The organism is Chryseobacterium sp. MYb264 (genome assembly GCF_035974275.1).
GTDB lineage: Bacteria > Bacteroidota > Bacteroidia > Flavobacteriales > Weeksellaceae > Chryseobacterium.
Map to the genome: position 1 here is coordinate 2133247 of NZ_CP142422.1, position 230686 is coordinate 2363932.

A 230686-nucleotide genomic window follows, 5' to 3' on the forward strand; every position below is an offset into this window, starting at 1 on the left:
GTTCTTCCCCTAGAGATGCTGTTTCTTACGATTATCAGACGCATTTGGCGGGTGTTATCGAGAAATATGTGCCAGGAGATTATGAGTTTGATGTTCCAAAAAAACTGATTGATCTTTACAACAAAAAAGATTACGGAAATTATAAGGATAAATCTGGAGATGTACCTGTAGGATTCACGGCTACCAACCATACAACAGGCGGAAACTCAGGAAGTCCGGCTCTGGATGCCAACGGAAATTTGGTAGGATTGAACTTCGACAGACAATGGGAAGGAACGATGAGCGACATTAATTATGATCCTCGTTTCAGCCGAAATATCATGGTAGACACCAAATATATTCTTTTCATCATCGATAAATTTGCCGATTCTAAATGGCTGATTGATGAAATGAAAGTTGTGAAGTAATTTTTTAACGATAAATTATAGAATCTATTTAAATTTTTTAATGAGTTTAAATAGATTCTTTTTTATTTTTGAAACACAGAAATGAAAGAAAAGATCATTAATTTTTTAGCATCATTTGAGAAGGAAGATATTGAAAATTCATTTCCTTTAGATTGCTGTTTGCCCGTTTATCATTGTGTTTCAGATGATAATTTAGCGCACATCAATAAAGTTATCCAATACAAAAATGTAAAACAATTTGAAGAAGATATTGATTATCTTTCAAAGCATTTTCAGTTTATCAACTGGAGTGAGTTTAAAGATTTCGTAAATGGAAATTTTAAACCAAAAAAGAAAATTGCCTTATTAACTTTCGATGATGGTTTCAGAGAGTTTTATGACATCGCAGTTCCTATTTTAGAAAGAAAAGGAATTTATGCGATCAATTTTATTAATCCTGCATTTATTGATAATCAAGACCTGATGTATCGATGTAAAGCAAGTTTAATTATTAATGAACTTGAGAAAAATAAAAATATTGATCCTAAAATCTATACGATTCTTTCTTCTAATGAAGATCTAAAACAGCAGGTTTTAAAAATTAAATATGCTCAAACGGATATTTTAAACCGATTGGGAGAAATCCTTGAAATTAATTTCGATTCTTATTTAAAAGAACAAAATCCTTACTTAACCACCAATCAGTTAAATAATTTAACTCAAAAAGGATTCGGAATATCTTCTCACAGTTGGGATCATCCCCTGTATAATCAATTGTCACTATCTGAACAACTTGAAACCACAAACAAAACCTTTAAATATCTAAAAGAAAATAATTTTCTGTATGAAATTTTTGCTTTTCCGTTTACTGATTTTGGTGTGAATAAAGATTTTTTTGATGGCTTGCAAAACAATAAAGAACTCTTTTGTACGTTCGGAAGTGCAGGAATTAAGTTTGACAGTACAGATAAACATTTTCACAGAATCCCCATGGAAATGGGCGAATCTGCAGAAAAATTACTAAAAAAAGAATTGGCTTACTTCAAATTGAAAAAACTCATTAATAAAAATAAAATTGTGAGAAAATGATACATCTTAAAACCTTACATAAAAAGCAGCTGGCAGAATTTATTTCCAGCGGCGATTTCAAGAAGTATGACTTTCTTCCGATTACTGAGCACAGAGCAAAATCTCATATAGAAAATCCGAAAGCAGATGAAGATCAAACCTTACTAATTTTAGCTTTTGAAGATGATGAATTAGCCGGATATTTAGGATGTTTTCCTGATAATTTCATGGTTGAAGGAAAAAAATTCAATTATGCATGGTTGAGTACTTTATTTATCAGCAATAAATTTCGTGGAAAAAGAATTGCGCAAAGCCTTTTAAACAGAGCTTTTGAAGAATACAACGGAGAAATTGCCATCACTGAATTTACGAAAGAAGCAGAAAGCTTGTATAATAAAATCGGACTGTTTCAATACATTCAACCTAAAAATGGAAAACGATATTATTTTCAAACAGATTTTGCGAATATTATTCCGACCAAAAAACCGAATACTCAATCTTTAAAACCAGTTTTCAATCTTGCAGATTCAGTCGCTAATTCATTGATATCAGTAAAAAACTGTTTCGTTAAAAAACCTGATTTCAAATTTGAAGTTTTGAATACGATTGATTCTGAAAGCACTACTTTTTTAAATCAATTTGAAAACAATCGAAATGCTTCTGAAATCAACTCGCTAATAGAAAATCCATGGGTTTTAGAAGGCAATATCAAAGATGAAAAATATTTGTTTTCGAGTTATTCAAAAGAATTCAAATATTTCTGGATAAAAATTTACGACAATAATCAATTGACAACCTGTTCGCTTTTACTTTTAAGAGACGGGCATTTAAAAATTCCTTATTTATTTTCGAAAACCGATTTGGAGAAATTTGTTAATTTTTTAAGCTATTTTATTGTAAAAAATAAAGTCATTACCTTAACCAATTATCAAAATGATTTAAACCAAACAATTGAATTGGTTAAAAATTTCCCAAAAATCCACGAACGAATTATCGAAAGACGATATATGTTTCATAAAGAGCTTATTCAAAAGCTTCCCGAAAATTTTAATCCTAACTTTCAGGATGGCGACGGCGATTGTGCAATGACCTAATTTACAATAACTCAGACAGCGCTTTGATGGTTTCTTCTAAACTTTCTTTGGGAAGTGAGCCATAGCTTAGGCGCAAACCGTTGATTTGATTATCAAAACTAAAACTGTTTGGATTGAGAATTTTAATACTTTTCTTTTGAAGTTCGCAATCTATATGATCCCAATCGGTTTTATTTTTGGGAACAATCCAAAATGCCATTCCGCCTTCTGGCATTGAATAATCTGCTTTATTTTTTAAAAATTCCTGAAGTTTTTGTGCGGTAAAATCCCGCTTAGATCTGTAATAATTCAGGGCTTTTTTCAGATGTCTTTTAATCGTCCCGTCCTGAATAAGCTGTAAAACCGCCTGCTCCATAATCGTATCGCCCTGCACATCGATAATCTTTCTTAGATCCCCTACTTTTTTAATAAAATCCTGATTATTGCTGATCAGATAACCAATTCTCAACGCCGGAGCCACCACTTTGCTCATCGTGCCGATATACACATAATTCTGTAGTTCTGTAAAACTCGCCAACGGCAATACAGGACGGTATCCAAAATGAAATTCATTATCATAATCGTCCTCAATAATCGTAAATCCATATTCGTTGGAAAGCTTTATCAGCTCCAGACGACGCTGTAAACTCAGTGTTACCGTGGTCGGATATTGATGATGCGGTGTGGTGTAAATCGCTTTGATATTTTTATGAATTTTCAAATAATGGATAACATCTTCAATCATCAATCCATCCTCATCAACACGCACCGGCAAAAGAGTTGCTCCAGCCTTTTCAAAAGCCTTCCAAGCCGGACGATAACCCGGATTTTCAACCAATACAATATCATTTTTTTCAATCAAAGACTGAGCGGTAAGATACATCGCCATCTGGCTTCCACGGGTAATGCACATCGAATTTTCATCGGTATGCAGCCCTCTGTGGTGATTCAGCATTTGAACGATGGCTTTTCGAAATTCCAAATCACCATATTCACTGGTATAGCCCATCAATTGCCACTTTGCCTTTCGGTTAAAAATTTGTCGGTAAGCCCTCGCCAATTCGGTAACCGGCGCAATCGCACTATCGGGATATCCATCGTCAAAATTAATTCTGAAAAGCTGTTTTTGCAGCTGTTCATTATTCTTTTTTTGATGAGAAACGGCTCCTTTTATCGTTGGTAAATTTTCCGCAACAAAAGTTCCTTTTCTTTCTAAAGATACCAACCAGCCTTCATTCAGTAAGACATTTAAAGCTTCAACGATAGTATTTCGGTTCACTTTCAAATCTTCAGCCAGTTTCCGGCTTCCGGGCAAGGCTGTTCCTTTTTTCAATCTTCCGGATTGAATATCATCAATCACCGCATCGGCAATTTGCAAATAAACTGCCTTTTCCGAATTATAATTGATCTGAATTTCTACTTTCCAAGGTCTTAACATCTGGACTACCTATTTTTATTAAAACTGCAATATATAAACAGTCCAAAGTTACTCTAATTTTGTCATGCAATAATGCAGTAACAAATAAATATTTACTAACATGTCAAACACAGAAAACGGTACACAAGGTACTGACAAAAAACAATTTAGTTCAAAAGATTTTCATCAGACTTTTGCAAGACCAGAATACAAAAAACCTTCGCATTTAATTCATAAAAATGTGGAAAATGCAGGCGAACACAACCAGTTTTCAACAGAAAGAAAACATCCTGTATTCTTTGTAGATCTTCCGAGTAAAAATGTAAGCATGACCATCGGAGGATTATTACCCGGACAGAGAACGAACCGCCACAGACACACTTATGAAACCGTTTTATACGTGATCGAAGGTAAAGGCTGGACAGAAGTTGAGGACGAACGTATAGAATGGGAAGCAGGAGATGCCGTTTACATTCCGTCTTGGGCGTGGCACAGACATCAAAATACAAGCGATACAGAATCTGCAAAATACATCGCCTGCGAAAATGCACCACAGTTACAAAATTTGGGTGTTGCTCTAAGAGAAGAAGAAGGCAGAGACTTATAATTTTAATTTAAACTGAGAAAAATATGAAAAATGTACCATTAAAAGGAGTGATCTCCTATCCTATCACGCCTTTTGACGAAGCGGAAAAAGTAGACATTCCTTTATTTAAAAAATTAACGGAACGTTTGATCAGTTCTGGTTCTCATGCCATTGCTCCACTAGGAAGCACCGGAGTTTTACCATACCTGACTGATGAAGAAAAAGAAGCCATCACAGAGGCTACCATTCAACAGGTTAACGGAAGAATTCCGACGTTGGTTGGGGTTTCTAATCTAACGACTGAGAAAACAGTTTATCATGCGAAATTTGCTGAAAAAGCAGGTGCTACAGCTGTTATGATCATCCCGATGAGTTACTGGAAACTGACCGATGACGAAATTATCAAACATTATGACACGGTCGCTTCTCAAATATCGATTCCGATCATGGCTTACAATAATCCGGCAACAGGAGGTGTAGATATGTCACCGTCTTTATTAAAAAAGCTGCTTCAGATTCCGAATGTGACGATGATTAAAGAAAGTACGGGAGACATTCAGAGAATGCATTACCTGAAGAAAGAACTGGGGGAAGATGTGGCTTTTTACAACGGTTCAAATCCTTTGGCACTGGCTGCTTTTTCAGCAGGAGCAACAGGTTGGTGCACAGCCGCTCCCAATCTTATCCCTGAATTGAATATTGCCTTATACGACGCTGTTCAAAGTAATGACTTGGAAAAAGCACAGAAAATTTTTTACAAGCAATTTGAACTGTTGAAATATATTGTTGAAAAAGGTTTGCCAAGAGCCGTTAAAGCAGGTTTAAATATTTTAGGTGAAAATGGCGGAAAATTAAGATCACCTCTACAACCCTTAACAGAAAAGGAAATTTCAGATCTGGAACTCATATTATCGAAGGTAAAAAGTTCAACTTTATCAGCCTAAAAAATTTTCATTAATTTGTTAAAAATTTAGATTAATTTATCATTTCAAATTCTCAAAATGAATATCCATTTTATACAACATGAAAGCTTCGAAGCTCCGGGCGCTTATCTGAACTGGGCGAATGAAAGAAATTACACTTCTACCTTTTCAAAAGTGTATGAAAATAATCCTTTGCCCGAAAGCGTAGATTTTATTGATGTTTTGATTATTCTGGGCGGACCTCAGGATCCTGCCACTACAAAAAATGAATGTCCGCATTTTGATGCTCAGGCAGAAATAGCATTGATACAAAAAGCTATAAATTCAGGAAAAGCTGTTGTAGGAGCCTGTCTCGGGGCACAACTGATAGGAGAATCTTTCGGGGCAACATTTGGAAACAGTCCGGAAAAAGAAATCGGTGTATTTCCTATTCAATTAACGGAAAACGGTATAAAAGATGATAAAATCAATGATTTTGGTGAAATAATTTCCGTCGGACATTGGCATAATGATATGCCGGGACTTACTGAAAATGCTCAAATTCTGGCAACAAGTAAAGGTTGCCCGAGACAGATTGTTAAATATTCTGATCTTGTCTACGGATTTCAATGTCATATGGAATTTACTCCTGAAGTTATTGATTTAATGATAGAAACGGATCGTGAATTTTTAATAAATAATACGGAACATCAATTCGTTCAAACGCCTGACAAAATCAAAAGTTTTGATTTTAAGGAAATGAATGAAAAGCTGTACACCTTTCTGGATAAGCTGGTTGAAGCTTACCAAACAACTCATTATTAAAATAAAATTGTCAAAAAAAAATAGGCTGTCTCCATTGAAACAGCCTGTTTTTTTAATGTCCGAAAATATCTTTTATACTGACTTCGGTGAAGGTCCCCATTTGGTTAACCGCCTCCATATTCAGGTTTTCTTTTTTACCTATAATGGCGGTGTTAAAATGTATTGGTTTTATCTCAGTCTGATAAAACTCCTTAACATCTTCAAATTTCAGCTGTTCAATCTGCTGATAAATATCTTTCCTGAAATCGTGAGAAATGTTTAATTTTTTCAACTTTAAAGTATTGAAGAAAATATTCGTTCTCGTAATTCTAGTTGAAGCAATTTGTTTTAATGCTGCATTTTTAGCATTTTCAAACTGACTGGTAACTTCCGGAAGCTCATTCATCAGATCATCCATCGTATCCACGGCAATTTGCAGTTTATCCGGCTGGGTTCCGATATAAGTTGTAATATAATCAGGATGTCCCAATTCTGAATTAGCAGCATAAGAAACGTAAGCAGAATACGCTAAACTCTTACTCTCACGGATTTCCTGGAAAACAATGGAGGACAAACCTCTTCCGAAATATTCATTAAAAACATTGATTTTTCCAAAATTCCCTGTATTTACAAAATGCCCTCTTCCCACTTTGCTCATCTCTATCTGCACCATGTCATAATCCGTAAAGTACACATTTCCTTTGGTTTCAGGTTCCGGATAGTGTTTAGGTTCAGGAATCTCAAGCTTTGCATTTTCAATCGAATTTCCGATATATGATTTAAAATTTTCAAAATTTCTACCATAGAAAAAGATCTGATAAGGAAGGCTGAACAGCTTTTTCATTCTGTCCGTGAAAACCTCAACATTAGAATTTTCAAGATCTTCTTTTGAAATAATATCTCTAAAACGCGATGATGAGCCCAGTTTGGTATAATTTACCAACGCTTTCATAATGCTGTTTTTATCTTTTCGCATCGCCGCACGATTTTCAAGAACCGTTTCTACAAACTGCTGATAAACTTCCTGATCCGGCTTTACATCATGCATCCAATGCTGAAGCAGCTCAATTCCTTTTTCAATATTTTCTTCCAAACCACTCAACGAAATGATGATTTGGTCATTACTTATTTTAAAGGCATTGTTTACTCCGATTTTAAAGAATTCTTTTTTAAGATCTTCAGGTGAAAACTGGCTCGTTCCCAAATATTCCAAAATCTGGGTAGAAATTCCTAAATCTCTGTCGTGATCTGTCCCGAAAGGAAAAATAAAATACACCTGAGCAATATCATTATATTTATTTTTAACGAAACTTACTTTTTTATCTTTAATTAAATCGGTCTGAATTTCTTTATCATAATCAATAAATTCAGGCTGAATATCTTCTGTTTTTTCGTCTAAAATTTCTTTTAAAAATTCAGATTGCGCCTCACGATTGATCTTGATCGGTGTAATCCCCGGATTATCAACTCTTAATAATTTATCGTTAATGCCTTTTTCTTTATAAACAATAGCATAATTATCCTTAAAAAAATCGTTGGCAAAATCTACCACTTCCTGTTTAGTGAACTGTGAATATTCATCCATTTCATTCAGTTCCTGCTGCCAAGTTCTGCCTTTGATATAGGTGTCGTAAAGGTTGGTCGCCAGCCCGTCGGCCGTTTCCAACGCTTTCATACGCTGCAGTTTAAAATCATTGATAATCGCAGGAAGCATCCAGTCTGGAAACGCTCCTTTTTTCACTAATTCGATTTGTTCCAACACCAAATCTTTCGCTTCATCCAAAGTCTGTGTTTCTTTTGGAACGGCAAAAAGTGAAAAATATCCATATTGCTTTAAACCTACCGAAAAAGCCTGTCCCCAGAGTAATTTCTGAGTCTGATTGATATTTAAATCCATCAACCCCGCTTCTCCCCTGTTACTTAAAATATTCACCACAATATCCGCCAGCATTGCCTCTTTCGTACCATAGCTATCTGTTCTCCACGCCAGCTGAATTCTGGCTGTTGTAGGACTCTGTACGGTTCTTTTTACAATTTCCGTCATGGGTTTCTCAACAACAGCTTTTTTTGCAGGTAATTCTCTGTAAGGAATAGTTCCAAAATACTGATCTACCAACTGAATAGTATCGTCAAACTCCAGGTCACCCACCAAAACCATCGCATAATTATTGGGAACATAATATTCATCAAAATACTTATGAATCGCTATCATAGAAGGATTTCTCAAATGTTCAGCATTTCCTAAAGTCGTCTGCTGGCCGTTGGGATGTGTCGGAAAAAGCGCGTCCATCAGCTCATAATTCACCAATCTCGTGTCATTATCCTGCGCTCTGTTGAACTCCTCATACACCGATTCCAACTCAGTGTGAAAAAGTCTTAATGCCAATTCGGAAAAACGTTCTTTTTCAACCTTCAGCCATTTTTCAAGCTCATTATTCGGAACATTATTTTTATAAACTGTCTCATCAAACCAGGTATGGGCGTTTGTTCCCGTAGCTCCCATCGAAGAAATTGCTTTATCATATTCATTGGCAATCGCAAACTGGCTCGCTTCCTGAGAGACCTCATCTATTTTTTTGTAGATTTCTTTCTTTTTTTCTATATCTGGTTCTGCTTTATGAGCTTCGTACAAATCAGAAATCTGGTTTAATAACTCACTTTCCTTTTCCCAGTTATGAGTTCCCATTTTAGACGTCCCTTTGAACATCATGTGCTCAAGATAATGCGCCAAACCGGTATTATCAAAAGGATCATTATTACTTCCCGTTCTCACCGGAATATAGGTCTGAATTCTCGGAGCATCGAAATTCTGCGCAAGAAAAACCTTTAAACCATTCTTTAAAGTATAGATTCTTACCTTATTTTCGTCGTTGGAAATGGTGATATATTCGTAATTATTTTTATCAATATGAAGTGCTTCGTCGTATGTTTTGTCCGTCATAAATAAACTCATTTTCATTCTTAACAAATCAGAATGTATACAAATGTAAGGATTCAGAAAAGAACAAATTGAAAATTCCTTATTATTGCATCTATAGTTTTAATTTACAGTAAACAAAATTGTCCGTCAACCCACGATTTAGTCCTATAAAAATGAATATCCAATACCGAAAATTAATTCCCGAAGAAAGTAAACGCTACCGAAATATAAGACTGGAAAGCCTACAAAAATTCCCCGAATCTTTTGGCGTGAGCTATGAAGAAGCTGTAAAAGATGAAAAATTAAGAATTGAATCTGATATTGAAAATCAGACAAAAGAAAGATTTGTGGTCGGAGCTTTTCACGAAGACCAACTGATTGGAATATGCACTTTTGTTAAAGATGAAAACTGTAATGGAAATATTTATGAAATGTACGTGCAATCAGAATTTCAAGGCAATAATATTGGAACTTTTTTAATTGAAAGAACCATTGAAGAATCAAACAAAAATTTTGGAGTTATTGATATCTTTCTTGAAGTAAAAGTCACCAACGAAAAAGCTTATTATCTTTATAAAAAAATTGGTTTTGTAGAAATAAATGAAAATTTAGAAAGCGAAAATAATGCAATAATCCTAATGAAATATTCTCCAACTCATTAACCCTAAAACCCTCAAACCCTCCTACGCTATCTTTCTTTATTTTTATCCAAAATAATTCTCTAAGTTTGCAGAAGCTTTCCAAAAAACCACACCATGCACGGAAACATTCTGATCATCGATGACGAGATCAAGCTCCTGAAATTATTAGGAATGATCCTTTCCCAAGAAAATTTTAACGTAAAAGAAGCCTCCACCGCGCGTTCGGCAATGACGATGCTGGAACAATATGATTTTGATGTCGTTCTAAGCGACGTTCGGCTTCCCGATGCATTCGGCGTTGATCTTATAAAATCCATCAAAGCAAAATATCCTCACCTGGAAATCATTCTGATGACCGCTTTCGGGAATATTACGGATGCAGTTCAGGCGATGAAAAACGGAGCTTACGATTATTTAGTAAAAGGTGACGATAACGAGAAAATTATTCCGTTGGTGTATAAAGCCTTGGAAAAAGTAAAAGATAACAAATCTAAAATTGTTCAGAAAAGTTCTTATCAAAAAGGCTTTGAAGCGATTATCGGAAATTCACCTTTAATTCTTCAGGCTAAAAAACTGTCAGAAAAAGTAGCTTTAACCGATGCAACCGTCCTTTTAACAGGCGAAACAGGAACCGGAAAAGAGGTTTTCGCGAACGCTATTCATGAAGGAAGTGATAGGAAGAAAAATAATTTTGTGGCAATAAACTGCTCTGCTTTTAGTAAAGAAATTCTGGAAAGCGAACTTTTCGGACATAAAGCCGGAGCCTTTACGGGAGCTATAAAAGAGAAAAAAGGGTTGATAGAAGAAGCTAATGGCGGAACTTTATTTTTAGATGAAATTGGTGAAATGCCGATCGAACTTCAGGCAAAATTATTGCGCGTTTTAGAAACTAAAGAGTTCATCAAAATGGGTGAAACCAAAGTTTCAAGATCTGATTTTCGATTGATTGCCGCGACAAATCGTGATCTGGAAGAGGAAATTAAGCAGGGACATTTTCGTGAAGATCTTTACTTTAGATTAAATATTTTTGAAATCAGGCTTCCTGCGCTTCGTGAAAGAAAAGAGGATTTGAAGGCTTTGGCGAAAAATTTTATAGATGTTTTTTCTCAAAAATTACATATTTCCAACGTTCAGGTCACTCCCGAATATTACAAAACCTTAGAAAAAAATGAGTGGAAAGGAAATATTCGTGAGCTTAGAAATACGATTGAGAGAAGTTTAATATTAATGAATGACAATGTTTTAGATATTGAAAGTCTTCCTCATTATTCTGAAAAAATTTCTACAGAAAAAGATTCTTTAAGTATAAGATCCTTAGAAAAAGAGCATATTTTAAAAGTTTTACAATACACAAAAGGCAACAAAGCCGAAGCTGCGAGATTGCTGGAAATCGGGATTGCAACGTTGTATCGAAAATTGGAAGAATACGAACTTCGTTGAGTGTGAGAGTTTGAGAATCTTAGGGTTTGAGAGTTTAAATTATCTCGCTAAAACCTGCTTATAGCTTATTGTCTTTAGCCTAAAGCATCTTATCATTTTAATAACGAGCCTATCATTTTGATAGGCTTTTTTATTTTTTGGCACTACTTCAAAAACACGCAATACACTATCAATAAACAACTTAAATCAATTTTCATCAAATTGGACTTTCTTTTGGCATTATGGCTTTAGAATAAAATATTTTAAAAATGACAATTTCAAGAAAAACGTTCAAAAGACGGAAGCACTCATTGCTGAGTTTGCTGATGGTATCGTATGTAGTTTTCACCATTCTAATTCTGGTCGTAACAAGATGATGATGCTTTGCTTACTGGTGCTATGCGTAGTACTATTTTGGATATTATATCAATCTGTTGAATTTTTTGACAAAATATAGAAAATTATGTGGAGTTTATTTTTCCTTTCAATATTAGCCTTTGTTTACATCTGCTATGTTTTAATGAAACCTGAAAAATTTTAATCAAAAATCATGAATACAGAAATTTTAGGCATTATAGTAATGTTCACCATTACATTAGTTATCGGCATTTTCCTTGGAAAATATATTGCTAATGTTTATGGTTATAAAAAGACTTTTTTAGATAAAATTTTTCAGCCTGTTGAAAATTTCATTTATAAAATTTCAGGCATCAATCCGAATAAGCAAATGACCTGGAAACAGAACATGTTTGCAATGTTAACCATCAATATTGTTTGGTTTGTGATCGGATTTTTTATTTTGTTAAACCAATCCTGGCTTCCTTTAAATCCCGACGGAAACCCGAATATGTCACCGGATTTAGCTTTCAATACAGCCATTTCTTTCTTGGTGAACTGTAATTTACAACATTATTCAGGTGAAACAGGAGTCAGTTATTTGAGCCAGCTTTATTTAATGTTTCTTCAATTCGTAACGGCAGCAACAGGAATGGCAGCTATGGCGGTACTTTTCAAAGCTTTTAAAGACAAAACAACGACGGAATTAGGAAATTTTTACGATTTTTTCACTAAATCGATGATCAGAATTTTAGTTCCGATCAGTATTGTTGTCGCATTGATTCTTTCAGCCAACGGAAGTCCGATGACTTTTGAAGGAAAAGACCATATCACCACCCTGGAAGGACAAAAAGTTGATGTTTCCAGAGGTCCTGCAGCAGCGTTTATTGCCATAAAACATTTAGGAACAAACGGTGGCGGATTTTTCGGAACCAACTCAGCACATCCGCTTGAAAACCCGAATTACCTTACGAATATGACCGAAATGGTCACTCAGATGATTATTCCGCTTGCCTTAGTTTTTGCACTTGGATTTTATTTAAAGAAAAGAAAACTGTCCTGGACGATTTTCACCATCATGACCATTGGTTTTCTGGCTTTGACCGTTCCAAATGTCATTAATGAAACCAACGGAAACCCATTAATTACCCAAATGGGCACCGATCCTCATCTCGGCGCAATGGAAGGCAAAGAAATCCGTTTCGGAAGTGCGGCTTCAGCGTATTGGAGCATTGCTACAACAGTGATTTCCACAGGTTCTGTGAATGCGATGCACGACAGCACAATGCCACTTTCAGGAATGAATCAGCTTCTGGCGATGATGATTAACTGTTTCTACGGAGGCTGCGGAGTCGGTATTCTGAATTATTTCATCTTCATCATTCTCGCGGTATTTATCAGTGGTCTGATGGTCGGAAGAACCCCTGAATTTATGGGTAAAAAAATTGAAGCCAAAGAAATGAAAATCGCAATGATTGTGGCTTTATTTCACCCTTTCTTAATTTTGGCAGGAACCGCTTTAACGGCTTATTTACCGGAATTCGGAGCTAAAACATTAAATAATCCTGGTTTCCACGGATTCAGTGAGATGTTGTATGAATTTACCTCTTCTTCCGCAAACAACGGTTCCGGATTTGAAGGACTGGGCGACAATACGCTTTGGTGGAATATATCAACAGGAATTGTTTTGCTGCTGTCAAGATTTATTCCAATTATTGGTCCCATCGCGATTGCAGGATTATTAGCCCAGAAAAAATACATCCCGGAAAGTGCCGGAACATTAAAAACAGATACGGCCACTTTCGGAATGATGACCTTAGCCGTAATTCTTCTGATTGCCGCATTATCTTTCTTCCCGGCACTGACTCTGGGTCCGATCGCGGAACAGCTTCAATATTTTTCTAAATAAAATTTAAATAACTGAACCATTAAGGTGATTTAAGAGGTTAAGAATATTAAGATAATCATACAATTAAGTTTAAAATATTCTTTGAATATTTCTTACTAAACGTAATTCCTTAGCTCAATCTTAATGATTTAAATAAAAAATAAAATCATTCAAAGCAATGAAAAATCAATCTCAGACATTATTTCAAAAAGATTTGGTGAACGAAGCGATCAAACAATCTTTCGTTAAACTGAATCCGAAAATTATGTTTAAAAATCCCGTGATGTTTCTGGTAGAAATCGGAACGGTCGTGATGCTGATTGTTAGCTTATTTAGCTTAACAGGTGACAAATCACAAGGCAGTTTTGCTTATAATTTTTTAGTATTTATCATCTTATTTTTCACCGTTTTATTTGCCAATTTTGCGGAAGCCATCGCCGAAGCGAGAGGAAAAGCTCAGGCCGATACATTGAGAAAAACCCGTGAAGAAACTCCCGCAAAAGTTGTTGTTGACAACAAACAGGGATTTCAGGTAGAAACGGTTTTAAAAAAATCTGCCGATATGAAATTGGGTGATATTTTCCTTTGTGAAACCGGCGACCAGATCCCAATGGACGGAGAAATTATTGAAGGTTTAGCAACCATCGACGAGTCAGCCATCACCGGAGAAAGCGCACCCGTCATTCGTGAAGCGGGAGGTGATAAAAGTTCGGTAACGGGCGGTACAAAAGTACTTTCCGACAGAATAAAAGTGAAAGTCACCACCAAACCCGGAGAATCTTTCCTCGATAAAATGATTGCCCTTGTAGAAGGAGCTTCAAGGCAAAAAACGCCCAACGAAATCGGATTAACCATACTTTTAGCAGGGTTTACCCTCACATTCATCATCGTTACAGTTACGCTAAAACCTTTTGCAGACTACGCGCAGACGCCGATCACTATTGCGGCATTTATATCACTTTTCGTTTGTCTGATACCCACAACGATTGGCGGTCTGCTTTCTGCAATCGGAATCGCGGGAATGGACAGAGCACTGAGAGCCAACGTGATCACAAAAAGTGGAAAAGCCGTTGAAACTGCGGGCGACATTGATGTTTTGCTTTTGGATAAAACAGGAACCATCACGATTGGAAACCGTAAAGCGACACAATTTCATCCATCGAACGGAATTCAGCTTGATGAATTTATAAAAGCTTCGGCATTGAGTTCTGTTGCCGATGAAACGCCGGAAGGAAAATCAATTATAGAATTAAGTCAGCTACAATCTGAAGATTTATTGGTGAATAATCCTGTTTACATTGACTTTACGGCTGAAACCAGAACTTCAGGTATTGATTTTGAAAACACAAGAATCCGAAAAGGAGCCTATGATACGATTAAAAAACTGACCGAAAAAGCCGGAAATATTTTCCCACCAGAAACTCAGGAAGCTACAACGAAAATCTCTGAAAACGGAGGAACGCCTTTAGTTGTTTCCGTGAATGAAAAGGTTTGGGGAGTCATTGAACTTCAAGACATTATCAAAACAGGAATTCAGGAGCGTTTTCAACGATTGAGAAAAATGGGTGTGAAAACGGTGATGGTAACAGGGGACAACCCTTTAACCGCAAAATTTATCGCTGAAAAAGCCGGTGTTGATGATTTTATTGCCGAAGCCAAACCCGAAGATAAGATGAATTACATCAAAAAAGAACAACAGGAAGGAAAACTCGTTGCGATGATGGGAGACGGAACCAATGACGCTCCCGCTCTTGCCCAAGCCGATGTTGGTGTTGCGATGAACAGCGGAACTCAGGCTGCTAAAGAAGCCGGAAATATGGTGGATTTAGATAATGATCCTACTAAATTAATTGAAATCGTAGAAATCGGAAAACAGCTTTTAATGACCCGCGGAACGTTGACGACTTTCAGTATTGCCAATGATGTTGCTAAATATTTTGCCATTATTCCGGCGTTGTTTATCACATTTATTCCGGCGCTGCAAAAACTGAATATTATGAATCTTCACAGTCCGGAATCAGCCATTTTATCGGCGATTATTTTCAATGCGATCATCATCCCGATTTTAATTCCATTGGCATTAAAAGGTGTTGCTTACAAACCGATCGGAGCCAGTGCATTATTAAGAAGAAACCTTCTGATTTATGGTTTAGGCGGAATTATCGCTCCATTTATCGGAATAAAAATCATCGATTTAGGAATCAGTCTTTTCTTTTAGGCTGGAGGTGGGAAGTTGATAACGTAATATTTTAATTCTATCATCCCTCTCCTATCTTCCATCCTATTCAACTCAAAAAATTTAATTCAAAATGAAAAATCATATCCTTTCCGCATTCAGATTAACGCTTGTTATGCTCGTTATTGTTGGAATTTATTTAGGCGTTGTTTACGCAGGTTCTAAAATATTGCCAACACAGGGAAATGCTGAAATTATCAATTATAAAGGGCAGAAATTCTATGCCAATATCGGTCAGAATTTTAGATCTCTGAAGTATTTCCACGGTCGTCCGTCTGCGGTAGATTACAATGCATCGGGAAGTGCGGGAAGCAATAAAGGACCAAGCAATGAAGAATATCTGCAAACCGTTCAGAAAAGAATAGACACGCTGAAAATGCAGAATCCGGAAATGCAAAATGAGAAAGTTCCCGTAGAGTTGGTAACCGCCAGCGGAAGTGGTCTTGATCCGGATATCTCTCCTGAAGGCGCATTATATCAAATTAAAAGAATTGCAAAAATCAGAAATCTTTCTGCTGAAAAACTGGAAGATTTAATTAAAAATCAAACGGAAAACACTCTTTTCGGTCCATCCAAAGTTAATGTTTTAAAATTGAATATTGCCTTAAACGATCTAAAGTAAACCTGATCATCACCATGAAAAAATATATTATCATCGCTTCAATTTTAGGAATATTTTTCCCAAAAGCACAATCATCAGATTCATTAAAAACAGAAAATAAAGTTGTATTTTCAGCGTACGCGGAATTATTTTACACATATGATTTTAATGAACCATCCAATCACCTGCGTCAGAATTTTTTATATTCCTACAACCGACACAATGAATTGAATTTAAATCTGGGGCTTGTAAAAGCGGCTTATCAAAATGAGAATTTCCGCGCCAATCTGGCATTCATGGCAGGAACTTACGCCCAAGATAATATGGCGGCAGAGCAGGAAGCATTGCGATATGTAAACGAAGCTAATATTGGAATTAAAATTTCAAAAACCAAAAACCTATGGATTGATGCCGGAATCATGCCTTCACACATTGGTTGGGAAAGCGCCATTGGAAAGGATAACATTAATCTTACAAGAAGTTTTGCGGCAGAAAATTCGCCTTATTTTGAAACAGGAGCAAAAATTTCCTATACTTCTGATAGTGGAAAATGGTTTCTGAGCGGATTGGTTTTAAACGGATGGCAAAGAATCGCCAAACCTGAAGGCAACCAGACCATTTCTTTTGGTCATCAAATTACTTATAAACCGAATGAAAAAATTACGTTAAACAGCAGTTCATTCATCGGAAATGACAAATCGAAAGATGAGAAAAAAATGCGTTATTTCCATGATTTGTATGGAAATTTTCAACTAACGGAAAAATTCTCAGCAACCTTGGGTTTTGATATCGGAGCAGAGCAAAAAGAAAAAGATAGTAAAAGTTACAATCTATGGTATTCGCCGAATATTTTAATGAAATATCAATTGGACAACAAATGGGCTTTGGCTGGAAGATTAGAATATTATAATGATAAAAATGGAGTCATTATCAATACAGGAACAGAAAACGGATTTCAAACTTTCGGATATTCTTTGAATGTAGATTATGCCATCCTAAAGAACGTAATTTTCCGTACAGAAGCAAGAGGATTTACTTCTAAAGATGCCATTTTCGCAAAAAATGATGACTTTAAAAAAGGGAATTTCTTTATCACAACAGGCCTTGCGGCCTGGTTTTAAAAAGTAGGAAGATGGAAGCTGGGAGATGGAAGTTAAAAAAGTACGTATTGACTTCCAGCCTCCAGCTTCAAACCTCCAGCAAAATATATGCTTCAAAAGTTTAAATTAAAAAGAATAAAATCTATGTCATCATCAGCAAAAGATTTTTTAGAACTGATTCAAAAATCCCGAAAAGGAAAGTTTAAAATTTACATCGGAATGAGTGCAGGTGTAGGAAAAACTTTTCGTATGCTTCAGGAAGCTCATTCCCTTTTGCGAAACGGCGTTGACGTAAAGATTGGCTACATCGAAACCCACGGAAGAGAAGAAACTGAGGCTTTAGTCGATGGGCTACCGGAAATTTCCCGAAAATCTATTTTTTATAAAGGAAAAAGCCTAGAAGAAATGGATCTTCAAGCGATCATTAATGAGCATCCCGAAGTAGTTCTTGTCGATGAATTAGCTCACACCAATGTAGAAGGTTCAAAGAATAAAAAAAGGTGGCAGGACGTTCTGGAGATTCTCGATAACGGAATTAATGTCATCAGTGCGATGAATATTCAGCATATTGAAAGCCTGAATGAGGAGGTTAAAAAAATCACAGGAATTGAAGTGGCAGAGCGCGTTCCTGATAAAATTTTAGCCTTAGCTGATGAAGTGGTTAATATTGATTTGACCGCTGATGAATTATTAACGCGACTGAAAGAAGGAAAAATTTATAAAAAAGAAAAAGTTCAAACAGCACTAAACAATTTTTTCCAAAGCGGACATATTCTACAGCTTCGTGAATTGGCCTTAAAGGAAGTCGCCACCCACGTTGAAAGAAAAGTAGAAACGGAAATTAAAACGGAAAATTTTAAACCTATAAAATTTCTCGCCTGTATAAGCAGTAATGAAAAAATAGCGAAAAATATCATCCGAAAAACGGCAAGACTAGCCAGTTATTACAATAGTCCGTGGACGGTTTTATACATTCAAAAGCCGGCAGAAAATCCTGAAAAAATTGCGTTAAACAAACAGCGTTTCTTAATTAATAATTTTAATTTAGCACAAGAATTGGGAGCAAAAGTGATCCGATTAAAAGAAAACAGTGTTCATAAAGGAATTCTGGACTATGTGATCGAGCACAATATCACGACAGTATGTATCGGAAAGCCTCATGCTCATTTGTTGCAGAGAATTTTTGGCTACAGCTGGATTTACACGCTCATGAACAGATTGAATGAGAGACAGATTGACATTATTATTTTATCTTAAAGCACAATGAAATTAAAAACAAAACTCACCTTAGGAGTTGGTCTTCTGTTTATCCTGATTGTCTTGCTATCAGTGATTGGCTCTGTGTATATCAACAAATTGAAATCGGATACCGAAAAAATTCTGACCGCCAATTACAACAGTTTAGAATTCTCCAAAAACATGTTGTTGGCTTTAGATAAAATTAAAAATGACAGCACGATTGCCATTAAAGATTTTCAGAAAAACAGCGTTTTACAGGAAAAAAATTTAACCGAATTCGGAGAAAGAGAAGCCACCCAGAATCTTAATTTACATTTTAAAAGCTACCTCAGCCAACCGACTGATGATAAAGAAAAACTTATTCGTGAGGATTTGGTTACGATCATGTCATTAAACATGAAAGGCATTGAGCGAAAAAGTGACATTGCGATCATCACGGCAGAAAATGCGACTTTCTGGATAGCGTGTTTGGGAACGATTTGCTTTTTAATCGCCGTAACTTTATTATTTAACTTACCTCAAACCATTGCTGAACCTATCAATCAACTGACTTTCAGCATACGGCAGATTGCGAATAAAAATTATAGCGAAAGAGTTCATTTTAAAGGAAGTGAAGAATTCAACGATTTGGCAAATTCTTTCAATGTGATGGCGGAAAAATTACAGGAGTACGAAAGCAGTACATTGTCGAAACAGCTGATGGATAAAAAGCGCATCGAAACTTTGGTGAATAATATGCACGATGCCGTGATTGGTTTAGATGAAAATCATTTTATCTATATGATTAATGATGAAGCTTTAAAAATCACCAATTTAAATAAATATGAAATCATCGGAAAAACTGTACATGAAGTTGCTGTAAATAATGATCTTGTAAGAGAATTATTAAAAAATATCGATCATCCTCAAAAAGACCCGATTAAAATTATTTCTGATAATAAAGAAAATTATTTCGAGCAAGATATCATTCCGATTAATATTGTAAAGACAGGCGAAAAAGAAAAAAAATACATCGGAAAAGTAATTTTGCTTAGAAACATCACCCCTTTTAAAGAGCTTGATTTTGCAAAAACCAATTTTATTGCTACGATTTCTCATGAGTTAAAAACCCCAATTTCATCTATGAAAATGGGAGTTCAATTATTAGGAAATCAAAAATTCGGAGTATTAAATGAGCAGCAGCAGGAATTACTAAAAAGTATTAATGAAGACGGGCAACGTTTATTGGATATTACAGGGGAACTTTTAAATTTATCTCAGGTTGAAACCGGAAATATCCGCTTGAATATTGAAAAATGTTCACCAAAAGATATTGTGCAAGTAGCCATAAAAAATGTTGAAAAATTAACCGAACAGAAAAATATTTCCATTCATTCTCAAATTTTACTGAATGATGATGATTTTGTTTCTGCAGATTTTGACAAAACCGTTTGGGTGATGAATAATTTCCTGAGCAACGCCATTAAACATTCTTTTCAGGATGAAAATATTCAGATATTGGTTGAAAAAATCAATTCAAATATAAAATTCAGCATTACAGATACCGGAAAAGGGATTGATGAAAAATACCATCGTCAAATCTTTGACCGCTATTTTCAGGTTCCCGGCGAACATCAAAACGGAACAGGACTCGGATTGGCAATTTCTAAAAACTTTATTGAAAAACAGCATGGCGAAATTGGGGTAAAAAGCTCTTTGAATCTGGGAAGTACTTTTTATTTTGTATTACCTTTCGCTTAGAAATATTTATATTTAATCTTTAATTCTTATTATCCATGAATGAAGTTCATTTTTATTCTAATAAAACCAAAAATTTGCTTTCATTTATAACCTCCGCTATATTCTGTACGGCTTTCATATACTCTTATGAAGATTTACAAAATAAAAAATTAACCACAGTAATTATTTCACATTTAGCGTTTCTGCTTTTTACGTTTGGCAGTGGTTCAACATTCCTTTTATTGATAAGAAAAAAACCTTTACTTACAATTACCAATACCGAAATTATCATTTATAATTTATTATCAAAAACTATTTCTGTAAAATTTGAAAATATTTCTAATTTTTACATCCATAAAAGTACGTATCGTGGAATTAAGACAACTGAAAGCATAAACATTGTATATAATCGCAAAAATAAACAGAAGTTCTTCGGTTCACATAATATCCAAACTAATACTTTGAATGTTAAAACTGAAGATTTATTAAAAATTTTAAATAGCTATTTGCAACTATCCAGATCATAGACGTTATTTTATTTTTATAATTTTTAATAAAAATTTCTAAATTTGAATTAAATTCACAACGATGAACACATCAGATTTAAAAATTGATTTGATCAATCGAATTAACCAACTAAAAGAAGTGCGAATTATTGAAGAAATTCAAAAATTACTAGATTTTTAATTGGATAAAGGTGAATATATTCTTACAGATCCTAAAAAAGACAGAATTTCTGAAGCACAGGAAGAATATAAAAACTCGTCTTTTCTTACCGACGAGCAAGCCGATCAAGATATCGAAGAATGGCTAAAAGAAAAATAATATGGACACAAACAGCCAATATCGAAAGAATTGAGGAATAAAAAATGTCAGATCTCATTTATCAGTCACAAAAACCAGACCCTTCCCTTTCCGGCTTTGTGGAAAGTTCTTGGATGCTGGATAATCCGTCAGAAAACAAAGAAGTCATTCTATTGCCTGATGGAAGGATTGATTTGCTCTTTTCACAATCTTTAAAAGAACCGTTTCACATCGTCTTATTAGGAATCGGAACGCATCCTGAACAAGTTGTTATCGCTGAAAAAACTAAGATTTTTGCGGTAAGTTTTAATTTAATTGCGGCAGAATATATTTTACATCAAAGTATTTCTGATCTGTTAAATAATGCGAAAATTTTACCTTCTGACTTTTGGAATTTTACGATTGATGATTTAAATGATTTCGAAAAATTCTGTGAAAAAATTTCAGTTAAGATTAAAGAAGAACTTTCCACTCAAAAAATTGATGAAAGGAAACTTAAATTATTTGATTTAATTTATTCATTAAAAGGTTCGTTAACGGTGAAAGAACTTTCGGAAAAAGTAATTTGGAGCGAAAGGCAAATCAATCGTTATTTTAATCAGCAATTTGGAATTTCATTAAAATCATATTTGGGAATTTTACGTTTTCGGGCTTCATTTCAACATATTAAGGACGGAAAACTGTTTCCTGAAGAGAACTTTTCCGACCAGTCACATTTCATTAAAGAAATCAAAAAATTATCCGGATTTCTTCCAAAAGAATTAAGCCAAAATCAAAACGACCGATTTATACAATTTTCCGTGCTACCCAAAAAGTAATTTTGTACTATAAAATTTAAGTTATGGTAATTGATAATAAAAAAATCGCCATTATTGGCGGCGGTCCCGGAGGATTGACATTGGCAAGACTTTTACAATTAAAAAATGCTGATGTTAAAGTGTATGAAAGAGATGAGAATAAAGATGTTCGTGTGCAGGGTGCAACTTTAGATCTGCATGAAGAATCTGGATTGGAAGCACTTCGAAGAGCAGGTCTGATGAAGAAGTTCAAAGCAAATTATCGTCCGAATGCAGGAAAATTGAAAATTTTAGATAAAGATTTAACTATTCATCTTAATGAACATTCTGCCGATGAAACCTACTCCGAAGATCGTCCGGAAATCGACAGAGCTCCACTTCGAAAAATATTGTTGGATTCTTTGAAACCTGAAACTGTGGTTTGGGACAGCCAATTTATTTCCATGGAAAAAGAGGGTGAAGGTTGGAAATTGCATTTCAAAAATGGAAATTCTTATTACGCTGATATCGTCATTGCAGCAGACGGAGCGAATTCCAAAATAAGGTCTTATCTTACAGATATTACATCAATTTATTCAGGAATAACGATGATTGAAGGGAATATTTACAATGCTAAAATCAACGCTCCAAAACTTTGGGAATTGGTAAATGGTGGGAAAGTTTTTGCTTTAGACAATAATCAATCTCTTCTTTTCAGTACCAAAGGTGATGGAACTTTGACATTTTATACCGGATGTAAATCCGATGAAAACTGGGTGAAAAATTCCGGAATTGATTTTAAGAATAAAAATCAGGTTTTCGAATGGTTTAAAGAAGAATTTTCTTCATGGAAAAAAGATTTTCATGAATTATTTGAAAGTGGTGAAATTTCCATTATTCCAAGACCCCAATACCACTACCCTCCTGATCAATCATGGGAAACTTTATCTACTCTGACTTTATTAGGCGACGCAGCCCACAGAATGCCTCCTTACGCTGGAGAAGGTGTCAATATGGCGATGCAGGACGCTTTCGAATTAGCGGAAAATTTGACAAACAATACTTTTGAAACCATACAATCAGCTATTTCAGATTATGAAAAAAATATGCTAAAACGAGCTTCTGAGATTACAAGAATCACTTTAAACAGTACAGAAATGTTACATTCTCCGAAGGCGATCGAAAATCTTTTGAAGATGTTTAAAGGAGAATAATTTTGAGGTTTTCATTCGTTTTTCTAAGAAAATAAGTAAATTAGATCATCTTTACTCACTCTATGAAAACAGACAGAAATAAGTATTTAATCCTTAATTATATTTTTATCATTTGTCTGATCAGCTTATGCGTAAACGATCATTTTTTGAAATATCAGTTTTCAAATATAGTAACCGGTAAGCTATCAGATATGGCGGGAATTATTCTTTTGCCTCTTTTGTTAACTTATATTTTTCCGAAACTTAAAACAAAGTCGATATGGATCAGTGCATTATTATTCACATTTTGGAAATCACCTTACTCCCAGGAACTGATTAATTTTTATAATCATTTGGCTTTTATTCAGATCATAAGAGTAGTTGATTATTCTGATCTTCTTGTGCTTTTTTTACTGCCCGTCCCCTATGTTTTAATGCAAAAAATAGAGGAATGGAATACAATTAAAATTAGTAACATCCAACCTTTTTTTGTATTATTTCCGACAATTTTTATAATGATGTCGACTTCTCCTCCGGTCAGTTTGTTTTATACGTATAGTAATGGTACCTTTAAATGTCACAAGTGTACTGTTACAGTAAAATATACCCAAGAGGAAATCGTTGAAAAACTGAAACAATCGAATATTATATTCGATAGCATCTATCCTATGGGAAAATTTCCTTACCAAAGAGCCCCGAGCCTGGCTAATGAAAATATTCATTTCTATAAAATTAATAAAATGATTATTGATCAAGATACTTTACGAAATCTCGATTTTTCGATGAGACGTATAAATGAAAACAAAACAATAATTCATTTTAACGGAATGGATGTCAACAGTAAAATCTCTTACTATCAAATGGACAGAAAAATAAAAAAATATTATAAATCACTTGTTCTTGGGGAAATTTCAGGTTCTTTAAAGAAATAAAATACGCATTATATGAACACTCAGGACACTTATCAAAACACCATACAATTTGCAGCCCAACAGCACACGGATAAAAACCAAACCATTCCGGGATCTCATCTTCCTTACGTTGTGCATCTCAGCAATGTTGCGATGGAAATTTTGGTTGCCTCAGAGAAATCGGAAAATTTTAATACTGAATTTGCTATTCAACTCGCTTTACTTCATGATACTTTGGAAGATACGGATGTTACTTTCGAAGAATTAGAATATCAATTCGGAAAAGCTGTGGCTGATGGAGTTTTAGCGTTAACGAAAAATTCTGATCTCGAAAAATCCGAAAAAATGATGGATAGTTTGCGAAGAATTCAACAACAGCCGAAAGAAGTTTGGGCCGTAAAATTGGCGGACAGAATTACCAATTTACAAACTCCACCTCACTTTTGGAAAGAAGAAAAAATCATAAAATATAAAGAAGAGGCGAAAATTATTCTTGAAGAACTTCGGGGTGGAAATGCATATCTGGAAAGAAGATTGGGAGATAAGATTAAAAAATATAATTGCCTTTAATTATGAACTGCAATGGAATATTATACTTATTGGTCACTTTTAGAAACTCCAAGTAATTCAATTAAACCATATTCTATTTTTTTAATATTACTTATTATTTCAATAATTACTTTTATATGGCTTCTAAAATTTCAAAAGAATGACAATGATGATAAAAAGCTTTATTTAATTTTGACAGGTCTATTTACTGGATTATCACTTTTTGGATCTATATATTTAAAGTTTTTCACTGTTGATAATACCAATGAAAGAATCAAAAAATTTAAATAAAACAGAAGGTAGAATTTCAAAAGAACTTCACAAGGAAAAACTATTATTGATCGCTTCGAAGTCAATTCTGTAGTCTTTGAATATTACGAGAACGCTTTGTATGAATTTAGTCATTTCGGGGGTAACAGAATTGACAATCTCTATGATAGTTTAAAAGTTAGAATTACTTATGCAAAAGGAGATACGTTTAACTAAATTTTGAAAATTGAAATCGCAAAGTAAAATGGCAGCAACATTTTTCCCAACGCAAGAAGAATTCCGAGAATGGTTGCAGAAAAATCACAAAACGGAAAAGGAATTGGTGGTAGGATTTTATAAAATCGGAACGAAAAAACTGTCCATAACCTGGTCGGAATCGGTGGATCAGGCATTGTGTTTTGGCTGGATTGACGGCATTCGGAAATCGATCGATGCTGAAAGTTACAGCATCCGTTTTACGCCCCGAAAACCGACCAGTATCTGGAGCGCCATTAATATTAAAAAAATGGATGATCTTACAAAAGCCGGATTGATGACTGAGGAAGGTCTGAAAGCTTTTCAACTAAGAAAAGAAGAAAGATCTGCCATTTATTCACATGAAAAAGATCTTGCTACGCTTTATCCTGCTTACGAAGAACAATTTAAAGCCAATAAAAAAGCATGGGAATTTTTCAATAACCAGGCGCCTTCTTATAAAAAAGTAATGCTTCACTGGATTACGAGTGCCAAACAGGAGAAAACGAGAATTTCGAGATTGGAAAAGGTAATTATTGCAAGTGAAAACGGAAAACGTGTAACATAGTTTTCTAAAAACCTACTCATACAAAAATAAATATTTACTAATAACAATGAAAAAGATCTGCATTGGATTACTATTAATTTTATCATTCTCACTATTTTCCCAGAAAAATATTAAAGTGGAATTAACGGAAAGCTATGAATTGGGTAATATTATTTTAGCTTTAACGGAATATGGAAAAACGGATCCTTGGGATGTACAGAAAATTCCACCTTATTATGATGAAATCCTTCAGTATTTTGACCCGGTAAAAGATCACCCACTTTTAAAAAAAGTAAATTATTCGCGGGAGAAGTGGAAAAACTTTCTCGGATTCAGAACAGATATGTACGCTTTTTCTTTTGATAAAAACGGAAAACTGAAAAGAGACTATCCTTTTAATTCATTTGGTCCTCAGGAGGTTGATGATCATTTGGAATTAATAAATGATTTCGTTAAAAAGTCAGATTACCGACAGTTTTATCGTCAGCATCAAAGTGTCTACAAACAAATCATTAAAAACTACAAAGATTATTATTTCATCAATAAAAGCTTTTTATTTTTGGATGATCTTGCTCCCAAATCTAAGGAAAACGTGGGGAGTAATTATATTATTGCCATTTCTCCGCTGGTGGGAGGGCAAAACTGCCATCGGGAAATTGACAGTCTGACGACTGTGGATTTTCCCAATATTGATAAAGATCTTATCCTGGGAAATATGAAGTCCCATATCGAAAGTCGGATTTCCGCCAACCATTCAATTTTTACGGAGATGGATCATGGATATGTAAACCCTCTCTCGAGCCGACATTCAAAATTGATTTCAGCAAATTTTAACCCTGAAAAATGGGCTAAGAATTCAGGATATAAAGGAATAAATATTTTTAATGAATATATGACCTGGGCTGTTTATGATTTATTTATTCACGAATATTTTCCAAAACAAAAAGTTGACAGCATTTCCAATGTATTTTCAAAGCAAAATAGCACGAGAGGTTTTATCGCTCAGAATATATTTTCTAAAAAGCTACTGAGTCTTTATCAAAAAAGTAGCGCAAAAAAACTTGATGACCTTTACGAACCGATGCTGAAATGGTGCAAAAGTGTGGAGAATAAGATTACACAGCCCCTCCTGTTAAATGCCGACAGCAAAAATTTTATCAGTTTACTAAATGAAACTGTTACTCTTAATTTCTCTGAACCTATGAAAAAGTCTGATGAAATAGAAGTCACTGTTTATGAGTTTCAAGATGGAAAGCAAACCAAGAACAGCATGTTGATATCCGTAAAAAATCCTGTCTGGTCAAAAGACGGACGATCGGTAAGTTTTAAACTGAGTACCACCTATAATGAATATGCTCTCGGCTTTTATCATTGGAAAAATTTAAAAGGACTTTATTCACAAAATGATATTTTACTTTATGCCAACAGCTACATTCTTATTAAAAAGTAACAGCAGTTTACAGATATGAGCTCACAACAATAAACACCATCATTTCAACGGGTTATGAACAGAAAGTAGGACTCCGGTATTTTAATCAGTTATGGTCTTTTTAAGGTCAAAAAATATTCTTAATCCATCTGACATTTTGCTACGAAAGCCCTTTTTACGGAAGAATAAAACTAATTATTGATCGAAAAATTATTTCCCGATGAGCGATAGAATGTTTTAACAATCGCTGAGAGTTTGTTTACCATTTTATCGAAATAGGTATTATAAGATTTTACTCTATCTTTGGTTTATTCTTAAGCTCGTCTACGTATATTTTTCAGTTCCTATTCTTGATTTGACCTGCTCAACCTTCAGATAGGAAGTTAAAAATCCACTCAAAATAGCATTACAATAATATCAATAAAATGTAAACAGGCTCTAAATATTCTACCAATATTTTTTAAATACCTACATTTGCCCTTTCAAGTTCTCTGTATAAATAGAGAAAAAAGACAATTACCCCAATATGAGAAGAGATACATTAGATTTTTGGATAGGAAATTTCAATAGTGAAGAAGATTTTTATGAGTTTGTAGAAGAAGATGAAAAATTTTATCTGGAAGAAGATTCTGATGATGTTTTCGTTTCCAAATTTGCAGAATCGCAAAACACGATCTGGTTTGATCAGGATTTAATAGAATATGGTTTTGAGGATGGAAATGTCGGCATTTATGAAAAATTTGCCAACTATTCTTTTGCGGAACAATGGCTTCCTATCCTTATCAACAGACTGAATGAGATCAACCCGGATTTCGATATCAATTCTTTAATTTTTGTAAGCGGAGGGCAGGTTCCCAAGCCGGTTTCCGTAGAAAATGATTTCTTCTCGCTGACTTATATTGGCGGGATTGAATATGAGTTTTAATGAATATATACTCCACAATACAAATTGGTGATTACCATACCAATCAATGCGAGGATGCTTTGATTATAAAAAACATCGGAAGCGACAGATTATTGATCGCGGTCATGGATGGTTGTACAACAGCCATGGAAAGCCACTTTGCCTCAACTTTGGTAAGTAAAATTCTCAGAAAAATTGCAACTGAATTGGGTTATAGAGAATTATACGAAAAATCTCTCGATCATTTGAATGCAGATTTTGAACTTCAGGAAATTCTAAAAAGTCTTTTTAAAGAACTTCTTTCTATAAAAAACCAACTTTTGCTTGATGAAAAAGAATTACTGACAACGCTGATTATTGTTCTTTATCATAAAAAAGAAAAACAGGGTATTGCACTTGCCGTTGGTGACGGACTTGTATGTATCAACGGAGAGTTATTTAATTTTAATCAAGACAACAAACCAGATTATTTAGGGTTTCATCTAAAAGAAGATTTTGACAGCTGGTACCAAAATCAGACTCAGAAAATATTTTTTAATACCATTAAAGATATTTCTATTGCAACAGATGGGATATTTACTTTTTCAAAAATGAAAAGTACAGATCATAAAGCCCAGATTGATCCTGTTGACTATTTATTGATGGATAAAATGGAGGACACTTCGGATGAAATGCTCAATCTGAGAATGAAAAAACTTGAAAATCAATATGGTTTAAAGCCTACCGATGATATTGCCATTATCAGGATAACAAACGAATAATGAATCAAAAACTTCCGCCATGAGCGGAAGTTTTCTTGTCAAAACCAATATGTTCCTTCAACTATAAAGGAATATGCTCTACAGTCAGTTTTTGCCCATTCACATTGATAGAATAGATAAAAAGCGACGGAGTTAATTTTATAATATCTACGACGTCTGTAGATCTGACTTTATCAGAATGATCTTCCTTTTTTTCAATCCAGATCCCCTTTTTGCCATCTTCGGTAATAGACCAATCCCCAATTGCTCTTACAGAACCGTCCAAGCTTCTGATGACATAGGTTCCATTAGATTTGTATTCAGTGGTACCCGATAATTTTTGGGGTTCGGATATGATATTATGCCCTTCCGGATCTAAGATCTTGGTTGTTTTCCATTTTTGGGATACTAATAGCCTGGAAGGGGTCAATTCTGATCTGTAAATTCTCTCAATTCCCAAACATGAAGCGATAATCAGCCCGATGGCTGAAAGCGAAAACACTAAAAAAAGTGTAAGTTTAATTATTCTCATCTTTGTTATTTTTGTGTTTTGTTTTACAAACTTAAGATTATTTTCTTAACCTCCAAATAACACCAACAAAATGAAAACCAAACTCTTGCTCTCGATTTAAATCTACAACCTTTAAATCAAAAATAATTTTTATTAAAACTAAACATTCCTTTTATAAAAGCATATTTTTTTTATTTTTCAATGAAAAATTTATCTGGAATAATTATTTTTATTTTTTTGAATTGAATTAATTTTACATAAAAAATGCAAAAACTTGCTTTATTCTTACTCTTATTTTCCAATTTACTGATCGCACAAAATGACGGTTGGAATAAAATTAAAGAAGATATCTATCAAAAAACAGTTAAAGAGAATTCTACAGAGACGATAAAAGATCCTGATATTGTTACATTTACCACCTTTGGTTTTGCAAAAGGCGAAACTATTCAGTTGGATCCGGCAAAGCAAATAACCTCTGTACAGACCAGTTTTGAGGATTTAAAAAGTTTCATTAAAAGCGATTTAGATCTTAAAAAAAATTCAAAATATCTCGTTAAAATTCAAATGAAAGAGCCTGAAAGTTATAAATACAATATCTTTCTTTTAGATAAAATAACGAAACAAGATAAAGAGAAACTGGAACATTATCTGAAGAAAAATTATGCTTTGACAAGCATCCAATATATTTCTAAAGAAGAAGCAAAAAATAATGCAAAAAAAGAATTAGGAGTTGAGGAAGGCGATCTATTTGAAGAAGATATTTTTCCTGCAAGTTTTCAGCTTTACTCTAAAAAACCTCTTCATTTAGAACCTGTAACAAAGCTTTTTCCAAAAATAGTTGAAGATACCATTGATAATAATCAATTACCGAATTTCATTGTTTTTGATGTAAAAACATAAAAAAACTCCCACTTTTCGTGGAAGTTTTTTCGTTATTGTGAATAAATTATTTCTACTGATTTGATAGGATTGACATCCTATCCTGATATAAGTCGCCACTTCGTGGCTCACTCAATTCATGTTATTTTAATGCGCCTCTAACCAGTTATCTCCTACTCCAACCTCAACTAAAAGAGGAACCTGTGTTTCCACTGCATTTTCCATTTCGGTTTTAATGATATTTTTTGCTACTTCCACCTCGTCAATCGGGGCTTCGAAAATTAATTCGTCATGCACCTGAAGTAACATTTTGGTCTGTAGCTTTTCTTTTTCCAGTTCGTTCTGAATTTTGATCATCGCCATTTTCACCACATCAGCAGCACTTCCCTGAACAGGAGCATTCACCGCATTTCTTTCCGCATGACCTCTCACTACGAAGTTTCCTGAATTAATATCTTTTAAATGACGTTTTCTGCCCAATAATGTCTCCACATACCCCTGCTGACGCGCTTTGTTTACCTGATCAGCCATGTATTCTTTCAGTTTAGGATAGGTTTCAAAATACGCTTCGATCATTTGCTTGGCTTCGGACCTTGATAATCCGGTTTGCTCTGCCAAGGCAAAAGCTCCCTGACCGTAAATAATTCCGAAGTTTACCGTTTTAGCCTGACTTCTCTGCGTTTTGGATACTTCCTCCAAAGGAATTTTAAACAGCTTGGCTGCGGTAGAAGCGTGAATATCTTCGCCTTGCTGGAAAGCTTTGATCATATTATCTTCACCGGAAATTTCAGCAATTAAACGAAGTTCGATCTGGGAATAATCGGCAGAAATAATTTTCTTTCCTTCCCCCGAAACAAAAGCCCCACGGATCTGCTGGCCTCTTAACGTACGGATCGGAATATTCTGTAAATTCGGGTTTACACTGGCCAGACGACCTGTTGCTGCCGTAGTTTGTGAGAAATTGGTGTGAACACGGTTGTCCGTTTTTTCAATCTGAGAAGGCAGTGCATCAACATAAGTAGATTTCAGCTTCTGATATGTTCTGTACTCCAGAATATGCTGGATAATCTCATGTTTCGAAGCTAATTTCTGAAGCACATCTTCTGAAGTCGCATACTGACCGGTTTTGGTTTTCTTCGCTTTCGGATCAAGCTGCATTTTATCAAATAAAATATCTCCCAGCTGCCTTGGCGAATTCATATTAAACTCTTCTCCTGAAAGTTCGAATATCTTTGATTCTAATTGTTTCAGATCATTTTCTAAATCTACACTTTCCTTCGCGAGCCATTTTTCGTCCAGAGAAATTCCGGCCAATTCCATTTTAGCTAAAACTTCCATCAACGGCATTTCTATATTGAAGAACAGGTCTTCTAACTTTTCCTTTTTTAACTGAGGCGCAAACAGCTCGTACAACTGAAAGGTTACGTCAGCATCTTCCGCCGCATAATCCGTCTGTGTTCTCAGGTCGGCATCTCTGAAGCTGCCCTGTTTTTTTCCTTTTTTACCGATAATAGTTTCGATAGAAACGGGTTTGTAGTTCAAATATACCTCTGAAAGATAATCCATCCCGTGTCTGCCATCCGGATTTAGAAGGTAATGGGCAATCATGGTATCGAACACGGCTCCTTTCACCGTGATCTGATATTTTTGAAGGACTTTATAATCGAATTTTAAATTGTGAGCGATCTTTAACAGGTCTTCCTTTTCAAAAAATGGTCTGAAGATTTCCAAAGTCTGTAAAACTTCTCCCTGATCTTCTGATAAAGGAATATAATAGGCCAATCCTTTTTTGTAGGAGAAGCTCATTCCCACTAATTCGGCTTCCAGTTCGTTTAAAGAAGTGGTTTCCGTATCGAAGCAAACTGCTTTTTGCTTTAATAAATTCTGAACCAAAATCTTCTGCGCTTTTGGATTATCCACAAACTGATACAAGTGATCGTTCTGCTCAATCGTTGATTTTGTGGAAGTTGCCTGCTCAAGCTCTTCATAGGTCGCAAAAAGATCCAGCTGACCGACGGCCTGCGCTACTTTCTGCTGTGGAGTTGTTTCTGTAACTACCACTTCAGTTTCCGCCGCTGCTGCTTTAGTTACAGCCGGAGCAAAGGCCCTGTAAAGATTTTCATATAATCTTGTAAATTCTATTTCATCAAACACTTTTTTAGCCTGCTCAAAATCGGGAGTTTCCAGATCGTACTGTTCCTGGTGGAATTCGATGGGCGCATCACAGATGATTGTGGCTAATTTTTTAGATAAAATTCCGCGTTCTGCAGAAGCTTCCACTTTTTCTTTAAGCTTTCCTTTTAATTTATCAGTATTCGCCAAAAGATTTTCAATGCTTCCGAATTCTTTCAGGAATTTCATGGCTGTTTTTTCACCAACCCCATCCAATCCCGGAATATTATCCACGGCATCACCCATCATCGCTAAATAATCGATAACCTGCTTCGGGTCTTCAATTTCATATTTAGCTTTCACTTCTTCTACTCCTAAAATCTCAATATCTCCACCTTTTAATCCCGGTTTGTACATTTTGATTTTATCGGTCACCAACTGGGCAAAATCCTTATCCGGAGTTACCATAAATGTGGTATAACCTTCTTTTTCAGCTTTGCAGGCAATGGTTCCGATCACGTCATCCGCTTCATATCCTTCCACTCCCAAATATGGAATATGCATTGCCTCCAGAATTCTGTGAATATATGGAACGGCAATTTTGATCGCCTCAGGGGTTTCACTTCGGTTTGCTTTATATTCAGCAAAATCTTCAGTCCTTACGCTCGCCTGCCCGACATCGAAAACAACAGCCAGATGCGTTGGTCTTTCTCTTCTGATCAATTCAATCAAAGAGTTGGTAAAACCAAATATCGCAGAAGTATCTATTCCTGTGCTCGTTATCCTCGGACTTCTGATCAATGCGTAATATCCTCTGAAAATCATCGCATAAGCATCGATGAGAAAAAGTCTTTTATCTTGTGTTGCCTCTATATTTTCCATAAGGAACAAATATAAGAATTCTTATCTCTTTCTTTCGTCTTGAAACAAAAGAAACAAAAATTCAAGACTTGGAAATAAATGCTAAAAATGAGATTTGATTCTCTAAAAATTCTAAACTTGTGCGAATTCATAATTTGTGCTTCGATTTAATATTTGTCACGCACTTCAAACACTAGAATTTTCTTAGCGTTCATAAAATTCATTTTTTTAACGCATTTATTTCCTAAGTCGATTTTGGGGTGCGGGAATTCCCCTCCTTTGGAGGAGGTGGTGTTATTTTCAACGTTTTACAATATCATTTTTTTGTCATTTCGTAGGAATTTAAGCGTATATTTTCCTCATATTATAAGCCTGAAATCCAACGAAATGACAAACTGTATATTTATTTCAAGTTTTGAAAGGAGGACCACAGCCCTAGCCCAGATAGAAACGGATACCCCGCAACGGAGTCGGAGAGTTTTTGGAGAGGAAGGGATTTTGGAGTTGGCAGGCGTGGAAAAGCGCTGGCGTGAGGAGTATGAGTGGATAGCTGGAAATAGCTTCTAAAAAAAAATTAGAATTAGCTACTGAAATTATACCATTTTATCTTTGAAATTTCCTTTAAATTATTCACCCCCTGCGGGGTTATAACGTCATTAAATACTTGCTCATCGGGCTTCACCCGACGCTACTGATAGGTAACCCCTTCAAGGTTTATTAAGGATCAGTTTCAAAACTTGGGGCGAAATTGTTTAGATGTTTTTTTTGCCACGAATGCACTAATATTTTTATTTCCCACAGATCGTACAGATTTTCACAGATGATATTGTTGATTTCCTTTGTTTAACCTTTGTGGTCTTTTATAAGTGGACCGGTTTGGTGAGACTTATATCATTTTATCTTTGAAATTTCCTTCACACTATTCACCCCCTGCGGGGTTATAACATCATTAAATACTTGCTCATCGGGTTTCACCCGACGCTACTGATAGGTAACCCCTTCAGGGTTTATCAAGGTAAATTTAAAAAAATTGTATTGATCTGATGTTAATCGAAATGACAAAAAAAAGACCTCAAATTGAGATCTTTTTGTATTTAAAAATATAATTTTTAATCTAATTCGGCTCTGGAAACCAGATCCTGAACAGCCAGTTCATCTTCGCAGGTATTTTTAAATTCCAACACAAATTCTTTCAGCTTTTCGGGGTTTGTGGAATAAGCGCAGAACATATCTGCTTCGGGATCGAATTTTATTTCATCAGCCATTTCGGGTTTCTTTTCCTGGACAAAAACTTTCGCAAGAGAGGCCCAATCATAGCCATTTCCTTCGAAGCCATCATCTTTTCTCCAATCGAAGATATCCGGTTTATAGCTTCCCGCATTGAGACAAACTGAAAAAGTTTTTTCTGAGGCCACCCAAAAGAAGGGTTTAATAGTTGTTTCAAAATTGTACGCTTCCATAAGATGTTTGTTTACATTTTGTTTTCACTACTAAAGATACTGAATTTCTCCTTTGGGCGATTTTTTATAACATTTATTAACTTTTCCAAGGATTAAGTCTAACTTCCCTGCTGTAAAAAATATAACGGAATATTGTGATAATTCGGATGATCGCCCATCCATAAATCTAAGCCTTCAAAAAAATGATGATCATCTTCCTTCAGCTTTTCCTGTACTGTATTATGAATTTTAAACAACAACTCGGCAACTGTAAAAAATTCGCCATTATCAGCTGTTAAAAGAAAATCGGGTTCAATGCTGTCTTCAATTTCGTTGTCCCAATATTCATACTGCACGACTACTTTATCCGTATTTAGAACAGCCTGATCAAAATCCACATCGAAAGTTTTGCCTTTGATTTTTTCGTTATATTCTTTTAATGCTAATCTGAAATCTTCAGTAACGGGAAATTTCTCTTCGCTGAAATTCCAGAGTACATCTTGTAAAATCTGTTTTGGGTATTGTTCCATCATCATTTAATATTTCTTTATTCCTGAATCCAGAGAAGTAATTGTATCAGCCAGATCAGAATCAGCCAAAATGGTAACATAGCTATCACTATTGATATCAATATCAAAAATGGAATACCCCTTACCTTCCAATATAGCATTAACTTTCACAAAAAAAAATTCCGGCTCCAAATCATAGAGATCTTCATCGTTTTCTATAACCACTGACGCACCGAGCTTAGCTGCTATCTCTTGAATTTCCTCTTTTGCTGTAGCATAATTTTCTTTCCAGTCGATTTCTAATGCATAACCTTTTTCAATAAGCAAATCGATCATCAGCAACCTTGTGATATCCTGATGCTCATCGGGCGTTCTGAAAAAGAAATCTTCGTATAGCGCAGGATCTGCATTAACTTCTGACAATTTCTTCACCATAGTTTCTTTATCATCTAAATCTCTTACCAGAATATTGATGATCTCTTTATAATTTTCCATAGTTTACTTTTATTTCCAGTGAACCCAATCGTAAGGATAATACTTCTGATTTTTCAGAGATGAATCTTCAGCATCTGCTATTTTTACAAAAGCTGCACTTTCGAAACTCCAATATCCGAAGAAGACCTCATTTTTGTTTTTATCATTATCAAACCAGTAGGTAGGTTTCATTTTTTTGTACCAGACATTATCCAGATAGTTTTTGAGATCTTCTGTGTTTTTTGTTTCGTAAAAAGTTTTCAAAAAACCAAACTCATCAGGATAAGTGAGTTCTGAAACCTTATTCCGATCCGAAAACTTAGACCAAATAATGAGATCATAAATACCGTCTTTATGTCGGCTTTCATCTAAAACTGTAATTATTTTTCTAAAATCTGAATCATCGATATCTAAAAGAACTGCCAGTGACAGCATCCACAGCATTAAAATATAATCATCAAACTGAATATTTTTCCCTTCGCTTTGCCAGCCTTCTTTTAAAGCATTAATGACTTCCTTAAAATTATTCTGAATTTCCTGAACAGAATGTCCGGCGGAATATTTAGCAATTACCGTATGAAGCCCTGTTGTAAAAATCTGTCTTTTCACAGCAGGAATTCTATCATTAGCTGTGGCTCCAGACTTTAATCCGTCTTCATAAAATTCGATATCTTCTTTGTTTAGTAAAATATAATTTTCAAAATACTCCTGATCTTTGAAACTTGTTCTCATACTTTTTACTACTCCGTCTATTTCTTGATGAGTGGAAGCGTCAATATCTGTTAATCTTTGATACAGTGGCTCATCACCTTTATCCATTAGATCTCTAATCTTTGGGATTAATGATTCTTAAACATCCAGTTATCTTTTTAACATTAAAAAGATGATACTAAACTAAGCATTTTAATCATGATTATTTTGGATATTAAACCTAAATTTAAGATAAGCGAATAAAAAAACAGAATAGTGATCTAAAAAGAGCACTATTCTGTTTACCAATTTTATTTTTACTAAGATGATTGTAGGTTTTAGTTACCCGGCCAGATACCTTCGTAAGCAGAATTACCATAATTGATTTTTTCTGCACTGATAACGAAGCTGATCAACATACTGTTTTCATCTACTGCGTCGAAGTCCACTTCGTGCTGGATCACATATCCGTTTTCCCAGTTCAGAGTAATCAAAGTTCCTTCTTCGTGAGATTTGTTGAATGTAATTTCACCTTGTGTAGGCTTGTATTTTCCGTTTAATAAACTTTCAAGGATATCTGATTTCTCAGTAGCTTCCACGGTAAGTTTGATGATTGCATTGGAAGGATCTGATGCTACACGCCCTGATACGTCTGTAGATCTTGAAACACTGTAGTTTAGCTTCAATAATTTTTGACCTTCTCCCCCGTTGAATTTTAAGATTCCTCTTGAATTTGCTGCCATTTTTTGTAAATTTTAAGCGTTAATATTTTGTGATTTGGTAATATTTATCCTTTGATTGTGAAACAAAGATAGGATGGATCATGTGATTTGAAAAACTTTTAAAAGCGAATTTTATTTTTTGTAGTAGTTCTACGATTTCGTGTAGTAATTCTACGACAACAGATCCGAAAAGAAAACAAAAACCTAACGATCAACACCTTAAACACAAATCGCCAAAGCATTTAACACCACTTCGGGAAATATCCGACCCCCCTAGCCTCAGCTTAAAATAAACAAAGCACATGGGAGATATGCACATTTTTTTCCTGTGTTATGCAATTGTATATTCTCAGTTAAAAAAAAACTGAACCCGAAATTAATCCCGAAACTTAGCTCCTATATCTCTATTAAATATTTAATAAAAGGATAAGGATTATCCAGCTGATAGAATATCATATTTAAGATCAGGAGGCCAACAAATGCCAGGTAAAAAAAGATCAATGCCACGACCACAAAAGATCTGAATCCGGTATCCTTTATTTTCCTCAGTGAGATATTAAGTAACACATAGGTTAACAGGGTAACCGTTCCGCTAAGAAGTCCGACCTGGGTCAAAATTTTCATTAGATTATCGAACTGAAATTCCTGAGAAAGGTGCAATATAAAATAACAGCCTGTTGCCAAAATGGTTGCCAGTACAAAAACGATAAAACCGGCTAAAATAATTTTACTATAATTTTTCATATTTTATTTTCAAAACGAAGAGCCTATCATACAATTTGCTGGAAACAAATGTGAGTTTATCCCTTTATGATGGGATACTGTTACAGCTCTCAATAGTTTATTTTTACTTCCGATAGACGGTTGGATCTCTCCGGATCTTCAGCTGCGTATTAGAGAAACCCTTCCCAACCTCATCATTTGGGATCATTGCAGCCGTACTGATAGACATCGAATTACAAGAGGTCATAGAGAAAAGCCCACTGACCATACAGAAAACGGTTTCTACCGATATTTATTATCTGATCTGTAGCGATAGGAATTCTTCTTCAGCCTTATTGAGTTGATTATTTGGATTTAACGAAACAAATAATATATTAATTTCCAAAAACATACGCTATCTCCGCCGTCACCCCCTGCCGGCATTTTCTTTTAGCCGGCAAAGGCATATTCTCTCAAATTCAGATTATTTAATTCCTTCTTTGACCGATCTCGAAAGAATCTTATTTTTCCTTAATAAAAAGTCGGGCATCAGGTCTGTTGGCAGATGCAATGTACTTTCTCCTTTGCTCTGGAGTTCTTCATTGATTCCTGGATTCCAGGAAAGTAATTTTTCAACTTCCACATCCAGTTCATCGGCGATAATACTCAGATTAAATCCTGCATTGATCTCCGTTTCTGAAAGACCTGCATTGCTTGTTTTCGCTCCCGGACCAGCTAAGAATAAAGTATTCATTCTCGATGAATTGTAATTACTGAGAACTGCTGGTAATTCTCCGGTTGCATAGCATGCATTGAGGTATTTCTTCACATGATTAATTGTTTCTGCCGGCAGATATTTAGAAAAAACATGATATTGAGAAGACCCTGCTGCAGCCATAGCTTTGGCGATATTTCCTTCTCCACAATTATAAGCTGCCACCACGGTCACCCAGTTGTTATATTTCCTGTAGAGATTCGTGAGGGAGACGACAGCCGTTTTAGTACTTTTATACAGGTCATTTCGGTTTTGCTCCGAAAGTCCGTACTGATTGGCATGAGAGGTCATAAACTGCCACACGCCCACCGCACCGGCTCCTGAAGTTATATTTCTGTTGAAATGAGATTCTATTAAAGCCAGATTTCTCAAATGCCTTGGTAAGCCTTTTTGAGCAAGAGAATATTCAATAAAATCTACAATTTCTTTATTGGCGTTAATGATCCTCTGATATTTTTTCACACTGTTTTCGGAAGTATCCGAAGCTGCAAGAAACTGCGCATTCATAAGAAATGAACACGAGAGTAGAACCAGCGTTAGTACAATATTTCTGAAATTTGGTATCATTGTTTTTATTTTTTAAGCGAATGAGCAAATCAAAATTTTCCCATTCGCTTTCTTTGCATTTACTCTACTTTCCAGCTCAGTTTTTCCTCTTCAGAATTCCAGTCTACATGAATTGTCTGTCCGGATTTTACTTCTTCTCTTACGATCATTTTTGAAATTGGTCTTGCCAATTGAGATCGTATTACTCCGGAAATCTGTCTCGCTCCATATTTGCTGCTGAATCCCCCTAATGCCAGGTTTTTTACCGCTTCATCGGAGATTTTTAAGCTCATTCCTAATCTCGTTAAAGAATTATGAAGTGATTTTAATTGAATATTAAAAATTCTCTCCGCAATAGATTCAGTGATTGGTGCAAAAGGAATAATTTCTGTGATTCTTGCCAAAAATTCCGGTCTGAAACGTCCTGAATTCGACATGATTTGCATTAAAGATTTCGATTCCGGAATTTTACCTTCTTCAAACTGCTTTACAATTTCCTCACTTCCGATATTTGAAGTAAATAAAATTAAAGCATTGCTAAAATCTCCTTCTTTTCCAAGCTTATCATGGACTTTTCCTTCGTCCATAATCTGTAAAAAGACATCAAAAACTGAGTGGTGAGCTTTTTCAATTTCATCAAATAAAACCACAGTGTAAGGCTGTTGACGGATTTTATTCACCAACATACCACCTTCCTCATAACCGACATATCCCGGAGGCGCACCATATAAAAGTGCCGCTGAATGTTCTTCTTTAAACTCAGACATATCAAAACGAACCATTGCTTTTTCATCGTTGAAAAGCAATTCTGCCATCGATTTTGCGAGCTCAGTTTTTCCTGTTCCTGTCGGACCAAGAAGGAAGAACGAACCAATTGGCTGACCTGGTTTGTTTAATCCGCTTCGGTTTTCAACAATAGCATCAGAAAGAATTTTTAAGGCATGATCCTGACCAACAACTCTGTTCATCAAAAGACCTTCCATGTTCAGTAACTTCTCTTTTTCCTGAGCCTGAATTTTCCCAATCGGAATGTTTGTTTTTGCCGCCATTACAGCCGCCAATTCCAAACGATCAACCTTTTCTCTCTTTACCGCTGCATGCTGTAAAAGTTCTGCGTAAGTATCTTCAATAATTTTCTGGATCGCATCAACAGGCATTGAATTGTCAATCTGCGGCTGCTCACTCAAAGAACCCCACAAAATCGGACTGATTTTATCTCTCAATAAATTATAATTCCAGATCAGCTCGTCTGCTTTATCTTTTTCATCTAAATATTCTTCAGTCTGCAACGCTTCGTAAGTTACTTTCCAGCTTTCCAGTTCTTTTTCTGAAAGCTCATCCAACATTTTGATGGCTGCCATCGTTCTGTCTAACAAATCAATAGCTGCATCCGGTAATTTTTTACCTTTCGCATATCTTTTGGCTAAACGGACACATTCCGGAAGTGCTGCTTTTTCAACCTCAATTCCGTGATGTTTTTTGTAACCGTCTAATAAAACGTCGATCATTTTCACACACGTTTTTTCATCCGGTTCGTTGACTGTTAAAACTTCAAAACGACGGTTGAAAGCTTGTTCCGGCTCGATAATTTTTCGGTATTCTTCCTGAGTGGTCGCTCCGATTACCGTGATTTCACCACGTGCCAATTCAGGTTTAAGCAAATTCGCAACATTTCCGATGCTTCCTTTTGGATCTAAAAGTGTGTGAATTTCATCAATGAAAAGAATTGCTTTTTCAATCTTTTTACATTCATTGATTACTTTTTTAAGACGGTCTTCAATTTCGCCTTTATAAGAAGTTCCGGCTAGTAAGGCTCCCGTGTCCAATTCCAACAATGTTCCATTTTTTAACATTTCAGGAACATTTCCTTTGGTAATTTCGATGGCAAAACCTTCCACCAAAGCCGTTTTTCCAACCCCAGGTTCTCCGATAATAATTACGTTCGGTTTACTTCTTCGGCAAAGAATTTCTACCAGCATTCTTAATTCTTTATCTCTTCCGATAATGTTTTCCAGATCACCTTTTCTTGCCTGAGCCGTTCTGTCTACACAATAATTTTTAATGGAAGGAAAAGAATTATCAGAATACTCTGAGCCGTTTGAAAAAATTGAAGAAAATTCTCCGTTATCCGAAATTTCGTACGGAGTATCTTTTCTATATAAATTGAAAATCTCATGCTCTCTAAGAGGTAAAGATTTAAGTTGTTGTAAAGAAAAAGCCACCTGCGGTTTTACAATGGCCGTTAAAACACAAATAGGAGTAATTTCGTCTAAACCTAATTTTAAACGAATATCATCCGCTTCTTCCATAAGTGTATCTACCACTTCATCTTCGCCTACTTCATCCGGAAGGTGCGTTGTTTTCGGGTAATCCTCAATTCGCACGTCTGCCCATTCATAAAAATATCCGGGATCTTTATCGATACTTTTTAAGAACTCATTAAGTCCGATATCTTTATGCATGAGCGCCCGTAAAATATGAGGCCCCCCATAAGTAGCATTGTAATTTTCCCTTGCAATCGACTGTGCGATATGAAATAATTGTTTTACCGTTTCGTTGGTTACCAGTACTCCCATTTATATTTTTCTTTTATTAATAAAGTGTTTTTGATGATTTGTTTTTTATTGTACAGCAAAAAACAGGCTAGTTTTTTTCAGCAATAAAATTTCTGCGTTTTTATACTTTTTTATAATTTAAAAATAATAATTCTTTGTTTATTTTTATATAATCATCTTTTATCTATCCCGCTTCCTCATTCATACTGTAAACATCTATTAAAGATGTCCTATTCGGTTTTCAGAGGTTTTATCAGATATTCAGTCTTGGAGGGTTACCCATTATCCATGTTTAGTGTTGTTATAATGAACCGTAAAGCATACGCTCCTAGTAGGAAAAATCCTTCGTCTCTATGGTCTTATTTCTACTGACAGTCTCTTTAATGGCTCTTCCCGATGAATCAAGTGTAAATAGTGTATGATTGATATCCGTTACTTCTTTACCTTGTTCTGTGGTGTCATTTTTACCCCGGTTGGCAAAACTATATTGAGTTTTGATTATGTCCACCTGTGCCGGTTGATATTTATACTTACTTTCAGAGGCGGATATTGGCCATCCAGACTGGTCATTAAATGTTTTCCACGCCAATTTTCTTTGTTCGTCAATGGTAAGGGGATTCCATTTTTTATTAATCAAAACGGAAGCATTCATTATATTATATTCATATTCTTTTTCTTCTGAAATAAGATTATTGCTATAGATATAAGTCTTTTTTGTAAAATGACTCATCAGCTTTTGTGCATCAGATTTGTCTGTTACTGCAGAATATCTGACTATTTCCCTGATATTTCCTTTGGTCTGATATCTGAATTCTTCAACCTCATTCTGATCTTCGGTATATTTCTTTTCTAACCAGCCGGCTGCGTTATAGGTGTAAGTAAAGATCTTTTGAATTCCATCGGTCTCTTCACGTTTTTTTATTATCTTTCCCGAAGAATCGTACTGGTAGTCGCTCTGTCTGTCTTTGGTCTTGCTTCGTACGACATTGCCCTGATCATCATATTTATTTTCCAACAGTATTTTCCCGTTATCTGTAATTTTCAGAAGCTGGGCAAATAGGTTGTACGTAAACAAGGTCGTATGCTTTCTCACCCCATCATCTTCAGGAAGTTCATATGTTATAGAGGTTATCAACCCTAGATTATTCGTTGTAAAAACTTTCGTAACATCTGCCTTTACTGTATGAGTGCTATTTTTAGAAAAAACATAATGTTCAGTCACTTTTTGCGGTAAAAAGTAGATGAAGTCATTCACTTTCACCAAATAATGAGCCATCTCTACCTCCGGAACATAGAACTCATATTGGGTTGATTTCAGGTCTACAGTAAATATTTCATTCCCTGAAGGGGTATAAAAAACCACTTGGTTGTTGATTTTTTCAAAAGCGGTTGTATTATTAGGAAATTTACGGATCGTGTCAAAATGAACAATGGGAATATTCGTTTCTGTGGTATACGCTTTTGACTGACATGAAATTACAATCACTCCAGGCATGAGAAGCAGATAAATGATATTTTTACATCTAATTACCATTAATAATTCTCTCTTTCTACTTTACAATTCTTTTACTTCACCCGTTTCTCCATTAATAACATAGGTTACCGGAACAAAGGCTGGCGGTTCTCCAATCCCGAATTCAGGATTTTTATTAGGTTTACCTTCTTGCATTGTTACAATATACTCATGCTTATTTTCATCAAAATTTACAGTAAAAGCATCAGTTCCATTTTCACTTAGCCTTCCTGCACCCGTAGAAATATTGATAAGCTTTTTTTTATCTAAAACCTTCAAAACATCTGATGGCTTAACTTTTCCAAATTTTTCATCTTCATTTTTCTTAGTCAGATTTCCTTTTTCATCGTAATATTCTGAAATCCCTACTTTAGTATACTGTCCAAAATGAGTTTCTTTCTTTTTAATAAAACCATCGGGATAAAATTCTTTATAAACCGTAAAAAATGACGGAGCAGGCTCTCTTTCATATTGTAAACCAACAGAATTTCCTTTTGGATTTTCCATCATATAAATTTCATTTCCATTGGATAATTTAAATAAAAAGTCTGAGTCTTTTTCAAATTTTACAGCAAGTTCTTTATCAATTTTTTCTCTCATATCTGATTTTTCATGATTGCTTTTTTTTCCCGGACTTTGGCCGTCACAGGAAAGAAATATTGAAAATAATATTACAAACAAATATCTCATAATGCTTAATTAATCTTAGTATTTAAAATTTTCCAGTGCCAATAATATGAACAAAACCGCTCGATACCTGCCAAATGGCTATAATCCATAATATTATTTGTTTTTTTTGCCTGATAGGTAAATTTTGCAGGCATTGTTCCCTGTGATATGCTTGCAAAAGTATGAGGGAGATTCATCGCGTGCATCGTCTCATGAGCAATGGTTGCCTTATTATGTGTTTTAAAATACACACCAAATTTAGAATTACCATAGGCAAAGCCGTTCCAATTGCCACTTTCTCCGATAAAATAAAGCCTGTAATGGTTGTCATATTTATTTCCGAATTGGCTTTTTACTTTATCTTCTAAATATTCACGCAGTCCATTACTTTTAGTTACAGTAAAAACGCCTCTCACATCCGTACAAAAATTACTTTTAAATTTATTAAAGAAAAAATTTCCTGTACAGTCTAAAATTTCTTCCGTCATAGAAACAGAAACCAAAGCCTGAGACATGCATTGAGAAAAAAAAGTTTTGCCTCCTGCTGCAGGTTTCCCAATAACAGGAGTAGCATTTGCATCTGTTTTTACTTTAACAATAACAACATCTATTTTTTTGACAACGCTGGAATCATTAGGGTGAATTCTTAATGCGCCACAGATCTCATCATCAGCTTTTACATAGAGAATCTGTTCTTTTGAAAAAGATTCTTTACATGTAATTTTCAGATAATTGTATTTATCATACTTTCCTTTTTTTACGTCTCCTATTTCCTTTACATTTAAACTAAGGTATTTTTCAGCATCTTTTTCTTTAAATTCAAATGTTAATTTCTTTGGTTTTTCCTGAATTTCAACCTTCAGCGTAAGTAATGCAGATTTACCTTTAAATAAAGTTAAAGTAGGAATTGGGTATAAGTACGGCTTTTTATTTACTTTTTTCCAAACCACTGAAAAGCTTTTATAACTTTTCAGTTTTTTATCATACATCCCTAATTCTTTTTTGAAGTATCCATCCGGATTATTGATATTATCTTTTGACCAACCATTGGTATTCTGAAAAGGTGTAACAAAAGTACTTTCCTCAAAATATCTTCCCATAATAGATCCAAACCATTCGTCACCCTTTTGCCCGGAATCTCCTTGACGAAGCCAATCAAAACCAAAATCTGGCGTGTTCATGTATTTGTCATGAGGTCTGAACTGAACTAAACATTTCGCTTTAATATCTCCTGCAGAAGGCTTAGATGGTGTACCATAACTCACACCTTTCGATGCTCCTTTTTCCGAAACCACTTCTGCAGAGCTATATACAATATCACTTTCAGAATAGATATTATAATCCTGCTGTACAGTTTCTAAAATTTTGCCTCTTACTATTCTTGTTCTGCTCATCCCTAAACAATTAATAGTTTTTACTTTTTTGTCCGCTATTATTCTGCACTTCATTTTGTGCATGCTTGGTAATTGAAGCATTGGAAACCGTCTCTATGCCTTGATCTGCATTTACCACAGTTTTTCCTTTCTTTACTTCACTTTCCACATCACCTTCAATAATTTCCGTCATTTTTCCTGTAATATAGGTACTGGCATTTCCTATAACCGAGGTAATTTTCATGGCTCCAACACTTTCAGTATTATTCATACCAATTGTATTAGATTTGTTGACACCTACTGTTGTCGCCATATTTTCACTGACATCAATATTAAAATTTTTACATTTTATATTAATCGTTTCCGGCGCCGTAATATTAATATTGCTTCCGGTAGTATCAAGATGGATTTCATTGCCGGATTTATCGGTAATAATAATACTTTCATCTTCCGTAAAAATAACACGGTGACCGCTTCTTGTCTGAATAGACTTCACACGATTGCCCGCGCCGCCGCCCAAACCAATTCCTCCGTGAAACATTCCGCCCATGACAAAAGGTCTGTCGGGATGGCTGTGCACAAAATTCACCATCACCTGATCTCCGACTTCCGGAATGGCAACGTATCCTCTGTTTTGAGTAATCTGATCCGTTCCTCCTGCATCAGGACTCATCATTCGGATAAAATGGGTTGTATCATTGGTTTGCCAGTCGAATCTCACCTGAACTCTTCCCTGTCCTTCCGGATCGGTATTTGAAATCACTGTGGCGATTTGAGGCTCAGCTTTGGGTAAGGAAAATTCAGGTTTAGGTAAAAATCCGGTGTCTGAGGCAATGCCTTCAAAACTTCCAGAATAATGTCCTATGGTATCTATTTCATGGGTGGTTTCCGTGATCATGATCTTGGTAAAATACGAAGACTCATTACTGTCTAGTTTTCTCATCTGAACATCTGCAACACAGCCTGGGTGCAAAAACGGAACCGTTGTATTCCCTGAGATTGAAAAAACATTCATTGCTTCGCTTCCTGAAGCACTTTTTTGGGAATATTCCACATCGAGATGGGTAGATGCCTTTATCGGAGCGATCTGAAGCGCAGGAGTTTTATAAATTTTATCATTATGTGAATATGCTGCTTTAGCCAAATCTCCAACATGCTGTACCGGAGTTTCGGAAGCGCTGAGTTTTTCGTTTTTGCTGCTGTTATATCCATAAAACTGAGGTTTTGTATGAACAGCTTTCAATTCCACATGGATGTCATGTGCATTGCTTCCGTAGATTAGTTTTATGGGCTTATTCTGAACAGGAAGTTTGCCGAAGTGAAGCACCTCACCATCATAATAAAACTGTTCGCCATAGGCTTCGGCCATTCTCCCCAGATAATTATAGTGGCTTTCGTTATATTGACTGCTGTAGATGATCTGAGAATAATCATTAGTATCAATCCTGACATCAAACCGGCTTGTGTCAAGACCTTGTTTAATGATATCGTCCGCAATAATTCCCATATTTACGGGTTGTCCACCACCAAAACTCTGGATATGGGGAGCTCCGTCGAGCAAAATAGTCGGACTGTAGCCGGAAAGAACAATATTTCCAAGGCTCATTTTTTCCTGACTGAACCCCACACCTGTGATTACTCCAACGAATGTCCTTTCGGGGCTGTTCTCGATATCTTTATAAGAAATAACGGCAGTGAGTCTTTTGCCTAGAAATTTATTGGCTTCATCCAGTGTATGGCTCTGCCGGTCGCCCAGAGCATCATGAGCCAGTATGAGGCTGAACTGATGATGACGTTTTGTACTTTGCGTAAGCTTAAAATGCTTGTAGTACCTGATGACCTGCCCCTCGATAACCAAAGACAGCTTGACGAGACGATTGATTCCGGTATGATGATGATCTGATACGCCATCTGCGTTCTGAGTAGGACGAAAGCTTGTTCCCTGTCTGTTTTCAGGTGTCGTTAACATAATATTGTGATTGTGGTGAGGTTAAAGATAAAAAAAAAATCCCAAACAATTAATTTAAGTTAAATCATTACTTATCAGATTAATATGCAATGAATACATTCTTTTTAATTTTGTGAGGCCCAACAGTCTCAGGCAAAAAAGACCGTCTTTTGGGACAGTCTTTCTCTTATAAATCTTGATATCAGTATAAATTTTAAGATGATGGCCATAACCCTTCATAAGCAGAATTACCATAATTGATTTTTTCTGCACTGATAACGAAGCTGATCAACATACTGTTTTCGTCAACAGCATCGAAATCAACTTCATGCTGAATCACATATCCATTTTCCCAGTTCAGAGTAATCAACGTTCCTTCTTCATGAGATTTGTTGAATGTGATTTCGCCTTGTGTTGGCTTATATTTTCCGTTTAGTAAACTTTCAAGGATGTCTGATTTTTCAGTAGCTTCCACTGTAAGTTTGATGATTGCATTGGAAGGGTCTGATGCCACACGTCCTGATACGTCTGTAGATCTGGAAACGCTGTAGTTCAGTTTCAATAATTTCTGACCCTCGCCCCCGTTGAATTTTAAAATTCCTCTCGAATTTGCTGCCATTTTTGTAAATTTTAATCGTTAATACTATTTTGTGATTCGGTGATTGTGATACAAATATAAAACGGTTAAAATCTTTCAGGAAATAAATCAAAACATTTTTAAAATTTTGTAGTAAAACTACGATTTGATGTCGTAATTCTACGATGCTAGATTTAAAAAATTAATATAAACTTAATATCAAAAGCAGTTTACGAAAGTTCATCAAAAGAGAAAAATGTATAATATTTAACACCGTAAAGAGATATATCATACTGTACATCTGCTTTTTTCACAATTCCTGTCTGAGTATACAATGAATATTTTCCCGAAAAAATAATTTCTGAATTTGGAAAACTATTCTGCAAAAGAACCATTTCTGACGTATAATTTATATCTTCTACTTTTTGCTGAATAGGTACGGTATGGTCTTCGATTTTCTGCTCAAAAAAAGATTTCCCGTTGATAAATGAATTCCTGAGAGAGGCAAAATAATTTTTAATAAATGGATCGTCTTTCATCCGCTCATTAAATAATTCCTGGTTGAGAACCGCCATTTCATACTCTTTAATATACAATTCTGCATATTGATCGGGGAAAAGATCGAGCAAACGTTCTTTTATTTTATTAAAATTATTAATGGTTTCGGGTTTCAGGCTCACTTTTATCATCTCTCCTTTTGTATTCGTTGTAATAATCAAAGGATTTAATGATCGAATGCTTTCCACTGCCAAGTCAGCCAATTTACTTGACTGCCCGTCTGTAAAATTATTTTTATAAAGATAAAATACGTGTTCGCTTTCATGAGTTTCAACCCATTTTAAAGAAGCGGTATAAGTAAGCGTATTATCTTTGGTTTCCCCATCTTTTTCCTTTCCTTCCGTTATTCTCACAAAGTAAATCCGGCTGAAATCTTTGGGTTCAAAATTGATGATCGGGTTTAGTTCCGGACTTTTAAAAGGGGCATCATTGAGCAAATTATATTTTCTGACCTCATCCATATTTGGCATAAAAAGCCGCTTCCCTGAAACAAGATTTTCATGAATATAATCATTCGCAGAACACCGTTGATTGTGATATTCTTTAAGATATTTCGGATTTTCGAGATGTATTTCTTCAGATAAACTTTCAAGAGTTTCCCCCGAAAGAATAAAATGAATAATCATAGGGTTTGTATTTTGGTATTAACCAAATTAGTTTAAAAATTTTATTTATCAAAATCCATGTTCTGCATAATATTTTACAAAACGGGAAAATTAAATTTTATTTAAACAAAAAAACAGCATGCAAAAAATACACACTGTTTAGAATTTGAAAGTTTATGTAAAATGTTATTTGATGAAATTTAAGTACTTATCGGCACATTGCCCAAAGTGATCAAACTCGTTCATAGAATTTCCGTAATTCTGAATCACCAATGTATCGCCTTTCAAAAGACCTCCCATCGCGCCCAACGAAATATCGAACTCGTTTTTCTTTTCAGACTTAGAAATTTCGGCTCTTCCGGAAGCAATTACTTTTTTACTGTCGTAGATTTTATAGCCCACTTTTTTACCATCTTTATCAGTTAATTCAATGGAAAATCTACCGTTTTCGCAGGTTTTTGCATTATACTTTCCTTCTAATGCCTGAATTTCTTTTGCATCAAGAGAATCAATAACAGCAGGGCTTGCCTGACTTATTGTGTCGACTTTTGGAGGAGCAACAGCTACCTGAGAACTGTCTTTTTTTGGAACTGCATTTTCAGAATTTGTAGCTGCAGCCACTGTTTCTGTTTGTTTACAAGAATACAGGCACAACATTCCTAAAACGCTTAAGCTAATAAAGTTTTTTCCAATCATAATAATTTAACATTTGTTAACATCTCATTAGCAATTTTAGTACCAAATCTTAAATATTTCAAAAAATCACGAACGCTTCATTGAACTTACAATTCATATTTAAAATAAAAAAAGCTGCACTTCTCGTACAGCTCGTAGTATTTAGTTTAAATTAATTTTATATTAATTTTTTTTATTAACCGAAAAAGAAGTTTAAACAAGTTTTTAAATAAAATCATGAACATTTATGCAAAATGACAGGTGATTTTCCACCATTTTCTTTGATCATGACAAATTCATTTTTAAAATCATGCTTTCCGGTTTTCAGATTGTATAAACCGTACCAATCGATCACAAGAGCGCCATTTTTTAAAGACAATTTTCCAATTTCCTTATCTTTAGAAACTTCGCTGTCATTTACGGTTGGTTTATCAGAATAGAATTTTTTCTGCGAAGAAGTATTTTTAAAATAAAGCATAAAACCAGAATTGTCCTCCGATTTTTTAACCGTAACATTAATATAAACCGCATTATCAGAATATAAAGAGAGATAGCCTTCATTATTTTCAAATGACAATTCAGTCAGCTCGTTTTCACAGTTTACCGCCCAGTTTCCCTTAAGATCAGCTAAATTAACTTCTGGTTTTTTATCTTCAGATTTGACAGAAATCTTTTCTTTTTCTACAGGTGGCAAACTGCTTGCTGAAGCAGAAAGCGTAGTAACGTGAGTAGATTCGTTTTTATTTACTTGTACTTTATTTTCTTTACAGCTTAAAAAAGCCAGTAAGAGAAACAAACTACCAAAAGATTTAAGTTTAAAATTCTTCATACATCCTTTATTTTTCAGTATTTTCATACCAATATCTGGTGAGTTTTTTACCGCCAATCATTCCAAAATGGTAAGAATCGGGTTCTTCCTCTTTGATATAATCCGCTGGAGCCGGACAGTCAAAAATAGTGGTATTTTTTGCTAATTGCGATATATTTCCGTTATTTTTCAATCCGTATAATTGATGAATTTCAAAATATTCGTTACCACCGTTGACGATATATTTTCCGACCGCAATTCCTGATTCTTTTTTATCTTTCGAAAGCTGACAAACTGCATAATCCATGCCTTTTGGAATTTTTAGCGTATCCTTTAAAATTCCATCAAGAGAAATGAATAAATACCTGTTCTTATTTTTGTCTAACTGATTAAACGACTTCCCATTTCCGGCAACAAATTCAACAATCGAAATATTTACATTCTCTGGGCTTTGCCAACCTTTCTCAATAAAAACATCCGTTTTTTCATGAAAAAAATTCTTTAACTCTTTAGATTCAATTATTTTAAATCCGTTAGAAGAATAGCTTTTATCCGAATAAGAAGCGATATCAAACTTTCCTCCAATGAATTTCTTTTCCTGACTTTGGCAAGAAAAAAATATCAGAAAAGATAGTATTGTAAAGACTTTACAGATTTCTCTGATCCTCTTTTGGAGGATTCCAGCTTGTTTTTGTTCCATTTTGATTGTATTTATAAGTCACAGCTTCATCCTGATCCGGTGTATCGTAAGAATTTAATCTGATAAACCTCGCAGGGTTCGTACGTTTTGTTTTTCCTGTGTTAAAGGCATTCTGAACGGTTGCAATTTCCAAATGGAGATGCGGGCTCGGAATATTATTGGCAATGCTTCCCGAAACCCCGGAATATCCGATCAATGTTCCCGCAGTTACCGGACCATTTTCTACCAACCTCTTGCTAAGGTGCATATAGATGAAATAAACATCGTCTGTATCTTTGATATCGATTCCCATTTCTTCACCTCTTGCAAATTCTAACTGATAATTAATTAATTTTTCCTGTTCCAACAATTCATTTACATTATCAATCTTGATACGAATCGTCTGTCCCGCTGTATTTCCTGGAGTAGACTCTACCACTTGTCCATCCAAACAGGCATAAACAGGAGTTCCTTCGGTTTCATCTGTGATAAATGGCAAACCGAAAAGATCCAATCCTGAGTGATATTTAGTATATCCGTTTCTCACGTCACCATACGCACCACTCACCGGCTTGATATTTCCTGATGAGTTGTATTTCGGTCTTCGAGGATTGTCTACAGGATCATGCCAATTTCCGGCACCCGATTCTACAGGTTGACATTCATTAACTTTAAACACTGTTAAACCTTTCTCGAAGAATCTTTTAGCATCTTTCCAACCTGCTGTTCCTCCGTTTACCAATCTTCTTATTTTCTTCACATTGTCATCAGAAGAAACTTTAATGGTATCTGCTGTTTTCCAGATTTCGCCTTTTTCCCAATATGCAATAGCCGAAAGAACGGCGTATTTCGCTTCTTTCACTTTATCGGGATCCGCCTCCAGATCTACATATTCATCAGGGAAAATTTCTTTCAGATAGCCTGCTGCTTCTTTATAATTTCCTCTTCCGGTAAGCTGTTTCAAACCTCTTCCACGGAAGGTATATCCATCACCACTCGCCTCATCTCCATTTCCATTTCCGAAACCATTTTCTTTTGCATAAAGGAAGCTTAATAACTTTTTCTGAGGTCTTTCTGAAGCGTATTCTGTGGTTTTACCCATATCTCGGAGCTTTTTGGCTCTTTCACCAAATAAACTTTCGGTAATATTGGAAGCACCGTAAGGAATAGCATCAGATTCTACCATCCAATCAGGATTGATACCCGAAGTTTCAGCGCCAACCTGAGCAAAGAAATGTGCTTTTCGGAGGCAGGTGTTGATGTGAATATCTTTTCCTGATTCAAAAATATATTTGTTGAGATTATCTACAATTTCCTGTCGGAAAGCCTTATGATTAGGCAATACTCCAAACAGCTCTTCTATCTGTTCAAGGGTAATTTTTTCGGCACATCGAGGACATTTTTTACCAATTTCAAAGTAAGCACCATCCTGTTTCAGGAATTCTCCTTCATGTTTTTTGATATTTCCCTGAGCTTCTGCTTTTAGCCAAAGATATTCGGTAACGCTTTTATAAACATCAAAAGTTACCTTCTCATCTTTATTATAAACCTGCTGCGTAAGAGCGGCTTCAATGGTTTCTGTTTTGGCAAATTTTTTCTGAGCAGCAAGTTCTGCTTTTATTTTTCCGATGATAATTCCGGCAATTTTTTTCTTCTGTTCAGGAGTGGCTGTATTATTTCCGTTTCCGCCAAAAGTATAACTATGCGTTCCGTCTTTTACCCCTTTTAGTTTTTCTTTCCATTCTTTCAATGTATCATCAGATTTCGGACGAAGTTTTACTTTCACTTTCGCCATATTATTCTGAACAACCGCTTTAAGAACCGTGATTTCATTGCCGTTATCTTTTGCTTCCAAAACAGGCAAATCCCCATCCTGAGCTACTAAAATTGGTTCTTTTTCCTTGATTTTGATATTTACTTCCTTGCCATCTAATAAATACGTTCTGGCGACGATAAACACCTCTTCTTCTAAAGGCGCATTATTGATTTTCACCATTTCAGGACCCAACTTATACAACGCAAACGAGATCGTTTCTCCTTTGGCATACGAAGTTTTGGTTAACGCATTTTTAATATCATCAAGCTTGGCGTATTTTTTATCTTTTTTAACGAGAGCATCCACTTTTGGCTTGATAATTCCCGCAATTTTATCTTTATCAATATTGTTGTTATTGCCCGCAAAACTGTAGGTATGCTGGCCGTCTGTTTCTGAAGTTTCTATTTTAAACTCCTCTTTCGCAAAATAAGCATCCAGTAAGCCTTCTATTTTCTCTTCATTTACAACACTCGTACTTTTACCTTCCGGTTTTTGTACCGCTGGCTGCTGTTCGGGTTTTACAGTTCCGGAAGATTCAAACCAATCCCAAAGTTCACCCAGTTTATTTTTAACAGATTCGGTGGCTTTATCTACAATTCCTTTCTCGTCTTTTTTAGATTCAGGTTTCTGAGCTGCCGGAGAATCTGGTGCTTTTGGCGTTTTATTTTCAGGAGTTGAAGGCGTTGGTGTTGGAGCTGAAGGCGCTTTAAAATCAGGATTTTGAACATCAACATGTTTTGTCGCATGTTTTCTATTCTGATAATATTCTACCGTCACATAAAACTGCAGTTCCTTAGGATTAATTTCACCTTGTGCGGCTTTTTGCATTAAAGCTTTCGTTAAAACAAATTCTGCCGTGGCAACTCCATTTCTTTCCACGGTTATCTGCTTGCTATCGACAAATAAGTTGTTGGAATTGTGTCCGTTTCCTGCTGCATCATCTTCCCAAAGGGTAAATAACAATTTTTCTCCGGCAAGATTCACGCACTGTGCTTTAGCCACCAGTTTTTCGGTATAGCTGAAAACCGTTCCTTTAGAATCATTTACATAATGCAGTTCCACTTTATTGATCTTTGGAACAGCAGCCGGCTGAGGATTAATATCAATAGTCGTTGGGCCGCTTCCTTCAGGCTCATGAAGATAAGCTTCCAGACGATAGGTATTTTTGTGGGCAACTTCACCAAAAGTAAAACTGCTGTCGCCTACTTTTTTAATATTGGTTGAGGTAAATTTACCATCTGAACGTTTTTTGAACAGTTCCCAGGTGACCATCGCAGGATTTTTTTTCTCCTCAGGCGTTGCGGGATACCAGGAATCTATGTTGTACAAAGTTTTCTCTCCTACTTTGGGAGAAGAATTTCCTGAAATTTTTGAAACTCCTTTTTTAGACATATCAGAAAGTGTTTTTAAGGTTAATAAGCATCTATTTCACTTTCTAAAACAGTTTCCTTAAAATCATCCATTTTTACAAGCGGATTAATGTTCTGCACCGTTTTACTGTCTGCATTTTTTACATTCTTCTTGCTCATTTCTCCACGTTGGCCGTGGTCTTTTATGGTAATTTTACCGCCTGTTGTACATTGCAGTTCAGAAACTTCGGTAACGATCTTTTTACCCATTACCTTCACTTTATCATAGGTTTTCTGCCATTTTCCCGCAGGAGCATAAGCACACGGCAAATAACCGCCCGGAGTAGGTTTCAGTAAACATTTTCCGAAACTCGGACCTTGAGGATTGAACTGTAAATCGTCTTCTGTAACGGCAAGATAATCTGCACTGCCTTCAGCATCATTCCAGTAATGATGCTCGTGAACAGTTACTTTATACTGAGGAAACTGATCACCTTTATCGCACTGAGCCTTACCTTTTTGCACGACAAAGTGTTTGCCGTCATGAGGTGATGATTGATCTGACATACTATTTATATGATTTGGGTAGTGTAAAGATAAAAATTTTACATCAAAAAAGAAAAAAGCAGAAATAATTTTCTGCTTTTTATTATTCTTAACATATTAATGCTTAGTATATTCGGGGGCTTCTACCGGCATCATGGTCGGCATGAAGTATTCATTCAACCAGTAAAATTCCTGTCCGTTCTGTTTGATTTTCACGGCTGGGTCATTTCTGTGGGTAAGCATTCTTTCGGCAAGATTTTTATAGCTTGCAAAGTATGTTTTCACTGTTTCATTGGTAATGATGTCTGATTTTTTCCAGCCTTTCAAATTGTATTTTGCCATCAATTCTTCTTCAGAATTATCAAATCCTGTGCTTACTCCTACTGTGTAAGCCATTGGCTGCTTGTACAATTCACCTTTATCCATAAATTTCAGGGTAGGATTATACTTTTTCAACAGTTTAATATATTCTCTGATTGCTCTCGACTGGCTGAAATCTGTTCTTCCGGCTCCTGTATTTTCATACACTTCCGTATAAAAAGCTTTCAAATTATCGTATTCGGTTTCTGAAATCAAAATACCTTTTTCCAAACCAGGTTTATACTCTTTCAGATCTTTTGGAATATAACCTTTCACCAAAAACGGACTTCCGTAATTAATCAGCTGAGCAGCAATTCCCGCCGGAACCGGATTGGTAAGACCCGGATACAGATATTTGTACTTGATATCAACATCCGTTTTCCCAGCTCCAACTGAAGAGTGGAAATAATCATTCAGCGATTTATCAATCGTTGAATTATCTAAAGTTACCTGAGCAATCAAGCTGTCAACCGACTTTTTCAGGAATCCCGGTGTAGCAATATCTCCTTTTTTAGGAAAGATCACAAACCCTTGAGACATACTTTGTTTCGGATAATCTAATGAGAAGAAACCTGTTTCACCTTCTTTTAAACTAAAATTATTTTTAGTTAAAACATCATTCTGATTAATAATTTTCTGCTTTTTTAGTTCAGCAATATTTTTCGCTGTATTCGTTACTACATTTTCAGCCATCAATACAAAATCATTATAAGTATCTGATGATCTTGCGCTTGTCTGGAACATAATTAATCTTGCCTGAGCCTGAGTAAGCGAGTTGATCACGCCATACATATTTCCGCTTTGGTTGGCAGAAGTACCTACTCCGATCACGATATTGGTTTCATCAGGAAAATTGGAAAGAAGATTTCCTGCCGCCATCAAACCTTCATTTACCGGCTGATATCCGTTATTGCTTGGGCAGTTCATCTCATTTGTTTTCTGATCGATAAACGTTGTGATCTTGCTATAATCTGAGTTTAAAGGAGAAACGGCAACATTATCTCCACAAGAATTATTTTTATATAAAACTACCCCATATTTTACCTGATTAAAGTAAGAAGGCTTTTCAAATCTAAGCTGCAAATCCTGTAACAAAGACTTTACAATAGGCGCATATGGAGCATTCGGAGCACTGATATCTAATGTGAAAACAATATTGATGTGTTTATCTTTCTCTGTAATTTCGCGATAACGATCAAAATAGATCGGTTCTCCTAAAACATTGAACACGTAATTTTTACTGTAATCTAAAATATTCGTAAAATATTTCGTTTTAGAATCTGGTATTTCTTTTTCATTGAGAGCCAAAGTTACCGGGAAAATATTTTCAAGAGGAGTCCTTTTATTAACATCAGTCAGCAGGACAGCCGTTTTGTTCTCGCTGTCAGGCATCCCGGGAGCTCCCTCATGAATGCCCAGTGCGGATTCTTTTACCCCTGTAGTATTTTTCATTTTTACAGCAGATCGCTCGCCCCACGCCGAAATGACATTGGAACTTACCCAACCGTATAAACTTGAATGGATGCTGTCAATATCAATGTTCGGTTTTCTTCCGACCAAGAAGCGTTTATTATTTTCTGCCTGCTTGTAAACATACACAATCTGTCCATTCGGAATTTTCACATTCGCCTGCTCAATCAAACTGGGAGAATTAAAGACCATAATAGAATCATTTTTGTAGTACCTTTCAGCACTTCGGATCACATCGCTGTTGCTGGGAACGACAGCTACCCTCACCGGAAAGCCTGTTTTCTCATTTTTCAGAGAATTGCTCCAAAGAAGAAGATCGGATTCGGGGATCCAGCCATAGGTTTTTATCTGTTTCGTGGAGACCTTTTTCATTAATGCATCAGGGATATATTCTGCCACCTTCACCATTCCGTCCCTTTGTTTCAAAACCATTAAAGGTTCCAGAAACTTCACTTCCTTATACGATTTTTCGTCGTTTTTATCGATATAAGCCGTATTACGGGACCGGTCTGAGACAGCAATCCAGGGCACTGATTTTTTTGGGTATCCGTTAATGACTGAAGAGTTATCTATTTGCCCATATTTCGAGGGCTCCGGAGTTCTTTTCGACGGTAATTTTACCTGACAGCCTGCTAATACGACTGAAACTCCTATATAATATGCTGCTAGAGGAAATTTATTTTTCATCCTGATTTTCTTTTATGATTGGCTTGCCCGAAAGGACTCGGACGTTATTTTATTTACTTTGGTTGATTTCTACTTTGGTTACGCATTTCTGAGTATCGTCAAAATTTACTTTTACGGTCTGGATGACATTATTTTTATCAAACTGAAGCCCGGCACAGTACATATAAAAATTATTCTGCTTGCTGTCATTTACTTTTACAACCGTATTTTCGTTATTACACAGATATTTCTGAAGTAAATAATTATAATGGCTGTTAAAACTGTTTCCGTTGGCGATCTGCTGAAGATGATATTTAAAATCATCATCAATTTTAGCATAAGAATCCTCTACCGTTACTTCTTCATCATCCAATGGATTATAGGCCTGAAGGATTTTTATGTGATGCAGAATAGGTTCTGCATTCTCATCCGTATATAAAGTTACCGTATAATCTCCCGGCTTTTTATAAGAATAGATAGCCAATTTCTCTTTAGAGTCGATATTACCAGTTTCTCCGAATTTCCATGTAAATTGTTTAGCATTGGAAATAGCACGGAACTGTACGTTCTCAAACTGCATAGCCTGCGTTTGTGCATCAATGGTCGTGGCAGACTTTACGCTGTCTTTAGGTTTCGGAATCCCTCTTGCGGAAACTAAAACCGGAAAAGACTTGGAATATTTATTATCAATAATCAAAGTGACCTGATAATAGCCCGGCTTATTATAAAAGTGAAATCCCTTGCTCTTATCGGAAGTGGCACCATCTCCAAAATCCCATTTCTTGAATTTTGCAAATTTAGTCTTATCTTCAAAGGAAAGCGTATCTCCTACCGCGACTGATGATGGATAGACAACCCCTACAATGTCATCCGCAGAATGGATAACCTTTTTCTGCAGCCACAAAGCCACCAGAGCAGCGATAAGCAGGGTTGCAATAACACCAATAATAATGTTCTTTTTGTTCTTCTGAAAATAATTCATAGTTAATAATTGTGATGTATTTGTGTGATGTTTAGATACGGTGAAATTATTCTTTCCTGGCTTTCAATGCATTTTCACGCTGTAAAAGCTGGTCTTTTTTCTCTTTAAAACCAATGGAACAGTCCTGAAACTGCTTTTCAAATATTTTGATGTTCTCGGATTTCTTTGAGATCAGTTTTTTATCATCAAAATACATTTTGTAAAATTGGGCAATCTGAGGATAAGCCTGTTTACGAAGATCCGTAACCCCTACATTTTCGAAGGAATTGGCAATATCATTAATTCCGTAGCGGATATTATTTTCTTCAAATGGTTGCGGTACTTCGTCTGTTAGTTTGCTGATCTGAGAAAAAGTACTGTCCATCAGCGGCTGAACAATTTTCTGTTGCTGATCAAACTGTGACTTCTGATCCAGAGTCTGGATAGCGATCATATCTGAAGATGAAAAAGGTGATTCAAAACCCTTCAGAAATATAATCCCCAGGAATATTAAAGCTGCAAACAGCATCAATATCAGGTATACAAACTGATAGTGCTTTTCCTTTTTAGATAATGTAACTTGTCCTTGCATAATGTGTGTTTGTTATCTTCTTTTTCTGCTTCCTGTAAACTTTCTTGTAGGATCTACACGCAACTCACTGTTAACGCGTACCACCTTCCCCATACATTCGTTGAGATCTCTCAAAGCGGTCTGCTCTTTATTCGAAATATTAATAATCTGAGTTTTTAGAGCCAGCATAGGCTCCAGATGTTTCAGCAAAACAGAATAATGCTTAAAATTTTTCGCGCTGTCTGCGCCCATGATGTTTTTAGCATCACGCACATTATCCATGATATAATTTCTCAAAAAAATATCATTCTCCACTTTGTTGATGTCCAGCAGAGTCATTCTGTACTGTATACTGTCGATTTGAATTTTAAGAAGCTCATTGCGGCTCAGTAAGTTTTTGTACTCATCTACCTCTTTTTGTATGCCCTTTCTCTGCAGATCGTAGCTTTTAAAAAAGAAAAATACCGCTGTAAATGCCACAGCAGATAATGCAATGAAAGACAAAACGAACTTCCAAATGCCCGCTCTGACGTCTGATTTGTTTAATTTTTTCTCCTTGTTCGAAGACATAATAATTGTGATTGGTTTGGGATGGTGAATTTATAAAAAAAATAATTTATGCACAAAATTTATATTTTATGATGAAAAAATAAACTATTGTTAATTAATTTAAGATTAATTTTCACATTCATCAGATTTTCATAACTTAGACCACCCAAAATTTTAATATATCTACACCAAATCGATCACAAAGTGAGTAAACTTTTAAGCAATACTGTACGGTTTTCAATTGCAGACAGTGATTTTTATTTTAAAAAAATAATGATCAAAACCCTGCAGGAAAACCCTTTTTATATGCTTCTTAATGACTGTAACAATGGCCATGAGCTGGTTAACAGAATTTACAGAAGGCAGGAAGATGTATTTATTATCGAGCTGTTCATGCCCGTTCTCAGTGGTATTGAAGCCATCAGATACATCCGGAAAAACAATACGGAAACACCTATTATAACTTATTCCGGGACCTATCAGGAAGATATGGCGGAAATTCTTTCAAAAATCCCCAATATTTTCTACTGTCAGAAAAAAAGCAATGTGATTAAAGAAATCGTTAAAGGAAAAATTGCAGGAGATACTTTTGATTACGAACAGTATTCCAGAGAATGGGAGCAGCAGCCTCTGGCCGTTACCGAGTATATGGACCGGCAGAAAAAAAGCCAGGAAGAACTTTCCTCCACGGAAATTCAGCTGATGAAATTCTGCTACGAAGGCTTCAGTAACAAAGAAATCGGCGAAAAGCTGAACCTCAGCAGCAGAACCATTGACACGTATATCAACAGGCTGACGGAGAAGCTCGGACTGAAGACAAAGCTCCATCTCATCCGCTTCTGCGTAGAAAATGGATACTATAATTCCAGTATGTAAAGACCCTTCCTTATGATTTAATACCTGCCAAACATTCAAACCTTATTGCGGCGCAGAAAAATAATTTGCCACTAATTTGCTAGTATTCAATTTTTTTAACTAAATTTGCACACCTAAAATTTAAAATTAAAAAAGGAAATGACAAAGGCAGAATTGGTAAACACCATCTCAAATAAGTTGGGAACAGAAAAGAATGAAACACAGAAAGTTGTAGAAGCTTTTATGCAGGAGATCAGGACTTCTATGTATAATGGAGATAACGTTTATTTAAGAGGTTTCGGTTCTTTTATCATTAAAACGAGAGCTGCTAAAACAGGAAGAAATATTTCTAAGAACACTGCAATTGAGATTCCTGCTCATAACATTCCTGCTTTCAAACCTTCAAAATCTTTTGTTGAGAAAGTAAAAACTAAAGTTGCAGTAAAATAAGACATTAACTGAATATTAACTAGTTACTAAAAATTAAAATTATGCCAAGCGGAAAGAAAAGAAAAAGACACAAGGTTGCAACTCACAAGAGAAAGAAAAGAGCAAGAGCAAACAGACATAAGAAGAAAAAATAATCTCTTTTTCTCGAGATTTACAATATAAAAATATAGTTGGTGATTTTAAGATTTTAAAGGTTCACCGACTATATTTTGTTTTGCAACTATAAGATGATATGGAATCAGAATGATTTTTATTTCAACGCCTAAAGATATACATTGAAAATAATGTGTATATTTATGGATCATACTTTTATAAAAACAGTTTGGATTCCGATGATCTTAAAAAATTATTTAGCTTAATAAAATGAAGAAAGAACTAATAGTTTCGCATGAAGATGATCTTACAAAGATTGCATTACTGGAAGACGGAAGACTATGTGAACTTCATGAGCAAGAGGATAAAAGTGATTTTATAGTTGGAGATTTATTCGTAGGAAAAGTAAAAAAACTGGCTCCGAACCTGAATGCCGCCTTTGTGAACATTGGCTATGAAAAGGATGCGTTTCTGCATTATCAGGATCTGGGTCCGCAGTATCTTACCTACCGAAAGTTTTTAAGAGATACACTCTCAAAAAAACAAAGCAGTTCAAGCTTAAAAAATTTCGAAATACAACCCGAAATTGACAAAAACGGAACCGTAGACAAAGTCATCGCCAAAGATGATGTTGTTTTACTGCAGATCACCAAAGAGCCGATCTCCACCAAAGGGCCGAGGATTTCCACACAGATTTCCTTAACCGGACGTTTTCTGGTTCTTATCCCTTTCGACAACAAAGTTTCAATTTCCAAAAAAGTAAAAAGCCAGGAGGAAAAGGAGAGACTGAGAACTCTTATTGAAAGCATAAAACCGGAAGGTTTTGGCGTGATTATAAGAACAGTTGCGGAAGGAAAAAAAGTAGCAGACCTTCATAATGACATGAATCAGCTGATTCAGAAATGGGAAAGTACTTTTAAGAACATTCAGAAAAACAAGGTTCCGTCCAGAGTTTTAAGTGAAGACGATAAAGCTTCAGCTATTTTAAGGGATAATTTCAACCAGGATTTTGTGAGCATCACCTGCGATGATGAGCAAATGGTGGACGAAATGAAGAATTATCTGGAAGTAATCGCTCCGGAGAGAAAAAATATTGTTCATTTCTATAATTCCCATATTCCTCTTCTCGAATATTATAACGTGGAAAAGCAGCTTAAACAAAGCTTTGGAAAACACGTTAATATTCCAAGTTCAAAAGGTGCTTATCTTGTGATAGAACACACAGAAGCACTCCACGTAGTAGACGTGAACTCCGGAAATAACATTACTACCGGAACTGCTGTCAATAAAGAACACGCTCTAAGAGTGAACAAAATGGCAGCGACAGAAATTGCAAGACAGCTTCGCCTCAGAGATATGGGCGGTATTATCGTGATCGATTTTATTGATATGCCGAATCCTGAGCACAGAAGAGAACTGTTCGAACATCTAAAGGAAGAAATGAAACGTGACAAAGCACGACATAAGATTCTTCCGCCCAGTAAATTTGGTTTGATACAGATTACCAGACAGAGAAACCGTCCGGAAAAACAGATTGATACCAAAGAAGAAAACCCGAATAAAGACGGAGAAATTGTAGCTCCGATCGTTATTGTTGAAAGAATGGGAGAAACCCTGAGAACCATTATGCAAAAAGAGAAAGGGAAATTGTACCTTCATGTACATCCTTTTGTGGAAGCCTACCTTACCAAAGGTATCAAAAGCATTCAGATGAAATGGTTTATGAAATACAAAAAATGGGTAACCATTATCCCCAGAGATTCTTTCAAATATTTAGAATACAGAGTGTACAATTCCGGTAAAGAAGAATTGATAGGATATTCTAATTAAAAGAAATTCAACCTCCGGTTTATCCGGAGGTTTTTTTATTGAATAAATTAAAGTATGCACAAAAAACACCATTACAAATCCACGATTAAATGGACTGGGAACCTCGGAACGGGAACCGACCATTACAAAAACTACGAACGCAGCCATACCATTTCGGTAGAGAACAAAACAATAATTGAAGGCTCCTCCGATCCTGCCTTTCTGGGTGACAAGACAAAACACAACCCTGAAGACATGCTGCTCTCTGCCCTATCCTCCTGTCATATGCTCTGGTATTTACATTTATGCTCTGCAGAAGGCATTATTGTGACTGAATACACAGATCATGCAACAGGAATTATGATTGAACAAAGCAATGGCAGTGGTTATTTTTCTGAGGTTACACTACATCCGACGGTAGCCGTTTCTCACGAGAGCATGATTGAAAGAGCAAAAAACCTTCATCATAAAGCCAATGAATTTTGCTTCATTGCCCAATCGGTAAATTTTCCGGTAAACCATGAGGATCCCATAGTCTTCGTTCAACCCTTGTAATTTCAGGCACAACGCATGTCATCCTTGCAATCAACGGGAAATAAAATAGACTTTCTGTATTCACGCCAACAAAAGAAGCATTTATATCATTTTATCTTTGAAATTTTCTTTACATTATTCAACCCGTGCGGGGTTATAACCTCATTAAATACCTATTCATCAGGTTTCACCCGACGCTACTGATATTTAACCCCCTTCGGGGTTTATTAAGGTCAATTCAAAAAGAAAACGGTATTACATCATTTATTCCAATTTTAATTATGAATCTGCTGGTCTTACATTTAAACGGTATTTACAGTATTTGTTGTTCTTTTTACCATTAATTAACACGGTCTCCTCTTCTTTTCTTCAGGATATATTGCTACATTTGAAGTATGAGTTTTGGAAAAGATTTATTAAGAAAAATAAAAACCGCAACATTACCCGGTACAGACGCTCATGGGGTATTTTCTCCTCCTTACCGTCCTGTTTTTACCTATGAAGAAGTTTTAACCAAAAACCCGAAATTTGCAGCCGTGAACATTGTGCTGTATCTGAAGAACGACGAATGGCATTTTCCTTTAATTCAGAGAACGATCAACGAGCATGACAGACACAGCGGGCAGATTTCTCTGCCTGGGGGCAAACGGGAAGAAATGGATCAGGATTTTGCACAGACCGCAGTTCGTGAAACGTCTGAAGAAATAGGTATTGAGAAACATTATATAAAAATTATCCGCGAAATGTCTCCTATTTACATTCCGCCCAGTAATTTTTACGTTTATCCCTATATTTCATATACGAAAAAAAATCCTGAATTTATCCTGCAGCAAACTGAAGCAGTAGAAGTCATAGAGTTTCCTATCACTTCCTTTTTAGGGCTTCCTGACCAACCGGAAATTATGGCATTGCCAAGTGCCGGAGGGAAAGAAGTTCCCGTGATCAATTTTAACGGATACATCATTTGGGGGGCTACAGCAATGATATTGAGCGAATTCAGTCAGTTATTGAAAAAAATGTAACTTTGCATTACCGTGTTTAATTAAGAGATGGCGAAGAAAAATATTTTCACCGACGCGTTCGGAACTCCTTATTTTCTAAAAAGGTTTATCATTTTTATTTTAGGTCTTGTATCCTATAGAAGATTCAATGGCTTTAATAAATTAAAAATTACAGGAACTGAGCACCTTGTGGATCTACCGGATTCCAATGTGCTGTTTGTAGCCAACCATCAGACTTATTTTGCAGATGTTGCGGCCATGTATCACGCTTTCTGCTCTGTAAACAACGGATATTTAAATACAATAAAAAACCCGATCTATCTGCTAAACCCCAAGATCGATTTTTACTACGTCGCAGCCGAAGAAACCATGAACAAAGGAATTCTTCCAAAAATTTTTAAAATTGCGGGTGCGGTAACGGTAAAAAGAACCTGGAGAGCTGAGGGCAAAAATGTCAACAGAATGGTAGATATGAGCGAGGTAGACAATATTATGAAAGCCTTAGACAATGGCTGGGTAGCAACTTTCCCTCAAGGAACTACTTCTGCTTTTGCCCAGGGAAGAAGAGGAACGGCCAAACTGGTAAAAAACCAACGTCCTATCGTGATCCCGATTAAGATCAACGGGTTCCGAAGAGCGTTCGATAAAAAAGGGCTCCGCGTAAAGGTTACAGGCGTAAAACCGACCATGGAGTTTAAAGCCCCTCTGGAAATCGATTACGACAACGAAAATGCTCAGGAGATCTTATATAAAATTATGACCGCCATTGAGCAGACGGAAGATTTCAACGTATTACACAATTATGATGAAGAACTTAAAGCTAAAAAATTAGAACAAAAGAATTCAGATAATTAAAGTTGATAAAAAATTATGAACAGAATAATAGGGATCTTATTCGCAATCATAGTGTTAGTTTCATGTAACAGCCAAAAAGTCTACTCCGATTTTGATATAAGTTATTCTAAAAGCGGAGGCTATGCTCCTGTTTATGAAAATATGCTCATAAAGGATACTAAAGTACATTACTCTTTTGAGGGACAGGGAAAAAAATACAAACAGGATTTTAAATTAACACCTGAGGAATTAAAAAAACTGGAATATGTTCTTTCTCAAAACAACTTTAGAAGAATACAGGAAGATCACAAAAAGATCTATGACAATGTAGCTACTTCTGTTAATATAAAAAAAGGACCGAATGAAGGCAGTAAATCTGATGCAAGCGCTATCATGCCCAATTATGAGACCAATTGGAAAAATATCATGAATGCCTTTCAGGAGATTATTAATAATAATGTTAAAAAACAGTAAATACAATTGAAAACCCATTTCATTGCGATTGGCGGAAGCGCCATGCATAATCTTGCTATTGCGTTAAAGGAAAAAGGATATCAGGTTACCGGTTCGGATGATGCTATTTTCGAGCCCTCAAAATCCAGATTGGAACAGAAAGGAATTTTACCCGGGGAGCTGGGTTGGTTTCCGGAAAAAATCACCTCGGATATCGATGCGGTTATTCTCGGCATGCACGCTCATCAGGACAACCCCGAACTGGCAAAAGCAAAAGAACTGGGCTTGAAAATATATTCGTATCCTGAATTTTTATTCGAACAGTCAAAAAATAAAACAAGAGTGGTTATCGCAGGCTCTCATGGTAAAACCACCATCACTTCCATGATTCTTCATGTTCTGAATTTCCATGAGAAAGAGGTCGATTTCATGGTTGGAGCACAGTTGGAAGGTTTCGACTGTATGGTGAAACTCACTCAGGATAACGATTTCATGGTATTGGAAGGTGATGAATATCTTTCCTCTCCTATCGATCTTCGTTCAAAATTTTTATTATATCAGCCAAACATTGCCTTATTAAGCGGGATTGCCTGGGATCACATTAATGTTTTCAAAACCTTTGATGATTATATTGAGCAATTCAGAAAGTTTGTAGCCAGCATTACTCCCGGAGGTATTTTAGTATATAATGAAGAAGATCCTGAAGTGGTAAAAGTAGTGGATGCTGCTGAAAATTATTTTAGAAAAATCCCGTATAAAACTCCTGAATACGAAATCACGAACGGAAAGGTTCATTTAAAAACCGAAATGGGTGATGTTCCGCTTTCTGTTTTTGGAGCCCATAATTTGTTAAATCTTGAAGGGGCAAGGCATATCTGCCATCATTTAGGCATTATGGATGAAGATTTCTATGAGGCGATCATGAGTTTTAAAGGAGCTTCAAAACGCCTTGAAAAAGTAGAAAGAGATGATAAAGGAACACTTTATAAAGATTTTGCCCATGCACCAAGTAAAGTGAAGGCCGCGGTAAAAGCATTTAAAGAGCAGTTTAAAAAAGAAACAAAATACGGTTTCCTGGAGCTTCATACATACTCAAGTTTAAATCCCGTTTTTCTTGAGCAGTATGACCATGCTATGGATGGTCTGGATGAAGCCATAGTCTTCTATTCTGAGGATGCGTTAAAGATCAAAAGAATGGATCCTATTTCACCTGAACTGATCAAAGAAAAATTTAAAAATGAAAATTTAAAAGTGTTCACCAGTGCTGAAGATCTTCACGCATATTGGAATACACTTGACAAATCTCAGGGAGTTTACTTAATGATGAGTTCCGGAAACTTCGGCGGACTTGATCTTACTAAATAATTTCCTTTATAAGAAGATAAAACTCCTTTCAACACTGAAAGGAGTTTTTATTTTGTTATTATTTATTCGCTGGTTAAATCTTGATGGAAGGAAGTTTTTTTACGGTCGTCCGGATTAAGTTGAGTTGCGTCATCGGAAGTTATTTCGTCCCAATTTTGTCGGTTTTGAGTCTCCAAAGTTTTTTCAAGTCCCTGCGGATCTGATAATTTCTGGTAAATACTTTCCAGTGTCTCCGCCGATGCTTCTTCTTTTACACTTTCATCGATAAGATGTTCATTTTTGTCTGGTATCATAACTTTAATTTTTTGGGGGTTGGTTTCCTTAAAGTTAAGATTTATTTTTTAAATCATTTTTCATCCAGAATACATTCACAAAAAAAAGAAGCATTTTTTTTGCTCCTTTTGTATTAAATTCTCAACAAATTAATTGATACAATTAAATTAATAAAGATTCAATTAATTCAAATCGGATAGGATCTCCATTAAATATCTGCTACGGAATTTAACATTTTTTCTTCCCAAGACGGATCTTTCGGATCGAAAAACAGTCTTTTTCCGGTGTCTAAAGAACGGACGACATTCATTTCATCTTCAGATAACTCAAAGTCAAAAACGTTGAAATTTTCTTCAATTCTTGACGGCGTCACCGATTTAGGAATCACGCAGAAGCCTTCCTGCAAATGCCATCTCAAAATAACCTGAGCCACCGTTTTACCATATTTTTCAGCAATCATTTTTAAATCTGAATTTTCCAGTAAACCTGCATTACCGTTTCCAAGAGGACTCCATGGCTGCGTAACGATATTATTTTCTCTGTCGTAAACCTGAAGTTCCTTTTGCTGGAAAATCGGGTGCAATTCAATCTGATTGATCACAGGGAGAATTGTTGAATTCGCTTTTAATTCCTCCATTTTTTCTACTGTGAAATTACAGACACCAATCGCTTTAATTTTTCCTTCACTATATAATTCTTCCATGGCTTTCCAGGCACCTGTAAAATCAGAATAGGGCCAGTGAATAAGGTACATATCCAAATAATCCAGCTGCAATCTATCCAGTGTTCTCTGAAAAGCAGATTTCGCCTTATCATATGTCGTATCCTGAACCCAAAGCTTTGAAGTTACAAATAACTCTTCTCTGTTTATTCCACTGTTTTTTATGGCATTTCCCACTGCCGTTTCATTTTGATAAATCGAAGCCGTATCTATCATTCTGTATCCCGTTTCAATCGCTTTAATCACTGCATTTTCGCACTCCTTCAGATCTTCCATCTGCCAAACCCCAAAACCTAATGCAGGAATATCAACACCATTATTTAAAGTAATTACAGGCTGTCCTGCGTATTTTTTTTGTTGCATACTATTTTGTTTAATTTTTAAAATGAATATAGAACAAATTTCCGATAAAATTTTGAAATTTCCTGTTACCATTTTTACAGAAGAGGCTGAATAAAAAAAAAGCCTGTTAAAACTTCCATAGCTTTCTATAAGACGAAGATGTGTACCGAAAAGTACAGCGTCATTTCGTGAACTCATAACAATCCGGAGACTATTTAAGCTGCCTCATAAGATTATCAGATTTTAAGAAATATGCCCCTGTTAAAAGAGTTTTTGTGACTACGCTTTTAATAAGAAAAAAAACTCATCTTTGAAAAAATGGGGAAAAATTTACTTTAATACGACGAATTAAAAAAAAGAAAACAAATTAATTTTTATCATTTTTGATGTAAAAGGGCCCTACCTTGCATTAGATAGAATTGCGTTGCCGGGTTTCGAAAGCCGTACAAAAAATTCTCTTGAAACACCGAATTCTGCGTCATAAATATCTCCTGAAGCTCCAAAATTTTCTTTCTGTAAGGTAAGTGAGATCAGACTCGTTTTCATAAGCTTCTCTTTCAAAAGAAATTCTCCTGTAGGCAGCATATGAATTCTTTAATTTGATAAGCCAGTAGTAGTATTCAATGCTGTAAAAGATATAGAAGAAAATAATAAACATCTCCAGCTGTTGTCTCAAATGGATTTTTTCGTGATTGATTAAAACATTATTTTCCTTATCTTCGGGTTTTCTTATGAAGATAAAGGGGAAAAGAGCAATGCCGTTAATTTTTAATTTTTTTAAAGGCTTTTGGCATACAATTATCATAATAACAAATATAAAGTTTTTTTCACTTAGAGATTTAACCTATGGCACTTTTTGACATCAAAGAAGGTGAAGACTTTTACTATAATGAGCAGGGATATAAGGTTTTTACAGAGAAATTTCATCTGAAGAGAGGACATTGCTGTAAAAGTGGTTGTAGACATTGCCCTTATGGGTACGATAAAAAAACAGATACATTCATTAAAAACGATAAAAAAAATAAATAAAATGAAAAAATATATTTTTATTTTGTTAGCAGCGGCTACTTTAGGGCTAACCTCCTGTAGTCCTTTCAATGTGCGTTCTGATTATGCTGATACGGCCAATTTTACAACCTATAAAACGTATAAGCTGAGAATTGATGATTTGAAACTGAATGATATTGATAAAGACAGAGTTCTGAATGAATTATCTAGACAACTTCAGAGCAAAGGTCTTCAGTCCGGAGAAAATCCTGATCTGATTGTCAATGTAAAAGCCAACCACAAAAAAATAACAGATATCAACAGCAGCTCGCCATACGGCATGTGGGGCTGGGGAGGTCCTTTCGGCTGGGGAGTAGGAATGAACAGAACGTGGACAAGCAATTATAATGAAGGTGCATTAATTGTGGATTTAGTGGATGCAAAAACAAACAAACTGGTTTGGCAGGGCATCGGAAGCGGAGTTTCTGTAGACTCACCTAAAGCCAAACAGAGACAGATTCCTGAGATTATGGCTGAAATTATGAAAAATTATCCTCCTCAGAGAAAGTAAAAATTTAGATCAATCAAATATAGTAAGAGCCTGTTTTAAAATGTAAACAGGCTTTTTCGATGTTTTATCCAAATCTACAGATCAAATCCAAAATTTGAGGATTTGGCAAAGAGTGCAGATCGTTTGACAATTAAAATAGGAGTTTGATTTTTATTTCCCGCGGATTTCACAGATAATACTGTTGATTTAGTTTCAGTAATTTAATAGGGCATTCCGGTCATCATCTTGTCAAAGCGATCTGTGGGAAATAAAATATTCGTGCATTCGTGGCGATAATATGCAGCCCTCAATTTTATCTTTGATAAAATCCTTGCGCCTTAAAAACATAGAGCATTAAAAGGTTCTTTGCGGCTTTGCGAAAATCCAACAAAGACAGCACGAAGTCTTTTTATAATTGATCGCTTTAAGGCTCACCAAGCTTTTCCATTTATAGAAAAACGCAACTTTTACGCAATAAAAAATCAGCAACAGGATCTGTGAAAATTTTTGTATTCTACGGGAAACCATATATTTTAAATCCTGAAATTTCTTCCTAACTTTTGTAAATGATCCAAACATACGAAGGCTGCCTCAACTCACGTTGGGCAGCCCTCTCTCTCAGTTAAAATATAAAAAACCCCTTTTTTATTGTTTTATGGTTTTCAACGATGATATTTTTCCGTTTCTGTACTTTAAGGTTATCCAATAGATCCCTTTTTTTAAGGAATCCAAATTTACAATACTTACTGGTTTTTCAATTGTTCGCACTACTCTTCCGACAGCATCAGCAATGATGATTTTTTCCAGATCTTTCAATTCTGAAATATAGATTTCATTTTTGAAAGGGTTTGGATATACCTTTACTCGCCCTGGGCTGCCGGGTTCGGATGTTGCCAAATTGGGAATAGCTTCCCATGATGCATCATCCCAGTAATATCCGGCAAAGGTAGATCCATCGTTCCGAATGGCAAGTCTTGCATTGGCGGGGACGGTTGTCGGAACGGTTAACGTTCTTTCTGACGTCACATCATAGGTACTGTTTGTTATCGGAACCTGTTGTAAAACAACAAATGTAGAAGCATCCGTTAAATCTGTAATATATCCGAAATCGAGTGCTCCCCCACCGGAATTTGCCTTGGCTTTAAATCTGAATTGATGTGTTCCAGCATTGATTGTAGTGAGTTGAGGAAAAATAACAATGGATACTTTTCCGTTTCCGTAGCCAAACTGATAGATCTGGCTGCTTCCTGAAGCCGGCTGTGAGTTTGAAATAATCTGGCTGGCCCCGTTAAGAGCAATTCTATCCCAACAGGTGGGCACTATACTTTCCGGAGCCGTATAGGAATCAAAATTTTCGTAAAAAACATCAACGGCCGTGCATTGTGCTTTCACCACGGTGGTTGACATCATTAGTCCTAAAATAGACAAAATTCCAGCAGAAAATAAATTTTTAATCATTCTAAATAAAAATAATATAACGAAAGTAATTATTTTTGACTTATAATACTTTAAAAAGTGTATGATTTTTATCAATACAATACCATCATTAGCAGATCCATAAGCGTTGATCTGCTGTAAGACAAAATTCGGTACTGTTTCCGAATTCAAAACCTCTGATTTACCATTAACCCAGACGGTACATTGAAAAAATTCTCCTGAGATATTCTTTTCAAAGGACGGATTTTCGAAAGCAAACTTTAACAATTCACTACATTAAGATTTAATAAAAATTATATATTTTTATTCATAAAATAGTAGTAATCTTACACGAAATTAAATTAATATGAAAAAAATTATCTTATTTGCAACATTTGCAGGATTAATGAATGCCCAGGCACCATCGGGTTATTACAATTCAGCAAGCGGTCTCTCCGGAGCGAATTTAAAAACGGCGCTAAGCACCATTATTACGAATGGTCACCAGGATAAAGGCTATGCAGGGCTATGGACCGGCTATAAAACAACTGATATTGATAAAACCTATGAAAATGACGGTACCATTCTGGATATTTATTCTGAAAAACCTAACGGTACAGACCCTTATCAGTTTACACCGGGGGCTAATCAGTGCGGAACCTATTCAGTAGAAGGAAATTGCTATAACCGTGAACATATTGTTCCTCAGAGTCTTTTTAATGAAGCCGCTCCCATGAAATCAGATATTCATTTTATAAGAGCTACCGATGGCAAAGTGAACGGAATGCGCTCCAATTATCCGTTCGGGAAAGTGGGAACGGCAAGTTTTACTTCTAAGAACGGATCTAAACTTGGAAACTCAAGTTCTTCAGGATATTCGGGAACGGTCTTCGAACCTATCGACGAGTTTAAGGGAGATGTAGCAAGAATGATTTTTTATTTTGTAACCCGCTATCAGAGTAAACTCTCGTCGTTCTCTTCAGGTAATATGCTAGGAAGTTCTGCCTTTCCCGGACTTCAGGCATGGGAACTGAATGTCTTGCTGGCATGGCATAATCAGGATCCTGTTTCTCAGGCAGAAATTCTAAGAAATAATGCATCATATGCTTATCAGGGCAACCGAAACCCCTTCATTGATCATCCGGACTACGTGAACTTAATCTGGGGATCTGCTCCCGGAGAGACGACTCCCGAAAACCCCACCAATCCAAATCCCGGAATCCATTGCGTAAGCGAAACCTTTGAAACCATCCCTACAGCTAATCCCGCATCTTACACTACAAGAACCTGGAGTAATGACGGAACTTCATGGACAGCCACAGATGCAAGAACCGATCAAACCATTTCCGGAAAAGCAATTACCGTAAGAAATGGGGCTTTAACTTCTGGAAGCTCTGTCAACGGAATAGGATCCTTAACCGTTACTACCCAACTGAAATTCTCAGGAAGCACAGGAAATTTTACCGTGAAAGTCAATGGAAATACTATAGGAACTATTCCTTACAGTGCAACTTCCACAACGACAACCATCAATAATATCAACATTTCAGGGAACGTGACCGTAAGCCTGGTTAATAATTCATCTTCAAACCGAGTGGCGATAGACAATATAAGCTGGACGTGTTATCCTTCCACAGGAAAACAAAGTAAAGCCATTGCTCAGGATTCCAGAGATCTGCACATTTACCCTAATCCTATCCTAGATCAGGAAATCTTTGTACAGGGGGCAGACCAGGCAATCCAAAAGGCGGAAATCTATAATTTGCAGGGAAAAATAATGCAGACTATTGACCGGCCTTTTAAGCACTCAGGGAATTCAATTAAAGTGAGAGACCTTCCACAGGGGATCTATCTCTTAAAGTTGGATGACACCATTTTAAAGTTCATCGTGCAGTAAAACTTAATATAAAAACCTCCGAGGCTTTAAAAGCCCTGGAGGTTTACAACTTGATATCTATCAAGAATATTATTCGGATATCGGTGACTCTACTACCATTTTATCTTTTAAATTTCCATTAAATTATTTACCCTTTTCAGGATTATAATATCATAGAATACTTATACATCGGGTATCACCCTACGCTACTGATATTGAACCCCTTCGGGATTTCCAAGGAAAATTCAAAAAGAAAACGGTATAGAAACCAATATTTTACGCCTTCGATATAGCCTTTTTTTTTGCGATAATTATTATTGCTTCATTATCGAATTACTTTATATTCTAATCCATTTTTACAGATAAAAACAGGCATAAAAAACTCTTCATTGGTTTGTTCATTTTTATAGTATACCGCAGGCATCTGATTGGTTCCGGTTAAATAAGGAACTCTTTTTTCGCCAAACAGCTTTATGACCGGTTCTTCGGGAAAATCCTGCAGCATAAAATGACCATTTTCCAACTGTTCAAATAACCCCGAAAGCTCTTTTCTGTTATCTTCATTACCTAAATACATGGCTTTGTCGATTTCCTGAAACTTAGGGAGCATTTCCTGATGAATCATCTCAATATCCTTTGTTTTAAAGGCATTATAAATAACTCTGAAGTATTTTATTATTTGATCCCGATCCGGATTTTCATCATCGAAAACGTGAGAATTTTTCCAACCCGGAATGTCATATTCTACCTCAGCATCAAATTCTCCATATACCTCAATTAAAGGAAATTTTGTTTCGGCAAAATCTTCTTTTTGGTATTCAAAAGTCTGAACAGTATCCTGATAATTGGTTGTGGAAGAGTCATAGCAAAAGACTTTTATTTTTAAAAATCCATCTTCTCTTAAATGATTTTCTCCGGATAAGGGAAGAACTTTAATTTTTATATTTTGTTTTCCTGAGTTTAAAATAAAATGATTTACCGGTGTATGCGATGCAATGGAGCCTCCTGAATGATGAACAAAGGCGGGCATATCATTAATATAAATCTCAAAATTACAAATTGAGGAATTAAAATCTACCAGATAGTAAGGTTCTTTAAAGTTATTCATATTACTTTACATATTTACTGAGCAGAGGATCCTGGTCAGGATTATGATATCCCATGACAATTTTGTCCTTGAATGCTTTTTTAGAAATCATGACCAGGGTATTGGTAATATCATTCTTTGCCGGGTTGAGTGTAAGCTGATACAGAACATCATTTTTTGCCCAAACAATGGTCTCCGGAAATGAATAAATCTCGTTCCCGAAATCATCGGTACTCACTTTGGCAGATGGTAATACTTTAGAAAGCCCGGCCATTACATTTTTGTCGACAGCATCAATTTCTCTTCTTCCCTCAATTATTTCAGAAGGTTTTCCCAGACTCTTCAGCAATTCAGTAATGAAAGCCAATGTTTTTTGCCTTTCTATGCTGGTGGAAATAAATGAAACTTTACCATTATAATCAACGATTTTTGTTCCGAAGGTGAAATCCAGAGGCTCCTGATGATAGTTAATATGAGAACCCGATTTCTGATCGTCGAAATGGTATACGGTTACCTTTTCGCCATTGTCTTTAAGCGTTAACGAGACATTACTGTTAAGATCCTTAGCCTCAGATTCACTTAGAGACTTATCGTAGGCAATCTCATAATGGCCTTTCTGCTGCTCCACCCGCGATGGGGAAAGTTCAGCAATCGCATATTCTTTACTGTCTTTATTAAAATCAACGGTTGAGAGATCAAGGCTTTGCCCTTTATTACAGCTCGCCATAAGCGATACGATACCTAATATTAAAATGCTTTTTTTCATTATCAATCTTCTTTATTAAACTCAAAATAAGTTTTTTCAAATTTTATTTCGTCTTTTTCTACTAAAATAGCTTCGTCGTTGTATGAAAACGTACGTTTAAAAATACCAAATTTAACGGTAGCCGCCGCAACAAAACTTGCTTTTATTCCTGCAAATTCAGCTACTGGAGATATATAAATTCCTTTTTTATCAGCTCCTGCTTTCACTCCTCCGGTGACAGAAGTGGAAACATCTGCTTTTACCACTCCTTCGACACCAATGTTTGCGGATCCTGCTTTCCCCCAGGCTTTAAACTCAACGGTTACCTGAATTTTACCGGTAGCCTTTATTTCCCCAGTGGTTTCTTTAGGATAGGATGTGTTTATGGTGGTTTTACCGTCTATATAGACTCCGCCAGCAAATGTGACAATAAAATGGATTCCCACATTGGCTTCCAGCTTATCCATCACCCAGGTAATAATTTTTCCGGCTCCCGGGCAAAGGGCGTTGGCGCCGACCTCTACGAATATTTTAAATAAATTAATTTCAAAATTCGCTTCTACCAATGGTTTTGCTGAAACCCCTATAGTAACAAGATGTGTAATATCAGAAGTCGTTTTCGGTGCCCGCTCTAAATACCATTGTGCTGAAACCGCAATTTTGGGTGACTCGATGGTGAATTTTACTTTTCCACCGTTCACGGGAGAGTTGGATATTTTTTCCGTCATGTTTTTAATCCTGTTAAAAAGTCCCAGGGTTCTGCGGATTTTACCTTCCCATTTATGACCGAACTCGAAAGTCTGAGGAGCGGTGGCTTTGCTCTGAGAAATCCGGTTCCATTCTCCTTTCAGCGAGAGCCCAAAAGACTGATCCATTTCTCCGTACGTTTTAGACCAGCCTCTGTCTATCTCAGCACCGATAACCTTTTTTTTGCCTTCTTTAATATCATGAGGGTGCAGTTTATTTCCAAAACTGTGGGCAAAAGGCTGATCATGGTTCCATTTAAATTCAAGAGTCCATTTTATATCGGGAAATACTTTTACCTGAATCACTGCATTTTGTTTATTCGAAAACCATCTGCAGGAATTCACATAGATATTATAAATGGTGGCTGAACTTTCCATATTCAACAGGTTGAAGGTAGGCCAGATATAGTTTAAAGGGGCAGGATGATTCCATGACAGCTGTGAGTGCACCGGGAATGCCAGCGAGCTTTGGGCAATTTCTTTCTGCTTGGGATATTCGGCAGATTTTACGATAATTTTCTTTTCGTGTTTATCCTGTCCTCTGAAACAACTCTTCAATACATGCCCCAGAACATCCACCGTAAGATTGATGTCTGAACCTGATGCTATGGTTTCGTAAACCAACGTTTGCGCATCATGCCCTGTAAATGCAAATGAAATATCAACCCTTCTATTGTTTTCATAATCTTTTTCATTTTTATATTTAATATTGTCTCGGCCCATTTTATCATCGGTGGGGTCTACTTCCCCTTTTCCTACCGAAACAATTCTTGCGGCATCCAGTCCGCCCTCTTTGAAAAACTTCTTTACAATATCCGCCCTCCTTTGGGAAAGGCCTTTGTTATAATCCTGCTTTCCGATAACACAAGCATAACCATTCAGGTTAATTCTTGAATCTTTATGTTCCAGCAAAAATTTCAGAATATTGTTGAGTATTGCTTCCCCATCTCCATCGATAACGGTAGAGTCAAACTGGTAGTAAATAGTTCTCTGAATATGCTCCTGAGGCAAAGCTTTATTGAGCTTTTGCAATCCCTTTCCATTTTCGAATACCGTTACGGAAGAATTATCTGCTTTACCGTCTTTAACACCGCTTTCCGTAATTTTAATCACCTCAAACTTACAGGGTTCTATTCTTACGGAATTTACATCAGGCTGATAAACCTTAGTGGGTGTCTGATTCTGAGTAACATTGGTATTAGTGGTCGCTACTTTATTTTTAACATTCAGGTAAATCGCATGAAGATCGTCCCCAAGATTATCTTTAATATACAGATTGGACGCCTGATCTTTCACTTTGATATAAAACTCTTCCAGATTCTGGATATTCTCTACATGCGCCATCCAAGCATAGGTATTCTGAATTTTAAGGTTTACTTCTCCATCAATTACCTGAACATCGGTATATACAAAGATTTGTTTATCTTTTCGTGCGTACTGCTGGTTCCAAAGTTCAATAATCAGCTTATTACCGTTGAGTCCCTCGGTCTGCAAATTGAGATGAACAATATGCCCATACGAAATATGATCCGCTTTTTTATTGTTTTTAATACTTGTACCACCCTTCTGATATGACCATTTACTGCTTATAATTTTAGGTTCACACCAGCCTTTAACATAAATTCCCGTATTGTTTTTAAAATCTCTGACTCCTGACAAACTTGCTTCTACATAATAGTGATAATTTCCACAATACTTTTTTGTAATTTTGAATTGATATCCGGCAGCAGAAGGAATCTGATTGATTATTACCTGCCGGTCTCCGGTCTGCCTCATCCAGATAAGTTCTTTCTTTTTTTCTGCATCGGTAGTCCCGGGAAGCCATTCGGCAACCTGAAATACGACCCACTGATCCGGTTTTATGGTAAGCCTCTGTCCGGCAACGGACATTTTAGGATAATAAATTCCTTTCGTAATATTTATTTTTTTTACACCTTTTGCCATTTCGTTTCATTTAAATTGCACCATCTTCTCCTCCAAAGTCGGAAGGTTGCTCCTGATATATCGTTTCAGCATCGACAAGAGGATTAATTTGTTGTTGCACATCAGGGTCTGCATTTTTAAAATTTTGTCTGCTTGCCTCAGCACGTTGTCCGTGATCTATAATTTCTATACATGGTGTTCCCGCAATGGCACAAACGGCCTTACTGTCCTCAACAATAATGAAACCACCGTTATTCAGTCTTACTTTATCATAATAATTTTGCCATTCGGTCACCATAACTTTGCATGGCGGTGGCGGGCTTCCCATTTTTGTACAATTACCAAAAGTATTTTTTTCAAAGGTTGTTGCCCCGATCTCTTTTGTGGTGACGATCAGTTTTTTTGCAGCATCTTTATCATTGGCATATTCTTTTTCATGAGAAAGCACTTTGAGCTTATCCGGAGTCTGCCCGAACTGGCACTTGCACGTGGCGCCCTGTACTACAATATGTTTTTCTGCCATCTTATTTTTTTTCTCAGGTCTCATTTTAATTTTCCTCCAAACGGGATATCATAACCGAGATTTTTTTCATCTCATTCAGCATGATATCACACTCCAGATAGAGAGATTCAGGAAGAGAAGTTTTTCCATTCAGATAAAACTGTATTCTGAAAGATCCGCTGTTATTAATTACCGGGTTATCCTCTATAATAAAGGAAAATGGTGCTCCGCTGATGAAATCATCCACCGATCTTTCGTCGTTTAAAACTCCGTAGCCTTCTATATTAATCTGGTCATACTCATCCTTTAAAGGATCTATCTCAAAACGTACTTCATAGTTTGCTTCCCTAGGGTTTTTAACAATAGGAAACTTCTCATTCCGCTTTATTTCATAATTTTTACCATAATTCCCATAAATACCTAAAAACAAGACTCTCAGAAAGTAGTCATTCTTCAGCAATTCGGTCAGTAACTCAGGTTCATCCAGAACTTTTTTTATTTTTCTGCAGTACTCCTCTACTGTTTCCCCTTCATATTCTTTATCGATTTCTTCCTTTACAGTGTTCCACCGTTCCGCATACTCCCGGGTGTTTTCAACTGAATGCATTTTTCCGCTTTCATCGGTACTGATATAAAGCGGATACAAAACTTTTGATGTTTTATAAGCCAAAAGATCAGCCAGCTCGTTCACCTCTTCTTCATCGATATACAATTTTGAAATCCTATCAATCTCAAAAAAATGCAGCTGATTTTCTGTTTTTAGCCAACGCACTGAAGCGTCATATTTAATTTCATTTTTCCGATCTCCGTTTTCTATTGTAATTCTTACCCCATATTTTAAAAACATATTTTGCGGATTGAATATCACCCTATTGGCAGGACCAAAATCCACCAATTTTGTTTTATCTGCTGTGGCAGTCCTCGGAATATAAATAATCTTCTGATCTGTGAGGCTTATGAGTATCATTTCCTTAATAGCACAGTGATCATTATGAAATTTTTTTAATGCCTCTGATGATAAATTATATTTCGTGGCAATACTTTTCAGTGTTTCATTTTCGAGGACGATATGTGTATTGAATTTCTGCATATTATTACATTCCTCCTATATAAATGAAAACAGCAAGTACGGGAATCATAATCAAAATATTGATCACTGCATTCTTTTTATTTCGCTGATAAAAAAACTTAACCGTTTCACAGATCATAAATATTCCCCAGATCACAAGAATCAGAAAAGCTGCCAGTAATGAAAGATCAATGCCCATCCCATTATTTCCGCTGTCTGTGTTCAGTTTTTTATTGATCAGCAGAACCATCGGAACAGCAGCAATGAGAATTTTAATTATACTATAAATGACCGTCTTTTTCATTGACCAAAGATTTTAACGATAAAACCACTGATTGGATATTCTTTTTCATGCTGCTTTACTCCCAATCTGATGTCTGAATTTTCAGCATTGATTTTAATCAGTAATTCTGCAGGAGCATTTTCATCCAGCGTCTGAAAGACTTTATAGATATTCTCATGGGTAAAATCTTCGGGAAATTTAGATCCGTTTTCTCCTTTATAAATTGCTCTGTAATATTTCTCATCTTTTGAAAAGACAATTCTTGCTTCATATTTTTTTCCTGCGTCCGCCCATTTTATCCAGATATTATACGGAATTGAGCTTTCACTGTAACCGTCATTCGGCGTATACAGAGTTTCTTTTTCCATATTTATTTTGTCGATCTGTATCCTGCTGATATCTTTTGATACCACGGTCCTTACTCTGTATTTTTTACGATATGCATCCCAATGTTTGTACGGCAGATCATTGATGAGAATCCGTTTTTTTAATTCTTCACTGTAATTTTTAAACCAGCCCTCATATATTTCTTTCTGACTTCTTTCATCATCAAAAACATCACTGAATTTTTCATAATGTTTTTCAGAGGCCTGAAATTTTGCAATTTCTTTTTGACTTTCATTTCCCTTGATCCACAGAACGACCCCACCATTTAATGCAATACCAATTGAAAAATAGTTATACTTAGGCTGCTCGCGACCATTTACCGGATTGACTACTTTTTCCTGAAGATATTTTTCTATTTCGCTCTGAGGCAACTTAAATTCTCCTTCAAAAAATTTATTTTCAACATACGAGTAGTATCCAATCTTTAATAGAGCAGGAACTTCTTTTTCCTGATCCCCCACCACAAAACTGTTTCCTGATCCCCACATTCCGCCGAGATGTACGCCCATGCCGTATATAGGAATCATTTTCTGGTCTGCAGAATAAAAAACCTGCTGATAGGTATCAATATCATAATGCTCAGGTGTTCCTATTCCTGCATCATATTTATATGTATTCATAGTTGGTTTCTGGGCAAAATACAGATTGACTGCACCCATTAAAAATAGAATTATTATATTTTTTAATTTAGCCATAAATAAGTTTTCTTATTCTGTTTGGTCGGGGACCATGTCCTATTTTTCCGGTTGCTGACCAGTGAATATACTGGTTAATGAGTATTTTTTCATTGGTAAAATCTAAATAACTTTTATAGGACAGCTGTTTTCTACGGTGAGGCTCTGCTTTTTTTACAGCCGATATATATTGATCCAGTTTTGTTTTTACATAGTGCAGGATATGGGTTCCGTCCCCGGCTTTTTCGGGAATTTTAAACTTTTCTGTCACTCCGTTCACGTTGAAATTGCTGTCTTTTTCGGTAGATAAACTACACATAAAATGCAAAGGAATATAGCTGTACCTCTTATCAATAAACCGCTCTCCGTTCAGTCCTATATAATTTACATATTTATTGGAATGAGAAGCGATTGTAATCTGCTTATCAACATACCAGCCTTCATCAATAAAAGGCTGCCTTTTCTCATTGGCTAATGCATTATATGTATTTCGGTCATTAATGGCCCTCCCGGGCGTTACTGATGCCTGATGATATTGCTTAAAGACTTCACTTTCATAACAACCTCCGATATCGGCATGAGCTCCGGGAAGGAGAAGCTCCAGACCTTTGCTTCCCGTGCTTTCAATGGTGGTAATATTGAAGTTTTTACGCCATTCATGACCTGCCGCCAGCTGAACGACATGTTTTACCTTGGCATTGCTGATGGCACTAAGTCCCAGTTCCCACTTATCAGCTTCAGAACTATTGTCATTTTCAAAGTTTCCTCCGTATGAAGACACGGTATCATACAAACCAACAAACTGCACAGTGAGGTTGGAAATTTCAATACCGTCTTTCTCACAGAGATACCCTAAATGGCCTCTCGCCGGAAGTCTTTTCTTATCCACAGGATACCCGTCAAGATCAGTATATCCGTCACGGCTAAAATTGGCATCATAGGATGATCGTGTTAATTCGTTTACAAAAGCACGGGCTGCTGCCGCTCCCCTGCTGAATCCATAGACATCTACCGTTATCTTGACAGTCGTATCAGGCTGAAGTCTTTCTCTAAGCTTTTCACATCCCTTTCTGATTTTTTCTCTGATCCCTGTCGCTCCCATCCCCATGGTATATCCTGCAACCGTATCGGTATCTCCATTCAGCGTTCCTATTCCTTCAATATAAATGGAAGGGGCAGAAGTATAAAAATGATACATTCTTGCCACATTGGAGTAGTCATTCATATAACTGTCTTTATCAAATCCCCAGGGATCTTCCTTTACCGCCTCTTTGTCATAGCTCTGTCCCTTCTTTTTCTTTTCTTTTTCTTTTCTTATATAAGTATTCCGCTCGTTATTTAATGTTCCGTCGAAAAAAAAACCGAGTCTGATTTCAATGGTACTGTCATTTTCATCTTCGGAGGGAGTATAGCTTCCAAAAGTTATATTTGCCATTGGTTTTTATTTCTTTATAATTAATACTCAAAAACATCTGCAGAAAACTATTTATTCCCCTGAGACATTATTTTTTTGTTGCTTGCCAGCACAAGATTCCCTTTTTTTGCCTCAGCATTGATTTTCTGAGCAATTTTTTCAGCTTTCCTGCCCACTTTCAGATCGTAAGAATCGTGAACTTTAATAATGATATTTTTTGCAGTCTTCCGAATGGCCATTTTTAGAATAATTTTGATTTTTCCGCACTGTTGAATTCTACAATTTTCCCGCTTTGCATAGTCATATTTTCCAGCTCGCTGAAAATTGACATTTCGCCCGCAATTTCGTTAGAGGTTTCAGACTGTCTCCGGAATTCTTTTTCTACCATTTCCATCCTCGTATCAGAAGTCTCCCGGATATCGCCGGCAGCAGTCTGAACAATATCCTGGCCGGCCGAAGAAATAATATTATCGTTGGCAGAACTGGTAATGCTGTTTCCCGCTGAAACAGAAATTTCCTTTCCCGCGGTGATATTAATATTATCCCCGGCATTCAAGGTAAAATTTTTAGGAGCGGTGAGCAAAATATTACCCTTTCCGTCCATAAAATAGATATTTCCGCTGGGATCAAGAATTTTCACACTTCCTTCCTCATCATTCATTAAAATTCGGATTCCGCTTCGGGTCTGGATCGATTTCAGATGATTATTTAATCCACCTCCGAGGCCGATACCACCGTGAAACATGCCCCCCATTACAAAAGGCCTGTCGGGGTGACTGTGAACAAAATTGACCATCACCTGATCTCCCACTTCAGGAATTGCTACATAGCCTCTGTTTTGGGTGATCTGATCTGTTCCCCCGGCATCCGGGCTCATCATTCTGATAAAATGGGTGGTATCATTGGTCTGCCAGTCGAATCTTACCTGAATTCTGCCTTGCCCTTCAGGATCGGCATTTGAAATAACGGTCGCCGTCTGAGGTTCTGCTTTCGGAGCTGTAAATTCAGGTTTAGGCAAAAATCCAGTGTCTGCTGCAATCCCTTCAAAAGTTCCCTTGTAATGTCCTATGGTGTCAATTTCATGCGTAACTTCTGTGGCCATTATTTTGGTGAAATAAGAAGTTTCATTGGAGTCTGCTTTTCTCATCTGAACGTCCACTACACATCCCGGATGGAGGAAAGGAACGGTGGTATTTCCTGAAATTGAAAATACATTGACAGCCTCACTTCCTGAAGCACTTTTCTGAGAATATTCCACATCGAGATGGGTAGTTGCCTTGATAGGAGCGATCTGGAGTGCCGGAGTCTTATAGATCTTATCATTATGATCATAGGCGGTCTTAGCCAGATCCCCAACGTGCTGGATAGGCGTGGTTCCGGAGGTCAGTTTTTCGTTTTTATTGCTGTTATATCCATAAAACTGAGGTTTTGTATGAACCGCTTTCAATTCCACTCTGATATCGTTGGCACTACTTCCATAGATCAGCTTAATAGGTTTATTCTGAGGAGGAAGTTTTCCAAAATGCAGCACTTCTCCATCATAGTAAAACTGTTCACCATAAGCTTCTGCCATTCTTGCGAGATAATTATAATGCGTTTCGTTGTACTGGCTGCTGTAAATGATTTGTGAATAATCATTGGTATCGATTCTTACATCAAAGCGACCTTTATCAATCCCTTGTTTAATTATTTCCTCGGCAATAATTCCCATATTAACAGACTGATTACCCCCGAAACTTTGAATATGAGGTGCCCCATCCAATAAAATGGTTGGGCTGTAGCCTTTTAATACAATATTTCCTAGGCTCATTTTTTCCTGACTGAAGCCTACGCCGGTAATAATTCCCACGAAGGTTCTCTCCGGACTGTTGTCAATATCCTTATATGAAATTACGGCGGTAAGACGTTTACCAAGAAATTTATTGGCTTCCTCCAGCGTATGGGTTTGTCTTTCTCCCAATGCATCATGAGCCAGCGTCAGGGTAAATTCATGATGGCGCTGTGCACTCTGTTTAAGGGTAAAATATTTGTAGTACGCAACGGCTTTCCCTTCAATAACAACAGATAATTTTACCAGTCTGTTGATACCGTTATGATGGTTTGCGGATACGCCATCTGCATTCTGAGTGGGGCGAAATGATACACCCCCAGATTTTTCAGGTGTGATAGACATAATTTTGTGTTTGATGTGTTTTTCTATTATAAAAACTATTGATGAAGAAATATTTTAAATACAGCTCACAAAAAGTATTTATAAAAGGTAAAAAAAGACCGCCTTAAGACAGTCTTTCCTATATTTTAAGACTATTTTAGCTGGATGGCCAAAGTCCTTCGTAGTGAGAGTTTCCATACGATATTTGTTCTGCACTGATGACAAAACTGATTAGCATACTGTTGGTATCTACCGCATCAAAGTCCACTTCATGCTGAATAACATAACCATTTTCCCAATTGAGGGTAATTAATGTACCTTCTTCATGAGATTTGTTAAAGGTAATCTCGCCCTTTGTAGGTTTATACTTTCCGTTCAGTAAGCTTTCCAGGATATCTGATTTTTCCGTAGCTTCAACGGTAACTTTGATTATTGCGTTGGAAGGATCTGATGCTACCCTTCCTGAAACATCCGTAGATCGGGATACATTGTAGTTAAGTTTTAAAAGCTTCTGTCCTTCTCCTCCATTGAACTTTAAAACTCCTCTTGAATTTGCTGCCATACTGTTAAATTTTTTTCATTACTATTCTACATTCATTTTGATGGTAAGACAAAGATAAGTTTCCGTTACTGATTATAAAAATTTTTAACAAGAAGATTGAAATTATGTAGTAATTCTACTACTTTTTAATAAAATACCTAAAATCATCAACTTACAAAGGTTGTAAAATATGACAGGAATGGTCTGGCAGAAAGAGCCTCAAATTCATGCGTTATTTATTTTCACTCTGATGATAAAAGCTCCGCAAACATGAGATCATTTTGATTGTTGTGTGCTGATATCTTGTCGTTCTTTAGTTTCGCGTCCTCATTACGCTAGGATACCGGCAAGCTTCTTATTCAGAACTGAGGTTAAAATAAAGAATAATTCCATAAAAATATTCGAAAAAGACCTTCTTTCAAGGGAGAGAAGGTTTTTCTTTGCTGCTGTAAAGCCTGAAGTTGACAGACAGTCATTATCATCCTATCGGACAAACAGTGAATGAAGCATGCGCCCAAAACTCAGGATAAACGGAAGATTTGATCTTTATTTTCAATGAGTTGACCTTGTATCGAGTGTGCTATTGGGCTCTTTATCATTTTCTGCTATTTAGAGCCTTTTTCCATTTTATTGATCAGAAATATAAGCAGCTTTTACTCAAGGAACTAAAACTGCTCTTCCTTTTATTTTGCCCTGGCGCATTCTTTCATATACCTCATTAGCCTCATCAAGGCTGTGTTTTTCAATTTCAATATGAATTTTCTTTTGTCTCGCCAGGCCGACCACTTCCATCAATTCTGTTCTGGAACCCCAATAAGGATTCGTCATGCTCACTCCGAAAGGAAGCCCATTCATGCTGTATTGATAATGTCCGCCGCCAAGCCCGACGATCGTTAAATCACCATCAAGACTTACGATCTTTGTTCCCAAATCAATTGTAGAAGTCGCTCCTACAAAATCAAGAACTACTTTTGCTTTCTTAATTCCGGTGATTTTCTGAATTTGTTCAGCAGCATCTGTATCTTTTGAATTAATGGTAAACGCTGCACCCAATTCCTTCGCAAAAGTCAGTTTATCGTCCGTCACATCACAGGCAATGATAGTTGCTCCGCTGGTTTCTCTTAAAATCTGCAGCGCTACGTGACCTAAACCTCCAACGCCGATCACCACCACAAATTCATCAGGCATCAATTTATGCTGAGAACGTTTTATCGCTGAATAGGGCGTTAAAGCGGCATCCGTTAAAGGTGCTGCAATTACCGGATCAAGATCATAAATAGGAACCAATAGTCTCGACGAAGGAACTAACATATAATCTGCCATTCCTCCGTTTAAGCCTAAACCTCCGCCATACGCCATCTCCGACTGATGATCACAATAATTTTCCTTTGATTGCTGACAAGGCTTGCAATGCCCGCATCCCCAAGGTCCGTAGACCAAAACGGCATCTCCTTTCTTGTATCCTTTCACACTCTCACCCACCTCTTCAATCCAACCGGCATTTTCGTGTCCCAATGTAAAGACGGTTTCTCCCACGGTACCCTCATCAATGATGTGCAAATCTGAGTGACAAACGCCAGCTCCGCCAATCTTCAATAAAACTTCTTCTCCTTTTGGGGTGGGCTTCTCCATGTCATTAACTACACGGACATCTTTGTGCCCAAAAAAACGTACTGCTTTCATAACATATTCTTTTTGAAAATTTACACTTTAATTTACCGCTTAAATCCCAACTTAATATATTTATTTATGTTAAACCTATCTTAAAATATTCGTTTTGAAGCAATAAAAAAAGACCGCACATGCGGTCTTGTCATTTCAATGGGTACTAAAAGATTATTGTCCCATCAGTTCTTTTATTCTTTCCTGCATGACTTGAGGATCCTTCATAGCATCCCAGCCCAGGGTAGCAATCATCACGACTACATACACCGCATACAGTACACTCAGGGCAATCCCTATAATAGCCATAATCTTTCCTGCATTCAGCTGTCCGTAATTGGAATACATGGTTGGATTTTGCTTGTAAAGCTCGCCATCTTTTTTAGCTAATACAAGTGCGATGATCCCAGCTACCAATCCCGGAAGTCCATAGCAGCAACATCCTAAAATAGAGACAATTCCCAGAATTAAAACGGCGGTTGCGTTAGGTAATTTGTTTTCGTTCATAGTTATAATTTAATGTTGTCTATTGTTTGTCAGTGTAGATAGAGATGCTTATAAAAATAGGAAGTTACCATAATTACAGCATTTATAATTGCTAAACCCACTAATAAATTTCCGTAATTCCTTTTCTTATCGATAAAATTTAATCCGACTGTTGCGAAAAAAAGCAGCAAAGTATACACCGCCGGAAACATATGAAAAGCCTCTGCAAATCTGCCTTCAAAGACCATCACAATGGCTCTTTGAGTTCCACAGCCGAAACACTCGATTCCTAAGTATTTTTTGCTTGGGCAGGAAAGCATATAATCTTCAATATTCATAGTTTAGCGTTTGGGGATTCAAATATATAAAAATTATGTAGAAATCTTTGCTCTCAGATATTGATGAGGGAAAAAGGCTTCTTCATTCATTTCAAAAGAACCCTGAACAGCTAAATAAGGATTTCGTAAAATTTCTCTTGCCACAAAAATAAGATCGGCATCTCCTTTTTGAAGAATTTCCTCTGCCTGTTTTGCTGATTTTATTAAGCCGACAGCACCAGTTTTCACCTCAGCTTCATTTCTTACTTGAGAAGATAGGGGAACCTGATAGCCATCAAAAACAGAAATTTTAGCTCCATGAATATTTCCACCACTTGAAACATCAACCAAATCAACATGATGATCTTTTAGAATTTGAGCTAAAGCGGTGCTGCTTTCAATATCCCAACCGTTTTCAGCATATTCAGTTCCGGAAATTCTTACAAATAAGGCTACATTTTCATTTAACTCTTCATTTACCGCATCCACAATTTCCAATAAAAAACGGATTCTGTTTTCGAAACTTCCACCGTATTCATCGGTTCTGATATTGGATAATGGCGATAAAAACTGATGAACCAGATATCCATGAGCTGCGTGAATTTCAATAACATCAAAACCAGCTTTAACAGCTCTTTTTGCTGCAGCTTTGAAATTCTGAACCTGTTCTTTAATCTGTTCAATTGTTAAAACATGCGGAATTCTTTCGGTTGGATGATACGGAATCGGGCTTGGAGCCACCGTTTCCCAACCTTCTTCCAAAGGAATCTGAATATTATTCCATGTAGAGCCTTTCCTTCCTGCATGTGCCAATTGTATTCCTATTTTACTTTCTGAGTTTTTATGAACAAATTCTACGATCTTTTGTAATTTTTCTGCCTGTTCATCATTCCAGATTCCCATACAATGGTTGGTAATCCTTCCGCGTGGCTCTACACCGCTTGCTTCTACAATTAGTAAACCGGTCCCACCTTGCGCTCGGCTTCCGTAATGCACGAAATGGAAATCATTTGCCAAGCCATTTTCACAAGAATACATACACATTGGAGACATTACCCAACGGTTTTTAAGCGTTACATTTCTGAACGTAATTGGAGTATATAACATTTTGAATTGAATAATTTAGTTAAAATTCTGAAGGATAAATAGGGCTTGTCTACATTGGTAAAAAGAACTAATTTTATCCCCCTTTTTTTAATTCTACCTATAAATATATGAAAAAAGAAACTCAGATCAGTTACGAGTATTTTAAAAATAGCGAAGAGCTAAACGATATAGAGAAAAAATTGTTTGAAAAAGCTAAAGAAGCTAGAGAAAACGCCTATGCTCCGTACTCTCAGTTTTTAGTGGGATGTTCCGTTTTGCTGGAGAACGGTGAAATCTATTCCGGAAACAATCAGGAAAATGCAGCTTATCCATCGGGACTTTGTGCGGAAAGAACAGCGCTATTCTGGATTGCCGCCAATTTTCCGGACGTAAAAATCAAAAAGATCTTTGTGGTGGGAGGTCCTAAAGAATTTCATGAGAAAAATCCACCCATTCCCCCATGTGGAGCTTGCAGGCAAAGCTTAATGGAATATGAAACGAAGCAGAATGAAAATATAGACCTTTATTTTTCGAGCATGAATGAAGAGGTAGTGAAGGTACATGCGATTAAAGATCTCTTGCCGTTTTATTTTGATGCTACATTTTTGTAGTTTTTAAATATGAATAGCGCAATTTTTCCACCCATAACATTCATTTTTGAGAATGTCATCTCGTTCATTTAAATAGTACATTCATTGAAAACCTCATAGGTTTTAAAAACCTATGAGGTTTTGGAAGAAGATCATTCTTTTGATGATAGGCTGAAATATGATCTTTGGTCCACGGCCTAGCCCTGATCGAACGGTTACCCCGCAACTGGGTCGGAGCGTTGGGGAGGGCAAGGGTTTTAGGATTGGCGGGCGTTGGAGAGCTTGGCGTGAGGAGTATGAGAGAGAGCAGGAATAAGCTCCTAAAAAACAATATTGTATATTTCATTGAAATCCAAATCATTACACTCCATTTTGTTTTTATAATTTAATACACTTACATTTGCAAAAATTTTGGTTTCCAGCATTTTGGAAATAATAGGGAATCGGGTGAAAATCCTGAGCTGTCCCCGCAACTGTAAATCGCAATCAAAATTTCTACGGAAAACCACTGTGCAAACGGGAAGGTGTGGAAAAGCGAAAGTCAGGAGACCTGCCAAAATCTAACTAAAATAATTGCTTTCGGTGGAAAAGTGAAAAGGTATGAATATAAAAAGATCTGTAGTCCTGTTTTTTTCGTCTTACGGCTGCTTTCTGTTTGGTCAGGAAAAGGTAATAGACACGGTGTTTGTTTTTGACAATCAAATGAACAAGGTAAAACTTTTTCATAAGGTACAGACTATTTCACCTCAGGATATTGAAAAAAACTCAACCAATCTTTCTGAACTTTTACGTTTTCAAACGCCTGTTTATATTAAAGAAAACGGACGGGGTGCTGTTTCTTCGCCTTCTTTTCGGGGAACCACTGCACAGCAGACTGCTTTTGTATGGAACGGAATTAATATCAACTCAAATTTTTTAGGTCAGGCAGATGTAAATAATATTTCTTTCGGAGGTTTTGATCAACTTGATGTAAAGGCCGGCGGCGGAAGTGTAATTTATGGAAGCGGTGCCATTGGCGGAAGTATTCACCTGAATAATACGCTGGATTTTAATAAAGGCTTTCACGGTTCTCTTTTTTCAGAAGCAGCATCTTTTGGAACATTTAATAATTTTTTGAAAGGTTCTTACAGCAATGAAAAGTTCAGCTTTAAAGTTTCGGGCAATTATTCGGTAAGCGAGAATGATTATGAAGTAAAAGAATCTCAGAATTATATCAACAGAAATGGGGAATATAATAATACCAATTTTAATTTTTCGGCAGCTTATAAAATAGCTCCACATCATCAAATTTCGTGGATTTCGGAGTTTTTTAACGGAAATCAAAACTATCCTGTTTTTTTTGACAGTCAAACGAAAACGAAATATGAAACTCAGAATGTAAGAAGTTTAGTTTCGTGGGACTGGAGTCAATCTAAATTTACCAATTCCTTTAAAGCTGCTTATACCGAGGAAAATTTTCAGTATTTTTCTGATATTAACAAACCTTATTTCAGTGGCGGAACCGGCAAAAATTATATTGTAAAAAACAACTTCAATTATTTTATCACGCCAAAATGGAACTTTAATTTAATTTCTGAATTCCAGCTCAATAAAGCAGAAGGTCTGAAGCAGTCTCAACTTAGAGATGTGAGCAGAAATGTAGGTTCTTTTGCTGCGTTAATTCGCTATTTCACCACTAAAGATCTGAGATTTGAAGCAGGAATTAAAAAAGACTTTGTTGAAGATATCAGTTCGCCCCTACTTTTTTCTTTTTCAGGAAAATGGGATGCAACTCAATGGTATCATGTTAATTTAGACGTATCGAGAAATTTCAGGTATCCTTCATTTAATGATCTTTACTGGCAACCGGGAGGAAATTTAGATTTGAAACCGGAAACGTCTTATCAATTTGAATTGAGAAATCAGTTTAAAATTTCAGATTTAAAACTTTCATTAACTCCTTATTACCTGCGAGTTTACGATATGATTGTTTGGCAGCAAAACAACGGAAATTCTTATTATTCAGCTACCAATATTTCGAATGTGAGGTCTTACGGACTTGAAGCACAATTGGAATATTCAAAGAAATTCGGAAAACAGAGTATTCAGTCTAATATCGGTTATTCTTACACGAAATCTATTGATCTTGAAAGGGAAAAACAGCTAATGTACGTACCTGTTCATAAAGTATTTGGAAATATTGACTATAAATATGATTTCCTGAGATTGTATGTTCAGGGATTATTTAACGGATTAACATATACCTCAAACGATGCAAAAAAAGAAGCATCACTTGATCCTTATTTTGTAATGAACGCAGGAATTTCCGGAACATTCCTTAAAAACTACAATGTAGGATTTAAGGTTAATAATATTTTTGATCAGGTTTACTATACGATGCTGTCCTATCCTTTACCAAAAAGGAACTACAGCGTAACTCTTAATATTAATTTTTAAAATAGAAGATATGAACATCAGAAAAATTTTACCTTTTATATTTGCTTCGGCATTAGTTTTCAACGTTGCGTGTAGCAGTGATAGTGACGAAATTCCCGCTGTAACGTATGAAAACGGAATTCTTATCAGTGACGAAGGGGGATTTAGTACACCTACTTCTAATGTGTCATTTATCAGTAATGACCTTGGAAAAGTATACAATAAAATCTATTCTACGAATAACAGTAACGAAAATCTGGGAAATGTTTTACAATCAATAGGTTTTAACGGAGATCATGCTTATTTGGTTTCGAACGTTCCTAATAAAATAGATATTGTTAACAGATATACGTTTAAAAAACAAACTACTGTAACCAGTAATCTTGACAATCCAAGATATATTGCATTTTCAGGAAATCAGTATTATGTTACCAACAATAATTTTTATGATGTAATGAAGATGAATGTATACAATACGGCTGATAATTCTTATGTTAAAAGCATCGATTTTCCTCGTTCTGCTGAGAAAATTGTAGAAGCTGGCGGAAACATTATTGTTCAGACAGATGGTGTTACTTACGAGACCACCGCTCCTTATGGTGAGTTATCAACTGGTTACACTGTTACTGTTGTATCTCCATCTACCAATACAATAAACAAAGTAATCACTCTACCTTCTAACGGAATTATCCGCGATCTGATTTCTTACAACGGAAAACCGTATGTTTTGGCTTCAGACAATACCAATTCTTATATTTATGAACTGAACGCGTCTGCAGGAACTTATCAAACGACCACACTTACTGCCATTCCTCAAGCGCAAAAACTAAGAATTACTGACAATAAAATCTACTTTACCACATCAGGTAACAAAATCTACACAATGAACTTTGGATCCACTACAGTTCCGACGGCTCCATTAGCTACATCTACAGGAAATCTTTATGGTTTCAATGTTATTGACGGAAGAATTTATGTTTCAGATGCTAATTACTCAGGAGACAGCAAAGTAAATGTATATGATGCTACTTCTGGTACTTTATTAAAAACTTTCGCAACGGGTATTGCAACAAATGGTTTTTATAAGAACTAAGACACCTGCTGTGAAGCAGCTTTTAGCAGTTAACTTTTGGCTATTAGATTCACCATCAAAATGATATATTTTCAAAAATAGAATAATAAATTATTTCAGAAACTTATATGTAAAAAGGGACGACTTTTTTGAAAGTCGTCCCTTTTATTTTATTTTCTAATAAAAACCCTTAAAAATATAATTTCAAAAAACCAATACTCCACCAAATCGGAAATCTAAAATAGGTATAAAGCAAGGTACAATTATCTACAAATGGCTGACCTTTTATTGCTTTTTGAATTTCAAAATCTATAGAAAAAAATGGAATGACACCTCCTAAAAACCAAAAACGCAACCAGATATAAAATCCGGTTGCGTTTCTTAATTATTTTATATTTCCAAACTCCAAAATTGAAGATGAAAATTACTGCTAAAATGATATAATCAAATGTTCCAAAAAACATTTTAAGCTAAAGTCAATCCCAATTTTTCAGCTTCCGCAATCACAAAATTTCTTGCTTCTTCGCTGTCATTTCCAATCTCACCTTCAAGAATAGCTTCCTTCACTTTTTCCTTTAAAATCCCGATTTCACGACCTGGCTTTAAATTAAACATCGCCATAATTTCCTCTCCTGAAATCGGCGGCTGGAAATTTCTCACCTGATCTTTTTCCTCCACTTCTTTGATTTTCACCGCAACATATTCAAAATTTTTCTTGAATTTCTCCTGTTTTTTAGAGTTTTTCGTTGTGATATCGGCTTTACAAAGTGTAAACAGATCTTCCAAATCTTCGCCCGCATCAAACAATAACCTCCTCAGTGCAGAATCTGAAGCATCATCTGTGATCAGAGCAATCGGGCGTGATGATAATTTTACCATTTTCTGAACATATTTCATGTCAGGCCCTAACGGTAATTTCAATCTCTGGAACAATGTTTTCACCATTTTTGAACCTAAAAACTCATGTCCATGGAAAGTCCAGCCCGTTCCTTCAACAAATTTTTTGGTCGGTGCTTTTCCGATGTCATGAAGTAATGCCGACCAGCGAAGCCATACATTATCCGTATTTTCAGAAATATTATCAACCACCTCTAAAGTATGGTAAAAATTATCTTTATGGGTTTGTCCTTCAACTTCTTCCACGCCTTTCAGATCAATCAATTCAGGAATAATTAATTTCATTAAGCCTGTCTGCTCCATTAGTTTTAACCCAACAGAAGGTTTTGTAGAAAGCATGATCTTATTAAACTCAACCATAATTCTCTCCATCGAAACAATTTTAATTCTTTCAGCTTCCTGCTTAATGGCTTCCAAAGATTTCTCTTCCACCTGAAACTGCAAAGTCGATGCAAACCGAATCGCTCTCATCATTCTTAACGGATCATCAGAATACGTTTGCGCAGGCTCTAAAGGTGTTCTTAAAATCCCTTTTTCCAAATCATCCATTCCGTGGAAAGGATCAATTAGTTCCCCAAAATTATCTTTGTTTAAAGAAATAGCCATCGCATTCACCGTAAAGTCCCTTCTTTTCTGATCGTCTTCGATGGTTCCGCCCTCCACTTCGGGTTTACGGCTGTCTTCCGAATAGCTTTCTTTTCTTGCTCCTACAAATTCAAGCTCAAGATCTTTGTATCGGATCATCGCCGTTCCGTACGTTTTAAAAACCGAAACTTTCATTTTGGGATCAATTTCTTTTCCTACGTTTTGAGCGAGTTCAATTCCGCTTTGTTCAGTCACAAAATCAATGTCCGTAGAAGCCTTTCTTTTCATTAGTAAATCCCGAACATAACCGCCTACAATGTACACAGACTGGTTGTTTGCCGCAGCTACCTCAGAAATGAGTTTGAAAAGTTTTAGATTTTTATTTTGATTTAAATTGATGAACATTTCTTTTAGATGTTTTGATAATAGACTGATAGAGGATAGACTGAAAGATTTGGACTTACCGCTACCTCCATTATTTAATTTAAAACCATCAAGAAATCAGATTTTAAGCTTAAAAAAACTCAATTTCCGACTTCTTAATGGTTAAATGATTTTGCAAAGATAATTAAAATCTTTTCTTTTATTCGCGAAGAACTTTTATTCTGTTGTCGCTCCAGATTTTTATCACCGAAGATCCTGAATATTTTGAAACAACGTCTCTGTTTTCTTCTGCTGCATAATCTACCAGATTAATCATTTCAGGAGATATATCCGAGAATTTCAGCGGACTTTTTTCTCCACTGAAATTGGCTGAAGTTGAAACCAAGGGCTTGTTTAATTTCGTGATTAGTTTTTTACAAAAATCATTTTTCACCAAACGGATCCCTATACTTCCATCTTCTGCTAATAGTTCTTTAGGTAACCCTCTCGGGTTTTCGTAGACGATAGTCACCGGTTTTTCACTTAAATCAATGATTTCCCAAGCCATTTCCGGAACGTCCACCAAATCCTGTAGTCTCTTTTCAGATTCCACCAGAATAATCATGGATTTATTTTTCTCGCGTTTCTTAATGTCAAAAATTTTGTTGACGGCTTCTATATTTGTTGCGTCACAACCAATTCCCCAGATGGTGTCTGTTGGGTAAAGGATTGTTCCGCCGGATTTTAATATATTGATAATGTTTTCCATTGTTAATTGAAAATTTTATATTTCGGCTAAAGCCAATGTGGAATTTAATTTTAAGCAAACAGGTTAAAACCCGTTCCTATTAATTTTCCAACGGTAAATTTACGAATCTTTGTGCAAAATTAAATATATTCTCTTCCGTTTAAAGAGGTTATTATATTAAAAACATATCGCATTTATTCAATAGAAATGGGCTTTAGCCCATTTGAAATGGAAATACAATCAAATTCGGCTTTAGCCAAAATCTATTTAAAATTATATCTATCAATAAACTCCTGATATTCTTCTGTAAATGATTTCTTCTTGTGATGAATTTCCTGATTTTTAATATAGTTTCTTACTGATTCAATCATAGATTCAGAAACAGAAACTGCAAAATATTCATCCTGCCATGCAAATTTTTCTTTTGTCAATTGATTTTTATTAATCCAAAAAGAAGATTCACCTTTTAATAATTGTACAACTTTTTCAATATTTTGATTTGAACCAAGAGAAATTAAACAATGACAATGATCCGAATAACCATTGACCATATCTAAGAAAATTCCTTTTTCTGATGCATTTTCTTTGATATGTTTCCAGACTTTTATTCTTAATTCTGAAGTATTGAAATAAGGTATTCTATTTCTCGTCGAGAAAACGACATGAATATAAATTTTAATAAATGGCATTTGTGTTGTTTTGCCAAAAATATAAATTTCTTTTTTAAGTTTTGGCTAAAGCCAATTAAATCGAATTTAAATTAAAAAACGGGCTAAAGCCCGTTGCTATTGATAAAATCTTGATTAATTATTTTTAAAATTCAATAAGAATCATTGAAAAACATATCAAAATAGCCTTTCTTCTTAGCTAAATCGAATTTGGTTTGATTTAATATCCTTTTAAAATCCTTCCGAATAAAATATTGTGAAAACAAAACAGGAGCATTTATTCTTCTACCATTTTGAATTAAAGTGTAAAGAACTGATTGGTCTTTAAATAAAACAATAGTAGTTTTTTCTTCGTCCGAACTGCTGAGACTACTGATAGGCTCATTCAGAAATATTAGGTTTTAAGATATTTTGGAAATTCTAAAATGATGTTTTTTTCCATATTCAAGAATTCTTCTTTGTGCTTCTTCTTTATGAATATTGAATTTGATTTCTTTTAAATTCCTCTCGGTGAATTTGCAATACAAATTATATAAACAACATATCGTTAAAGAGATCAGACAAAAATATTCTAAATTATTATTGAGCGCAGGTTTAATTTCTTTAAACGCAAGAAATCCATAAAAAAATCAATATTGAAAAAACGAAATAAATTCCGAAGGTATCAAATTTTTCAGCCCAACTTACATCATAGATTAGCTTCTTTGATTCAATACTTTTTTCAATATCTAAATTCTTTAAACTTTGCATTCTTTTTTTCTATTATTTTCAAATAAACTGAAGAAAAAGTGATAAATAAAATTGAAGCCAACAATAAAAAATATCCGACTTCTAAACTCTGAATTTTTGCTGTTCTTTCACTTTCCGAAGCTAAAACCTCACGCCACAACATAAATGAAGCAGAGATACCTAATGCAATTATTCCAAAAATAGAAGAAGTTGAATACTTTTTTCTAAAAGTAAACAGAATAGAAAGGAAAAACCAACAATTGGCTGTCCAAACAAAAAATTCAAAAATCCCCCCTCCTAGAAAGCTTATGATTCCAATAAGAACAACTGTATATGATTCAAAATTAGTTATTTTCCCAATATCTTCAATCTTAAAAGCATCAAAGAAAAGTGAGAGAATAAAAATTAATAAGCTGATTAAAATTAATTTTTTTTTAATTGTCTCATCATAAATTCTGCAAATATCTTTCCTCAATAATATTCAAATGATGAATATTGTGACCAACAATCAGTTTTCCAATGGTTTCCGCTGAAATCTGGTTTCCATTAGCTGTTCCCATATTTTTCAAAGCTGATGAATTTGCTGTTTCCAATAAAATCTGAGAGGACTTTCTGATCAGTTGATATTCTTCAAGTAGAGAAGTTACGCTTCTTTCATTCGCAAAAGACTGCTTCGCATATAATTCTTCATCAAAACCAGGCAATTCATTTTGATCTCCTCTTGCGAAAGCCAATATTCTGTACTGAAAAACTCTTTCAGTGTCGGATAAATGCAGAAGAAGTTCTCTCAATGTCCACTTTCCTTCTGCATACGCAAAAAGCGACTGCTCTTCCGAAAGTTTAGAATAAATATCAACTGTTTTTTCGCCAGAAATTCTGAGTTCTTCCAACCAGTTTTCAGAAGGAATTAAATCCAAATATCTCTGAACGTATTTTTGAAAATCTGTCATCGTTTTTTAATTTAACAATTTAGCAGTAAAATATTAGTAAACTGTTAAATTGGTACATTGTTCCATTAATTATAAGTGATGATCGTAGCTCAGTACACGCTTCATCTTCCAGTTTTTTCCATCAAGAATCCAGAGAATGGTAAATTTCGCGCGGCTTCCTTTAATCCATTTTCCATTAGAAAGTTCTGCAAAATCATGTTCACCCTCCTCCATAAAGGCGTACAAAACATTATTATTGTACAAAGGATAAACTTTCAGGCTGTTCGGCACCAACTCGCGTTTTACTTTATTGGGTCCGCCACAAATATTGTTTTTAATGGAAGCTGTGAAGGCTTGTTTTCCGGAAGTAATTCCGCCTTTGTCGTGGTAAAATTCTAAATCATCACTGACAATAGAATCATAATGAGAAAGATCACATGTATTAAATCCGACATCGAATATCAGACTGTCTAATTTTTTCGCTGTTTTGTATAACTCGTCAGTATTTTTGACTTGAGAATATATTATTTGGCTTAAAATTAATAACAATAAAATCTGGATCTTTCTCATGATGTTTTAGTTTTTAATTAACCACAAAAGTCACAAAAGCTTTTATATTTAATCTTAATAATTTCTTTTGGGACTTTTGTGGTAAAATTTTATTTAAGAAAAAGCTCTTTCCAAATCTGCAATTAGATCTTCTGCATCTTCGATTCCAACACTTAAACGAACCAAATCGTCTGTAATTCCCAATTCTGCACGTTTTTCTGCAGGAATGGAAGCGTGAGTCATCAATGCCGGATGATTGGCCAAAGATTCCACTCCACCCAAAGATTCTGCTAAAGTGAACACTTTTACTTTCTCTAAAAATTTGATGGCATCTTCTTTTTTACCAGATTTGAAAGTGAAAGAAACCATTCCTCCAAAATCCTTCATCTGAGCTTTAGCCAGCTCATATTGTGGGTGAGATTCCAGTCCAGGGTAAATTACCTGATCCACAGCTGGGTGAGATTCAAGATATTTTGCTACAGCCATTCCGTTTTCGGAATGTCTCTGAACTCTTAACGCCAAAGTTTTAATCCCTCTCAACACCAGATAAGAATCGTGAGGTCCTAAAATTCCTCCGCTTGCAAACTGAATGAAGTGCAATTTTTCTCCCAATTCAGCATCTTTAGCGATCAAAGCTCCTGCGATAACATCGGAGTGACCACCCAAATATTTTGTTGCCGAGTGCATGACGATATCGGCTCCTAAATCGATTGGTCTCTGAAGATAAGGCGTTGCAAATGTATTATCAACCGCAACCAAGATATCTTTCCCTTTTGCAATTTCTACCACCGCTTTAATATCTACCAGTTTCATCAATGGATTTGTCGGTGTTTCCACCCAGATCAGCTTGGTTTTATCGGTGATAACGTCAGCAATTTTTGAAACATCATCAAAATTCACGAACGTAAACTTCAACTGATATTTTTCAAAAAGTCTGGTGAACATTCTGTAGGTTCCACCATATAAATCATCAACAGCAATTACCTCATCACCAGGATTTAATAATTTTAAAACACAGTCAATGGCAGCTAAACCTGAACCGAAAGCCAAACCTCTCGCTCCGTTTTCAATGCTTGCCAAAGAGTCTTCCAAAGCCTGTCTTGTAGGATTGGCAGCTCTTGAATATTCATATCCGGAATGTACCCCCGGAGATTTTTGCGCGAATGTTGATGTTAAAAATACAGGAACATTCACAGAACCTGTTGCAGATTCGTGATGTTGCCCTCCGTGAATAACTTTTGTATTAAAATTCATAATTTGTATAATTAATAATTTGAAAATTTGAGAATTTGAAAATGTATACGCTTTGTTTAATTTTCAAATTGTCTCATTATCACATTTTCAAATTGGTTTTACATTTTTATTGCAGATTTGATCGCGAATTCTTCAGCGATCTGCTCGATCCATTGTGCCACATCTTCCTCACCTGTTGCTCTTTGGTAAGTATTTCCCAAAGAAACCAGGATTTGATGCATAAACATTTTCATCTGATCAACCGGCATTTCTTTGGTCCAAAGGTCGATTCTTAAAGCTTCCATTGCCTTTTCATCCCAGACAGAAATCATCACTGCTTTTGTCTCTTCCTTCTCTACCCCACCATCCTGTGCATTCCAGGTCATTGTTTCCGGAATGTGGTTTTCATCTAATTCTACATCTATCGTAATCTGAGTTTTTCTCATAACTTTCTATTTATTTCTAATACTTTATTTTCTAGCAATTGGTTTAAAAATTCCGTTTGCTTTCTATTTTAATTTTGGTTTATACCCTGACTGATTAAAAATTATCGTCGCATCCATTTTCAGGAAATCCAATAATTTTGTTTCTGGCTTTTCTTTCAAATAAGATTTACAAATCTGCCATCCGGTAAAAATCCCTATTTGCGGTGAAGATTCGTTGTCAATTTCTGTATAAAATTTTGAAAAAGGTCCGGGCGCAAGAAAACGTTCCTGCAGACGGTGGTCATCTCCAAAAAGCAAATTATTTTCCACAAAATAATTCCAGATATTCGCTTCATTGGCCACGGCCCATTCATACTGCTTCTGGGTATAGTTCATTTTAAGATAATCCGGAAAATCTGGCAAAAATGCATCCTGAAGAATCATAATCTTTCCATTCAACATCATCTGATCGATAAATTTCTGATGATCAGGAGATTCTTTCACAATACCCTCAGCAAAAATCTGCGAAACCTTCGGAACGATATTATTAGGATTCATCGATTTCTGAAAATACATTTCCAGGCCTTTATAATTTGGATTATTTTCTCCCATAAATCCCGTCACATCAATGAACAGGAAATTTTCTTTAGAATCGTAAAATATAGGATCCTGTGCCATTTGTAAGGCAGAGGAGAACAAAAACACTTTGGGGCTCTTAAACTCCGGAAAATAATATTTGATATGTGAGAACATTTCATGAAGCTCATTATTAAGCTTCTGCTGATCTATCTTTCCAATTGCCTCTTTATATACTTTTATTTCTTCAGCATCAGCCATTCTTTTGGCAAAATCAGCATCAGAAACCGTTCCCTGAAACCAAGGAAACTTTGCTTTGAACTGATCCAAAGTCAGATTCTGATCATAAAATTCTTTAGAAATATCTGTAATTTCTACTTTTTCCGCCGGATTTTTGACTTCAATATTCCATTGATTCTTAGATTCTTTTTTACAAGAACTCAATCCTGCAACTAAAATGAGAGAAAGCGCAATAATTCTGAAAATCTTCATTATTTTTACAAAAATTTTGATTCACAAAAATACGGATTATTAAAACAATCAACATGATGAATAATAAAATATTTACTACCCTTTTCCTGTTCTCCGGACTAAGCATACTTTCCGCTCAGGCACTTGAATTCAAGGATAAAAATCTTGAAAAAGCAGTACTGGAAAACTTTGATATTAATAAGAGCGGTGTTATTGAAAAGTTTGAAGGCGAGCAAATCACGAACTTGTTTTTGGCCAAAAGGAATATTACTTCTACAGAAGACCTTGCTTTTTTTCCGAACGCAAAAATGATCGTTTTAGATGAAAACCCGATTCCCAATGTTGCCTTAAAAAATCTGGAAAGTCTTGATTTGTTTTCCTGTACAGGATGTAAAATTTCAGCTTTCTCAGCAGAAAATCTGAAAAGCCTGGCTTCATTATACTTAGATAATAATGAGATTCAAACTTTTTCTTTAAAGGCAACTCCAAGAATCGATCAGTTAACGATTTCGATCAATAAGCTTAAAAGTATTGATGTAAGTTCGCTTAAATATTTAAGAAAATTAAACGTTGAACACAACCAGATTCAAAAGTTGGATATTTCTAAAAATCTAAATTTGCAGACATTAAATATCGGTGGAAATAAAATGAAGGAAACCGACATTAAAAAAGGAGCAAAAACAGATTTCACCCTTTTTGGAGCTGAACAATAATAAAAAAATGCATTTAGAAACCGAAAGACTGATTCTGAGAAAATTGGAGGAAACAGATGTTGAGCGAATGTTTTTGCTTGATTCCAATCCTGATGTCATGAAATATATCGGTGTTGCTCCTTTATCTGAGCCTAATCAATCAAAAGAAGTTATAGAAATCATTCAAAAGCAATATCTGGAAACAGGCTTGGGAAGACTTGCTGTAATTGAAAAATCCACAGGCTTACTGATTGGATGGAGCGGTCTAAAACTTTTAACCCAAGAAACCAACGGGTATAAAAATGTATACGAATTAGGCTATCGTTTTTTACCTGAATCCTGGGGAAAAGGCTTTGCTACGGAAGCAGCTCAAGCAGCATTGGAATATGGATTTCAAGAGCTGAAAGCAAATACAATTTATGCGTATGCCCATTGTGAAAATGAAGCATCCCATCATATTTTAACAAAACTGGGATTTGAAAAAACAGGTGAATTTGAAGAGCCCGACGGTATTTGCTTCTGGTATGAATTAACTCAAGAAAAATATAGTATAAAATCATGATATCATTAAGACCTGAAGAGGAAAAAGATAAGGAAAAAGTTTTACAGATCATTGAAGAAGCTTTCAGAAATGTTGAAAACAGTGACCATCAGGAACATGTTTTGGTTGAAAACCTTAGAAAGTCACAAGATTTTATTCCGGAATTATCTATAGTTGCTGATTTTGTGAATGATGACACCGGTGAAGAAGAATTGGTAGGACATATCTTATTCACGAAAGTAACGATAGAAAACGGTTCAGCATCTTTTGAATCCTTAGCTTTGGCTCCTGTTTCCGTAAAACCCGAATATCAAAATCAGGGGATTGGCGGACATTTGATCGCTTTCGGACATGTAATTGCTCAGGAATTGGGATTTAAATCCGTTGTTTTAGTCGGTCATGAAAAATATTATCCGAAATTTGAATACAGAAAAGCGACTGATTTTGGAATTACTTTTCCTTTTGATGTTCCCGAAGAAAACGGAATGGCTGTCGAGCTCATTGAAGATGGCTTAAAGGGCGTAAATGGAATGGTAAAATATCCTAAAGAATTTGGAATAGAATATAAAAATTAAACATACAATGCAGACACAAAAAATAATAGATCATATTGTCAATTGGCTGAAAGATTATGCAGTACAATCAAGAGTAAACGGATATGTCATCGGAGTTTCTGGTGGTGTAGATTCAGGAGTTGTCTCTACTTTAGCAGCGATGACGGGTTTAAATACCTTATTAATTGAAATGCCGATCCGCCAGAAGGAAGATCAGGTAAACCGAGCCTGGGAACATATGAATGATTTGAAATCAAAATTCCCGAATGTTGAAACAATGTCTGTAAACCTTACGCCTGCTTTTGAAGAGCTTTACAAGACATTTGACGTTCATGATGACCTGTATCCGAATGAAAAACTGGCTTTTGCCAACACAAGATCGCGTTTAAGAATGCTTACCTTGTATTATTATGGCCAGATTAACGGTCTTTTGGTGTGCGGAACAGGAAATAAGGTTGAAGATTTCGGTATCGGTTTTTACACAAAATATGGCGATGGCGGTGTAGATGTTTCTCCCATTGCAGATCTTTACAAAACTGAAGTTTATAAATTGGCAACCGGACTTAATTTGGTTAAAAGCATTCAGGAAGCCATTCCTACAGACGGGCTTTGGGATGCGGAAAGAACAGATGAAGATCAGATTGGTGCCACGTATCCTGAACTTGAGAAAATCCAGAAAGAATACGGAACCAAAACAGCAGAAGACTACGAAGGCAGAGATAAAGAAGTATTCTTAATTTTCGACCGAATGCATAAGGCTGCTCAACATAAAATGAACCCGATTCCGGTTTGTGATATTCCGGAAGAATGGAGGATATAATGTATCAATTTACCAATGTAGCAGTATAACAATTATGGAGACGCCGGAATATCTCACATTGATACACTGTTACACCGATACATTGCTACATTGGTACATTGCTACATTGCTACATTGGTACACTGCTACATTGCTACATTGCTACATTGGTAAATTGGTACACTGCTACATTAATAAATTGGTAAAAAATGAACAACAAAACGCGTCCTTTATTTTTCATTTGTTTAGGTCTTCTCTTCGGAATGGCGGTGATGTATATTTATAATAATTTCATCGCGGATTCAAAAGCTGAAAATAGAAAACCTGTTATTGAATATGGTTCTACATCAGGAAATCAAAACAGCGCAGACCCATCTATTGACGAGCTGACCAATGAAAAAACAGTGATTCAGTATGTGAAGCAGAATCACCAACTTCCCAATTGTTACATCACAAAAAATGAAGCCAGAAAACAAGGCTGGAATGCTGCACAAGGCAACCTTTGTGAAGTTTTACCGGGAAAAGCTATTGGTGGTGATAAATTCAGCAACAGAGAAAAAACATTGCCTCAAGGTGTACAATATTTTGAAGCAGACGTCAATTATCATTGCGGAAACAGAAATGCAGACCGAATTGTTTTCACAGAAAATGGAGAGGTTTATTTAACGAAAGATCATTATAAAAGTTTTGAAAAGCAGTAAGTTGATAGGATTCATCATTACTGCAATGACAAAAAATAAAAATTATGAATACAATATACATAGATTTTACTGAGATTGGAGATTACGAAGATTTCTACACTCAGCTTAAAGAAAAACTTACACTTCCTGAACATTTTGGAGATAATCTGGACGCACTTTCAGATGTGATCGCCGGAGCGATTGAAATGCCGCTTCATTTGGAATTTGTCAATATGAGCGTAGATCAACTGGAGCTTTTTGAAGATCTTTTAACGACATTGGAAGATGCTGAAGACGACGTGGAAGATTTTACCTTCACGTATTACCTTGAGCAATACGAAGATGAAGACTAGTAGAAATTTAAAGTTTTTAAAAGGAAAAAAGCAGAAAATTTGAAATTTTCTGCTTTTTATACATCTGAACACTGAATAATTCTCGCCACAACAGCCACAGCCTGTTCAAGCATTACGAGAGGTATTTTACTGCTTCCAGAACAGAATTTTATTTTGTATTTGAGAGGTGACAACCCCAAATCAAAAAACAGGAAATGAAAAATGGAGTGTGTCTTCCTATTTCGGTATTCTTCTGTTTTTAAGAAGCAGCAGTAAAGCAAAAAAAACTAACAAAACATCAGAGACCATATCCACCCCTGATTTTCGCGCTTATTTCTATTCAAAACACCTTTAAATAAAGAGATTTTGTATTCCCTTTTGTGGTATCTATTTATTTTTAATGAATATATTTATTTGTTACTTTTATATCCAACAAATAAGTAATAAAATATGATCATCTGTGAAGAACTTTTGCTTTCTCATGGGGCTGAGCTGCAAAATTACAATTCAGGTGAATTTATTTTTGAAGAAGGAGCTACACCGCGGTATTATTTTCAGATAAGAAGCGGCACGGTAGTCATCAACAGTATTTTGGACGACGGAAAGGAATTCATTCATGGGATTCCTTTTGAAGGACATTGTTTTGCGGAAACGTACCTATTTCACAACGTAAATTATGCAATTAATGCTATTGCCATTACCGCCTGTGAAATTATCAGAATGGAAAAAAAGAAGTTTTTTAAATTTCTGCTGAAACATCCTGAACAGATATTTCACCTCTATTCGTACACAGCGGATAGAATGCATTACAGATATTTAACGGCAGCAGCGCTGTCCTTCAGAGATCCTTTAACCAAAATAGATTTGGTGATGAATTACTTCAAAGACTATTTCGGAGGTAAGGAAAAGCATTCTTTTCTTATTCCCTACACCCGGCAGCAGTTGGCATCCCTCACCGGATTACGAATAGAAACCGTGATCCGGACCGTGAAGAAGATGGAAAAGCTTGATATGGTAAAAATCGATAATACAAAGATTTACTATTAAGCATGAAAACAAAAATCCCTGACTATTCGTCAGGGATTTTCTGTGATTTTTTATCTTATTCAACTATCTTCCAATAGCTTCTGTAATCGGATTTCCAACATTTCCACTGGGAAACTGAATCTTTAGTAACGCAGAAACCGTAGGAGCGATGTCTGTCATAAAGTAAGGCTTATTGCTTTCCCCATGCTGAATTCCCCAACCCATAAATAACAAAGGAATGTGAGAATCATAGGAATTCCAAACACTGTGTGTCGTTCCCGTTTTGGCGTAAGGAGGTAGCATAGAATCGTGAGAGATCAACTGAATATCTCCACTTCTCTGTCTGTTTATTCCATTAATAATTCTTTGTTTAATAGGCTCGGGGATGCTGGCTTCCTGAACTTTCTCTGCTGAAACAGCATATAAAACCGTAGGATCTTTTTCTATTTCTTTGATCGCGAAATCTCTTACCGCATCTAATTCTAATTTATTATCAGCCAATACTTTTCTATCAAAATAAACCTGGTAATTTTCAATAGAATTGATCAATTTATCAACCCCGAATTTATCTTTTAATTTTTGATTGATATTTTTCTCCATACCTTCTCCAAAGAATCCGGTAGGAAGTTTATGCTCCTGAAGGAAACCTACGGAATGCGCACCTCCGTGATCAGCGGAAAGGAATACTGTATATTGTCCTTTACCTACTTTTTCATCTAAATAATTGAAAAATTTAGCAAAATCCTGATCCAGTCTTAAGTAGACATCCTCAACTTCAATAGAGTTCGGACCAAATTTATGACCTGCATAATCTGTTGATGCCAAATTGATGGCTAAGAAATCCGTCACATCATCGTTACCCATTTTTTCACCTTCTACAGCTGCTTCGGCCATTTTCAGCGTTAATGTATTTCCGAAAGGCGTATATCTGATATTGTCTTTTCTTTCTTTATAATCTTTCGCTAGATTAGCATAAGGGAAAGTCGGCGTTTTAGCACTTCCCAACAATCCTTCCCAAGCTGAATTATCCGGAGAACTTTCCGTATACTGATTGATCGGAAGCAAGGTATTCCAGCCATTGGCCACCAGCTGATCCGGAAGTGACTGAGCATTAAAAGATTTTACCCATTGCGGCAAATCGTTCATATACCAAGTACTCGTAATGAAATTTCCTGTAGAATCATCAAACCAGAACGCTCCTGTTGGCGTGTGTCCGGCCGGTAAAATAGATGCTCTGTCTTTCAAAGAAACCCCTACAACCTTCGACTGGAAATTTGTTGCCAGTCTTAATTCGTCTGTAACTGTTGTAGACCAAAGGTTTTTCGGAGAATGGCTTCCTACTTTAACATTGGTTGTCCCTACCGGTTTCACACTTTCGTCTGTTGTACAATACACATTTTTCCCCGTTTCTTTATCGGTCCAGTCATTTCCTGCAATCCCGTGAATCGCCGGAACCGAACCTGTATAAATACTCGTATGTCCCAAAGCCGTTACCGTAGGAACGTAAGGAATATGAACGTTATTCAGGGAATATCCTGAGTTTAACAGTCTTTTGAAACCGTCGTTACCAAACTTATTGTAAAAACGATACAGATAATCCCAACGCATCTGGTCTACGACTAAACCAACCACTAATTTGGGTCTTTCTAATTGAGAATTTTTGTTCTTCTGCGCATTGATTGTCATTACGGACAAGAAAGTAGCCGCCGCAATCGAAATTTTCCTAAGCATTCAGTAAAATTTTATTGAGGACAAATGTAAGTCTTTTGAGACGTTTAGAATATGAAATTTCATTCAAATTTAGGTTTCATTTATCTTATTTAAAACCATTACAATCTATTTTTCCGTGATTTTCCAAAAAAAACAAAGGAATATACTTTAAATTTTCTTCGTATTAGAAAGCTTTTAAATAAAAATAATTAAATTTGAGAATAATAAAATATCCTTTGATATCCTTCCCTCAAATAGTAATAAGATATGCAAATACTTAGACCGTTTCTTTTATTTATTTCAATTGTCCTGTTTGGATGGCTCTTTGTAAGCAACGCAATACAGATTAACATGGCTTCAACACTCAATGAGGCTGAAATAAAATCTGAAATAACCAGAATCAATAATTTTACAGATACTGAGGATCTTAAACAGTACGCCATCGGAAAGGTCAATTATCTGAAATCCATGCGTGAAAAAAGTTCCCACCGATCACTCATAAGAGCCACTATTATCCTATTACTAGCATTGCTGCAAATTATTCTGTATGCAACACGAGCCAATTTTTCAACAACAAAAGCGAAAAATTTTTAATGATCTTAGGGGTATATTGGTATTATCAATTTCCTGAAAATCTATATCAGTTTCAGTATTTTAATTTTGAACGGGGATATGGCGGTCATATTGATAACCGGGCTGAACTTCATGCGGTAATTAAAGTTCCGAACCCTGAAAATATATTGCCGAAATTAAAAAATTCAGTTTCTGAATTTCCTAGCGCATCCTTATATGTGGGAATGCATGAAAACCTGCTGTCCTTCACGATTAGCGGGTACTATCTGTTTGATTTTCATTTTCAGTTAGCCCGGGAAATAGAGAAACTACTTGTCAGCGAAAATGCCGTCTCACCGGATTTGAAAGCGCCATTTATAAAAGAGTATGAACAAATTTTCAAACATAGCGGAACAGACAGATTTGATCCTGTCCAACATCGGTTCCTCCAAATCGTCGGATCGGAGTTCAAAAAAAATAATGCGGAAAATTTATCCATAAGAATAGACTGTTATCTATCGGTTTCGCATAAAACAGAGTTCATTCTTGATGTTAAAAAGAGTTGTCTGGAAGAAAATATTCATGTCTTCTATTATCACGAAAAAGAGTTTGATCATCAGTGTAATCTCATGATTTTTTTCACCAATGGCAGGCAGAAGCAAGAAGATATACAGTTTGTGGATATCAATTCTTTTGGAAGGAGAATCCGTTTACTTGGTCAAAAATATCCTCTACAGTTCGGTCATTTCGGAGGTATGGAATATTATCCGCTAACCCTTACCAAGGTAGAACTAATGACGGACGATGAATATATAATCCAAACAAAAACCCAGCATCATGATTAAATTCAAATATGTAATTCTGTATGTTGAAGATCTGGAAAAATCTATGAATTTTTACAAAGATACTTTCAATACAGAAATCAAATTTATCACTCCTGAAAAAGATTACGGCGAGCTGATAACCGGAGATACCACCCTTTCGTTCGCTTCTCTTGCATTAGCCAATTCAAATATTAAGGAAGGATTTTTACATTCAAAAGCAACTGAGAAACCTTTCGGAATAGAACTGGGTTTTGTGACTGATAATGTTGAAGATTTAGTCGAAAAAGCAATTTCCAAAGGAGCCACTTTATATGAAAATGTGGTTGAAAAACCTTGGGGACAAAAAGTAGCTTATATTAAAGATCCAGATCATTATTTGGTTGAAATTTGCACAGAAATTCAGTAATTATCTTGAAATTTGATTCTTAATTCTTTCACATTATGGAAATAAGAAAGCTTACTCGATTAGATGATAATCCTACGTTCAATTGGGGTTTGAATGGTTATGAAACCGATAAAATCTTTGTAGTTTCCGCTATTGAGATCGGAACGACATTTGAGTTTAGTCTGAGAGAAAAAAATCAACCTTATAAAAAAGTTTGGGAAACGAGTTCAGAGGATATCAATGATTTAAATAATATAATCAAACAGGGACATTCATTCGGAGCCTTTGATCATAATGAACTCGTTGGCTGGATCATCTGTGATTTCCGAACCTGGAACAATAGTCTTTTCATCGAAAATGTATTGATCAGTGAAAAATTCCGAGGTCAGAATATCGGCAGATTATTGATAAAAAGTGTGAACCGTGAAGCAAGAGAACTGAATTGCAGAATAGTTGAGCTCGAAACACAAAATACCAATTATCCTGCTATAAAATTTTATCAAAGCGCAGGTTTCCTTATTACGGGAATCAATACAAAATTGTATAATAATTCGATGGAAACTGCTCTGTTTATGAGCTATGACGTATTATAGACAAAACCGATATTCAATATTTAAATTTTTATTTTGTACCAACTAGTACAATTATATACCTTTGCTTCATCAAAACAAAGAAATGGCAGGAAGACCAAAAATATTCGACGAACAGGAAGCTGTTGAAAAAGCAACGGAAGTCTTTAGAGCAAAAGGTTACGACACTGCTTCTGCAGACGAATTATTAGGAGCCATGGGAATCGGGAAAGGAAGCTTTTATCTGGCTTTTAAAGGAGGAAAACAGGAATTGTATATTCGCTCCATCAAACAGTTTGCCGAAAATTTTAATCGAAAAATTAGTCAGGCTATTGAAAATTCTGAAGATCAGATTGAATTTATCCGACAGTTTTTTCTACAACTTGCCGATGCAAATGATTGCGATATTGAGAGAGGCTGTTATCTTGGAAATGCCTTGGTACAGCTTTCTGAAAAAGATGATGAGATAAAAAAAATCACAGCAGAATTATTAAAAAGCTTACAGAAAATCTTCAAAAAAGCAATCAAAAAAGCACAGCAAAACGGAAAATTAAAAACTCAGGAAGATCCAGAAATTTTAGCGTGGCATCTCACCAATCTCTGGAACGGAATTCACGTGACAAGACGCATGGAAAGTTCACCCCAAATGCTTCGATCTCTCATTGAAATGAACTTGAGAATATTGGAGTAAAGGGGCTAGAAGATGGAAGCTGGAGGAGACAATGTATAGTTTTAAAATTAAACATTAAACTGATAAACTTCCAGCATCGGGCTCCCATTTTCCTTATTCAAAAAAATTTTAAACAATTTTGTACTAAAAAGTACAATTTTAAAATTTAGATATAAATTAAACAACAACAAATTATTATGAACATTACAAACAACACCATTTTGATTACCGGCGGAGGTTCAGGAATCGGTTTAGAAATTGCAAAAACATTAAGTCCAGCGAATAAAGTGATCATCGTGGGAAGAACAAAAGAAAAATTAGATGCTGCAGCGAAAGATTTACAAAATGTTTTCACCATTCAAGCGGATATTACCAATGAAGGGGATATCGACAGATTATATGAAGAAGTAAAAACAACGTTTGGAGGCATTAATATTCTGATCAACAATGCTGGAAATGCTTACGTTTACAATCTTGCGAATGACGGTGATATTTACAGCAAAGCCGTTGCAGAATTTACGACTAATTATTTTGCACCCATTCATCTGACAGACAAATTTCTTCCTCTTTTAAAACAACAGAACGAAGCAGCTATTGTCAATGTTTCATCCATTGTAGGGCTTGTTCCTGGTTCTCATGTTCCGACCTATTCTGATTCGAAGGCAGCACTTCACTCTCACACAAGACTGTTGAGATACGAACTGTCAAAAGATACCAATGTAAAAGTTTTTGAATTGATGCCACCTTTGGTAAATACAGATTTTTCTGTAGAAATTGGAGGTCGCGAAAACGGAATTCCCGCTTCTGATGTTGCCAATGATTTGGTGAAAGCGCTTCAGGAAGATATTTATGAAATTCGTGTCGGAAATACAGAATTGGTTTACAATAATTTCTTTGCCGCTACGGAAGGGGCTTTTGCCACTTTTAATCCTTAAAAGTTGTCATCTTTGACGAGGAAGATCAAAAAAAATAATCTCTCATCTTTTTGTGAGAGATTATTTCTGAATATAATGGATGAAGTACAAAATTCTGACAACTTTGCTTTATAAACTCCTGTATTTTTCTTAAGATTTGAGATCTGTGCTCCTCATTTCGCAACCGATCGATAACTATTAAAGGGAATTAATAAATTCCTCATACCCGCTTTTCTCCAACACCTCTTTTGAATTTAACTGATAAATATCTTTCCACGAATCGGCACCGTGCTTATCAACATATTTTTGAACGATCCTGAAACCTAACCAATAATTCAGCGTTTTCGGAGCGTCGGGAAATAATTTTAACTTATCATTTCTTAACAGCGGATTATTTCCTGATTCATCGTCGAAAAATTTTTTCGTATTGACAAAGATTTTCTTTTCATTTTTAAGAAACCATTCCCAATCTTTTTTCGACATATTTTCAACCGCTTCATATTTCTGAATTTTTCCTTCAAAGAAAACCCAGGTAAAATAACAGGCAAAACCTTCATCAATAGTCTGACTTAGCGCAGAATTTTTATGAGCATCCTGAGTTCTGAATTTTTCATACACCAAATGATTAAGTTCGTGTGGCAATCCTTTTTCAATCATATATTCAGGATCGGTATTTTCATAATTCAGTTCCAAAGCAAACTGATCGGCATTGCAGCCTCCAAAACCAATTCCCGTTAACGGACTGTACAAAATACTGATTGTCGCTTTTGGCTGATAAGGAACCAACTGGCTGAACTTTTTCAGATTGGTTTTTAAAACTTTGTTAAGATTAATATTCAAAAGACTTTGCGCTCTTTCTTCAAACAAGATCTTATTTTTAGGATACAAAGTTTTATTCCATTCGATCATCCCTTCAGCATTATTGAATTTTCCGGCATTTTCATCACCAAAAATACTTCCATAGCAACTGTCCCAAAGTTTTTTGTGAGGTTGATATACTTTTTTTGTAATCATTTCAGCATCGAAAGTATTATTTTGATGAGCTAAAATCTGATATTTAAACAAATTTTTCACCACGATATCATTTACTTTGATACTGTCAGCCAGTTTCTCAATATTCGTTTCAAAAGTATTTTCAGGACTTAATTTTTGATTCATTGAGCTGAAGCAGACTGCTGCAATGGTCATTATGTATAAAATACTTCGTTTCATAATACTGTTTATTGAATGGTAAATTAAAAATAATTGTTAATAAAACTCATATTTTTTTTGAATAAATTAGAGTGCATTTAAATTTTAAGCAGACCCTTCACCATCTGCCAAACAAAAAAACTGAATGAGCAGATCTGTTACATGGATAAACACACGCCCTCTTCTGTTCAATAAGATTCAGCTAAGTAAAAAGTAGATTTGGCTCCATCAGAAATCCAGGTAATCCAGAACTTTGTTTCAATAAAAATTTAAACAAAATGAAAATTATTGTAACAGGTTCTTTAGGGAATATCAGCAAACCTTTAACGATAGAATTGGTAGAAAAAGGTCATGATGTAACGGTAATCAGCAGCAATCCCGATAGAAAATCAGCGATTGAAGCATTGGGAGCAAAAGCAGCAATCGGTACGATGGAAGATATTGATTTTTTAACCGAAACTTTCAGAGGAGCGGATATTATTTATGCTATGGAAGCATTGAATGCAGGTGTATTTTTTAACCATGAAATTGATTTTATTCAGGCTAATATTCAAATTGCCAAAAATTATAAAGAAGCCATCGAAAAATCAGGAGTGAAGAATATTATCCATTTAAGCAGTATTGGTGCTCACACGAATGAAGGAAACGGGATCCTGAAATTCCATTATGAAGCAGAAAAAGTATTGAATGAACTTCCTCAGGAGGTTTTCATTAAATTCATGCGTCCGGTTGGCTTTTATTATAATATGTATGCTTTTATTCCGACCATCAAAGCTCAAAATGCCATTATTCAAAACTACGGTGGAGATGAAAAAGAGCCGTGGGTTTCGCCAATCGATATCGCTTCTGTAATTGCTGAAGAAGTGGAGAAACCATTTAAAAGAAGAGAAATCCGTTACATCGCCAGTGAAGAAATTTCACCCAATGAAATTGCGAAAACTTTAGGGGAAGCGATTGGAAATTCCGACTTAAAATGGATCACTATTTCGGATGAGGATTTGTTGAACAATTTAATTAATGTCGGAATGAATCCCGAAACGGCAAAAGGTTTTGTAGAAATGAATAAAGCAAGACGAGGAAGCATTTTATATGAAGATTACTACAAAAACAGACCTGTTTTAGGCAAAATTAAAGTGAAAGATTTTGCAGAGGATTTTGCGAAAGCTTATCATAAATAATTTCTTTTTTAAATCTCAGATCCTTCGACTTCGCTCAGGATGACATCGCTAATACTTACGGGTTTAGTTTTACATGCTACGAATGTTAGTTTCAGCGAAGTCGAAGACTTTATAAACTCTTTGCTTTATAAAAATCAATACCTTTATCTTATGAAACAGCCGGTAAGAATAAAAACGATCAGTGAGTTCCATGAATTTCGTGGGTTGCCGAAGCCGGAACATCCGCTCATCAGCGTGGTAGATTACAGCCTGATCAAACACACCCAGGAAAGTGGTTCTGCGAGCTGGGTTCAGGATTATTATTCTATTTCCATCAAAAGAAATTCTCATGCGAAAATCAAGTATGGTCAGCAAAAGTATGATTTTGATGAAGGCGTGATGTTTTTTATGGCTCCCGGACAGGTTTTCAGTGTGGAAGTCACCCCAGATTCACCATCAAAACATTCGGGATGGATTTTACTGATTCACCCTGATTTTCTCTGGAATACATCTTTAGCTAAAAAAATAAAGCAGTATGAATATTTTGATTATTCCGTAAATGAGGCTTTATTTCTTTCCGAAAAAGAAGAAAATATCATTAAAAATATCGTTCAGAATATTCAGAATGAATACCATTCTTCAATTGACGCATTCAGCCAGAATATTATTATTTCACAAATTGAAACCTTACTGAATTATGGTGAACGCTTTTATCAGCGGCAATTTATAACGCGAAGAATTACCAATCATAAAATTCTGGATTCGCTGGAAGAGCTGCTTACAGATTATTTCAACAATAAAGACCTCATCACCAAAGGTCTTCCAACGGTACACGGCATTGCCGAACAGCTGAACGTTTCACCAAGCTATTTAACGGGATTATTAAAAGTGCTGACAGGACAAAGCACACAACAGCACATTCACGAAAAACTGATCGAAAAAGCAAAGGAAAAACTTTCCACTTCGCAATTATCTATCAGTGAAATTGCTTATGAATTAGGCTTTGAACATCCGCAGTCTTTCAGTAAATTATTCAAAAGTAAAACGCAGGTTTCGCCTTTGGAATTTCGGCAATCTTTTAATTAACAGCTCTTAAAATTTTGAGAGTTTTATATATATTTTGAAAAAAATATTTTAATTTTTAATATCTTGATGAAAATTAAAATAATCATGACCATACTAAAAGTTATTTCAGTTCTCTCCTACTGTTGCATTATGCTTGTGGGAATGATGATTGCCGTTCCGATGATCTTATTTTTGATAGGTACAGCCATACATTTTGGAAACATAGACCAGGTTTTTGCAATATTGGGACTCGTTGGAATTGTTCTGACTTTTATTTCATGGAAAGAAGGTATTTTAAAGTCAATTATTGCTTTCCTATTTATGATTTCACCTTTATTTCAAGCTCCTATTGAGTCGTTTAATTATTGGGTATTTACAGTTCCGTTGGCTATTTTCGTAATTACTTATCTTATTGTTATTGGTTTACAGATTAAAGAAAAATTGAATACCTGATGGGTGTATTTTTATAAAAGCCTAAGAACCTTGAGCGCTTACAATGATTACTCGTATTCAAAAGTATGTTTTTTAATAACTCTACTTTAAATAGCTTAAAAATTTCAATTCAAATAATTGATCTATATTAAGTTATTTATTAATTTTGAGGCCTTAAACTAATAATCCAAGAAGATGACCTCAAAAGAGAAATTCATGGAGTACTTAACTTCCGCCGGAAAATATGGCAAAAATTACGCTCCCTCTACAGTTTACAATTACGGTTTAGCGATAGATGTTGTTTCTAATGATATTACGACGTATTTAGAAAAGAGTTTTACATCTTTATTTAATATCATTGATGTAGATATTCTGAATGAATACTTTAATCAGTTTCATACCATCCCGCAGATTATTGAAGAAGAAAAAGTAAGCGGAACTAAAAAAAGCAGTGCCTTTAGAAGATATATCGAATTTTGTCAAACCATTGCCAAACCAAACTTCAATGTGAATCAACCAGAACTTGATGATATTTATGAAGTAAGATCACAAGACGGCGAAAAAATCATTATCTCCAAAGCAGCCGAAAGAGATGCATTATTACGAAGTTTAGCGATAAAAATACATGGAACAAACTGTTTCGGATGTAATTTTAATTTCGTTGAAAAATACGGAAAAGCTGGCGAAGGTTTTATTGAAATTCATCACACAGTTCCCTTAGCTCGTTATGAAGAATCCCGAGTTATTGATCCCAAAACTGATTTAATTCCTCTTTGTTCAAACTGCCACCGCATCGTTCACCGCAGAAAAGATTTTGTGCTTACCTTAGAGGAGCTGAAGGTGATTATTAATCAGAATTAAGATTAGCAGAAATAAATCTGGTAATAAACTTTAGATAATCTGAGCTAAAATATCGATACTTTTTTTGTTCTCGCAGATTTTTAGTCTATTTTTTTAAACACCAAGGCTCACTATTTTTTTTTCAACTGATCGTTTTAAGCTTCATAAAACGAAGTTTCACCGATTCAATTTAAATCAATTTTATAATTGAGGCAGAGCCGTTTCGCTTATATAAGATCACAAAAACCGTCGAGAATTCTATATAGATAGTCAAGATCTGCGGGAAATAGAAACAATAGCATTCGGGATCAGTTCCAAAACTTGGGGAGAAATTGTTTAGATGTATTTTTTGCCACAAATGCACCAATATTTTTATTTCCCACGGATTTTCACAGATGATGCTGCTGATCTATTTTTGCTTAATCTTAGTAATCTTTTATCAGTATAACGGCTTGGTCATACTTAAAACGGAAGTTGTCAAAAAAATTGGTGAGGCTTTGTGTTCACTATGTAAAGTGTAAGGAAAAGAATCTGCATCATTCGCAAAATCTGCGAGAGCAAAAAATTTCATCTTACATGATCTAAACTTTTTTGCCTGGTCCCAACTTTTGTACTTGATTCAGCATTCGTGCATTGGCGGCAAAAAAATCCCCACATCTACAGATGAGGGGAAATTTTATTTATTATAAAGCTTTTAATTAAAACTTCAAATCACCATTAACCTCTCTTACCGCTTTTGCAGCTTCAGCAAATTTCAATTGCTCATCCGCAGTTAATGTAATGTTTACGATTTTCTCAACACCGTTTGCTCCGATAATAGCAGGAACCCCCAGGCAGATATCATTTTGTCCGTATTCACCTTCAAGCATTAAAGAACAAGGGATCATTTTCTTCTGGTCGCAAGCAATTGCCTGAACCATTACAGAAACAGCTGCACCTGGCGCATACCAAGCAGAAGTTCCTAATAATTTCGTAAGCGTTGCACCTCCTACTTTAGTTTCTTCAATTACATATTTTTGTTGCTCTTCATCAAGGAACTCAGTTACAGGAACTCCGTTTCTTGTTGCTTTGCTCAATAAAGGAAGCATCCCTGTATCACTGTGAGCGGCGATTACCATTCCGTCTACGTCAGAAATCGGAGCTTCTAAAGCCTCAGCCAATCTGTATTTGAATCTTGCAGAATCCAGTGCACCCCCCATTCCAATGATTTTATGCTTAGGCAGTCCTGAAGTTTTGTGTACCAAATAAGCCATTGTATCCATTGGGTTAGAAACCACGATGATAATTACTTCCGGAGAATGTTTTACCAAGTTAGCCGTAACCTCTTTTACGATACCTGCATTAATCCCGATAAGCTCTTCTCTGGTCATTCCCGGTTTTCTTGGAATTCCTGAGGTGATAACAGCTACATGAGAACCAGCGGTTTTGCTGTAATCTCCTGTTGTTCCCGTAATTTGTGTATCAAATCCGTTTAAAGATGCTGTCTGCATTAAATCCATTGCTTTTCCTTCAGCAAATCCTTCTTTAATATCTACTAAAACGACTTCTGAACAGAAGTTTTTCATGGCAATATATTCCGCACAGCTAGCCCCTACAGCGCCCGCTCCTACTACAGTTACTTTCATTTGATTTATTTTTTAATTATTTTTTAGTTTAGTTTTAATTTGAAAACTCTCAAATTTAACAATTCCCGAAAAATTGAGCAATTTTTCGGGAATTTAATTGTATATAAAACGAATGTTTAATGTTTTTTTAAGAAAACTAGTTCACGTTTAATAGAAACGAGTATAGTTTTTTAGCTCCTGAAAGTACTTCATTATAGTTCTCTTCACTAACTTCGGTATCCAGAACCTCTTTAAAGTTTTTCCACATTGGCCCTGTATTTTCCTGATAACATCCGAAGAAATTGAACGTTACACTATCAAAACCTTCTGTTTTAGAAAGCTGCTTAGCGATTACGTTTCCACCTAAAGTAGAACCTTCAATCACATACATGGCTCCTAATGCTTCATGCTCGTTCCCAAATTCCAGCGGATGCGAAGGAGTTCTGTTTTCCAAAGCCAAACTTGCCAGGTCTTTCTCAATTAAAGGAAGTTTTTTTCTTTCGTTTAACTGAAGTTTTTCAGAAAAATTTCCGGAAAGGCTGTTGAATATTTTGTCTTCACTGTGAAGAAGCATCAGATAATTGGTATGGATAATTTTTTTATAATCTTCAAGAGTGAAAGTTTTACTAAAAATTTTCTCAGAGTTAAAAAGTTTCTCAGCAGCATCGTGGTATTCCGCTGTATTTTGTTTAAGATATTCTGATACCATAATTATGTTTTAAAAGTTTCCTCAAATGTAAGGCTTTTTAAACGTTAAAAAGAAACAAGTTCCTTCTTTATTGCTTTCATAATCAACATTTCCACCTATTCTTTTCATAATCCGATGGACGATGGAAAGACCGACTCCATTTCCTTTAAACTTTTTTGCATTATCCATCCTGTTGAATATTTTAAACATCTTATGTTTTTCCTCTTCAGGAATTCCTATTCCGTTGTCAGAAATGCTGTAGATCACCAGGTCACCTTCTATAGAACCTTCGATAATGACTTTAGGTTCTTCTTTGTGAGAAGAATATTTCACAGCGTTATTAATAATATTTAAAAATATCTGATGAAGCATGGTCTTATCCGCCAGAACGTCCGGACAGCCTTTGATCATGATTTCAGTCTTCGGACTTGCGAATGTCATCTTGGCATTTTCAACAATCTTGAGAATGGTAGATTCAGTCGGTATGACATCTAACTGTATTTCACTATGTTTAGCTCGGCTCAGCTGCAAAACATCCTGCATCATCACCGCCATATTATCAATTTCTTCAATAATAGAGTTGATTTTACCTCTGCTTTTTTCCGAACCGTCGGTCAGAGAATTCAGCAGCATCTGGGCATTCAGCTTCATCACGGTTAAGGGTGTTCCCAGATCATGGGAGATGGTGTAGGAAAAACTGTCCAGCTCTTCATTTACCTCTTTAAGCTCTTCATTAAGCTGCTTAATCACCGTATACTGTTTATGAGAAGTTTCCAGAATAACATCCCGAATGGCATGCACCGCGCTTATATTTTGGGAATTCCATCTTCTTGAACTTCCTTTGATATTTTCCGTAAAAGCATGAAAAGAGGTACGGGGAGAAACGATATGTTTTTCCTCTCCGTTCTGAGAAAATACCCCGATGGTTTTTTCCGGATTTCCCGCCCATTTAATATGTTCATCAAACTCTTTACGGAACCACATGAGCAACTCATTTTTATCTCTGTCGATAAAATAAATAATGATCCCTGCCGTATCTTCGGTGACCTCCAAATCGTGTCTGTGTTTCTTCAGGAAATTCCGGCTCACATACATACTTTCCATAGTATTTTCATGCGCCCAGTGAACAATTTTCTCTATCACTGAGGTAGTGGGGGTAATTCCTTCTTTTACAATATACTGATTCGATATAATGGCCAGACCATCGGCTTCAGGAAGGTCTTTTATTTTAGATTTATTTTCAACTAAAGATTCAAAAAGGGTATTATATTTTAAAAATTCTGATTTTAGCTCAGACACTTTTTCGGTAAGCGCCAATCGGTAATTCAGTTCTTTTTTAGATTTAAATGAAGAATAAGCATTGGAAGCCAAAGCGGTAAAAATGCCGGCCTGTACCCTGTCTTCAAGGTCAATATGCTTAGCTTCCGAATTTTGGCAGGTTACCAGCCCCCACAGATGATCTTCAATAATAATGGAAATACTGAAACTCGAAGAAGCACCGGAATTTTTGATATACTGCCCATGAATAGGGGACATGGCTCTCGAAGTAGAAAATGTAAGGTCAACCGTTTGATTTTTTCTGCTGATTAATCGCACAGGATCAGAATAGACATCGCTGAAAATTCTCTTGCGTTTTTTAAGATACAGTTCACGTGCCTGTCTCGGAATGTCAGATTCGGGATAATGCAGCCCCATATAGCTTTCCAGCTCGTTATTTGTTCTCTCCGCAATCACTTTTCCGGAACCGTCCATCATGAATTTGTAAATCATCATACGGTCATAATTCACAATTTTAGAAAGTGTACTCAGAAGTTGATCCCATATCTCCTGTTCATTATCAATAATATAAAAATTATCATATTTATTGTTGATTCGTTTATACGGATTTTCCAGCACTTTTTCAAACTCCAGAAAAATATTTTCTCCTGTTCTGAAAACCGAAAAATGATATTGTTCCTGGTCAATAAAGACCTTGTCAAAATAGGTAATATTTTCTCTTGAAGTATTGTCTTCCAATGCGATAAATATATCAGATTCAATAATACTTTTAAAGAGTTGGGGAAAATCTGTAATCTTCTTCCCGAAAAGCAGCTCAAAGTTTTCCAGTTTAAAGATATCCTTTATATTTTCGCTAAAAAAGCTGATGGAGTGAGAAGCTTTGTCAATGCCAATCAAGTAACCAAAACTTTGTATGTACCCAGGGATATGGATGGGCTCATCATGACATTCTACAAAATTCATACGTTTATTATAACTATCAAATATAACGCTTTTTTACCTGTCATAGTACTTTTGTGGTATTTAAATTAAGAAACCTTTACCCCGCGCAGGTTTCAGAAATACTAAAATGAAAAATTCCAAATTTTAGCCTCTCATATTTCACCATTTCATTTCCATAACTTCAGTTTTAATTAAAATTTAAGAAAAATTCACTCTTTTTTTTAAGAAAATGAATCATTATGATTTAATACATAAAACCCTATTATTAATTAAAATTATTCTATTAATTAAACAAAATTTATTAAATTTATATCACCCAATTATGAAAATATTTAATCTTATTAAAAAAACAAGACTCGCTTTTTCAATAAAATCACATGATTAACCAAAAACAATATTACTATGAAAAAATTTCCTTTAATTCTTTTTTCACTTATTCTTTCCATAGGAATCTGGAGCGAATACGAAGCCTGCACGAGAGTCGTCTATAAAGGTCCTGAAAATACCGTACTTACAGCCCGTTCTATGGACTGGCGGGATGAAATACCTGCTAATATCTGGGTATTTCCAAAAGGAATGGATCGCAACGGACAGGTTGGCCCGCGTTCCGAAAAATGGAAATCCAAGTACGGAAGTGTGATCAGCAGCTCTTGGGATATCGCTTCTTCAGATGGAATGAATGAGAAAGGACTGGTCGCCAATCTTCTATGGCTTGGTGAATCCGAATATCCTAAATTTGACCCGAAAAGAGGAAAAAAGGGAATTGCCATTTCTCTGTGGGCGCAGTATTTCCTTGATAATTTCGCAACCGTGAAAGAAGCTGTAGATAATGTTTCCAAAGAACCTTTTGTGATTGTCAGCGATTATATTCCGGGGACCGAAAGATTTACCACCGTTCATCTTTCTATATCAGATGCTTCGGGAGATAATGCAGTGTTTGAATATATTAAAGGAAAACTGGTCGTTCACCACTCTTCTGACTATAATGTAATGACCAATTCACCCGTTTTTGAAGATCAATTAGCCTTAAATAATTATTGGAAAGGAATTCCCGGAACTGTTATGCTTCCCGGTACTAACCGTGCAGCCGACCGTTTTGTGAGAGCCTCTTATTACATCAATGCTATTCCGCAGACTTCGGATACGAGAAAAGCCGTGGCCAGTGTATTCAGTGTGATCAGAAACTGCTCCGTTCCTTACGGAATTTCTTCAGAAACAGAACCTAATATTTCTTCCACAAGATGGCGCTCCGTTTCGGATCAGAAAAACCTGACCTATTACTTTGAAACTGTTTTCACGCCAAATACCTTCTGGGTTGATCTTAAGGAATTTGACCTGAGCCCGAAAGGCAAAGTAATGAAACTGGATCTCAGCAATTACCAGACGTACAACGGAAAAGCCAATACCAGCTTTAAAGAATCTGAACCTTTCAAGTTCTTAGGACTTTAGCAGCTGAAAAAGCCTCTCTTACACCCTCTCAAAAATATAAACTATGACTTTTTACGACATCATAAAGAGAACAGTTCTCTTTTGCCTCATCGTATCCGGTCTTTCCCTGTTTGCACAGATACCGGATACCCTGAAAGCAAAACAGGAAGAGGAGGTTAAATACCCTCAACTTCAGATCAAAGGGCTTTTTCAGGCGAGGTATCTCGTGGGAATGACCAAAGATGTGGATGTGAACGGGCTTCATCATACGGATGACAGCGGAACGGACAATAATTTCATGATCAAATATATGAGGGTTCAGATGCGGGCGCAGATCAGCAAAAGAACCGAAGTCGTTGTTCTCGCCAATCTTGCCGATTTTAAAAATGATCCGAAATCCCGAGTGCTGGAAAATGCTTATTTAAAATATACCTTCAATCCTAAACTAGCCATTACCGTTGGGCAATTCAGACCCTGGTTCGGGATTGAAGAAACCTACCCTATCGATATTATCAAGTCGCTGGACTGGTCGAATCAATATACTGAATTCGGAAAATTGGGCTGGACAAGCTTTCAGATCGGAATGTCGGCCACCGGGCAACTGGAATTGGGAGAAATCCCGTTTCAGTATGCGGTTTCTGTGGTGAACGGAAACGGAAAAAATCAGGTAAATGATAATGATAATGGAAAGCAATATTCTACGAGACTCGTTTTTGGTCTTTCTAAAAAATATAACTTAAATCTTGGTTTAAATGGCGGTGCAGGAGAGGTTTTCAGCAAAAAAGTCTATGCTTTGGGAGTTGACTTAAGTTCGCTGATCCACTTTGATTCCAAATGGAGCTTGGATATGCAGCTGGAAGCGAAACAGGCAACCAACCATCCGCTTTATTTTGCGGTAGCTCCTGAACTCAGACCTAATACCCCCGATGAATATCTGATTCGCGGAGCTTATTTCCTGCCGAATGTGCGGTATGAAATCAATCATAAGAACCTCAGCGCTTTTGAATTATCCTGCCGTTACGAATATTTAGATACCAATTTCAGGCTGAACTCCAATCCCAGGCAGACCATCACGCCAATGTTCGGTCTCGAATTTTTAAAGAATTACGGGGCAAGAATTCAGCTGGGTGTGCAGTTCGACCGTTACAAACATCAGGTGGAAAATACCACTCAATACAACAACAATCTGTTCATTGTACAAGTACAAAGTAGATTTTAAACCCTAAAAGCCAAATATTATGAAAGAAATTAATATTAAAGCAGTCGCCATTACCTTTGCTATTGCTCTTATCATATGGTTTATTCCTGCTCCGGAGGGCGTTACAGAAAATGCTTGGCATTTATTTGCCATTTTTGCAGCTACCATTTTGGGAATTATCTTAAAAGCGGCTCCCATGGGAACCATGTGTATGATGGCCATAGGATTCACCGCACTCACCCAGGTTGTGGCTCCCGGAGATGCAGGAAAGTCCATCACCAAGGCTCTTTCCGGATTTGGTGATAAAGTGATCTGGCTGATCGGGATTTCCTTTTTTATCGCCCGTGGGTTCATCAAAACAGGATTGGGAAACCGAATTGCCTTTCTTTTCATCAGAGTATTCGGAAAAAGTTCACTAGGTCTGGCGTATGGTTTAGGCTTAGCCGATGTTTGCTTGGCTCCTGCCATTCCGAGTAATACGGCAAGAGGTGGTGGTATTATTTATCCTATCATGAAATCGATGGCGATCAGCTTTGATTCCGTTCCTGACAAACCGGAAACACATAGAAAATTAGGATCTTATTTAACACTGAACAGCTATTATATGAACCTCATCGCATCTTCCATGTTCCTCACGGGAACGGCGAGTAACCCGATGTGTCAGAAGTTTGCAGCCAATTTGGGGATTAATATCACATGGATGTCATGGGCAGCGGCTGGCTTCGTCCCGGGACTGGTGGCTTTCTTCGTAGTTCCCTTGGTTTTATACAAATTATATCCGCCTGAACTTAAGAAAACGGGTGACGCACCTAAAATGGCCGCACAGAAATTAAAAGAGATGGGACCAATTTCGAAAAATGAATGGCTGATGCTATTGGCTTTCTTCATCTTACTGGCTTTATGGATTTTTGGCAGCGCCTTATCCATCGATGCCACAACAACAGCTTTTATTGGGTTAACATTGCTTTTATTAACTTCTGTTTTAACCTGGGAAGACGTAAAATCCGAAAAAGGAGCCTGGGATACCATCGTTTGGTTTGCCGTGCTGGTGATGATGGCGAGCTCGCTTAATGAATTAGGCTTTATCGGCTGGTTTAGCGATTTAATTAAAGAAAAAATTGGTGGTATGACCTGGACGGTAGCATTTCCCGTGATTATTCTCGTCTACTTTTTCAGTCATTATATTTTTGCGAGTGCCACGGCTCATGTAGCTGCGATGTATGCTGCCTTGTTAAGTGTCGGAATCGCGGTAGGCATTCCTCCCATGCTACTAGCAATGATGCTCGGATTTCTGGGTTCGATCTATGGAGTGTTAACCCATTACGGTCACGGTCCGGCTCCTGTATTTTTCGGAAGCGGATATGTTGACCTGAAAGCCTGGTGGCTTCGGGGTCTGGAAATAGGAGTCGTCCTGCTGATTATCTACATGGGTGTTGGCGGACTTTGGATGAAAATCCTGGGGTATTATTAGGGGCAGGAGGCTGGAAGCTTGATGCAGTTCATGTATTATTTTTTTTAAATCTTACCTATTAGGTTTAATTAAAATAGCATCATGAATATGAGCCAATCAAACCTCCAGCTTCCAGCCCTCATTTAACGTAAAAATAAAAAGCCATGCTGTCTACCTTATCAAGAAAAATACTGATGTGCCTCACCGGCTTATTCCTGAGCTTCTTTCTGCTGATTCATTTTCTCGGAAATCTTCAGCTGTTTTTACCTCAGGAACAGGCGCATCTTCAGTTTAATGCCTATTCGCATTTTTTATCAGGAAATATCGTGATCAAAATTGTTTCTTACGTGTTGTATGCAAGTATTATCCTTCATGCAGCAGATGGATTAATGCTTACCTTAAAAAATAAAAAATCTGGAGCTAATTATCAATCTGACAGACGCGGAAGAGCCAGCAAATGGTATTCCCGAAACATGGGAATTTTGGGGACATTACTATTGATATTTTTGGTAATTCATTTTCAGAATTTCTGGTATGTCTACAAATTCGGCAATCCTCCTTTGGACGAGAACGGAAATAAAGACCTTTTCATTTTAGTCGTAAATGTCTTTAAAGAATGGTGGTATGTTCTTATTTATATCCTTTCTATGGTGGCGTTGTGCTATCATTTAATCCACGGTATTCACAGTGCCGCCAGGACGCTGGGCTTGTTTCATCCAAAGTTTGTAAAAGGCTTTAAAACCGTTGGAATTGCTTATTCGATTATGATCAGTGTAGGATTTGCCTTGATGCCTGTTTATGTATTCTTCACTTACCGTTAAAATGCACAATTATGATTTTAAATTCAAAAATACCGGAAGGATCCCTGGAAAAAAAATGGGAAAACTATAAAAAAACAGCCAGACTGGTGAATCCCGCTAACCGGAAAAAACTGGATGTGATCGTCGTGGGAACAGGATTGGCAGGAAGTTCCGTTGCCGCTTCTTTAGGAGAAATGGGCTATAATGTAAAATCTTTCTGCTTTCAGGACAGTCCGAGAAGAGCACATTCCGTTGCCGCTCAGGGCGGTGTGAATGCGGCTAAAAATTATAAAAATGACGGCGACAGTGTCTACAGGATGTTTGTCGATACACTTAAAGGCGGGGATTTCCGAGCCCGTGAAGCCAATGTTTACCGAATGGCAGAATGCTCCTTAAACCTGATCGATCAGGCGGTGGCGCAAGGTGTTCCGTTCGGAAGAGAATATGGCGGTTACCTGAACAACCGCTCTTTTGGAGGAGTTCAGGTGAGCAGAACATTTTATGCAAGAGGACAAACCGGACAGCAATTGCTTTTAGGAGCTTATCAGGCTTTGATGCGGCAGGTTGGCAAGAAAAGTGTTCAGCTTTTTTCAAGGCACGAAATGCTGGATTTGGTCATGATCGACGGAAAAGCGAGAGGAATTATTGTAAGAAATTTAGACACAGGAGCCATCGAAAGACATGCTGCTCACGCCGTGATTCTTGCAACGGGTGGTTATGGAAAAATTTATTACCTCTCAACATTGGCGATGGGCTGCAACGGCTCGGCGATCTGGAGAGCCCATAAAAAAGGAGCGTTGATGGCTTCTCCAAGCTGGATTCAGGTGCATCCTACTTCATTACCACAGTCGGGAGATTATCAGTCGAAATTAACTTTAATGTCTGAATCTTTACGAAATGACGGCAGAATCTGGGTTCCGTTAAAAGAAAATGAAACCAGAAATCCCAATGATATTCCCGAAAATGAAAGAGATTACTATCTGGAAAGACGGTATCCCGCTTTTGGAAACTTAGCGCCAAGGGATATTTCTTCAAGAGCGGCAAAAGAAAGAATTGATGCAGGCTTCGGAATCGGACCTTTGAAAAATGCCGTTTACCTTGATTTTTCTAAAGCTATTAAAGAACAGGGAAAGGAAAAAATTCAGGAGAAATACGGAAATTTATTTGATATGTATCTTAAAATCACCGGCTATAATGCCTATCAGGAACCGATGATGATCTCTCCTTCTGCCCATTTTTCGATGGGTGGACTTTGGGTAGATTATGAATTAATGACCACCATTCCGGGATTATTTGCTCTTGGTGAAGCTAATTTTGCTGATCACGGTGCGAATCGTTTAGGAGCTAATTCCTTGCTTCAGGCTTCGGTTGACGGATATTTCATTGCGCCTTATACGATTGCGAATTATCTGTCTCAGGAAATTCATACCGGAAAAATATCAACAGATCATGTTGAATTTGAACAAGCGGAACATCAGGTAAAACAACAGATTGAAAATTTCATTCATATAAAAGGAACGAAAACGGTGGATTATTTTCATAAAACTTTAGGCAAATTACTGTACGACTACTGCGGTTTAGCCCGAAATAAAGAAGGCTTGAAATATGCCATTGAGGAAATTCGAAAATTAAAACAAGAATTTTATAAAGATGTAAAAGTTTCAGGGCAAGGCGATCAAATGAATACCGAATTGGAAAAGGCAGGTCGTGTTGCCGATTATTTTGAAATTGGTGAACTGATGTGTTACGATGCTTTAACCCGAAATGAATCCTGCGGAGCTCACTTCCGTGAAGAATATCAGACGCCTGATGGTGAAGCCTTAAGGAATGATGCTGAGTTTCAATTTATCTCTGCATGGGCTTGGAAAGGCGAAAATAATGAACCGGAATTGATTAAAGAGCCTTTGATTTTTGAAGAAATACAGCCCACCGTAAGAAGTTATAAATAATATTGAAGTAAAAAGGAAAAAGTACGAAGAGATAAATAGCTGAATTGAAAACATTTATGAGAAGCCGTTGATATAAATTCAATCGTCATTAAAAATTACAAAAAACACAGAAATTATGGATTTACACCTAAAAATATGGAGGCAGAAAGATCATCAAAGCGAGGGTAAACTGGTGAATTATGATTTGAAAAACCTCAATTCGCATATGTCTTTCCTTGAAATGCTGGATACTTTAAATGAAAAACTCATTATAGAAGGCGATGAGCCTGTGGAATTCGATCACGACTGTCGGGAAGGAATCTGCGGACAGTGCGGAATGATGATCAACGGGCTGGCTCACGGACCTCTGGAACATACCACCACCTGTCAGCTTCACCTGCGTTCTTTCAAAGATGGCGAAACGATTGTGATTGAACCTTTCCGGGCAGCCGCTTTTCCGATAAAAAGAGATTTGAAAATTGACCGTTCTTCTTTTGACCGGATCATCTCGTCAGGAGGTTTTGTCTCCGTTAATACCGGTCAGGCTCCCGATGCAACGGCAATCGCCATCACTCATGAAACCGCGGAAGAGGCTTTCGATTCTGCAGCCTGCATTGGTTGTGGCGCCTGTGTGGCAACCTGTAAAAACGGAAGTGCTGCTTTGTTTACCTCTGCCAAAATTACGCATATGGTTTTGCTTCCTCAAGGCAAAGAAGAACGAAGTAATCGTATTTTGAATATGGTTAAACAAATGGATTCTGAGCATTTTGGGCACTGTTCCAATACCGAAGCCTGTGAAATGGAATGTCCACAGGGAATTTCTGTACTGAATATTGCCAGAATGAATTACGAATACGGCAGAGCGCTGTTTTTTAGGAAGAAATAATTGAGATAATTTGATTTTCAAACATCTTTTCATCAAACCTTATAGGTTTTAGAAACCTATAAGGTTTAGTTAAAGTTGATTTTAGTTCTAAATGTTTTTAAACTTCTTTATCGAAATACAGCATATAATATTTTCCGTTTTCATCTTCTCCGGTAGCCAATTTCTGACGGTCTCCGTGAATATAAATGTGGAAATTTTTATCTAATTTAATGATGCTTTTAAAATGTCTCTGTGTTTTCTTTACCGCAGATTCATTGATCGGGAATTCTTCTGCAATATTAATCTGCATATCCTGCTCGTAATCTGTTTTAAAATTATTAAAACTTTCAATCACGTGCTCATCACCCAATACTTCACTGGCAAATTCATCCAGTTTAAATTCTTCTTTTTCTTTAAAGAAATTGATGGATTTATTTAAGAAATCTGCCTGATCTGCTTTAGAAACTTCAAATTCCTGAGGCAATTGTTTCGTGATATAATCTTTATACACCATTAAAGCTTCTTGTGTATGAAAATATTCATCATCACGCTGCTTTACCTTTAAGAAATCCTCAAACCAATAGTACATATCTCCGTTTTTGTTGTTGTCAACCACAGAAAGTACATATCCGGTTTCTTTATCATTGTTATAAATTAAAGCTGCTTTATCAATTTTAGACAAACCGATTCCCTGATCTTTTTCAATATCAAAAGTTTCATCCTGAGGAGAAATTTTAAGGAAAGATTCTCTTTTTTCAGTTTTGAAAATTCCGATCTTGTCGACTCTTTCTGTGCCTTCTCTTTCGTCTTCAAAATAAACGATAAACAATTCGCCACCCTGAACTCTTGGATTTTCCGCTGCTTCAAAAAGGTGTTTTGCAATATTTTCAGATTCCCAAAGAAACTTGGCTTTGTCATCAAAAATCTCAGACACCGAGCTGTAAACAGGATTATTCACCAAATAGGTATCGCTGTAAAAATGGAAGGTTTCCTCCGACTTGAATGAACCTAAAAAATAGTCTTCCAGCAATTCTGCCATTCCTTCTTCCAGTTGCAATTCTTCCTGAGAAAGCGTTAAAGATTCTCCGTTGATTTTATTTCCGACTCTGTGTACTATGATTTTTGAAAACATCTCTTGAATATTTTGGATTGCAAAGATATTCATTCTATCCTTTCGAACATAAAAATAAGATCCTTCTTTCTGTTTCTTTTCATTCTGATAAAAACCCTATCATTTTGACATGATTTTTTTAGCTAAAATTAAATTAAACTAAAATTAAAATATTGATTTATTGATATTTAATTAAAACAAATGGTAAAGGTATGCCATTGGTATCATGTCTTTCAAAACGACAGCATATGAATTATTTAAAAGCCATTCAGGAGATCTCGGAAGTGATCCCATTTATTGAAGAAGAACTGGAAGAAAATAAAACACCAAGCTCATACAGTGTGATCCACACTTTCAATGATCATATTAAAAAAATGATTCGGCAAAATGACCGAAATCTATTGTTCAAATGCCTGAAAAAGATGAACAATATTTACCGCGACGGCGACATTATGCTAAAATACGCCGTTGAATGTACGTTTATTTATTCTCTGGACAATTCAACCGCATTTTGCAGCGAAGAATACCGAAAAATGATCTTTAGTCACATTTCTCAGGAACTTCAGAAAATACATTCGAGACAAATCTACAGCCATGGCACATAATAAAAATCAGGTTTGTTACATTTTTAAGAACTTTCATTACAAAAGCACTCAATTCATCAAAATAAAAAACCATTAAAAATCAACCATTTATGAAAACAAAGATCAGAAAAACATCCGACTGGAAAACCTTTAAAACTACGACTACCAGACACAATTTGGAGATATTAGCAACTCACATTGCCGTGATTGTAGGAGTATTTATTTTTGCGGCTTGCCTGTAAAGTTTGGTACAGTTTTCGCGGAAATAAATTAGTTCTGAAAAATATTAATTATGATGAATGTAAAAATGCAGACTATTAATCAAAAAATAGCTATTGAATATTTAAAATTTTTCTATCCGCCCCTAAGAGGCGAAATATCACAGTTGTCTGTGCAGGATAACTTTCCGGGCGTTATTCAGGCGACCGTAAATTATCTGAAAAAGCTTTTATTAGAAGCAAAAGTAAGCATTATTGCCCATCACATCAAGCTGATGGATATGATTTACAAAGGTGGAGATTCTTATGTAAAAGGGATGATTGAAAACCTGTTTGTAAGGTCATTTGAAAGCTTTAAAAAGCATGCTAAAATTCAGCATTGGAAACTGCTTTATCAGTATATGCCGATCAGTTTCCAGATCATTTATAACGATCAGCAAAAACAGGATAGAATATTCTTCGGTAAATAAAATTTAATTTAAAAATTCCCTAAACATTTCGTTCAGGGAATTTTTTTATGAAAAATCTCAGACTTAATTATTTCACTTCGAAGAGTAAAATAGTTATTTTTGCAGCCAAATAAAACAAATTGATCATGAAAACTATTTTGAAAATGAGCTTGGGAGCACTATTCCTGATCTCTTGTGGAGGAAATGATGATGATGTTACAGAAAATCTTCAGCCTCAGGAAAAAAAGGTTTATAATTTTGAATATAAAAATTATTCTGTAAAAAACGTTGATGTCTATCTAGGTCCTTTTGGGAATAACGGAAATCCTGACGAATCTTATTTATCCGATTATTGGAGCCTTTACAAAGAACCGACGTGGAAAAAAATAAGTCTGGATCTTCAGAACAATTCTTTGCAATTAATTTCAGGAAATTCTGCAGATGTTACTTATAAAGTTACCATCAACAGTGATTCGGTTTTCATTGCCGAAAATCATGAATACATCGGAAATTTTAACAAAAATGAATCTTCATTTACCTTAAAAAGATCTTTTCAATATGTAAAGAAAATGCCACGAGACAATTCTTCTTCTCTGAATATTTCTCAGAAAGTTATTTTTGGAACAAGTACTTATAAAGACTTTTTTGGAGGTACTTTATTTGCAAACCCTTCTGAAATGACAGAAAATCAAGATAAAGTACTTTGGAGCAATATTGATTATTATTACAACAGCTTATAACAAAAAATTCCTCGATATGCTCGAGGAATTTTTTTATTTTTTTACAAATACATTTTGAATGATTTGCTTTTGCTCGGTATTTAATTTGGCTCCTTTTTCCAGTTTAGTAAGAAAAGCCTGCACTTCTTCAGATGTTGCCGGCGAACCTAAATTATCTCCCTTCTGATCGAAAGAATCTGCAAGTACAGCTCCTTTAGGATTCAGAATCAGCCAAAATGGTAATCCTGCGTTCTGACCTTTATATTTGTTCATGATTTCCTGTCCACCAGGATTTTCCAAAACTTTCTTTTCACCTCTCTCCTGAACATCGATATAAGCCGTGACAAAATTTTTGTCGAAGATGGGCTTGGTTTCCGGAAGGTTCATATTATGTTCCATCAGTTTACACCATTTGCACCAGGAAGCGTGAAAAACCAATAAAACATTTTTATTACCAGCTTTGGCTTCAGTAAGTGCTTTTTTCAATACAACATCTGCCTTTTCCTGCGCAAAGTTGAGTTGAAACAGGAACAATCCTAATATGATTAGTATTTTTGAGAATTTCATTTTATAATGATTTTGAATTTTAAACTATACGAATGTAGGTAATTTTTGTTTTATTTTAATGAAAGTTAATTCCAATAAGTTGATTTTTAAGAAGTAAAAAATTGCTTACATTTGTTTATAAATAGAATGCAAAATGAATATTTCTGCCGAAAAGAATGAGATCATAAAATGGATCTATTCATTGGAAAATCCAGAAATCATCGAGGAAATCAACAAAATCAGAAAAAGAAAATCTTTTGATTTTGAAAAAGAATGGGAAAGAGGAATTCCTGTGGAAGAGTTAAGAAAAAGAACTAAAGATTTTATTAAAACTCTTCCTTGGAAAGAATAAAAATACAATATTTACCGGAGGTTGAAGAATATTTAAATGAACTAACTTTAGCTCTTTTCCAAAAAGGATATTTTAGATTTATTGAATATTCTTTTGATTATATTGATCAGATTATCGATTTCAAAAAAAAAATATTTCTATTTACCCTTCGGAGAAAACACCTTATAATTTACTGGAATTAGGTTCAAACTATATTATTTATAAGGCTAATTCTCATACAACTTGGTATATTTTCTTTGAAAAATCTCAAAACCGTTATTTAATAACTTTTATTACCAATAATTACTCTGAGATTATTCAATTCCTATAAAATCAATGCCCAAAACCAAAATATACACTAAGGCAGATAATACAAAGTACCAAAATTGTAATTCCTACGTATAATTTATCTTTTTCCAGAATAAAACTCACTAAAGAAAGCAACAATCTTACAAATGGCGTCAGAAACAAAATAATGATGGCTACATAAATAATGCTGCTTCCGTTCATTTGCTGAACACCTCTGAAAATATCACCAATCACGGCAAAAATACTTTCTTCCTTTTCTTCAAAATGAGAATAATTTACCGTATCGTTTGCGTGATTGAAAAGGTAAACAAGGCCGCCTAAAATCCCGATGAATAAAACGGTACGAACACCATATTTCAGGACGTTTCCTACGAGTTTTTTTATTGTATCGTCTGTAACTGTCATTTCTTAAATTTTTCCTTTAATTCCACTATAGATCATATTCGCCGCTAAAAAGAAGATGATAAAAGCGAAAATAGTTCTTAATTTTTTAGGGTCGGTTGCCATTAATATTTTAGATCCGATCATCGCACCTACTAAAACTCCGATCATTACCGGAAGACAAATATCAGGAACGATATAGCCTTTCTGAATATAGATTACACAACTTGCCAAAGCCGTAACCCCCATCATAAAATTGCTTGTGGTGGTTGAAACTTTGAACGGAATTTTCATAATGGTGTCCATCGCAATTACTTTGAATGCTCCCGAACCGATTCCCAACATTCCAGATAGCATTCCTGCCAGCCCCATCATTCCGAAACCGCCTAATACATTTTTTGTTCCGTATTTCACTTTTGTCTCTTTATTAATAGGATAATCGGATGGTAATTTCAGGGCAATGGCCATTTTACTTGAATTTTCCACAACCGCTTCGCCTTTTTTTCTTAAAGAATTTCCGGCGGAAAAAATTAAGGCACATCCAAAAAGAATCGCAATAAAAGAACTTGGTGCTGCACTTGAGATCAATGCTCCGGCTACTGCTCCCGCTGTGGTTGCAATTTCCAGAAACATACCCAGACGCATATTGGCAATTCCCTCTTTTACATAAGCTGCTGCAGAACCTGAGGAGGTAGCAATAACCGATACTAATGCTGCCCCAATTGCGTAATGAATATCTACTCCCAATACAATTGATAAAAGCGGAATAACAACAATCCCCCCACCCAAACCGGACAGAGAACCGATAATTCCTGCGCAAACAGATCCTAATAAAACAAAAAGAGTAAACAGCAAAACGCTCATAGTATAGTATTTCCCAATAAATTCAGGAGCTTTTTATTAATGAAAAAGATCAATAGAATTCCGAAAATTGTATGCGATCATTGAAAATGACCCGCTGAATTTATTTATTAAGATTACAAAATTAGGCAAGCCTTTCAGTTTTGTGAAATTATATCATGAATTTTAACAAAATTTTAAAGTTTGTTAAATAACGTGAGTTTGGAATAATTGACTTTTTTAATGCAATAATACCATTTTATCTTTGAAATTCCCTCTAATTATTCAACCCCTGCGGGCTTATAACCTTATTAAATACTTGTCCGTCGGGCTTCACCCGACGCTACTGATATTTAACTCCTTCAGGGTTTATTAAGGTAAATTCAAAAAGAAAACGGTATAAGATAGGGAAGCTAGGGTGGGAAGATGGAGGTGATTAAAATTTTTTCTTTGAATTTTTGTCATCATAATAAAATGAAGAACTGGATAAACTTCAAACATCCCTCTTCCAGCTCCCAGCCAAATCCATATCCCGAATCCAAGTTAAATCGTAATCTTCAGGTCTGCATTATCTTTAATTGAAACTTAATTTAAATAAAAAACGCTACAAACTTTCGTTCATAACGTTTAAACTATATAAGTTACATGTGATTAAAGTATCAATACTGATTGTTAAGGATTTTGCTCATATCCTGCCACCTGAATCTGTGATAAAGGGATCTGATATAAATAATCATTGGTTGTGATGGTATAATTATAATTAAGATCCGCAGCTGCCTGATTAATCACGGAAACGGCGATATTCCAACGTACTAGATCGTGCCAGTAAACACCTTCGCCTGCAAATTCAATTCTTCTTTCTTTACGAAGTGCCGTGGTAAAATCGCTGCTTGATATTGAAGCTGAAAGTGGTGATAAACCTGCTCTCTGTCGAATTCTGTTCAATTGTGCAACTGCCGTGCCCGTATTTCCCTCGTTGTTTAAAACCTCAGCGTACATTAGAATAACATCTTCATAACGAATGATCGGGAAATTAACCGGCCAATCGTAACGGTTCGTTAAAACAGCCCCTGCTTCACGGAATTTGATAAAATAATTGGCAAAATCCGGTTGTCCGTTTTGCGCAATAAACTGGGTTTTAAGCGTAACTGCTTTTCTTAAATCCCCCGGTTCATACGCATTAATTAAAGACTGGGAAACGCCCAGTTCATTAGCGCTGTATAAACTTCCCTGTGCATTGTACAAAGGATCTGCTGTTCCGAAAGTGGGCGAAACATAACTTGGCAGATAAGAGCCCTGTGATACACCTCCACTGATATGCTGAATCTCGAAAATATGATATTTATTATCGTTGGCACTTTTAAACAAATCAGCATAAGTAGGTGCAAATGTTACATATTGACCTTCACCCTGGATAACCGTAAACAAATGATCTTTGGCTTTGGCAACATAGCTGCTGTTGTTTAAAGGATAGCCTGATCCCGTTAGGTAAATTCGTCCCAGCATGGCATGCGCTGCCGACTTTGTGATTCTGCCTTTATTTTTAGCATCATAGGTATTCTTTAAACCGGCAACAGACGCTTCAATTTCTGAAGTCACGAAATCATAAAGTGTTGCCAGATCTGTCCTTGGAATGGAAACAGCTTCCTCGGGACTTACCGGTTTATCGATTAAAGGGACTTTTCCGAAATTTCTCATCAGCTCAAAATATGCGTAAGCTCTTAAAAAGCGGGCTTCAGAGCGATATTGTTCTCTTGTTGCATTATCTGCAAACGGAACAGCATCAATTCTTGCTAAAATTGTATTGGCATACGTAATAAGCTCATAGGCATCTTCCCATAGTACTTCGACTTCTTCAGTGGATGAAGTATCCTGAAAACGGTTAATCGCATAATAATCCCGGTTTCCGTTTTGGGTAAGTGCCGTAAAGTTATTGGAACGAACTTCTGATGCCAATAAATAGAAATTGACGTCAAATCCTCCTCGGGAAGAAGCGTTAACCATTGCAGAGTAAACACCTGTCAATGCCTGACTGATCTGTAATTCTGTGGTATAAAAAGAAGTCTGGGTAATATTATTTTCAGGTTCCAGCATCAGATCTTTTTCACAGCCTGTCATCGCAGACAGTACTGCTCCAAAGAATGCTATTTTTCCGAATGTTTTGATATTTTTAAAGTAAGAAATTTTCATTATTCAAGATTTAGAAGTTAAAGTTTAGCCCCAGCATATATACTTTCGCATTGGGATAGGCTCCGTAATCGGTACCGTCTGACTGAACAGATTCCGGGTTATAGCCCCCATAGTAGTTATCTTTTCTCCAGACATTTTCTAAACTGGCATAAATTCTGAGATTGGTAATTTTTAATTTACTGGAAAGATCCTGAGGGAAGGTGTATCCCAGTGTTATATTTTTCAACTGAATATAAGTGGCGTCATACAGCCATCTTGTATCCAGTAAACTTCCCGTGGTTCCATCCAGTCTCGGGGTTTTTCCGTCACCCGGATTTTCATCGGAACGCCATCTGTTGGCCCAATTCCCCATCACGTTGGTTGTTGTTCCCATACCTGGTCTATCGATTGCACGACCTAGCAAAGCATAGCTGTATCCTCCTTTCTGTCCCTGGAAAAATATCGACAGATCCCAGTTTTTATAGGAAAAAGTATTTGTAAGTCCCCAATAATAATCCGGTGTCGGACCTCCGATGATGTGACGGTCTTTTTCATCAATAACTCCGTCTCCGTTTACATCTCTGTATTTTACATCTCCCGCGATCGCTCCTTTTGTCTTAGCCACATTTGCATTTGCAATATCTGCCGAAGACAGAACGCCGATGGCCTCATAAAGATAGAATGAATTCAGCTCCTGCCCCACCTGTATGATGTTCGTACTATTGCTGAAACCTGTATAAATAGGAGCATTGTCGCTGCCTAACTGTAAAACTTTATTATTATTGAATGCAATATTGGCTGAAGTATTCCACCTGAAGGTACCCACAATGTTTTTCGTGTTTACATCCAGTTCCAGTCCGCGGTTCTGCACCGAGCCAACATTCTTCCACATCGTCGTATATCCGGTGACAGATGGAATAGGTAACTGCAACAAAAGGTCGTTGGTTTTTTTGATATAGTAATCAGCAGTAAAATCGATTCTGTTGAATAGACCCAATTCAAAACCAAAATCCGATGACTGTGTTTTTTCCCAGGTAAGATTAGGATTAGGAATTGTATTTGGAATTAATCCGTTGTTTAAATTTCCTCCAAAAGAATAATTTCCTCCGGCCAAGGTACCAAACGCCCGGTAATCCCCAATGGAATTGTTTCCGTTTTCTCCCCAGCTGTATCTTAGTTTCAGGTTACTTAACCATTCCTTATCTTTCAGGAAGTTTTCCTGATCTATTTTCCAGCCGGCTCCAAATGCTGCAAACGTTCCCCAAAGATTATTCCATCCAAATCTTGAAGAGCCATCTCTACGGATACTGGCTGATAGCATGTATTTCTTTTTATAATCATAGTTTACACGGCCAAACATGGAAATCAACATCCATTCTGAAGCCGTATATTCAGAATTAAGCACAGAAGCGGACTGTGTAAAGTTAAAGGTCTTTAAATCATCATTCGGAAAACCTTTATTTCGGTTGTACTGCGTTGTCGTTCTGTAATTTTCAGCACTGTACCCCGCTAAACCATTGATACTATGATCGCCAAAATTCTTTTTATAATTTAATAAGGCTTCTCCCAAATACCTGTTGTAATTTACTGTTCTTCGGCTCCCGATACTTACCTGCCCCGGAATATTGGTAATAAGGTCAAAAGTTGGAGTATAGCCATTATTGATATTAAAGTTGTTAGTGGCTCCTCCGGAGATTTTCAAATTTAAATCTGGCAAAATGTCATAAGACATGTATAAACTAGACAGTAATCGGAATTCGTTGGTGTTGTTAGTGGTATTCTCCATCACACCAATCGGGCTTTGAGTAGAACCTGCCCATCGGTATCGGGTATTTTTCCAGAAATTGGTGTAAAGACCTGCGCCAAGTTCCGCAACAGGAACCATAGAAAGCATTTTATGCGCTAAATTATCTTTTCCGTCCACAGAAGCTCCGTAACTTTGGGAATAGCTGGGTCTAAGGGCAATGCCCATCTTCCATTTATCTGAAATATTTACGTCGACAACCGCACTTAAATTAAATCGGTTAAAACCCGTATTGATTGCCAGACCCTCCTGATCAAAGTAAGCCCCTGAAACCATATACTTTACATTTTTATTTCCTCCACGAACTGATAACTGATAGCTCTGAATAGAGGCCGGACGGTAAAACGCGTCTTGCCAGTCGATACTTGCCACCTGATTAGTTCCCCATCTCGGATCAATCATATTGGCGATATTGGCCAAATTGTAATCGGTTGCATTAGCTAATTTAAAATAATTGGCTCTTACCTCATAGCTGTCCGATGCGGAATGTCCCGGTGCCAGAGCAACCCAATTTTTATTAATGGATTCAGTGGCATAGTCAATCCACTCTGCACTGGTCATGATATCCAGCTTCTTTTCGATCGTCTGAACCCCGTAATATTGTGAAAAACTGAATAACGGTTTTCCGGAAGCCCCTTTCTTAGTCGTGATAATCACAACCCCGTTGGAACCTCTAGATCCGTACATCGCCGTAGAGGCAGCATCTTTCAATACATCAATGGACTGGATATCATCCGGTGAAACATTCGCCATATCGTCTACCACCATTCCGTCAACCACATAAACAGGAGAATTACTTGCCGAAATAGACGCTGTACCACGCACACGTATTTCCAGAGGCTCACCCGGTTTTCCTGTTGTGGCACGGGTTTTAACCCCCGCAATCTGACCCGTTAATGCCTGATCTGCTCTTGCAATCGGACGGTTTTTAAAGCTTTCGGCACTTACTCTCCCCACAGAACCTGTAACCTCACTTCTTTTTTGTGTACCATAAGCAACAATAACAACCTCCTCAATATCTTTCGTTTTAGAATTGGATTTTGTACTATCCTGGCTCTTGGCCATACCAGAAGCCTGTTTTTCCTGCGCGAAGATAAAACCTGTGGTACTTAACAAAATACCTAAAGTGACTATAGATTTCTTCATTCTATGATTCGTGATTATTAATTATTTTAAAATATTCTTTCTTACAATTGAAAGGCATGAAAAATAAGTAGGAAAAAGACATGATATTTTTCATATTTTCGTTTTTATAAAAGTATACTTATCACGAATTTCTGCTATCCTGTAGTCACCTGTTAGTATTTTCGGTTACCTAAATATTATGAAATAATTAAATTTTGTTGATGTTTTTAAGTTGAATTGTTTTAACATCTGAGGATAATATTCAGTAATTATATACTTGAGCATACCCAAGCAAAAAACTTAATCGTACCGAACTGATGTTAAACAACACATGTATTATCAGTACGTTACAGTCACGAGTATAAAAGCAGAGATTTAATACCATTTTATCTTTGAAATTTCCTTTACATTATTTAACTCCTGCGGGGTTATAACATCATTAAATACTTATACATCAGGTTTGACCCGACGCTACTGATATTTGATTTATTAAGATAAATTCAAAAAGAAAACGGTGATATTAAATTTCAAATTTTGTGATGAAAGATGGGTAAAAATTGTAATGAATAAATTAATTGAAATAATGAATAAATTAAAACCAAAAAAAACCTATAATACAATAACTTACAAAAAAAATAATGAATTTTATTTTAATTAAATACTAACCCCATTGACTGAAAAAATAAAGAAGTTTAATTTAACACTATTTAAACCTTTAATTAACTTAAATTAACTCATAAAAAAAAGATTATCGCAACTTTTACTTCATTTCCTTTTACCAAAAAAGACAGTAAAAAGGTAAGAATTAGGATATATTAACTTTTTGCTATTAAAATTTATGATTTAAATTAAACTTAAAAAAACATGATAAGCGATATCAGAACTGATGAAAAAAAACGATTAAAAATTTGTTTGACAGACATACAATAGAATATAATAAACGAAGTCATTTAAACTTTTAATATAAAAAACGGCTTGTTTATTTTTGTGTTGCGAAACATAAAAAACAAATCAAGCCGATGATGTACCAAGTACTAGACAAAGATATAATAGAAAATGAAATAGTACCTAATCTTCCTAAGCCAAAACGAGGATTTTTTCCCAAAGCCCCTCTTGCTGAAATAGTAAATTGCATATTATACAAACTGAAAACAGGGGTTCAATGGGCTTATTTACCTGTAAAAAGTCTTTTTGCAGAGAATGTTTTGACCTATCAAAGTGTTTTCTATCATTTTCGTAAATGGTGTGTAAAAAATATTTGGCAAGATTGCTGGATAAAGCTATTATCAAAAAATAAATCGAAATTAGATTTATCCAGTGCAGATTTAGACGGGAGTCATACATCAGCATTACGGGGAGGAGAAGAGGTCGCTTATCAAGGGCGTAAAAAGAGAAAGACCACTACTTCGCTTTATTTTACAGATAGACAGGGACTTCCTTTAGCAATGTCAGACCCTATTGCAGGAAATCATAATGATCTGTATCATATTGAAATCTATTTTGATCAGATCACTCAAACATTAGAAAAGGCAGATATTGCTGTAAAGGGATTATTTATGAATGCTGATGCAGGGTTTGATGCTCAAAACTTCAGAAAGCATTGTGAAAATAAAGATATCATGGCAAATATTGCTTTCAATAAGCGTAATGGCTCAGACACAGACGAGATTTATTTTGATGAGCTTTTATACCATCAAAGATATACTATAGAAAGAACAAATGCTTGGTTAGACAGCTTTAGATCATTGCTCAATAGGTTTGATACTACTGTATCTAGTTGGAAATCTTTTAATTATTTAGCATTTATGGTCATTGCACTAAGAAAGTTTTATAACACAAAAAAGTTTAAATGACTTCAACATAAAAAAAGCTTATCCCCTATATGATATGTTTGCCATATAGAATTTTATCTATTGTTCTGTCGATCTATATCTACATCTATTACTTGTAGATAATTCTATAATATTATTCCTTTGTAGAATAATCCTTATTATTTTAAACAATAAAACAAACCATGAAAAAAAAACTATTATTCTTAAGCATGTTTTTTGCATCTTTTTTCAATTCCCAAGTAGGTATTAACACTGCCAATCCGCACACCTCTTTAGATATAGTAGGTAACGCAGATTCCACTTCTTCCAAGGATGGAGTAATGGCTCCAAGATTGACAAAACAACAACTAGCCTCAAAAGATTCAGGTACTTATTCAACATCTCAAATGGGTGCAATTGTATATATAACAGATATTACAACACCTACAGGAGTTATTCCTAGTCTTTCTCAAACAACGGAAATTAATTTACCCGGTTACTACTATTTCAATGGAACGACTTGGAAAAACATGAATGACAGTGCTTTAAATATTTACAACTCTAATGGATCACTTACTGCAGATAGAACTGTAACACAGGGAACACAAACTTTATCTTTTACAGGAACAGTAGCAAACTTATTCTCTGTAGATGGAAATACATTGTCAATAAATGCAGCTAATCACAGAGTTGGGATTGGAAACACAGCTCCTTCCGTAAAACTTGACATCAACTCTGGAGGAACTTCAGCATCTCCAGTACCAGCCATTAAAATTGTAGATGGTTATCAAGCGGCTGATAAAGTTTTGATGAGTGATGCTAATGGTGTTGGCGTTTGGCGAACACCAGCTTCTATAAAACCGACCGCAACTGGTATATTTCCAACCTCTGAAATAGTAACTAATTCTAATGGATCAGGCGTAAGATACTTAGGAGTCTATATAGACCTTACTCAAGGGAAATGGGTGATAAATGCTGGTTTAACTTTATTTAATAATACTTCCTCCTCAAGATACTGGCTTCACTCTTATCTTTCAACTTCTACAACAGCCATTGCACGTTCAGGATTTACACACTTAGGACCTGCTGGTGGCGGAACAAGCTTTGCAGGTGTGATCATTAATGGTGGAGGAAGTGACAATGATAATACACTTAATTTTTTGAGCGGAAGTTCTGTAATTAATGTGACAGCAGCCACTGTGCGAATTTATTTACTATTAGAGAATAAGGCAGCCAATCTTTGGAGATATAGTACTACAGCTCAGGAAAACTATTTTTATGCCGTTCCCATTAATTAAATAATCTTCCATTATAAACAATGTCTTCTCTTATTTTTGACGACTGCTAAAAACGATTCTAAAAACACAACGAGTCCGTCTTACAATTAGTATAAACGGACTCTTGGAGTTGCTAACTTTGTTAGGACACAATTCTTATACTCTTTATCTTTAAGAGTATGAGAAAGATCAGAAAAAATTTTAGATGTATTTTTTGCCACGAATGCGCGAATATTTTATGTCCCCACAGATGGCCATATTTTCAGAAGATATCGTTGATTTTCTTTGCTTCGCCTTTCCGGTCTTTTATAAGTAAAACGGCTTGGTGAGACTTAAAACGGGAGTTTTGAAAAAACTTGGTGGGGCTTCGTGTTCAATATGTAAAGTGTAAGGAAAAGAATCCGCTTCATTTGCAAAATCTACGAGAGCAAAAAATTTCATCTTAGAGGCTGTTTAAATTTTATTGCTAAAAATTTTTATAGCTATTTTGAGATGGATTTTTTGCTTCGTGTTTGCAGATTTAGCGGGCTAAATCAAAAATAGGAAGTGAAAAATACGCTCAAAAGAGCATCAAAATGGAGCAAAGATCAACTTCATTAAGGATAATAAATAAAACGGTAAAATTTTAAACAGGCTCTTATAGTATCTAAACTTTTTTGCCTAGTCCCCAACTTTTGTACTTGATTGCATATTATAAAAACTGAAAACAGTTGTCCAATGGGCATATTTATCTGTAAAAAGTCTTTTTGAAGAGACTGTTTTGAGCTATCAAAGTGTTTTCTGTCATTTTCGTAAATGGTGTGTAAAAAATATTTGGCAAGATTGCTGGATACAGCTATTATCAAAAAATAAATCGAAATTAGATTTATCCAGTGCAGATTTAGACGGGAGTCATCGGCATTACCGGGAGAAGAAGAGGGCGCTTATCAAGGGCGAAAAAAGAGAAAGACCAGTACTTCACTTTATTTTACAGATAGAGAGAGACTTCCTTTAGCCATGTCAGACCGTATTGCAGGAAATCATAATGATCTGTATCATATTGAAATTTATTTTGATCAAATCACTCAAATATTAGAAAAGGCAGATATTGCTGTACAGGGATTACTTATGAATGCTGATGCAGGATTTGATGCTCAAAACTTCAGAAAGCATTGTGAAAATAAAGATATCAGGCTAATATTGCTTTCAATAAGCGTAATGGCGCAGATACAGACGAGATTTATTTTGATGAGCTTTTATACCATCAAAGATATGCTATAGAAAGAACAAGCTTGGTTAGACCGCTTTAGATCATTGCTCAATAGGTTTGATACTACTGTATCTAGTTGGAAATCTTTTTAATTATTTAGCATTTATCGTCATTGCACTAAGAAAGTTTTATAACACAAAAAAGTTTAAATGACTTCAATTAATAAAACGTAAAATTGGTAATATCAAAAAAAGAAAAACCGCTATAGACATTTGTCCATAGCGGTTTTTTATGTTTTAGTGATTATTACTAATCAGTAATTACTTGACTTCTTCGAAGTCCGCATCCTGTACATCATCTGCACCACCTGCACTTCCTTCATTCTGAGTTCCTGCATCAGCACCCGGCTGTTGACCTTGTGCATACATTTCTTCTGAAGCTGCCATCCAAGCGGCATCTAAAGCTTCTGTTTTAGCTTTTACATCATCAGAATTTTTAGCTTCAAAAGCTGTTTTCAATTCTGCATGAGCTGCTTCAACCGCTGCTTTTTTGTCTGCTGATAATTTATCTCCAAATTCTTTCAATTGTTTTTCAGTCTGGAAGATCAATCCGTCAGCTTTGTTGAAAATTTCAACTTCTTCTTTTCTTTTGTTATCTGCAGCAGAATTTTCCTGAGCTTCTTTTTTCATTCTTTCAATTTCCTCATCAGAAAGTCCTGAAGAAGCCTGAATTTTAATATTCTGCTCCTTACCTGTTCCTTTATCTTTAGCGGATACATTCAAGATACCATTCGCATCGATATCGAAAGTTACCTCGATTTGAGGAACTCCTCTTGGTGCTGGTGGAATATCAGAAAGGTCGAATCTACCGATTTCTTTGTTATCGTTAAACATTGGTCTTTCTCCCTGTCCTACTCTGATGCTTACAGCCGGCTGGTTGTCAGAAGCTGTAGAGAATACTTCAGATTTTTTAGTTGGGATGGTAGTGTTGGCTTCAATTAATTTAGTGAAAACAGAACCCATTGTTTCAATACCTAGAGAAAGCGGCGTAACGTCTAATAAAAGAACGTCTGTTACATCACCTGTTAATACACCTCCCTGAATCGCAGCACCGATGGCTACAACCTCATCCGGATTTACCCCTTTTGAAGGCTTTTTACCGAAGAATTTTTCAACTTCTTCCTGAATAACAGGGATTCTTGTAGAACCTCCTACCAAAATTACTTCATCGATATCTGAAGTAGATAAACCTGCATCTTTCAACGCTTTAGCAACCGGTTCCATCGATCTTCTTACTAAATCAGCAGCCAACTGTTCGAATTTAGCTTTAGTTAAAGACTTCACTAAGTGCTTAGGACCTGTAGCCGTAGCAGTAATATAGGGAAGGTTGATTTCTGTTTGTGCAGAAGAAGACAATTCAATTTTAGCTTTTTCAGCAGCTTCTTTTAATCTCTGTAATGCGATTGCATCAGATTTTAAATCAACACCTTCTTCAGCTTTGAATTCGTCTGCCATCCAGTTGATGATCACATCATCAAAGTCATCACCTCCTAAGTGAGTATCACCATTTGTAGACAATACTTCGAATACACCGTCTCCTAAATCAAGAATAGAGATATCGAAAGTACCACCTCCAAGGTCATATACTGCAATTTTCTGATCCTTGTGAGCTTTATCTAAACCGTAAGCTAATGCTGCAGCTGTTGGCTCGTTGATGATTCTTTCTACTTTAAGACCAGCAATTTCACCCGCTTCTTTAGTAGCCTGTCTTTGTGCGTCATTGAAATAAGCAGGAACAGTAATTACCGCTCTTGTTACTTCCTGACCAAGATAATCTTCGGCAGTTTTCTTCATTTTCTGAAGGGTCATTGCAGAAATTTCCTGTGGCGTATATTCTCTATCGTCGATTTTTACTTTTACCGTGTCGTTTGGTCCGGATACTACTTCGTAAGGTACTCTTGAAATTTCTTTAGCATCTTCTTTGAAGTGTGTTCCGATAAATCTTTTAATAGAGTATACGGTTTTTCTTGGATTTGTTACAGCCTGTCTTTTCGCAGGATCCCCTACTTTTCTTTCACCATCTTCTGTAAATGCTACAATAGAAGGAGTCGTTCTTTTTCCTTCTGCATTAGGAATAACAACAGGGTCTTTTCCCTCCATTACAGCAACACAAGAGTTGGTTGTTCCTAAGTCAATTCCAATTATTTTACTCATAATATTTATATTTTTTCTAATTTTTAAATTATTTTACATTCAGTAATTCTCAATATCTGTACCATTCAATTTTTTATGACAAATTGACAGAATAAAATAAAAAACCCCGATGTAATCGGGGTTTAAAAACACAAATACTATGAAATAATTTCACTTATTTCCCTATGAATTTCATCAATTTAACATCATTTTTGTGACGGTACATTCTGACATCATATCGTCCGCTTGCCAAGTCTTTTGTATCAATTATGTCAGTTTCTGTTTTCAGTACATATCCTCTTCATCAATCCTTCTTCAGCATTAAAAATTTCCCTCCCACTTATATTAAATCAGTTCATGAGTTAATTTCTAAAGACTATTTTTGTCTGTCAGAAAATTTCTGCGCCATACTTCCGGCATCTGTCGTCGGCTTTGGAAAACCCCTTCATTTTCCGGTCTGTTCTGCATGCTCTTCGTCACAAAATCTACATCGTAAAAAGCGTGATTTTCATTCCCATGATTTCATGTCTTTTACACCTTAAATATAATTGATTTTTATGTGATGAAAACACCTCTATTACAGAAAAACGGGAAGCGTAAACAAAATAATTCCATTAATATAAAATTATTCACTAAAGGTTAAATTTCCCATTAGTTTTTAATAACTTTATTCAATTATAAATAAAAATATAACTCACACGATCATATCTTATTTAACATATTAAAATTTAATTAAAGCTTAACGTTAAAAAAGCCCTGTGAGACACGATGAATCACTACTTTTGATAAAATATAAACTAACGAATGTCATTACATTTTAACCCGAGAGATATTACCTGGCTAGCCTTCAATGAGAGGGTTTTACAAGAGGCAATGGACGAAAAGGTTCCTTTGCATTTAAGAATAAGATTTTTAGGAATATTCTCTAACAATCTGGATGAATTTTTCAGAGTTCGGGTAGCAGGATTAAAGCGTGCGATGGATTTTAAGGAAAAAGTAATTGCGGAATCCTTTTATCAGCCCCCTTCCAAGATCCTTCAAAAAATCAATGATATTGTCATCAGCCATCAGCAGAATTTCGATAAAACCTGGAGAAAAATCCAGAGCGAAATGGCTGAGCATAAGGTGTCCATTAAAACTTCCAAAAATTTAACGGCAAAACAGAGGGAATTTGTAAGAACTTATTTTGATGAAGTGGTGGAATCTAATGTAATTCCGATCCTGCTTCATGAAAATACGCCCATGCCCTATATGAGAGATAAGAGCCTTTATTTAGGGGTGGCAATGAGGAAAAAGGACTGGCAGTATTCCAGCAATTATGCGATCATTGAAATTCCGTCCCGTTTTGTGGGGCGATTTGTTCTACTCCCAACCGAAGATCCGGAGGAGAAGAACGTGATGCTTCTGGAAGATGTCATCACCTTCAATTTACCACATATTTTTTCTTATTTTGGCTATGACGAATTTTCGGCCAATGCTTTTAAAGTCACTAAAGATGCAGAAATGGATCTGGACAACGATATCCGGACCAATTTCGCAGAAAAAATAGAAAAAGGGTTAAAAAACAGGCGAAAAGGAAAGCCTACCCGTTTTGTGTTTGATAAAGACATGGATAAAGCATTACTGGAACTGCTTATCCGAAAATTAAATTTAACAAAAAAAGACAGCATTATCCCGGGTGGGAAAATTCATAATTTCAAGCATTTTATGGATTTCCCAGATGTTTTTGAAAAATATGAACGTCCTGTTGAGAGAACTTCTTTTACACATCCTGCATTTGAACATGGCGAAAGAGTAACTGATGTTATTTTAAAACATGATGTCTTGCTCACTTTTCCTTATCATAAATACAATCCGGTGATTGATCTGCTTCGGGAGGCAGCAATGGATCCTGATGTAAAATCAATCCAGATCACCGCCTATCGTTTGGCAAGCAACTCAAAGATCAGCAACGCTTTAATTTATGCAGCAAGAAATGGCAAGGAGGTGACCGTCATGCTGGAACTGCAGGCAAGATTTGATGAGGAGTCCAATCTGGAGTGGAAAGAAATGTTCGAACCCGAAGGAATTACCGTTTTAATAGGTCTTCCTGAGAAAAAAGTTCATGCTAAATTATGTATCATTAAAAAGAGGGCCAACAACAAGACCATTCAATATGGCTTTGTGAGCACGGGTAATTTTAATGAAAAAACAGCAAAAATTTATGGCGATCATTTGATCATGACGGCAGACCGGGGGATCATGGCAGATATCAATAAAGTATTCAATGTATTAAAAAAACCGAAAGAAGATTACCTTCCCGTTTTGAAAACTTGTAAAAATTTATTAGTTTGCCCCCAATTCATGCGTGAAAAGATCGTTCACCACATCGATAAAGAGATTGAAGAGGCCAAAGCAGGAAGAAAAGCAGAGATGATTATCAAAGCTAATTCTGTAAGCGACAGGGCTTTGATTGAAAAATTATACGAAGCGGCAACCGCGGGTGTGGTGGTAAAAATGATAGTGAGGGGGATTTACTGTGCCGTAAACCAAAAAGAGTTTAAGGAAAAAATAAAAGCCATCAGTATTGTTGACGAATATCTGGAGCACGCGAGAGTGATGTATTTTTACAATAAGGGAGCCGAAGACATGTATATCTCCTCTGCTGACTGGATGACTAGAAATCTGGATTACAGAATTGAAGCAGCCGCCAAAATAACAGATAAAAGTCTTAAAAAAGAACTAAAGGACATCCTGGATATTCAGCTTCACGATAATGTAAAAGCCCGTATTTTAGATAAAAAATTAAGCAACGAATACATCAGCAACGACAAAGAAAAATGTCGCTCTCAAATTGAAACTTATACATATTTAAAAGGTAAAACGAAAGAAAAATGAAAATCGCAGCCATCGACATTGGGAGTAATGCAGCCAGATTACTTATTAATGAAGTTAAAATAAACAACAGACAACCGGAATTTATAAAGCTTAACCTTTTAAGAATCCCACTGAGGTTAGGGATGGATGTATTTACCCTTGGAAAGATCGGCGAACAGAGAGAAAAAATGGTTCTCGACTCCATGAAAATCTTCAGTGATCTCATGAAGATTTATAAAGTAGACCATTACAGAGCCTGCGCGACAAGCGCCATGCGCGACGCTTCCAATGGAAAAAGTATTATCGAAGATGTAAAGAAAACAACAGGAATTGATATTGAAATTATCTCCGGAGACGAAGAGGCTTCCCTTGTTTTTGAAAATCATGTTGCAGAAGGGCTTGACAAAGAATTCGCTTATTTATATGTAGACGTAGGCGGCGGTTCTACAGAGCTTACCTTCTATGAAAACGGCAAAATGAAATATGAAAAATCCTTCAATATTGGGACTATCCGCTTGCTGAATAACCTGGTAACCCCGAATAACTGGCAGGAAATGAAGGAGGAAATCAGAAAAAACATCAACAGTAAGAAACCGATTGTTGCCATTGGCTCCGGGGGAAACATCAATAAAGTTTTTTCAATGAGCAAAACCAAAGACGGCAAGCCAATGTCTCTTTCCCACCTTAAAAAAGTATACAAGGAATTCGACCTCCTTTCCGTAGAGGAGAGAATGACAAGGTATAACCTTCGTGAAGACCGGGCTGATGTATTGGTTCATGCCCTTAAAATTTATAATAATGTCATGTCATGGTCGGAGATTAACCGGATATTTGTTCCGAAAATTTCCGTTGCCGATGGGTTAATCCATAATATTTACAGCAAATTACAGGATAAAAAGTAATTTCACCCTGTAGAAAACTTTGAAAACCGGTCGTTTCGATCGGTTTTTCTTATGTTCAGAAGGAAAAGTAAAACCTGCATACACCCGGCTTACAGAAGTTATACCGTTTTCTTTTTGAATTTAACCTTCATAAAACCCAATGAATACCTACTCAATAATGTTATACCCCTTCAGGAGTTGAATAATGTAAAGGATATTTCAAAGATAAAATGATATAAGTAAGCCCATCCTATTCCCAATCATATAAACTTCGGATATACACTTTTTTTTTCAGAAGCTCTTTCCAGCTTTCCACTGTATCTTTTGGGTTCATCCTCCGCTTTGCTCCAGACTCACCCAAAAGGATGCCGTTACAATCTGGGCTAGGAAATGGAATCGTCAATTTTACTTTGTCCGTGATGTAAACATGCAGTAAGAGATACCTCTGGTAAAAATTCCCCTTCTTTGAAGGGTGGATTTTTGAATCAGCAAAAAGACAGGGGTAGTTTAATTATTATAAGAAAATGGAAAGTAATAATAAAACCACCCCGTCAAAAATTCTTACGAATTTTCGCAACCCCTCCAAAGGCGAATTTTTGTAGGATGAAATGTATTTAAGAAAGAAATATTCAAAACAATTAAAAAGTAGGTTTTTCATTTTGTTCAGAATAACAGCGTTGATATTTTCTAAGAAATAAAAAAAGTGTATAATTTTTGCTACCACATAAAGTAAAAGGTAAAGATTAAACGTCAACAGAATGAATAACAAAGAAGAAATGGACTCAATCAAAGTAATTCTCACAGGAGCAACAGGAATGGTAGGTGAAGGTGTTTTATTGGAATGCCTTGAAAATCCGAATGTTTCAGAAGTTCTAAGTGTCAGCAGAAAACCTTCAGGAAAAAAACACGCTAAGCTGAAGGAATATATTATTCCGGATTTCCTGGAAATTGACCTTCTGGATGAAAACCTCAGAGGATACGATGCCGTTTTCTTCTGTGCCGGAATAAGCAGCCTTGGAATGAACGAGGAAGACTATACCAAAATTACCTATGACACCACGCTGCATTTCGCCAAAGCCGTACTCAACCAAAATCCGGATATGGTTTTCAACTATGTTTCAGGCGCGAGTACCGACAAAACGGAAAGCGGAAAAATGATGTGGGCAAGAGTAAAAGGTAAAACCGAAAATACCCTTAGAAAGCTTGGTTTCAGAAGTGAATACAATTTTCGTCCGGGGTTTATGAAACCTGTTGAAGGACAAGAAAATATAAAATGGTTCTTTAAACCACTTATTTGGATTTTTCCACGTATATTACCTTCAAAATCTTTAACTTTACACGAGGTCGGGAAAGCGATGATCAATGCCGTGCAAAAGGGCTACCCAACGTCAACTTTAGAAATTAAGGACATCAAAAATTTAGCGATATGAGAGAAATGGTTAAAAGAATTGTTCTGGTAGTTTTCGTTTTATTGGTCTTGAGTGCAATTTCAGGATTTTTTTATATGCAGAAACATCCGCTGGAAAAATCTTCCAGTCCTATTTATTTAGCACATCCGGATAAATAAGCGAATCTTCGGAACACCATTTAGCCAATACCTTCATGTTTGGCTGATTTGCCGTTTCTTTAAGTTGCTATAAGCTGCTTTCGAAATTTAATTTTCATCAAAATTTCCAGAAATTACATTATTATTAAGAATTAATTAAAATTCGCTTAAAATCCTTGCAAAGTAGAAAGTTCATTTTTGCATCAATTTAATATCAAGCAAAAATGACTAATAACTACCTTTTGAAAGGTTCGTTAATTGCCGCTATCTTCCTTCACGGAGTAGCTTCTGGGCAATCCAGCCTTATTCATTACTGGAATTTTAATAACAATACTTCTGCAGCAGCGATGATGACGCCAACATCAACATTGGTAAACGGTTCGATGACCGCCGTAAACAGTGGAACAACAGAAGTAGATTTCGCAAACGGAACGGGGCAAAATTTCAACACAGAAAATTTAAATGCAAGAAACGGAGATCCTGCAGGCACGCATTTACGTTACAACTTCCCTATTAATGGTAATTTACAGTTTAATTTACCGACAACGGGATTCAATAATGTGGTGGTGAAGTTTACAACACGAAGATCAGGCTCCGGAGCGGGAACACAAACCTGGTCGTATTCTTTGGACGGGACCACCTTCCAGACCTATCAGACGATAGCCCCACAGGATGCTGCACCGCAACTGGTTATTTTTGATTTCGCAGCGATTTCAGGAGTGGCCAATAACCCAAACTTTACATTAAAAGTTGAATTCTCTGCCGGCCCCAACAACGGTACAGCAGGGAACAACCGTTTTGACAATTTTACAGTAGACGCAACAGCAATCGGAGGAAGTGACACTACTCCGCCAACGGTTGCCTACCTTCCCAACAATAACACAAATAACGCTTTAACGACTGTAAATCCTACCCTTACATTTAACGAAAATGTACGATTAGCAGACAACTCTCCGATTAACGATTCTAATGCACAAACGCTTGTAGATTTCCGTCTTGGAAATGCTTCAGGTACTCAAATTCCCTTCACAACAACTTTTTCTGACAATAAAATCACGGTTATCCCTACTTCAGGTTTAGTTCCAAACCAGACGTATTATTTGGCTTTAAAACCAAATATGGTGGAAGATTTCAGTGATAATGCGGTAACAACGGCAACTTCAACCATATTTACAACTGCCGGAACGTCTATTTCTTTAGATAAAAACTTTATCAAAGTCAATGAAAATGCAGGAACATTGGCATTTAAAATTAATGTAACCAATCCTTCCACGGCATCGGTAAATTTGGTGGCAAAACCGGCTCCATTCAGCACGGCAGACAATAATGATTTCACTTTTACCAGTCAAACAATTAATATTGTTCCAGGAACGACGAGTTATACAGTAAATATTCCTATTATTGATGATACTTTAGAAGAGCAGGAGGCCGAATATTTTGTACTCAGCCTCGAAAATCCTGCCGGAGCAACGATTTCGGGAGACAGTAATTCAACGGTTTATATTATTGACAATGATAAAGCGTCGCCTGTTCCCTCACACCAAATTCAATTAGACTATATCGGAAGTTTTGATCCTTCCGGAAACAACAGCAGCTCTACGGAAATTGTTGTTCATGATCCTACCACGCAGAGATTATTTACCATCAGTTCTCTGACAGATGTTTTTGATATTATCAATTTCAGCAATCCGAATACTCCAACGGTTATCAATACCGTAAATATGGCTGCATACGGAGGAATTACAAGTATTGCCGTGAAAAACGGAATTATTGCGGCAGCTTCTCCCAATACAGATCCTCAACAGAACGGTTCAGTTGTTTTCTTTGATATTAACGGGAATTTTCTAAAACAGGTTACCGTTGGCGCTTTACCGGATATGGTTTCTTTCTCACCGGACGGAACAAAAGTTTTAACGGCTAATGAAGGTGAACCGAATGACGCTTACACCATCGATCCGGAAGGAACTATCAGCATTATTGATATTTCCGGAGGAATTAACAATCTTAGTCAAAATAATGTGACCACGCTTAATTTCAATGCGTTTGATTCTCAGGTGGCAGCATTAACAGCAACCGGATTAAGAAAAGTAAGAACCAACAATACACTTTCTCAGGATTTAGAACCTGAATATATTACAATTAGTGCAGACAGCCAAAAGGCGTGGATCACGCTTCAGGAAAATAATGCGATTGCTGAGGTTAATTTAGCTTCAAAAACGATTACTGGAATCTGGGGATTAGGTAAAAAAGATATGAGTCTTCCAGGAAATGGTTTTGATGCTTCGGATAACAATGGTGAAGTTTTAATTGCGAACTGGCCTGTAAAAGCGTATTATATTCCTGATGCCGTCCAGAATTACAAGGTTGGAAACACCAACTATATTGTAACAGCAAACGAAGGAGATGAAAAAGATCTTTCAGGATTCAGCGAAAGAACTACGGTTGGAGCTAACGATTATACTTTAGATCCTGCACTTTTCCCGCAATCATCAACCTTGAAAGCTTCTCACAACTTAGGAAGATTCCGTGTTACCAATGCCAACGGAGATACAGATAACGATAATGAGTTTGAGGAAATCAACGCTTTGGGAGCCCGCTCCTTCTCGATTTTCAATGCTGACACCAAACAAATCGTTTACGATAGTGGTGATAAATTTGAAAGATATATTGCAGCTAACCATCCGTCGATCTTTAATGCCGATAATGAATCGAACACTACAAAAAGCAGAAGCCGTGCAAAAGGCCCTGAGCCGGAAGGTGTTGCTTTAGGAAATATCAACGGACAGACGTATGCTTTCATTACTTTGGAAAGAACCGGAGGTGTCATGGTGTACAACATTACCGATCCGACGAATCCTACTTTCACAGATTACAAGCACTCTCGTATGACTTCGGCGTATGGTGGTGATAATGGCCCGGAAGGAATTATTTATATCGCACCGGAAAATACTACAACCGGAAAAGGATATGTGGTCATTGCCAACGAGATCAGCGGAACATTGTCGATGTACGAAGTAGCAACTCCAAGTTTGGCAGCCGGAGAAGTGAAAACGGAAAAATCGACTTTCAACGTATTCCCGAATCCTGTAACAAAAGGTAATTCTTTGTATTTCAACAGAGTACAGGATTACGAATTGTATGATATGTCCGGAAAATTAATCGGAAAAGATAAAAATGCTTTAACAATAGATACTTCAAAGCTTTCTACAGGTGTTTACCTTGTGAAAACATCTGAAGGACAGCTAAAAAGAGTTATTGTAAAGTAGAATATATTATTTAGTTGATGTAAAAGCTCCGAATTGTTCGGGGCTTTTTTTATTATTGACGATTTTAACTCATTATAACTAAAAATATTCACAAATAATTAAAAAAATATTAAAATACAATATCTAAAATCGATTTTTTATTACATATCTTTCCGATGTGAAATATGATACATTAAAAATCTATTTATCCATGCTACTTTAATGAAATCGATCTCACAATTCTTTTAATTATTATACTAAATTTGACATAAAAAAACTCTTTATCCCATTATTCCTCCTAGTTTTAGGAGGCTCATCAACATTTGCACAAGTTGGTGTTAACAAAACCAATCCGGGATCTACTTTAGACATTAACGGATCGCTAGCCGCACAATACAATGCCATTACAGCAACCAGCTATGCAATGGTGAACACAGATTATTATGTATCTTATAACGGTACGGCTAATTCTACCTTCACACTTCCCGCGGCGATCACGGGAGTTGGTAATTTTAAAGGACGTTTATATACCATTAAAAATAATACTTCTTTTACCGTTACTGTAAATCCTGCAGGCGCTGAAACCATTAATGGAAACTCTACTATTAGTTTATCTGCTAATCAAAGTGTTCAGATCATCAATACCGGACTTACAGGAGCGGCTTCAACATGGGAAGTTTTAGGATATAACAGTACTTCTTCTACGGGAGCTGGTTGTATTCCTGATTATATTTTTGCGACTATTAATGGTATACAATCGGGAGTACAAAGCAATACCAATATTAACTTTAACTTAGTAAAAGCAGGTACAGGAATCGCTTTAACTGGTGGAGTTTTCACACTAAAAGCTGGTAAAACGTACGAATTAGAAGGACATTTATTAGGGGTAAATTTCAGTAGTTCTACCGCGGGAGTTATATCAGCTTCTTGGGTAGATACAGCGACCAATACCTCATTAGCAGGTTCTACAACAGCGGAATTTTATCCTGTAACCTACACCGTAACCAATAACAGTGAAATGCCGATGTCTAAGGCTGTGATTACTCCTTCAGCAGATATTAATGTTGCTTTTCGTGTATCAGGTTCTACGGGAACTGCTGATATGAGAGGTAATCAATCGTACGCGATTATCAAACAGCTTAACGCTTGCGGCGGCGGTGGCGGAAATACCACCATTGTTAATAGCGATGTTACAGCAAGCAATGGTTTAACAGCTTCAAGCAATAATGTAAAGCTAGGTGGAACGCTTTCTGAAGTTACAACTATCACCAATGCAGGAAATAATCTTAACATAATGGGAGCTGGATCTGTGGGTATAGGTACAGCTACACCTAGTGCTAAATTAGATGTTTTAGGAGTTTTGGGAGTACAATTCGGAAGTTTTCCTAACGCAAGTAATATGAGCGCCGTTGGTTGGAACGCTATACAACCAGGAATAGGTGAAAATGAATATGTAAATTATCGAGGTACAGGTACTGGTGGCTTTAGATTCTTCACTCTTACAAGCGGCACTCCCGTAATAGGTAATTCAATAGCATTTCTTGATGCTAACGGAGCATGGACTGCAACATCTTTCAACCCTACTTCTGATGCTCGTTTGAAAAGAAATATTAAAAATGTAGAACATGGTCTTGATACTATTTTGAAACTACACCCTGTAAGCTACGAGAAAAAAACAAATTTAGCATCTACAGAGTACAATACAAAAGAAATAGGTTTCGTGGCACAGGAAATTCGTCAGGTTCTTCCAGACATTGTGAAAGAAGCAGATGATTCAAATAAATTATTATCAGTGAATTATGATTCATTAATTCCTGTTTTAACAAAAGCTGTTCAGGAGCTTAATGCTAAAGTAGATGAATTGAATTCAAAATTACAAAAGCTTGAATCTGAAAATTCTCAATTGAAAAATCAGAAATAAAATTTCGTAGATTCTGAAAACACACTTAAAATAATATTTATTCCCAATAAAAAGTCTGCTCTCTTGCAGGCTTTTTTGTTGAGTTGAAATTGTTTAATTTTAAACTTTAAATATATAAATGTTTGCTTTTTCATTAGATACAGCCAAAGACCATGAAATTATAACTTACATTAAAGATGTTAAAAATCTTGAAAATAATAAGAGAAATATTGGTTTTAGAAAATTACAATTAATAGATGTTGAGGATATTAACAAATTGGTATTTGAAATTGAGAAAGCAACGAAAATTTATAATAATCAAGGATCTATTCACCTTCTTGATAAAAATAAATCAATTATTACTCAAACATTTATTAGTAATATTAAAATTATCAAATCTCAACATAACAATATTTTATTAACTGGGCATGTTTGGCATCACCCCAAAGGCTTTCATAAATCTTGGCAAATGTTTATTAATGATGAAATTAAACAAAAAAATATTTGGGAAAAATTTCATAAAGATGAATTACAAGGCTGGTTAGTTTTCGCATTAACTTTCCAAAAAATACAAATTGATAAAGAAAATCTCGTAATTCAGCTTGATGGAAATAATTTTAATAACCTTGATGAATTCTTTTGCACACTTGGAGAAGAAGTAAATGGAATTTGCGGATATTTTGGAAGACAATTGCCAGCTTTATACGATTGTTTACGCGGAAACTTTGGCGTAAAATCATTCGAAGAAATTACTTGGCTTCATCATCAAAGAAGTAAAAAAATGTTAAAAAATAATTTTAATAAAATTCTTGATATTTTCAAGGAATTTAATATTCCTGTAATTCTAAAATAAAAATCCAGTAAATAAATTTACTGGATTTTCAATATTTTTAATGCATTTCATCATAAATCCTCACCAGATCTACTACATTTTTCACTTGCAATTTTTCGAATATTTTCTTTTTATAAGTACTAATTGTAGATGTTTTCAGATCCAGACTGTTTGAAATTTCAATATTCCCATGCCCTTCTGCAAGGAGTTTAAAAATCTGGAGCTCTCTTTTGGAAAGTTTTTCTACTGTGTTATTTTCTTTGGAAGTCAGCAGTTTGTTCATCATCTTAGAAGGATAATAATAGCCTTCATCAAAGAGCGCGTGGATGCTTTTTAAAATTTCAGATTCTGAGGCATCTTTGTTCAGATATCCTTCTACACCTTCTTCTATATACTGAATCCCCACATTTTCATCATAAATGGAAAAGATCAATATTTTAAGATTTTTCTGTTTTTTCTTAAGATCTTTTACCATCGATTTAAAAATACTCCCGGGAATATCCGTATCCAGAATAATAAGATCATATTGGTTGGCAGAAATTTTCTCTTTTGTCTCGGAATAATTTTCAGCAAAATCAATGTTACAAGGAAATTTCAGCTTCGTTTCCAACAACACTGCCGTACCCATTCTTACTACATACAGACCGTCCGCAATGAGTATATTTTCATAGTTTTAGTTTTTTCAATAATAGTTTCCATAAAAACCCGTCATCTATTTTACAGAAGGTAATTTATCCTATAAATTATTACCACAAGTCAATACAACATGTAGACCAATACCACATTTTAATTTAAAAAAATCAATATTTAAGGGACTTTCTACGATCCTGTATAAAAGTCTTTGTACAGATTTTCTCCTGACCTTATTATCAAAATCAGTAACCTGCTGTAAAAGACATTGAACATCAAAAAGAACAATAATACAACCTCACAAAGAAGTAATCCAACCTCATATTGTATTGTAAATAAATTTTTTACAAAAATAACACTAATAAGCCTCACGAAATCATAGAATTATTTCTATATGCAGGTAATAATTATTCTAACTTTTTTTTCACATTTTTAAACAAAAAAAACAGTAAGAGTATGTTTACATTTTAAGGGTATTATTTTGAAAAGGATTTTTTTTAAGATTTGGCATGCCAAAATAAAACTAAGAGGTTAAAAATGTACTTAAAAGGGCTAAAAAAAGACCAAAGATAAAGTGAAATCTTACCCTACATATTTCGATAACATTTTCAATAGATTATAAGGAAAAGGCGATCTGCGGGAAATAAAAATATTCGTGCATTTGTAGCTAAAATTTAACCACAAATCGAAGATTATCTCCTTTCAGTCGATGAATGATATTTCGACGTAGTCAAAAGTCACAAAAGTTTTTTAACACTTTAGTTATTTAAGATTAATGTTAAACTGCATAGAAGTACACCTAAGTCTTTGAAAATCTTTGATTTTCCACTAATATATTCTAAATATGTGCGATCTGCAGTGAATAAAATTCGTGCATTCGTGGCCACAATATGCAGTCCTCAATTTTATCAAAGATAAAATCCTTGTGACTTAAAAACATCAGGCATTAAAAATATCTTTGCGGCCTTTGCGAAAACCAACAGAAACAGCCTCACCCGTGAAAATCCGAGCAATCTGTGGGAAATAAAAATATTCATGCATTCATGGCAAAAAAAATTTCTAAACAATTTCTCCCTTAGTTTTAGGCTTGATCCAAAATCTGTCCTTTTATAACGGTGAAAGTCCACAAAAAAAGACAGGCCGAAACCTGTCTCAAAAAAATATATATGTAGCTATTTTTTATTCCACGCTTATTACTTTTTCTATTTCCGGCGCATGTTGTTTGATTGTATTTTCAACACCTAATTTCAATGTTGATACATTCAGCGAGCAACCAGAACAGTTTCCTAAAAGTTTTACATAAACCAAGTTATCTTTCACATCAATAAGCTCAATATCTCCACCATCTTTATTCAAAAACGGTCGGATGCTTTCCAGAGCTTCCATCACTCTTGTTACTGTATCTTCGTGTGTTATGTTTGTTTCCATATTTTCTCAGTTCAATTCGGTTTTTTCAAATATTGAAAAATAATTATTTTGCTTTTGGCGAGCAACCCGCCATTGTAGAAATTTTCACTGCTTCAGTCGGAGGAAGATTTTTATTTCTTTCTACCAAGCTTTCCACCATTTTACGGGCAGTTTCTGTGTAAATATCAGCGATTTTAGAACCATCCTGCAAAGCGGCCGGTCTACCAACATCTCCCGCTTCTCTGATGCTCTGGATCAAAGGAATCTCTCCCAATACCGGAATTCCAAGATCATCTGCTAAATATTGTGCTCCCTGGTTCCCAAAGATATAATATTTATTCTCAGGTAATTCTTCCGGTGTAAAATACGCCATATTTTCCACTAATCCAAGAACCGGAATATTAATACTTTCCATCTGGAACATCGCGATCCCTTTTCTTACGTCTGCCAAAGCCACGTGTTGAGGTGTGCTTACGATCACCGCTCCCGTTACAGGAACTTCCTGAATAATTGATAAGTGAATATCACCTGTTCCCGGAGGAAGGTCGATCAATAAGAAATCTAATTCTCCCCAAGCTGCATCTCTGATCATTTGGTTCAGTGCCTTTGAAGCCATCGGACCTCTCCAGACAACCGCCTGATTGGCACCTGAGAAATATCCTATTGAAAGCATTTTTACTCCATAATTTTCAACAGGTTTCATTAAACTTTTACCGTTTACCTCTACAGAAATTGGCTTTTCACCTTCTGTATCGAACATTGTAGGAACGGAAGGACCGTAAATATCTGCATCCAATAAACCTACTTTGAAACCCATTTTTGCCAACGTTACCGCCATGTTTGCAGAAACCGTAGACTTACCAACACCTCCTTTTCCAGAAGCAATGGCAATAATATTTTGAATCCCAGGAATTTGTTTTCCTTTGATCTGACTTTGCTGAATTTCGCTAGGCTCCGGAGAAACGATCTTTAATTTCAAATTAATCTCGTCACCAAATTCACTTGCAAAAGCCTGCTTCATGGCTGCCTCAAGCTTTTTCTTCTCGTGCATAGCAGGTGAATGTGCAGTCATATCAATATATACGTCGTTGCCCATAACCTGAAAATTGCTTACCAAGTCATCAACTTCTATCTCTTTAAGGAAATTTTGTACCTTTTCTTTCGTCAACATAAACTAAATAAATTGTTTACAAATTTACGTAATTTTTACCTATTTAGAATAAGTAAACGCAATGATAGATATTTTCTTTTGTGAATCCAAATTTTAGTGTATTTTAGGGGAATTTAATTTTTTATAAGATGAAAAAAATTCTAATGGTTCTTTTGGGAATTATTGCCCATAATTTATTTTCACAAAATTATTCGCAATATGTAAATCCTTTTATAGGAACTGGCGGGCATGGCCATACCTTTCCGGGCGCCATTGTTCCTTTCGGAATGGTACAGCTGTCTCCCGATACCAGAATAGACGGAAGCTGGGATGGCTGCAGCGGCTATCATTATTCGGATTCTGTGATCTACGGATTTTCGCACACGCACCTTAACGGAACAGGTGTTTCAGACTATGGAGACATTATGCTGATGCCGACGATGGGAAATCCAAGTTTGGACAGCAAAGATTATTCTTCCAAATTTTCGCATAAAAATGAAAAGGCAACGGCCGGATTTTACTCCGTTAAACTAGATAAAAGCAATATCGACGTAAAACTGACCACAACCAAAAGAGTCGGTTATCATGAATATACGTTCAATAATGCCGGAAACGCTAATATTATTTTAGACCTGAACCACAGAGATAAATTGCTGGAAGGTGAGGTTAAGATTATTGATGATAAAACCATTGAAGTTTTCAGAAGAAGTGAAGCCTGGGCGACCAATCAGTATATTTATGCGAGAATTGAGTTTTCAAAACCCTTAAAAATTTCAAAAAAACTGGTAAACGGTAAAGACGAAAAAAATCTTTTAACCGGAACAAAATTAGCGTTAGCACTTTCAACAACCGTTAAAAAAGGAGAAAAAATCAGCATAAAAGTGGCGATTTCCCCGACAGGCTACGAAGGAGCCGGAAAAAATATGCTGGCTGAAGGTAAGTCTGATAATTTTGCTGAAATTCAGAAACAGGCGGTTGCAGATTGGGACAAAGAATTATCGAAAATTGAAGTTAAATCTTCTGATAAAGATAAACTTACTATTTTCTATACCGCGCTCTATCATGTTTTCACTCAACCTAATATCAATATGGATGTCGACGGAAAATACAGAGGGCGCGACAATAAGCTCTATATGGCAAAAGGTTTCGACTATTACTCGGTTTTCTCACTTTGGGATACCTTCAGAGGAGCACATCCTTTGATGACTTTAATCGATAAAAAGAGAACAGCAGACTTCATCAATACTTTCATTAAACAATACGAACAGGGTGGTAAACTTCCTGTATGGGAGCTGGCCTCCAACGAAACGGAATGTATGATCGGTTATCACGCAGTTTCTGTGATTGCAGACGCGATGGCCAAAGGAATTACAGGTTTCGATTATGAAAAGGCATTTCAGGCTTCAAAAAATTCGGCCATGTTGGATATTTTTGGGTTGAATGCTTATAAACAGAATAATTTTATCGCTATTGATGATGAGCATGAAAGCGTTTCTAAAACCGTGGAATATGCTTACGACGACTGGTGTATTGCTCAGATGGCGAAAATTTTAGGCAAAAAAGAAGATTACCAATATTTCATGAAGCGTTCTCAAAACTGGAAAAATTTATACAATCCGAAGAACGGATTTATGCAGCCCAGAAAAAACGGAAACTGGCTTGAACCTTTTGATCCGAGAGAAGTAAACAACAATTATACAGAAGGAAATTCCTGGCATTACTCCTACTCTGTTCAGCAAGATATCCCGGGATTAATTGCAGCGCACGGCGGAAAAGAAAAATTCGAACAATTTATTGATGCCATTTTTGCTGCTCCGGATAAAACTACAGGAAGAGAACAGGTGGATATCACAGGTTTGATGGGACAATATGCCCAAGGAAACGAACCGAGTCACCATATCGCCTATCTTTACAATTATGTCGGCAAACCTGAAAAAACAGATGCTAAAATCAAGTATATCCTTGATAATTTCTATAAAAATACGCCAGACGGATTGATCGGAAATGAAGATTGCGGACAAATGAGTGCGTGGTATATTTTGAGCACCATGGGAATTTATTCCGTAACTCCAGGATTACCCGAATGGCAAACAACAAAGCCTTATTTTGATGAAGTGAAAATTCATCTGGAAGACGGAACAACGAAAGTTATTACGAAAAACACAGGTAAAGAAGAGCTTAGAAAATTAGGTTTTGAAAACGCAAAATCGTTCAAAGATTTTAAATATGATGAATTAACGGCAACGCCTGTAATTGCAGCAGACAGAATTTTTGACATCAACACGAAAGTTACCATCACTCCACTCAATCCGAATGATAAAATTTATTATATGACGATGGATGAAGGCGATGCGAATGTGAGAAAAACATTCAAACAATATAAAGAGCCTTTCACCATTACAAAAACAACTCAGGTTTCGGCTTATGCGGAAAGAAGTGGTGAAAAAAGCTCGGTTGTAACGGCAAACTTCAATAAAAGACCAAACCATTGGGCAATTACCGTAAATGCAAAAGCAACTCCACAGTACGCAGCTAGCGGAAATTTATCTTTAATTGACGGAATAAATGGTGATGTAAACTGGAGAAAAGGCGAATGGCTGGGTTATCAGGGGCAGACTTTTGAAGCGATTATTGATATGAAATCCCCTCAGAAAATCACTCAGCTTATTTCTACATACCTTCAGGACAGTAAGGCTTGGATTTTATTACCTAAAAAAGTGGAATATTACGCTTCAATGAATGGTAAAGATTATATTATTCTGGCAACAGTAAATAACTCACTAGATCCAAAAGATGAAAAGGTTCAGGTGAAAGCGCTTTCTGCTGAAATTTTACCAACCGAAGCGAGATATATTAAAGTAAAAGCCTATCATTTCGGTAAACTTCCGGAGTGGCATCAGGGAGCTGGTGGCGAAGCATATATTTTTACAGACGAAATTTCCGTGAAGTAAATTAATTTCAGATGTAATATTTAACAAAAGACTGTCAGGCCGACAGTCTTTTGTTTTTTAGGAATAGCATTCATTTCAGTTCTTCGTTGAACCTTAACTCGACGATATTTAGCTAATTCACAATAAATCAAAAAATTTAAAAACAATTAAGTAATCAAAGAATAATCAACAAATTGATTTGATGAAGCTGTATTTTCAAGCTTCGCGAAGCAAATTTTATTTCCCTTAGCTTCCCCAAAATAATGAACAAGGTTGAATGAAGACTTTCCATTTAGAAATAAGAGAATTATAACAATATTAAATTTAAAATGTTCTAACGCAATTTATAAGAATGTTAATTGTTAAAGCAGTATCTCACATGCTGTTATTTTTGATCATTTTGCGTATTGATGCACGCAGGAGTCTGCATTGATCTTTCGGTATAAAAAAATAACGGTAAGGCCTAATCAAAGAATACTCCCTGCAAAATGGTCAAAAAGTCATTTCCCAGGGAGAGATTCAATGGCCGTGGGTCACCCCTTTATGCTCACGGCTTAAAAAAAATATAAATGTTAAAAAATGATATAAAATATACTGCAGGATACTTTTTACTTTTTTTAGAGGCTGTTTAAATTTTATTGCCAAAAATTTTTATAGCTATTTTGAGATGGATTTTTTGCTTCGTGTTTGCAGATTTAGCGGGCTCAATCAAAAATAGGAAGTGAAAAATACGCTCAAAAGAGCATCAAAATGGAGCAAAGATCAACTTCATTAAGGATAATAAATAAAACGGTAAAATTTTAAACAGGCTCTTAATCTTTTGAAATATTGAGCTTATGCTTTCCTTTCAGCTTGGGTTCCCTGTGACGTTATTTTTCAGAATTTCAGGCATTCCGACGACGTTTCATAGGAAAAAGTAAAAGTTTTCGCACTGCTTAATGAGGATTAAAGATGTATTAATAACTGTTTACAGGGCTTTTCCTTTCCTTAATTTCTCTATTACAGGAATCAACATATTGATAAATTCCTTCTTCTCAGTCCTATTGACCACCGTGCTTACATTATCTGTAAAATCTTTACACAGTGCAGGATCTGAAATCCTTTGCCCTATAATTTCAACATCAGCAGCCCATTGCTGAGGGTCATTAAGCACTAATGTATGAATGTCTGCCCACGAAGAAATTATTCCGGCCCAATGTCCGGAGGTATATAATGCACTCCAGTCCAGATCAGTCTTGATATAGTCTGAAATATTTTTTGCTTTTTGTTCTTCGTTTGCAATAAACTCAGTTCCTATTCCGCGTGAAAGGTTTACAATCCTAAGAAATTTAGCAGCATAATCTGATCTTTCATTTAATTTTTTCTGAAAAGAGCGATTATCATTCACCTGTTTTTCATACTCCTTTTTAAGAAATGAAAAAACGGGATCTCTTTCCGAAAAGGCTTCCGTGGCCTGAAGCATCGCATCATATTTTGCAAAAATACGTTTCTGCGCTTTGAACAGGTCATTCAGCGACTCAATTTCTGTATTATTTTTGTAGATAATAGTATTCTCTGAAGGTATTTTTTCATCGCAGAACACCGAAAAATCGTGTCCCGGAATCAGCATGTCTAAGCCACCTCCTTCGATAGTTCCGGTGATCAGCCATCGGCACATTCCGGTATAGGGCTCATATTCTTTGGGAATCTGAAGGGTAAAAATCCCGTCAGCGGGTACTGTTCCCTGCATTTTAACCATCTCTATTCCTCTAAAAAGAATAAAATCATAATTTTTACCTGCAAATTGCGGAAAATTCATGCTGATGACCTGACTGTTAAAGGTCATGTAGAAAATACCCAACAGTAATATCAATATTTTTTTCATTTTATAGAGGTCTTATGTCGTGTAAGATCAATACGGAATCAAGCCGCACTGTTCTTTTTGTTAGAAATACCATATTGTAAAGATTAGAAGTCTTATAAAATCCGGTGGTCATATAACCACCGGACTTATTTTTAATTATTCTTTGATACAACGCAATGGCTTCGCAAATGCTCTTGCAGATTCCATAAACAATATCCCACTGCTTCTCATTTCAATAAAGTAAGAATGGTCAAATGGGCCTAATGCCGTTGTCCAGTAAAACCCTCTAGAACCTCTGTCTGCCAATGCTCCCTGTAATGCATGACGTAGTCCGGCAATAGGAAATGTAAGCTTACTGTTACCACTTGTAAATACTTTAGCAGCGCCAAAATTGGTATCACTCCAATTATAAGTTCCAATATTGGACTGACTGGTATTATTAACAAGGGCTTGCCATTTTTCTTTTGTCGGCACGCGGAATCCTGCAGGACACGGATCGTTACCGGTTTTCGACGTATCACTCCATGCTGTACTGCCTGTAGAGCTGGAGTCCCAGCCACTTATAGCACCAGAAGGGGTACTGGAAGTAGCCACAGGATTTATTCTTCCCCATTGATAATAATTACCATGGATTCCCTGCACCGGTACATCAGGATCGAGGCTGGTATCTGCTCCCAGATTATAGCGTGACCATGTATCAGAACCAATAACCACTGTTGTTCCCTGGGTAACTGCTTTACTTACATTACATGAAGCAGAACCATTAAAGGAAACAGGTATGGTCATGGTGGTTGCTGCTGTTGGTGTTCCGGTAATATCATATATCAGATTACCTGAGGATGTTGTCAGGGTACCTGCACGAAGACGGAAGGTAAGTCCGTTTATGGTCTGTGAAGCTCCCTGAGGATAAGCCACGCCATTTCCACCGGTATAAGGAACACTCATTGTTCCGGTATAACTGCTTCCCGTTTCCATTAATGCCGGAGTGAATGATGCTGAGGCACAGGTTAAACCACCGATATTCGCTGTCAGCGTACCTACTGGAACCTGGAAGCTACAGGATTGTCCTGCAATCGCTACAGTGAATGTCGCATTTCCTGTTGCAGTAGGCGTTCCCATGATTGTAAAAACAAGATTACCGTCCCCGTTATTCAGTATCCCGTTAGCCAGATTGGCTGTCATTCCGGAAATTCCGGAGGAAGTAAACTGAGCTCCAAGATACACACCGCCATTCCCTCCTGAATAAGGAACGGTAACAGTAACACCTGAAACCGGAATCCCGTTGTAGAGATTTCCTGACACGGTTCTCTGATTACACTTCAGCTCTGTTACACTAGGAGCAATAGTACCGGGTCCCGAGGCATTAGAAGAACACATGGATCCCCATTGCGGAGATGCCGGATCAAGAGAGTCGTTCACCATAAGGCATCCCTGACCAGGGCTTAAAAAATCTGTACAGTAAATTACCAGTCCCAATGCAGGATTGGTAATGGCATCCATTTGTACCTTCGTCATTCTGGGCGGCAAAAACCCTCGGTTATTACTTTCCATCTGAACGATAGCTGAAGGATCTACAGAATTAATCCCTACTCCTACACGTCCGTTAGTGAATGCCATAGAACCACTGTTCATATCCATATTTCTCACTCCTGTAAGCGTTCCGTCACTTGTATAAATATTTGGACCCGATGAGAATTTCATCCAAGCATTGAGGCCTGCATCAAAATAGTAGTATCCGGATGCATCTACGTGAATGGTCTGCCCCTTAAGATTGCTCAGATCTGCAGGAGTCGTTACATATACAACCGCTCCGTCCTGATCGACTCCATATTGAGAGGGAGTACTTACTGAAGCTGCAAATAAGGCATTCCCTGTTAACCTCGGAGCCAGCAAACCTTCCGGTCTGCTTCCATCGGCAGTGATACCTTTAACATCAAGAGTAGCTTTTGGACTTGCGGTATTCATACCAATCTGCGCATTTACGCCTATTGATAAGACGACGCATACAATCGCTAGTATCGATTTTTTCATTTTTTTCTATTAATTGTTATAAATTTTTTCTTTCCTAAGTGTATTCAGAATCATCATCAATAAAATTTTCGGTAAGCCCCCGGAGACTTCAAATTTCATTTTATTTTTTACAAATTTAATTGGGTTCTGCCGATACAGACCTACTACAATTGCACTTCAAAAGCATAAATAACTCACAAACAAAAACATAAATTCTAAAATGCATCAATTTGTGCTATATTAAGCGTCCGCATTTTGGATGATCTGCGAGCAAATGCATACCTGTATCAGCTGACACTGGTGGTTTTTTCTCACCTGTTCATTATTGCTTTTCTTCTTATTTCATGAATAAAATAACGCGGAAAAAAACGAGAGCGAATATTTTCAGAGAGAGCTTTTTCTTGTGATAGACATCGACGAATAACGATCTTTTTATTTTTAAATTTTTAAAGATGATATGGTTCAATTAGCGCAGGTTAATTTCAGCTGAATCAGGATTTTTAACTGTTCAGAAAATAGATCTGTACCATTTGAAAATATAGGAAAAAAAGTTTAGTACATGAATTATTTTTGATTTGTTGCCAGAAAAAACAAGCCTAAAAACCTGAGTTCGATCCATAAAATATTCTACCAGATCAATAGGGACGGGCTTCAGCCCGTCTAAAAAAGAGGGCAGATTGAGACCTGTTTTAAAGCAATAAAATCCAGTGGCTTTTATATTGAAAATACGCATCTTCAAGATTTTTCATTTGCCTTTGCCCTCTAAAAATATACAATGCGATCAGTCAATCTTTGCGTCTAAAAAATTAAATATTTATCGAGATTCCTGAAAAAAGGAGGCATTTTTATTGCTATTAAAAATCCCTTCCGAAGATTCCGGAAGGGATTTGGGTGGCAATATCATTCTCCATTTTGATTTTCTTTTTCAATTTTGAATAATATTACCGGGTATTGCTGTTTTAAAAATAAGCGCTTTTAATCGAGATACCGTTTTCTAAACCACGTATCCAGGATATTCATACTGATATTCAGCATGTGATAATTTTCCCGGATCGCCACATTTTTCTGAAAACCATGAATTCCGTAGCCGTAGCCGACATTCAGAACAACTTTCTTCAATGGAATTCCGACTCCCACCGTTGCTTCCAATTTATCAATTTCAACTTTATTGATTTTATAATATCCGGTATCATAATTCAGTCCGAAACGATAAATAAAGGTTTCAGAAAGCTTTTCGGTACGTCTTCTTTCAGGAAGAATTTCAACTCCCAAGCCGTAGGTTTTCTGTTTGTAATATTGCTCTGAAGTCTCGGTATTTTTTATTTTATCCCAATTACTTTGCGTAAAATCAAAGGTAAGACGGTATCTTTCTTTCGCTAAAATTCCAAATCCGAACCCCATCTCAAAAGGCAGAGCAGAATCTTTTGACGAAAGATTGGTGGTAATACTATTGGTATAATCCTGATTTTCGGTGTAAGAAACATCTCGTTTTGAAACCAACTTGCTTCCAAAATTCACAATTCCTCCTAAAGTCAGTTGAAAGTTATCGCTGAAATCTTTTTTAAACTGAGTTCCCAAGTTGTAGCTAAAACCTGTGTACCGTACATCTCTGCTGATTTCTACCTCAGAACTTGTAGTAATGGTTTCTTTACGAATGATTTTGCCAAAATTATTTTTCACTTTTCCGCCAATACTCCAGTGATCATTAATTTTATAGGCTAAACTTACGCCCCAGTTCGACAGTCCGCCACTTCCTTCATAGGTTACAGGATATTCGCCGGCAGTCCCTTCAATGGGAATCGTTGAGGTAATCTTATAATCAGAAGTCGTTGCCGGCTGCATGCTAAGTCCCACAAAAAACTTTTGTGAAACCCTCAGTGCCGCGCTGAAATTCGTAAAATTAGCACTGAATCTGTTGTCTTTTCCTAAATTACTCGAAATGGTATTATACTTCCCTATTCCACTGATATTGAAAACTACATTTTTTGAAGAAATAGCCGTCATGGATGCCGCATTTTTAGAATTGATATAATCCGGAGCTTCCAAAGCAATTCCTGTATTTCCCAAGGAGATATTTCTGGCGTCATCCACATTATTAAACGTTCCCACCCCGAAATAGGAATACGGCGACGTGTTTTGAGCATACAGTCCGGAAGTAAAAACTCCTGAAAACAATAAGCCAATTACAATTTTATTTTTTCTGTTCATAAATTTTTTCTGCATTAATATCCTAAAATGTAAACCTTAAGTTTTGCCGGATTTGTTTTGTTTTTTGAATCTCCAATCACCACTTTTCCTGAAAGAACATCGTTGTAGGAAGAAGGGTAAATCAATGTATTATAATTTGAATTGGCTGTTTCCGTTAAAATAGTATTGAAATAGCTCAACATAGAAAAGCTGTACGCATGCTCATTCTGGAACTCGCTGCTGTTGGATAAACTTGCCGTAATTTCTGTACTTCCATCAGATGTATAAGTGCTTACCACATGATTTGCCTTATCACCCATATAATAATACAACGGACTCGGATTATAAAACTGATTAGAATAATACCCTGCCACAGGGCTCACGGTAAGCGTTGCATCAATGATTTTATAATTATCATATAAGTTTTTTATGGTTTTTAAATAAGGAATTTCCACTTTGGTATATACTCCTATTCCCGCCATCATATAAGCTTTGTTATCTAAATTTGTTGAAAGTACCGGGTTTTTAGGAGTCAGCCCTGCCAGATCAGAACCCGTAAAATCGCTTTGAACTTTATTATACTGATACGTCGAACTTGGGTTGAGGTCTAAAGTATATTTCACTAATTCAGTTCCGTTTTGTGATGTGGTGTGATAATACATTCTTATGATATTCGAGACTTTTTCTTTGGTACTTTTATTAATCTGAACCTGATAAGAAGAATTAATTCCAAACCTAAGCATTGCATTATTGTCAGAAGAAGGAACGAGCGCCAGACCTTTATAGAAATTCAGAAAATATTCCTGAGTAGTGACGTCACTATTTTTTAACGTATTGAAAAGTGTTTGCCCGTAAGATTGATCAAGCTTAACCTTCACAAAACTGCTGTCTGTATTTGGTCTCGGATAAAATTCTGCACTTCCGATGGAGTTTGATGCATAATTAAAATTACTTTTATTATAAAGATAGCCCCCATTCAGTCTTATTCTGTCGGTCAAAGGATGTACCTCCAACTTATATGTTTTCAGTGTATCTCCGTAATAAAAATCGGTATTCGTAAGATACATCACAATAGAATCGAAAACTGCGCTTGTAGGCGAATTTAACGCATACCTTTCTGGTGTAAGCTCAAAAAGCGAAGACGAATTTACCTTCCCAAAAGTCTGATCTTTTATATTTCCTATCATCATCACATTTTTTCCGGAAGTCACCACAGAATCCATCATAATGGTAGACATTCTCATGGTCAGCGTATCGATCATTACAATTTTTGACTGCGCATCCATCCACGTGCTTCCTACTTCATACGTATTGGTTTCATCTTCACAGGAGAATAAAAACATCATCGAAATACATAATAAAAGGTATTTATACATCTTTTTTCCGCAAACATATAGTGAAGATGCTATTGAGATAAAATTTATTCTCCCTTTTATCCATAGTTGTAGACCATAGCAAGATTTGCTTAGATAAATGATGATTTTCAAAACAATACCTCATCCGTCATAAAAATAAAGGCATTCGCCTACAAAAAACACGCATTCGTCTAAAAAATTTTCACAAGACCACAGAATGAAATTCATTTGCACAAAAAAGAATGAATAATGAATGGTAAACTTTCAATCTTAGCCCTTACTCTTGTAGGAACATTTTTAGCAGTAAGCTGTCGAAATGACGATGACGACGATGAACTAATGGGAAACTGGGTAAGAGTTTCGGATCTGGACGGTAAACCTCGATCCAATGCCTCTGCATTTGTGGTAAACGGAAAAGGATACATCACCGGAGGATATGACGGAGAATATTATTACAACGACTTATGGAGCTATGACCCCAATGCTAATTCATGGACCCAAAAAGCAGATTTTCCAGGTTCTAAGAGAAGTTCTGCAGTAGGCTTTGCGACCAATGCTTACGGCTACGTGGGAACCGGATATGATGGATTGAATAAACTGAAAGATTTCTATAAATACGATCCGACATCCAACACATGGAATCAGATTTCCGATTTTCCGGGAACAGAAAGATATGCCGCTTTAGCATTCGGTGTTGAAAACAACGGCTATGTAGGAACAGGATACGACGGAAGCGAACTGAAAGATTTCTATAAATATAATGAATCTACCTCATCATGGAGCTCCATCACAAGTTTAGGAGGTTCTAAAAGACGAGACGGAGCCGCTTTCGTGATCAATAATATCGCTTACGTAGGATTTGGAAGTAATAACGGAAGCCTGGTTTCAGATTTCTGGGCATTCGACCCTAGTTCTGAAACATGGACAAGAAAAGTAGATACCAGCAATGATGATGATTCTCAAAACCGCACGTCAACTGCCGCTTTTGCGGCAAACGGATTAGGATATGTGGCGACAGGTTCTACAAGCGGTGTGGGAAATACAACCTGGGAATATAATCCTTCTACCAATGACTGGACACAGAGAACATCCTTTGAAGGTTCTTCCAGAGAAAGCGCGTGTGCCTTTTCCATAGGAAGCTACGGATATGTTCTTACCGGAAACAGCGGTTCGTCTTATTTTGATGACATCTGGGTTTTCCATCCAAACGAAAGTGAAAACAGCTATGATTAAAACATTTTTAAAAATACTTTTTGTCTCAGGAATATTTTTGGTGAGTTGCGGAAAGAAAACCGGACATCTTGAAGTGAAGATCATCAGACAAAATTCAGGATATGGTTATCAGATTCTTAAAAAGCATAAGATCCTCATTAACCAGCCGTTTATACCTGCCATACCAGGAGAGAAAACTTTTAAAAACGAAACAGACGCACAAAAGACTGCAGATCTTGTTGTGAGTAAAATACATCAATATTCTTTACCCAGAATTTCTGTACATGAACTGGATTCTATGAAAATCGAATATTAATTGCTTTAATTCCCTAGAAATTCCTTCAATGATTATTGAAGGAATTTTGTGCTCACAAACAGTAAATTATTTTTTATGACCGCATTTTTAAAACAAATACAGACCACCTACATTTATCACTGGATTATCTGGAGTATTCTTATTTTCTTTAAATTAATAATGGATTATTCCGTTTTCGGAAATTTTCTTCTGCTCATGAATCTGAAAATTTTTCTTGTTTCCATTATACTTTTCTATATTAACTATTATATCGCTTTACCGTTTTTGATCAAGCAAACACCAAAAAAAATTCTGATCATTACCATTTCGTTTGTTATTATTTATGTGACGTTAATGATCATATTCATGCCGCCATTTCCGAAACATCCCCCATTTCCTCCGAAAGATTTTCATCCGAACGGAAGAATGATGAGACCTTTTCATCACGATGTTAATCTGTATGATATTTTCTTCAGAATAGGAATTTTCTCAATGATATTCAGCATCCTCCTTTTCTTTGTCGATAAATGGATGGAAAACGGAAAAAAAATAAAAGCCCTGGAATTTGAGAGACAATCGAGCGAATTGAAAATTCTTCGTGAGCAAATTAATCCACATTTCTTTTTTAATGCACTGAACAGTATTTATTCATTATCAATTATTCAGTCTAAAGATACGCCGAGGGTAATTTTAATTTTATCAGACATTATGCGATATGTTTTGAATAATAAAAATATGCAGAAAAACAACCTGAATGATGAAATTAATAATATTAAAAAATATATTGAAATTCAGTCGATTCGGTTTAATAAATTCAACAATCTACATGATGAATTCGATGGTAATTTTGAATCGTACGAAATTGAACCTCTCCTGCTTTTGACGTTTGTTGAAAATGCTTTCAAATATGCCGATCTGAGAAAAGGGCCATTGGATATCAAAGTGCATCTTGAAAACGGATTGCTTGATTTTAAGATTCGAAACTTTTATGAAAAGAAAAATCATGAAAAATCCAGCGACAGCAAAATGGGAATAGAAAATACCAAAATGAAACTGAATCTTCTGTATCCCGATAAATATCAACTGGATATTGACGACAATGGCTCAGAGTATAAAATTAACTTAAAACTTCAATTGAATTAAAAAATGAATTGCATAATTGTAGACGATGAAGAACTGGCGCACCACGTAATTGAAGAATACATTTCAAGAATTCCCTTCCTGAATCTGGTTAAAAACTGCTATGATATCCAGGAAACAATACAGACTTTACAAACTGAAAATGTTGATCTTATTTTTCTGGATATCAACCTTCCCAATATCACCGGAATTGAGTTTTTAAAAAGCTTTAATAAGCTTCCCGATGTTATCATTACCACCGCTTATGATGATTGTGCAGTACAAGGTTTTGAAATGGATGTGATGGATTATTTATTAAAACCGTTTTCCTTTGAAAGATTTCTGAAAGCTGTTTATAAAAGCTATAATCATCAGAATAACTCTAAAATCTTACAGGAAAAAAGCACGCAGGTTTTATTTAAAGATTCATTCATTTTTGTGCGATCCAATAATGAAAATGTAAAATTGAATTTAAGCGAAATCACCCGAATCAATGCCTTAAAAGATTATATCATTATTTATACAGAAACCCGAAAACTGATTGTGCATCAAACCATGAAATCCATCATGGAAAAGATAGAATCTGAGAATTTTATCCGGGTACACAACTCACATATTGTTTCGCTTCAGCATCTTCAAAGTATCGGAAAAAATAACCTGACGATCGGAAATGAGCGAATTCCGGTAAGTGAAAAATATAAAGCTTATTTAAACAAAGTAGTTGAAAAGTATAAATAGGCTGGAAGTTGGAGGAGGGAGGCTAGAGGCTTTGATATCGTCAAACTTCACGATTCGTCAGTTCGATTTTTCGGAGTAAAACGGAGAAAAATTGTATCGAGAACTTTATGATCAAAGGAAATTATCTTTTTCTAAAGAACTTCTCGATACACTACGCTACGCTGCGTTACTCGAAGTGACAGGATACCGACTTAGTAGGAAAGTCGTTCTGACCAATTCAACTCTTCCGGAAGTTCTTTATCCGAAAATTCAATATGGATCACTCTTCTTTTCTTTCCGTTGGTCGTACGGTTGGAGCCATGAAGCAGCAAAGGTTTCATGATCATTATTCCTCCTTTTTCTACGTTACAGATGGTTTCTGTTTCTACGGTCCAGTCGATGGTTTCGGGTCTGTAAATTCCTTTGACATGAGAAGTGGGAACAACTTTCAAAGCACCATTATTCTCATTCGTTTCATCCAGATGAATTCTGATGGTATAAATGTTCTCCAATACCGGCAATGGTGGCTGAACGGCAAACTGATTTTGCTTGGTCGTCCACGGTCCGAAGTTTTCAAGTTCTAGTTTTTTATCTACAGAAATTGTTAAATCCTGATGATAGGCAACATACCAGTTCGATTTTTCCGGTTTGTCGAAATAAATACTTTTTACCACAAAATATTGATCCCCGAAAACGTCTTTAATGATCGTCTTAATATTTTCATTAAAAACAACATCTTTAATTTCCGGAATTTCCTTTAGAAACTGTCGGATCGCAAAAAGGTCTTCTGATTTTCTGAAGGTATCTTTTGAAGTATCAATATTTTGAATCACTTCACTGATCTTTTCAATTTCTTCTTCGGAAAAAATGTTGTTGATGACCGTAAAGCCGTTTTCTGTGATTATATTTTTATGATGCTGTAAATTCATTTGATTGTTTTGAATTTATTTTTAAATGCAAAGATCGCAAAGATTTTCTGTAAAATAATACTTACTTTTTATGAGATTGTTTCACCTTCGGTTCGCAATGACTTCTTTATTTCCTGCAGATTTCGCTGATTTTTACTGAGGATGTTGGTTTTTCGCAAAGGGCGCAAAGATTGGTTTAATACTTTATGTTTTTAAGGTGCAAAGATTTTATCAATGATAAAATTGTGGAACGCGTAAGATGCTATTTTTTTTTACAACGAAGGCACGAATAATAGGAATGAACCTGTAAGAAAGCCCTCTCCCCTAGCCCCGATTGCAACGGCATCCTTTTTTGTTGCGGGCGTAGCGTAGCGGAGACCGTAACAAAAAAGATAGAGTGGAAAGCGGGAAATAGCTCCTCATAAAAAAATGGTCAATAATGAGATATTCACCATTGACCATTTTTTAGCCTAAGCCAAATTATAATTTATTTTTTAAACGACTTCGTTTCCGTTGCCATTTTCAAGCTGTCCTTCCCATTTTGAGACCGCTGAGGTAGCCAATGCGTTTCCTAAAACGTTGGTCATACTTCTTCCCATATCGCAGAAATGGTCGATGGGTAAGATCAAAGCAATACCTTCCGGTGGAATTCCAAACATTGAGCATGTTGCCACGATAATAACCAGTGACGCTCTCGGAACCCCTGCAATTCCTTTTGATGTTAACATCAATACCAAAAGCATGGTAATCTGCTGTCCGATCGTCATTTCAATTCCGTAGATCTGAGCGATGAAAATAGACGCAAACGTCATGTACATCATGCTTCCGTCCAAATTGAAAGAATATCCTAATGGTAAAATGAACGAAACCACTCTGCTGTTACATCCGAATCTTTCCAGTTCTTCCACTAATTTCGGGAAAACAGCCTCTGAACTTGTGGTTGAAAATGCAATCAGTAAAGGTTCTTTTATTCTTCTTAACAATTCGAAAAGGCGGTTTCCGATAATCAGATAACCTGCCAATAAAAGCACTAACCAAAGAACACCTAATGCAAAGAAGAAATCTCTGAGGTAAATGGCGTATACTTTAAAGATCTCAAATCCATTGGTGGCGACCACGGCAGCGATGGCTCCCAATACTCCCAGCGGTGCAAACCACATAATGTAGCCTACCATTTTCAGAATTCCGTGTGCGATGATATCGAATAATTTGATCACAGGTTGAGCATATTCTTCGCCCATATTCGCCAAAGCAATTCCGAACATAATGGAAAATACTACGATCTGAAGTACTTCATTGGTTGCAAAAGCTTCAAATATACTTTTAGGAATAATGTGCTTTACAAAGTCTTCCATGGAGAAACCTTTGCTGCTTTTCAAAAGTTCTTCGGCAGAAGCGGCGTCCTGAATCGGTAATTTGGTCACATGACCAGGCTCCATCCAATTCACCAGCATTAAACCGATAAAAAGCGAAACCAACGAAGCAGAAATAAACCACAACATGGCTTTTGTCCCAACTCTTCCGATCATTTTGATGTCACTCATTTTGGCAATTCCCACGACCAGCGTGGTAAATACCAACGGAGCAATAATCATTTGTACCAATCTGATGAAAACAGTTCCTAAAAGTTTGATATTTTTAGAAAAAGGTTCTGCGCTATCGGGATACATCGTATGTACTACTCCTCCAATTCCAACTCCTATTACAAGCGCAATAATAATTGCTATAAACAGTTTATTTTGTCCTTTCATATAAATAGTTCAAGTTTCGCAAATATAATATTTTTACAATTGGTACAACATTTCGTTATAACAGTATTAAATTTACCTAAAATTCGTAATTTGTCTAAATTAACAATCTGGAATCTAAATTATTATAAAAAATTTAAAAAATATTTATTAAATTTTAATTCCTTTGGTACAAATTTTATTGTTACATTTACTTGTATTAACAACATTATTAAAATATACAATATGAAAAAAACGATCGCAATGGCTGCATTGGCTATAGCAGTTTCTTTCGGCGCTGTTTCTTGTAAAAAGAAAGTTTCTGATGCCGACCTTCAAACTCAGGCTACTACGGTAGTAACGTCTAACCCAAGTGCTTCTGTGGAAGTGAAAAACGGGGAAGCTCACTTAAGCGGGACTTTCGCAGATCAGGCATCAAAAGATGCAATGATCACTCAGCTGAAAGCTATTCCGGGAATTAAGAGTGTGCATGATATGGCGACTATTGAAGCGCCTGCAGCAGTGGCTCCTGTAGAAACTCAGTCTGCTGTATCTCCTGAAGTTCAGCAAAAAGTAAAAGATGCTCTTAAAGATTTCCCAACCGTAAAAGTGGAAACAGTAAACGGAGAACTTACCCTTACCGGGACAGCTAAGTCTACAGATGCCAGAAAGATTAAAGAATCTATTGATGCCTTGAAAATCGGTAAATACAATAACAAAATCACTGTAAAATAATTTAAGATGAGCACATTACAAGATAAATATTCAAGTGTGGTTTCTGCTGCTCAGTCTGCAGGGATTTCAAACTTACAGGTTCAGGAACAGGACGGAATTTTGTATGTTTCGGGAAGTGCTTCCAACACTGCAGCAAAAGATTCTGTATGGAATGCTCTAGGCGCTATTGACTCTACCTATTCTGCTTCAGACATTAATATTGATGTTCAGGTGACGGGTCTTGCATCGGGAGCTGCTCTTACGGTAGCAACAGAGGAATCTAATTTAAACATCAGACAGGAGCCTTCTACGGAAGCTGCCGTGGTAGGAAAAGCTTCAAAAGGTTCTTCCGTAACACTGATTGAGCAGACCTCTGACGAATGGTGGAAAGTAAAAACTACCGATGGGCAGGAAGGTTATGCTTATGCAAGATACTTGAAAGCATAAAAAGTAAAAAAAACTTAAATTTAACATAGAACATCTTCGTTTCGGAGATGTTTTTTCTTTTTTAAATTGATAACAGCGAAAATTAGAGGTATCCCTTAGAAAATTAACGCTATTTAACTATAACAGCCCTTTCCGGAATAGTGTTTTTTTATAATTTTACGCTCTAATAACTTTTAAACTCAAATGCGTAAACTATTATTTCTACTTTTCCTGGCAGTGAATTCTCTGATTCTGAATGCCCAAAAATTCAATATCGATGGAAAAGTGTCCAACTTCGAAAAAAAACCGGTTGAAAATGCTACCGTTTATCTCTTAAAACAAAAAGATTCTTCCATCGTTAACTACACCTCAACCAATAAGGAAGGTAAGTTTTCCTTAAAAACAGACGAACTTCAGGAACCGAGCATTCTGAAAATTGATGCTGACAAATTCATTTCTTACTCTAAAAATCTTGAAAAAATAGAGCAATCTTCGTCTTTGGGAGATATTGAACTGGAAAAAAATTCCATCACCAATATTCAGGAAGTTAAGATCACCGCATCTCCCGTGAAGATAAAAAAGGATACTATTGAATTTAATGCTTCTGCGATCAAAGTGCGCCCTGACAGTAAAATAGAGGAACTTTTAAAACAAATTCCCGGCGTGGAAATAGGAAATGACGGGAAAATTACGGTAAACGGAAAAGAAGTCGATCAAATTATGATCAACGGAAAACCATTCTTCGACAAAAACGGAAAAATTGCCTTACAGAATCTTCCTGCCGATATCATTAAAAATATACAGTTCACAACAACAAAAACCAAAGAAGAGGAACTGAACGGAAAAACTGCAAAGTCAAACAATGCAACGATCAATTTTAATATTGACGAAAAGAAAAATAAAGGGCTCATTTCAAGACTAACCTTGGGCTATGGCTCAGATAAAAGATATGAAGGCAGCGGACTGATAAGCTATTTTAAGAAAGATATGAAAGTGAGCCTGCTTGCTTCATCGAATAATATCAATTCTCAGGGATTTTCCAACGATGAGGTTTTTGACAGCATGGGACATGGCAGAAACTCATGGATTATGAATGGCGGATCTGTGGTAACGAATGGTAATACGACTTATTATATGGAAGGGGGAAATAAAAAAGGAATTCAGAAATCGACCACCATTGGGTTTAATTACAGTGATAAATTAAGCAAAAATGTCGACCTGGATAATGTAAGTATTGTTCATACCGATAATAATCTCGAAACCCGCTCAAAAGCATCCAGAACAACTCTGCTTCCCAACAACACGTTGAATACCAACTCTGAAAGTAATGGAGAGAACAATTCGAAGCAATATAATTTCGATATTGCTGCCAGAGTAAGGCTGGATTCTTTAACGAGTTTTTATTTTTCCCCTTCATTCTCAAGAAATGAAGTTTCCAATTTTAATAATTTACAGTCTTCCACCCTGAGAGATAACATTCTTCTGAACGAAAGTAATGCCTTCACAAAATCAGATTCGGAAACCAACAATTTTAATCCCAACATTTATTTTTCTAAAAAATTCAGAAAAAAAGGAAGATTGATGTTTGCGAATATGAGCAGTACCATTTCAGAAGCCAAAGAAAATAACCTCAACCGATCTGAAAATATTTTCTATCAGGGATCTGTTCCGAATGACAACAGAAACCAGCTTGCCAAAAATAAGAGGCAGACAGATACCTATAATTTCAGAACTGGCTACACAGAACCGATCTCGGATTCAGCAAGCGTAAGCCTGAATCTAAGTTACAGTGCGAAAACACTCAGAAATTTAAGAGATGTCAATGATTTTAATGAAAGTTCCGGACAATATGCCGACTACAATTCTGAATTATCCAACACCATGAATCAAAAGATCAATCAGTTATCTCCGGAGCTGTCATTTGAAATCAACAAAAAGAAAATCAGTGCCTGGGGTTCTTTCGGACTTGACATTACGGATATGAAGGTAAACTCTTTCTTTACAGGTAAGAACTTCGATCTTCAGAAAAACTTTGTCCTTCCTACCTATAATGTGAGTATGAATTATGAGTTTTCGCCAAGCAAACGACTGAGTTTATATCAATTTTCAGACTTTACCATTCCTACCGCAGAGCAACTCAGCCCGTATCTGGATGAATCCAATCCTTTGATCTCTTTTCAGGGAAATCCGGATCTGAAAAATAGTTGGAGCAATATGACCTATTTGTATTTTAACAATTCTAATATTGTAAAAAATATCAACTATTATTTCAATGTAGGCTTTATTTACAAAAATAACGACATCATCAATTATTCGTCTTACGATGCAGATGGAAAGCAGCATATTACCTATGTAAATGTGGATGGAAATAAAAACTTTAACCTGGGCGGAAGCTTCAGTAAAACGTTGAAGTGGAAAGATAATAAGCTGACCATTAATCCCAAATTCAATATGAACTATTCGTTCATTAAAGGCTTTGTAGACGGGCAGGAACTGATAGGAAATGTATACAATATCAATCCGGGACTGAACTTCACCTATGAAATAAAGGATAAAATGACCATAAAACCGTCTTATTTGTTAAACTATAATTTTTCAAATTATAAAAACTCAGGCATTAATGAGGTAAAAACAAGTTATCAGACGTTGAAACTGGAACTTACGAACTATATCTTTAAAAGCAGGCTGGTTTTTGGAAACGACTTTGAATACAATACCAACACCAACATTGCTCCGGGATTTAAACGTGATTTTTACTTCTGGAATACCAGTTTAGGATATTCATTTATGAATAAACAACTTACCGCAAAGGTAAAAGTTTATGATGTTTTAAATCAGAACCAAAGTGTCAGAAGAACGATTGCCAATAACTATTTTGAAGATCGGGATGACCTTATTCTTAAACGATATATTATGTTTTCCCTGACCATGAAACTGAATAAATTTGCCAAGAAAGATCCGCCAACCAAGTAATACTTCCTACATCAACTTATTAATTTTCATTAAAAGTCCGTTCATTCAGGTTATTTTTAACAATTTTTTACATAAATAGCATCCCTAAACAGGGATGTTTTTTTATATTTTAGCAGCTTCAAAAACATTTTAATGAAAAAAATTCTTTGGCTGCTGTTATTTACCTTCAATTTTTTATGGTTGAATGGACAAAAATTCAGCATCGACGGAAAGATTTCCGATGCAGAGAAAAAACCGATTGAAAATGCGACAGTTTATCTGATCAAGCAAAAAGATTCTTCGATCATTAATTATACATCCACCAACAAAGAAGGAAAATTTTCATTAAAAACTGAGGAACTTAAAGAACCTTCTATCCTTTCTGTAGATGCCGACAAGCTCGCTCCTTATTCCAAAAAATTTGATAAAATAGATCAATCCTACACTCTGGAAGAAATTTTACTTGATAAAATTCGCAGCTCCGATATTGAAGAGGTAAAAATTACCGTTTCACCTATAAAAATTAAAAAAGATACAATTGAGTTTAATGCCAGTGCCATAAAAGTTCGTCCGGACAGCAATATTGAAGAGCTTCTGAAAAATATCAACGGCGTGGAAATCGATAATGACGGAAAAATTACGGTGAATGGTAAAGAAGTTGACCAAATTATGATCAACGGGAAACCTTTCTTTGACAAAAGCGGAAAAATTGCCCTGAAAAATATTCCGGCAGATATTATTAAAAATATTCAGTTTACGACTACTAAAACGAAAGAAGAAGAACTTACCGGAAAAACACCAAAATCTGAGAATAAAACCATTAATTTCAATATTGATGAAAAGAAAAACAAAGGCTTTCTTACCAAATTAGCAGTTGGATATGGTTCTGATAAACGCTATGAAATCAATAGTTTTTCGAGTTATTTTAAAGATAAAACCAAGATCAGTCTGGTGGCTTCTTCGAACAATATCAATACATCGGGTAATTTTAACGATGATGATTCCAGAAGAAATTCCCGTGCCGGAAGTTCGATGAAAGGAATTCAGAGATCTACAACGGTCGGATTGAATTACAGTGACAGCTTCAGTAAAGATATTGATCTTGATGCGCTCGGACTTACGCGCACGAGCAGCAATATGGAAACAGCTTCCAAAGTTTCTAAGACTACCTTCCTACCGGATTTTAATCTGAAAACCGACTCTGAAAACAGTGGAGAGAATAATTCGGAGCAATATAATTTTAATTCTTCTTTACAAATTAAGGCAGATACCGCCAATACGATTTATTTCTCGCCTACGTTTTCTCATTCAAAAACGAATGGTGTGAGCCTTGGAAATTCAACAACCTTTAAAAACGGTGAACTGCTGAATAAAAGTGAATCTTCTACCCATTCAGATTCTGAGAGTAACAATTTCAGTCCAAGCATTTATTATGTAAGAAAATTTAAAAAGCAAAACCGTAATTTTTCCGCCAATATCAGCACTTCTATTTCAGAAAATAAAAGCAATAATTTAGTCAATTCTCAAACATTATTTTACGAGAACGGCGCTGAAGATGTGTCTAAAAGAGATGTCCGAAATCAGCTGAGCCAGAACAAATCCCAAAGCAACAACTATGCTTTTGATGCAAGATATACAGAGCCTGTATCTGATTCGGTTACGGTGAGTATGGGATTACGATTTAATTCAAAAAGCAATATGAATGAGAGGCTGGTCAATGATTTTGATCAAAATACGGGACAGTTTTCCCAGTATAACCTGGCGCTCTCGAACAGTTCAGATGAGAAGGCGAATGAACTTACTCCCGAAATCACGGTTAATCTCAATAAAAAAAAGTTCAATCTTTGGGCGTCTGCCAGTCTCGCTTTCACCAATATACGCTATAACTCTACTTTTAACGGATCTGATTATAACCTGCAAAGAAGCTTCCTGCTTCCCAATTACAATGCCGGGTTTCAGTATAAACTTAAACAAAACTCTACGCTGAGTATTTATAATTCAACGACTTTCAATTCCCCGTCATCGCAAAATCTGATTCCTTATGTGGATGAGTCTAATCCCTTAGTCACTTACCAAGGAAATCCGGATTTGAAAAATTCGTGGGCAAATATGTCAAGCGTCAGCTTTAACACCTACAATATTCCGAAAAATATGAATTATTTCGTGAATGTGTCTTTTACATTCAACAATAACGACACGACCAATTTTTCGTATTATGACGATTCGGGAAAGCAATTCACTACCTATACCAATATCAGCGGGAATAAAAATGCCAGTCTTTTTGGAGGCTTCAGTAAAACTTTTAAATGGGAAGAAAACAGACTTACCATAAGCCCGCGGGCCAGTATCAATTACAGATTCAATAAAGGTTTTATCAACGAACAGGAGTTTTCAGGCAATTCCTACACCGTCGCGCCAGGCATCAATTTAACTTATGATAAAAGGGATAAAATCACGATAAAACCTTCGTATAGCATCAACTACTCTGTTTCAAATTATAAAAATTACAGCGTAGAAAGTATTAAAAACACATTTCAGACTTTCCGGCTGGAGCTTACCAATTATTTCCTGAAAACCAATCTACTGATCGGAAACGATTTTGAATACAACACAAGCTCCAATATAAGTCCGGGCTTCAAGAGAGATTTTTATTTCTGGAATGCAAGTGTCGGTTATTCATTTTTTGAGAAACAGTTGACCGCAAAAGTGAAAGTATATGATGTTTTAAATCAAAATCAGAGTGTCAAAAGAAATATTACGGCGTCGTATGTGGAAGACCGCGAGGATTTAATTCTGCGAAGATACATTATGTTTTCTCTGACGATGAAGCTGAATAAATTTGCAGGAAAAAAGAGATAGTTTTAAACACGAACAATCATATTTTTTTTAACGCAAAGATTTTATTGCTTTCTCCTGATTTTTAGAAAACAAAAGCAAATAAATTTACTTCATGAAGCTCGAAAACACACTTTATCAAATCAACTTGTTGATTCTTCTTTGCTCGCTTGAGTTTTTATACATTTAAATTAAGAGCCTGTTTAAAATTTTACCGTTTTATTGTCCTTAATGAAGTTGATCTTTGCTCAATTTTGATGCTCTTTTGAGCGTATTTTTCACTTCCTATTTTTGATTTAGCCCGCTAAATCTGCAAACACGAAGCAAAAAATCCATCTCAAAATAGCTATAAAAATTTTTGGCAATAAAATTTAAACAGCCTCTAAAACTTTGCATTAAAATAAACCCAATAAAATTTAAATATTCTCTTAAAACATAAATTTAATTAAAATCATTTTTATGTTTAAATTAGCCATAAATTTTTTACATAATGAAGATTCATTTTTCTTTTTTATTTATTTTCCTTTTTATTTTAGGAAATTCACAAAATATGCAACCTGCCGACACTTTTGTGAAAGATAATTTTAACAAGAAAGAGTTTTATATCACGATGCGCGACGGAGTAAAACTTTTTACGATTGCTTATATTCCGAAAGATATTTCCGGTAAGAATAAGTATCCGTTTTTGATGCAGAGAACCTGCTACAGCGTCGCACCTTACGGGGAAAACGAATACAGACCCAAGCTTGGGCCGAACCAGTATTTAATGAAAGATAAATATATCTTTATATTTCAAGACGTTCGCGGGAGGTATATGAGTGAAGGAACTTTCACCAATATGACGCCACAGGTTGACCATAAAACGAAAAAAGATGTTGATGAAAGTACGGATACCTATGATACAATCGACTGGCTGGTGAAGAATATCAAAGACAATAACGGAAAAGTAGGTCAATACGGAACTTCTTATCCGGGATTTTACACCGCTGTTGGAATTTTAGCACAGCATCCGGCTTTGGTGGCTTCTTCTCCACAAGCGCCTATTTCTGATTTCTGGAATGACGATTTTCTTCATAACGGAAGATTTATGTTAGGTTATTTCAAAACTTTCCCGGTCTTCGGAGTTCAGAAAACGAAGCCTGAAAATAAAGCTTGGTACACCGATTCTATGATCAAAGCCACTTCTGAAGATGGTTTGAAATTCTACAGAGACATGGGAACTTTGAAAGACGGTTATGAAAAATATTATCAAGACAACTTCTTTATGACAGAAATTATGAACCATCCCAACTATGATGAATTCTGGCAGAAAAGAGGGCTTCTTCCTCATCTTAAAAACGTCAATCATGCGGTAATGACTGTCGGTGGCTGGTTTGATGCAGAAGATCTTTCAGGACCTTTGAATATTTATAAAACCATAGAAAAAACAAGTCCGAAAGCAAAAAATACTATCGTGATGGGACCTTTCTCACACGGCGGTTGGGGACGTGAAGAAGGAAAACATTTCCATAACCAGATTTATTTTGGAGACAGCATTGCAACGTATTATCAGAAAAATATTGAAACGAAATTTTTCACTCATTATTTAAAAGGAAATACAAAGCAGGATGCGGGGTTACCGGAAGCTTTGATGTATGACACAGGAGCAAAACAATGGCGTGAATTCGCTACTTATCCACCGAAAGAAGGGCAGAAAGTAAATTTTTACTTAGCTAATAAAACATTGAATAAATCGGCCGGAGAAGGTTTTTCAGAATATTACAGCGACCCGAATAATCCGGTTTTAAGCTCTGATAATTTAAAAGATTTCAACGGATTTACGCCAAGAAATTATATGTCGGAAGACCAAAGATTTGCAGAAGGAAGACCGGACGTTTTGACGTTTACGACTGATATTTTAACAGAAGATATGACTCTTGCAGGAGAAATTATGGCTAAATTAAATATTGCTTCTACTTCCACTGATGCTGATTTTGCAGTGAAATTAATCGATGTTTATCCTGAAGATTTCAAGCCTCTTGAGAAAAAAGAAGGCGTGATTTACGGAAATTATCATCAAATGGTTAGAAGTGAAATTATGCCTGCAAGATTCAGAAATTCAAGAGAAAAAGGTGAAGCATTGGTTCCGAATCAGAAAACAGCCGTTAATTTCAGATTACAGGATGTGGTTCATACCTTTAAAAAAGGACATAAAATCCAGATCCAAATTTCTTCGACATGGTTCCCGTTGTTTGCCATTAATCCACAGAAATTTATGGATAATCCAAATTTTGCAACGAAAGAGGATTATACAAAGGCGTTTATCAAAGTCTTTGATGACAGCTCGATTGAAGTTGAAGTTTTGAAATAAATTTAAAAAGCTGTTCGGTTTGAACAGCTTTTTTGTTTTTTTAATCTCTCGCAGATTAAGCAAATTTCGCAGATGATTGTGCTTAAAAATCTGCGTCATCTGCTAAATCTGCGAGATAATTTTATTAATTTTCCTCGATCGTTCTAAAAGTCAAATTCACTCTTGGAGTTTTTACTTTTGTCGTGGGTGGAAGACGGTGCAGCCAATGATCCTGTGTTACTCCTTTCATCACCAGTAAACTTCCGTTTTCCAGGAATATCTCTATTTTTTCTTTGGTTATTTTATGTTTAAATAAAAACTTTCTTTCCGCTCCGAAAGTTAGTGAAGCAATCGCGCCGTGTTTTTTCAGATCTTTTTCGCCATCGCTGTGATACGCCATTCCTTCACTTCCGTCGTGATATAAATTCAGGAGACAAGAGTTGTAGGTTTCTCCGGTAACTTCTTCACATTTTTGTTTCAATTCTAATAATTCCGGTGTCCAGAATTTTGCATATTTTGTTCGTTTTGAATAGGTGTATTCAAAAGGTTTTTCTCCAAACCAAGCGACTTTTCTTTTGGTTAAAATTAATTTTCCAAAGATGATCGCTTCATCATTTTCCCACGGAATCTGATTGAATAAATAATTATAATAAAAATCCGATTTTTCTTTGGAAAAAACTTTTCCGTAATAGTGAACGGTTCCGTCATTGGGCAGGATATTTAAAGGATAATCGGATATGTCTTCGAATAGGTTGAGCATTGGAGTTCTGAGTTTAAGGTTTTGTGTTTAAAGCTTATTCAATAGCGTCATTTTTTTCATTCTGTAGAAATCTAAGCAAAATATTTCTATTTTAAACTCTAATAAATAAGCCGAGATTCCTACGGAATGACAAAGGTAAAGTTGATTTTTTATATTGAAAAAAAGTAATAAGTTTCGGCTAAAGCCAATTTAATCAATTCGTTTATATTAAACGGGCTAAAGCCCGTTCCTATTGATGGAATAAAATACCATTATCATTTTTCAAAGAAATTATTCGTATTTATTTGTGAGAAAAATTTCTGCAATTTGTGTTTAAAAACCTGAGTAAATTTTAGAACTCTCCCAACCCACAATCAACTGTTTTCTTTCACTTCCCCATCGGTAGCCTCCAATATTTCCTGAAGACTGAATCACACGATGACAGGGGATTAGAAAAGCTACAGGATTACTTCCAATTGCGGTTCCGACAGCTCTTGAAGCATTGGGATTTCCTATTTTTTCGGCTAAATTTCCATAAGTTGATAATTTCCCCATCGGAATCGTAAGCAAACTTTCCCAGACTTTTAATTGAAAATCAGTTCCTTTTAAATGGAGTTTTATCGTATTGAGTTTTGTCCAGTCTTTATTGAAAATGGACACAGCGTTTTTCTGAAACTCATCCTGTTTTTCAAAAAAAGAAGCATTAGGAAATTTAAAAATTAAATTTCCTAATGCTTTATTTTTATCGGTTTCAAAAGCCATAGAACAGATTCCTTTTTCTGTGGAAGCTGTGATTACATTTCCAAAAGGTGTTTCGGAAAAACTGTAATTAATGTTGAGGCTTTTTCCTCCGTTTTTATATTCTGCCGGAGACATTCCTTCGATGCTCACAAACAAATCGTGTAATCTGCTCGTGCTCGAAAATCCTGTCTCGTAAGCTGTATCAAATAAACTTGCTTTTTCTTCCTTCAGTAAATTTTTAGCATGTTCAAGACTGATGAACTGCAAAAATTTCTTCGGACTTGTTCCTGCCCAGTCAGAAAACATCTTCTGAAAATGAGCCGGACTCAAATGAATTTTCTCCGCCACTTCCTCCAAAGTGGGCTGAAGCTTAAAATTGCTCTGGATATACTCGATTGCCTTGGCAATTCTTTCGTAATCAATTTGATTTTGTGTGGACATACCATTGAATTAACCTCACAAATATCCAAATAATTTCTGGTGGAAAAAATCCGAATCTTGCGAAGTTTAGTCTTGATTAATATGATAATAAGCAAGCATTTTATAATATAACTTCGCCGCCAAGAATGCACTTGGTTTCGCATAAGCAGAATCCATCAATTCTACAATATCAAAAGCAACAACATTACATTTTTCAAATACTTTTCTTAATAATTCCAATGTAGGATACCATTGTAAACCGCCTGGCTCAGGAGTTCCTGTTGATGGAGCAATAGAAGGATCAAAAGCATCCAAGTCAATTGTGATATACACGTTTCCTGAAACTTTTTCTAATACATCGTTTACCCAGTTTTCATTATTGGCAATTTCGTGAGCGAAAAATACTCTTCCTTCCGGTAAATATTCAGCTTCCTCAATATCCATAGAGCGGATTCCCACTTGTACCAAATTATGCTTCTGATTCGCTTCAAAAACCGCACAAGCATGATTAGAAGTAGAACCATGAAACTCTGGACGTAGATCTGTATGAGCATCCAATTGAAGAACCGTTAAGTTTTCAAATTTCTCACCAACCGCACGAATAGAACCGATAGAAACAGAGTGCTCTCCACCGAAAAGTGTGAATAGTTTACCATCATTATTCAACAATTCTTTTGTTTTTTGGTAAACCGCTTCCGTCATGGCTTCAGGTGTAGAATTTTCAGAAACTTCTCCAGCCAGATAAACACCTTCCAAATAAGGTTCAGTCTGAGTTTCGATGTCGTAAAGCTCCATGTTTTCAGAAGCATCCAAAAACAATTCCGGACCTTTATCAGCTCCTTTTCCCCAAGTTGAAGTTCCGTCGTAAGGAACAGTCACCAACATTACTTTCGAGTTCTCCAATGAAGCATTTTCTTCAGGAATTCCTGCGTATGTTTTCATGTTTTATTTAAAAATTAAATGATTTCGGCAAAGATACGGAAAAGTGGTTGGAAGCCAGAAGGTGGAAGTCGGAAGTTTTACAAAATGAAAAAAAAATTAAACGTAACAATTTAAACTTCCCTCACCCAGCTTTCAACTCTTAACCCAAATTATACAGCACAATTGTAAACCTCCCTCCTCCATCTTCCCGCTTATCGCCAAATTCCTTACCTTTGTTCAAAACAAAATTGTATGTCGTTAAAAGCTGTGCTATTCGATATGGATGGCGTGATTGTGGATACTGAACCATTGCACAGAAAAGCCTATTTTAAAACATTTAAAGATCTGGGAATTGAGGTTTCCGAAGATTTATATACTTCTTTTACGGGAGCTTCCACCAAAAGTGTCTGTGAAACTTTAATTAAAGAATTTAACTTAACGCAGACCTTTGAAGAGATTGCAAAATGCAAAAGAGATTATTTCAAGGATTATTTTTATAATGATGAAGAATTTGATTTAATTCCGGGTGTAAAAGACCTGATTCAGCATTATTTCGATAACGGGATTACCTTAATTTTAGCTTCTTCTGCAACCATGCCAACCATCAATATGGTTTTTGAAAAATTCGAACTGGAAAAATATTTCAACGGGAAAATCAGTGGTGCAGATTTAAAAGAATCGAAACCTCATCCTGAAGTTTTTGAACTGGCCGCGAAATTAGCGAATGAACCTGTAGAAAACTGTATGGTAATTGAAGATTCTACCAACGGGATTTTAGCGGCACACCGAGCACATATTTTCTGTGCCGCGTATAGAAGTCCACATTCTATAAATCAGGATTATACGTTGGCAAATATTGTCGTTTCGGATTATGAAGAATTGCAATTGGATAAAATTTCAAAATATTTTTAAATAACAAAAGCTCTCAAATTCTGAGAGCTTTTTATCTTTTTTAAACACTAATTTCACTAATATTTTCACAAATGACACAATTAATATTTGTGTTTTTAGTGTAAAAAATTTGTGCTATTTGTGTTTAAACATTTACTTGTAACCTAAAAGTTTCAACACATCTTCCGGTTCCTGTTTTTCACGGAAAATCTCATATTGCAACTCACCATTCTCATCTTTCTGAATCAAAATATGTCTTGGCTGAGGCATTAAACAGTGGTGAACACCACCGTAACCACCAATCGTTTCCTGATAGGCACCCGTATGGAAGAAACCGATATACAAAGGTTTTGTATCACTGAAAACAGGTAAATAAATGGCATTTGTATGTTGCTCAGAATTATAATAATCGTCCGAATCACAAGTCAATCCACCTAAGAAAACTCTTTCATACGTATCATCCCAACGGTTTAGCGGAAGCATGATAAAGTGTCTTGAAATTGCCCAGGTATCCGGAAGCGTCGTCATGAAAGATGAATCGATCATATTCCATTTTTCTCTGTCATTCTGACGTTTCTGAGAAATAATTTTATAAATATTAGCGCCACTTTCTCCAACCGTGAAACTTCCGAATTCTGTGTAAATATTTGGTTCTTCAACCCCTTCTTCCTCACAGAATTTTTTGATTTGAGAAACGATCTCCTCAACCATATATTGGTAATCGTAATCAAACTGCAAAGACGTTTTGATTGGGAAACCACCACCAATATTCAGTGAGTTTACTTCCGGTGCAATTTTCTTCAAACGTGCGTAGACACGAAGACATTTATACAATTCGTTCCAATAATAGGCTGTGTCTTTGATCCCTGTGTTGATGAAAAAGTGAAGCATTTTCAATCTTGCATTCGGGTGTTCAGCAATTTTCTGGCTGTAATAAGGAATAATATCTTTATACCCGATTCCCAATCTTGACGTATAAAATTCGAACTTCGGTTCTTCCTCAGATGCAATTCTGATTCCGATATCAAAAGTTGTGTCTATGCTTTCTGTAAGCTTATCCAGCTCACGGTAATTATCTAGAATCGGGGTAATATTTTCAAAACCACTGTTGATCATATCTGAAATTTTCGCCAGATAATCATCCGTTTTAAAACCATTACAAATCACTTCGATATCTTTTGATACTTTCCCTTCTTTATAAAGAGATTTCACAATATCCATATCATAAGCAGAAGAAGTTTCTATAGAAATGTCATTTTTCAAAGCTTCTTCCAATACAAATTTGAAATGACTTGATTTTGTACAGTAGCAATATCTATAATTCTTCTTATATTCGGTTTTCTCAAAAGCTTCCTTAAACCAACTCTTGGCCTTCTGGATATTTTGAGAAATTCTCGGCAGGTAGCTAATTTTTAGCGGAGTGCCAAACTGTTCAACAACATCCATTAAAGGGATATCGTGAAACGACAAATTGTTCTCAGATACATTGAACTCCTCAGTAGGGAAATACAACGTCTGATCAATAAGTTCCGAGTATTTTATTTTCATTTCTAAATAAGTGAATTAAGAAATGCAAAATTGCTAAAAAAGTTTGATTTTTTCGCGTTAAATTTATTATAAATTTTAAGCTGTTTTTGAGTAAAAATTTCGTCTAAATTATTAATATGTAAACTTATGAATATATTCCTGTCTTTTATTTTCAGAAATTCCCAACACCTGTTGAACATAAATATCAGTTGAACCATATTTATTATTGATTTCATTAAAAGCAGCTTCCAAATAATCGGTTTCTACCCAACTCAGTTTTTCCAGTACGTTTACATCCATTTTCGGATAGAGAAAATGGAGATTATTGGCAAGATTTAATCTTTTATCAATTAACTTCTTCCTGTAATTATTGGATAAAAGATAATCATTATCAATGGTTTGCCTATCGAATTTTAAAATCGTCAAGATCAAAGCGGTCGTGATTCCGGTACGGTCTTTTCCGGCTGTACAGTGATATAAAATGGGCTGATCTGATTCTAAAATCTCAGTGATAATTTTTTTGATGACCTCAGGATTTTCTGTCACGTAATCTTTATAAAAATCAAGCATTCTTTTATCTGCATCAGAACCATTGACTTTTCCTTTTAATACAAGTTTTTTAGCCTGATCCAATTGATCCCCTTCATCTTCAAAAGCGGAATAGTTTTTATAAATAATTCCCTTGGGAAGATTATCTGGTTTTTGAGCAATTTCTTTTGAATTTCGAAGATCGATAATTTCTCTGATTCCTAATTTTTCAAGTTCATCAAAAGAACTTTTCTTTAATTGATGAAGATGTCCGCTTCTGTAAAATTTTCCGCTTTTTAAAGTTCTTCCGTCAATATTTTTAATATTGGCCACTTCACGAAAATTATGAACTTTTTTGATCTTAATATCTTTTTCAGTTTCTGCTTTTCCGTATTCGGGTGCAGAAAAGCCTTGTGTTTTACAGGAGAAAACACAAAATAATGTGATGATTAGAGATGATATTTTGACTAAATTTTTCATTCTTTATTTTCCCACGGATTACGCAGATTTTCACAGATGTTTGTGGAATATTTTTTAGGTTTTGGCTAAAGCCAAATTTAATTATTTTTTACTTTTCAAACGGGCTAAAGCCCGTTCCTACTGATGTTGTGAATCTTTAGTATTTTAATTTTTAATCTAAAAATTTGTGGCAATAGTGTTTAAGCTACAAATATTTTTTTCCAATAAAAATCAGCAAATCTCCTTTTTCATAAGTGATGGACACATCATCATCAACAGCGAAGTTTCTTGTTAACAAATTACCTGTTATCCTCGCATTTTCATTTTTCAATTCCCAGTTTAAACCTTTTGTTGTTATATTTTCAGCAATTGGAAACGGATACAAGGAAATCATTTTATTATTTACATTCTTTAAAACGGTTTGTTGGGAGATAAAATAATAGGTTGAGTATTCGTCATAAAATCGAATATTCAATTGATCCTTAAATCCAAAAGCTACGGTGAGATTACCTAAAAAATGATCCTGCTCTCCTCCACTTCCTCCTAAAACATCGACGTTATGGAAGCCTTTTCCGGCAATAATCTCCAGAGCTTTATAAAAATCCGTTCTTTCCTGATCGGGCGTATGAATAAACTTATCGTGATACATATTTTCATCAGAACCCGAATGCGAATCGAAGTCACCTGAAATAAAATCCAGTTGATCTAATGGGAAATCCATCTTCTTAAGATAATGAAAAGCACCGTCTGTACAGGCAATTAAGCCATAATTTTCAGGATTCGGGAAAGATTTCGGAGCGTCTCCGTTGATGAAAAGCAATACTTTATCTTTCATTCGGATTCCAGTATTCTTCGGGCTCGTTATTGATTTTCGAAATATATCTTGCCAAAACAAATAGATAATCTGAAAGCCTGTTGAGATATTTAATCAACTCAGGACGAACTTCTTCCGCTTCGTTTAAGAATACCAAAGAACGTTCGGCTCTTCTACAAATAGTTCTTGCCGCGTGTAAAAATGTTGCCGGTTTTCCACCTCCGGGAAGGATGAAATACTGAAGCGGTTCTAATTTTTCATCAAAGGTATCCATCCAGTTTTCCAGTTCTTCTATTTCAGTGTCTGCAATAATTAATGGTAAACGGGATTTTCCGTTCGCCAACATGAGTTTATCTGCCGGAGTTGCCGCTTCTGAACCTACCGTAAATAAATCGAACTGTATTTTTTTTAACTGTTTTAAAACTTTCTCATCCTCGATATGGCTTTTGGCGATCCCAATGAATGAATTCAGTTCGTCTATGTTTCCGTAGCTGTCGACTCTTGCGCTCGCTTTTGAAACTCTTGTTCCACCGTACAATGCAGTCTGACCTTTATCTCCTGTTTTTGTATAAATTTTCATAGGACTAATTTACTTTTTTAAAGTCAGGTTTACAATAGTTAATGGTTTTTGGTTAACCGTTGATCGATTTCTTCTTTCTCACAACGACTTTATTTTGTTTTACCAACGACTCTCCTAGCCCGGATTGCAGCGGCATCCTTTTATGGTGCGGCCGGAACGCAGAGAAGGCCGTGCCATAAAAGATACAGCGAAAAGCCGGAAACAGCTACAAAAAGTTGATGGTTTTTGGTTGATAGTTGATAGAACTTATCTTCGAAATGATAATTAATATTCTTTGATTAACTTATTGTCTATTCATTTAAAATAAAAATGATCGATCTCCACAGACCGACCATCTACAAATTATTTATTTACCTAACAAAAGCGTAAGTATAACCCTCTAACGGAAAAAATTGCAGGATTATTTTAAAATTAAAAAATATTTTTTCAAGGTGAAAAAGCCTACTGACAAACTGTTGTCATAAGTCTGATTTACCTTTGTATCAACAAAAACAAACAACATTAAAATTATGACAACAACAGCAACCATCACAAAACAGTTTATGACTTCTGAGCAATTATTAGAACATTGGCAGGGTCACCGAAATTTAACAAGAAGAGTAATAGAGGCGTTTCCAGAAAAAGAATTATTTGAATTTTCCATTGGCGGCATGAGAACATTTGCAAAATTAGCTTGCGAATTGATCGGTATCGCGGGGCCTGCTTTAAAAGGAATTATAGATCGAAATATGGACGATTATAATGAAGAAGGTTTCAAGCCGGAAACAAAAGCTGATCTTTTGAAAAAATGGGATGAGGAAACGGAGGTAATCAACCATTATTTCGCTCAGATTTCGGAAGAGCGTTTTCAGGAGACCTTTAATTTATTCGGGCAGTATGAATTCCCGGTGTATCAGAATATTTTGTATTTTGTGGACAATGAAGTTCATCACAGAGGTCAGGGGTATACTTATTTAAGAGCCTTAGGAATAGAACCGCCTTTTTTTTGGGAGAGATTTTAGTGTCTTTGCTGCCTTTATGGAGACTAAAATTGCTGATTAAAAATAATGAATACAACTCAATCATTTCTAAACAAAAAAGCTTTCAGGATTTCTGAAGGCTTTTCATTTTTAAGGATTTTATATAATTTTTTTTGACGCAAAGTTTTATTTTTTTTTAAATTTTATTTAAGGAGCAAAGAGGAATCAACAAGTTGATTGATGAAGCGTTGTGGTGATACTGCGCGGAAGAATTTGACATTTTCCGGATGTTATGGATTGTTTGAAATCGATAGGATTGGATGCTTTTTTACATGATATTCTACTTTAAAAATCCATCTCAATACTTCTCAGAAATCCTATCCAATAAATTTCTGAGGCTTTCTTTTAAAGATTCCGGTTCTAAAACCTCAGCATAGTCTGCAAAAGTAATAAGCCAACGTGGAAAACCTTCTTTGATCCAATCAGTTTCAAAAATCAATTCAACACCATTTTCTCTTTCTATTTCTTCAACCAATCCATAATATTTTTTTGAATTAACGAGATGCCCAATAATTCTTTTTTCCACCAAAAGACGGACTTTCGTTTTATTTCCGTTGGGATTTTGCCGATAGTCATTAATTTGTCCGTATTCCTGTAAAAACGGATTCTGAGTTTTAAAAATCTGTAAAATCCTGTCGACACGAAACTGCCTGAAATCATTTCTCAACGTACAAAACGCCATGATATACCAATAATTAAACTCAAAGAAAACTCCCACAACTTCAATCGTCCGCATGGAAACTTTAGAATCCACCGTTTCGTATTCCAGCGTCAATTGCTTTTTTTCGGCAATACTTTCCAAAATAATCGGGATAATATTTCGGATTTTATCTTCCGGTTTAGGATGATAATTAAAAACATCGATCTGCTTTTCAATATTTTCAATTAAATTTTTATCCGAATATTTTAATACAGAACGAACCTTTTCCATGGCTGTCTGATAATGGTTTCCCAAACTTTCATGCAAAAATTTCTGCATCAGTTTTTCCGCCGTAATGAAGCTCAACACTTCTTCTTTTGTGAACATCACCGGTGGAAGTTTGTAACCATCCATCAAAGAATAACCACTTCCCGCTTCGCCAATAATCGGAATTCCGGCATTTTCCAACGTTTTTACATCACGATAAATCGTTCGGACACTTACATCAAATTTTTGGGCTAAATCCTGTGCTCTTACAATCGGTTTTGATTGTAATTGAGTGAGAATAGCCGTGACACGGTCGAGTTTTTTGAGGTAATGATCGTTCATGGACTGGTTGATAGTTGGCTGTTGATAGTTGATGGATTTAAAACTGTAAAATTATTAAATTGTTACATTGTTAAACTGCTAAATTGCTACATTTTATTTAATTATCCTTGTAAGTACTGACCAACTTATCCAAATTTAAACTTCTTGCCGAAGCATCGAAAATTTCACGATAAACACCGTTGATATGAACCAATTCATCGTGAGTTCCGCTTTCTACAACCTTACCTTTTTTCATCACATAAATTTTATCTGAATCTAAAATCTGTGACAGAGAATGGGAAATAATAATTACGGTTCTTCCTTCTTTGATAGCGTCTAGAGAGTTTTTAATCTGTTCGGTTGCAATCGCATCAAGACTAGCAGTTGGTTCATCAAGGAAAATAATAGGTGGGTTTTTTAAAAATAATCTTGCAATCGCAATTCTCTGTTGTTGCCCTCCAGAAAGTTGTGTTGCATCATGATTATATTTTTCGGGAAGATCCAAAATCTGCTCATGAAGGTAGGCTTTTTTTGCAGCTTCTTCAATTTCTTCAAAAGTCGCGTTCATATTTCCGTAGCGGATATTATCTTCGATACTTCCCTGGAAAATGTGGTTTTTTTGTAATACCAACCCCAAATCGTTTCTTAAATAAGTATTATCAAAATCATTCAAATTTACGTTATCCAACATAATTTCGCCGGAATCCGGAAGATAAAATTTACATAGAAGATTGATAACCGTTGATTTACCGGCTCCACTTAAACCAACCAAAGCGGTTGTTTTTCCGTTTTCTATTTTCATGGAAACATCGTGTAAAGCCTGAGTTCCGTTGGGATAAGTGAAATTGACATTTTTTAATTCAAAGTTTCCTTTGATGTCTTTTTCCACGAAGTTTCCGTTGGCCTCTTTTTCGTCATCAGCATTTAAAATATCGAAATATCCTTCCGCATAAATCATCGCATCATTCATGTCATCGTAAATCCTATGCAATTGTCGAATCGGCGCGGAAACATTGTTGAAAAGCATGATATGAAGCATGATCGCACCGATTGTCATTTGTTGATCCAAAACCAAATAAACTGTCAAAAGGATAATTAAAACAACACCGAACTGTTCGATAAAAGTTTTTAATCCGTCATAAATAAAATTCGTTTTTCGGGTGAACATCTGGCTTTCCATCAACTGCATCTGCAGATCGTATTGTTTTTTTCCTTCAAATTTTTCTCGGACAAAACTTTTAATCACCATAATTGAATTGATGAGATTCAACAGTCCTGAAGTTTTCTGTTCCCTCTGATTCCTCAAAGTTCGCCTAACGCCACCCAATTTTTTCGCCTGTAAGGAGCTGATATAAAAATAAATGGGGACAATAATGGTTGACACCATCCCGACATACATATTCTGCATGTACATAATAATGAGTGCGATGAAAGCATTTGAAAAAAGCGGTAACATATCAATAAAAAAATTCTGAACCAGGCGAGTCAGGCTTTCAATACCACGATCGATTCTGATCTGTAGCTTTCCTGACTCGTGATTTTCATCATTAAAGTAAGCAACGCGGTAGGTTAAAATCTTGTCAATTGCTGACTGTGCCAAAACGGAACTTACATTAATCCGAATTTTCTCACCATAAAATTTCTGTCCGAAATTGATGAAAATGTTCAATAATTCTTTCCCTAACAAAATAATGGAAATCAACACCAGAATATGGATTCCCTCGGACATAGGATGAGGAAGATGAGTAAGTTCCGTAACCTCATCTACGGTATATTTTAGAACAATGGGATTTACCTGTGCAGCAAGCGCTCCCAAAAACGTGAGAAACAGCGTTCCATAGATCATGGGGCGGTAGGGTTTAATAAAAGGAACGAGCTGTTTGTAAATTCCGAATAAAGTGACGGTTCTGTTAAAAGGTTTTGCCATAGCTGGTGATCTGGATCTTTAGTAAAAATAAGCCTTTTTTTACAATGTAGAGAAAAAGCCTGCACTTATGCAGGCTTTTACACTTGTAATTCTATTTTCAGTATCTGGTTTTCAGGACAATTTCCCCAATATCAAGAAGTTCATCCTGTTGGGTAAAATGTACCCTGCCTTTTTTAGAAAGAACCTCCCAGGAAATCATCGAAACAATATCATCCACTACTCCAGGATCTTTTGAATCTTCGACATATTCGAATGTCCTGTCATCGATCATTTTTACGGGTTGCTCAAAATCCTGATGAATGATCAGCAGGTCTCCCCTTCCGTCTAAAGATGCCTGATAAATTTCCTGAAGATCAGTGAGAATTTTTCCTGTAGGAACAGCTTCTTTTAATTCTTCAATGGCTTGTGCTCTTTCTTCTTTCTGTTTTTCCCTGATCATTTCATAGGCCTGTTCTACAATATGATGTTCATCAGATTCAGAGTAATTTTTATGGTCGTGCCCTATATAAATTGAAGGAATATCGGCGACTTCCAATAATTTATTGTAATTATCGGAGGTACTGATGACGATTACTTTAAGATCTGTTTTTCTGTACATCTCCACCACTGATTTATCGATTCTGTTAAAATATTCCTTCACCTGATTATCCACTTGTTTTCCGTCACTTCTAATATCGGCATGGGTAATATAAAATGGATTTTCCGGAAAAGGGAATCCTCCATCACGAACTTCTCTGATTATTTTATCGTTTTCAGCCTGGAAAAGTTTTGTGCCGCTTTGTGCCAATACAAGAATCAGATATTCCTGAGATCTTACGGCAGCTTTAATTAACGGACGGACAGCAAATCTGGCATCAATTTCCACCGTATTGCTTCTTGCGGGCCAGGTTGACTTTATTATTTCTTCAGTTTCGTCGGATAAGAATAGGTGCAGACTTTCCAGATTATGCTGATGATCTATCTTTTCAGAAATAATAGCCAGTTTTTCCAGGACTCCGGAAGCCGGTCTTTTTCCGAATTCATCGATTACACGGTTTTCAGCCTCTTTGATCAGGTTTTTAAGTACAATTTCATCCTGCTGATTTTCAGGTGAAGTCCTGTGCGTGTTCATAGAGATTGTTACAGAAGTTTCATTTACCTGAGAGGCCAGTTTCTCTAATTTTTCTTTTAATGTCATCGTGTATATTTTTTTAAAATTGTTTCAATGATAATTATTATTATCTATTCCCTAGTTAATCAAAAACAATACCTATTTGTGACATCTGTATTACAAAAATCAATCCTCAATTCTTCTTTTCTCGTTTAAATTTAAAAAAAATGATCAATATCAGAAAAGAATGGATACAGAAAAGAACAGAATGGCTCTGTTCTTTTTTGTTATTATGTGTGTTTATTTTTTATGCTTCGAAGGCTTCACTGGTCAGGTAATGTAGTTCCGGCTTACTTGCTGCCTTAGATTCTGCCTCTGCCTGCTCCAAAGAATAAAGTGAATTAATTTCTTTTTTTTGCAGGACGAAAGAATTATTTGCATTCTTATCTACAACTTCATTAAGGATATGTCTGATTTCCAGACTACTTCCTAATGCAGCAAAACTAATATCTTCAAAGCCATGCATCAATCTCAAGTCATCAAACTGAGCAAAATTCTCATCTACGAAGCTCTGGAACTGCGCTCGTGAATCAAAATTTCCTGCCCAGATATTGTAGACATAGCTTTTCTTTTTTTCTTTATCAAAAATACTTTGGTACACGAAGTTTTCACCTAAATAAGCTTCTCTTACCTGCGGATCATTGGCCAATTCTTCGGGAAGACCTTCTTTCAGAATTCGCCCTTCAAACATGATGTATGTTTTATTGGTAATCGCCAAAGTCTGCTGTACGTTGTGATCGGTAATCAGAATTCCGATGTTTTTGTCGGTAAGACTTCTTACAATTTTTTGGATATCTTCCACCGCAATCGGGTCAACTCCGGCAAAAGGTTCGTCCAGTAAAATAAAACTGGGGTCTGTTGCCAGACATCTTGCGATCTCGGTTCTACGTCTCTCACCACCGGATAAAAGATCTCCACGGTTTTTACGAACGTGCTGTAGTGAAAATTCTTCTACCAACTCGTCACATTTCATCTGCTGTTCCCGTTTTGAGAGTTTCGTCAATTGTAAAACTCCCATAATATTTTCTTCCACCGAAAGTTTACGGAAAACAGACGCTTCCTGCGCCAGATAACCGATACCTTTTTGTGCTCTCCGGTACATCGCATCCGTTGTTATTTCCTGTTTGTCCAGAAAAATTTTCCCCGAAGTAGGCTTAACCAAACCAACAATCATATAAAACGAAGTAGTTTTCCCTGCTCCATTCGGCCCAAGCAAACCAACAATTTCTCCCTGCTGAACCTGTACAGAAACGCCTTTTACCACTTTTTTAGGGCCGTATTCTTTGATTAAGTTTTCTCCTCGTAAAATCATAACGGCAAAGATAAAGTTTTTTTGAATTCAAATTTTAGATTGAAGGTTGCGTGTAAAAGTTTTATGATATTTTAATATGTGGTTTGATGTATCCTTCGGCTGCTTCGCGCTAACGATGACATCGGCAAATCATTCTGTTTTTTTGTTTAATTAAACATTTAGCATTACCTCTGTCATCTTGAGCGAAGTCGAAGGATTTCAAAAAATAATATTTAAATCTTAGCAGCTTTATTTTATTTCCATAATTTTAAAGACAAATCAATTCTCAAATTTATTATGCAAAATAATCAACAACTAACTGATCTTTTAGCCTTAGATCTTGGTCTAAATATCGTTAATAGAAGACCGTATGCCAAAGAAGTTTTCAAATGGCAGGATATGGATCTTCTTCCTCATTCTTCAACCGATACTTTGCTGTGCGAAATTTTCGAATGGAATGGGAGAAACTGGCGAACTACGGGAAATAATTTAATAGGATTTTTGTTTTCTGGAGAAAATTTAAGCTTTATGAAAAATCAACTGATCAATGTTCCGAAAAATCCGGCTTTGATTCCTGATTTTGAATTTACCAAAGAAAGTATGCTGGAATATGGTCTTTCACTGCCTTCCCTATTTAATATCGGAATTAATGGAAATATTAAAAGTGCAAAAGATTTTTCTGTAAAAGTAAATGGTGTTACGAAATCAAGAATCACGAATATAGATTCTCCCGGCATTGAAATTCTGAGAAATTATTCTGAATTCACTCAGAATAAGTCTAAAACATACCGAAAAAATGTGAAGTTTAATTTTTTAAGCACCTCACTTTTTTATGCAGAAAGTGTGGAAGTTTATCTTGAAAAAGATTCGGGCGTCGCTCTGGATGTAAGTTTTCAGACAAAAGATGTTGAAGTAGAAGCAAAAATCAATACTGACACCAAAAAGAATTTTGTTTTGAAATATACCGGAAATCAGTCACCTTTTGCAGCAAAATTTACCAAAGGAAAAGATTTTGATATTTCTTAGAGGCTGTTTAAATTTTATTGCCAAAAATTTTTATAGCTATTTTGAGATGGATTTTTTGCTTCGTGTTTGCAGATTTAGCGGGCTAAATCAAAAATAGGAAGTGAAAAATACGCTCAAAAGAGCATCAAAATTGAGCAAAGATCAACTTCATTAAGGATAATAAATAAAACGGTAAAATTTTAAACAGGCTATTAATATCCATAGGAAATAATAAAGCAAATGGTCTTTAGCCAAAACTTAATATATGATTTCGAATCAGTACTGACAATAAGTTTTGGCTAAAGCCTCAAAAGCTGTAAAAAAGCGGGCCAAAGCCCGCTCCTATTGATAACATTGTTATTTTGAAATTTTAATTATCTGTTCAGAATCATCGCTGCTTCTTTCGCAAAATACGTAAAAATCATATCTGCTCCGGCTCTTTTAAAACAAGTTAAGCTTTCGATGATTGTTTTATCATTATCCAGCCAACCGTTTGCTGCTGCTGCTTTAACCATGGCATACTCTCCGCTTACGTTATACACGGCAATCGGAAGATCGATCGCCTCACGCACTTTGGAAACGATATCCAGATAAGGAAGTCCCGGTTTAATCATGATAATATCTGCTCCTTCATCAATATCTTTAAAAACTTCGTTTAACGCTTCTCTGGAATTGTGAAAATCCATCTGGTAGGTTTTTTTATCCTTCGGAATTTCCATATCATCTTTCGGAGCACTGTCTAAAGCACTTCTGAAAGGTCCGTAGAACGAACTTGCATATTTTGCAGCGTAGCTTAAAATACCAACATCCGTAAATCCGCTGTCTTCCAACGCCTCACGAATCACCTGTACTCTGCCGTCCATCATGTCACTTGGTGCCACAATGTCAGCTCCGGCTTCTGCATGTGACACAGACATTCTTGCCAATGCATCATTGGTTGCGTCATTTAGAATTTTACCGTTTTCTATAATACCGTCGTGTCCGTAAATTGAATACGGATCCAAAGCCACATCGGGCATAATTACCATCTCAGGAAGGGCATCTTTTATCGCTCTGATGGTATTTTGCATCAGCCCGTTTTTATTCCATGCTTCTTTTCCTGTATTGTCTTTCACCTCTTCTGAAACTTTCATGTAAAGATTGACAGCCTTTACTCCCAAAGAAAATAATTCCTTACATTCTTTCACCGTTAAATCTATACTCCTTCTGAAAATTCCCGGCATCGACGGGATGGGTTCCTGCTTGTTTTCTCCCTCCATTACGAAGATCGGCATTACGAAATCACTCGTCGTAAGAACATTTTCTCTTACCAAACTTCTCACAGATTCATTGACTCTAAGTCTTCTATTTCTTGAATGTATCATTTTGGAATACTTTTTGAATAAGTTTCTGCAAATTTACTACAAGTTATACAAAAAAATATTGCGTAGAATTGTAGAATTATTTATTTTTGTTTTAATATATTCGAGAAATTATAATTTGATGAAAAAAATTTTACTTTTATTAACATTTTTGAGCACATTTGTTGGTTTTTCCAACAATTTTAAGGCTCAAATAAAAGAACCCGGTGCGTTCTCTCAGAAGTCTGACGATGGGGTTTTGATAGCTTATCCGAATCCGGCGAAGGATTTCCTTATCTTTAAAGCTAAAGATACTTCGCTGAAGATCAAAAGTGTGACTTTTTATTCTATTTTGGGTACTCAGGTCGCCAACTATTCGGTGAATATGAATTCAGGGGAAGTAAATATTGAAAAATTGAAACCCGGAAAATATTTAATACGATATGTTTTAAGTGACAACACACAGAAGGTTACTCAAATCGTAAAACAATAAAATTAAATCCTGATAAACATCAGGATTTTTTCTTTTACATTAATTCTGTTTCAATTATTCCGTAACTTTCGGAACATTTTTATACTCATTATAAAAAAACAATTTAATGCTAAAAGCTGAACATATCAGGAAGACTTATAATGCCGGTAAAAAAGTAGCGTTGGATGATTTCAGCATCCATGTTCCCAAAGGCAGTATTTATGGTCTTTTAGGGCCTAACGGAGCCGGAAAAACTTCTTTTATCCGTATCATCAATCAAATTACGCAGGCTGACTCGGGAGAAATTAAAATCAACGGGCAGGCGCTCAATCCCAACCATATCAAGGATATAGGGTACATGCCTGAAGAAAGAGGTTTGTACAAAAATATGACCGTTGGCGACCAACTTCTCTATTTCGGAGAACTGAAAGGGATGAGTAAAAACGATGCGCTGAATGAAGCAAAAAAATGGTTTGACAAATTACATATCGACCAATGGTGGAAAAAGAAGCTTTCTGAGCTTTCAAAAGGGATGGCACAAAAAATTCAGTTTGTGGTAACCGTTCTGCACAGACCTCATCTTTTGATTCTTGATGAACCGTTTTCAGGTTTCGATCCCGTGAATGCCAATTTAATAAAGGATCAGATTATCGAGCTTAAAAATAACGGAACAACCATTATCCTTTCCACCCACCGAATGGAAAGTGTGGAAGAGATGTGTGATTACGTTGCTTTAATTAATCATTCAAAAAAAATTATCGACGGAAGGGTATTTGATGTTCGGGAAAAATTCAAGAAAAATATTTTCGGAATTACACTGGCAGATGTGGATAATACCCAACTTGATAGTTTTAAGCAAAAATATGAACTTTTGAATTTCTCACATCAAAATAATCTGACCTCATTTGATATTAAAAATGTAAGCGAGCAGAATCATCTATTGCTGGATCTGGTGAATGTTGGAAAAGTAAGGTCATTTGACGAAAAAATCCCGAGTATGAATGAAGTATTTATAAATGCGGTAAGCAATAACTCTTAATTTTATGAATAATATTTTTTTAATTACAAAAAGGGAGTTTCTGACGCAGGTTAAGAAAAAATCCTTCATTATATTAACTCTTCTCGCTCCTATTATGCTGATTGCTTTCGGAGCGGTGGTGGGCTTGATGTTCAAAGCCAATGAATCTCACAACATTATTGAAGTTGTGGATAAGAGCGGATTATTTATCAACCAACTTAAATCTGACGACCAGCTCAATTATATTTTTGTTTCTGCCACCGATGAAAAGTCGAAGATGAACAATTTAAAGGGCAATGAGTCAGTGAACGGCATTTTAATTTTACCGGAATTAAGAGATCAGGATTTTGATGAGCTTCAGAATAATTCGAGGTTAATTATTAATTCAAAAATAGGTTTTAAAACCAAACAGAAAATTATTTCTGACATCAATGAAGTGATCAAAAAAGAAAAGATAAAAAAATTAGGAATTGCAGAGAATAAGCTGGTTAATCTGGATAAAAATTTCACCCTGAAAACCATTAATGTTTCAGAAAATAATAAAGAAGATTCTGATCTTGTTTTTGGAGTAAAAAGCGTCCTAAGCATGCTTCTTATGTATGTTACCTTCATGTTTATCATCATTTATGGGGTGAGGGTTATGAGGAGCGTTTTGGAAGAGAAAAACAACCGTGTGGTGGAAATCATTATTTCTTCGGTAAAACCTTTTGAACTGATGATGGGAAAAATCCTGGGAGTAACAATGGTTGCTTTAACGCAGTTTATTGTTTGGATCACGATGTCGGTGATCGGTGCCTTGGTTTTAAATACCGGATTTAACTCACTACCAAAGAATATTCCTGGAGGAAATGAAGAGATGATGAGTAAATTTGATATTTTAAAGATTGGAACTGAGGTTTCCCATAGTTTATTAGAATTAAACTTTCCTTTGATCATCTTTGTTTTCATTATATTTTTCCTGTTGGGCTATATCTTCTACAGCTCCATTTATGCAGCCATAGGCTCTGCGGTAGATAATGAAACAGAAACACAGCAGTTTACTTTATTTGCGATATTACCATTGATGCTGGGGATGTACGGAAGTTTCTCCTTGATGAACAATCCTGACGGTCCTCTTGGCTTCTGGCTATCTATCATTCCGTTTACGTCTCCGGTGGCAATGATTGCAAGAATTCCTTATGGAGTTCCTGCCTGGCAGATTGTTTTGTCTATCACTCTTCTTTTGGCGACCACCGTTTTCATGATCTTTCTGGCAGGTAAAATCTACCGTGTCGGGATTTTAATGTATGGAAATAAAGCGACACTGAAAGAGATCTGGAAGTGGATTAGAGGATAGAATGGTTGATGGTTGATGGTTGCTATGCTTTGAATATTATTCAATTTTGCAGAGTATTATTAAGCGAACAGATTTTTAAAATTGAGATCTTTGAAATTTTTCGACTTCACGTTGTTTCGCCAAAAATGATAGGCGCAAAATTGAAAATCAAAAATGTATACCATTTTATCTTTGAAATTCCCTTTATATTATTCAGCCCCTCGGGTTTATAACATGATTGAATACGTATTCATCGGGTTTCACCAGACTCTACCGATATTCGGTTTATGAAGGTAAATTCAAAAAAAAAGGATTATACAAACCTTACAATTTTCACGACACTAAATAAAACAAAAACTCCCGAGAAATACATCTCGGGAGTTTTTTATTTTTCAAATGAAATATTTTTATTTGAAGATATAAGTAAGTCCTAAGCTCAGCACCTGCTCTGATTTGTTTTTATCAGATCCACCCGGTTCTTTTTTCAAACCTTTATAGGTATCTGATAATCCAAGATCATATTTTACTGCAACTTCGAGCTGTCTTTTATAACTATACCCAATACCAAATCCTACTCCAAAGTTAAAGCTGTTTGCTTTCCCGTTTACTCCAGGATATTTAGGATCAGTCACATCAGGATCGTAATACGGTCTTTTCACCGGTACGTCCTTCACGTTCTGGCTTAACAGGAAGTTAAACCTTGGTCCCACTAATCCAAAGAATTCTGATTCAGCCTCAGAAAAATATCCTTTAAAATAAACAGGAACGCTAAGATAATCGTTGGCATATCGTGCATTATAACCATCTACGCCTTTTGCATCTTTGTCCTTTCCTGTTTCTCCGGCACCGTAATATAATATCTCCGGCTGGATATAAAACTGGTTGGCTTTATCAATCGGTATCAAAGCCAATGCACCTGCCTGAAAGGTGTATCTTGGTCCTGAAGGATTGTGCGCATTTTTTACTCTGGAATAGTTAAGCCCCCCGGTTACCCCGAACCTTACATTTTTCAAAAAATTACCACCACTTTTGGCAGTTCCTTCCTGTGCGAAAGATAAAGTTGAGAGGGAAATTGTGGAGATTAATAAAAATTTTTTCATATGTTCTTGTTTAAATTATCCTAAAACTTTTGCGATCGTTGCTCCGATTTCAGCAGGAGAATCAACTACATTAATTCCGTTTTCTCTCATGATCTCCATTTTTGCCTGAGCCGTATCTTCAGCCCCCCCTACGATAGCACCAGCGTGTCCCATGGTTCTACCTTTAGGTGCCGTTTGTCCTGCGATGAAACCTACAACTGGTTTTGTAGAGCCACTCGCCTTGTACCATCTTGCTGCCTCAGCTTCAAGACCACCACCAATTTCTCCGATCATTACCACAGCTTCTGTTTCTGGATCGTTGATGAATAATTCTAAAGCTTCTCTTGTTGTCGTTCCGATAATTGGGTCACCCCCGATACCGATTGCTGTGGAAATACCATAACCAGCTCTTACCACCTGATCAGCAGCTTCATAAGTTAAAGTTCCTGATTTTGAAACGATACCTACTTTTCCTTTTTTGAAAACGAAACCTGGCATAATACCAATTTTAGCTTCTTCAGAAGTAATGATTCCCGGGCAGTTTGGACCGATTAATCTGCAGTCTTTGTCAGCGATATAAGATTTTACTTTCACCATATCCGCTACCGGAATACCTTCAGTAATACATACGATAACTTTGATACCTGCTTCTGCAGCTTCCATAATGGCATCCGCAGCAAATGCAGGCGGTACGAAAATAATACTTACGTTAGCCCCAGCCTTAACTACAGCATCAGCTACAGTATTGAATACCGGCTTTCCTAAGTGCTCGCTACCTCCTTTTCCCGGAGTAACACCACCTACAACGTTGGTTCCGTATTCGATCATCTGGCTTGCATGGAAAGTACCTTCGTTCCCTGTAAATCCTTGTACAATTACTTTAGAATCTTTGTTTACTAAAATTGACATTTTATTATAATTTTAATTTATTTATTATTTTATTAATCTTCACAAAAATAACGATTATTTGCCGTTAAAAAAAAATTTTAATTCTGATTTATTCGTCATATTTCTTTAATATCTCTAACAAATTTTCGTCTTTGAGTTTATTGTAGTTAATCTTCTCAATAATAGGCTCTAATTCAGGTTTATCTGCCATTAAAGCTTTCAGTTTTTTCTGTTATTAACAAGAAGACTTAGTACCTGCCTTATACCATTTTTAAACAGAATATCTGCACTTTGTACCGAACCGTCATAGCTGTTGGCGCGATAACTCCTGTACCATTTAATTTTCCCGTCATATAACTGCTCTATTAAAAATTTTTGATAATCAAAAGCATGAACAAAAACTCTTTCCTTATTTTTAAGGTCGGTAAATTCAATTTTTTGAATATCTGAAGCTGCATATCTAACTTTTTTTCCATCTTCTAACAAAGTAACTTTTTTATCGGAAACAGATAACTCGTTAATTTGATTCAAGTCAAACATATTAACACTGAAAGGAATTTTTGTGTTTATAACGTTTCCGTCATTCATGGTTCTTTGGCATCAATTTCAGTTTTTTGGCCAAAAGTAATAATCGAAATAAAAATGAATAGATAGCATAATTTTTTCATTATAAATTTCTCAATTTCACTTCCTTTTTAAGATACGTTTTATAATCCTCGGCAAACATACCAATGTATGTTCCTTTTTGAAGGTCTCTGTTGACACCCGTTTTGCCTAACAGTACAGATCCGCTTTCGATTGTATTGCCAGACGCGATACCTACTTGTCCCCACAGTGTGACTTCATCACCAATGACACAACATCCGGCAACTCCCACTTGGGAAGCAATCAGACATTTTTTACCAATAATGGTATCATGTCCGATCTGGATCTGATTATCTAATACTGAACCTTCTCCAATTACCGTAGAATCTGTAACGCCACGGTCGATGGTGCATCCGTTTCCGATTTCCACATTGTTTTCGATCACCACATTTCCGACAGAAATTAAACGGTCGAAATTTCCATCGAGTTTACGGTAATAAAATGCGTCCCCACCCAAAACCGTGTTTGACTGGATCACTACATTGTCTCCTATCACTGTTCTGTCACCAATGACAACATTTGGAAAAATAAGCGTATTTTTTCCTATCACAACATTGTTTCCGATAACGGCTGTACGATGGATTTTTGTGCCTTCCCCAATTTCTGCATCATGAAGCTCTTCCGTAAAATTATAAATTCTCGTAAAGTGTGTATTGATTTTATTGAAATCTCTGAAAGGATCATCTGAAACCAATAATGCTTTGCCTTCAGGACATTCAACTTCTTTGTCGATCAAGATTATGGTTGCCGCAGAATTTAATGCTTTATCATAGTATTTCGGATGATTTACGAAAACGATATCACCTGGTCTTACTCTATGAATTTCGTTGGTTCCCAATACTTCAAAATCTTCTGAACCCAGGAATTTTGCGCCGATAATTTCAGCTATCGTTTTCAGTTTTTGTGGCTGATGAAACGTCATGTCTTTAAATGATGTTTGGTTATCAACTTTGTCAAAGTTTGGAACTTTGACAAAGTTTTTTGCGGTTTACATTTGCAGTCCAGCCTCTGTGGAGCTCTTTTCGTTTCACTTGAGAAGTCAAACAAAAAAGCGGGAACGGAGGATGGAAATAGCTGCCCTAAAAAATGAAAGCTGAAAGTTGTGATACTTCCAGCTTCATGATATCGTAAAATAATTATTCTTTTACTCTTTCTAAGTAAGAACCGTCTTCAGTGCTCACTTTAATTTTATCTCCCGGCTCAATGAACAAAGGAACCATTACTCTAGCTCCCGTTTCAACGATTGCATTTTTAAGAGCATTGGTCGCTGTGTTACCTTTCACCCCCGGATCGGCCTCCACAACTTCAAGATAAACAGATTGTGGCAATTCAGCAGAAAGCGGAGTCTCATCAGCCTCTTTCAGGATGATTGTTACTTCTTCCCCTGCTTTCATCAGGTTTGAGTTTTCAATCATTTCTTTATTTAAATACAATTGAGAGAAGTCATCATTATTCATGAAGTGGAATCCGTTCTCATCATCATAAAGATACTGGAACTTTCTGGTGATCACTTTCACTTCCTCGATTTTATGACCTGCAGAAAAAGTGTTATCAATAACTTTTCCATTGGTTACTGATTTTAATTTTGTTCTTACGAAAGCAGGACCTTTACCTGGTTTTACGTGAAGAAACTCGATTACTTTAAAAATATCATTGCTGTATTCAATACAAAGTCCTTTTCTGATATCGTTACTTGTTGCCATTAATTTTTTATATTATTTTCTTTTATTAAACTGTATTCCCTGCCCTTGCATTGGCATTCGGTTGTATAAATTATTATTAAATGCATTTACATTATTTTGCAGCCTGTTCACGTTCGTCTGTACGTCAGATTGATATGAATGGGTTGTCCCCCAAATAGAACCACTGCCTACCGTATTCTGCTTCAGACTATTATTTAAATTATTTTTAGCAAGGCTGTCACTGGATTTTGATGGGATTATTCTCTCCATTGACATTCTGCTTTCTTTAATAATTTTTAAACCTTCTGTTTGCTGGCCTAACAATGGGTTTATCGCTGAAAATATAATAAGCAGGATTGCATTTTTCATTTATACTTTACTAAAATTACTCTCTTTCTTTACCTGTTCCGTATCCCTTTACGATACCTCTAGGTGAATTTTGAATGAACTGAAGGATCTCATCTCTTTCCGCTGTTGGAAGCATTTCTTTTTCAATATATACCAATGCCTGGGTCACATTCATTTTCATTTGAAAAATATATCTGTAGATTTTCTGAATTTCAAAGATTTTTTCATTACTGAAGCCTCTTCTTCTGAGTCCCACAGAATTGATCCCCGCGTAAGAGATAGGTTCCCTTCCCACTTTAATATAAGGCGGAATATCTTTTCTGATTAATGAACCTCCCGAGATCATGGTATGTTTCCCTATTTTCCCGAACTGCTGAACTGCGGATAGGCCTCCCATTACTGTATAGTCACCAATCTCGACATGGCCTGCAATACCGCATCCATTGGCAATAATAACATTATTACCAATGATACAATCGTGAGCAACGTGAGAAGTAGCCATAATGAGACAGTTATCTCCTACCTTTGTATATCCCAGGGCTTTTGTTCCTTTGTTAACGGTTACACATTCTCTAAGCGTGGTATTATCCCCAATGATTGTTTGTGTATCTTCACCATCAAATTTAAGGTCCTGCGGAATAGCAGAAATAACAGTTCCGGGAAAAATTTTACAATTTTTCCCGATTCTTGCTCCATCCATAATGGTAACATTAGAACCAATCCAAGTTCCTTCTCCTATCTCAACATCTGCAGCGATGGTAGTAAATGGTTCTACTACCACATTTTTGCTGATTTTCGCACGTTTATCTACGGCTGCTAATTGATGAATCATTTAATCAATTTTATTTTTTGCAACTTGAGCCATCAGCTCCGCTTCCACTGCTACTGCATCTCCAACATATCCGTAGCCCTGCATATGAACAATACCTCTTCTTATAGGCTCTATAAGCTCAATTTTAAAAATAATGGTATCTCCCGGCACCACTTTTCTCTTAAATTTCACTTTGTCAATTTTAATGAAATAGGTAGAATAGTTTTCCGGATCCGGAACGCTTGCCAATACCAGAATCCCACCGGTCTGTGCTAAAGCTTCCACCTGTAAAACTCCTGGCATTACAGGTTCTTTAGGGAAATGACCAACGAAGAAAGGCTCATTCATTGTTACATTTTTTAAACCTACCACGTGAGAATCTGAAAGCTCAAGAATTTTATCGATCAATAAGAACGGGGGTCTGTGAGGCATCAACTTCATAATTCCATTGATATCGAACACAGGCTCTTTTGTTAAATCAAAATCAGGAACGTTTTTCTTTTTTTGCAATTTCCATTGGCGGTTCAGTTTTTTGGCAAATTGAGTATTTACGAAATGTCCCGGTTTATTGGCAATTACTTTCCCTTTTATTTTCACTCCTGCCAACGCTAAATCACCAATTACATCCAGTAATTTATGTCTTGCCGCTTCGTTCGGGTAGTTTAAATTCAAATTATCAAGAATTCCGTTCGGACGTATAGAAACATTGTCTTTTCCGAAAGCTTTCTTTAATTTTTCTGTTGTATCCGGAGTCAGGTCCTTATCTACATAAACAATTGCATTGGAAATGTCTCCCCCTTTAATTAAACCATGATCTAAAAGCATCTCCAGCTCGTGCAGGAAACTGAACGTTCTTGCCGATGAGATTTCTTCTTTAAACTCGGAAATATTTTTTAAGGTGGCATTCTGGGTACCTAAAACTTTAGTTCCAAAATCAACCATTGTGGTTACCTCGTAATTATCTGAAGGAATAATGGTGATCTCCGAACCGGTAGCCGGATCACTATAGGTAAGAACTTCTTTTATCACAAGATATTCTCTTGCAACATTCTGGTCTACCACTCCAACACTTTCAATAGCTTCGACAAAGAATTTGGAAGATCCGTCCAAGATGGGAGGTTCGGCCGCATTCATTTCCAAAATTGCGTTATCAACATCGCAGCCCACCAGAGCAGCTAAAAGATGTTCGCAGGTTGTAATTTTTACCCCCAGCTTTTCTAATGTTGTCCCTCTTTCTGTTGCCACAACATAATTCACATCTGCCTCAACCTGAGGATGTCCCTCAAGGTCTGTTCTTACAAATATAAAACCTGTATTTTCTTTAGCAGGTTTAATGGTTAGTTTTACTTCTTTACCAGTATGAAGGCCAATTCCAGAAAGAGTTACCTCTTGCTGAAGTGTTTTTTGCATATCACTCATTAGTATGATCTTTTGAGGTATTCTCAAGATTATTTATTCTTTTTACGACTTCAGGAAGATTTCTGAAATGTACATAACTTCTCAGGTAGTCGTTATAGCTTATTGCCGGCGAGCCGTACAAGGTTTCTTTATCATTTACACTTGAATTCACACCACTCTGGGCCTGAATTTTCACCTGATTTCCGATTTTAATGTGTCCTACCACCCCTACCTGACCTCCGATCTGGTTCCAGTCGCCGATAACGGTTGAACCTGCAATTCCTGCCTGAGCCGCAATGACATTATTCTGGCCGATTTTCACATTATGGGCGATCTGAATTAGATTATCGATTTTGGTGCCTTTCCCAATCATGGTAGAACCAATCGTTGCTCTGTCGATACTACAGTTAGAACCGATTTCCACATCATCTTCAATGATGACATTTCCCAGCTGGGGAATTTTTTTAAATCCTTCGGCTGTAGGCTGAAAACCAAAACCGTCTCCTCCGATTACGGTATTGGAATGAATTACGCAGTTATCCCCGATAATACAATAGTCATAAATTCTGGCACCACTGTCAATTTTACAGTTTTTACCAATTTTTACTCCTTTACCGATATATACCTGGGGATAGATCTGGGTACCTTCACCAATTTTCGCTTTTTCGGAAACATAGGTAAACGCCCCGATATACACATTTTCACCGATGACTACTGTATCGTGAATAGATGAGCCGTCCTCAATGCCCTGTTTTCGCCCCTGCATCTCCTGATATAAATTCATCAGAATCTGAAAAGCAAGGTAAGCATCCTTTACAGCAATGATGGTGGGCGTATACGTATCTTTTGTTAAGAGATTTTCAGAAACAATAAGAACGGAGCAGTTGGAGGTATCTAAAAAATGGGCAAACCGATCCTGTGCTATAAAAGAAAGGTGCCCGGATTCCCCACCTTCAATAGGTGAAACCCCTTTAATAAGCGCATTTTCGTCGCCTATTATTTTTCCGTCAATAAAACTTGCAATTTGCGAAGCTGTAAATTCCATATTCTGCAAAGATAAGAAATTCTATAATTCGCAAACATTTTTTAATTTTAGGATTAACAATTTTAATATACTTTAAGATTTCCGGTTGCGTTTTCTCTCGGAAAGGTTAGGATGTATCTTATCGTTTTATTCACAATTAAGCCTGATAAAAGCTGGTCCTCGGATTCATCGAGTCTCAATTTTGTACCGTCTTTCTGCAATAAATAAATAGGTTGTTTTTCGGTATCATAAGGAAGAAGTTTTCGTGTAATTTCATGAACCACTTCATTTGCATTATCAATTCCTAAAATTTCGTTCCCATTTTTTATTTTTTCCTCAATAAATTTTGCTTCAAACGGATGTGATGAAATAATTGTTTTCGGTAAATTTCGCTGAATCACACATTTACACCAGTAAGATAAGACATAGTTTTCAGAATTCTGCCACAATTTCATCGCCTGAATAATATCATTATCATCCAACTGAGTGAATCTTTCCACATCTTCATCGGAGGCAGCGGCTTTTCCACGATGTAAAAAGTAGTTTAAATTACCGGAGGCCGGCAGTTCAAACCCCTGAGAAACTAGATATTTAGCCCTTTCTAAAACTTTAACTAAAATAAATTCCGCTAACGCCGAAGTTTTGTGATAATATACCTGCCAATACATGAACATTCTGGCAGTTAAGAAATTTTCTATGGAATAAACACCTTTGGCATCAATCACCAGTTCGCCTTCTTCACATACATTCATCATAGAAATAATTCGCTGGGTATTAATATTTCCTTCGGAAACACCGGTAAAGAAACTGTCCCGCTTTAAATAATCAAGTCTATCTACATCCAGTTGTGAAGAAATAAGCTGATTGAAAAATTTTCTATGGTATTGACCCTGAAACATTTCTATTGCAACAGAAAGCTGACCTTCAAACTCAATATTTAGCCGGTTCATCAGTAATAATGACAGATTTTCATGATGCCAGTCATCCATCAACATACTTTCCAATGCATGAGAAAACGGACCATGACCAATATCATGCATTAAAATCGCCAACATCGCTCCTTTCTCTTCTTCTTCAGAAATTTTCACTCCTTTCTGTTTTAAGGTATCCAGTGCTGTCACCATAAGGTGCATCGCCCCCAGTGCATGATGAAACCGGGTATGTGTCGCCCCCGGAAATATAAGATTTAAAAGTCCGGTCTGCCCGATTCTTCTTAATCTCTGAAAATAGGGATGTTCTATAATGTCAAATAAAATTTCGTATGGAATTCTGATAAAACCGTGAACAGGATCATTAATGATTTTTAGCTTATTCTGCATAAAAAGTCTGATTAGTAAACAAAGTTAGGAAATTTAAAATTGAAGATCCATTAAATTTTCATTAAAAGAACCGTACCCTGCAACGTTATTTTATCTGTTGCCCAATGGCGATATGTCAATTAATTTTTATCAATAAAATCTTTCATTAACGCATTAAAAATTATATCTTCATCCATTCAAGTTACTGAGTGAACCATGTATTTCTTTTTAACTATTATTTAACGTAAGATCCTTCTATTTTTAGGAGATTTTAGAAAGAATTGGTCAGCAATTTGATACCATAAACCATGTAAAAAAAATAGTATGTCGGAAAAAATATTATGGATTGATGATGAAATAGATTTACTTAAACCTCATATCGTATTCCTAGAGAAAAAAGGGTATCACGTAACCCCTGTTAATAACGTAAACGAGGCTTTAGAGCTTATGGATTCAGAAAAATTCGCATTGACACTTATCGATGAGAATATGCCGGGAATTTCGGGACTTGAAGCAATCCCGATGATCAAGGATAAGGATAATTCGCTGAAAATCGTTATGGTTACGAAAAGCGAGGAAGAGCATATCATGGAGGAAGCTATTGGTTCCCAGATCGCAGATTATATCCTGAAGCCTGTAAATCCGAATCAGATTTTATTATCATTAAAGAAAAACCTTCAGCAAGATAATCTCGTAGAGCAGAAAACCATATTACAGTACCAGCAGGAATTTAGAAAACTCTCGATGGAGCTCTCTTATCTACGAACGTATCAGGAATGGGCTGAATATTATAAGAAAATAGTAAATTGGGAAATAAAATTTGACAAGGTAGCCGATAGTGAATTTGCCGACCTTCTCCAAAGCCAGAAGGAAGAAGCGAATATTCAGTTTGCCAAATTTATAGAGAACAATTATGAAGAGTGGCTGCACCATCACGATAAACCTCTGATGAGCCATACCCTTTTCAAAGAAAAGGTAAAACCTGAGGTGGAGAAAGACAAGGTTCTCCTGTTGATGATCGACAACCTAAGGTATGATCAGTGGAAAGTAATTGAACCTTTATTTACCAAATATTACCGAAAATCGTCTGAAGATTACTATTACAGTATACTACCAACGGCAACCCAGTATGCCAGAAACTCTTTTTTCGCAGGTTTAATGCCTTCTGAAATCGAAAAGCGCTTTCCGGATAAATGGTTCAATGATAATGAAGAAGGAAACAAAAATGAATTCGAGCGTGATTTCCTGGAAGATCAAATGAAACGAATTGGTTTAAGTTCAAAATCAATGAAGTATTTAAAAGTTTTGAATGCTGATTTTGAAAGAAAAATATACGACGATTTTAATCAGCATAAAAATAATGATCTTTTGGTAATTGTGTACAACTTTATCGATATTCTGTCTCACGCGAAAACAGATAATCATATTGTTGACCAGTTGATTCGTGATGACAAGACCTTCAGATCTCTGACATTGAACTGGTTTGAGAATTCATCTTTATTAAAAATCATTAAAACGGCTGCGGAAAGCGGCTTTAAACTGGTGATTACAACCGACCACGGCACCGTATATGTAAAAAAACCAAGTAAAGTGGTAGGTGACAGAGAGACCTCTACCAATATCCGATACAAAACAGGTAAAAGCTTAACGTATGATGACCGCGATGTATGGGCAGTAACAAACCCTGAAAAATTATTTTTACCTAAAGGAAATTTAAGTTCAAAATATATCTTCGCCAAGAACAATACTTTTTTAGCTTATCCTAAGAACTATAATCACTTCGTGAATTATTATAAAGAGACCTATCAACATGGAGGAATTTCACTGGAAGAGTGTATTATTCCGATCAGTATATTAGAACCCAAATAGTTTTTTCATAGTTTATTCCATTTTGGGTTGAGCCGGAAAAGACCGAGAGGGTTTTTTCCGGCTGTTTTTTTTTATTTTTGAAGCATGAGATTAATTACCTATAATGTAAACGGCATAAGAGCTGCTTTTACAAAAGATTTTTTAGGCTGGCTTACAACTGCAGATCCTGATGTGATCTGTATTCAGGAGAGCAAAGCCGGAACCGACCAGATTGATATCGAAAGTCTTGAAAATCTGGGATATTACAGTTACTGGCATTCGGCAAAGAGAAAAGGCTACAGCGGCGTAGGAATTGCGTCTAAAATAAAGCCTAATCATGTGGAATATGGTTGCGGTATAGAGAGCTACGATAATGAAGGAAGAATCATTCGTGCGGATTTCGACGGATTCTCTGCAATTTCAGTATATGTTCCTTCTGCTTCAAATATCGAAAGGCTGGATTTCAAAATGCAGTTTTGCCACGATTTTCTCGCTTATATTAAAGAATTAAAAAAGACCATTCCTCATTTAATTATTTCAGGGGATTTTAACATCTGTCATCAAGCGATTGATATTCACAATCCGATCGGCTTAAAGAATGTTTCAGGGTTTTTACCGATGGAGAGGGAATGGATGACCGATTTTATTAATGAATGTGAATTAATTGATTCTTTCAGATTTTTTAATAATGAACCGGATAATTACACCTGGTGGAGCTACAGACAAAATTCCCGGGAAAGAAATAAAGGATGGAGATTAGATTATAACTTTACCAGTTATGCTTTAAAAGATAAGCTTTCGAGGGCCGTTATTCTAAAAGAAGCGGTGCATTCCGACCATTGTCCTGCCTTAGTAGAATTAGACCTTTAAAGGATCAGTTTCAAAACTTGGGGAGAAATTGTTTAGATGTATTTTTTTGCCACGAATGCACGAATATTTTTATTTCCTACAGATATGACGGATTTTCACAGATGCTGCTGTCTCTGTTGGCTTTTCGCAAAGACGCAAAGACATTTTTTAATACTCTATGTTTTTAAGGCGCAAGGATTTTATCTTCGATAAAATGGAGGGCTGAAAAATAATCGCCACGAATGCACGAATATTTTTATTTCCCACGGATCGCAAAGATTTTCACAGATGATATCGTTGATTTTCTTTGCTTCACCCTTCCGGTCTTTTTATCAATAGAACGGCTAGGTCAGACTTAAAAACGGGAGTTGTCAAAAAACTTGGCGGGGCTTCGTGTTCAATATGTAAAGTGTAAGGAAAAGAATCTGCATCATCTGCAAAATCTGCGAGAGCAAAAAATCTCACCTTATAGTATCTAAACTCTTTTGCCTAGTCCCCAAATTTTGTACTTGATCCCAACTTTTGTATTTGATCCCCTTTAAAACAAAGCAAAAAGCCAACTTCTCAGTTGGCTTTTTTAATTTAAAATCATAAATTTTAATCGACAATTTCATATTCTACCGGAATGGTACCGTGATCGATATTTCCGATTTCATCGAACGCGGCTTTAGACATATCTAAAGCTCTTGCAGAATGGTAAGGCCCTCTATCATTAATCTTCACAATTACCTCTTTACCATTATTCAGGTTAGTAACTTTTACATTAGTCCCGAATGGAAGCGTTCTGTTAGCTGCAGTAAATTTTGAGTTATCAAAAATTTCTCCGCTGGCTGTTTTTCTACCATTAAACTTATCGTGGTAGAACGATGCATAACTTGTTTTTTTCGCATCTATGGCATTATTCTTGAAAGAATAGATACCAAAGGTTGAAATCATCATTATGATTACGAGAATGAATCTTTTCATCATTTTGAACTTTTATTGGTTTTGACTTGGCAAATGTATCAGTAAAGTTCTAATGAGCCTATTCCATTTGTTAAAATATGTTAACGAAAAATCAATTCTGTGTTAACTACATCTGTAACTGCCTATTAATAGGGGATTTAAACGACATTGTTAAAAAACGTTAAAATACAGCTTAAAAAGTTAATAAAATTAACTAATTAAAACATAATTTAAATTTTTTAATTTTAAAAACACTTGATTATCAAGTAAATAAATATTTTAAGAATATTTATCCACATATTAAAGTTCCAAGCGTAAAAATTGGGGACTGAGCAAAAAGTTTAGATCGTTTGAAAGTTAAAATAGGAATTTGATTTTTACTTCCCAGGGATTTCCACAGATGATACTGTTGATCTAATGTCAAGCATTTAAAAAGCTTAAAAAAATCTGAGCCTAAATTTTAATGTCAATCTTTTGTTCTAGCAGATTATGTAGTCGCTCCTTAAAAAGCTGTTTTTTGACTTTGAAAATTATATTTGCCTAAAAAGATTCGGAGAACAAGTTCGAGCCAAAGAAGAATTTGTTGTTTGATTTGATTCAATCTCATCTTCAAATTGTATCCAATCCCTGCTAATAATGCATTATTAATATCTCCAGCCACTCCTTTCAGGAAGTTTAATCCTAAGGAGTGGTTTCTTTTTAAATGAGAGATACAAGGTTCTATGGCTGCTCTTGCCCGGAATCTTAATCTGGCTACTTGTTGCCCATATTTTGTTTTTTCTTTTTTTGCGGGAAGCAAAATTGCTGTTCCTTCCACTTCTTTGATTCCTTTAAATCCTCTGTCTGTAGTGGCTTTCGTAGGTCTTGTTCCGCCAACGGATTTTCTTACCCTCTCACTCTGTGCCAATGATTCTTCAAGAGTTTTACTATCGTGAGGATTGCCAGAAAATCTCTTTACCGAGCTGATGATCCCTGTTTTCCGACCTCTTACTACTGCTACTTTTGTCCCAAACTCGTATGCTTTTCCCGATTTTCCTTTCGCAATACACGCAACTTGTGGCTCGTGAAGACTGTAAATTTTATCTTTCGTGGTACGTTCTTGGGTGAGTGCTTTAAGGTAAATTTTAAAAACGTCTTCGTAGCCTTTCAAAACATCTTTAGGAAGTTTTCTTTCCAATTCCCGAAGAACTCTTTTACCAATCGTCCTGAGCTTTTTCCTCGCCATTTTTGCCTTCTTCTGTCTTCTGGGATGATGTCCAAAAAAAGCGTCCCGCAATAATTGTTTGCTCACTCTTCTGTAGCTTTGTCTTTGTACAACGCTCTCTTTTTCTGCTATTTTTCTACAATTGTCGATTACTTTTTTTGCTAATTTGGCATCGGTAGGAAAGGTAATGTTCTTCTCCTGAACCGTCGTATCTACCTGAACTTCATCTTCTGTTTTGGCTTTGGGATGGAGAGAAACGCTTTGTCCCAAAAGAAATTCCAAACCCTTATCTCCAATTCTTTTTCTGAAGTGTACAAAATTGCTCGGATCGAAAGGCTGCTCTGTCTGGAAAAAGGTTTCTCCGGTAAAATATTGCCAATACGCATTCTCAATCCATCTCTCTATTACACTTTCATCACTTTCTTTAAACATTTCCTTGAGCAAAAGCATTCCTGCTATTTTACGGATAGCAATAGAAGGTCTTCCGTTTTCTGAAAATAATTTCTCAAACTCTGACTCCATTTTATCCCAGGAAATCTCCCCAGCTAATTTTACCACCGGATGCTCCATATTAATAAGCTCCGTAAGCCTGGTCTTGAATAAATTCTGCTGTAAATCCTCTCTTATTTTGCCTAACATTTTGCCACTTTTTATATCCTAAAAATACAATTTATTGCAATTTTTTACAACGATTTTTTACGAAATATAAGTGCATAAAACTGATAATCAAAATATTACTTGGTTTTTAAGGAATGACTATGTAGATACCGCCGATTGATTTTTATTAAACCTAAAATATTGAACATTAAGTCCACTGAGTTTTTTTAACAAGTATCCGTTTTAAATGTCCCCAGGCTGCTCTTTTGATGAAAGACCACTAAGATTAAGCAAAAAAATATCAGCAGTATATGAAAACCCTGGTATCTGTGGGAAATAAAACACCTAAACAATTCCCCCAAAGTTTTGAGATTGAACCCAAATAAGTCTATCCTATTGTATAAAAACAAAAAACCAATGAAAAATTTCATTGGTTTTTTGTTTTTATTTGATTTAAATATTACTATTTCAAATATTCTAATACATAATCATACGTTCCTGTAGGATATACTACAGACATACTAGGAGAACCAGTAACAGCCGCACCACTAGTAGTATCATAAGAATATAACTCTCTTGCATACACCGTATTTGTGCCAGCCTTATAGATGGTAATACCATACATCGAAGTAATACCAGCTGGAGCAGGAATTGTCACAGCAGTACTACCTGCAGTTGTAGTGAAAGTTCCTTTAATCCCATAAATCTGAGCGTTGTTTACCATTCTGTTAGTAACTGTTTCTGTGGTTAAGATATTCTCTTTAGCACCATTACCTACGATCGGTCTCCATGTACCACCATTCACTGTAGTTGATTTATTATCATAGTACCAAAAACCTGCGAACAAAGATTGAGATGTAGCACCTATGCCAGCAACGCCAGAAGTAGCAGTATTATAAACGATCATACCATCAAAACGAGTAGGATAATTATTTGGAATACCTACACCACCAGGACCAGCAGGGTTAAAAGCAGTAAAAGTAGTAAGATCCACTCTAGGAAATATTAAACCTTTACCGACATTAGTGGTTGGGTTCGTACTCGTATTTGAAGATGCATCAATAAATGCAGAACTATTAGCAATTGAAGGGTTTGCCGAAGTATTTACAATTCTTACTTGAGCAAAAGAGTAGCTTACACCAGCTGTCATTAGTATAACAGCCAAAAATTTATTTGTGAAATTTTTCATAATTGAATTTTTAAAATGTTATACAATTAGTAACCAGATAAATATGACCATGATCCTGCACCAGTACCTCCTAAATAAATTAATATTGTAGCTTGCTGAGTCGGAATAGATGTATTTGCTGTTTCTCTAGGAGCAGGTATAATATCTATTGTTTGATCACCGCTGTTTGAAATATACAATCTTTTTCCTACAGGTATACCCGTTGTAGGCAATGTAACAGTCTGGCCTGTAATACTAACATTAAACAGAATAATATCTTCTGTAGTTGGAACTACATAGCTTGCTGTCTGAACTGCTGAAACAACTAAAGCAGGGTTTACAGGTGTTCCCCCTCCAAACGGTCTCCAAACATTATTACCTGCCGTACCATCATAGTAGTGAAATCCTGGAGCTGTAACATTAACTGTCTTTCCTGTTCCTGTACCTCCTAAACCAGTAACAAAAACCAATGCACCATTCTGAGTACTCGGAGTACCGGCTGTGCCGTCTACATAAGCGGCATTCTTAGCTTCTAATTGAGCTCTTGTCATACGAGGGACTAGTAACGCATCGGGTCTGGTAGCGTCAGCAGTGTTGGCTGCCACATCTAAAGTAGCTGCAGGCGTGGTAGTATTAATACCAACTCGTCCTTGCTGCGCGTTGGAAAACGCTGCGAAACAAACAAGCATTGTTGCTGTGAATAAAAATTTTTTCATAAGTTTTTAAAGATTTTAATTACATTTTTTTCACCAATAATTTTTTATACCATGAAATCTATCGATTCCAACTTGTGCTTACTTTAAAAATCAAAATCCTAAATACGTCAAATCAAAAACCATTCCGCTTCTGATTTTCGACATTGTTAATCCTTTAATTTTCAACAAATAGCATGTACAAAAAACTATTCTTGTTGCAAATTTATGATTTAATTTTTTAATTTCATTATGATCTTTTAAAAAAATTATAAAAAATACTAAAATCAAAAATTAAAAATCTGAATACCAGTCAATTAAAATCATACCAATCTAATGATATGATGTATTAAGTTTTATTAATACGATACTCAGCGTAGAAAAACGTTAGTAATTTTCTATAGGTTGTGATATAAAAAAAGCAAATACTTAAATTAATTCACCATAAAGATCAAATTCCTCAGCAGAGGTGATTTTTACCTCCGCAAAATCTCCAATCGAAATATAGGTATTTTCTGCAGACACCAATACCGTATTGTCTACGTCCGGAGAGTCATATTCTGTTCTTCCGACAAAATAATTGCCCTCCTTTCTATCAAATATGCATTTATATATATTCCCGATTTTCTCCTGATTTTTCTCCCATGAGATTTGAGACTGCAGCTCCATAATCTCCTCTACCCTCGCTTCTTTAGTTTCCTGTGGAATATCGTCCTCCAATACATACGCACCTGTATTTTCTTCATGAGAATAGGTAAAACAACCTAATCGATCGAATTTCTGCGTCCTTACCCACTCTTTCAACTCCTGGAAGATTTCCTCTGTTTCGCCGGGGTAACCGACAATAAGAGTTGTTCTGATGGCCATGTCAGGAACTTTTTCTCTGAATTTACCTAAAAGCGCATTGGTTTTTTCATGAGAAGTGCCTCTCTTCATGGACTTCAATAAATCTGAGTTGATATGTTGAAGCGGGATATCAATATAATTACATATTTTAGGTTCTTCACGAATGATATCTAAAACATCTTCAGGGAAACCGCTTGGGAAGGCATAATGAAGACGAATCCATGCGATTCCTTCTACTTTTACCAATTCCTTTAATAAATCTCCCAGAGCGCGTTTTTTGTAAATATCTAAACCATAATACGTAAGATCCTGAGCAATCAAAATCAATTCTTTAGTTCCTTTTTTAGCTAACTTTTGAGCTTCAAGGACTAATTTTTCAATAGGGGTTGACACGTGCCCCCCTCTCATTAATGGAATTGCACAAAAAGAACAAGGTCTGTCGCAACCTTCAGAAATTTTAAGATACGCATAATGTTTCGGCGTAGTGGTCAATCTTTCTCCCACCAATTCATGCTTATAATCAGCACCTAGGTGTTTTAACAAAATAGGAAGATCTCTTGTTCCGAAATACTGATCAACATCAGGGATCTCTCTTACTAAATCCGGCTTATATCTTTCAGAAAGACATCCGGTAACAAAAACTTTTTCAACTTCGCCTCTGTTTTTGGCATCTACATAATCAAGGATGGTGTTAATCGATTCTTCTTTAGCATTATCGATAAACCCGCAGGTATTAATCACTACAATATCTCCTCTGTCCTCGTGAACAACCTCTTTGCCATTAGCTTTCAGCTGACTCATTAAAACTTCAGAATCATAAACATTCTTGGAACATCCAAGGGTTACCACATTGATTTTCTTCTTACCTACAGATTTTGTGCGCATCTTTTTGATTTTGAGTTTGCAAAGATACAAAATATTGAAAGGTTTGAATTAAAAAATAAAAACCACTTCAATGAAGTGGTTTTCAATATCCTATTAAAAGTTTCTTTCTGAAAATGTGGGTAATACACGGTCTTTTTCCGACAATTGGACAGCGTCTAACGGCAATTTCCAGTCAATATTTAATTCAGAATCATTCCAAATTACACTCCCTTCAGACTCTTTATTGTAAAAGTTATCACATTTATAAGCAAAAATAGCAGTCTCACTTAACACTGAAAATCCGTGCCCGAAACCTCTTGGTATATATAACTGAAGTTTATTTTCCGGAGTTAACTCAATTCCGAACCATTTTCCGAAAGTAGATGAATTTTCTCGTAAATCAACAGCGACGTCATACACCTTTCCTTCCAAGCAAGAAACTAATTTAGCCTGTGCATGCTCGCCTTTCTGCAAATGAAGACCACGAAGAACTCCATAAGAGGATTTTGAAATATTGTCCTGAACAAAATGCCCGTTCATTCCTGTAAGCTCTTCAAATTTTTTTTCATTGAATTTTTCGTAGAAGTATCCTCTGTCATCCTCAATAACAGTGGATTCTATAATATAACAGTCCTTTAATGGAGTTTCTTTAATTTTCATAATTTATTTTGTTTTCTAGAGATTATATTGTTTTTTCAAACTCCATTTTAGCCCTAAATAAAGACCACCAAGCGGGATAAAAATAAGTGAAATTATCACCCATATGGGAAATTGCGAATTTATTAAAAATATATTTACTATGAATTGAAAAAAGGTATATACAGAACTAATTATCAAATGAGAAACTTTCTTCTCATTAGCAAAAAGCTGATATAGATGTCTTCTGTGTGCTTCGAAAATGTTCTCTTTCAATAAAATTCTTTCAATAATCGTTAAAACAACCTCCATTCCATAAATTGAAAGTAATAAGATGAATTTATATTCACCCGTTCTCATAATAAGTAAAGTAATCAAACCTATAACCCAAAACCCAATTCCCATACTTCCTACATCTCCCGCAAAACATTTTGCTTTTTTTCTGAAGTTAAAAAACAGAAAAACCATACACGCTAAAATAGGATACAAAATAAAATTTTCATCCGTAAACGGGATAACATTTTTATTGATGTACAGTATTGAGCTTAATGTAACTAAGCTGTAAGCACCGGTCATTCCATTAATTCCGTCCATAAAATTATACGCATTCAACGTACCTATGATCAAAATGAATAAAATGGGCCAAACCCAAAATGGCATCAAAACGAATGCTCCCGTAAAATAAAGTAATAAAACCACCGAGATTAAATGGATAGAAAGCCTAATTCTATTGGAGAGTGTTTTCACATCATCAATAAAACTTACAGTACAAATCGCGAGTAATCCCAAACCAAACGACCCATAATTATCTATTGCTTCGGTTAGATTAAAAAGACAAAAAACAATAAAGGCAATTGGATAAATAATACCTCCTCCACGAAGTGTAATCTGTGTGTGTGCGCTTCTATGATTTGGTTTATCTATAATATTGTATTTATCTGCAATTTTAAAATAAACCACTATTGAGATAAATAATATAATTGTGACTAAAATATATTCCATTACTTTAATTGGAAACTTTTAATTGTTTTTATTAAACCCTCCTTTGCAGATACGGGAAGTTTTTCAATTCCTAAGGCATTTTTAATCTTGCTATTAGAGACAATTCTGCTCATCGTAATTTTTCCTAGTGTGTTTGAATTAAAGGGTAATTTCAGCATATCTCCAATTTTTGCAAACGTACCAAATACAAATCTCGGAATAAAGAGTTTTTTTACTTTAATCTCTCCGTGCTGCCTGAAGCTTTCGATAATTTCCAAAGTAGAGAGTCCTTCATCATCATTTACATTATATATTCCGGAAGGAATAGTTTTTTTCTTAGAAATTATCCCTTTTATAAAAAAAACAAGATTATCGACTGCTAAAAAACTTCTATTATTATCATAAGAAGCAAACGGATATGGAATTCCCTTTCTCAAAAAATTGTAAAGTTGAAAAATAGTTCCTTTATCCTGAGGACCGTGAATTCTTGTAGGTCTTAATAAAGTAATTTTTTTATCTGTAAAATTAATTTTTTCCAATAAAAATTCTTCCGCTTTTCTTTTTGTAATTCCATAATGAGATATCGGATTACATGGAGCATCTTCGCTAAGATTACTATCACTCATTAATTCTTCAACGGCAGCAATACTGCTGAAGTGTATTAAAAGTTGGGCATCAGATTTCTCAAAGAAATCGTATAATTTTACAACAGAATTAAAATTTGACTCCAAATATTGTTCATAAGGAATGTTTTTTTCACCATCACCTGTTTTCCCAATACAATTGATAATAACATCTGATTCTTTAAAATCTTCAAAGCCAGTTTTTCGCAGATCAGGAGTTATAATTTCAAAATCACCTTCAAGTTCATTCTTCAAATATCTGCCTAAATAACCATTTGCTCCCGTTATCAATATTTTCATACAATATTTTTAAATTTATTAAGAATAATTTCTTCAGAAAAATGACTGACAGCTAAATTTCTTGCGTTTAGTCCTTTTATTCTAATAGATTCTTTTTCGTTTGTAGTAATTTGATTAAAGAAATTAAGCAATTCTTCTTTTTGACCGGGCTTAAAGTGATACCCAATATTATACTCATCAATCAATAAAGCTACTTCCGAGCTTTTGTCACCAATATACAAAATTGGTTTTCCTGCTGCCAGAATATTATATGTTTTAGAAGGAACACCTAATCCTAACATTTTATCTGAAAGTGTAACAATGGCAATTGTACAGGAATTAATGATCTGATTTTGCTGAGTTCTTGAATAAGGCGGCTTAAAACTTACATTTTTTAGTCTGTTTTTTTCAACATACTCTTCAAGATATGGTTTCATTTTTCCGCTTCCTACAAATTCAAAAGATAGATTATCATTAGCTATTTTTCCGATAATTTCAATTAAAGAATCCAGCCCTTGAATAGATCCCAGGTTACCTGCAAATTGAAAAACAATTTTTTCAGATGCTCCTCTGATATTTTCTTCAGGAAATATATTTTCTACATCCGCCCAGTTTTCAATAATGCTTATTGTCGGCTTTTTATGAAAATTTTTAAGCTTGTTATTAAAGATATCTTTCATATCTCGTCCCAATACAATTACATTATCGAATGTAGAATAAGCTTTATCAAAAATACTTTTTACTATTTTATACTTAAAGCTGTTTTCATTATCGACAAAACCTCCGGCTAATGTATTTTCGGGGAAAACGTCATGTACAAGTATGGTAACATCTATTTTTTTGAACCTTTTCACAATGCTTGCAAAAACAAGAAATGTCGCGGGATTTGTAACCGTAAAAATTTTATCTCCAGATTTCACTTTAAACAATAAATGAAAAAAAAATCCGAATGAAAGCGAAAGAAGTTTTAAAATTCTTGAAAGGGTTTTATCTTTATCTCCGCTATAGCTTTTTATTCTTTTCAGTTTTATATCGGGGTTAAGCTTTAAATAATCGGAGCTTTTATTTTTGTCGTAAGAAGGAAATCCGCACACAACCTCAACATCATATTTTTCTGCCAATTTATTACATATCTTGGTCATGATATATGAAGTAGAAGTTTCTTCAGGATAGAACAATTCCGAATATACCCACAGTTTCGTATTTTTTTTCATTATTATATAGAAAGGAAACTATAATTTGTTTGAATGTAAATCCTGAAAGGTTACAAATTCATAATCATTTTCCTTTAGCAGCTTTATAAGTTTATGCATTTTCTTTTCAACAGACTTTCTTCCTGCATTGAATCTTAATTTTGTTTTCGCGTCTGTATTTTCCGGTACTTTTATATTGTAGTTTTTTGAAAATTCAAAAGGGTGAATGTAAAAGAAATAGTTTCCATTTGTTTTTAAATATTTTTTCAATAATTTTTTTGTTATAAACCATGGAAATATTCTAAGATACCCTCCTCCTGAGACCGGAAGACTCTTTCCAACAACTTCTACAGTACTTGCTTCAAACTCAAAAAAGTTATCTTTTTTATAAATATCCGTCTTTAGCTTATCAAAATTATCCAAATCTATTCTACCGTACAAATCATGAGAATCAAACTTAATCTTGCTGGAGTCATAATTAAGATTAAATTCATTTTTAAGAATATCCAATCTTTCTCTGTCTAAGCTGAAACATGGAGCTCTATATCCTTTAGCTTCAATATTTAAAATATCTTTTAATACAGCTAGTCCTTTTTCAGTATCTTTTCTGAAATCATCAATTTTAAGATTCAAGGGTCTGATGTGTGAATAAGAATGAAGAGCAATTTCATGTCCGTTCTCAATAATTTTCTTTAACTGTTTTTCATACTGAGACACAAGTTCCCCAACAACAAAAAAAGTTGTTTTAATATTATATTGATTTAGTAAATCCAAATATATATCTAACCCATCCATAGTAGATTGGCTGGTATCACATTCTTCTTTTTTAAAGTAGTCAAGATGAAACCAATCTTCCACATCCATTCCAAGAACTGCGTATTTTTTCATATCAATCTACCTCCGTTTTTTCTGAAATCCTTAAAATTTTCTACTGTTGGCCAGGTAAAATAGCTTCCTTCGTGTACAGGATTATCTTTTGCTTCCTTAGTTCCGTTGTGAATATTTTTAATGACCTCACACATTACATTTCCGCCCACTTCTTTTGTCTTTTCGATAAGCGTTTTCATTGTTTCATTCGGTGCTATTTCTACTCTTTCTTGTCCTAAAATTTTACCATTATCGATTTTAGAATCCATATAGTGAACGGTAACGCCCGTAGATTTTTCTTTTTTATACAGAGTCCAAAAACTTGGCATCACCCCCGCGTAATGAGGAAGATATGAGCAGTGAAGATTAATACAACTATTCTTCGGAATACGAAGTAATTTATCTTTGAAGACCACCGGAGCAGAATAAGAAACAATAATATCAGGAGATAAAGTATTCATTCTTGCTAAGAAGCTTTCTTCATTTGGGTTTGAAATAACACTAAACGGAATATTATACTTTCCAGCAACAGCTTTTAAACTTCTTGGCTGAACTTTTAATTTATATCCAAAAATAGAATCTATTGTATTAATCACTTTATGACTAACGACAGTTAAACCCATTTTAACAGTCTGCGCCCAGCCAAAACCTTTAATAAATAAATCTTTTTTGTTTACAAGGCTGGACTTTGTGTGTATATCTATAATCTCGGTAATTTCTACAAATCCAAGTTTTATAAGTTTTTCAATGTTTCGTGGAACAGAAAAAGAATCTTCCTGTGTTAAAATTATGATCTTCATATTTTTATCTTTTACTCCAAACTACTCTATTCACATAGTCTGTATAACTTAAAATAATTCTGACTACTTTCTCCGAAACATTCGGCATAGAATAATCTGAAACCGGTCTGTAATTTCTGTCTTTACCTGTTTTTTGTTGCTGAAGCTGAACCAATCCCTGCAAAATTCTTTCAGGAGATAAACCAACCATCATTACAGAAGCCTCTTCCATCGCCTCAGGTCTTTCGTGAGTATCTCTTATATTAAGTGCTCTGAAGTTTAAGATTGATGATTCTTCAGAAATAGTTCCAGAATCCGATAAAACCGCGTAACTTCTCATCTGCAAAGCATTATAATCATGAAACCCTAATGGTTTTAGAAATTGAATTTCGGGTCTTACCTCCACTTTCATTTTATCAATCATATTTCTTGTCCTTGGATGGGTAGAAACGATAATTGGATAACCAAATTTCTCGGCAATTGAATTTAAGCTTTCAATTAATCCGTTAAAATTTTTCTCTGAATTGATGTTTTCTTCTCTGTGCGATGAAACCACGAAATACTTTCCTTCGTCTAAATTGAGACGGTTTAGAACATCTGAACTTTCAATTTGTGGCAAATAATGGTTTAGTACCTCAAACATCGGGGAACCTGTTTTGATAATTCTATCTGCAGGCAATCCTTCTCTCAGTAAATACTCTCTTGCAATATCAGAATACGTTAAATTGACATCTGATGTATGATCTACAATCTTTCTATTAGTTTCCTCTGGAACTCTTTGGTCAAAACATCTATTTCCTGCTTCCATATGGAAAATCGGAATTTGTCTTTTTTTAGCAGGAATTGCACAAAGGCAAGAATTGGTATCACCTAAAACCAAGAAAGCATCAGGCTTCAACTCTTCCAATAACGGATCTATCTTAATTAAAATATTCCCTACCGTTTCTGTTGCTGTTTTTCCGGCAGCTTCCAGAAAATAATCGGGTTTACGAAGACCTAGATCTTCAAAGAAAATCTGGTTCAATTCGTAATCATAATTTTGTCCTGTATGAACGATAATATGGTCAACAGCTTCGGAAGCATCCAAAGCTGATAATACTCTTGATAATCTTATAATTTCCGGACGAGTTCCTACGACCGTCATCACTCTTAATTTTTTCATCTTACTATTTTAATATTTGTCTAAACTTCTACAAAATAAGTATCTGCATCTTCTGGATTAAAGGGTTCATTAATCCAGAAAATGGTATATAATTCTTCTTCTCCTATATTTTTGATATTATGTGTATACCAGATTGGCATATCCACATAGGCAGGTTCATTTCCATTAAGATAAAAATCTAATACCTCATCCGTATCAATTTTCCTGAGTTGAATTAATGCTTTCCCTTTAATTACAGCAAATCGTTCGATTTTTCTGGTATGAAAATGATTTCCTCTGGTGATTCCCGGAACTGTAGTCGAAAATGAGCACTGTCCACCAACACCTAATCGTATCACTTCAACAAATGCTCCTCTTGGGTCTGTATGTTGTGTAAATTTAACGGGATAATGATTTTTTATATCAAAATAACAGCGAAAAGTATTAAATAAATTTAAATCAAATCTCGTTTCTAAGGTAGGAATTTCGCCATTATCTAAGTATAATTTTTTATAGTGTTCTAATTTCTGAAGAACTTCTGAAACTTTATTTATAGAAGTATTAGGCACTTCATACAATGTATTAGTCTTCTCACTATCAATTTGGCTTATAATTTCCTGAACAAGCTCTCCGACATAAATTAATTTCACCTCACCATCATTATCAATAATAGGAGTTTCACCATGGGTAAGTTTATAACAAAAAGTAGCAATGAAAGAATTGTAATTAGGCTTCCCAAAAGGTCCAAATACATTAGGTATGATAAGTCCTGTAAATTTGCCTCCTGATTTTTCTGCCCAATTCGCCAGAAGTTCTCTTCCATCCTTTTTTGATTGACCGTAAAGATTATCTTTTTCTTCCTGCGAAGAAGATGAGAAAAGAACATGCGCTTTAGACTTTGTTTTTTCAAGAGAAAGTATCAATTTTTTAACAAGATCAATATTATTGTTATAAATAACCTGCGGATCATGGTGACGATTCATGGCAGCAAGGTGTATGATAACGTCACATTGCCCTACAAATTCATCGAACTTTTCCTGATTATCAAAAAATTCTCTTTCGAAATGTATTCTTTCAAACTTATCAGGTTGTAAGCCTAAAGTATTATATAAATGTGACCCAACGAAACCGTTTTGCCCTGTGATACCTATTTTTTTTTTCATTTTAATTTTTCAAAATAATTTATTTCAAAACGATACTCATCCTTTAATTCTCCCATTAAATAATCTGCCATCACAATCAATTTTGAGTTATCTTCTTTTGCCTGAATTGCAGTGGCAAATCCTCTCGGAACATGAAGAATATTAAAAGACTGACTACTCAGTTCGAATTCCAATATTTCAGCTTTTTTATTAGGATTGTTCCAATTATCAACTTGTACCAATCTTATCACAAAACTTCCCTGTATTGTACTAAACCAACGTTGTTCTACCTCATGCCCTGTCCATCCTCTGATAGAATTTATATTCTTATTTTCAATAAAGTAAATTCTCTTGACTTCAGAAGCATTAAAATTATTATTGAAAAATAAATCCCCTCTTTCATCGGAATATTTTCCTCCTTCAATGATTTTAGGAAAGCTCATATTTAAATTTTAATCGGGATATTGCATTGTATCTTCTCCCAGAACTTCTTTTCGTATTAATGGAAGTTTTAACAAAAGTTGTTTCATTCCTTCCACGTCTTCCTGCTTTGTGTTATGAGAATGGTAATCTTCTATTTTGGAAATATCTTCTACCCCTTCCGAAAAATACTGAGCGTAGTTAAGATCTCTGTTATCTGCAGGAATTCTATAGAAATCTCCCATATCTTCAGCTTTAATCATTTCTTCCCTTGTACAAAGCGTTTCATACAATTTCTCACCATGTCTGGTACCGATAACTTTAATAGGATTCTCTACTTTAAACATTTCTTTTAAAGCTTGTGCAAGATCTCCAATGGTTCCTGCCGGTGCCTTATTTACAAATAAATCGCCTGAGTTTCCGTGTTCAAAAGCAAAAAGAACCAAATCTACAGCTTCCTCCAATGACATTAAAAATCTTGTCATATTCGGATCTGTGATCGTAATAGGTTCACCTTTTTTAATTTGTTTTACAAATAATGGAATTACGGAACCTCTTGATGCCATTACGTTTCCGTACCGTGTAAGACAAACTGTTGTATTTTCTAAATCTCTGGATGCTGCTACTGCCACTTTTTCCATCATAGCTTTAGAAATTCCCATGGCATTGATAGGATATGCAGCTTTGTCTGTACTTAAACAGATCACTTTTTTTACAATATTTGCGGCTGCTGCATCAATTACATTCTGAGTACCTTCAACATTCGTTTTTACAGCCTGCATCGGAAAAAATTCGCAAGACGGAACCTGTTTCAAAGCTGCTGCATGAAAAACATA

207 protein-coding genes, 1 pseudogene and 1 riboswitch (2 of these 209 running past the window's edge) are annotated in these 230686 nt (G+C 35.8%); of the genes and pseudogenes, 95 read left to right on the plus strand and 113 right to left on the minus strand.

Going from position 1 to position 230686, the window contains the following annotated elements:
• The 3 genes from VUJ46_RS09010 to VUJ46_RS09020 all read left to right on the plus strand — a co-directional run.
• Window positions 1–407 carry the 3' end of a S46 family peptidase gene (locus tag VUJ46_RS09010; RefSeq protein WP_326984648.1) on the plus strand. The gene continues 1732 nt to the left of window position 1, outside the view, so only the last 407 of its 2139 coding nucleotides appear in the window; its start codon lies off the left edge, out of view; it ends in the stop codon at window positions 405–407.
• A gap of 81 nt (window positions 408–488) precedes the next feature.
• On the plus strand, window positions 489–1475 hold the full coding sequence (locus VUJ46_RS09015; RefSeq protein ID WP_326984649.1) for a polysaccharide deacetylase family protein: 987 nt from the start codon (window positions 489–491) through the stop codon (window positions 1473–1475).
• Window positions 1472–2548, plus strand: coding sequence for a GNAT family N-acetyltransferase (locus VUJ46_RS09020; protein ID WP_326984650.1), 1077 nt, complete (start codon window positions 1472–1474; stop codon window positions 2546–2548). The genes VUJ46_RS09015 and VUJ46_RS09020 overlap by 4 nt, the downstream gene beginning before the upstream one ends.
• 1 nt (window position 2549) lies before the next feature.
• On the opposite strand, the gene pdxR is transcribed toward VUJ46_RS09020, so the two are convergent.
• Entirely contained in the window at window positions 2550–3965 is a 1416-nt protein-coding gene (gene pdxR, locus VUJ46_RS09025; RefSeq protein ID WP_326984651.1) for a MocR-like pyridoxine biosynthesis transcription factor PdxR, read from the minus strand.
• 100 nt (window positions 3966–4065) lie between these two features.
• Between pdxR and VUJ46_RS09030 the strand changes: the two genes are divergently transcribed.
• From VUJ46_RS09030 to VUJ46_RS09040, 3 genes are read left to right on the plus strand one after another with little or no spacing between them, the layout of a single operon-like run.
• On the plus strand, window positions 4066–4551 hold the full coding sequence (locus VUJ46_RS09030; protein ID WP_326984652.1) for a cupin domain-containing protein: 486 nt from the start codon (window positions 4066–4068) through the stop codon (window positions 4549–4551).
• Window positions 4552–4574: 23 nt separating this feature from the next.
• Window positions 4575–5474, plus strand: coding sequence for a dihydrodipicolinate synthase family protein (locus tag VUJ46_RS09035; protein WP_326984653.1), 900 nt, complete (start codon window positions 4575–4577; stop codon window positions 5472–5474).
• 57 nt (window positions 5475–5531) lie between these two features.
• Window positions 5532–6257, plus strand: coding sequence for a glutamine amidotransferase-related protein (locus VUJ46_RS09040; RefSeq protein ID WP_326984654.1), 726 nt, complete (start codon window positions 5532–5534; stop codon window positions 6255–6257).
• Between the two features lie 52 nt (window positions 6258–6309).
• On the opposite strand, the gene VUJ46_RS09045 is transcribed toward VUJ46_RS09040, so the two are convergent.
• Complete coding sequence (locus VUJ46_RS09045) at window positions 6310–9177, minus strand: M16 family metallopeptidase (protein ID WP_326984655.1); 2868 nt, start codon at window positions 9175–9177, stop codon at window positions 6310–6312.
• A 152-nt stretch (window positions 9178–9329) separates the two neighbouring features.
• Here VUJ46_RS09045 and VUJ46_RS09050 point away from each other — a divergent pair, with 152 nt between their 5' ends.
• The 18 genes from VUJ46_RS09050 (at window position 9330) to VUJ46_RS09130 (ending at window position 28713) form a co-directional block, all read left to right on the plus strand.
• Entirely contained in the window at window positions 9330–9818 is a 489-nt protein-coding gene (locus tag VUJ46_RS09050; protein WP_326984656.1) for a GNAT family N-acetyltransferase, read from the plus strand.
• A gap of 93 nt (window positions 9819–9911) precedes the next feature.
• Entirely contained in the window at window positions 9912–11237 is a 1326-nt protein-coding gene (locus tag VUJ46_RS09055) for a sigma-54-dependent transcriptional regulator (RefSeq protein ID WP_326984657.1), read from the plus strand.
• A gap of 529 nt (window positions 11238–11766) precedes the next feature.
• On the plus strand, window positions 11767–13461 hold the full coding sequence (gene kdpA / locus VUJ46_RS09060; RefSeq protein WP_326984658.1) for a potassium-transporting ATPase subunit KdpA: 1695 nt from the start codon (window positions 11767–11769) through the stop codon (window positions 13459–13461).
• A 157-nt stretch (window positions 13462–13618) separates the two neighbouring features.
• The gene (gene kdpB / locus VUJ46_RS09065; protein ID WP_326984659.1) at window positions 13619–15658 is read left to right on the plus strand and encodes a potassium-transporting ATPase subunit KdpB; all 2040 of its coding nucleotides are present in this window, start codon (window positions 13619–13621) and stop codon (window positions 15656–15658) included.
• 91 nt (window positions 15659–15749) lie between these two features.
• Window positions 15750–16298, plus strand: coding sequence for a potassium-transporting ATPase subunit C (locus tag VUJ46_RS09070; protein ID WP_326984660.1), 549 nt, complete (start codon window positions 15750–15752; stop codon window positions 16296–16298).
• Window positions 16299–16312: 14 nt separating this feature from the next.
• Window positions 16313–17398: a porin gene (locus VUJ46_RS09075; RefSeq protein ID WP_326984661.1), complete on the plus strand. Its 1086-nt coding sequence runs from the start codon at window positions 16313–16315 to the stop codon at window positions 17396–17398.
• Between the two features lie 123 nt (window positions 17399–17521).
• Complete coding sequence (locus VUJ46_RS09080) at window positions 17522–18634, plus strand: sensor protein KdpD (protein WP_326984662.1); 1113 nt, start codon at window positions 17522–17524, stop codon at window positions 18632–18634.
• A gap of 6 nt (window positions 18635–18640) precedes the next feature.
• Window positions 18641–20356 carry a HAMP domain-containing sensor histidine kinase gene (locus VUJ46_RS09085; RefSeq protein WP_326984663.1) on the plus strand — a complete coding sequence of 572 codons (1716 nt, stop codon included), beginning with the start codon at window positions 18641–18643 and terminating at the stop codon, window positions 20354–20356.
• Window positions 20357–20391: 35 nt separating this feature from the next.
• Window positions 20392–20862: an STM3941 family protein gene (locus tag VUJ46_RS22995; protein ID WP_442784946.1), complete on the plus strand. Its 471-nt coding sequence runs from the start codon at window positions 20392–20394 to the stop codon at window positions 20860–20862.
• Window positions 20863–21022: 160 nt separating this feature from the next.
• Complete coding sequence (locus tag VUJ46_RS09090; RefSeq protein WP_326984664.1) at window positions 21023–21160, plus strand: hypothetical protein; 138 nt, start codon at window positions 21023–21025, stop codon at window positions 21158–21160.
• A gap of 44 nt (window positions 21161–21204) precedes the next feature.
• Complete coding sequence (locus VUJ46_RS09095; RefSeq protein WP_326984665.1) at window positions 21205–21957, plus strand: helix-turn-helix domain-containing protein; 753 nt, start codon at window positions 21205–21207, stop codon at window positions 21955–21957.
• Between the two features lie 23 nt (window positions 21958–21980).
• Entirely contained in the window at window positions 21981–23129 is a 1149-nt protein-coding gene (locus VUJ46_RS09100; protein WP_326984666.1) for an FAD-dependent oxidoreductase, read from the plus strand.
• 494 nt (window positions 23130–23623) lie between these two features.
• The gene (locus VUJ46_RS09105; RefSeq protein ID WP_326984667.1) at window positions 23624–24040 is read left to right on the plus strand and encodes a hypothetical protein; all 417 of its coding nucleotides are present in this window, start codon (window positions 23624–23626) and stop codon (window positions 24038–24040) included.
• Between the two features lie 12 nt (window positions 24041–24052).
• The gene (locus VUJ46_RS09110; RefSeq protein WP_326984668.1) at window positions 24053–24589 is read left to right on the plus strand and encodes an HD domain-containing protein; all 537 of its coding nucleotides are present in this window, start codon (window positions 24053–24055) and stop codon (window positions 24587–24589) included.
• A gap of 493 nt (window positions 24590–25082) precedes the next feature.
• A complete protein-coding gene (locus tag VUJ46_RS09115; RefSeq protein ID WP_326984669.1) occupies window positions 25083–25640 on the plus strand; it encodes a YdeI/OmpD-associated family protein in 558 nt (185 codons plus the stop codon).
• Between the two features lie 46 nt (window positions 25641–25686).
• Window positions 25687–27069 carry a DUF4932 domain-containing protein gene (locus VUJ46_RS09120; RefSeq protein ID WP_326984670.1) on the plus strand — a complete coding sequence of 461 codons (1383 nt, stop codon included), beginning with the start codon at window positions 25687–25689 and terminating at the stop codon, window positions 27067–27069.
• Between the two features lie 505 nt (window positions 27070–27574).
• Window positions 27575–27973 carry an immunity 22 family protein gene (locus tag VUJ46_RS09125; protein ID WP_326984671.1) on the plus strand — a complete coding sequence of 133 codons (399 nt, stop codon included), beginning with the start codon at window positions 27575–27577 and terminating at the stop codon, window positions 27971–27973.
• Window positions 27973–28713, plus strand: a complete 741-nt coding sequence (locus VUJ46_RS09130) for a protein phosphatase 2C domain-containing protein (RefSeq protein ID WP_326984672.1) — start codon at window positions 27973–27975, stop codon at window positions 28711–28713. Before VUJ46_RS09125 ends, VUJ46_RS09130 begins: the two co-directional genes overlap by 1 nt.
• A 61-nt stretch (window positions 28714–28774) precedes the next feature.
• On the opposite strand, the gene VUJ46_RS09135 is transcribed toward VUJ46_RS09130, so the two are convergent.
• Complete coding sequence (locus VUJ46_RS09135) at window positions 28775–29224, minus strand: DUF4822 domain-containing protein (protein WP_326984673.1); 450 nt, start codon at window positions 29222–29224, stop codon at window positions 28775–28777.
• A 243-nt stretch (window positions 29225–29467) separates the two neighbouring features.
• Between VUJ46_RS09135 and VUJ46_RS09140 the strand changes: the two genes are divergently transcribed.
• Complete coding sequence (locus tag VUJ46_RS09140) at window positions 29468–30103, plus strand: permease-like cell division protein FtsX (protein WP_326984674.1); 636 nt, start codon at window positions 29468–29470, stop codon at window positions 30101–30103.
• 126 nt (window positions 30104–30229) lie between these two features.
• On the opposite strand, the gene polA is transcribed toward VUJ46_RS09140, so the two are convergent.
• The 24 genes from polA to tssO form a co-directional block, all read right to left on the minus strand.
• Window positions 30230–33076, minus strand: coding sequence for a DNA polymerase I (gene polA / locus VUJ46_RS09145; protein WP_326984675.1), 2847 nt, complete (start codon window positions 33074–33076; stop codon window positions 30230–30232).
• Window positions 33077–34164: 1088 nt separating this feature from the next.
• Entirely contained in the window at window positions 34165–34515 is a 351-nt protein-coding gene (locus tag VUJ46_RS09150; RefSeq protein WP_326984676.1) for an immunity 51 family protein, read from the minus strand.
• Between the two features lie 98 nt (window positions 34516–34613).
• Window positions 34614–35027, minus strand: coding sequence for a hypothetical protein (locus VUJ46_RS09155; protein WP_326984677.1), 414 nt, complete (start codon window positions 35025–35027; stop codon window positions 34614–34616).
• A gap of 3 nt (window positions 35028–35030) precedes the next feature.
• Window positions 35031–35498: a DUF6630 family protein gene (locus tag VUJ46_RS09160; protein WP_326984678.1), complete on the minus strand. Its 468-nt coding sequence runs from the start codon at window positions 35496–35498 to the stop codon at window positions 35031–35033.
• Window positions 35499–35507: 9 nt separating this feature from the next.
• Window positions 35508–36296 (minus strand): PoNe immunity protein domain-containing protein, encoded by a 789-nt coding sequence (locus tag VUJ46_RS09165; protein WP_326984679.1) that lies wholly within the window; start codon window positions 36294–36296, stop codon window positions 35508–35510.
• 209 nt (window positions 36297–36505) lie between these two features.
• Entirely contained in the window at window positions 36506–36910 is a 405-nt protein-coding gene (tssD, locus tag VUJ46_RS09170; RefSeq protein WP_326984680.1) for a type VI secretion system tube protein TssD, read from the minus strand.
• A 375-nt stretch (window positions 36911–37285) separates the two neighbouring features.
• The gene (locus tag VUJ46_RS09175) at window positions 37286–37633 is read right to left on the minus strand and encodes a hypothetical protein (RefSeq protein ID WP_326984681.1); all 348 of its coding nucleotides are present in this window, start codon (window positions 37631–37633) and stop codon (window positions 37286–37288) included.
• A gap of 442 nt (window positions 37634–38075) precedes the next feature.
• Window positions 38076–38933, minus strand: a complete 858-nt coding sequence (locus VUJ46_RS09180) for a lytic transglycosylase domain-containing protein (protein ID WP_326984682.1) — start codon at window positions 38931–38933, stop codon at window positions 38076–38078.
• Window positions 38934–38992: 59 nt separating this feature from the next.
• Complete coding sequence (locus VUJ46_RS09185; protein ID WP_326984683.1) at window positions 38993–41488, minus strand: ATP-dependent Clp protease ATP-binding subunit; 2496 nt, start codon at window positions 41486–41488, stop codon at window positions 38993–38995.
• Window positions 41489–41795: 307 nt separating this feature from the next.
• Window positions 41796–43001, minus strand: coding sequence for a hypothetical protein (locus VUJ46_RS09190; RefSeq protein ID WP_326984684.1), 1206 nt, complete (start codon window positions 42999–43001; stop codon window positions 41796–41798).
• A 21-nt stretch (window positions 43002–43022) separates the two neighbouring features.
• Window positions 43023–43580: a hypothetical protein gene (locus VUJ46_RS09195; protein ID WP_326984685.1), complete on the minus strand. Its 558-nt coding sequence runs from the start codon at window positions 43578–43580 to the stop codon at window positions 43023–43025.
• A 95-nt stretch (window positions 43581–43675) separates the two neighbouring features.
• The gene (locus tag VUJ46_RS09200; RefSeq protein ID WP_326984686.1) at window positions 43676–45043 is read right to left on the minus strand and encodes a hypothetical protein; all 1368 of its coding nucleotides are present in this window, start codon (window positions 45041–45043) and stop codon (window positions 43676–43678) included.
• Between the two features lie 10 nt (window positions 45044–45053).
• Complete coding sequence (locus VUJ46_RS09205) at window positions 45054–46991, minus strand: type VI secretion system Vgr family protein (RefSeq protein WP_326984687.1); 1938 nt, start codon at window positions 46989–46991, stop codon at window positions 45054–45056.
• A gap of 193 nt (window positions 46992–47184) precedes the next feature.
• Window positions 47185–47589 (minus strand): type VI secretion system tube protein TssD, encoded by a 405-nt coding sequence (gene tssD / locus VUJ46_RS09210; protein WP_267405004.1) that lies wholly within the window; start codon window positions 47587–47589, stop codon window positions 47185–47187.
• 188 nt (window positions 47590–47777) lie between these two features.
• Entirely contained in the window at window positions 47778–48731 is a 954-nt protein-coding gene (locus VUJ46_RS09215; RefSeq protein WP_326984688.1) for a hypothetical protein, read from the minus strand.
• A 165-nt stretch (window positions 48732–48896) separates the two neighbouring features.
• A complete protein-coding gene (locus tag VUJ46_RS09220) occupies window positions 48897–49406 on the minus strand; it encodes a hypothetical protein (RefSeq protein ID WP_326984689.1) in 510 nt (169 codons plus the stop codon).
• Window positions 49407–49620: 214 nt separating this feature from the next.
• Complete coding sequence (locus tag VUJ46_RS09225) at window positions 49621–50214, minus strand: hypothetical protein (RefSeq protein ID WP_326984690.1); 594 nt, start codon at window positions 50212–50214, stop codon at window positions 49621–49623.
• A gap of 7 nt (window positions 50215–50221) precedes the next feature.
• Window positions 50222–50893, minus strand: a complete 672-nt coding sequence (locus VUJ46_RS09230) for a hypothetical protein (RefSeq protein ID WP_326984691.1) — start codon at window positions 50891–50893, stop codon at window positions 50222–50224.
• Window positions 50841–54080, minus strand: coding sequence for a hypothetical protein (locus VUJ46_RS09235; RefSeq protein WP_326984692.1), 3240 nt, complete (start codon window positions 54078–54080; stop codon window positions 50841–50843). The genes VUJ46_RS09230 and VUJ46_RS09235 overlap by 53 nt, the downstream gene beginning before the upstream one ends.
• A gap of 20 nt (window positions 54081–54100) precedes the next feature.
• Window positions 54101–54604, minus strand: a complete 504-nt coding sequence (locus tag VUJ46_RS09240) for a DUF4280 domain-containing protein (RefSeq protein ID WP_326984693.1) — start codon at window positions 54602–54604, stop codon at window positions 54101–54103.
• A gap of 96 nt (window positions 54605–54700) precedes the next feature.
• A complete protein-coding gene (gene tssR, locus VUJ46_RS09245) occupies window positions 54701–57100 on the minus strand; it encodes a type VI secretion system protein TssR domain-containing protein (RefSeq protein ID WP_326984694.1) in 2400 nt (799 codons plus the stop codon).
• A gap of 49 nt (window positions 57101–57149) precedes the next feature.
• Window positions 57150–58061: a PKD domain-containing protein gene (locus VUJ46_RS09250; RefSeq protein ID WP_326984695.1), complete on the minus strand. Its 912-nt coding sequence runs from the start codon at window positions 58059–58061 to the stop codon at window positions 57150–57152.
• A 46-nt stretch (window positions 58062–58107) separates the two neighbouring features.
• The gene (locus VUJ46_RS09255) at window positions 58108–58632 is read right to left on the minus strand and encodes a type VI secretion system transmembrane protein TssO (protein WP_326984696.1); all 525 of its coding nucleotides are present in this window, start codon (window positions 58630–58632) and stop codon (window positions 58108–58110) included.
• Between the two features lie 12 nt (window positions 58633–58644).
• Entirely contained in the window at window positions 58645–59181 is a 537-nt protein-coding gene (tssO, locus tag VUJ46_RS09260; RefSeq protein ID WP_326984697.1) for a type VI secretion system TssO, read from the minus strand.
• A gap of 183 nt (window positions 59182–59364) precedes the next feature.
• Between tssO and VUJ46_RS09265 the strand changes: the two genes are divergently transcribed.
• The 8 genes from VUJ46_RS09265 (at window position 59365) to VUJ46_RS09300 (ending at window position 66554) form a co-directional block, all read left to right on the plus strand.
• The gene (locus VUJ46_RS09265; protein WP_326984698.1) at window positions 59365–60036 is read left to right on the plus strand and encodes a response regulator transcription factor; all 672 of its coding nucleotides are present in this window, start codon (window positions 59365–59367) and stop codon (window positions 60034–60036) included.
• A 138-nt stretch (window positions 60037–60174) separates the two neighbouring features.
• Window positions 60175–60465: an HU family DNA-binding protein gene (locus tag VUJ46_RS09270; protein ID WP_002984212.1), complete on the plus strand. Its 291-nt coding sequence runs from the start codon at window positions 60175–60177 to the stop codon at window positions 60463–60465.
• A gap of 363 nt (window positions 60466–60828) precedes the next feature.
• Window positions 60829–62388, plus strand: a complete 1560-nt coding sequence (locus VUJ46_RS09275) for a ribonuclease E/G (RefSeq protein WP_326984699.1) — start codon at window positions 60829–60831, stop codon at window positions 62386–62388.
• A gap of 54 nt (window positions 62389–62442) precedes the next feature.
• The gene (locus tag VUJ46_RS09280; RefSeq protein ID WP_326984700.1) at window positions 62443–62922 is read left to right on the plus strand and encodes an OsmC family protein; all 480 of its coding nucleotides are present in this window, start codon (window positions 62443–62445) and stop codon (window positions 62920–62922) included.
• 374 nt (window positions 62923–63296) lie between these two features.
• Window positions 63297–63923: an NUDIX hydrolase gene (locus tag VUJ46_RS09285; protein ID WP_326984701.1), complete on the plus strand. Its 627-nt coding sequence runs from the start codon at window positions 63297–63299 to the stop codon at window positions 63921–63923.
• A 27-nt stretch (window positions 63924–63950) separates the two neighbouring features.
• A complete protein-coding gene (locus VUJ46_RS09290; RefSeq protein ID WP_326984702.1) occupies window positions 63951–64757 on the plus strand; it encodes a lysophospholipid acyltransferase family protein in 807 nt (268 codons plus the stop codon).
• 15 nt (window positions 64758–64772) lie between these two features.
• Complete coding sequence (locus VUJ46_RS09295; RefSeq protein WP_326984703.1) at window positions 64773–65210, plus strand: hypothetical protein; 438 nt, start codon at window positions 64773–64775, stop codon at window positions 65208–65210.
• Between the two features lie 6 nt (window positions 65211–65216).
• Window positions 65217–66554 carry a UDP-N-acetylmuramate--L-alanine ligase gene (locus tag VUJ46_RS09300; protein WP_326984704.1) on the plus strand — a complete coding sequence of 446 codons (1338 nt, stop codon included), beginning with the start codon at window positions 65217–65219 and terminating at the stop codon, window positions 66552–66554.
• Window positions 66555–66616: 62 nt separating this feature from the next.
• On the opposite strand, the gene VUJ46_RS09305 is transcribed toward VUJ46_RS09300, so the two are convergent.
• The 3 genes from VUJ46_RS09305 to VUJ46_RS09315 all read right to left on the minus strand — a co-directional run bounded on the left by VUJ46_RS09305 (window position 66617) and on the right by VUJ46_RS09315 (window position 68695).
• Complete coding sequence (locus VUJ46_RS09305) at window positions 66617–66847, minus strand: hypothetical protein (RefSeq protein WP_326984705.1); 231 nt, start codon at window positions 66845–66847, stop codon at window positions 66617–66619.
• Between the two features lie 188 nt (window positions 66848–67035).
• Window positions 67036–67911, minus strand: a complete 876-nt coding sequence (locus tag VUJ46_RS09310) for an aldo/keto reductase (protein WP_326984706.1) — start codon at window positions 67909–67911, stop codon at window positions 67036–67038.
• Window positions 67912–68368: 457 nt separating this feature from the next.
• Window positions 68369–68695: a hypothetical protein gene (locus VUJ46_RS09315; protein ID WP_326984707.1), complete on the minus strand. Its 327-nt coding sequence runs from the start codon at window positions 68693–68695 to the stop codon at window positions 68369–68371.
• Window positions 68696–68736: 41 nt separating this feature from the next.
• On the opposite strand from VUJ46_RS09315, the gene VUJ46_RS09320 reads away from it, so the two are divergent.
• Window positions 68737–68919: a DUF5522 domain-containing protein gene (locus VUJ46_RS09320; protein ID WP_029294953.1), complete on the plus strand. Its 183-nt coding sequence runs from the start codon at window positions 68737–68739 to the stop codon at window positions 68917–68919.
• Between the two features lies 1 nt (window position 68920).
• Window positions 68921–69448: a DUF4136 domain-containing protein gene (locus tag VUJ46_RS09325; protein WP_326984708.1), complete on the plus strand. Its 528-nt coding sequence runs from the start codon at window positions 68921–68923 to the stop codon at window positions 69446–69448.
• Window positions 69449–70072: 624 nt separating this feature from the next.
• Here the strand turns inward: VUJ46_RS09325 and VUJ46_RS09330 are convergent.
• Entirely contained in the window at window positions 70073–71131 is a 1059-nt protein-coding gene (locus VUJ46_RS09330; protein WP_326984709.1) for a T9SS type A sorting domain-containing protein, read from the minus strand.
• A gap of 79 nt (window positions 71132–71210) precedes the next feature.
• Here VUJ46_RS09330 and VUJ46_RS09335 point away from each other — a divergent pair, with 79 nt between their 5' ends.
• The gene (locus tag VUJ46_RS09335; RefSeq protein ID WP_326984710.1) at window positions 71211–72740 is read left to right on the plus strand and encodes an endonuclease; all 1530 of its coding nucleotides are present in this window, start codon (window positions 71211–71213) and stop codon (window positions 72738–72740) included.
• A gap of 304 nt (window positions 72741–73044) precedes the next feature.
• Here the strand turns inward: VUJ46_RS09335 and VUJ46_RS09340 are convergent, their stop codons facing one another.
• From VUJ46_RS09340 to namA, 15 genes are all read right to left on the minus strand, one after another.
• Window positions 73045–73827, minus strand: coding sequence for a hypothetical protein (locus tag VUJ46_RS09340; RefSeq protein WP_326984711.1), 783 nt, complete (start codon window positions 73825–73827; stop codon window positions 73045–73047).
• Window position 73828: 1 nt separating this feature from the next.
• A complete protein-coding gene (locus VUJ46_RS09345) occupies window positions 73829–74572 on the minus strand; it encodes a hypothetical protein (protein ID WP_326984712.1) in 744 nt (247 codons plus the stop codon).
• Window positions 74573–74574: 2 nt separating this feature from the next.
• Window positions 74575–77241 (minus strand): OmpA family protein, encoded by a 2667-nt coding sequence (locus tag VUJ46_RS09350; protein ID WP_326984713.1) that lies wholly within the window; start codon window positions 77239–77241, stop codon window positions 74575–74577.
• A gap of 10 nt (window positions 77242–77251) precedes the next feature.
• On the minus strand, window positions 77252–77743 hold the full coding sequence (locus tag VUJ46_RS09355) for a DUF4280 domain-containing protein (RefSeq protein WP_326984714.1): 492 nt from the start codon (window positions 77741–77743) through the stop codon (window positions 77252–77254).
• 25 nt (window positions 77744–77768) lie between these two features.
• A complete protein-coding gene (locus VUJ46_RS09360; RefSeq protein ID WP_326984715.1) occupies window positions 77769–78812 on the minus strand; it encodes a hypothetical protein in 1044 nt (347 codons plus the stop codon).
• A 4-nt stretch (window positions 78813–78816) separates the two neighbouring features.
• A complete protein-coding gene (locus tag VUJ46_RS09365; protein WP_326984716.1) occupies window positions 78817–79095 on the minus strand; it encodes a hypothetical protein in 279 nt (92 codons plus the stop codon).
• On the minus strand, window positions 79092–80156 hold the full coding sequence (locus tag VUJ46_RS09370; RefSeq protein WP_326984717.1) for a DUF2931 family protein: 1065 nt from the start codon (window positions 80154–80156) through the stop codon (window positions 79092–79094). The genes VUJ46_RS09365 and VUJ46_RS09370 overlap by 4 nt, the downstream gene beginning before the upstream one ends.
• A complete protein-coding gene (locus tag VUJ46_RS09375) occupies window positions 80149–81570 on the minus strand; it encodes a phospholipase effector Tle1 domain-containing protein (protein WP_326984718.1) in 1422 nt (473 codons plus the stop codon). The genes VUJ46_RS09370 and VUJ46_RS09375 overlap by 8 nt, the downstream gene beginning before the upstream one ends.
• A gap of 47 nt (window positions 81571–81617) precedes the next feature.
• Window positions 81618–81788 carry a hypothetical protein gene (locus VUJ46_RS09380; protein WP_326984719.1) on the minus strand — a complete coding sequence of 57 codons (171 nt, stop codon included), beginning with the start codon at window positions 81786–81788 and terminating at the stop codon, window positions 81618–81620.
• A 2-nt stretch (window positions 81789–81790) separates the two neighbouring features.
• Entirely contained in the window at window positions 81791–83722 is a 1932-nt protein-coding gene (locus VUJ46_RS09385) for a type VI secretion system Vgr family protein (RefSeq protein WP_326984720.1), read from the minus strand.
• A gap of 136 nt (window positions 83723–83858) precedes the next feature.
• Window positions 83859–84263: a type VI secretion system tube protein TssD gene (gene tssD, locus VUJ46_RS09390; RefSeq protein WP_326984721.1), complete on the minus strand. Its 405-nt coding sequence runs from the start codon at window positions 84261–84263 to the stop codon at window positions 83859–83861.
• Between the two features lie 636 nt (window positions 84264–84899).
• The gene (locus VUJ46_RS09395; protein WP_326984722.1) at window positions 84900–85925 is read right to left on the minus strand and encodes an NAD(P)-dependent alcohol dehydrogenase; all 1026 of its coding nucleotides are present in this window, start codon (window positions 85923–85925) and stop codon (window positions 84900–84902) included.
• A gap of 153 nt (window positions 85926–86078) precedes the next feature.
• Complete coding sequence (locus VUJ46_RS09400) at window positions 86079–86411, minus strand: CCC motif membrane protein (protein ID WP_326984723.1); 333 nt, start codon at window positions 86409–86411, stop codon at window positions 86079–86081.
• 29 nt (window positions 86412–86440) lie between these two features.
• A complete protein-coding gene (locus VUJ46_RS09405) occupies window positions 86441–86728 on the minus strand; it encodes a DUF2752 domain-containing protein (protein ID WP_326984724.1) in 288 nt (95 codons plus the stop codon).
• 33 nt (window positions 86729–86761) lie between these two features.
• The gene (gene namA, locus VUJ46_RS09410) at window positions 86762–87814 is read right to left on the minus strand and encodes an NADPH dehydrogenase NamA (protein WP_326984725.1); all 1053 of its coding nucleotides are present in this window, start codon (window positions 87812–87814) and stop codon (window positions 86762–86764) included.
• Between the two features lie 107 nt (window positions 87815–87921).
• Between namA and cdd the strand changes: the two genes are divergently transcribed.
• The 3 genes from cdd to VUJ46_RS09425 all read left to right on the plus strand — a co-directional run bounded on the left by cdd (window position 87922) and on the right by VUJ46_RS09425 (window position 91891).
• Complete coding sequence (cdd, locus tag VUJ46_RS09415) at window positions 87922–88404, plus strand: cytidine deaminase (protein ID WP_326984726.1); 483 nt, start codon at window positions 87922–87924, stop codon at window positions 88402–88404.
• A gap of 374 nt (window positions 88405–88778) precedes the next feature.
• Window positions 88779–88955: riboswitch (cobalamin riboswitch) on the plus strand.
• Window positions 88956–88983: 28 nt separating this feature from the next.
• The gene (locus tag VUJ46_RS09420; protein ID WP_326984727.1) at window positions 88984–90819 is read left to right on the plus strand and encodes a TonB-dependent receptor plug domain-containing protein; all 1836 of its coding nucleotides are present in this window, start codon (window positions 88984–88986) and stop codon (window positions 90817–90819) included.
• A gap of 10 nt (window positions 90820–90829) precedes the next feature.
• The gene (locus tag VUJ46_RS09425; protein WP_326984728.1) at window positions 90830–91891 is read left to right on the plus strand and encodes a hypothetical protein; all 1062 of its coding nucleotides are present in this window, start codon (window positions 90830–90832) and stop codon (window positions 91889–91891) included.
• A 444-nt stretch (window positions 91892–92335) separates the two neighbouring features.
• Here VUJ46_RS09425 and VUJ46_RS09430 read toward each other — a convergent pair whose 3' ends face one another.
• From VUJ46_RS09430 to gldB, 9 genes are all read right to left on the minus strand, one after another.
• Window positions 92336–93757 (minus strand): CCA tRNA nucleotidyltransferase, encoded by a 1422-nt coding sequence (locus VUJ46_RS09430; RefSeq protein ID WP_326984729.1) that lies wholly within the window; start codon window positions 93755–93757, stop codon window positions 92336–92338.
• A gap of 178 nt (window positions 93758–93935) precedes the next feature.
• On the minus strand, window positions 93936–94484 hold the full coding sequence (locus VUJ46_RS09435) for an L-threonylcarbamoyladenylate synthase (protein ID WP_326984730.1): 549 nt from the start codon (window positions 94482–94484) through the stop codon (window positions 93936–93938).
• A 242-nt stretch (window positions 94485–94726) separates the two neighbouring features.
• Entirely contained in the window at window positions 94727–95152 is a 426-nt protein-coding gene (gene tnpA, locus VUJ46_RS09440) for an IS200/IS605 family transposase (protein ID WP_326984731.1), read from the minus strand.
• A gap of 700 nt (window positions 95153–95852) precedes the next feature.
• Complete coding sequence (locus tag VUJ46_RS09445; protein WP_326984732.1) at window positions 95853–96335, minus strand: hypothetical protein; 483 nt, start codon at window positions 96333–96335, stop codon at window positions 95853–95855.
• On the minus strand, window positions 96307–96810 hold the full coding sequence (locus tag VUJ46_RS09450) for a DinB family protein (protein ID WP_326984733.1): 504 nt from the start codon (window positions 96808–96810) through the stop codon (window positions 96307–96309). The genes VUJ46_RS09445 and VUJ46_RS09450 overlap by 29 nt, the downstream gene beginning before the upstream one ends.
• Window positions 96811–96879: 69 nt before the next feature.
• Window positions 96880–97359: a nuclear transport factor 2 family protein gene (locus VUJ46_RS09455; protein ID WP_326984734.1), complete on the minus strand. Its 480-nt coding sequence runs from the start codon at window positions 97357–97359 to the stop codon at window positions 96880–96882.
• Window positions 97360–97452: 93 nt separating this feature from the next.
• Window positions 97453–98592, minus strand: coding sequence for a cystathionine gamma-synthase (locus VUJ46_RS09460; RefSeq protein ID WP_326984735.1), 1140 nt, complete (start codon window positions 98590–98592; stop codon window positions 97453–97455).
• A gap of 98 nt (window positions 98593–98690) precedes the next feature.
• Entirely contained in the window at window positions 98691–99017 is a 327-nt protein-coding gene (gene gldC, locus VUJ46_RS09465; protein ID WP_326984736.1) for a gliding motility protein GldC, read from the minus strand.
• A 63-nt stretch (window positions 99018–99080) separates the two neighbouring features.
• A complete protein-coding gene (gene gldB / locus VUJ46_RS09470; RefSeq protein ID WP_326984737.1) occupies window positions 99081–100064 on the minus strand; it encodes a gliding motility lipoprotein GldB in 984 nt (327 codons plus the stop codon).
• A gap of 53 nt (window positions 100065–100117) precedes the next feature.
• Between gldB and VUJ46_RS09475 the strand changes: the two genes are divergently transcribed.
• The 7 genes from VUJ46_RS09475 to VUJ46_RS09505 all read left to right on the plus strand — a co-directional run bounded on the left by VUJ46_RS09475 (window position 100118) and on the right by VUJ46_RS09505 (window position 104688).
• Entirely contained in the window at window positions 100118–100756 is a 639-nt protein-coding gene (locus tag VUJ46_RS09475) for a leucine-rich repeat domain-containing protein (protein ID WP_326984738.1), read from the plus strand.
• A 7-nt stretch (window positions 100757–100763) separates the two neighbouring features.
• The gene (locus VUJ46_RS09480) at window positions 100764–101297 is read left to right on the plus strand and encodes a GNAT family N-acetyltransferase (RefSeq protein WP_326984739.1); all 534 of its coding nucleotides are present in this window, start codon (window positions 100764–100766) and stop codon (window positions 101295–101297) included.
• Window positions 101294–101851, plus strand: coding sequence for a GNAT family N-acetyltransferase (locus VUJ46_RS09485; RefSeq protein ID WP_326984740.1), 558 nt, complete (start codon window positions 101294–101296; stop codon window positions 101849–101851). Before VUJ46_RS09480 ends, VUJ46_RS09485 begins: the two co-directional genes overlap by 4 nt.
• Before the next feature lie 7 nt (window positions 101852–101858).
• Window positions 101859–102650 (plus strand): NAD(+) synthase, encoded by a 792-nt coding sequence (gene nadE, locus VUJ46_RS09490; protein ID WP_326984741.1) that lies wholly within the window; start codon window positions 101859–101861, stop codon window positions 102648–102650.
• Window positions 102651–102838: 188 nt separating this feature from the next.
• The gene (locus VUJ46_RS09495; RefSeq protein ID WP_326984742.1) at window positions 102839–103330 is read left to right on the plus strand and encodes a ribonuclease domain-containing protein; all 492 of its coding nucleotides are present in this window, start codon (window positions 102839–102841) and stop codon (window positions 103328–103330) included.
• A 44-nt stretch (window positions 103331–103374) separates the two neighbouring features.
• Complete coding sequence (locus tag VUJ46_RS09500) at window positions 103375–103662, plus strand: barstar family protein (RefSeq protein ID WP_326984743.1); 288 nt, start codon at window positions 103375–103377, stop codon at window positions 103660–103662.
• 429 nt (window positions 103663–104091) lie between these two features.
• A complete protein-coding gene (locus VUJ46_RS09505) occupies window positions 104092–104688 on the plus strand; it encodes a Crp/Fnr family transcriptional regulator (protein WP_326984744.1) in 597 nt (198 codons plus the stop codon).
• A 63-nt stretch (window positions 104689–104751) separates the two neighbouring features.
• Here the strand turns inward: VUJ46_RS09505 and pafA are convergent, their stop codons facing one another.
• Window positions 104752–106398: an alkaline phosphatase PafA gene (gene pafA, locus VUJ46_RS09510; protein WP_326984745.1), complete on the minus strand. Its 1647-nt coding sequence runs from the start codon at window positions 106396–106398 to the stop codon at window positions 104752–104754.
• A 246-nt stretch (window positions 106399–106644) separates the two neighbouring features.
• Between pafA and VUJ46_RS09515 the strand changes: the two genes are divergently transcribed.
• The 6 genes from VUJ46_RS09515 to VUJ46_RS09540 all read left to right on the plus strand — a co-directional run bounded on the left by VUJ46_RS09515 (window position 106645) and on the right by VUJ46_RS09540 (window position 110312).
• On the plus strand, window positions 106645–106971 hold the full coding sequence (locus VUJ46_RS09515) for a hypothetical protein (protein WP_326984746.1): 327 nt from the start codon (window positions 106645–106647) through the stop codon (window positions 106969–106971).
• Complete coding sequence (locus tag VUJ46_RS09520; protein WP_326984747.1) at window positions 106971–107774, plus strand: hypothetical protein; 804 nt, start codon at window positions 106971–106973, stop codon at window positions 107772–107774. The genes VUJ46_RS09515 and VUJ46_RS09520 overlap by 1 nt, the downstream gene beginning before the upstream one ends.
• The gene (locus tag VUJ46_RS09525) at window positions 107767–108159 is read left to right on the plus strand and encodes a VOC family protein (RefSeq protein WP_326984748.1); all 393 of its coding nucleotides are present in this window, start codon (window positions 107767–107769) and stop codon (window positions 108157–108159) included. The genes VUJ46_RS09520 and VUJ46_RS09525 overlap by 8 nt, the downstream gene beginning before the upstream one ends.
• 35 nt (window positions 108160–108194) lie before the next feature.
• On the plus strand, window positions 108195–108731 hold the full coding sequence (locus tag VUJ46_RS09530; RefSeq protein WP_326984749.1) for a GNAT family N-acetyltransferase: 537 nt from the start codon (window positions 108195–108197) through the stop codon (window positions 108729–108731).
• 82 nt (window positions 108732–108813) lie between these two features.
• A complete protein-coding gene (locus tag VUJ46_RS09535) occupies window positions 108814–109398 on the plus strand; it encodes a TetR/AcrR family transcriptional regulator (protein ID WP_326984750.1) in 585 nt (194 codons plus the stop codon).
• Between the two features lie 176 nt (window positions 109399–109574).
• Entirely contained in the window at window positions 109575–110312 is a 738-nt protein-coding gene (locus VUJ46_RS09540) for an SDR family oxidoreductase (protein WP_326984751.1), read from the plus strand.
• A gap of 177 nt (window positions 110313–110489) precedes the next feature.
• On the opposite strand, the gene VUJ46_RS09545 is transcribed toward VUJ46_RS09540, so the two are convergent.
• Window positions 110490–111503: a DUF2268 domain-containing putative Zn-dependent protease gene (locus tag VUJ46_RS09545; protein WP_326984752.1), complete on the minus strand. Its 1014-nt coding sequence runs from the start codon at window positions 111501–111503 to the stop codon at window positions 110490–110492.
• Between the two features lie 257 nt (window positions 111504–111760).
• Between VUJ46_RS09545 and VUJ46_RS09550 the strand changes: the two genes are divergently transcribed.
• From VUJ46_RS09550 to VUJ46_RS09565, 4 genes are all read left to right on the plus strand, one after another.
• Window positions 111761–112660 (plus strand): NmrA family NAD(P)-binding protein, encoded by a 900-nt coding sequence (locus VUJ46_RS09550; RefSeq protein WP_326984753.1) that lies wholly within the window; start codon window positions 111761–111763, stop codon window positions 112658–112660.
• A gap of 150 nt (window positions 112661–112810) precedes the next feature.
• The gene (locus tag VUJ46_RS09555; protein WP_326984754.1) at window positions 112811–113725 is read left to right on the plus strand and encodes a helix-turn-helix domain-containing protein; all 915 of its coding nucleotides are present in this window, start codon (window positions 112811–112813) and stop codon (window positions 113723–113725) included.
• 84 nt (window positions 113726–113809) lie between these two features.
• Window positions 113810–114157, plus strand: coding sequence for a hypothetical protein (locus VUJ46_RS09560; RefSeq protein ID WP_326984755.1), 348 nt, complete (start codon window positions 113810–113812; stop codon window positions 114155–114157).
• Between the two features lie 195 nt (window positions 114158–114352).
• A complete protein-coding gene (locus VUJ46_RS09565; protein WP_326984756.1) occupies window positions 114353–114997 on the plus strand; it encodes an HNH endonuclease in 645 nt (214 codons plus the stop codon).
• Window positions 114998–115674: 677 nt separating this feature from the next.
• Here the strand turns inward: VUJ46_RS09565 and VUJ46_RS09570 are convergent.
• The 3 genes from VUJ46_RS09570 to VUJ46_RS09580 form a co-directional block, all read right to left on the minus strand.
• On the minus strand, window positions 115675–116601 hold the full coding sequence (locus tag VUJ46_RS09570; RefSeq protein WP_326984757.1) for a malate dehydrogenase: 927 nt from the start codon (window positions 116599–116601) through the stop codon (window positions 115675–115677).
• A gap of 136 nt (window positions 116602–116737) precedes the next feature.
• Complete coding sequence (locus VUJ46_RS09575; RefSeq protein WP_326984758.1) at window positions 116738–117289, minus strand: biliverdin-producing heme oxygenase; 552 nt, start codon at window positions 117287–117289, stop codon at window positions 116738–116740.
• Window positions 117290–117310: 21 nt separating this feature from the next.
• On the minus strand, window positions 117311–119509 hold the full coding sequence (locus VUJ46_RS09580) for an ATP-binding protein (RefSeq protein ID WP_326984759.1): 2199 nt from the start codon (window positions 119507–119509) through the stop codon (window positions 117311–117313).
• A gap of 381 nt (window positions 119510–119890) precedes the next feature.
• On the opposite strand from VUJ46_RS09580, the gene VUJ46_RS09585 reads away from it, so the two are divergent.
• The 6 genes from VUJ46_RS09585 to VUJ46_RS09610 all read left to right on the plus strand — a co-directional run bounded on the left by VUJ46_RS09585 (window position 119891) and on the right by VUJ46_RS09610 (window position 127178).
• On the plus strand, window positions 119891–120937 hold the full coding sequence (locus tag VUJ46_RS09585) for a linear amide C-N hydrolase (protein WP_326984760.1): 1047 nt from the start codon (window positions 119891–119893) through the stop codon (window positions 120935–120937).
• Between the two features lie 43 nt (window positions 120938–120980).
• Complete coding sequence (locus VUJ46_RS09590; RefSeq protein WP_326984761.1) at window positions 120981–122135, plus strand: porin; 1155 nt, start codon at window positions 120981–120983, stop codon at window positions 122133–122135.
• Between the two features lie 19 nt (window positions 122136–122154).
• Window positions 122155–123585: an anion permease gene (locus VUJ46_RS09595; protein ID WP_326984762.1), complete on the plus strand. Its 1431-nt coding sequence runs from the start codon at window positions 122155–122157 to the stop codon at window positions 123583–123585.
• Window positions 123586–123728: 143 nt separating this feature from the next.
• Complete coding sequence (locus VUJ46_RS09600) at window positions 123729–124385, plus strand: succinate dehydrogenase cytochrome b subunit (protein ID WP_326984763.1); 657 nt, start codon at window positions 123729–123731, stop codon at window positions 124383–124385.
• Between the two features lie 11 nt (window positions 124386–124396).
• Window positions 124397–126313: a fumarate reductase/succinate dehydrogenase flavoprotein subunit gene (locus VUJ46_RS09605; protein WP_326984764.1), complete on the plus strand. Its 1917-nt coding sequence runs from the start codon at window positions 124397–124399 to the stop codon at window positions 126311–126313.
• Window positions 126314–126428: 115 nt separating this feature from the next.
• Window positions 126429–127178 carry a succinate dehydrogenase/fumarate reductase iron-sulfur subunit gene (locus VUJ46_RS09610; protein WP_326984765.1) on the plus strand — a complete coding sequence of 250 codons (750 nt, stop codon included), beginning with the start codon at window positions 126429–126431 and terminating at the stop codon, window positions 127176–127178.
• 97 nt (window positions 127179–127275) lie between these two features.
• On the opposite strand, the gene VUJ46_RS09615 is transcribed toward VUJ46_RS09610, so the two are convergent.
• Window positions 127276–128289: a nucleoid-associated protein gene (locus VUJ46_RS09615; RefSeq protein WP_312393807.1), complete on the minus strand. Its 1014-nt coding sequence runs from the start codon at window positions 128287–128289 to the stop codon at window positions 127276–127278.
• Between the two features lie 227 nt (window positions 128290–128516).
• Here VUJ46_RS09615 and VUJ46_RS09620 point away from each other — a divergent pair, with 227 nt between their 5' ends.
• The 4 genes from VUJ46_RS09620 to VUJ46_RS09635 all read left to right on the plus strand — a co-directional run bounded on the left by VUJ46_RS09620 (window position 128517) and on the right by VUJ46_RS09635 (window position 130259).
• On the plus strand, window positions 128517–128873 hold the full coding sequence (locus tag VUJ46_RS09620) for a DUF7674 family protein (RefSeq protein WP_326984766.1): 357 nt from the start codon (window positions 128517–128519) through the stop codon (window positions 128871–128873).
• A gap of 89 nt (window positions 128874–128962) precedes the next feature.
• Window positions 128963–129094 carry a hypothetical protein gene (locus VUJ46_RS09625; RefSeq protein ID WP_326984767.1) on the plus strand — a complete coding sequence of 44 codons (132 nt, stop codon included), beginning with the start codon at window positions 128963–128965 and terminating at the stop codon, window positions 129092–129094.
• Between the two features lie 50 nt (window positions 129095–129144).
• Window positions 129145–129540: a DUF7674 family protein gene (locus VUJ46_RS09630; protein WP_267401590.1), complete on the plus strand. Its 396-nt coding sequence runs from the start codon at window positions 129145–129147 to the stop codon at window positions 129538–129540.
• A 125-nt stretch (window positions 129541–129665) separates the two neighbouring features.
• The gene (locus VUJ46_RS09635; RefSeq protein WP_326984768.1) at window positions 129666–130259 is read left to right on the plus strand and encodes a hypothetical protein; all 594 of its coding nucleotides are present in this window, start codon (window positions 129666–129668) and stop codon (window positions 130257–130259) included.
• A 33-nt stretch (window positions 130260–130292) separates the two neighbouring features.
• Here VUJ46_RS09635 and VUJ46_RS09640 read toward each other — a convergent pair whose 3' ends face one another.
• Entirely contained in the window at window positions 130293–130805 is a 513-nt protein-coding gene (locus VUJ46_RS09640) for a thioredoxin family protein (protein WP_326984769.1), read from the minus strand.
• Window positions 130806–130938: 133 nt separating this feature from the next.
• Between VUJ46_RS09640 and VUJ46_RS09645 the strand changes: the two genes are divergently transcribed.
• On the plus strand, window positions 130939–131136 hold the full coding sequence (locus VUJ46_RS09645) for a hypothetical protein (RefSeq protein ID WP_326984770.1): 198 nt from the start codon (window positions 130939–130941) through the stop codon (window positions 131134–131136).
• Between the two features lie 312 nt (window positions 131137–131448).
• Here VUJ46_RS09645 and VUJ46_RS09650 read toward each other — a convergent pair whose 3' ends face one another.
• From VUJ46_RS09650 to VUJ46_RS09665, 4 genes are all read right to left on the minus strand, one after another.
• A complete protein-coding gene (locus VUJ46_RS09650; protein ID WP_326984771.1) occupies window positions 131449–131829 on the minus strand; it encodes a DUF1634 domain-containing protein in 381 nt (126 codons plus the stop codon).
• Window positions 131830–131832: 3 nt separating this feature from the next.
• A complete protein-coding gene (locus tag VUJ46_RS09655; protein ID WP_326984772.1) occupies window positions 131833–132669 on the minus strand; it encodes a sulfite exporter TauE/SafE family protein in 837 nt (278 codons plus the stop codon).
• Between the two features lie 648 nt (window positions 132670–133317).
• Window positions 133318–134835, minus strand: coding sequence for a RagB/SusD family nutrient uptake outer membrane protein (locus tag VUJ46_RS09660; protein ID WP_326984773.1), 1518 nt, complete (start codon window positions 134833–134835; stop codon window positions 133318–133320).
• 10 nt (window positions 134836–134845) lie between these two features.
• Entirely contained in the window at window positions 134846–137764 is a 2919-nt protein-coding gene (locus VUJ46_RS09665) for a SusC/RagA family TonB-linked outer membrane protein (RefSeq protein WP_326984774.1), read from the minus strand.
• A gap of 1001 nt (window positions 137765–138765) precedes the next feature.
• Here VUJ46_RS09665 and VUJ46_RS09670 point away from each other — a divergent pair.
• The 3 genes from VUJ46_RS09670 (at window position 138766) to VUJ46_RS09680 (ending at window position 142091) form a co-directional block, all read left to right on the plus strand.
• Window positions 138766–139596, plus strand: a complete 831-nt coding sequence (locus tag VUJ46_RS09670) for an IS5 family transposase (protein WP_326985088.1) — start codon at window positions 138766–138768, stop codon at window positions 139594–139596.
• Window positions 139597–139784: 188 nt separating this feature from the next.
• Entirely contained in the window at window positions 139785–140852 is a 1068-nt protein-coding gene (locus tag VUJ46_RS09675; RefSeq protein ID WP_326984775.1) for a hypothetical protein, read from the plus strand.
• A gap of 975 nt (window positions 140853–141827) precedes the next feature.
• Entirely contained in the window at window positions 141828–142091 is a 264-nt protein-coding gene (locus VUJ46_RS09680) for a hypothetical protein (RefSeq protein ID WP_326984776.1), read from the plus strand.
• 249 nt (window positions 142092–142340) lie between these two features.
• On the opposite strand, the gene dnaK is transcribed toward VUJ46_RS09680, so the two are convergent.
• Entirely contained in the window at window positions 142341–144233 is a 1893-nt protein-coding gene (gene dnaK / locus VUJ46_RS09685; RefSeq protein ID WP_326984777.1) for a molecular chaperone DnaK, read from the minus strand.
• Window positions 144234–145016: 783 nt separating this feature from the next.
• Here dnaK and ppk1 point away from each other — a divergent pair.
• The 7 genes from ppk1 (at window position 145017) to VUJ46_RS09720 (ending at window position 155493) form a co-directional block, all read left to right on the plus strand.
• Entirely contained in the window at window positions 145017–147089 is a 2073-nt protein-coding gene (ppk1, locus tag VUJ46_RS09690; RefSeq protein ID WP_326984778.1) for a polyphosphate kinase 1, read from the plus strand.
• A complete protein-coding gene (locus VUJ46_RS09695; protein WP_326984779.1) occupies window positions 147086–147970 on the plus strand; it encodes a Ppx/GppA phosphatase family protein in 885 nt (294 codons plus the stop codon). Before ppk1 ends, VUJ46_RS09695 begins: the two co-directional genes overlap by 4 nt.
• A gap of 737 nt (window positions 147971–148707) precedes the next feature.
• Entirely contained in the window at window positions 148708–149379 is a 672-nt protein-coding gene (locus tag VUJ46_RS09700; protein ID WP_326984780.1) for an NAD-dependent epimerase/dehydratase family protein, read from the plus strand.
• Complete coding sequence (locus VUJ46_RS09705) at window positions 149376–149516, plus strand: hypothetical protein (protein WP_326984781.1); 141 nt, start codon at window positions 149376–149378, stop codon at window positions 149514–149516. Before VUJ46_RS09700 ends, VUJ46_RS09705 begins: the two co-directional genes overlap by 4 nt.
• Before the next feature lie 203 nt (window positions 149517–149719).
• The gene (locus VUJ46_RS09710; protein WP_326984782.1) at window positions 149720–152761 is read left to right on the plus strand and encodes a choice-of-anchor I family protein; all 3042 of its coding nucleotides are present in this window, start codon (window positions 149720–149722) and stop codon (window positions 152759–152761) included.
• Window positions 152762–153164: 403 nt separating this feature from the next.
• Window positions 153165–154661 carry a tail fiber domain-containing protein gene (locus VUJ46_RS09715; protein ID WP_326984783.1) on the plus strand — a complete coding sequence of 499 codons (1497 nt, stop codon included), beginning with the start codon at window positions 153165–153167 and terminating at the stop codon, window positions 154659–154661.
• 118 nt (window positions 154662–154779) lie between these two features.
• The gene (locus VUJ46_RS09720) at window positions 154780–155493 is read left to right on the plus strand and encodes a barstar family protein (protein WP_326984784.1); all 714 of its coding nucleotides are present in this window, start codon (window positions 154780–154782) and stop codon (window positions 155491–155493) included.
• A gap of 37 nt (window positions 155494–155530) precedes the next feature.
• On the opposite strand, the gene VUJ46_RS09725 is transcribed toward VUJ46_RS09720, so the two are convergent.
• From VUJ46_RS09725 to VUJ46_RS09735, 3 genes are all read right to left on the minus strand, one after another.
• A complete protein-coding gene (locus VUJ46_RS09725; RefSeq protein ID WP_326985089.1) occupies window positions 155531–156133 on the minus strand; it encodes a response regulator transcription factor in 603 nt (200 codons plus the stop codon).
• Between the two features lie 1148 nt (window positions 156134–157281).
• A complete protein-coding gene (locus VUJ46_RS09730) occupies window positions 157282–157530 on the minus strand; it encodes a NifU family protein (protein ID WP_267401623.1) in 249 nt (82 codons plus the stop codon).
• A 43-nt stretch (window positions 157531–157573) separates the two neighbouring features.
• Window positions 157574–158680 (minus strand): Mrp/NBP35 family ATP-binding protein, encoded by a 1107-nt coding sequence (locus VUJ46_RS09735; protein WP_326984785.1) that lies wholly within the window; start codon window positions 158678–158680, stop codon window positions 157574–157576.
• Between the two features lie 128 nt (window positions 158681–158808).
• Between VUJ46_RS09735 and VUJ46_RS09740 the strand changes: the two genes are divergently transcribed.
• Complete coding sequence (locus tag VUJ46_RS09740; protein WP_326984786.1) at window positions 158809–161610, plus strand: GH92 family glycosyl hydrolase; 2802 nt, start codon at window positions 158809–158811, stop codon at window positions 161608–161610.
• A 946-nt stretch (window positions 161611–162556) separates the two neighbouring features.
• Here the strand turns inward: VUJ46_RS09740 and VUJ46_RS09745 are convergent.
• The 4 genes from VUJ46_RS09745 to VUJ46_RS09760 form a co-directional block, all read right to left on the minus strand.
• On the minus strand, window positions 162557–163453 hold the full coding sequence (locus VUJ46_RS09745; RefSeq protein WP_326984787.1) for an alkyl hydroperoxide reductase: 897 nt from the start codon (window positions 163451–163453) through the stop codon (window positions 162557–162559).
• 135 nt (window positions 163454–163588) lie between these two features.
• Entirely contained in the window at window positions 163589–165463 is a 1875-nt protein-coding gene (locus VUJ46_RS09750; RefSeq protein WP_326984788.1) for a hypothetical protein, read from the minus strand.
• Between the two features lie 954 nt (window positions 165464–166417).
• On the minus strand, window positions 166418–167650 hold the full coding sequence (locus tag VUJ46_RS09755) for a hypothetical protein (protein WP_326984789.1): 1233 nt from the start codon (window positions 167648–167650) through the stop codon (window positions 166418–166420).
• Between the two features lie 14 nt (window positions 167651–167664).
• A complete protein-coding gene (locus VUJ46_RS09760; protein WP_326984790.1) occupies window positions 167665–169005 on the minus strand; it encodes a DUF4270 family protein in 1341 nt (446 codons plus the stop codon).
• 228 nt (window positions 169006–169233) lie between these two features.
• On the opposite strand from VUJ46_RS09760, the gene VUJ46_RS09765 reads away from it, so the two are divergent.
• The 4 genes from VUJ46_RS09765 to VUJ46_RS09780 all read left to right on the plus strand — a co-directional run bounded on the left by VUJ46_RS09765 (window position 169234) and on the right by VUJ46_RS09780 (window position 172348).
• Complete coding sequence (locus VUJ46_RS09765) at window positions 169234–170217, plus strand: Kelch repeat-containing protein (RefSeq protein ID WP_326984791.1); 984 nt, start codon at window positions 169234–169236, stop codon at window positions 170215–170217.
• Window positions 170210–170512 carry a DUF4907 domain-containing protein gene (locus VUJ46_RS09770; protein WP_326984792.1) on the plus strand — a complete coding sequence of 101 codons (303 nt, stop codon included), beginning with the start codon at window positions 170210–170212 and terminating at the stop codon, window positions 170510–170512. The genes VUJ46_RS09765 and VUJ46_RS09770 overlap by 8 nt, the downstream gene beginning before the upstream one ends.
• A 75-nt stretch (window positions 170513–170587) precedes the next feature.
• On the plus strand, window positions 170588–171634 hold the full coding sequence (locus tag VUJ46_RS09775; RefSeq protein ID WP_326984793.1) for a sensor histidine kinase: 1047 nt from the start codon (window positions 170588–170590) through the stop codon (window positions 171632–171634).
• 3 nt (window positions 171635–171637) lie between these two features.
• Window positions 171638–172348, plus strand: a complete 711-nt coding sequence (locus VUJ46_RS09780; protein WP_326984794.1) for a LytR/AlgR family response regulator transcription factor — start codon at window positions 171638–171640, stop codon at window positions 172346–172348.
• 191 nt (window positions 172349–172539) lie between these two features.
• Here VUJ46_RS09780 and VUJ46_RS09785 read toward each other — a convergent pair whose 3' ends face one another.
• Together VUJ46_RS09785 and VUJ46_RS09790 are read right to left on the minus strand one after the other, a co-directional pair.
• Window positions 172540–173256 (minus strand): phytanoyl-CoA dioxygenase family protein, encoded by a 717-nt coding sequence (locus tag VUJ46_RS09785; RefSeq protein ID WP_326984795.1) that lies wholly within the window; start codon window positions 173254–173256, stop codon window positions 172540–172542.
• A gap of 473 nt (window positions 173257–173729) precedes the next feature.
• Window positions 173730–174986, minus strand: coding sequence for a dicarboxylate/amino acid:cation symporter (locus VUJ46_RS09790; protein ID WP_326984796.1), 1257 nt, complete (start codon window positions 174984–174986; stop codon window positions 173730–173732).
• 222 nt (window positions 174987–175208) lie between these two features.
• On the opposite strand from VUJ46_RS09790, the gene VUJ46_RS09795 reads away from it, so the two are divergent.
• The 5 genes from VUJ46_RS09795 (at window position 175209) to VUJ46_RS09815 (ending at window position 184239) form a co-directional block, all read left to right on the plus strand.
• Window positions 175209–175697: a BON domain-containing protein gene (locus tag VUJ46_RS09795; protein ID WP_326984797.1), complete on the plus strand. Its 489-nt coding sequence runs from the start codon at window positions 175209–175211 to the stop codon at window positions 175695–175697.
• A gap of 6 nt (window positions 175698–175703) precedes the next feature.
• Window positions 175704–176123, plus strand: coding sequence for an SH3 domain-containing protein (locus tag VUJ46_RS09800; protein ID WP_326984798.1), 420 nt, complete (start codon window positions 175704–175706; stop codon window positions 176121–176123).
• A gap of 183 nt (window positions 176124–176306) precedes the next feature.
• Window positions 176307–179075 (plus strand): TonB-dependent receptor, encoded by a 2769-nt coding sequence (locus VUJ46_RS09805; protein WP_326984799.1) that lies wholly within the window; start codon window positions 176307–176309, stop codon window positions 179073–179075.
• Window positions 179076–179207: 132 nt separating this feature from the next.
• The gene (locus VUJ46_RS09810) at window positions 179208–181913 is read left to right on the plus strand and encodes a TonB-dependent receptor (protein WP_326984800.1); all 2706 of its coding nucleotides are present in this window, start codon (window positions 179208–179210) and stop codon (window positions 181911–181913) included.
• Window positions 181914–182379: 466 nt separating this feature from the next.
• Window positions 182380–184239 carry a CocE/NonD family hydrolase gene (locus VUJ46_RS09815; RefSeq protein WP_326984801.1) on the plus strand — a complete coding sequence of 620 codons (1860 nt, stop codon included), beginning with the start codon at window positions 182380–182382 and terminating at the stop codon, window positions 184237–184239.
• Window positions 184240–184363: 124 nt separating this feature from the next.
• Here the strand turns inward: VUJ46_RS09815 and VUJ46_RS09820 are convergent, their stop codons facing one another.
• From VUJ46_RS09820 to speB, 3 genes are all read right to left on the minus strand, one after another.
• On the minus strand, window positions 184364–184978 hold the full coding sequence (locus tag VUJ46_RS09820) for an alpha-ketoglutarate-dependent dioxygenase AlkB family protein (protein ID WP_326984802.1): 615 nt from the start codon (window positions 184976–184978) through the stop codon (window positions 184364–184366).
• 312 nt (window positions 184979–185290) lie between these two features.
• The gene (locus VUJ46_RS09825) at window positions 185291–186139 is read right to left on the minus strand and encodes a bifunctional helix-turn-helix domain-containing protein/methylated-DNA--[protein]-cysteine S-methyltransferase (RefSeq protein ID WP_326984803.1); all 849 of its coding nucleotides are present in this window, start codon (window positions 186137–186139) and stop codon (window positions 185291–185293) included.
• A gap of 66 nt (window positions 186140–186205) precedes the next feature.
• A complete protein-coding gene (gene speB, locus VUJ46_RS09830; protein ID WP_326984804.1) occupies window positions 186206–187060 on the minus strand; it encodes an agmatinase in 855 nt (284 codons plus the stop codon).
• A gap of 231 nt (window positions 187061–187291) precedes the next feature.
• On the opposite strand from speB, the gene VUJ46_RS09835 reads away from it, so the two are divergent.
• Entirely contained in the window at window positions 187292–187951 is a 660-nt protein-coding gene (locus VUJ46_RS09835; RefSeq protein ID WP_326984805.1) for an HAD family hydrolase, read from the plus strand.
• 132 nt (window positions 187952–188083) lie between these two features.
• On the opposite strand, the gene VUJ46_RS09840 is transcribed toward VUJ46_RS09835, so the two are convergent.
• The 4 genes from VUJ46_RS09840 to VUJ46_RS09855 form a co-directional block, all read right to left on the minus strand.
• Window positions 188084–189478: an arginine decarboxylase gene (locus VUJ46_RS09840; RefSeq protein ID WP_326984806.1), complete on the minus strand. Its 1395-nt coding sequence runs from the start codon at window positions 189476–189478 to the stop codon at window positions 188084–188086.
• 111 nt (window positions 189479–189589) lie between these two features.
• Window positions 189590–190465 (minus strand): tyrosine-protein phosphatase, encoded by an 876-nt coding sequence (locus VUJ46_RS09845; RefSeq protein ID WP_326984807.1) that lies wholly within the window; start codon window positions 190463–190465, stop codon window positions 189590–189592.
• Between the two features lie 184 nt (window positions 190466–190649).
• Window positions 190650–191279, minus strand: coding sequence for a thiamine diphosphokinase (locus VUJ46_RS09850; protein ID WP_326984808.1), 630 nt, complete (start codon window positions 191277–191279; stop codon window positions 190650–190652).
• On the minus strand, window positions 191269–191838 hold the full coding sequence (locus VUJ46_RS09855) for a cob(I)yrinic acid a,c-diamide adenosyltransferase (protein ID WP_326984809.1): 570 nt from the start codon (window positions 191836–191838) through the stop codon (window positions 191269–191271). The genes VUJ46_RS09850 and VUJ46_RS09855 overlap by 11 nt, the downstream gene beginning before the upstream one ends.
• Window positions 191839–192347: 509 nt before the next feature.
• On the opposite strand from VUJ46_RS09855, the gene VUJ46_RS09860 reads away from it, so the two are divergent.
• Window positions 192348–192839, plus strand: a complete 492-nt coding sequence (locus tag VUJ46_RS09860; protein WP_326984810.1) for a DinB family protein — start codon at window positions 192348–192350, stop codon at window positions 192837–192839.
• Between the two features lie 316 nt (window positions 192840–193155).
• On the opposite strand, the gene VUJ46_RS09865 is transcribed toward VUJ46_RS09860, so the two are convergent.
• The 4 genes and pseudogenes from VUJ46_RS09865 to lptB all read right to left on the minus strand — a co-directional run.
• On the minus strand, window positions 193156–194106 hold the full coding sequence (locus VUJ46_RS09865; RefSeq protein ID WP_326984811.1) for a helix-turn-helix transcriptional regulator: 951 nt from the start codon (window positions 194104–194106) through the stop codon (window positions 193156–193158).
• A 97-nt stretch (window positions 194107–194203) separates the two neighbouring features.
• Window positions 194204–195931 (minus strand): ABC transporter ATP-binding protein, encoded by a 1728-nt coding sequence (locus tag VUJ46_RS09870; protein ID WP_326985090.1) that lies wholly within the window; start codon window positions 195929–195931, stop codon window positions 194204–194206.
• 178 nt (window positions 195932–196109) lie between these two features.
• Window positions 196110–197189 (minus strand): baeRF3 domain-containing protein, encoded by a 1080-nt coding sequence (locus VUJ46_RS09875; RefSeq protein ID WP_326984812.1) that lies wholly within the window; start codon window positions 197187–197189, stop codon window positions 196110–196112.
• A gap of 559 nt (window positions 197190–197748) precedes the next feature.
• Window positions 197749–198474 (minus strand): annotated as a pseudogene (lptB, locus tag VUJ46_RS09880) (LPS export ABC transporter ATP-binding protein); the annotation flags it as partial.
• Window positions 198475–198750: 276 nt separating this feature from the next.
• On the opposite strand from lptB, the gene VUJ46_RS09885 reads away from it, so the two are divergent.
• Window positions 198751–199479 carry a hypothetical protein gene (locus VUJ46_RS09885; RefSeq protein ID WP_326984813.1) on the plus strand — a complete coding sequence of 243 codons (729 nt, stop codon included), beginning with the start codon at window positions 198751–198753 and terminating at the stop codon, window positions 199477–199479.
• A gap of 353 nt (window positions 199480–199832) precedes the next feature.
• Here the strand turns inward: VUJ46_RS09885 and hemB are convergent, their stop codons facing one another.
• Window positions 199833–200822, minus strand: coding sequence for a porphobilinogen synthase (hemB, locus tag VUJ46_RS09890; RefSeq protein WP_326984814.1), 990 nt, complete (start codon window positions 200820–200822; stop codon window positions 199833–199835).
• A 118-nt stretch (window positions 200823–200940) separates the two neighbouring features.
• On the opposite strand from hemB, the gene VUJ46_RS09895 reads away from it, so the two are divergent.
• The 3 genes from VUJ46_RS09895 to VUJ46_RS09905 all read left to right on the plus strand — a co-directional run bounded on the left by VUJ46_RS09895 (window position 200941) and on the right by VUJ46_RS09905 (window position 203624).
• Complete coding sequence (locus VUJ46_RS09895; protein WP_326984815.1) at window positions 200941–201291, plus strand: T9SS type A sorting domain-containing protein; 351 nt, start codon at window positions 200941–200943, stop codon at window positions 201289–201291.
• A gap of 106 nt (window positions 201292–201397) precedes the next feature.
• Window positions 201398–202309 (plus strand): ABC transporter ATP-binding protein, encoded by a 912-nt coding sequence (locus tag VUJ46_RS09900; protein ID WP_326984816.1) that lies wholly within the window; start codon window positions 201398–201400, stop codon window positions 202307–202309.
• A gap of 4 nt (window positions 202310–202313) precedes the next feature.
• The gene (locus VUJ46_RS09905) at window positions 202314–203624 is read left to right on the plus strand and encodes an ABC transporter permease (RefSeq protein ID WP_326984817.1); all 1311 of its coding nucleotides are present in this window, start codon (window positions 202314–202316) and stop codon (window positions 203622–203624) included.
• Window positions 203625–204010: 386 nt separating this feature from the next.
• Here VUJ46_RS09905 and VUJ46_RS09910 read toward each other — a convergent pair whose 3' ends face one another.
• The 10 genes from VUJ46_RS09910 to VUJ46_RS09955 form a co-directional block, all read right to left on the minus strand.
• The gene (locus VUJ46_RS09910; protein ID WP_326984818.1) at window positions 204011–204703 is read right to left on the minus strand and encodes a porin family protein; all 693 of its coding nucleotides are present in this window, start codon (window positions 204701–204703) and stop codon (window positions 204011–204013) included.
• Window positions 204704–204718: 15 nt separating this feature from the next.
• The gene (gene sucD, locus VUJ46_RS09915; RefSeq protein ID WP_312390692.1) at window positions 204719–205591 is read right to left on the minus strand and encodes a succinate--CoA ligase subunit alpha; all 873 of its coding nucleotides are present in this window, start codon (window positions 205589–205591) and stop codon (window positions 204719–204721) included.
• Between the two features lie 198 nt (window positions 205592–205789).
• Entirely contained in the window at window positions 205790–206101 is a 312-nt protein-coding gene (locus VUJ46_RS09920) for a hypothetical protein (RefSeq protein ID WP_326984819.1), read from the minus strand.
• A gap of 136 nt (window positions 206102–206237) precedes the next feature.
• Complete coding sequence (locus VUJ46_RS09925; protein WP_326984820.1) at window positions 206238–207137, minus strand: UDP-3-O-(3-hydroxymyristoyl)glucosamine N-acyltransferase; 900 nt, start codon at window positions 207135–207137, stop codon at window positions 206238–206240.
• 214 nt (window positions 207138–207351) lie between these two features.
• Window positions 207352–207918, minus strand: a complete 567-nt coding sequence (efp, locus tag VUJ46_RS09930; RefSeq protein WP_267401682.1) for an elongation factor P — start codon at window positions 207916–207918, stop codon at window positions 207352–207354.
• 12 nt (window positions 207919–207930) lie between these two features.
• On the minus strand, window positions 207931–208266 hold the full coding sequence (locus VUJ46_RS09935; RefSeq protein ID WP_326984821.1) for a hypothetical protein: 336 nt from the start codon (window positions 208264–208266) through the stop codon (window positions 207931–207933).
• A 16-nt stretch (window positions 208267–208282) separates the two neighbouring features.
• Window positions 208283–209077 carry an acyl-ACP--UDP-N-acetylglucosamine O-acyltransferase gene (gene lpxA, locus VUJ46_RS09940; protein WP_326984822.1) on the minus strand — a complete coding sequence of 265 codons (795 nt, stop codon included), beginning with the start codon at window positions 209075–209077 and terminating at the stop codon, window positions 208283–208285.
• A complete protein-coding gene (locus VUJ46_RS09945) occupies window positions 209078–210475 on the minus strand; it encodes a bifunctional UDP-3-O-[3-hydroxymyristoyl] N-acetylglucosamine deacetylase/3-hydroxyacyl-ACP dehydratase (RefSeq protein WP_326984823.1) in 1398 nt (465 codons plus the stop codon).
• Window positions 210468–211499, minus strand: a complete 1032-nt coding sequence (gene lpxD, locus VUJ46_RS09950; RefSeq protein ID WP_326984824.1) for a UDP-3-O-(3-hydroxymyristoyl)glucosamine N-acyltransferase — start codon at window positions 211497–211499, stop codon at window positions 210468–210470. Before lpxD ends, VUJ46_RS09945 begins: the two co-directional genes overlap by 8 nt.
• A 62-nt stretch (window positions 211500–211561) precedes the next feature.
• Window positions 211562–212797 (minus strand): HD domain-containing protein, encoded by a 1236-nt coding sequence (locus VUJ46_RS09955; protein ID WP_326984825.1) that lies wholly within the window; start codon window positions 212795–212797, stop codon window positions 211562–211564.
• Window positions 212798–213100: 303 nt separating this feature from the next.
• Here VUJ46_RS09955 and VUJ46_RS09960 point away from each other — a divergent pair, with 303 nt between their 5' ends.
• Entirely contained in the window at window positions 213101–214645 is a 1545-nt protein-coding gene (locus tag VUJ46_RS09960) for a T9SS response regulator signal transducer PorX (protein WP_326984826.1), read from the plus strand.
• A gap of 84 nt (window positions 214646–214729) precedes the next feature.
• On the plus strand, window positions 214730–215494 hold the full coding sequence (locus tag VUJ46_RS09965; protein WP_326984827.1) for an exodeoxyribonuclease III: 765 nt from the start codon (window positions 214730–214732) through the stop codon (window positions 215492–215494).
• A gap of 576 nt (window positions 215495–216070) precedes the next feature.
• On the opposite strand, the gene VUJ46_RS09970 is transcribed toward VUJ46_RS09965, so the two are convergent.
• The 15 genes from VUJ46_RS09970 to VUJ46_RS10040 all read right to left on the minus strand — a co-directional run.
• Complete coding sequence (locus VUJ46_RS09970) at window positions 216071–216442, minus strand: septal ring lytic transglycosylase RlpA family protein (protein ID WP_326984828.1); 372 nt, start codon at window positions 216440–216442, stop codon at window positions 216071–216073.
• Between the two features lie 478 nt (window positions 216443–216920).
• The gene (locus VUJ46_RS09975) at window positions 216921–218261 is read right to left on the minus strand and encodes an IS5 family transposase (RefSeq protein ID WP_326981209.1); all 1341 of its coding nucleotides are present in this window, start codon (window positions 218259–218261) and stop codon (window positions 216921–216923) included.
• A gap of 421 nt (window positions 218262–218682) precedes the next feature.
• Window positions 218683–219408, minus strand: coding sequence for a hypothetical protein (locus tag VUJ46_RS09980; RefSeq protein WP_326984829.1), 726 nt, complete (start codon window positions 219406–219408; stop codon window positions 218683–218685).
• A 26-nt stretch (window positions 219409–219434) separates the two neighbouring features.
• Entirely contained in the window at window positions 219435–219938 is a 504-nt protein-coding gene (locus VUJ46_RS09985) for a hypothetical protein (protein WP_326984830.1), read from the minus strand.
• Between the two features lie 570 nt (window positions 219939–220508).
• Entirely contained in the window at window positions 220509–221810 is a 1302-nt protein-coding gene (rimO, locus tag VUJ46_RS09990; RefSeq protein WP_326984831.1) for a 30S ribosomal protein S12 methylthiotransferase RimO, read from the minus strand.
• A 93-nt stretch (window positions 221811–221903) separates the two neighbouring features.
• The gene (gene rfbC / locus VUJ46_RS09995; protein ID WP_326984832.1) at window positions 221904–222449 is read right to left on the minus strand and encodes a dTDP-4-dehydrorhamnose 3,5-epimerase; all 546 of its coding nucleotides are present in this window, start codon (window positions 222447–222449) and stop codon (window positions 221904–221906) included.
• 15 nt (window positions 222450–222464) lie between these two features.
• Window positions 222465–223427 (minus strand): MraY family glycosyltransferase, encoded by a 963-nt coding sequence (locus VUJ46_RS10000; RefSeq protein ID WP_326984833.1) that lies wholly within the window; start codon window positions 223425–223427, stop codon window positions 222465–222467.
• The gene (locus VUJ46_RS10005) at window positions 223427–224329 is read right to left on the minus strand and encodes an NAD-dependent epimerase/dehydratase family protein (protein WP_326984834.1); all 903 of its coding nucleotides are present in this window, start codon (window positions 224327–224329) and stop codon (window positions 223427–223429) included. The genes VUJ46_RS10000 and VUJ46_RS10005 overlap by 1 nt, the downstream gene beginning before the upstream one ends.
• Window positions 224326–225522, minus strand: a complete 1197-nt coding sequence (locus VUJ46_RS10010; RefSeq protein WP_326984835.1) for a glycosyltransferase family 4 protein — start codon at window positions 225520–225522, stop codon at window positions 224326–224328. Before VUJ46_RS10010 ends, VUJ46_RS10005 begins: the two co-directional genes overlap by 4 nt.
• An 18-nt stretch (window positions 225523–225540) precedes the next feature.
• Window positions 225541–226389: a polysaccharide deacetylase family protein gene (locus tag VUJ46_RS10015; RefSeq protein WP_326984836.1), complete on the minus strand. Its 849-nt coding sequence runs from the start codon at window positions 226387–226389 to the stop codon at window positions 225541–225543.
• The gene (locus VUJ46_RS10020) at window positions 226386–227168 is read right to left on the minus strand and encodes a methionyl-tRNA formyltransferase (RefSeq protein WP_326984837.1); all 783 of its coding nucleotides are present in this window, start codon (window positions 227166–227168) and stop codon (window positions 226386–226388) included. The genes VUJ46_RS10015 and VUJ46_RS10020 overlap by 4 nt, the downstream gene beginning before the upstream one ends.
• 4 nt (window positions 227169–227172) lie before the next feature.
• Window positions 227173–228309: a non-hydrolyzing UDP-N-acetylglucosamine 2-epimerase gene (gene wecB, locus VUJ46_RS10025; protein ID WP_326984838.1), complete on the minus strand. Its 1137-nt coding sequence runs from the start codon at window positions 228307–228309 to the stop codon at window positions 227173–227175.
• A 20-nt stretch (window positions 228310–228329) separates the two neighbouring features.
• Window positions 228330–229451, minus strand: a complete 1122-nt coding sequence (locus VUJ46_RS10030) for a polysaccharide biosynthesis C-terminal domain-containing protein (RefSeq protein ID WP_326984839.1) — start codon at window positions 229449–229451, stop codon at window positions 228330–228332.
• The gene (locus VUJ46_RS10035; RefSeq protein WP_326984840.1) at window positions 229448–229873 is read right to left on the minus strand and encodes a WxcM-like domain-containing protein; all 426 of its coding nucleotides are present in this window, start codon (window positions 229871–229873) and stop codon (window positions 229448–229450) included. The genes VUJ46_RS10030 and VUJ46_RS10035 overlap by 4 nt, the downstream gene beginning before the upstream one ends.
• A 9-nt stretch (window positions 229874–229882) precedes the next feature.
• A protein-coding gene (locus VUJ46_RS10040; protein WP_326984841.1) for a polysaccharide biosynthesis protein crosses the window boundary here: on the minus strand, window positions 229883–230686 show its 3' portion. Its footprint extends 231 nt past the window's final position; 804 of the gene's 1035 nt are visible here — the last part of the coding sequence; the start codon falls outside the window, past its right edge; it ends in the stop codon at window positions 229883–229885.

What these genes read in the sequence shown, in the direction of transcription:
- wecB (WP_326984838.1), bottom strand. Translation starts at nt 228,309, where the DNA reads ATGAAAAAATTAAGAGTGATGACGGTCGTAGGAACTCGTCCGGAAATT.
- VUJ46_RS09640 (WP_326984769.1), bottom strand. Translation starts at nt 130,805, where the DNA reads ATGAAATTCTCAAAAATACTAATCATATTAGGATTGTTCCTGTTTCAA.
- VUJ46_RS09980 (WP_326984829.1), bottom strand. Translation starts at nt 219,408, where the DNA reads ATGAAAAATTTCACAAATAAATTTTTGGCTGTTATACTAATGACAGCT.
- VUJ46_RS09480 (WP_326984739.1), top strand. Translation starts at nt 100,764, where the DNA reads ATGCATTTAGAAACCGAAAGACTGATTCTGAGAAAATTGGAGGAAACA.
- VUJ46_RS09760 (WP_326984790.1), bottom strand. Translation starts at nt 169,005, where the DNA reads ATGTATAAATACCTTTTATTATGTATTTCGATGATGTTTTTATTCTCC.
- VUJ46_RS09045 (WP_326984655.1), bottom strand. Translation starts at nt 9,177, where the DNA reads ATGACGGACAAAACATACGACGAAGCACTTCATATTGATAAAAATAAT.
- VUJ46_RS09625 (WP_326984767.1), top strand. Translation starts at nt 128,963, where the DNA reads ATGAAAACAAAGATCAGAAAAACATCCGACTGGAAAACCTTTAAAACT.
- VUJ46_RS09080 (WP_326984662.1), top strand. Translation starts at nt 17,522, where the DNA reads ATGTCATCATCAGCAAAAGATTTTTTAGAACTGATTCAAAAATCCCGA.
- VUJ46_RS09485 (WP_326984740.1), top strand. Translation starts at nt 101,294, where the DNA reads ATGATATCATTAAGACCTGAAGAGGAAAAAGATAAGGAAAAAGTTTTA.
- namA (WP_326984725.1), bottom strand. Translation starts at nt 87,814, where the DNA reads ATGTTATATACTCCAATTACGTTCAGAAATGTAACGCTTAAAAACCGT.
- VUJ46_RS09765 (WP_326984791.1), top strand. Translation starts at nt 169,234, where the DNA reads ATGAATGGTAAACTTTCAATCTTAGCCCTTACTCTTGTAGGAACATTT.
- VUJ46_RS10005 (WP_326984834.1), bottom strand. Translation starts at nt 224,329, where the DNA reads ATGAAAATATTGATAACGGGAGCAAATGGTTATTTAGGCAGATATTTG.
- VUJ46_RS09985 (WP_326984830.1), bottom strand. Translation starts at nt 219,938, where the DNA reads ATGACAAGAGCTCAATTAGAAGCTAAGAATGCCGCTTATGTAGACGGC.
- sucD (WP_312390692.1), bottom strand. Translation starts at nt 205,591, where the DNA reads ATGTCAATTTTAGTAAACAAAGATTCTAAAGTAATTGTACAAGGATTT.
- VUJ46_RS09925 (WP_326984820.1), bottom strand. Translation starts at nt 207,137, where the DNA reads ATGACGTTTCATCAGCCACAAAAACTGAAAACGATAGCTGAAATTATC.
- VUJ46_RS09965 (WP_326984827.1), top strand. Translation starts at nt 214,730, where the DNA reads ATGAGATTAATTACCTATAATGTAAACGGCATAAGAGCTGCTTTTACA.
- VUJ46_RS09975 (WP_326981209.1), bottom strand. Translation starts at nt 218,261, where the DNA reads ATGTTAGGCAAAATAAGAGAGGATTTACAGCAGAATTTATTCAAGACC.
- VUJ46_RS09610 (WP_326984765.1), top strand. Translation starts at nt 126,429, where the DNA reads ATGGATTTACACCTAAAAATATGGAGGCAGAAAGATCATCAAAGCGAG.
- VUJ46_RS09775 (WP_326984793.1), top strand. Translation starts at nt 170,588, where the DNA reads ATGACCGCATTTTTAAAACAAATACAGACCACCTACATTTATCACTGG.
- VUJ46_RS09015 (WP_326984649.1), top strand. Translation starts at nt 489, where the DNA reads ATGAAAGAAAAGATCATTAATTTTTTAGCATCATTTGAGAAGGAAGAT.
- VUJ46_RS09515 (WP_326984746.1), top strand. Translation starts at nt 106,645, where the DNA reads ATGCAAATACTTAGACCGTTTCTTTTATTTATTTCAATTGTCCTGTTT.
- VUJ46_RS09400 (WP_326984723.1), bottom strand. Translation starts at nt 86,411, where the DNA reads ATGAACGAAAACAAATTACCTAACGCAACCGCCGTTTTAATTCTGGGA.
- VUJ46_RS09910 (WP_326984818.1), bottom strand. Translation starts at nt 204,703, where the DNA reads ATGAAAAAATTTTTATTAATCTCCACAATTTCCCTCTCAACTTTATCT.
- tssR (WP_326984694.1), bottom strand. Translation starts at nt 57,100, where the DNA reads ATGAAAAATAAATTTCCTCTAGCAGCATATTATATAGGAGTTTCAGTC.
- VUJ46_RS09130 (WP_326984672.1), top strand. Translation starts at nt 27,973, where the DNA reads ATGAATATATACTCCACAATACAAATTGGTGATTACCATACCAATCAA.
- VUJ46_RS09355 (WP_326984714.1), bottom strand. Translation starts at nt 77,743, where the DNA reads ATGGCAGAAAAACATATTGTAGTACAGGGCGCCACGTGCAAGTGCCAG.
- speB (WP_326984804.1), bottom strand. Translation starts at nt 187,060, where the DNA reads ATGAAAACATACGCAGGAATTCCTGAAGAAAATGCTTCATTGGAGAAC.
- VUJ46_RS09495 (WP_326984742.1), top strand. Translation starts at nt 102,839, where the DNA reads ATGAACAACAAAACGCGTCCTTTATTTTTCATTTGTTTAGGTCTTCTC.
- VUJ46_RS09790 (WP_326984796.1), bottom strand. Translation starts at nt 174,986, where the DNA reads ATGAAAGGACAAAATAAACTGTTTATAGCAATTATTATTGCGCTTGTA.
- VUJ46_RS09865 (WP_326984811.1), bottom strand. Translation starts at nt 194,106, where the DNA reads ATGAACGATCATTACCTCAAAAAACTCGACCGTGTCACGGCTATTCTC.
- VUJ46_RS09665 (WP_326984774.1), bottom strand. Translation starts at nt 137,764, where the DNA reads ATGAAGAAATCTATAGTCACTTTAGGTATTTTGTTAAGTACCACAGGT.
- VUJ46_RS09900 (WP_326984816.1), top strand. Translation starts at nt 201,398, where the DNA reads ATGCTAAAAGCTGAACATATCAGGAAGACTTATAATGCCGGTAAAAAA.
- VUJ46_RS10020 (WP_326984837.1), bottom strand. Translation starts at nt 227,168, where the DNA reads ATGAAGATCATAATTTTAACACAGGAAGATTCTTTTTCTGTTCCACGA.
- VUJ46_RS09565 (WP_326984756.1), top strand. Translation starts at nt 114,353, where the DNA reads ATGGAGTACTTAACTTCCGCCGGAAAATATGGCAAAAATTACGCTCCC.
- gldC (WP_326984736.1), bottom strand. Translation starts at nt 99,017, where the DNA reads ATGAGAAAAACTCAGATTACGATAGATGTAGAATTAGATGAAAACCAC.
- VUJ46_RS10015 (WP_326984836.1), bottom strand. Translation starts at nt 226,389, where the DNA reads ATGAAAAAATACGCAGTTCTTGGAATGGATGTGGAAGATTGGTTTCAT.
- VUJ46_RS09530 (WP_326984749.1), top strand. Translation starts at nt 108,195, where the DNA reads ATGGAAATAAGAAAGCTTACTCGATTAGATGATAATCCTACGTTCAAT.
- VUJ46_RS09160 (WP_326984678.1), bottom strand. Translation starts at nt 35,498, where the DNA reads ATGGAAAATTATAAAGAGATCATCAATATTCTGGTAAGAGATTTAGAT.
- VUJ46_RS10000 (WP_326984833.1), bottom strand. Translation starts at nt 223,427, where the DNA reads ATGGAATATATTTTAGTCACAATTATATTATTTATCTCAATAGTGGTT.
- VUJ46_RS09615 (WP_312393807.1), bottom strand. Translation starts at nt 128,289, where the DNA reads ATGTTTTCAAAAATCATAGTACACAGAGTCGGAAATAAAATCAACGGA.
- VUJ46_RS10030 (WP_326984839.1), bottom strand. Translation starts at nt 229,451, where the DNA reads ATGAAAAAAAAAATAGGTATCACAGGGCAAAACGGTTTCGTTGGGTCA.
- VUJ46_RS09600 (WP_326984763.1), top strand. Translation starts at nt 123,729, where the DNA reads ATGCTGTCTACCTTATCAAGAAAAATACTGATGTGCCTCACCGGCTTA.
- VUJ46_RS09730 (WP_267401623.1), bottom strand. Translation starts at nt 157,530, where the DNA reads ATGGAAACAAACATAACACACGAAGATACAGTAACAAGAGTGATGGAA.
- VUJ46_RS09810 (WP_326984800.1), top strand. Translation starts at nt 179,208, where the DNA reads ATGAAAAAAATTCTTTGGCTGCTGTTATTTACCTTCAATTTTTTATGG.
- VUJ46_RS09100 (WP_326984666.1), top strand. Translation starts at nt 21,981, where the DNA reads ATGGTAATTGATAATAAAAAAATCGCCATTATTGGCGGCGGTCCCGGA.
- VUJ46_RS09835 (WP_326984805.1), top strand. Translation starts at nt 187,292, where the DNA reads ATGTCGTTAAAAGCTGTGCTATTCGATATGGATGGCGTGATTGTGGAT.
- VUJ46_RS09030 (WP_326984652.1), top strand. Translation starts at nt 4,066, where the DNA reads ATGTCAAACACAGAAAACGGTACACAAGGTACTGACAAAAAACAATTT.
- VUJ46_RS09365 (WP_326984716.1), bottom strand. Translation starts at nt 79,095, where the DNA reads ATGAAAAAGACGGTCATTTATAGTATAATTAAAATTCTCATTGCTGCT.
- VUJ46_RS09255 (WP_326984696.1), bottom strand. Translation starts at nt 58,632, where the DNA reads ATGCAAGGACAAGTTACATTATCTAAAAAGGAAAAGCACTATCAGTTT.
- VUJ46_RS09630 (WP_267401590.1), top strand. Translation starts at nt 129,145, where the DNA reads ATGATGAATGTAAAAATGCAGACTATTAATCAAAAAATAGCTATTGAA.
- VUJ46_RS09585 (WP_326984760.1), top strand. Translation starts at nt 119,891, where the DNA reads ATGAAAAAATTTCCTTTAATTCTTTTTTCACTTATTCTTTCCATAGGA.
- VUJ46_RS09370 (WP_326984717.1), bottom strand. Translation starts at nt 80,156, where the DNA reads ATGGCTAAATTAAAAAATATAATAATTCTATTTTTAATGGGTGCAGTC.
- ppk1 (WP_326984778.1), top strand. Translation starts at nt 145,017, where the DNA reads ATGTCATTACATTTTAACCCGAGAGATATTACCTGGCTAGCCTTCAAT.
- tssD (WP_267405004.1), bottom strand. Translation starts at nt 47,589, where the DNA reads ATGGCAGCAAATTCGAGAGGAATTTTAAAATTCAACGGGGGCGAGGGT.
- VUJ46_RS09675 (WP_326984775.1), top strand. Translation starts at nt 139,785, where the DNA reads ATGTTTTTTGCATCTTTTTTCAATTCCCAAGTAGGTATTAACACTGCC.
- VUJ46_RS09955 (WP_326984825.1), bottom strand. Translation starts at nt 212,797, where the DNA reads ATGCAGAATAAGCTAAAAATCATTAATGATCCTGTTCACGGTTTTATC.
- VUJ46_RS09085 (WP_326984663.1), top strand. Translation starts at nt 18,641, where the DNA reads ATGAAATTAAAAACAAAACTCACCTTAGGAGTTGGTCTTCTGTTTATC.
- VUJ46_RS09840 (WP_326984806.1), bottom strand. Translation starts at nt 189,478, where the DNA reads ATGAAAATAAAATACTCGGAACTTATTGATCAGACGTTGTATTTCCCT.
- VUJ46_RS09505 (WP_326984744.1), top strand. Translation starts at nt 104,092, where the DNA reads ATGATCATCTGTGAAGAACTTTTGCTTTCTCATGGGGCTGAGCTGCAA.
- VUJ46_RS09960 (WP_326984826.1), top strand. Translation starts at nt 213,101, where the DNA reads ATGTCGGAAAAAATATTATGGATTGATGATGAAATAGATTTACTTAAA.
- VUJ46_RS09235 (WP_326984692.1), bottom strand. Translation starts at nt 54,080, where the DNA reads ATGTCTAAAAAAGGAGTTTCAAAAATTTCAGGAAATTCTTCTCCCAAA.
- VUJ46_RS09545 (WP_326984752.1), bottom strand. Translation starts at nt 111,503, where the DNA reads ATGAAACGAAGTATTTTATACATAATGACCATTGCAGCAGTCTGCTTC.
- VUJ46_RS09185 (WP_326984683.1), bottom strand. Translation starts at nt 41,488, where the DNA reads ATGGGAGTACTGGTAACCAACGAAACGGTAAAACAATTATTTCATATC.
- VUJ46_RS09595 (WP_326984762.1), top strand. Translation starts at nt 122,155, where the DNA reads ATGAAAGAAATTAATATTAAAGCAGTCGCCATTACCTTTGCTATTGCT.
- VUJ46_RS09905 (WP_326984817.1), top strand. Translation starts at nt 202,314, where the DNA reads ATGAATAATATTTTTTTAATTACAAAAAGGGAGTTTCTGACGCAGGTT.
- VUJ46_RS09660 (WP_326984773.1), bottom strand. Translation starts at nt 134,835, where the DNA reads ATGAAAATTTCTTACTTTAAAAATATCAAAACATTCGGAAAAATAGCA.
- VUJ46_RS09570 (WP_326984757.1), bottom strand. Translation starts at nt 116,601, where the DNA reads ATGAAAGTAACTGTAGTAGGAGCGGGCGCTGTAGGGGCTAGCTGTGCG.
- VUJ46_RS09970 (WP_326984828.1), bottom strand. Translation starts at nt 216,442, where the DNA reads ATGATGAAAAGATTCATTCTCGTAATCATAATGATGATTTCAACCTTT.
- VUJ46_RS09285 (WP_326984701.1), top strand. Translation starts at nt 63,297, where the DNA reads ATGAGTTTTGGAAAAGATTTATTAAGAAAAATAAAAACCGCAACATTA.
- VUJ46_RS09350 (WP_326984713.1), bottom strand. Translation starts at nt 77,241, where the DNA reads ATGGCAAAAGGTGTAAAAAAAATAAATATTACGAAAGGAATTTATTAT.
- polA (WP_326984675.1), bottom strand. Translation starts at nt 33,076, where the DNA reads ATGGAAAATATAGAGGCAACACAAGATAAAAGACTTTTTCTCATCGAT.
- VUJ46_RS09805 (WP_326984799.1), top strand. Translation starts at nt 176,307, where the DNA reads ATGCGTAAACTATTATTTCTACTTTTCCTGGCAGTGAATTCTCTGATT.
- VUJ46_RS09040 (WP_326984654.1), top strand. Translation starts at nt 5,532, where the DNA reads ATGAATATCCATTTTATACAACATGAAAGCTTCGAAGCTCCGGGCGCT.
- VUJ46_RS09860 (WP_326984810.1), top strand. Translation starts at nt 192,348, where the DNA reads ATGACAACAACAGCAACCATCACAAAACAGTTTATGACTTCTGAGCAA.
- VUJ46_RS09700 (WP_326984780.1), top strand. Translation starts at nt 148,708, where the DNA reads ATGAATAACAAAGAAGAAATGGACTCAATCAAAGTAATTCTCACAGGA.
- tnpA (WP_326984731.1), bottom strand. Translation starts at nt 95,152, where the DNA reads ATGCCATTTATTAAAATTTATATTCATGTCGTTTTCTCGACGAGAAAT.
- hemB (WP_326984814.1), bottom strand. Translation starts at nt 200,822, where the DNA reads ATGATACATTCAAGAAATAGAAGACTTAGAGTCAATGAATCTGTGAGA.
- VUJ46_RS09050 (WP_326984656.1), top strand. Translation starts at nt 9,330, where the DNA reads ATGAATATCCAATACCGAAAATTAATTCCCGAAGAAAGTAAACGCTAC.
- VUJ46_RS09540 (WP_326984751.1), top strand. Translation starts at nt 109,575, where the DNA reads ATGAACATTACAAACAACACCATTTTGATTACCGGCGGAGGTTCAGGA.
- VUJ46_RS09230 (WP_326984691.1), bottom strand. Translation starts at nt 50,893, where the DNA reads ATGGAACAAAAACAAGCTGGAATCCTCCAAAAGAGGATCAGAGAAATC.
- VUJ46_RS09870 (WP_326985090.1), bottom strand. Translation starts at nt 195,931, where the DNA reads ATGATCTATGGAACGCTGTTTCTCACGTTTTTGGGAGCGCTTGCTGCA.
- VUJ46_RS09070 (WP_326984660.1), top strand. Translation starts at nt 15,750, where the DNA reads ATGAAAAATCATATCCTTTCCGCATTCAGATTAACGCTTGTTATGCTC.
- VUJ46_RS09150 (WP_326984676.1), bottom strand. Translation starts at nt 34,515, where the DNA reads ATGGAAGCGTACAATTTTGAAACAACTATTAAACCCTTCTTTTGGGTG.
- VUJ46_RS09825 (WP_326984803.1), bottom strand. Translation starts at nt 186,139, where the DNA reads ATGTCCACACAAAATCAAATTGATTACGAAAGAATTGCCAAGGCAATC.
- VUJ46_RS09745 (WP_326984787.1), bottom strand. Translation starts at nt 163,453, where the DNA reads ATGAAAAAAATATTGATATTACTGTTGGGTATTTTCTACATGACCTTT.
- VUJ46_RS09520 (WP_326984747.1), top strand. Translation starts at nt 106,971, where the DNA reads ATGATCTTAGGGGTATATTGGTATTATCAATTTCCTGAAAATCTATAT.
- VUJ46_RS09275 (WP_326984699.1), top strand. Translation starts at nt 60,829, where the DNA reads ATGAAGAAAGAACTAATAGTTTCGCATGAAGATGATCTTACAAAGATT.
- lpxD (WP_326984824.1), bottom strand. Translation starts at nt 211,499, where the DNA reads ATGGAATTTACAGCTTCGCAAATTGCAAGTTTTATTGACGGAAAAATA.
- VUJ46_RS09425 (WP_326984728.1), top strand. Translation starts at nt 90,830, where the DNA reads ATGAACATCAGAAAAATTTTACCTTTTATATTTGCTTCGGCATTAGTT.
- VUJ46_RS09945 (WP_326984823.1), bottom strand. Translation starts at nt 210,475, where the DNA reads ATGAGTGATATGCAAAAAACACTTCAGCAAGAGGTAACTCTTTCTGGA.
- VUJ46_RS09590 (WP_326984761.1), top strand. Translation starts at nt 120,981, where the DNA reads ATGACTTTTTACGACATCATAAAGAGAACAGTTCTCTTTTGCCTCATC.
- VUJ46_RS09310 (WP_326984706.1), bottom strand. Translation starts at nt 67,911, where the DNA reads ATGCAACAAAAAAAATACGCAGGACAGCCTGTAATTACTTTAAATAAT.
- VUJ46_RS10010 (WP_326984835.1), bottom strand. Translation starts at nt 225,522, where the DNA reads ATGAAAAAAAATACGAAACTGTGGGTATATTCGGAATTGTTCTATCCT.
- VUJ46_RS09740 (WP_326984786.1), top strand. Translation starts at nt 158,809, where the DNA reads ATGAAAAAAATTCTAATGGTTCTTTTGGGAATTATTGCCCATAATTTA.
- VUJ46_RS09755 (WP_326984789.1), bottom strand. Translation starts at nt 167,650, where the DNA reads ATGAACAGAAAAAATAAAATTGTAATTGGCTTATTGTTTTCAGGAGTT.
- VUJ46_RS22995 (WP_442784946.1), top strand. Translation starts at nt 20,392, where the DNA reads ATGAATGAAGTTCATTTTTATTCTAATAAAACCAAAAATTTGCTTTCA.
- pdxR (WP_326984651.1), bottom strand. Translation starts at nt 3,965, where the DNA reads ATGTTAAGACCTTGGAAAGTAGAAATTCAGATCAATTATAATTCGGAA.
- VUJ46_RS09115 (WP_326984669.1), top strand. Translation starts at nt 25,083, where the DNA reads ATGGCAGCAACATTTTTCCCAACGCAAGAAGAATTCCGAGAATGGTTG.
- VUJ46_RS09735 (WP_326984785.1), bottom strand. Translation starts at nt 158,680, where the DNA reads ATGTTGACGAAAGAAAAGGTACAAAATTTCCTTAAAGAGATAGAAGTT.
- VUJ46_RS09020 (WP_326984650.1), top strand. Translation starts at nt 1,472, where the DNA reads ATGATACATCTTAAAACCTTACATAAAAAGCAGCTGGCAGAATTTATT.
- VUJ46_RS09385 (WP_326984720.1), bottom strand. Translation starts at nt 83,722, where the DNA reads ATGTCTATCACACCTGAAAAATCTGGGGGTGTATCATTTCGCCCCACT.
- VUJ46_RS09095 (WP_326984665.1), top strand. Translation starts at nt 21,205, where the DNA reads ATGTCAGATCTCATTTATCAGTCACAAAAACCAGACCCTTCCCTTTCC.
- VUJ46_RS09205 (WP_326984687.1), bottom strand. Translation starts at nt 46,991, where the DNA reads ATGTTAACGACACCTGAAAACAGACAGGGAACAAGCTTTCGTCCTACT.
- VUJ46_RS09750 (WP_326984788.1), bottom strand. Translation starts at nt 165,463, where the DNA reads ATGAAAAAATCGATACTAGCGATTGTATGCGTCGTCTTATCAATAGGC.
- VUJ46_RS09875 (WP_326984812.1), bottom strand. Translation starts at nt 197,189, where the DNA reads ATGACATTAAAAGAAAAATTAGAGAAACTGGCCTCTCAGGTAAATGAA.
- VUJ46_RS09475 (WP_326984738.1), top strand. Translation starts at nt 100,118, where the DNA reads ATGATGAATAATAAAATATTTACTACCCTTTTCCTGTTCTCCGGACTA.
- VUJ46_RS09035 (WP_326984653.1), top strand. Translation starts at nt 4,575, where the DNA reads ATGAAAAATGTACCATTAAAAGGAGTGATCTCCTATCCTATCACGCCT.
- tssD (WP_326984721.1), bottom strand. Translation starts at nt 84,263, where the DNA reads ATGGCAGCAAATTCAAGAGGAGTTTTAAAGTTCAATGGAGGAGAAGGA.
- VUJ46_RS09075 (WP_326984661.1), top strand. Translation starts at nt 16,313, where the DNA reads ATGAAAAAATATATTATCATCGCTTCAATTTTAGGAATATTTTTCCCA.
- VUJ46_RS09135 (WP_326984673.1), bottom strand. Translation starts at nt 29,224, where the DNA reads ATGAGAATAATTAAACTTACACTTTTTTTAGTGTTTTCGCTTTCAGCC.
- VUJ46_RS09190 (WP_326984684.1), bottom strand. Translation starts at nt 43,001, where the DNA reads ATGGTAATTAGATGTAAAAATATCATTTATCTGCTTCTCATGCCTGGA.
- VUJ46_RS09650 (WP_326984771.1), bottom strand. Translation starts at nt 131,829, where the DNA reads ATGACAGTTACAGACGATACAATAAAAAAACTCGTAGGAAACGTCCTG.
- lpxA (WP_326984822.1), bottom strand. Translation starts at nt 209,077, where the DNA reads ATGATTCATCAATTAGCAGCCGTAGATAAACGTGCGAAAATCAGCAAA.
- VUJ46_RS09155 (WP_326984677.1), bottom strand. Translation starts at nt 35,027, where the DNA reads ATGATGGAACAATACCCAAAACAGATTTTACAAGATGTACTCTGGAAT.
- VUJ46_RS09215 (WP_326984688.1), bottom strand. Translation starts at nt 48,731, where the DNA reads ATGATTATTCATTTTATTCTTTCGGGGGAAACTCTTGAAAGTTTATCT.
- tssD (WP_326984680.1), bottom strand. Translation starts at nt 36,910, where the DNA reads ATGGCAGCAAATTCAAGAGGAATCTTAAAATTCAACGGGGGAGAAGGT.
- VUJ46_RS09575 (WP_326984758.1), bottom strand. Translation starts at nt 117,289, where the DNA reads ATGGTATCAGAATATCTTAAACAAAATACAGCGGAATACCACGATGCT.
- VUJ46_RS09555 (WP_326984754.1), top strand. Translation starts at nt 112,811, where the DNA reads ATGAAACAGCCGGTAAGAATAAAAACGATCAGTGAGTTCCATGAATTT.
- VUJ46_RS09055 (WP_326984657.1), top strand. Translation starts at nt 9,912, where the DNA reads ATGCACGGAAACATTCTGATCATCGATGACGAGATCAAGCTCCTGAAA.
- VUJ46_RS09430 (WP_326984729.1), bottom strand. Translation starts at nt 93,757, where the DNA reads ATGTTCATCAATTTAAATCAAAATAAAAATCTAAAACTTTTCAAACTC.
- pafA (WP_326984745.1), bottom strand. Translation starts at nt 106,398, where the DNA reads ATGCTTAGGAAAATTTCGATTGCGGCGGCTACTTTCTTGTCCGTAATG.
- VUJ46_RS09405 (WP_326984724.1), bottom strand. Translation starts at nt 86,728, where the DNA reads ATGAATATTGAAGATTATATGCTTTCCTGCCCAAGCAAAAAATACTTA.
- VUJ46_RS09820 (WP_326984802.1), bottom strand. Translation starts at nt 184,978, where the DNA reads ATGCTCAACCTATTCGAAGACATATCCGATTATCCTTTAAATATCCTG.
- VUJ46_RS09270 (WP_002984212.1), top strand. Translation starts at nt 60,175, where the DNA reads ATGACAAAGGCAGAATTGGTAAACACCATCTCAAATAAGTTGGGAACA.
- VUJ46_RS09715 (WP_326984783.1), top strand. Translation starts at nt 153,165, where the DNA reads ATGGTGAACACAGATTATTATGTATCTTATAACGGTACGGCTAATTCT.
- VUJ46_RS09800 (WP_326984798.1), top strand. Translation starts at nt 175,704, where the DNA reads ATGAGCACATTACAAGATAAATATTCAAGTGTGGTTTCTGCTGCTCAG.
- VUJ46_RS09680 (WP_326984776.1), top strand. Translation starts at nt 141,828, where the DNA reads ATGTCAGACCGTATTGCAGGAAATCATAATGATCTGTATCATATTGAA.
- VUJ46_RS09140 (WP_326984674.1), top strand. Translation starts at nt 29,468, where the DNA reads ATGCAAAAACTTGCTTTATTCTTACTCTTATTTTCCAATTTACTGATC.
- VUJ46_RS09780 (WP_326984794.1), top strand. Translation starts at nt 171,638, where the DNA reads ATGAATTGCATAATTGTAGACGATGAAGAACTGGCGCACCACGTAATT.
- VUJ46_RS09850 (WP_326984808.1), bottom strand. Translation starts at nt 191,279, where the DNA reads ATGAAAGATAAAGTATTGCTTTTCATCAACGGAGACGCTCCGAAATCT.
- VUJ46_RS09635 (WP_326984768.1), top strand. Translation starts at nt 129,666, where the DNA reads ATGAAAACTATTTTGAAAATGAGCTTGGGAGCACTATTCCTGATCTCT.
- VUJ46_RS09720 (WP_326984784.1), top strand. Translation starts at nt 154,780, where the DNA reads ATGTTTGCTTTTTCATTAGATACAGCCAAAGACCATGAAATTATAACT.
- VUJ46_RS09935 (WP_326984821.1), bottom strand. Translation starts at nt 208,266, where the DNA reads ATGAAAAATGCAATCCTGCTTATTATATTTTCAGCGATAAACCCATTG.
- VUJ46_RS09500 (WP_326984743.1), top strand. Translation starts at nt 103,375, where the DNA reads ATGAATACAATATACATAGATTTTACTGAGATTGGAGATTACGAAGAT.
- dnaK (WP_326984777.1), bottom strand. Translation starts at nt 144,233, where the DNA reads ATGAGTAAAATAATTGGAATTGACTTAGGAACAACCAACTCTTGTGTT.
- VUJ46_RS09845 (WP_326984807.1), bottom strand. Translation starts at nt 190,465, where the DNA reads ATGAAAAATTTAGTCAAAATATCATCTCTAATCATCACATTATTTTGT.
- VUJ46_RS09645 (WP_326984770.1), top strand. Translation starts at nt 130,939, where the DNA reads ATGAATATTTCTGCCGAAAAGAATGAGATCATAAAATGGATCTATTCA.
- VUJ46_RS09550 (WP_326984753.1), top strand. Translation starts at nt 111,761, where the DNA reads ATGAAAATTATTGTAACAGGTTCTTTAGGGAATATCAGCAAACCTTTA.
- VUJ46_RS09165 (WP_326984679.1), bottom strand. Translation starts at nt 36,296, where the DNA reads ATGGATAAAGGTGATGAGCCACTGTATCAAAGATTAACAGATATTGAC.
- VUJ46_RS09770 (WP_326984792.1), top strand. Translation starts at nt 170,210, where the DNA reads ATGATTAAAACATTTTTAAAAATACTTTTTGTCTCAGGAATATTTTTG.
- VUJ46_RS09195 (WP_326984685.1), bottom strand. Translation starts at nt 43,580, where the DNA reads ATGAGAGAAAAAATTGATAAAGAACTTGCTGTAAAATTTGAAAAAGAC.
- VUJ46_RS09620 (WP_326984766.1), top strand. Translation starts at nt 128,517, where the DNA reads ATGAATTATTTAAAAGCCATTCAGGAGATCTCGGAAGTGATCCCATTT.
- VUJ46_RS09670 (WP_326985088.1), top strand. Translation starts at nt 138,766, where the DNA reads ATGTACCAAGTACTAGACAAAGATATAATAGAAAATGAAATAGTACCT.
- VUJ46_RS09105 (WP_326984667.1), top strand. Translation starts at nt 23,624, where the DNA reads ATGATGTCGACTTCTCCTCCGGTCAGTTTGTTTTATACGTATAGTAAT.
- VUJ46_RS09815 (WP_326984801.1), top strand. Translation starts at nt 182,380, where the DNA reads ATGAAGATTCATTTTTCTTTTTTATTTATTTTCCTTTTTATTTTAGGA.
- VUJ46_RS09360 (WP_326984715.1), bottom strand. Translation starts at nt 78,812, where the DNA reads ATGCAGAAATTCAATACACATATCGTCCTCGAAAATGAAACACTGAAA.
- VUJ46_RS09120 (WP_326984670.1), top strand. Translation starts at nt 25,687, where the DNA reads ATGAAAAAGATCTGCATTGGATTACTATTAATTTTATCATTCTCACTA.
- gldB (WP_326984737.1), bottom strand. Translation starts at nt 100,064, where the DNA reads ATGAAGATTTTCAGAATTATTGCGCTTTCTCTCATTTTAGTTGCAGGA.
- VUJ46_RS09420 (WP_326984727.1), top strand. Translation starts at nt 88,984, where the DNA reads ATGAATATAAAAAGATCTGTAGTCCTGTTTTTTTCGTCTTACGGCTGC.
- VUJ46_RS09710 (WP_326984782.1), top strand. Translation starts at nt 149,720, where the DNA reads ATGACTAATAACTACCTTTTGAAAGGTTCGTTAATTGCCGCTATCTTC.
- VUJ46_RS10035 (WP_326984840.1), bottom strand. Translation starts at nt 229,873, where the DNA reads ATGAGCTTTCCTAAAATCATTGAAGGAGGAAAATATTCCGATGAAAGA.
- VUJ46_RS09240 (WP_326984693.1), bottom strand. Translation starts at nt 54,604, where the DNA reads ATGTCAGATCAATCATCACCTCATGACGGCAAACACTTTGTCGTGCAA.
- VUJ46_RS09580 (WP_326984759.1), bottom strand. Translation starts at nt 119,509, where the DNA reads ATGAATTTTGTAGAATGTCATGATGAGCCCATCCATATCCCTGGGTAC.
- kdpB (WP_326984659.1), top strand. Translation starts at nt 13,619, where the DNA reads ATGAAAAATCAATCTCAGACATTATTTCAAAAAGATTTGGTGAACGAA.
- VUJ46_RS09125 (WP_326984671.1), top strand. Translation starts at nt 27,575, where the DNA reads ATGAGAAGAGATACATTAGATTTTTGGATAGGAAATTTCAATAGTGAA.
- tssO (WP_326984697.1), bottom strand. Translation starts at nt 59,181, where the DNA reads ATGTCTTCGAACAAGGAGAAAAAATTAAACAAATCAGACGTCAGAGCG.
- VUJ46_RS09895 (WP_326984815.1), top strand. Translation starts at nt 200,941, where the DNA reads ATGAAAAAAATTTTACTTTTATTAACATTTTTGAGCACATTTGTTGGT.
- VUJ46_RS09655 (WP_326984772.1), bottom strand. Translation starts at nt 132,669, where the DNA reads ATGAGCGTTTTGCTGTTTACTCTTTTTGTTTTATTAGGATCTGTTTGC.
- VUJ46_RS09345 (WP_326984712.1), bottom strand. Translation starts at nt 74,572, where the DNA reads ATGAAAAAAAGCATTTTAATATTAGGTATCGTATCGCTTATGGCGAGC.
- VUJ46_RS09295 (WP_326984703.1), top strand. Translation starts at nt 64,773, where the DNA reads ATGAACAGAATAATAGGGATCTTATTCGCAATCATAGTGTTAGTTTCA.
- VUJ46_RS09560 (WP_326984755.1), top strand. Translation starts at nt 113,810, where the DNA reads ATGACCATACTAAAAGTTATTTCAGTTCTCTCCTACTGTTGCATTATG.
- VUJ46_RS09855 (WP_326984809.1), bottom strand. Translation starts at nt 191,838, where the DNA reads ATGAAAATTTATACAAAAACAGGAGATAAAGGTCAGACTGCATTGTAC.
- VUJ46_RS09605 (WP_326984764.1), top strand. Translation starts at nt 124,397, where the DNA reads ATGATTTTAAATTCAAAAATACCGGAAGGATCCCTGGAAAAAAAATGG.
- VUJ46_RS09455 (WP_326984734.1), bottom strand. Translation starts at nt 97,359, where the DNA reads ATGAGAAAGATCCAGATTTTATTGTTATTAATTTTAAGCCAAATAATA.
- VUJ46_RS09885 (WP_326984813.1), top strand. Translation starts at nt 198,751, where the DNA reads ATGCAAAATAATCAACAACTAACTGATCTTTTAGCCTTAGATCTTGGT.
- VUJ46_RS09535 (WP_326984750.1), top strand. Translation starts at nt 108,814, where the DNA reads ATGGCAGGAAGACCAAAAATATTCGACGAACAGGAAGCTGTTGAAAAA.
- VUJ46_RS09340 (WP_326984711.1), bottom strand. Translation starts at nt 73,827, where the DNA reads ATGAATAACTTTAAAGAACCTTACTATCTGGTAGATTTTAATTCCTCA.
- VUJ46_RS09395 (WP_326984722.1), bottom strand. Translation starts at nt 85,925, where the DNA reads ATGAAAGCAGTACGTTTTTTTGGGCACAAAGATGTCCGTGTAGTTAAT.
- VUJ46_RS09435 (WP_326984730.1), bottom strand. Translation starts at nt 94,484, where the DNA reads ATGGAAAACATTATCAATATATTAAAATCCGGCGGAACAATCCTTTAC.
- kdpA (WP_326984658.1), top strand. Translation starts at nt 11,767, where the DNA reads ATGAATACAGAAATTTTAGGCATTATAGTAATGTTCACCATTACATTA.
- VUJ46_RS09200 (WP_326984686.1), bottom strand. Translation starts at nt 45,043, where the DNA reads ATGAGCAGAACAAGAATAGTAAGAGGCAAAATTTTAGAAACTGTACAG.
- VUJ46_RS09785 (WP_326984795.1), bottom strand. Translation starts at nt 173,256, where the DNA reads ATGAATTTACAGCATCATAAAAATATAATCACAGAAAACGGCTTTACG.
- cdd (WP_326984726.1), top strand. Translation starts at nt 87,922, where the DNA reads ATGAAAAAAGAAACTCAGATCAGTTACGAGTATTTTAAAAATAGCGAA.
- VUJ46_RS09335 (WP_326984710.1), top strand. Translation starts at nt 71,211, where the DNA reads ATGAAAAAAATTATCTTATTTGCAACATTTGCAGGATTAATGAATGCC.
- VUJ46_RS09220 (WP_326984689.1), bottom strand. Translation starts at nt 49,406, where the DNA reads ATGATTGGAAAAAACTTTATTAGCTTAAGCGTTTTAGGAATGTTGTGC.
- VUJ46_RS09450 (WP_326984733.1), bottom strand. Translation starts at nt 96,810, where the DNA reads ATGACAGATTTTCAAAAATACGTTCAGAGATATTTGGATTTAATTCCT.
- VUJ46_RS09325 (WP_326984708.1), top strand. Translation starts at nt 68,921, where the DNA reads ATGAAAAAATATATTTTTATTTTGTTAGCAGCGGCTACTTTAGGGCTA.
- VUJ46_RS09695 (WP_326984779.1), top strand. Translation starts at nt 147,086, where the DNA reads ATGAAAATCGCAGCCATCGACATTGGGAGTAATGCAGCCAGATTACTT.
- rimO (WP_326984831.1), bottom strand. Translation starts at nt 221,810, where the DNA reads ATGCGCACAAAATCTGTAGGTAAGAAGAAAATCAATGTGGTAACCCTT.
- VUJ46_RS09705 (WP_326984781.1), top strand. Translation starts at nt 149,376, where the DNA reads ATGAGAGAAATGGTTAAAAGAATTGTTCTGGTAGTTTTCGTTTTATTG.
- VUJ46_RS09460 (WP_326984735.1), bottom strand. Translation starts at nt 98,592, where the DNA reads ATGAATTTTAATACAAAAGTTATTCACGGAGGGCAACATCACGAATCT.
- VUJ46_RS09380 (WP_326984719.1), bottom strand. Translation starts at nt 81,788, where the DNA reads ATGGCCATTCGGAAGACTGCAAAAAATATCATTATTAAAGTTCACGAT.
- VUJ46_RS09375 (WP_326984718.1), bottom strand. Translation starts at nt 81,570, where the DNA reads ATGGCAAATATAACTTTTGGAAGCTATACTCCCTCCGAAGATGAAAAT.
- VUJ46_RS09180 (WP_326984682.1), bottom strand. Translation starts at nt 38,933, where the DNA reads ATGATACCAAATTTCAGAAATATTGTACTAACGCTGGTTCTACTCTCG.
- VUJ46_RS09280 (WP_326984700.1), top strand. Translation starts at nt 62,443, where the DNA reads ATGCACAAAAAACACCATTACAAATCCACGATTAAATGGACTGGGAAC.
- VUJ46_RS09305 (WP_326984705.1), bottom strand. Translation starts at nt 66,847, where the DNA reads ATGATACCAGACAAAAATGAACATCTTATCGATGAAAGTGTAAAAGAA.
- VUJ46_RS09175 (WP_326984681.1), bottom strand. Translation starts at nt 37,633, where the DNA reads ATGAAAAATTATAGTAAAATTATTTTAGCCGGTTTTATCGTTTTTGTA.
- VUJ46_RS09525 (WP_326984748.1), top strand. Translation starts at nt 107,767, where the DNA reads ATGATTAAATTCAAATATGTAATTCTGTATGTTGAAGATCTGGAAAAA.
- nadE (WP_326984741.1), top strand. Translation starts at nt 101,859, where the DNA reads ATGCAGACACAAAAAATAATAGATCATATTGTCAATTGGCTGAAAGAT.
- VUJ46_RS09225 (WP_326984690.1), bottom strand. Translation starts at nt 50,214, where the DNA reads ATGAAGAATTTTAAACTTAAATCTTTTGGTAGTTTGTTTCTCTTACTG.
- VUJ46_RS09315 (WP_326984707.1), bottom strand. Translation starts at nt 68,695, where the DNA reads ATGATAATTGTATGCCAAAAGCCTTTAAAAAAATTAAAAATTAACGGC.
- efp (WP_267401682.1), bottom strand. Translation starts at nt 207,918, where the DNA reads ATGGCAACAAGTAACGATATCAGAAAAGGACTTTGTATTGAATACAGC.
- VUJ46_RS09320 (WP_029294953.1), top strand. Translation starts at nt 68,737, where the DNA reads ATGGCACTTTTTGACATCAAAGAAGGTGAAGACTTTTACTATAATGAG.
- VUJ46_RS09110 (WP_326984668.1), top strand. Translation starts at nt 24,053, where the DNA reads ATGAACACTCAGGACACTTATCAAAACACCATACAATTTGCAGCCCAA.
- VUJ46_RS09250 (WP_326984695.1), bottom strand. Translation starts at nt 58,061, where the DNA reads ATGAATTATTTTCAGAAGAACAAAAAGAACATTATTATTGGTGTTATT.
- VUJ46_RS09795 (WP_326984797.1), top strand. Translation starts at nt 175,209, where the DNA reads ATGAAAAAAACGATCGCAATGGCTGCATTGGCTATAGCAGTTTCTTTC.
- VUJ46_RS09290 (WP_326984702.1), top strand. Translation starts at nt 63,951, where the DNA reads ATGGCGAAGAAAAATATTTTCACCGACGCGTTCGGAACTCCTTATTTT.
- rfbC (WP_326984832.1), bottom strand. Translation starts at nt 222,449, where the DNA reads ATGAAAATTAAAGAAACTCCATTAAAGGACTGTTATATTATAGAATCC.